Below are 169459 nucleotides of genomic sequence, written 5' to 3' on the forward strand. Positions count from 1 at the left end.
TCCGGGTTCTCGTGGCCTTCATATCGGGCCGCACCTGGAGGAACTCCGCAGTGCTGTGACGAACGCCGGGCTCCAGGCCAGCGGGCCACCTCGGTTCGCCCGCTTCAACCCGCCCTGGACGCCATGGTTCATGCGACACAACGAGGTCGTGCTGCCGGTGATCGGGGATCATACTTGACCCATGTACGACCTGCTGTATCGCGGGGGGCTGACACCGTGGGTGGTCGCGGGTCGAGCCCAGGCTGACCTCGTGGCGCGCCTGCTGAGTTCCCCGACTGGCAGGTCGAGCCGGGGCAGTCCTTCGCGCTGGGGACCGGGGCCTTGCTGCGACGGGCCCGGTTCCGGGTGTTCCGCCTCACGAAGGAGGCGTGAGTCCAGGGGGATTGGGTTCTCGACCGACAATCAGCACGGCCGAGCAGGCGCACCCGACGCTCGATCGGTCCTCGACCGGTGACGTCGCAGCGGGCGCCGCACCCCACGGGCGCATGACATCTGTCATGCCGAGGTCATGATTTCGTGCACTACTGCCGCGACACCAAGGGTGCGAGCCTTGGGGTATGACCACCAGGCAGCAGACACACCACTACTCGCCCACCAGCCACGGCGCCCCCGTCCTGGCCGAGTTGCTCGGCGTCTCCAAGCACTTCGGAAAGGGCGCGGCCACGGTTCAGGCCGTCCGTGGACTCGATCTGGAGGTGCGGGCAGGCGAGCTGCTGGCCTTCCTCGGACCCAACGGGGCCGGCAAGTCCACGGCCATCGGGATGCTCACCGGCCTGACGGCACCAACATCGGGAACGGCGCGACTCTTCGGGCACGACCCCCGCGACATGCGGGCACGGCGTCGCCTCGGCACGATGCTGCAGGCCTCGGGAGTACCTGACACTCTGCGTGTGCGTGAACTCCTCACCGGGTTCCGCGGCTACTACCCCGCGCCCCTGCCCATGACGCAGGTCATCGCCGCTGCGGGTCTTGACGGGCTCGAGGACCGGATGTTCGGCGAGCTCTCCGGCGGCCAGCAGCGACGCGTGCTGTTCGGCATCGCCCTGGCCGGCGACCCGGACCTGCTGATGTTCGACGAGCCGACCACCGGCCTGGACGTGGAGGCTCGGCGAGGCCTGTGGGCCACGTTGCGCGAGCTGGCCCGGTCCGGGCGTGGCGTCGTGCTCACCACGCACTACCTCGAGGAGGCCGACGCGTTGGCCGACCGGATTGTGGTGATCGACCGCGGCGTGGTGATCGCCCAGGGAACGCCCACCGAGATCAAGGCCCTGGTGCCCGGGCGACGGATCCGTGTACAGACCTCGGTGAGCCTGTCCGTGGCTCGACAGTGGCCCGGCGTGGCCCGCGCATCACGCGAGGGAAAGTGGCTTGAGCTGCTCGTCGGATCCGCCGAGCCCGCACTTCGCGCGCTGCTCGATCTTGACCCCTCGGCCGCCGATGTGACCGTGACCGAACCAAGCCTCGAGGAGGCCTTCCTCACCCTGACCAGCGACTCGGAGGCAGCATAATGACCACCCACACTGCGACACGCACAACGACCGACGCAGGGACGCCTCGATCGCATCCTGCAAGGATCTACGTCACCGAGGCCCGCCATGAGTTCCTCAAGCTGATCCGCATCCCGATCTTCGCCGTGAGCACGATCGCCCTGCCGGTGATGTTCTACGTGCTCTTCGGGTTGGCCTTCGGCGGCGGCGAATCCCGTGGCGTCGGCGCGACCACCTACATGATGGTGACCTACGGCACCTTCGGTGTCATCGGCGCGGCGCTGTTCGGCTTCGGCGTCTCGGTCGCCGTCGAACGCGGGCAGGGCTGGATGCGGCTCAAGCGCGTCTCACCGATGCCCCCTCAGGCCTACTTCGTGGCCAAGGTCGTGATGGCCACGACAGTTTCCGCGCTGATCATCGGCGTGCTGTTCATCCTCGGGGCCACACTGGGTGGTGTGCGAATGCCCGCCACCCAGTGGATCGGCCTCGGGTTGGTGCTGATCCTCGGGGCGCTGCCCTTCTCTGCCATGGGCCTGGCTTTCGGCTACCTCGTCGGCCCGAACTCCGCACCGGCGCTGCTGAACGTGCTCTACCTGCCGATGGCGTTCGCGTCAGGGTTGTGGATCCCGATCCACCAACTGCCCGAGTTCGTGCAGGGGATCGCCCCGGCGCTCCCGCCCTACCACTTCGCCCAACTCGCCCTGGGCACCATCGGTGCCGCTGAGGGTGGTTCGCAGGCGCTGCACGTCGTCGTGCTGCTGGCCTTCACCGCGCTCTTCCTGGCCGTGGCGTTGTGGGGCTACCGGCGCGACGAGGGCCGGACCTATGGATGAGCCGCACCGGATGAGCAAGAGCCCGCCGCAGCCCTCCCGCTCCATGCGCTATGTCTGGCTGGTCTACCTCGGCGCACTGTTCTACCAGCCGGTGTTCGAACCCTCGATCGGAGCCTTGGACTGGCTGGCCGTGGTGGTGCTGATCGCGCTGTTCCTGCCGATCTACACGGCGTCGTTCCGGGCCCGCGACGACCGACGCACCCTGATCCTCGTCGCGGCCCTCGGCGCCCTGGCCTTCGCGGGTTCGCTGGTCAACAGCGGGGCCAGCGTGTTCGTGATCTATGCGGCGGCCATCGCCGGCCGCGCGTTCCGCCCGCGCCGGGCCGTCGCGGTGGTGGCCGTTCTCGTCGGGCTGGTCGCCGCGATGGCCGTGATCTCGCCGGTGCCGATGCCGTGGCGGCTGGCGGCGCTCGGCCCCGCCCTGTTCTTCACCCCGGTTGTTGGCGCGACGACCATCTTCGACGCTGAGCGGGACCGCGCGAGACGGCGCCTCCGGCGTGCCGACGAGGAGATCGAGCGGCTGGCGACGATCGCCGAGCGGGAGCGGATAGCGCGCGACCTCCACGACCTGCTCGGGCACACCCTCTCGGTCATCGTGCTGAAGTCCGAGCTGGCCGCAAGGCTGGTGCGCGCAGACCCGGACCGGGCAACGGCAGAGGTCAACGACATTCAGAAGATCGGTCGCGAGGCCCTGGGTGAGGTCCGTGCGGCGGTCACCGGATACCGCGCGCGCGGCCTCGACGCCGAACTCGACGGGGCGCGGGTGGCCCTGGAGGCGGCAGGGGTCGGCGTCGAGGTGCACGCCGACCCGACCGATCTGCGCCCCGAGCAGGAGTCCGCCCTCGCGATGGCGCTACGCGAGGCGGTGACCAACGTGGTGCGCCACGCCGACGCCGAGCGCGCCTCGATCAGCATCACCACGGTCGGCTCCGATGTTCGGCTCACGGTGACCGACGACGGCCGCGGCTCTTCGGGGCTGGCGGGATCCGGGCTCACAGGCATGCGCGAGCGGATAGCGGCCCTCGGTGGCCATGTCGAAGTGGGCGCCCCATCCGGTGGAGACGACCGGCACGGGACCGTCATCGAGGTGACGGTGCCCCTTGCTGGGACGGCCGACGACGGGCGCCGCGCGGAGGAGGTGGGTGGGCCATGACCATCACCGTGGTCCTGGCCGAGGACCAGCTCATGGTGCTCGGCGCACTGAGCACCCTCCTGGGGCTGGAGTCCGACATCACCGTGGCCGGCACCGCCTCCGACGGCGAGGAGGCCGTGCGTCTGGTCGAGACGCTGCGGCCCGACGTCCTGTTGACAGACATCGAGATGCCCAAGCTGACCGGGCTCGAGGTGGCCGCGGAGGTCCGGCGCCGGGGCCTGCCGACCCGGGTGGTCATCCTTACCACGTTTGCCCGCAGTGGGTACCTCCGGCGGGCGCTGGAGGCCGGTGCCGTCGGCTACCTGCTCAAGGACGCGCCGGCCAGCGCCCTGGCGCAGGCCGTCCGCGACGTCCACGCCGGAGGCCGCGCCGTCGATCCCCAGCTCGCCGCCGACGCGTGGGATGAGCCGGACCCGCTGACCGACCGGGAGCGCCAGGTCCTGCGCCTTGCCGGGGACGGGTTGGCCAACGGCGAGATAGCCGGGCGGCTGCATCTGTCCGAGGGCACGGTGCGCAATTACCTGTCCGAGGCGATGGGCAAGCTCGGAGCCTCCAACCGAGTGGCGGCCGCTCGCCAGGCACGCGACCGGGGATGGCTGTGATGCCCCCGGCACAGTCTTCAGATGTCTACCGGGTGGCCGAGGGACCGCCACCGCACGGCCGCCGCCGCACCCACGCCGATCAGCGCGAAGAAGACCAGCAGCCCTATGCCCGCCCAGTCGGTGTCCACGCCGGCAAGCGCGTCGATGGCGGGCAAACGGACTCCGAGATCGCTCGCCAGGCCCGCGAACGTGATCAACGAGATCGCGACGGCGGCGGCGATCGACACAGCCGTGATCACCACGTTGTAGCGTGCCCGTTTCCGGTGCTGGGCTGACGAGTACATCTTCAGCATCAGGAAGCCGTTGAGGGAGTCGCCCAGCGTCATCGCCGCCGCGAACAGGAGGGGAAGCGACAGCAGGACCAGCGGGGCGGTGCCTGCTGGGAGGCCGACAGCCAGCACGAGCACGGCCACCGACGACGCGGTATCGAACCCCAACCCGAAGAGCAGCCCGAATCCGTACACGTGCCATGGTTGACGGACCCTCGCCAGCGGCGCCAGCAGCACCCGCGACACTCCCCCATGCACGCCCGGGCCGGCGGGACCCGCCCGCCCAAGATCAGCCCACGCGCGCGCGAGGACCGGGAGGTTGGTCACGGCGATGGCAGCCAGGTACGTGGCCGCGACACCCGCACCGACAACTCCCAGCCAGTGCCGCGTCACTGAGTCCTCGTCGATCGTCGACCCGATCCACCCAGTCCCTGCGATGACCAACGCAGCAGCGACGAGCACCACCGTCGAGTGTCCAGCTGAGAACGCCAACCCCACCGCGGCCGACCGCCTCCCCTCGGCGACGAACTTGCGCGTGGAGTTGTCGATCATGGCGATGTGGTCTGCATCGACGGCGTGGCGCAGACCCAGTGCATAGGCGACGACGGCGGAGGCCACCAGCCCGGCACCTCCCGAGGCCACCCCCAGTGCCAGGAGTGCCAGCCCCAACGCATGGAGCGACGCGACGACACTCACCGTCGCCCTGCTGCCGGTCACCCCCTGCAGGCTCATCCCACGGCCCCCTCCGCGTACGCCGGTGCGGCATCGGTGTGGACCTGTTCTCCCACTGGCATCTCACTCCCCCTCGTGTCCGCCTGCCGGATGCCGTCGACGATCAGGGACGGCCGCGTGGGCCCGCGGACATCACGAGTATGCATCGTGCGCGCCAGTTGCCCGCCGCACGCCAGCTCCATCACCAGTTCGTCCGGTGCTGGGACAAGGGTCTGGGTGCCGAACGCGAGCCTTGTGCTGATCGAACGCGCCCCGCCCCGGATGAACCTCTGGTCCTCCCCCGCACCCTGGTAGACGACGTCCTCGACCAGCAGCGGAGCCTCAGCCGTCTGCACGAGGGTGTGGCTGTGCACCCGGCCACCACGTTCGCCGTGGCGCCCCAGGACCACAGTCTCATCCAGCCGGAGCCCGGCCCCGTCGGCCAGCGTGGCGCGCAGGATCCGCATGGCCTCCGCACCGTCGCTGACGATGAAGGGCTCTGCCGCCCACACCAGTGACGCCCCGGGTCCGACGTTGAGCTCAGCCATCCACGATGCCCCCTGGCCGCGACCGTCGTAGGCCACCGTTGCCGCGATGTCCTTCAGCGTCAGCGACAGGCCGTCACGCACCTCCACCGCCAGACGCACGTCGTCCCCACCGAGCAGGGTCGCCACCGTCGCCAGCAGCGACACCTCGAGATGATCCGAGCCGGCGGCGGTGATCCGGGCGCTGACCGGCCCCGTCCGGACCAGCAGCCGCGGGCGCCCGCTGCCGTCTCGGGCGGCCGTGATCCGGGTGACCTCAGTGGTGATGATGCGCCTCGCCCTCGTCGTGCGTGTGCGGGGGGAGGCCGCCGTGGGAGTGCGGGGCCATGGGGCCCGGATCGACGGCGACGTGATGACCGCTGCGGACGTGCTCCAGGGTCTCTCGCACCCAGTCGCACAGCAGGTCCACGCTCGCTTCGTCGGTCCGGCTCAGGGGGAGCACGGGGCGTCCGTCGCGGGCCTCGCGACCCTGCTCCACCATCAGTTCCGCATCCACCCCGACGTAGGGAGCCAGGTCGGTTTTGTTCACGATCAGCAGGTCAGCCCGCGAGATGCCGGGCCCGCCCTTGCGGACGACGTCTCCACCTCCCGCCACGTCGAGGACGAAGAGCTGGGCGTCGACGAGGGCGGGCGAGAACGTGGCAGTGAGGTTGTCTCCGCCCGACTCGACCAGGGTGATGTCCACCGGGTCGAAGGCAGCCTCCATCTCCTCGACGGCGACCAGGTTCATGGTGACGTCGTCACGGATCGCGGTGTGGGGGCACGCCCCCGTCTCGACGGCCCGGATGCGTTGGGGCGCCAGCACTCCGGCGCCGCGGAGCATGCGGGCGTCCTCGTCGGTGTAGATGTCGTTGGTGATGACGGCCAGCGAGAACTCGTCGCTCAGCCTGCTGCACAGCAGCCCGATGAGGGACGTCTTGCCCGTTCCGACCGGGCCGGCGACGCCGAGCCGAAGCGAACGCTGGGGATGTGTGTGGTCAGGCACTGAACAACCTCCGTGGGGTAGTGGCGTGGGCATGGATCCAGGCCTCGGTCTCGGGCGCGGATGGGCTCGGGATGTCTCTCGGGTGTGAGACCGCTGCGGCCTCTGCCGCGATGGTCTCCGCGAGGGGATGGGCGGCGATGGCCCATTCCACTGACGTGGCGGGGTCAAGCGGGAGCAGCTTCAGGGCGGCTGAGGTGATGGTCTGAATCTCGTCGTGCAGCAGCACTCGCACAGCCTGGAGCGGGTCGCAGGCCAGGATGTCGGCGAGCAGGGCCATGGCCAGGGGTCGGGTCGCGGGCACACCGGCGGCCGCGGACCGCCGGGGATCCAGCCGCTTCGCCAACCGAAGGTACCCGTGGGACGCCTGCTCCGCCGCCCGCCGCTGGACATGGCTCGGGGTGCGGGCCGACCAGTGGGCGTGCACCAGGTCCAGTCCGTAGTCGGCCCCGCGGAGGGCGCGCATGCCCAGCGCGAGGGTCGCGGCGTCCACGCGGGACACTGTCATGAGCCGGACCCGCAGGTACCCGGGCACGTCGCGGGCCTGGAGGCCCGCGAGGATCGCCGGCTCGAGGCCGGCTGACTGGGTGTGTCCCCCCACCGGCAGCCGGGCGTCACCCAGGAGGAGCGCGCCGAACGCGCCGTCCGATGCCGGGCCCATCAGAACAGCGAGTAGAGCTGCGCCAGCGGCAGCCGGTCCGCCGGCGCGGGCACCACCGTCTCGCCGTCGATCGCGATGGCGAAGGTCTCCGGATCGATGTCGATGGCCGGCGTTGCCGAGTTGTTGATCATGTCCGCCTTGCCCACCCCCCGCGTGGGCCTGACGGGTGCGAGCTCGTGCCGCAGGCCGAGCCTCCCAGCCAGTCCGGCGTCGAGAGCCGCCGGGGCAACGAACGTGAGCGAGTAGTTGGGTGCGGCGTCGGCGACGAGTGCGGGGCGCATCAGGACCGGTTGCGGGGTGGGGATGCTGGCGTTCGGGTCGCCCAGTGCTGCCCAGACGATCATCCCTGACTTGAGCACCACCGAGGGTCGGACCCCGAAGAACTTGGGTTCCCACAGGACCAGATCTGCCAGTTTGCCTGCCTCGACGGAGCCGATCTCGTGGTCGATGCCGTGGGCGATGGCCGGGTTGATCGTGTACTTCGCGACGTAGCGGCGGGCCCGCTCGTTATCGGCGGGCAGGCTCTCCGACAGCCGGCCTCGCCGCGCCTTCATGACGTGCGCGACCTGCCAGGTGCGGGTGATGACCTCGCCGATGCGACCCATGGCCTGGGCGTCGGAGGACGTCATGGAGAGGGCACCCATGTCGTGGAGGATGTCCTCGGCGGCGATCGTCGTGGCGCGGATCCGCGACTCGGCGAATGCTAGGTCCTCGGGGACGGCCGGGTTGAGGTGGTGGCAGACCATCAGCATGTCGAGGTGCTCTGCCACCGTGTTGACCGTGTGCGGGAGCGTGGGATTGGTGGAGCCGGGCAGCACGTTGGGCAGCGACGCGATCGACAGGATGTCTGGTGCGTGTCCACCCCCGGCCCCCTCGGTGTGGAACGCGTGGATGCTGCGGCCGCCGATGGCGCCGATGGTGGAGTCCACGTAGCCCGCCTCGTTGAGGCTGTCGCTGTGGAGGGCCACCTGGAGGCCGAACTCGTCGGCCGCGCGGAGCGCCGCGTCTATGGCGCCGGGGGTTGCGCCCCAGTCCTCGTGGATCTTGAGGGCGGCGGCCCCACCCCGCGCCTGCTCCGCCAGCCCCTCGGCGCTGACCGTGTTGCCCTTGCCGAACAGCAGCAGGTTGATGGGCAGATGATCGAGTCCGCGCAGCACGGTTTCGAGATGCCAGGCGCCGGGGGTGACGGTCGTCGCCTTGGACCCCTCCGAAGGCCCGGTGCCGCCCCCTCCGAGCGTCGTCAGGCCCGCGGACAGGGCCTCGTGCACCTGGCTGGTCGACAGGAAATGAACGTGCATGTCGATGCCGCCCGCGGTCAGGATCTTCCCCTCGCCGGAGATGACATCAGTGCTGGGGCCGATCTCCATGCCGGGGGTCACGCCATCGGCGATGTCCGGATTGCCGGAGTGCCCGATGGCGACGATGCGGCCATCGCGGAGTCCGACGTCGGCGCGCACGATCCCCCAGTGGTCCAGGACAACGGCGTTGGTGATCACCGTGTCCAGTGCACCGTCGGCTCGCGTCGTGGTGCCCTGTGCCATGGATTCGCGGATGGACTTCCCGCCCCCGAAGACGGCTTCCTCGCCGCCGACGGTGAGGTCGCGTTCCACCTCGATCCACAGGTCGGTGTCGCCCAGGCGCACCTGGTCCCCGCGGGTGGGACCGAAGAGGGCCGCGTATCGGCTGCGCGTGATCGAGCTCATGACTGTCCTCCATCAAGGTTGGCGGCTTCGGAGCCCTTGCGCTGGATGCCGGGGACCCGACACCGGCCGCGGAACGCCACGGCGTCGACGTCTCGCGCCACGCCGGGCTCGAATCGCACCGAAGTGCCCGACGGGATGTCCAGCCGGAATCCATGGGCGGCCTCCCTGTCGAAGTCGAGGGCGCCGTTGGTGTCGGGGAGGTGGATGTGGGAGCCGATCTGCACGGGGCGGTCACCCGTGTTGGTGATCCTGAGGCTCAGGCGCTCATCCTTGCGCCGATCGCCGTTCAGCACCACGTCGCCCTCCCCGACGCGCACGGCGCCCGGCTCGTCGCCGCCGTGGCCCAAGGGGTGGTGGAGGGTGACGAGTTTCCGCCCGTCGGGGAAGGTGGCCTCCACCTGCACGTCGTGCAACATGGCCGGCACCTCTGGCATGACCTGCTCGGCGGTGAGGACCTGGGTGCCCTCCTCCATGAGCTGGGCCACGGAGGCTCCGTCGCGCGCCCGTTCGATCACCCAGCAGCTGAGGTAGGCAACGGTCTCGGGGTGGTTGAGCCGGACGCCACGCGCCAGGCGGTCGCGCGCGACCATCCCTGCCACAGCCATGAGGAGTTTCTCCGTATCGGAGCCGATGAGGTGCATGTCTGGGTCTCCCGTTCAGATGGCCATGGCGGAACGCACTGCGGCGCTTGAGTGAGAGTCGCTGTCACCGCGCTCGCGGATCCGGCCGGAGGCCAGCACGACGTAGCTGTCACTCGCTTCCAGCGCGAACCCTACGTGCTGTTCCACGAGGAGAACAGCGAGTCCATCGGCCGCCAGCGCCGAAATGGTGCGTTCGATCAGCTGGACCACGGATGGCTGGATTCCCTCGGTGGGCTCGTCGAGCATGAGCAGCGACGGCTCCAGGAGGAGCGCGCGAGCCAGGGCCAGCTGCTGGCGCTGGCCGCCGGACAACAGCCCAGCCCGGCGTCCCATCAGCTCACCCAGCGCGGGGAACAGGTCGACGACCTCGCTCAGCTTGGCGTGGCCGCGGGGATTCTGGTCGGCCACCAACTGCAGATTCTCGCGGGTGGTGAGGTCGCCGAACGACTGCTGGCCCTGCGGGACGTATCCCAGGCCCAGCTTGGCCCGTCGGTGGGCGCTCATCCGAGTCACATCCTGGCCGTTGAAGCGGACCCTGCCTGCGGTGGGCTTCAGCAGGCCGCTCGCCGTGCGCAGCAACGTGCTCTTGCCTGCCCCGTTGTTGCCGAGGACGGCCACGATGCCCCTGTCGGGAACGCGCAGCGACACATCGAAGATCACGCTGGTCCGGCCGTAGCCGGAGGTGACACCGTCGATCTCCAGCATCAGCGGCCTCCTTCCGTGGTGGGGGTGCCCAGGTAGACCTCCTGGACGAGCGGGTTGGCCTGGATGTCTGCGACGCTTCCCTCGGCGATGAGCTCGCCGCGGGCAAGGACGCTGACCGAGTCCGCCACCTGCCGCATGAACTCCATGTCGTGCTCGACCACAACGACGGTGTGCCGAGGAGCGAGCGCACGAAGCAGGATCGCTGTCTGCTCCCGCTCGGCCTGGCTCATCCCGGCGACGGGCTCGTCGAGGAGGAGCAGGTGGGCCTTCTGGACCAGCAGCATCCCGATCTCCAGCCACTGCTTCTGGCCGTGGGCCAGCGTGCCTGCGGGCTTCTCCCGGAGCTCCGTCAGGCCGATGATCTCGAGCGCCTCGGCCACGTCGTCGGAGACGTGTGGGCCCCGGGCCCGGAGCAGAGTGCGTGGCCCGCGTCCGGCGCCGCTGGCGATGTCGAGGTTGGCCAGGACACTGAGCTCCTCGATCACGCTGGCTGTCTGGAATGTGCGACCGACGCCCATCCTGGCAACACGGTGGACGCTGCGACCGATGAGCTCGTTCCCGGCGAACCGGGCCCAGCCGCTGGCCTTGACCAGTCCGGTGAGCGCGTCGATGATCGTGGTCTTGCCTGCACCGTTGGGCCCGATGAGGAATCGAAGGTCCCCGCTGGTCACCGTGAGGTCCACCGAGTTCACGGCGACAAACCCGTCGAACGACACGGTCAGGTGCCGGACCTCGAGATACTCCTGGCGGGGGTCGGTGCCCGCGTTGACGAGCGTGGCCGAGCCCGGGTCGATGGTGCGGCTCATGCCGGCGCCTCCTGAGGTGTGGTGAGGGCGAGGGGGTGCGGTTCCCGGGAACGCATCCGGCGTCGCACCACCGCCCAGATTCCCGCGAGACCGGCTGGCAGCGCCGCGATCACGACGATGAACAGGGCCGCCTGGAAGTAGGTCCAGGCCCCGGGAAAGGTCTCCGAAAGGCTGGTCCGGGCCCAGGAGACCGCGATGGAACCGAGCACCGGGCCCAACAACGTCGCCCTCCCGCCGATGGCGACACCGACGAGGAAACCGATCGAGGCCACGACCCCGACGTCGGCGGGCGAGATCATGCCGGCCACCGGCACGAACAGCGCCCCCCCGATCGACGCGAAGACTGCGGCGATGACGAAGGCCACGATCTTGATGACCGCAGGGTTGTACCCCAGGAACCTGACCCGGTTCTCCTCATCTCGCACCGCCACCAGGAGCTCACCGAAGCGGCTGCGCATGAGCTGGCGGACGATCAGCACCATGGCGACGAGCGTCCCGGCGGCCACGTAGTAGAGGGTGGTCTGGTTGATCGGGTCGGACAGGGCGAAGCCGAAGAAGGAGCTGAACCCCGTCAGCCCGTTGGTGCCGCCGGTGGTCTGCTGCTGGCCCACCAGGAGGATCGCGAAGGCGGCGACGAGCGTCTGACTGAGGATGGCGAAGTACGCGCCCCGGACGCGGCGCAGGAACACGCCGATGCCGAGCACGAGCGCGAAGGCTGCCGGAATCAGGACCACCAGGACGACGGTGAGGGAGCCCGACCGCATGGGTTCCCACCACCACGGCACCACGCCTGTGCCGTAGAGCATCATGAAATCAGGAACCCCGCCCGGGCCGGCGTCGGCAAGCTTCATGTGCATGGCCATGATGTAGCCGCCCAGCCCGAAGAAGAGGCCCTGCCCGAGGGTCAGCATGCCGCCCTGCCCCCATGCCAGCCCGATCCCGACGGCGACCATGGCCAGGCAGAGAAACTTGGCCAGCAACGACAGCCGGAAGCTGCTGAGCAGAAGCGGGGCTGCCGCCAGGGCGGCGACGAGCACGAGTGCGATGAGGGGGGACTTGAGTCGATCGATCATGCGAGGCTCCGGGTGCGGACGGTGAACAGGCCCTGCGGGCGGATCTGAAGGAAGCCGACGACCACCACGAGCAGCAGCACCTTGGCGAAACTCGCGTCTGTCATCAGCTGGAAGAACGACTGCAGGATGCCGAGCGTGAAGGCGGCCAGGACTGCGCCCTTGATCTTGCCGATGCCACCGGCGACCACCACAAGGAACGCATCGACGATGTAGTTCTGGCCCACGGTGGGACCGACGGAGCCCAGGAGGGTGAGCGCCACTCCGGCCAGCCCGGCCAGCCCGGAACCGATGAAGAACGTCGCGCGGTCGATGCCGCCCGAGTCGATGCCGCTGGTCTCTGCGAGCGCACGGTTGCCCACCACTGCACGGATCCGGCGTCCGAGCGGCGTTCTGGCCAACAAGTAGGCCACGATCCCGACGGCGACGACGCAGATCAACAGAATCATCAGCCTGCTCTTCGGCATGACAAGTGATCCGAGCACCACGGGGCCGGACAGCCAGGCCGGGGCGGGGACGTCGACGTTCGGGGCGCCGAAGATGTCGCGGGCCAGCTGCTGCAGCAGCAGCGCCACCCCGAACGTGACCAGGAGGGTGTCCAGAGGTCTGTCCCGCATGCGGCTGATGATCGTGGCGTGGAGCAGGACTCCGAGGAGGCCCGCGACAACGAACGCCACCGGCAGTGACACCAGGAACGAGGTTCCGGCGTGGCCGATGATGCTCGACATGACGAACGCTGTGTAGGCGCCCACCATGACGAACTCACCGTGGGCCATGTTGATGACGCCCAACTGGCCGAAGGTCAGGGCCAGCCCGAGGGCGGTGAGCAGAAGCACCGACCCCAGGCTGAACCCTGCGAACAACTGTTCGGCGAAGATCTGCATGTCAGGAGGTCTCCGACAGACCCTCGGCCCAGTCATAGGTGGTGAGGAACGGGTCGGGCTCGATGGGGCCCTCGGAGGTCCACACCGAGTAGATGAGGCCGTCCTCGGAGATCTCCCCGATCATCGCGGTCTTGGCGATGTGGTGGTTCTCCCCGTTGAGGGTGACGGAGCCCCCGGGTGCGGCGAAGGTGACCCCGTCGGCGGCTTCCTGAACGTCGGCCACGGCGAAGGACTCCGCCTTCTCGACGGTGGCCTTCCACAGGTACAGGGAGGTGTAGGCGGCCTCCATCGGGTCGGAGGTCACGCGGTCGTCGCCGTACTTGGCCTTGAAGTTGGTCACGAACGTGGCGTTCTCCTCGGTGTCCACGGTCTGGTAGTAGTTCCACGCCGTGAGCTGACCTGCGATGTTGGCGGCGCCGATGCCCTGGACCTCCTCCTCAGCGATGGAGACCGACAGGACGGGCATCGCGTCGGCAGACAGGCCGGCGCTGGTGTACTCCTTGAAGAAGGCCACGTTGGAGTCGCCGTTCAGCGTGTTGAACACGGCGTCGGCGCCGGAGTTGCGGACCTTGCCGACGATGGTGGCGAAGTCCGTGCTGCCGAGGGGGGTGTACTCCTCGCCGACGATCTCCATGTCGTGGGCCTCGGCGTAGGCGTTGATGATGCGGTTCGCCGTGCGGGGGAACACGTAGTCGGAGCCCACCAGGAACACCTTGGTGTGTCCCTGTTCGCGCAGGTAGTCCAGGCCGGGGATGATCTGCTGGTTGGTGGTGGCGCCGGTGTAGAAGATGTTGGGACTGGCCTCGAGGCCCTCGTACTGGACCGGGTAGTAGAGCAGGGAGTCCTGGTCCTCGAAGACGGGGAGCATGGCCTTGCGGCTGGCGGAGGTCCATCCGCCGAAGACTGCAGCCACGCAGTCCGAGGAGATGAGCTTGCGGGCCTTCTCGGCGAAGGTCGTGGGCTCGGAGGCGCCGTCCTCGGTGATGACCTCGAGCTGCTTGCCGAGGACGCCACCAGCAGCGTTGATCTCCTCCGCGGCCATGTTGAGCGAGTCGTTGACAGTCTTCTCGGAGATCGCCATGGTCCCGGAGAGGGAGTTGAGGAAGCCCACCTTGATGGAGTCGGCGGAGGTGTCGACGCAGGACTCAGCCGAGGCGGCGGAGTCGTCGGTGCCCGAGGCGCGCGCACCACAGCCGGCGAGCGCCAGAGCGGAGACGAGGGAGAGAGCGACTATCGACGTACGCGCCTGGGGGGTGCGGAACACAGACATGGTTGTCCTTTCAGGTGCCTGAACAGAGAAGGGACGCCCGGCCGGGGGAAGTCCCCCGGGACTGGCGCCGTCCCTTCATGCAGAACGCTATGAGTGCCTGGTGTCGGGGCAGTCTCGGTCCTGTTCCAAGGGTGTTACCGCTTGTGAAGATCTGTTACAAGCTTCCGCGGGTCTGCCCTCCACCCAGCTGAGCCGTCGAAGCTCTCGGGCGGGGGTGTCTCTGGCGGACCCGGACGGCGCCCGAGGGAGATGCGGCATGACGGGGCCCGCGATCCCGCGGAGTCGTTCGCGAAGGACGTGTGCGGGTCACACGTGGCGCGCATGGTGGCCCGTGACAGACTCCGAGAATGCTGAGTACTTCATCTGCGTGTGGCGCTACCTGGAGAATTGTCCCTCACTCGTGCCGGCAACCCTCTTCGCTGTGATTCACATTTCCACCACCGCAACGAACTACCTCTGATGGAGCCGGACCGGCTCGTGTCTTGGAGCACGGCGAGACGAATTGGGCATGCCGGGTGGCGCTGGTCCGGAAGCGTGAGCGCACCCCCGCGTCGCTGCCAGCCCGCTTCTGCTTGGGCATATACCGGGCCGCTGAAACGCTGCACCGCTTCCACCTCGTAGCCGTCAACGTATTGTCACGGGAGCCGATGGTGTGGGCGATGCGCAAGAATTACCATCCCCCCAGGTGGCGAATCCGCTGTGCGGCTAGCGCTCACTGCGCCAAAGCTCGAAATGCATCGCCGAGGAGGAGGCTGCAATGTCCATGAGGCTGCTGTGCCGGATCGGTAGGCATCGGTTCCTTACCCATCACAACACGGAGGATGGGAAGCCCACCCATCAGCAGTGCGCGCGCTGCGGGAAGCGGCGGTACTACGGCTTCGATGAGGGAAACCGCGACCTGATCGCCTTCGGCACCTCGTTCCTCTAGCTTCGTCGCCCCTCCCCCTCAACGTGGTTTGACCGGCGGCCACTGCGGGCGCGAGGGTGCTCGCGCCCGCGGGCCATCAGGCCTCGGGGATTGGCACGCCGAAGTTGTCCAGGGGGATGAAGTCCGGCTCGGGGCCACCGCGGACGCCGGTGTCGAGGGCGTCGATCGGGGCGATCTCGTCGGCGGGGAGCTCGAAGTCGAACACGTGAAGTTCTCGGCGTTCCAAGCCGCCTTCGTGGACTTGGGGATGACCTGCACCCCCTTCTGGATGTGCCAGCGGAGCATGACCTGAGCGGCGGATTTGCCGTGCTTCTCACCGATGGCGAGGAGCACGGGCTCGTCGAAACTCTTCTTGGGCACGTCGTAGTAGGACGTGATGCCGCCGATCGGGGACCACGCCTGGGTGGTGCGAGGCCAAGGGCTCGACCACCGGGGGCCGGGCGCGCTGACCCGGCCTCAACTTCTTGATCGAAGCGGAGGCGAGAGTTGATCAGATCCATACATAGTCGGGGGACAGTGGTCGTACCGGGCTCACGGGAGGCACCTCAATCAAGGAGACCACTATGATCACCACGCGCAAGATCGCTGCCCTCGCCGCCGCCGCGGCACTCGTCGCGATGACCGCCACCACAGCGGGAGCAGTCGAGCCAACCGGACGTGAGTTCGCCGACCACGTTCGAATGATGGCCCAATCAGACATGGGCTTTGACGGCGCCTGCAACCCTGGCATGCACCAGGGATTCGCCGGGATGGAGGCTCACCACTCCTGACCAATCCACAGCCGCCTCTCCGCCCAGGACTACAGAAGCTGCAGCGTGGTCAGGCAGGTGGGGCCCTCGGCATCGGAGGAGAAGCGGCTCTCGGCGCGCTTTCCGTCCTTGGTGACGACGACGGTGCCCTCGACGTCCTTCGGAATCCAGAAGCCGACAAACCCGTTGGCGTAGGTGGTCGCGTCCTCGTCAATGAGGACCTCCCCCGAATCGGTGGTGATCATCACGCGCACCTCGACGTCTGCCAGCTCCCCTTGGCACGTGCCGAGGTTGTGGAAGTAGCACTCGTGCGTGGCGGTCTCGTACGGCGCCATCGACAGGTAGAACTGGTCACCGTCGAGGGCCAGCGCGGCCTCCGTGGTGCCGTCGCTGAGGAGCACCTCGTCGTAGCGCACCGATCCAGCCAGCGGCAACGGGCGCTGAGCGTCGAGTTGGTCCAGCGCCTCCACAACCTCGGCGCCGCTCTTCCCCTCAAGCCCGTGCGCCGCAAGCAACGTCCTCGCCTCCCCCACCGCGGCACTCGGCGCCGCCGTCGACGGGGTATCTCTCGGGGCCTCGGCAACCTCCGGGGCTGAGCAAGCCGACAGCGCCAGGAGGGCAGCGAGCGGCACAGCGATGCGGACGGTCAGATGAATGCGGCGCATGGGTGGTCTCCAGGAGCTATGTCTTCAAGGAAGTCCAGGTGTCCGCGATGTACCGCGGCACCGTTTCGGACAGGTCGTCCAACCAGCATGCCCCAACCACTGAGTGCGCCAGTCACATGCTTGGTCAAGATCAGATCAAGAAGATCCCGAAGTGGCGGGGCTTCCTGTGACAAGCGCTCCACCGCTACCATCGTCACGCGGAGGCCCAGGCATGAGCGACACCCACGACCACACCCACGCGAGTCCGGGGACCAACCGGACCAGGCTGGCGATCGCGTTCGGGATCACCGCCACCATCCTGATCGCCGAGGTCATCGGCGCATGGTGGACCAACAGCCTCGCCCTCCTCGTCGACGCCGGGCACATGCTCACAGACGCCTCCGGCCTGCTGATGGCACTGATCGCCGCCTCCCTGGCCCTGCGGCCACCCACACCGGAGCGGACCTGGGGTTACCGTCGCGCAGAGGTGCTGGCCGCCGGCGCCCAGTCCGCGATCCTCCTCGCCGTCGGCATCTACGCCCTCATCGAAGGCGTCCGCCGGCTCTTCGACCCGGCAGAGGTCACCGCCGGCGGGCTGCTCGTGTTCGGGATCGTCGGACTCGTCGGCAACATCGTCGCCATGCTTGTCCTGGGCGCAGGCCGCGCCGCGAACCTCAACATGCGTGCCGCGTTCCTCGAAGTGGTCAACGACGCCCTCGGATCCGTCGCCGTCATCATCAGCGCGATCGTCATCTCGCTCACCGGATGGACCCGCATCGACGCCATCGCCGGGATGCTGATCGCCGCCCTGATCGTCCCCCGCGCGATCACGATCCTCAAGGAGGCCGGGGGGATCCTGCTCGAATCCACCCCCAGAGGCCTGAACCTCGACGACGTCCGCGGACACATCCTCCAGGTCCCGCACGTGATCGGCGTGCACGACCTGCACGCCTCCACCATCGCCACCGGGCTACCCGTCCTCACAGCCCACGTCGTCGTCGAAGAAACCTGCTTCGCCCAGGGCCACGTCTCCCAGGAGCTGCGAGACCTCCAAACCTGCGTCGCCGAACACTTCCACGTCAGCGTCGAACACTCCACCTTCCAGATCGAGACCCCCTCCCACAGCGCACTGGAACGCAGCTCTCACCACTGAGACCCGGTTCTGCCCGACGTGGCGTGGGTTTGGAATCGCAAGGGTGTGGGTATGGGTGAAGTGAAGGGAAGGAGCCGCCATGACAAGCGACGCACCGCGACACCACACCGAGGACAGCGGGAAGGACAAGCACTCGCATGCGATGTACTGGAAGTTCGGGGCGATTCTCCTGGTCAACCTGGGACTGATGTGGGCACTCAGCATGTCTATGGTCCGCAGCCTCGACCACTTCTACTTCAATCCCAGCAACCTCTACATGGCCGTCCTCATGGTGGCCGCCATGGCGGTGCTGATGACGGTCGGCATGTGGTCGATGCTCAAGAACAAGACCCTCAACATCATCCTGCTCGTCGGGTTTCTGGCGCTGTTTCTTGCCGCATTCTTCATGGGCCGCAACGAGGTGGGGGTAGGCGACGAGGGATTCCTCACCTCCATGATTCCGCACCACTCGCGCGCCATCCTGGTGTGCCAGGAGGCCACCATCACCGATCCTGAGATCGAACAGCTCTGCAGCGAGATCGTCGAGGCGCAGGAGAGGGAGATCGCCCAGATGAAGGAGATCCTCAAGCGGTACCAGTGAGTTGAAGCCGTCGCGGGGCACTCGGACCGAACGACACGTCCCATCCAGTGACTTCACCGAAGTCGCGTAGTGACCTCGTTGAGGAGTTCCTGCGGGTCGAGCCACATGGAGGGGTAGTTGCCGTACCAGCGTTGGACGCCGTCGCCGTCGATGAGCACGAAGCCGTGTCCGGGCAGCCCGGGGTGCATGCCCTTGTCGAGGACGTCGTAGGCCTTGGACACGGTGCCGTCGTCGAGCAGATACGGGGTGGTCATGCCGAACTGCTGCATGTCGGGCAGGATCTGCTCGGCGGTGTTCATGACGATGGGCAGTACCTCGATGCCCGCCTCGGCGAATCCGGGGTTCTTCTCGATCTCGGCCATCTGCATGGTGCAGGAGGCGCAGCCGGCGCCTTCGTTGAAGTAGATGAGCACCGGGTTGGGGCGCAGGTCGCTGAGGGTCACTGAGGTGCCGGCTGTGGTGGTGAGGGTGAAGTCGGGGGCGAGGCGCTGGGTGTCGCCCTGTTCGGGGATGGCGGTCCACAGCCCATAACCGACGACTGCCGCCACGATCAGCGTCACTGCTCCGCCGACGACCCGGGTCCAGGTGAGCCGCTTCGTGTCGCGCTGCGTCTCGACCTGCTGCCGGGTTCTGAGTTGCTCGCGTTGGGAGGGTGCCGGGGCGGTGGGGGTCATCGGGGCTCCTGGGAGGTGACGGTCGGTGCGCCGGTATTCGCAGGCGCTGTTGTCTGGGTGTCGCAACAGTCATGGACGGTCGCGGGCTGCTCGTTTCTGCGGCGGTCTCTGAGGGTGGCGACGACGAACACGGCCACCAGTGCGAGCAGCGCGAGCCCGAGGACGGCTTCGGGGATGGGGGCGGTGATCGCGATCAGCCAGGCGAAGACGTCGGAGAGCCAGGCGCCCATGCCGACCAGTGGGGCGGCGGCGCCGGTCATCTCGGTGGCGCCGGCTTGGCTGATCACAAGGATGCCCATGATCACGAACCCGACGGCGACCGCGAGGTTGACGGTGTTGGTGGCCAGCGTGAAGCGGCCCACGTTGATGCGGATGGACTTGGCGCGGAGGCTGCGCATCCGCCCAGGACGCTTGTCCCACAGCAGCGCCATCACGAAGAGCGGGATCACCATCCCGAAGACGTAGGCCAGACCGAGCACCAGCCCGCCGACGGGTGAGCCGGACAGCGCCGACAGCGTCATCACGCCGGCCAGGACCGGCGCGCAGCAGCTGGAGGCGATGCCGGAGAACACGCCGAGGCTGAAGAAGGTGGCGGTGTCCCCGCGTGCGGTGTCAGGGGCGCGGAGGAACGACGGCATGGACCACATCGCTCCCGACAGCGCCAACAGGCCAAGGCCGATCATCAATAGACCACCGGCCCAGTACAGGACCACGTGGTACATGGAGATGGCGCCGGCGATCAGGCTGACCCCCATGGTGATCGGAACCAGGACCGCTGCCAGGCCGGCGGCGAACACGAAGGTCAGCGGGATCAGGCGCCAGCGGCGGTTCTTCGCCGCCGCGGCCAGATAGCTGGGGGCGAGGAAGACGATGCAGCACGGGGCGAACAGCGCGACGCCGCCGGCGAGGAACGCCGCCAGGATCCCGCCGGCGCTGAGCAGGTCCGCGCCCATCAGCGGGAACCAAGGTGGTCGACGAGCCGCGCCAACTTGCCGCGCGGGATCCTGCCGTCGTGGAAGTAGCGCCCCGCCACCAGGGTCAAGGGAACATGCCCGGATGGTGCTCAGCGATCAGGGCAAGACCGTGCGGTGACTCCGCCGGGACCGTCGTGAGCCGGAGCAGACCCGCGCGGTCGAGGGTATCGAGACGCTCGTGGGCGTCGTCACAGAAGTGGCAGGCGGGGGTGGTCACCAAGGTGACGTTCACCACCTGGGTCGGTGCGGTCGGCGGGGTGGGCGACTGGATCTCGTTCACAGCCCCAGCCTCAACCCTCCTCATCAGGGAACGATTCAGCCCGGGTCAAGGTTCGGCCAAGAACACTCCCCCAGCGCAGTGAGGGGGTGGGTTGGCCTGTGGGGTGAGTCAATAATGGCTGTATGGCTGAGCCCCGCAGGTCGAGTGTGTTGGTGATCGACGACGAGCGCCCGCTGGCAGGGATCGTCGCCTCCTACCTCAACAAGGCAGGCTTCGAGACCGCATTGGCCTACACCGGCCCGGACGGGGTCCGCTCGGCGCAGGACCTGGATCCCGACGTCATCATTCTTGACCTGGGCCTGCCTGGCATCGACGGGATCGAGGTGTGCCGCCAGATCCGGTTGTTCTCAGACTGCTACATCCTGATGTTGACCGCCCGGGCCGACGAGGTCGACAAACTGATCGGATTGTCGGTGGGAGCCGATGACTACCTGACCAAGCCGTTCAGCCCCCGCGAACTCGTCGCCCGCGTCAACACCGTGCTGAGACGCCCGCGCCGCCAGACCCACGGCACACGGGCGGCCGCCCCGCGCGAGTTCGGGCGGCTGCGGGTGGACGCGGAGGGCCGCGACGTGTGGGTCGACGACCATCAGGTGGGGCTGACCCGCACCGAGTTCGACATCCTCGACGCACTGTCGGCACGGCCAAACATGGCACTGAGCAGGCGGCAGATCATCGAAGCGGTGTGGGGCCCGGGCTGGGTCGGTGACGATCACGTCGTCGACGTGCATGTGGCGAACCTGCGCAAGAAACTCGAAGACTCGCCCGCTGAGCCGCGCTACATCCTCACCGTCCGCGGGGTCGGATACCGGATGGGACCAGGACGATGATGAAACTGCGCGGCTACGTCGGCCGGATGAGGTGGGGCACCCGCACGTTCCTCACCCAGGCGCTGGTGGTAGCGGTCGGTGTGATCACCGCCGCGCTGGTAGCTGTGGTGGTCGGGCCTCCGCTGTTCCACGAGCACCTGCAACAACTGGGACACCCGGACGGCACCGCCGAGATGGGGCATGTGGAGCAGGCGTTCCTCGAGGCCGGCGTCAGATCGTTGGGCATCGGGCTGGTGGTGGCGCTCACGCTGGCTATCGGCCTGGCCTGGCTGGAGACCAGGCGGCTGCGCCGACCGCTGGAGCGATTGACCGCCGCCTCGGCACTGGTTGAGGCAGGCGACTACAAGGCGCGCGTGCCAGACACCGCGACCAGTCCCGAATTCACGGCGGTCGCCGACGCATTCAACGACATGGCCAGCCGCCTGGACTCCACCGAAACCAGCCGACGGCGGCTTCTCTCGGACGTGGCGCACGAGCTCCGCACCCCCCTGGCCACCCTGACCGCTGAGCTGGAGGCCGTCATCGACGACGTGGTCCCCTGGGACCACGACAGCCAGCAGCTGCTCACCCTCCAGGCCACCCGGCTCAAGAAGATCGCCGCCGACCTCGATGACGTGTCCCGCGCCGAGGAAGGCCGATTCACCCTCGACACCCAGACCCAGCCGATCCGGGACCTCATCGAGCCCGCCGTCGCCTCCGTCGCCACCCGATACGAGAACAAGGGTGTCGCGTTGTCCGCGGACTCTCACCCGGGCCTTGTCGCAGCGGATCCGCAGCGGGTGGGTCAGATCCTGGGCAACCTCCTCGACAACGCGCTGCGGCACACCCCCACCGGCGGGATCGTGCACATCAGCACGCGCGACTCGAAGGCCGAGGTGGTGATCACGGTCACCGACACCGGCGACGGCCTCACCCCGGAGCAGCTCTCGAAGGTGTTCGACCGGTTCTACCGCGCCGACACGGCCCGGGCCCGCGATGCGGGCGGTTCCGGGATCGGGCTGACTATCGCCCGCAGCCTCGCGCTCGCCCACGGCGGCTCATTGACCGCCACCAGCCCCGGCCCCGGACACGGCTCAACGTTCACCCTCACCCTTCCCCTCGCCACCGCGCCCGAACCGGAGCGGGTCTTGATCGATCCTTGACCTTCCACGGGTTGGATCGCTAGCTGAGGGTTCATAGGCTCGAGATCAAGGTCCGGCGACCCCGTCGGCCAGGAACGGAGCACGAACATGTCACGCACGAAGCGGATCACCGCCACGTTGGCGGGGCTGGTCCTGACGGCCACCCTGGCGGCCTGCGCAGACCAGAGCACCACACCCCCAGCCGCGACCACCTCACAGACAGGCATCTCCGCCATGGCCACCGAGTCAGTGTCGGCGAGCGCCTCATCGGACGTCGCTGCCGACCACAACGACCAGGACACCACCTTCGCGCAGATGATGATCATCCATCACGAGGGCGCCATCGAAATGTCACAGCTGGCGATCGAGCAAGCCGAAACCCCCGAGGTCGTCGCGCTCGCTGAGCGGATCGCCGAGGCCCAAGGCCCGGAGATCGACGAGATGACCGCGTGGCTGAACACCTGGGGCGAGGACGTCTCCCCCGACGACCACGGCGGCATGGACATGGGCGGGATGGACATGAACGGCATGAGCCAGGAAGAGATGATGACCCAACTCGACGGCCTCACGGGCACCGAGTTCGACCAGGCGTTCCTCGAAGCCATGATCGCCCACCACGAGGGCGCCATCGAGATGTCCGAGCAGCAGTTGGCCGACGGCCAGAACCCCGACGCGGTAGCGCTGGCCGAGAAGATCATCGCCGACCAGCAGGCCGAGATCACCGAGATGCAAGAGCTGCTCACCAGCCTCTGACCAGAGTCCGCGGAGGCGGGACGCCAGTGCGGGGCTCCACGCTCAGGTGTCAGACCAGCGGGTGCCACTACGGGCACGATTCCGCGCCTCGGGCCTGATCCACAACCTGGACCGAGCCGCGACCATCGGGGACAAAAACAGGGCGGCGCCTCGGATCGGGCTCGGGTGGTGTCTCGGGGCATGACTTCGAACGAGGTCATGAAGAATCGTGGCGGCAGCGCATCGCCGGCTGGTCACGGAACCAACCCTACCGAGCTCACGGGCAGGTCGCGCGTGTCGAGCTGTTAGTTATCTCGTCGTCCATCTGTTAGGTACAGCACTGTCCAGTCGACCCCGCCCTGGCCGCCCGCCTCGTCGGCGTCGGCAAGGCCGGGCTGCTCCGTGGACAGGGCCGCCGCGTCCACGCTGCGACCGGCACCTGGCTAGGGGCACTGTTCGAGTCGCTGGCCGCCCAATCGGTGCGGGTCTACGCCGAAGCGGCCGATGCCCGCATCGGGCACCTGCGCACCAAGAACACCGACCACGAAATCGACCTCATCGTCGAGGCGGCCAACCGTTCCGCGATCGCGATCGAGGTCAAGCTCACCGACACCATCAGACCCGCCGACGTCGAGCACCTGAACTGGCTGGCCCAGCAACTCGGCGACCGCCTCGTCGACCAGATGATCATCTACACCGGCAGACACGCCTACCGCCGCCCCGACGGCATCGCCGTCGTCCCCCTCGCACTCCTCGGGCCCTGAACGACGGCACACCGCCGGCCGTGACCTCAAGCAGATGCTGACAGCTGGCCTACCAACCTGAGGGCGCGTAGTCCTTCAGGAAGACGCCGAAAAGGTCCTCGCCGGCCTGCCCGCGGACGATCGGATCGTAGACCCGAGCGGCTCCGTCGACCAGATCCAAGGGCGCATGGAAGCCCTCCTCGGCGAGCCGAACTTTCGTGGGGTGCGGGCGCTCGTCGGTGATCCAGCCGGTGTCGACGCTGGTCATCAGGATGCCGTCGGACTCGAACAGCTCCCGCGCGCTCGTCCGCGTCAGCATGTTGACCGCCGCCTTCGCCATGTTGGTGTGCGGATGGCCGGGACCCTTGTAGCCGCGCGCGAAGACCCCCTCCATCGCTGACACGTTGACCACGTACCCCCGGGCCGGACCACTCGCCACGCTTCTCGCCGCCTCGGCCAGGCGCGGCCGCAGTCGGCTGATGAGGATGAACGGAGCCGTCTCGTTGCAGAGCTGCACCTCAAGCATCTCGAGCGCGTCCACCTCACCGACGCCCTGGACCCAGCTGTTCGAGTCGTGAAGGTCGGGAACGAGCCCTCCCGCGTCGATCGCCGAGCCGTCGGCCAGACGCGCCAGCGACGACGAGCCCGGAGCCAGAGCCATGTCTGTCAGGCGCTGGGCGTCGCGGGCCGCTGCCTCGGCATCCGCGTGAGTGGCGGCAGAGCCGGTGACCGCGGCGTCCGCCGCCGCGAGCAGCGGGTGCGCCTTGACCGACTCGGCCAGCGCCAGAGGATGCAGGTCTCGTGTGTGCCCGAACGTCAGGAGTTCTGGGCCTTGGCCTTCGGGCCACAGTCCGTCCGGGACCGGGATCGACTCGGCGTCGACGAGGGGCGCGTACGAACCGGCCGAGCGTCGTACTGTCTGTGCCGCGTTGTTGACCAGGATGTCCAGCGGGCCCCTGGCGGCCACCGCGTCGGCCAATGCGATGACCTGGGACGGATCACGCAGGTCGATGCCGACCACATGCAGTCGATGCAGCCAGTCGGCGGCGTCAGGCATCGCCGCGAAGCGTCGCACCGCGTCACGCGGGAATCGGGTGGTGATCGTGGTGTGGGCGCCATCGCGCAGCAGCCGGAGCGCGATGTGCATCCCGATCTTGGCCCGACCGCCGGTCAGCAGCGCCCGCTTGCCGACCAGATCCGTCCGCGCCCCACGCTTGATATGACTCATGGCCGCACACGCGGGGCAGAGCTGATGGTAGAACGCGTCCACCAGCGTGTACCGCTGCTTGCAGATGTAGCAGGGCCGGGCCTTCATGAGCGTCCCGGCCGTCGGCGCCTCGACGCCTGACGTGAGCGCCAGTCCCCGCGTCTCGTCATCGATGCGGTCGGGTGCCCCAGTGGCTGTCCCGGCGACGATCGCCTTGTCGTTGTCCTGGATCGCCGCTCGCCTGACGCCTCGGCGGTGGTGCTTGACCGCCTTGAACATCCTGCTGGTCGCCTGCCGGACGGCCACGAAATCGGGGTGGGCCTCATCGAGCTCGTGGATGATGCGCAAGACCCGCAATGTCGCGGCCAGGTCGTCTGCGTCGACTCCGCTGCCGACCGCAGCCGAGGAGGGTGCTGACATGGGCTCGGGCGCTGATCGGTTCGACACGGCGTCCAGCGTACTCAGGGCTCGTCCGCGGGCACATTACAGCCCGCATGGGCGAGGCAACTCAGCACCCGAGACCCGCGCGGATCTCGCGCCATGGTTGTCCCTCAGCATAGGCGGCCGGCATCCACGGGCCACCGCCGAGAGGTTGGTTGTCCGCAGGGCTGCCAGCCAGTCGATGGAAGGGGCCGCGAGCGTGGGAGCCGCCGCGGCGTCGCCGCCTGCGGCCAACCACACCGAGACCGAGATCCGGCCACCGAGCGAGGAAGCGTGCCGGCGCATATTCTCGGGCTTCATCGGCAACGGCCGCTGCGTTCGCCTCGCCCCCGCGCATGGCCAGCCCGAACTGGCCGGAGGTGTCGACCGCCCGCAGCAGCCCGACGGCGCGGAAGGCACCAGTCTCCTTCACATGGTCGGGCAAGAGCGACAGCGACCGCCGAACGCTGCAGTGGTATTTCTTGCACTGCATCGCGGCCTCCTGTCATCGGCCCAGACAAACCAGTCACCCCGCATAACGAGCGCCGACCGTAACCGGTGGACAGCTTCGGACACCCGCGTGCACCCCCAACCCGCCTCATGGCCTGACACCACAGGGCTGCCCGTGAGCACGACGTGACGCTTGATGACGTGTTGTCTGCCTTCGCTGTCCTCGCCGAAGGACAGGACGACCGCAGATGCGACGTGGGGACGCCGCCGTAGGAACGAGTCAGTTCACCGAAATGCCGATGGGCGTGTGCTCACTCAGCTGCCCAGAGTCGGACGCCGACGGCGATGGTCGGACCCCGCCCACATGGCGATGGTCGGTCCTTCAAGATTGCGCACCGCGCCCGCTCATGTTTGCTTGGTTCGTGTGTTCGCGTTTGCGTACTACGTAGCGTCATGTCTGCTAGGTTGGGCTCATGGTCCTCGACTCGCTCGTCCCACGGAGGGTGGGTGAAGTCCTGACGGGGCTGGTTGCCGTGGAACCGGTGATCGCCCTGCACGGCCCGCGCTCGGTGGGTAAGTCCACGGTGTTGCACGGGTTCGCTGCCGATGTGGGGAGATCGGTTCTCGACCTGGACGACGTCGAGGTGCGCGAGGCGGTCGTGGGGAATTTGGCCTCGGTCGTCGCCGGTGCGGCACCAGTGTGTGTCGACGAGTACCAGCGGGTGCCCGACATCCTGGATGCGCTCAAAGCGAGGCTGAATCGAGAGGGCAGCCTACCCGGAACCGCCGTGATCACTGGATCGACCCGGCAGGACGCCCTGCCCGCCACGGCTCAGGCTCTCACGGGACGGTTGCACTCCCTGACCATCTGGCCGCTGTCCCAAGGTGAGATCGCCGGGGTGAGCGAGAACCTCATCGAGGTGTTGCCTGCCGACCCTGAGGGTGTCGTCGGCCGGATCCCCTCCTCAACGACCACGCGCCAGGAATACGTGGAGCGTGTCTGCGCCGGGGGCCTGCCCTTGGCCCTGCGACGTTCCGGCGCGGCCCGAGCCCGATGGTTCGATGACTTCGTGCGAGCATCGGTCGAGCGGGACGCCCTGGAGTTGAGCCGAATCCGTGAACGACAGGCAATGACCGACCTGCTGGGTCTGACTGCGGCACAAACCGGGCAACTGCTCAACGTCTCTGCTGCTGCTGAGAGGCTCGGCGTCAGTCGAGCCACCGTAGAGGGTCACCTGCGGCTGCTCGAGGACCTCTTCCTCGTGGTACGGCTACCGGCATGGGGCAAGACCCTGCGCTCACGGGTCAGCGTCAAACCCAAGGTCCACGTCGTCGACTCCGGACTGGCCGCCCGGCTGCTGCGACTCGCGCCTGACAAGCTCACACGACTCGACCCGGCATCACTCACCGACTTCGGGCACCTGCTTGAGACCTTTGTCGTCGGGGAGATCCGCAAGCAGGCTTCCTGGCTCGACGAGCCCGTCACCCTGGGCCACTGGCGGACAAGCGACGGTGCCGAGGTCGACGTGGTCATCGAGTACGACGACGGCACAGTCGTTGCCCTCGAGGTCAAAGCCAGCGAACGGGCGCCGGGCGGCGACTTTCGCGGTCTGGCTCAACTCCGCGACGCCCTCGGAACGCGGTTCACCGCCGGGATCATCCTCACCACCGGAACCCGCTCCTACACCTACGCCGACCGACTCCACGTCATGCCCATCGACCGGCTGTGGACTCCGGTGACACCCGGAGCCCCGCACTGACCCCGCCACAAGGCTCCGACGCGAGTTGGTTCTCTACCCAAGATCAGCCGCGGAAATGGGCAACGGATTCATGGCCCAGTCGCCCCAGAATGGCCTCCCGACAAGCTCTTTTGATGGGCCTGAGCCATGTCGTCACCTTGTCGTGGGGAATGTGTGGGGAATTGTGTAGAGCCGCCACAGCGCGCGTTGCTGTCAACGGCAATCCCTAGATTGGCGCAGAACGGCAGCATCCTCGGCGCCATGGAACGGGCCAGGCGGACACGTAGCAACCGTGCAGCCGGCACGGGAGCTCGGCATCTGGGGGTCGCCATCACCCGTTGAGTAGGACGACGCGGACGGCGATCTCGACCAGGCTCCGAGCGCGACGGACGAGCGCCTCAGCCTTCACAGCAGACATGAGGCTGACGCCGTACTCAACGTCAGCCTTGTTCGACACCAGTTCGCGGAGTCCCCTCTCGGCACCGGCCGCGTCCGGTCGCTGCCCCAGTGCCCGACGAAGCTCCTTCGCGGCAAGCGCGTGCTCCTTGCCCTTCACCGTCGAACCGGTGAGCTGAGTGACGATGGCGTCCTTGGCGCAGATGCCCGCATGGATGGCATCCCCCGCAGCAACGGTGTAACGCTCCGCACTCAGATTTGCCTCCGCGGAGGCCAGGTACTCCTCGGCTTTCTTCAGGAAGCTTCGTGCGTGATTGCGGTGTTCGAGCGTTGCCATCACGCCACACCGACGGGTGCCTGCGGGAGCGACCCGAGTAGAACCACCCCGTCAGCGACGATCTGGGCGACGACCGGCTCCTCGCCGCTGCCCGCGAGGCGGCCGAACTCCTCCGGTGTGAACACCAGCACGTCGCAGTCGTTGCCCAGCCGAGCGCGGACAACGTCTTCCAGTTCCGTCCGACCCTGCCAGTCCGAGGGCGCGAGGACGGCCAAGTCGACATCACTCTCGGCCGATGCCTCCCCCCGCGCCACCGACCCGAACAGGACCACCGCATCGACACTCGACCCGACCACGGCCCGGACCGCCTCCCTCAGCGCCGCAATCGGATCGAGCAGGACACGCAAAGGCTGGATGGCGTAATGGTCCTCGTTGATCGTGTGAACCATCGCCCGACCCACAGCGCGGCTCTCCACCACACCGAGATCGGCGAGGGAGGCCAGCGCCTGCTGAACCGACCACAGGCTGCACTGATCGCGGACCAGGCCATGCACCTGCCGCCCGGTCAGCGGAACACCCGTACGCAGCAGCACGGCCAGCACCGCCCCGCTCGCACCCGGGATCAAGCCCCCGAACGCGGCCTCAAATCGCATATGACCAGTCTACCTGTCACATGACTGCAGTTCCAGTCACTTGGGGTGATCACGCGGCTAGGCCACTGAGACCCAAGCGACCAGCTCGTCAACCCGAAGACCCCCCCCCGGCGGCCAACCCCAGCGAGGCTGGACCCTCGCGATCGCCGCCCCGCGATCTCGTGGGTCGCGATGTCGACGGTCAGGGCCTTGCCCGACAACTCCCACATGCGGTGCCACAACCACTCCGCCTCCAGGTCGGTGCCGACCAACAGGCCTGATCATAATTCTGAACCCCTCAAACTCATGATCTGTACTCGAGTCAAGTCCTCATGAGCCAGAGATGCCTGCGTGGTGGTGGACGGCTTGGGCACCGACCAGGACGAGGCTCGGGAGGTGGTGGGTCAGCGCTTCGAGGGCGTCGAGGAGGAGTCGCCGAGCGGCGACAAACAGGGACGACGGCGTCCACGTCAGTCCTTCGACGCGAGATCGGTCGCCGCCAGGGCGTCCATCAACTGCTCGGCCTCGGAGTCAGAGCGACTGCAACTCGTCCCTTCAGGGGTTGCCCGGCCAGGTAGTGTCAGCTATAGTCGACACGTGGTCGAGGTTACACCGCGAGGGCTTCGACCGTTGGCTCAGAAAGCTGAAGGACCGGCAGGGCAGGCTGCGGATCCTGGAGCGGATCGACCGCCTCGCCCACGGGAATCCTGGTGATGTGAAGTCGGTCGGACAGGGTGTGCTCGAACTGCGCTTGAGTTTCGGTCCCGGCTATCGGGTCTACTTCACACAACACGGCGACCGTCTGGTCCTGTTGCTGTGTGGCGGCGACAAATCTACACAGCAACAGGACATCGAGAAGGCTCACCAACTTGCTGCCGACTGGCGTTCGAGGGAGGACGACGATGACGAAGAAGACCGAGAAGTACACCCCGTTCGATGCGGCCGATTATCTTGACGGCATCGATGATGTCGCCTCCTACCTGGAGATTGCGCTGGAGGAATCGGCCGAGGACCCCACGGCCGTTCCCCGCGCCCTTGGTGTCATCGCTCGCTCTCAGAACATGAGCGAACTCGCTCGCCGCGTCGGCATGAGCCGCGACGGCCTATACAAGGCGCTGTCCGATCAGGGCAACCCGACCTGGTCAACCGTCCTGAAGGTGACCAACGCACTGGGGCTGCGATTCACTCTGCACGCCGCCTGACTCACGAGCCGCCTGACTCACGAAAGGTACGCACATCGCGTTATCTCGAAGGTCGCGGCTTACGAGATGACGAGGTGCTGGTGACCGTCGATGCCTGCATGGACGATGTCGAGTTGTCCGGCGTGCGTGGTGGTATCAACAAGCAGCCTGGACGCGCGTGCCGTGACGACCGAAGAGGCTCTGGCCGATGTTCAGGTGGTCATCCTGTCCATCCCCCTCAACCGCATCCCCGAGCTCGCTCCGCTGATCGCGCGCCTGCCCGAGGACACAGCGGTCATCGACACCTCCAATTGCTACCCGTTCCGCGACGACAAGATCGACGCGATTGAGGCCGGTCAAGTTGAGAGCGTGTGGGTTGCCGAGCAACTTGGCCGTCCGATCGCCAAGGCATGGAGCTGTGGGACTCCGGCGATGCCCTGGATCGCTTCAACCGGGACGTCTACTTCCCAGCGGTTGCTGGGCTAGGGCGGGTGGGTTCCCCAAGCCCCCGGTCGTGACTGATGTCGAGACAGGGGACGCCTGGATCGGTGAGACTCGGCTCTCCTAACAAGCAGCGGCAATAGCCGGGAGCGCCCCGGTGCGATGCACGACGCTGCCGCGCCGCGTGTGAAACCGCCCGCTCGGCAACCGGCCGACCTCACCGAAGCCGCGCTTGACCTTGACCCGTGGTCTACCCATGATGCACCCCTCCCGTCACGCTCCGTAACGGGCTCGAGGACGGTGGGCTGGACAGCAGGCGACGCCGACGACGTTCCCCCCGCCCCGGATGTCGTGGGAATACGTGGGGATGGGAGGCCTCCGGAGGCCATCCGTGTCCACAACTGAGAAGGACCGAAGTCCTTGTCAGAGGGGATTTGATGTAGTCAGGGGACCATACATCACTGTGCGCGAGAGAGGAGTTGAACCTCCACGTCCCAAGGGACACTGGCACCTGAAGCCAGCGCGTCTGCCATTCCGCCACTCGCGCAGTGGGTCTTTCAACCCGACGGCAAACAATAGCACGCACCGCGCGAGCTTCCGCAAATCGAATCAGCCGCACAGCGCCTGTCACCCGCGGCGATCTCCCGGAACCCTGTCAATCGAGCCCCAAGGAGCCTACTGTGGAGAGACCACGGAGTCTGACGTGAAGGAGGACGACCATGCCGGATTGGCCACTGTGGGTGTGGGTGATCATCGTCGTAGTACTGCTCGCGGTGATCGCAGGGATCGTCGTGGCGGCGTCGCGAAAGCAGCAGAGCGCCAACCTTGAGCGCGCCGAGGAACTGCGGACGCGTGCGCACGAGAGCGACCGGATCGTCGCCGCCCGGCAGGAGCGTGCTGATGAACTGGCCGCTCGCGCCGAGTCCGTGCGCAACGAGGCGATCGGAGAAAGCCAGCGCGCCGAGTCTCTGCGCATGCAGGCCGCGGAGGCGGAGGAGCGGGCTGCACGGGCTGCCGAACAGGCTGAGTTGCGTGACGACGAAGCCCTGCACAGCCGCGAGGCGCTCGAAGCAGCCGCCCAGGAGCGCGATCAGCAGCTCGAGAAAGCTGATCAACTGGACCCGCGGGTCCACACCGGACGGCACGGACAAAGCACGGAAGAGCAAGTCGAGGATCAACCCGTCGACGAAGTCCGCCCCATCGATCCCGATGATGAGCGGGATCCGGATCCTGAACCCCTCCCTGACGATGACCGTGACGTAGACCTCGACGACGAGCGGGACCTCGTCGTCGACGACGATCCGACGCCGGATGACGTCCCCCGGGACGAACACGGCCGACGACTCGACCCCTATGGAAACCCTGTCCCCGATGGCCGATGGCCCGATAAGGAGTGAAGCATGACCACCGATCCTCTCGGCACGCCGTATCCCGACCCTGCCGCGCGTCCAGACCTGGACAACGAGGTCGCCGCGGAGTCCCCCGACTCGCCTGATTCTCCCGATTCACCAACCAGCCCGGACAGCCCTCCGGAAGCTGAGCCCCTCGACCGCGACGGCCTGGCCGGTATGGACATCGAGCACGAGCCCGATGCGGACGGCTTCTGGCGCGACGAGTTCGGGAACCGCGTCGACCACGAAGGCCGAAGAGTCGACGAGGACGGCAACCGTGTCGACGCTGACGGCGATCGCATCGACCCGCTGGACCCGCCAACCGGCATCGTGCCACCAATCCCACCCCGCTGACCCTCTCTCAGCAGGCGGGGGCACAAATCTCTGGGAGCCGGCCGCTCTCTGGGTTGGTCAACCCACCCAGAGAGCGGCCGCTCACCAAACGAACCACGCGGGGGGTGACACATCCCCGCGACAGGTCAGGGAACCAGGTAGCCCGCCGCCCGGTACAGCTCGTACCACTCAGGCCGGGTCAGCTCGACGTCGGCACCCGCCGCCGCCCAAGTCACGCGCTCGGGCGTCGTCGTGCCCAGCACAACCTGCATGTTGGCCGGGTGCCGCGTGATCCACGCCGTCGCGATGCCCTCGGGCCGCACGTCGTACTTGGCCGCCAACCGGTCGATGACCGCGTTCAGTTCCGGATGGTCCGGGTTGCCGAGGAAGACTCCGGTGAAGAAGCCGGCCTGGAACGGCGACCACGCCTGCACGGTGATGTCGTTCAGGCGGCAGTAGTCAAGGATGCCGAGGTCGCGGCTGACCGACTGGTCCAGCGCGGCCATGTTCGCCGCGACACCCTGCGCCACGATCGGCGCATGCGTAATGGACAGCTGCAGCTGATTGGCGACGATGGGTTGGGTGACGTCCCGCTTCAGCAGGTCGATCTGCCCGGGAGTCTGGTTCGACACCCCGAAATGAAGCACCTTCCCGGCGGCCGCCAGATGATCGAACGCGCGCGCCACCTCCTCGGGCTCCACCAGCGCGTCGGGACGGTGGAGGAGCAGGACGTCGATGTAGTCGGTGTCCAGCGCGCGCAGCGATCCCTCCACCTGGACGACGAGGTGCTTGTAAGAGAAGTCGAAATAGGGCCCATCCTTGACGATGCCCGCCTTGGTCTGGAGCGTGATCTCCTCCCGCTCCGACGCGGTGAGCTGCAGCGCCTCCGCGAAGCGTCGTTCGCATCCGTGATAGCGGTCGTCGCCGTAGATGTCGGCGTGGTCGAAGAAATTGATGCCCGCCTCGCGTGAGGCGTGGTAGAGCGCCCGCACCTCGTCGTCGGACTTGTCCTGGATGCGCATCAGGCCCGTGACTACGGCTGGGACCTCGAAGGTGGTGGGGCCGAGGTTGAACGTCTTCATCGTCGCTTCCTTCGTCAGGTCGTTCGCGGGCCTCCGCGGCCCGCAATCATGAGCCTATCCCTCGCCCGACCGACAGGTGGTTCCTTCCACCCGTGCGACGGCGTCTCCGGGAAGCTGACAGGTCGCGTTCAGCGGGGGCGGCCGCTGCGCGGCGCCTCAGACATCGATGGGGTGGACGGGGGCCGTGGAGTGGCGGATCACCAAGCGGGTGGCAAGCCGCACGTGCCCGGACTCGACCGGGCGCCCCGCGGCGATGTCCAACAGCCGACGAACGGCGGCCGCGCCCATCCGGTGCAGCGGCTGGTGCACCGTCGTCAGGCCCGGCACGGCGAGCCCGGCCAGGATGGTGTCGTCGAACCCCACGACACTCAACTCCCCCGGCACCTGGATCCCGAGCTGCCGCGCAGCCTCGCAGACCCCCATCGCGGCCGGGTCGCAGGGGGCGAAGATTGCGGTGGGCCGCTCTTCAGCCGGCCGCGACAGTAAAATCCGCCCGGCCTCCAACCCCAGCTCGTGGGTGTAGCCGCCCTCGACCACCAGCGAGGAATCCAGCGTGAGACCGCCCATGTGGAGGGCCGAGACGTAACCCTGCATCCGCTCGGTGGCGGGCACCGATTCGGGCGGGCCCTGAATGAAGCCGATGCGACGGTGCCCCAGGCCGATCAGGTGCTGCGTGGCCTCCACACCGCCGTTCCAGTTGGTGGCGCCGATGCTCATCACGTTCGACGGCAGGGCGTTGGCCGGGTCGATGGCCACCAGAGGCAGCGCCAGGTCGCGCAGCTTGGCGAGCTGATGCTCGGAAAGCCGGGCGGTCAGGACGATCACCCCGAGGTACCCCTTGGCCTTGAGCAGCTCCAACCAGGCGTCATCCAGCGGGACGGGGGCCCCCGCAGTCGACTCCCCCGGGACGTAGAACGTACCGAGCGCCACCCCCTCGGCCATCGCGGTGGAGATGGCGCCCTTGAGGATCTCGAGGGTGTAGGTGGTGGTGAGGTCGTCCGCCACGAGCGCGATCTGCGGGTACGGCGACGACTCCCCGCCCACGGGCTGGTACCCCAGGTCCTCCACGGCAGCCAGCACCTTGGCCCTGGTGGCGCCGGACACTCCGCCTCGGTCGTTGAGCGCCTTCGAGGCCGTGGCGGTGGATACGCCCGCACGCAGCGCGACGTCCTGCAGCCGCACCGCCTTCACTCCCTTGCCCGCCATGGAGGTCATCCTAGCGAAAGTTTCGCCCGTGGGTCACAACACGGCACCGATCTTTGGTCGCTCTTGCGAACTAAATACCTTTGTGCCTATGATCAGTCTTGTTAGTCAAGGTTTCGCGAAACTTTTCGCGGTCACACTTTCGGAGGATCAACGATGACCCACAAGCTTCCCAAGATCGCGGCACTCGTCGCGAGCGCGGCGCTGGCCCTGACCGCCTGCGGCGGCTCCACCGAGGGGACCACCTCGTCAGACCCCGCCTCCGGCGGCGACGACGTGGCGCTCACCTGGTGGCACAACTCCAACACCGGCGCCGGCAAGGACTACTACGACCAGGTGGCCGCGGACTTCGAGGCCGCCAACCCCGGCGTGACCATCACCGTCGAGGCGATGCAGCACGAGGATATGGGCACCAAGATCGAGGCCGCATGGCAGAGCGGCGACATGCCCGACATCTACATGGAGCGCGGCGGCGGCGAGCTGGCCGACAAGGTTGAGGCCGGCCTGGTCAAGGACCTCTCCGAGGCCGCGTCCGAGACCATCGACAAGCTGGGCGGCGCCGTCAACGGCTGGCAGGTGGACGGCAAGACCTACGCGCTGCCCTTCTCGCTGGGCGTGGTGGGCTTCTGGTACAACACCGAACTGTTCGAAGAGGCCGGCATCACCGAGGCTCCCACCACGATGGACGATCTCTACGACGCCATCGACAAGCTCAAGGCCGCCGGGATCGATCCGATCTCCGTGGGTGCAGGCGACAAGTGGCCGGCCGCCCACTACTGGTACTACTTCGCTCTCCGCCAGTGCTCGCAGGACGTGCTGTCCGGCGCGGTGACCAGCCTCGACTTCTCCGACGAGTGCTTCGTGCGCGCCGGCGAGGATCTCGAGAAGCTCGTCGCGGCCGAGCCGTTCAACCCCGGCTTCCTCACCACCCCCGCCCAGTCCGGCCCCACCAGCGCCTCCGGCCTCCTGGCCACGCGGAAGGTCGCCATGGAACTGGCGGGCCACTGGGAGCCGGGCGTGATGCAGGGACTGACCGAGGACGAGCAGGGCCTCGGCGAGGCCACCGGCTGGTTCGCGTTCCCTGAGGTCGACGGAGGCGAGGGCGACCAGAGCGCCGCGCTCGGCGGCGGCGACGCCTGGGGTGTCCCTGCCGACGCCCCCGACGAGGCCGTCGAGTTCGTCGAGTACCTCCTGTCCGACGAGATCCAGAAGGGCTTCGCCGAGCTGGACATGGGCCTGCCCACCAACCCCACCGCGTCCGAGTACGTGGCTGACCCGGCGCTGGCCCAGCTGCTCAAGGTCCGCGACGCGGCCGGCTACGTGCAGCTCTACTTCGACACCGCCTTCGGCACCTCCATCGGCGGCGCCATGAACGACGAGATCGCCCTGGTCTTCGCCGGTCAGGCCTCCGCGCAGGACGTCGTCGATGCCACCCAGGCGGCCGCGGACGCGGAGAAGTAATCCATGACCGCCACCTCGACGCAGGCGGCGGCGCTCCGGGACAACGGGGAGGGCGGGCGCGGCCAGCGCCCGCTCTCCCCCGTCAGGAAGCGGCCCGTCAACTGGAGGATGGGCCTGGAGATAGCCGTCTTCGTGCTGCCCGCCCTTGTGCTGTTCTTCATGTTCGTCGTGTGGCCCATGCTGCGCGCCGTCCAGTTCTCCGTCTACCGCTGGAAGGGCTTCGGCCCCCTGACCGACTTCGTCGGCCTCCGCAACTACGTCTCCGTGCTGACCAACGACGTGTTCCTCGGTGCGCTCGGGCACAACCTGTTCATCGTGGTGGCCTCCATCGCGATCCAGCTCCCGCTCGGGATCGCCATCGCGCTGCTGCTCAACCGCAAGATGCGGTTCCAGGGGCTGCTGCGCACCGTCGTGTTCGTGCCCTACATCCTGGCCGAGGTCATCGCCGGCGTGGTCTGGTTCCAGCTGCTCCAGCCCCGCTACGGCGTGATCGACTCCATCCTCGCCGGCCTCGGCATCCAAGGCCCCGAGCAGGGCTTCCTCGGCACCCCCGAGATCGCGCTGTGGACCGTGATGGTGGTGCTCACCTGGAAGTACCTCGGGTTCGCCATCCTGCTGTTCCTCGCAGGCCTCCAGGGCGTCCCCCAGGAGCTCGACGAGGCGGCCCAGATCGACGGTGCCTCGTGGTGGCAGACCCAGCGCTACATCACCATCCCGCTGCTCGGCCCCACCCTGCGCACGTGGGCGTTCCTGTCCATGGTGGGCTCGCTGCAGCTGTTCGACATGGTCTGGATCCTCACCGGCGGCGGACCCGCCAACGCCACCACCACCATGGCCACCTTCCTCATCCAGGAAGGCACCCGCCGCAACTACGGCATCGCCGGTGCCGCGTCGGTGGTCCTGTTCGTCGTCGCCCTCACCATGGCGCTGCTCTACCAGCGCTTCATCCTCAGCCGCGACACCGCCGAGAACGACAAGCGAAAGGTACGCCGATGACCGCCACCGCAGCCGCCCCGGCCGCCACCGGGACCCCGCGCCGTCGACGCATGAGCGTCAACCCGCTGGTCTACCTCGTCGCGCTCATCGTGGCCGCCTTCTCGCTCGGCCCGGTGCTCTACTCGGTGCTCGGCGGCTTCCGCAGCAACGCACAGCTCGCCGAGAGCCCAGCCGGGTTCCCCGACCCGTGGATCTGGAGCAACTACGCCGGGGTGCTTAGCAACCCGAGCTTCTGGCGCTACGGGCTCAACTCGCTGGTGGTGGCGCTGCTGACCACCGCGCTCGTCGTCGTCTTCGGCCTCATGGCCGCCTACCCACTCTCGCGCTACCACTTCCCCGGCCGCGAGAAGATCTACATGATCTTCGTGCTCGGCCTGCTGTTCCCCGCCACCGTGGCCGTGATCCCGCTGTTCATCATCATCAGCAAGGATCTGGGCATGAGCAACACGTGGTGGGGCGTCGCGCTCCCCCAGGCGGCGTTCGCACTCCCGATGACCATCGTCATCCTGCGCCCCTTCCTCCAGGCCATCCCGGCCGAGCTCGAGGAGGCCGCGGCCATCGACGGCGCCAGCCGGCTCAGCATCTTCACCCGCATCATGGTGCCGCTCTCCGGAGCCGGCCTCGTGACGGTGGGCGTGCTCGCCTTCGTCGGCTCCTGGAACGCGTACCTGCTCCCGCTCCTCCTGCTGCAGGGCGACATGCGCACCCTGCCGTTGGGCGTGGCCGACTTCTCCACCGAACACTCCTCCGACACCGCTGGCGTGTTCGCCTTCACCACCCTCTCCATGATCCCTGCCATGGTGTTCTTCCTCACCATGCAGCGCCGCATCGTCGGCGGCCTCCAGGGCGCGGTCAAGGGCTGACCCCACAGAAATGACTCTCTCCATGACCTGGACCGACCCCACCCTCCCCCTCGACGAACGCCTCGACGCGCTCATGTCCGAGATGTCCCTGGCGGACCTCGCCCACCAGCTCGGCTCCTACTGGCTCCCCGGCCAGTCCGAGGCCCCGGCCCCGGATCCCGATCAGCACGGCGGCACCCACGACGTGGCCCCCATGGAGAGCGAGTTCACGCAGGAACTGCGCCCCTGGGAGGATGCCGTCGACGGCGGCCTCGGGCACCTCACCCGCGTCTACGGCACCGACCCGGTCACCGTGGCCGACGGCGTCGCCAAGCTGCGCCGGCTCCAGGCGGACGTGGTGGCCGGCAACGCCTTCGGGATCCCCGCCGTCGCGCACGAGGAATGCCTGACCGGCTTCACCGCGCTGGGGGCCACCGTCTACCCGGCCTCCATCGCGTGGGGCGCCACCTGGCGGCCCGAGCTGATCGAGGAGATGGCCGCGGCCATCGGCTCCGATCTGGCCGCCGTCGGCATCCAGCAGGGGTTGTCCCCGCTGCTCGACGTAGTGCGCGACTACCGCTGGGGCCGCGTAGAGGAGACCTGCGGCGAGGACCCCTACCTGGTGGGCAGCCTGGGGACCGCCTACGTGAAGGGCCTGCAGTCGGCCGGGGTGGTGGCCACGCCGAAGCACTTCGTCGGCTACTCGGCCGGGCGCGCCGGGCGCAACCATGCGCCGGTCTCGATGGGCCGTCGCGAACTCGAGGACGTCATGCTGCCGCCCTTCGAGATGGCCGTCCGCCTCGGCGGGGCGCGCTCCATCATGAACTCCTATTGCGACGTCGACGGCCAGCCCGCCGCGGCGTCCGCCGAGTTGCTCACCGGGGTGCTGCGGGACCGCTGGGGCTTCGAGGGCACCGTCGTGTCCGACTACTGGAGCATCGCGTTCCTCACCCGGATGCACCGCATCGCCCCCGACGACGCCACCGCCGCCGCCCTCGCGCTGCGGGCCGGGCTGGACATCGAGCTTCCCTCCACCGGCGCCTACTGGGCCATCGAGGAGGCGATCTCGCGCGGGATGCTCAGCGAGGACGACGTGCGCCGCTCGGCCCGCCGCGTGCTGCGGCAAAAGCTGGAGCTCGGGCTCCTCGACGAGGGGTGGGAGCCCGCCGTCGACCCGACGGTGGACCTGGACTCGGCCCGCAACCGCGGCGTGGCGCGCCGCATGGCGGAGGAGTCGATCGTCCTGCTCTCGAACGACGGCGTGCTGCCGCTGGCGGCCGGGCTCCGGGTGGCCGTCGTGGGCCCGACCTGGGCCGACGTGCGCAGCTTCATGGGCTGCTACTCCTTCCCCAACCACGTGCTGGCCAAGACCGGCGCAGAGACCGGCATCCCCATCCGCGGTCTCGACGAGGCCCTGACGGCCGCCCTGGGCCCGATCACTTTCGCGCCGGGCACCGGATTCATGGACGGCACCGACGAGGACCTCGCGGCCGCCGTCGAGGCCGCTGCCGCCGCGGAGGTGGCGGTGCTGACGGTGGGCGACATCGCCGGCATGTTCGGCGAGGGCACCTCCGGCGAGGGCTGCGACGCCGTAGACCTCCGGCTCCCCGGCCGGCAGGGTGAGCTGGTGGAGGCGGTGCTGGCCACCGGCACCCCGACCGTCCTGGTGCTGGTCACCGGCCGGCCGTACGCCGTCGGCGAGTACGCGGACCGCTGCGCGGCGATGGTCCAGGCGTTCATGCCGGGCGTCGAGGGCGCCGATGCGGTCGCCGGCGTGCTGACCGGGGCGATCAACCCGTCGGGGCGTCTCCCCATCGGGCTGCCCGCGCACCACGGCGGCCAACCGGGCACCTACCTCGCCGCACCCCTGGCGTGGTTCTCCAACGGCATCTCCAACCTGGACCCCATCCCGCGGTTCCCGTTCGGGCACGGCCTCGGCTACACCAGCTTCGACTACTCGGAGCAGGCGGTGTCTTCGCCGACGATGCCCGTTGACGGCGCCGTCGAGGTCTCAGTGACGGTGACCAACACCGGCGAGCGCGACGGCGCCGAGGTGGTGCAGCTGTACCTGAGCGATCCGTGGGCGGAGGTGGTGCGTCCACTGAAGCAGCTGATCGGCTTCCGCAAGGTGGACCTGGCCGCCGGCGCGTCGGCGCGGGTCACGTTCGAGGTGCATGCGGACCGGCTGTCGTTCACCGGCGTCGGCCTGGAGCGGATCGTCGAGCCGGGCGAGGTGCAGCTCTCCCTCGGCCGATCCTCGGAGGACCGGCTGCCCGCGCTGGCCGTCGAGGTCACCGGGGAGCGTCGCGTCGTCGGCGAGGGTCGCGTCCTGGACACCCCCACTCGGGTGGTCGTGTCGTGACGATGGTCGCGGCGGGGGCGGACCCGGCGCTCTACGGACACCGGATGGGATCAGCCCGGCTGTCACTCGGCGACGGCGCCGCCGGGCGGCCGGTGACCGTCCGGCAGACCCGGCACGGGTTCGGGTTCGGCAACATCGGGTTCGACCTCATCGGCCTCGCCAACGGCGAGGAGGAGGCGCCGTCGACGGGGTTCGGGCAGGCACCGTCGGCGATGGCCGAGGGCTTGGCCGCGCAGTGGCTGGAACTGTTCAACACGGTCACGCTCCCCTTCTACTGGCGCACCTTCGAGCCCGCGGAGGGGCACCCGGACACCCGTCGGCTCCAGGCCGCCGCCCGCTGGTTCCGCGAGCGCGGGGTGACGGTGAAGGGGCACCCGCTGGTCTGGCACACCCTGGCGCCGGAGTGGTTGCTGGGGCGGCCGAACGACGAGGTGCGCAGGCGGATCGAGGCGCGGGTCACCCGCGAGGTGACCGACTTCGCCGGCCTGGTGGACCAGTGGGACGCCATCAACGAGGTGGTGATCCTGCCGGACTTCACCGCAGAGGACAACGCGGTGACTGCGCTGGCCCGCGAGCTCGGCCGGGTGGAGATGGTGCGGCTGGCCTTCGAGACCGCACGCAACGCCGACCCATCGGTGCGTCTGGTGCTCAACGACTTCAACATGTCGGCCCGCTACGAGGCGCTGATCGAGGAGGTCCTCGCCGCGGGGATCCGCCTGGACGCCATCGGGCTGCAGAGCCACATGCACCAGGGCTACTGGGGCGAGGAACGCACGCTGGAGGTGCTCAGCCGGTTCGGCCGGTTCGGCCTGCCGCTGCAGTTCACCGAGACCAGCCTGGTCTCCGGCGAGATCATGCCGGCGGAGATCGTCGACCTCAACGACTACCAGGTCCCGTCCTGGCCCTCCACCGTCGACGGCGAGGCGAGGCAGGCCGACGAGGTGTCGCGGCACTACCGCACGCTCGTGGAACACCGCTCGGTGGAGGCCATCACCTACTGGGGCATCACCGACGCGGGCGCCTGGCTGGGCGCGCCGATCGGGCTGATCCGTGCCGACGGCACCCCCAAGCCGTCCTTCGAGGCGCTGCGCGGCCTCATCCGCGGCGAGTGGTGGGTACCGGAGACCAGCGTGGTCGCGGATGAGCGGGGCGAGGTCGCCGTCGAGGGCTTCGCGGGAGACTACGAGGCTGTCGTCGACGGCCGGGGCACGGCGTTCAATGTCGCGGCGGGCTCCGAAACCGGCGTAGATCTCAGCCGCTGAGGCGGGCGCCGAAGCGTTCGACGAGGACCGCCGCGAGGTCCTCGACGACCTGACGCGGATCGCCCACGTTGATCGCCTCGATGCCCACCTCGCCCTCCCCGAGCGCCTCGAGCACGGCGCGCTGGGAGCCCAGCATCACGGGTTTCATGAAGTGCCCCTCCCGAGCAAGCAATCGCTCCAGGTTCACGTCCTCCGGCAGGACGAGGTGGACGAAGAAGACGTCCCCGTCGGCCTCGCGCAGCACGTCGCGGTAGTCCGCGCGAAGGGCCGAGCACGCCACCACAGACGAGCGGCCCGCCGCCTCCTGCTCGGACATCCAATCCCTCAGGGAGGCCAGCCACGGCCAACGGTCCTCGTCGGTCAGCGGCTGGCCCGCGCCCATCTTGACGCGATTGGCCTCGCTGTGGAAATCGTCGCCCTCCCCGAACGGTAGCCCCAGACGATCGGCCAGGCCCCGGCCGATGGTGGTCTTGCCGGTGCCCGCGGCGCCCAGCACGACCACGTGCACGGGCCGGTTCGCGTCGATGTGCCCCGCAGGGCCTTGACCGCTGTGATCCACTGGACAGCCCTCCTCATGCGCTTGGCCGCGTCGCCTCAATGATACTACCATTGCACAGTGCCGACGGGGGTTGCAAATCCGGACCCCACCCCTGGGCTTCACGACCACTACCCTGGGGCCCATGTCCAGCCCCCGCGCCGCCCTTTCCCACTCGGTCATGGACACCGTCGGTGTGGAGATCGTCAGCGGTCAGCTCGCCCCCGGCGAGGGCTTCACCCTGCAGGATCTGACGGAGCGCTTCGGTGTCTCGCGCACCGTCGCCCGCGAAACCATGCGGGCGCTGGAGGAGCTGTCGCTGGTGGCCGCGAGTCCGCGGATCGGCATCACCGTCCTCCCCGCCGGGCAGTGGAAGGTATTCAGCCCCCGCGTCATCGAGTGGCGGCTCCAGTCGGGTCAGCACGACGCCCAACTGCGCTCGCTCACCGAGCTCCGCGCCGCCGTCGAGCCCGCCGCCGCGCACCACGCCGCCCTACGCGCCACCCCGGGAGAGCGCGTCCGGTTCACCGAGCTGGCCGCCATCCTGCGACGGCTGGGCGAGTCCGGCCAGGGCCACCTGGAGGAGTTCCTGAACGCGGACATCGAGTTCCACACCCTGCTCCTGCGGGCCTCCGGAAACGAGATGTTCGCCGCGCTGGGCGAGACCATCGGGGAGGTCCTCGTGGGCCGCACGCACCTCGGGCTCCAGCCTGCCCATCCCGAGTCCGACGTCCTCGACCGCCACGACGCGATGGCCCGAGCCATCGTCGACGGGGACGCGGTGACGGCGGAGTCACACGCCCGGGCACTGGTCCACGAGGTCAGCGACGCGCTCGCCCATCTTTGAGGAGGTAGTAGCGTCACACCATGCGCGTCGCCTTCATCTCGCTCCACACCTCCCCCGCCGAGCGGGCCGGCACGGCGGACGCCGGGGGCATGAACGTCCTCATCCGGGCGCTGGCCACGGCTCTGCAGCAGGCCGGGGCGCACGTGGAGTTCTTCACCCGACGCTCGTCAGCCGATCAGCCCGCGACCGCCACCCTCGACGACGGCCTCATCGTCCACCACGTCACCGCCGGCCCGGCCACTCCGCTGCCGAAGAGCCAGATCGACGCCCACATCGACGAATTCCGCGACAACCTGGGCTCGCTGGACCGCTTCGACCTCGTGCACTCCCATCACTGGATGTCTGGCGTGGCAGCGATCCCGCTTGCCCGCGAGGCGGGTATCCCCCACCTCATGACGTTCCACTCGGTGGCGGCACATCCGAACTCCCCCCTCCGCGACGGCGAACCCCCGGAGTCCCCCGCGCGCCTCGACGGCGAGGTGTACTGCGCCACGCAGTCGGACCTCATCCTGGCGGTGTCGCGGCATGAGGCCGCCGTCGTCATCGGCCGCTGCCAGGCGGACCCTGAGCAGGTGATGATCGTGCGCCCAGGCGTCGACACCGAGCTGTTCCACCCGGCCGACCCTGGCGAGGTGTGGGTGCCCGCGCCCGGCGTCGACCCGGGCTACGTGCTGTTCGCCGCACGGCTCCAGCCGCTGAAGGCACCGGACGTGGCCATCACGGCCCTCAGCCTGCTGCCCGCCGACGAGCGCCCCAGCCTGGTGGTGGTCGGCCAGGTGTCTGCGGACTTCGCGGACTACGAGGCCGAGCTGCACCGCCTGGTGAAGGAGCGCGGCCTCTCGGACAAGGTGACGTTCCTGCCCGGCCAGGACCGCGAGTCGTTCGCGCAGGTCATGCGGCACGCCTCCGTGATGCTGGTGCCGTCCCACTCCGAGACCTTCGGCCTGGTGGCGTTGGAGGCCTCGTCGTCGGGCATCCCGACGCTCGCCGCCGCCGCGGGCGGGCTCACCGAGGCGATCTGCAACGGGCACACCGGGGTGCTGGTGCCCACGCACGACCCACAGGACTGGGCCGACGCGCTGCAACTCCTCCTCCGGGACCCCGAGCGGCGCGCACTGATGGGCGCAACCGCCCGCGAACGCGCCGAAACGATGACCTGGGCCCACGTCGCGGACCGCACGCTCCAGGCCTACCGTCGCGCCATCGCCAACGGCGCCGTCAAGCACGTCACCTTCATCCACGCCCACCCCGACGACGAGACCCTGGCCTCCGGCGCGCTCATCGCGCACCTGGTGGACGAAGGGCTGAAGGTCTCGGTGCTGACGTGCACCCGCGGGGAGATGGGCGCGGTGGTCCCCGGTCCGCTCTCCTACCTCGAGGGCACGCCGGCGCTGGAGCAGCGGCGCGAAGCCGAACTCGCGGGGGCGCTGGACTCGCTGGGCGTCCACGCCCACGCCTACCTGGGGATGCCACCGGCCCGCGCCACCGACGAGCCGCGCCGCTACCTCGACTCGGGCATGCAGTGGATCTCCGAGGGCGTCGCGGGTCCTGGCGAGGAGGCCGACGAGCGGTCGCTCACCTCAGCGGACGAGGAGGAGGCGACCGCGGACATCGCCGCCTTCCTACGCAAGATGAGCACGGACCTGGTGGTCAGCTACGACGATGACGGCGGCTACGGCCACCCGGACCACGTGCGCACCCACCACCTCAGCAAGGCCGCCGCTGAGGAGATCGGGATTCCGTTCGCCGCGCTGACCACGGATCGGGAGGTCGCGGCGAGGTGGTTCGACCTCGAGGGCTACCGCCCACGTATCGCGAAGGCGCTGCGGCATCACCGCACCCAACTGACGGTCCACGACGACGACCGCACCATCACCCACAGCGGGGGCCAGCCCGACACCATCGTGACGTCGACGGGCCTGCGGGGAGACGTCCCCCACCTGCCCTGAGAGGGCTCATCGCGCCACTACGATGGCGAGCAGGCAAGCGCTGTCCCTTCCACTGCAACGAGGCGAACCAATGACGACCACCTCCCGCTCCCCCGACCTTGACGCCGCCTTCGACTACGTCTCCAGCCTCGTCCGCGACGGCGCCCTCCCCACCGCCGTGCTAGGCGTCGCCACCCGCGAGGGCATCGTGGCCCTGGAATCGTTCGGGCGCACCGGCACCCGCGAGGCGCGGACGGGCGACCACTACCGGCTGTTCTCCATCACCAAGCCCCTCGTCGGCCTCCTCGCCGCTCGCGAGCTGGAGCGGGGAACGCTCTCCCTCGACACCCCCCTGACCGACGCGCTCCCGGGGTTCGGCGCGGGCCGCGACGACGTCGTCCGCCTCCGCCACCTCGCCTCGCACACCTCCGGCATCACCGAGCCCGAGCTGGACGACCGGCGCCCCCTCCGCGAGGCCCTCGAGACAGCCGGCCGCGACACCCCCGTCGGCACCCGGCGCCGCTACTCGTCGCTCGCGTTCGAGGGCATCGCGGCGCTGATCGAGCACGCCGGCGGCGCAACCTGGGAGTCCGGGCTCAGCACCCTCAACGACGAGCTCGGGACCAGCTTCACCCTCGACGAGGCCTCGGACCCGCCGCCCGTCCTCGGGCTCGGAGCCTTCGACATGGCCACATTCGCCGCCCAGCACCACCCCGGCGCGGGCGTCATCGCCCGGGCGGAGGACCTGCTCAGGGTGGCCGTCTCGCTCCTACGGGGCGACGGCGCCGTCGTGCGCCCCGAGACCCTGGACCTGATGCGACGCCCCCTCACCGTCGGCATTCCTGTCCACGAACCGCTCCCGCAGGACGACGGCGACGAGTACGGCTTCACTGTCAAGCTCCCCGGATGGGGCGCGACCGACGGCGTGTTCGGCCACGCCGGCTGGTCCGGCACCGAGTTCTGGATCAACCCGGCGGCGGGTGTGGCGTGGACGCTGATGACCAACCGACCCGAGCGGCCCGGTTTCGAGGTCTCCACCATGGAACGCCTCGTGACGCGGGCCGACTAGTCCTCAGGGCGCGCCCCAGCGCGTCGTTCAATGTGCGGACAACTGAACCCGTCGCGCTCATCATCACCCTTGCAAAGTCTTGACCGACCCCCTATTGACAGTACAAAGCGAAGGATCTAGGCTGAGGCCAGCTCAAGGATGAGCAACCCGAAAGGATGACGATGGCTGTCGACAAGAGCCGGAACACTGACCCCCGTTACTCCAAGCTGACCGTCGGAGTCTGCCCCGACCAGTGGGGAGTCTGGTTCCCCGAGCACCCGGACCAGATCCCGTGGGAGAAGGCACTCGACGAGATGGCCGAGGCCGGCTTCTCCGTGATGGAGACCGGGCCGTTCGGCTACTTCCCCACCGACCCCAAGCGCCTCATGGACGAGATGGGCAAGCGCGGCTTCCGCGTCGTCGCCGGCACCGCGTGGGGCATCCTCCACAAGGAGGAGGCCTGGGCCGAGACAGAGAAGACCTTCCGCGCCGTGGGCGAGACCCACGCCGCCGTCGGCGCCGAGTACGTGGTGCACCTGCCCCCGATGTTCCGCGACGAGATCACCGGTGACTTCACCGACGACCGCCACCTCGACGGCGCCGCGTGGGACCTCTATATCAACAACGCGAACCGACTCGGGCGCATGATGAAGGAGGACTACGGCCTCAAGATGGTGCTGCACCCCCACGGCGACTCGCACATCGAGACCCGCGAGGACATCGACCGCATCTTCCAGGCCACGGATCCCGAGTACGTCGGCTTCTGCCTGGACACCGGCCACATCGTCTACGGCATGGCAGACAACATCGCGCTCATCAAGGACTACCCGGAGCGCATCAGCTACGTGCACATCAAGGCCATGGACCCCAAGTTGGTCAAGCAGGCCCACGACGAGGACTGGCCGTTCGTGAAGGCCGTCAAGGCCGGCTGCTCCGTTGCCCCGCCGGAGGGCGAGCCCGACATGCCGACCCTGGTCGAGGCCCTCGCGGACCTCAACAAGGAGCTCTACGTCATCACGGAGCAGGACATGTTCGGCTGCGATCCCGGCTACCCGCTCCCCAACGCCATCAAGACCCGCGAGTTCCTGGCCTCCTGCGGCCTCGGCCTCCTCTGATCCGCGAAAGACTGACTCACATGACCCTTCGTATTGGAATGATCGGCCCCGGCGGCATGGGCAAGGCTCACATCGAGCGCATCCACACCGTCATCTCCGGCGGCCGCGTGGTTGCCGTCAGCGACGTCAACCCGGACAACGCCGCCGCGGTGGCCGAGCAGATCGGCGGGACGGCCTTCGCCACCAGCGCCGAGCTGATTGCCTCGCCCGAGGTGGACGCCATCATGATCGCCAGCTACGGCCCGGCCCACAAGCCCGACGTGATCGCGGCCATCAAGGCCGGCAAGTACGTGTTCTGCGAGAAGCCCCTCGCTCCCACGGCGGCCGAGTGCGTCGAGATCATGGACGCCGAGCAGGAGGCCGGCAAGAAGCTGGTCACCGTCGGCTTCATGCGCCGCTTCGACGCCTCGTACCGCGAGATGAAGAAGATCCTCGACGACGGCGAGGTGGGCGAGGCACTCATGGTGCACAACGCGCACCGCAACCCCACCGTGCCCGAGATGTACACCTGGGACATGGCCATCAACGACACCGCCATCCACGAGATCGACACCATGCGCTGGCTGCTCGGCGAGGAGTTCGTCTCTGCCCGCGTGGACAAGCCGAAGAAGACCTCGCTGCGCTTCGAGCACCTGCAGGATCCCCTGGTGCTGATCCTCACCACCGAGTCCGGCGTCCGCGTCGACGACGAGGTGTTCGTCAACTGCCAGTACGGCTACGACATCCAGTGCGAGCTGGTGGCGGAGCAGGGCATCGTCCGCCTGGGCGACCAGGAACTGGTGCACCGCGCCGACAAGCTCGGGCGCCACAATCGGCTCACCATGGACCACAACCAGCGCTTCGGCCAGGCCTTCGTCACCGAGGTCCAGGAGTGGATCACTGCGGCGTCGGCGGATCGCCACACGGGCTCCAGCTCCTGGGACGGCTACGCCGCCGCGGTGGTGTGCGACGCCGGCGTCAAGGCACTGACGGAGGACGGCGAAGTGCCGATCTCCATGATCGAGCGTCCCGCCCTCTACGCGTGACCCGACGGGCGCCCGCTCCCGGGCGGGCGCCCTCACCCCGTCTCCCCTCCCTTTCCCCGCTCCACCACCGCCCAGCACGCCAAGGAAGCCGTCATGGTCAAGATCCTGCTCGACCCATCCATGTACCACCCCCACCTCACCGTCGCCCAGGAGTGCGAGAAGGCCGCCGACCTCGGCTACGGCTACATCGAACTGTCTCCGCGCGCCGACTTCCACGAATGGCACCACTACCCCAAGGTCGACAACGCCGAGATCGCGCGCGTCAAGAAGGCGATGAAGGCCACCGGCGTCAAGATCGAGACCTTCAACCCCGTCTTCAACTGGTCCTCCCCTGACGAGCAGGAGCGCCAGGCACAGGTGCGCAACTGGCGCCGACTCCTAGAGATCGCCGAGGAACTCGAAGTGCCGATGATGGCCACCGAGTTCTCAGGAGATCCCAACCGGGCGCTCACGAGCGAGCACCAGTTCTACCGCTCCATCGAGGAGCTGGCCCCGGACTTCGAGAAGCGTGGCATCGAGTGCGTCGTCGAGGCCCACCCGTACGACTTTGTTGAGACAAACGACCGGGCCGTCCAGGTGGTGCGCGGGGTCAACAAGGACTGGTTCAACTACCAGTTCTGCCTCCCCCACCTCTTCCACCTGTCGTCGGGAAAGAGCAACCCGCGCGAGCTGATGGAGTACGCCGGAGACCGCCTCCGGCACATCCACATCGGCGACGTGTGGAACCATCTGGCAAACGTCGGCAACCGCTACATCATCAACCCCCCGGGCGTTGACGCACGTATTCACCAGCACAATGAGATCGGCAACGGAGAGGTCCCCTGGGACGAGGTCTTCGGGTACCTGCGCGAGATCGAGTACGACGCCCGCCTGTCCGTGTGCGTCTTCGGCTGGGAGGAGGACGCGGACGCCATCCACGTCCGGATGCGGGAGCGCCTCGAGGCCGAGTTCACAACGAACTGATAACATCTGAAATCTTTGTCTTGACATACAGTTCTTTGTCAGGTCATCATAGCGGTGTTGCAACGATGCGACACTCCCTCCCTGCGGAGTCACCAGACACCGCAACCACCCTCGGAAGAGAGACTGCAATGAAGCAAGGAATCAAGCTCGTCGGCCTGTTGGCCGCCGGCGCCCTCGCCTTGAGTGCATGCGGCACCACCGCCAGCACCCCCTCAACCACCGCCGCCGAAGGATCCGACGCCCCCTCGTCGGCGCCCCTCGAGACCGTGGCCTTCGAGCCCGGCGAGGTGGTCAAGCCCGCCGACGGCGAGGTCATCAAGATCGGCGTCACGTTCCCGATCCTGGATCAGTTCCTGCAAACCGTCGCCGACGGCATCGAGGCCCGCGCCAAGGAGGCCGGCGTCGAGGTGACCATCGTGGCCGCCCAGGAGAAGGCCGACGTCCAGCTGGGCCAGGTGGAGAACTTCATCTCGCAGGGCCTCGACGGCATCATCATCATCCCCGTCGACACCGACGCGGCCGGCCCCATGACCGAGAAGGCCATGGACGCCGAGATCCCGCTCGTCTACGTCAACCGTCGCCCATCCGACCTGCCCGCGGGCGTGCCCTACGTCGGGTCGAACTCCCTGGTGGCCGGCCAGCTTCAGATGGAGGCACTCGCTGAGCTCGCCGACGGCAAGGGCAAGGTGGGCATCCTCATCGGCGACCCCGCCAACGAGGCCGCGCGTGACCGCACCGAAGGCTGCAAGCAGGTCCTCGAGGACTACCCGGAGATGGAGCTCCTGCGCGAGCAGGCCGGCAACTGGTACCGCGAAGAGGGCCTGGCCATCACCGAGAACTGGATCCAGTCCGGCGACGAGATCGACATCATCTGCGCCAACAACGACGAGATGGCCCTCGGCGCCATCCAGGCCCTGAAGAACGCTGACAAGCTCGACGACGTGATCGTGGGTGGCGTGGACGCCACCGCCGACGCACTGGCGGCGATGAAGGCCGGCGAGCTCGAGGTGACGGTGTTCCAGGACGCAGCCGGCCAGGGCGCTGGTGGAGTGGACTCCATCATCAACCTGTACAACGGCGAAGATGTCGCCGGCGTCATCGACGTGCCCTACCAGCTCGTCACCCCTGACAACATGGCCGACTTCGAGAAGTGACGGACCCAGGGGGCCGGGTGCGATGATCGCCCCGGCCCTCTGCTTCGGCAGGGAGGATAGGAAATGCAAGAGGTAATTCTGCGGATGCGCGACATCCGCAAGACGTTCCCCGGCGTGGTGGCCTTGGACGGCGTACAGCTGGACGTGCGAAGCGGCACGGTCCACTCGCTCATGGGGGAGAACGGCGCTGGCAAGTCCACGCTCATGAAGTGCCTGATCGGCATGTACACCCCCGACGCTGGCACCGTCGAACTCGCCGGTGACATGGTCAGCTTCAAGGACACCAAGGACGGCCTCGAGCACGGCATCTCCATGATCCACCAGGAGCTATCCCCCGTGCCGGAGATGATGGTGGCCGAGAACATCTGGCTCGGCCGTGAGCAGCGCGGCAAGTTCGGGCTGCTGGACCCCAAGCTGATCATCCGCAAGACCCAGGAACTCTTCGACGAGTGGGACATGAAGATCGACCCACGCGCCAAGATGAAGGACCTCACGGTGGCCCGCCAGCAGATGGTGGAGATCGCCAAGGCCATCAGCTACGACGCCAAGATCATCATCATGGACGAGCCCACCTCCGCCATCCCCGAGCGGGAGGTGGACCACCTGCACAGGATGATCAAGCGGCTCACCGACTTCGGCGTGGCCATCGTCTACATCACCCACAAGATGGACGAGGTCTTCAAGATCTCCGACGACATCACGGTGTTCCGCGACGGCAAGCACGTCGTCTCCCTCCCGGCGAAGGAGCTGGACCGCAACAAGCTGATCCAGCTGATGGTGGGCCGCGAGCTCACCAGCATGTTCCCCAAGCTGGAGGCCGAGATCGGCGAGGTGGTCCTGTCGGTCCGCAACCTCAACCGGGGTCGGTTCGTCCAGAACGTCAGCTTCGAGGTGCGCCGCGGCGAGATCCTCGGCTTCGCCGGGCTCATGGGCGCGGGCCGCACGGAGGTGCTCGAGACCATCTTCGGGATCGAACCCGCTGACAGCGGCGAGATCTTCGTCGAGGGCAAGCAACTCAAGGTCCGCGAGCCGAAGGACGCCATCGCGGCCGGCATCGGCATGCTGACGGAGGACCGCAAGCACAACGGCATCATGGGCGTGCTGTCGGTCCGCGACAACATCACCATCGCAGCGCTCCCGAAGTACTCCCCCAAGGGCTTCCTCAACATGGCCCAGATCCGCAAGGACAGCGAGGCCCAGCGCCAGGCGTTGCGCATCAAGACCCCCTCGCTCGAGCAGCTGATCAAGAACCTCTCCGGCGGCAACCAGCAGAAGGCGCTCATCTCGCGCTGGCTGCTCACCGTCCCTGAGATCCTCATGATCGACGAGCCCACCCGAGGAATCGATGTGGGCGCCAAGAGCGAAATCCACCGCCTCATGTCCCAACTCGCACAGCAGGGCAAGGCCATCATCATGGTCTCGTCCGAGCTGCCCGAGGTCCTCGGGATGAGCGATCGCGTCATCGTCATGCACGAAGGCCGCATCTCCGGTGAGCTCTCCCGTGCGGAGGCCAACCAGGAGTCCATCATGCAACTCGCCACCGGCGGCACCGCGGCCGCGTAGGAAGGAACCAACTACTCATGTCTGACACCACTGTCGAGGCCAAACCGAAGTTCAACGCGACGGCGGCCATCAAGAAATACGCCATCCTCCTGATCCTCATCGGGTTCATGGTGATCCTCGCCATCGTCACCGGGGGAACGTTCCTGAGGTCACAGAACCTCATCAACGTCGTCGTCCAGGTGGCCCCCATCGGCATCGTCGCCCTCGGCATGATGTTCGCCATCATCACCAAGGGCATCGACCTGTCGGTGGGCTCCACCGTCGCCCTGGTGGCCGTCGTCTCGGCCAGCCTCGCCCAGGTCCAGAGCGACACCGCGATGTTCCCCGGCCTCCCCCCGATGCCGATCTTCGTCTCGATCATCGTGGGCCTGCTCGTCGGCGCCATCGTGGGCGCCATCGTCGGCACCCTCGTCGCCTACTTCCGCATCCCGCCGTTCGTGGCAACACTGGGCATGATGACCGCCGCTCGTGGTCTGGCGAACATCTACACCGGCGGACGCCCCGTCTCCAACCTGGCGGACGGATTCAACTGGCTGGGCCAGGGCGCCATCCTCGGCATCCCGGTGCCGATGATCATCTTCCTCCTGGTGGCCGTGGTCATCTGGGTGGTCCTCAACCGGACCCGCTTCGGCCGGCACACCTACGCCATCGGCGGCAATGAGCAGGCGGCCCGCGTCTCGGGCATCAGCATCGGCAAGGTGCAGTTCCTCATCTACACCCTGATCGGCCTGCTGGCCGGTCTCGCCGGCATGATCCTCGCCGCCCGCATCGGCTCCGGCCAGCCCACCCTGGGCGTCATGCTGGAGCTCGACGCCATCACGGCCGCAGTCATCGGCGGCGTGTCCTTCAACGGTGGCATCGGCGTGGTGTGGGGCGTCGTCGTGGGCGCGCTGATCATCGGCGTCATCAACAACGGCCTGGATCTCATGAACGTCTCCCCGTTCATGCAGATGGTCGTCAAGGGCGCCATCATCGTCGTCGCAGTCATCATCGACGAGCGCAAGAACCGCTAGTCAAGACAGCAGTTGCAGGGGCGGGGCCGGTGCGGCTCCGCCCCTGTGGCATGCCCCCGGTACGGTGGACCCATGCGCCTGATCCTGATCCGTCACGGGGAAACCGAGAGCAACGTCAACCGCCAGCTCGACACCGCCCACCCGGGTGCGCCGCTCAACGAGAACGGGCTGACGCAGGCCCAGGCGCTCGTCGAGGCCATCGCGCACGAACAGATCGAGGCCCTGTACGCCTCCACCCTGACGCGCGCGCAGCAGACGGCCGCGCCGTTGGCGGAGGCCAGGGAGCTGGAGCTCATCATCGCTGACGGGATCCAGGAGATCGCCGCCGGGATCGAGGAGATGAACACGGACTGGAGCGTGTACGTGGGCATGCTCAATTCGTGGGCTCCGCACAACCTCGACGTGGGGCTGGAGGGCGGAGAGACGGCGCGCCAGTTCCTCACGCGGTTCACCAACGCGGTCGCGGCCATGGAGCAGGCGGGCGACGAGGTGGTCGCGCTGGTCAGCCACGGCGCCGCGCTGCGGGTCTGGGCGATCTCGCAGGACCCGTCGATCGGGGTCGAGAACGCACAGCCGCTGCACAACACTCAGTGGATCGTGCTCAACGGGTCGACCACCGACGGGTGGAGGATCGAGCAGTGGGGTGACTACGTCACCTCCACCGACGACACGGACTGACCCTGACACGAGGCCCGTGCGGCCCTTGTCCCCCGTTGGTTGAGCCGCGCCAAGCCGCGAAGCGGCGCAACGCGCGTCGAAACCGACCCGCGCCCGGTGCAGGGGAGCCCTGACTCCCCGACGCTGGTTGAGCCGCGCCAAGCCGCGACTTCTTCCGCTGGGTGAGCCAGCCGCGGCGCGTAGCGCCCGCTGCTGCGTCGAGGCCTCCAGCGCCCGGTGCAGCGAGCCCTGACACGACGCCCGGGCGGCCGTTGTCCACATTCTCCCTGCTGATCGCGGCAGAATCCTTGGCTGGGTAGACGAGGCCGCCCGGGCCTCGTCTCACTGCTCCCTGCACTCGATTCCCTATGGCGTGGTCACTTCCGGGCGTGCGCCGTCAGGGCGGCCCTGGTGACAGTCTGCCCTGGCGGGACGCCAGTCCGGCGATCCCCGACCTGGGCTTCCCGACGCAGAGCCGCCCTGCCGTCCCCCACCCTCGCATTCACGTCCCGTCCCGTGCCGCGACTGGCGCGGTCGCCTGACTGTCACCTCTGGTGCCGTAGCCGACACTGTAGGTGGCACTTCTGATGCCGTAGTCGACCCCAGAAGTGACGGTTAGAGAGTCCACCCGATCAGGTGTCGCGACACCGCCCCAGCTGGATGGGCCGGGTTGAGCACCGACTGAGGCGAACGCTCAGCGGTCATCTCCCGTCCCGCCCACTCGGACGACTTGATGACCGAACGGGGGGTGCGCACGAAGGTGGGGGACGGCAGGTCGGCTGGGCGCAGGGATGCCCAGCCCGCGGGGCACCCAGAAGAACCCGCCTGAGACAGACCCGCGCCAGGGCCGACCTGCCGGCACACGCCTGGACCGAACCACGCCACGCAGGTACCAGTGCAGGGAGACGTGAGACGAGGCCCGGGCGGCCTCAACTACCCGGCCCCTCACAACCGGGCGGTCGAGGAGCAGGAGGTGGTCAAGGGCCGCACGGGCCTCGTGTCAGGGCTCCCGGCACCAGACAGCGCCAGGACCCGGCCAGTGGAGGTCAGGGACCAGTGCAAGTAGGGGTGACGCCTCGGTCAGAGGCGGACGGTGCGACCCTCGTGGGCGCTGACGGTCGCGGCCTCGGCCAGCTTGAGCGCCTCAACGCCGTCGATCACGTTGGGCGAGATGTCGCCGTCTGCCACCACCGCGTCGATGAAGGCGCCCAGCTCGTCGCGGTAGGCCGCCTCGTAGCGGGACAGGAAGAAGTTGAGCACCGGTCCCCTGGCGTCGGTCTGCGTGGCGCTGGCGGCGCGCACAGAGGTGGCCGTGAGGTTGTCGGCCGAGAGGGAGCCGTCGGCGCCGAACGCCTCGAGGCGCTGGTCGTAGCCGTAGGCGCAGGTGCGCGAGTTGACGATGGTCGCCAGCGCGCCGTCGGCGTTGCGCAGGAGGACCATCGCCTGGTCGAAGTCACCGGCGGCCTTGATCTCCTCGTCGGCGTTGGTGCCGAACGCGCTGACCTCGACGATGTCGCCCAGGAAGAAGCGCACCATGTCGAAATCATGGATGGTCATGTCCTTGAAGATGCCACCAGAGCCGGCGACGTAGCTGGCCGGCGGGCCCTGGGGGTCACGGGAGGTGACGGTCAGCTGCTGCAGCGCGCCGATCTCGCCGGCGGCCACGCGGGCGTTGACCTCAGCGAAGGAGGGGTCGAAGCGGCGGTTGAACCCCAGCATGACGCGCGAGGCTTCGGCACCCAGCTCGTCCATACAGCGGTTCGCCTCGTCCATGCCCAGCGCGACCGGCTTCTCGCACATGACCCGCTTGCCGCCCTTGACGGAGCCGAGGATCTGCTCGACGTGCATCGCGGTGGGCGAGCCGATGATGACGGCGTCGACGTCGTCGGCGTTGTAGACGTCCTCGACGTCCAGGGTGTAGCGCGCCCCGTACGCCTCCGCCAGGCCCTTGGCGGGCGCCTCGAAGGCGTCGTAGACCAGCGCAAGTGTCGCCTGGGGGTGGGACGCGATGGCGCGTGCGTGGACCTGGCCGATGCGTCCGGCCCCGATGATCGCGAAGCGGATCATGTGTGCTCCTGTGGGTTGGGCCGCGCACCAGCGTCACGGCAGTATGTCAGCACATATGGTACTAGACCGCGCATGCGGCGCCCATTCTGGGGGTGGCCAAACATTCCCGAGTTTGGCAGGACATAATGGTTCCCAACGAGCCGCGCGAGGCGGCTTGGCTGCGAAGGAGCTGCACATGAAGATTGCCGGCGCACCCATCAGCTGGGGCGTGTGTGAGGTACCGGGCTGGGGCTACCAGATGTCCCCCGAGCGCGTCCTCACCGAGATGAAGGAGATCGGCCTCACCGCCACCGAGTTCGGCCCCCAGGGCTGGCTCCCAGTCGACGCGGAGGAGCGCGCCGCCGTCGTCTCCCAGTTCGGCCTCAAGCCGGTCGGGGCCTTCTTCCTCGCCGTCATGCACGACCCCGATTTCGACCCCATCCCCATGGTGGAGGCCGAGCTCCGCGCCTTCGAGATCGCCGGCGGCGAGTTCCTCGTCCTGGCGGCAGATTCCGGCCAGGACGGCTACGACGCCCGCCCCGAGCTCGACGAGCAGGGCTGGCAGACGCTGTTCTCCAACCTCAGCCGGATCAGCGACGTCTGCAAGGCCAACGGCGTCACCGCCGTCCTCCACCCCCACTGGGGCACCATGGTGCAGAACGTCGACGAGGTGGAGCGCGTGCTGGACAACTCCACCGTCGGCCTGTGCCTGGACACCGGTCACCTTGCCTGCGGCGGCGCCGACGTGGTGGCGCTGGTCACCAAGTACGCGGACCGCGTGGGCATTGTGCACGCCAAGGACGTGCGCCTGGACATGGCCGCCAAGCTGCTGCCGGGCGAGATCACCTGGTCCGAGGGCATCAAGGGCGGCATGTTCGTCCCCATCGGCGACGGTGACATCGACTTCGCCACCATCGTGCGCCTCCTGGATCAGGCCGGCTTCGACGGGTACTGGGTCCTTGAGCAGGACATCATGATTGACGAGGAGCCGCCTGCGGTCGGAGGACCCGTCGACAACGCGGCCAAGTCCTTCGAGGCCCTCAAGGCCCTCGCCTGAGGCATCCCCGGAACGCGCACAGGGGCGGTCACCGTGATGGTGAACCGCCCCTGTCGTATTGCGCAGAGATCAGAGGCTCATGTCGACGATGCCTCGGCCAGACATGGTGCCCGCTCGCAGCTTGTCGTAGCCGATGTTGACGTCGTCCAGGCTGAACACCTGATGCACCACGTCGTCGACCTCGATGAGGCCCCGCGCGGCCATGTCCACCACGGCCGGGAGGTCGACGCGGGTGCGCGCCCCGTACGATCCGATGATCGACTGGCTACGGCGCACCGTGCGGTTGATCTGCACCTCTGCGGACTGCACCCCGGCACCCAGGCCGATGGGCACCATGCGGCCGCCGTCGGCCAGGATGTCCAGTGCGGTGTTCCAGGTGGCCGGCCTGCCGAGCGCCTCGAACGCAACGTCCACGCCGTAACCGTCGGTCATCTCCATCACAGCCTCGCGGGCGTCTCTGTTCAGGAGGTTGACGGTGTGCGTGGCGCCCATCGTCCTCGCCGCCGCGAGCTTGTCGTCGTCGACATCGAGCGCGATGACCTGTCGTGCACCCATCACCTTGGCGAACTTGAGGATCATCGAGCCCACGCCACCAGTGGCGACGACGGCAACCGTCTCCCCAAACCGGAGGTCCGCCCCGCGACGCACGGCGCCGTAGGCGGTCATGGCGGCGCAGCCGAGGATGGCCGTGTTCTTGGGCGAAAGGTTGTCCGGAATGGGCGTGACCGACGTGGCCGGAACCACGCAGTACTCCGCCAGGCCGCCCATGGAGTACATCCAGATGGGGTTGCCGTCGTTGTCGGCGAGTCGGGTCTCACCGTCGTAGAGAACACCCTTGAGGCGGTTGAGCTGGAAGAAGGGGTAGCAGAGATCGTCGCGGCCGGCCCGGCAGGCTTTGCACTGGCCACACGGCATCAGGAATGCGCCGGCCACGTTCTGGCCGACGGCGAGCTCACCGGTGAGCATGCCGGGGCCGAGTTCGACGATGGTGCCCGACACCTCGTGGCCGAGGACGCAGGGCGTGGGGAAGGCGATGGCGCCGCCGAGGACGTGGAGGTCCGAGTGGCAGAGGCCGCAGGCCGCGACCTTCAGCAGCACCTCGTTCGCGCGGGGTCGCGGGGTGGGGATGGTTTCGATCGACAGCGGTTCACCCGGAGCCCGAAGGACTGCGGCGCGCATCGTGGCAGGAATGTCCATGCTGGCTCCTCATTGACTTTGTGTGGACAAACTCAGTATGGACCATGAGACACCGCGTGTCACTAGCGGGGCGAGATGAATCCGCCGCAACTATTTGTTCTTACATGGAATGATTGGTGGAATCGTTTGCACCCAGCGCCGAGGCCACGAGAGCGGAGATCACGGAGATGATCAGGGAGCCGAACACTGCGTTCCAGAACCCGTCGACGTGGAAGCCGAGGCCCAATTCGCCGGCCAGGTATGAGGTCAGCAGCAGCATGCCGGCGTTGATCACGAAGAGGAACAACCCGAACGTGAGGATGATGAAACAGGCGCCCAGGACGAAGGCGAAGGGGCGGACGATCGCGTTGACGAGCCCGAGGATGACGGCGACGCCGAGGAGGGTGAGCGCCTGGTCGACGTTGGAGTCTGCGGTGAGGGTGATGCCGGGGAGCAGCCACACGGCGACGGCGGTCGCGACGGCGGTGGCGACGAGGCGCAGGAAGAGCTTCATGCGTCTGAGCGTAGGGCTCCGGCCTGTCACGCGCCTCAGGGAACCCCCCGACCCGCTCCCTGAGGCGCTCCACCAGCCAAGTCGCCGGCCCCCGTCTGCAACTTGCGATGTGGAGAGCGGTTTGTGTGCATATACACACAAACCGCGCTCCTGATAGCAAGTTGCAGGTTGCAGACCGGTCCCTCCCCAGCGGCGCTGCCGGGCGAAGCTGGCACCGACCGAGCACCCCAACACCACAGTGAGCCAACGTCGGTTTCGACGCGGGCTGCGCCGCTTCGCGGCTCGGCCCGGCTCAACCAGCGGGAATGGGCGAGGGTGCGGGACGGCAGGGCGGGTGTGCGCAGTGCTGCCCAACCCGAGGATCACCTACTGGCGTCCCGCCTCGCCAGACCAGTCCCTCCCCCGGTCCAGCGGCGGTAGAGGCTCCACCATTGAGGGTGCGGGATGGCAGGGCGGGTGTGCGCAGTGATGCCCAACCCGAGGATCACCTACTGGCGTCCCGCCTCGCCAGACCCGACCCAGGCCCGCCCTGCCGTCGCGTACCCGGACCCGACCACGCCACAGGCAGACGAGTGCGGGGAGACGGGAGGCGAGGCCCGGGCGGCCTCGACTACCCAACCACCGACCCGGCTCACCGGAACATCGAGACCTTGGACAACGGCCGCCCGGGCGTCGACTCACGGCTCCCCGCACCCGACCACTTTGGTCAACGTCCGAAACGGGGAGGGCGGAGCGGTCAGAGGCCGAAGGTGGTGACCGCCTCAACCGTCGGGACCTCGTGCCACTGGCCGTCGGCGGCGGACGCCACCACTGCCTCGTCGATCTCGGCGGCGGCCCAGCCGTCGCCCGCGGAGGGCGCGACCTGCTCGCCCGTCGTCACGGAGATGAGGAACTTCGCCGCTTCGACGGCCTTGAGGTCGTCGAAGCCCATCGAGGTGCCAGCGCCTGGCTGGAACCGGTCGAAGTCCGGCATGCCCGGACCAGCCATCACGCGGGTGTAGCCCTGGACAGGGCCCTCGCCGCGGCCGATGCACACGTCGACGTGGTTGAGCGACTCGAAGTTCCAGCGCACCGACCCCTCGGTGCCGTACACCTCGACGATGTACTCCGCGCGCGGCCCGACCGACACCCGGCTGGCCTCCAGCACGCCCACGACGCCGCCGTCGAACCGAGCCAGCACCGCGACCCAGTCCTCGTTGCCCACGGGCCCCTTCTCCTCGCCGACGGTGTAGCCGGAGTGCCCGACCCCGCCGGATCCGATCGGGATGGGGCGTTCCTTGATGAACGTGTCCGTCATCGCCGAGACCGACGAGATGCGTCCCACCAGGTACTGGGCCAGGTCCGCGCCGTGCGACAGGAGGTCGCCGACGATCCCGGCCCCCGCCCGCGCCCGGTCGTACCGCCAGGTCAGCGGCCCGTCGGGGCTGGAGGCGTAGTCCGCGATGAACCACACCCGGCAGTTCGTCACCCGTCCGAGCTTCCCGTCGCGGATCAGCTGGCGGGCGTACTGGATGGCCGGCACATGCCGGTAGTTGAAGCCGACGGCGGTGGCCAGCCCTGCACCGGCCGCGGCCTGGGCGATCTCCCGCGACTCCGTCGCGCTGACGCCCATGGGCTTCTCGATCCAGAACGGCTTGCCGGCCTCAGCGGCCGCCAGCGCGATCTCGTGGTGCAGGAAGTTGGGCGCGCAGATGGAGACGACCTCCACCTCCGGGTCCGCGAGAAGGTCGCGGTAGTCGGCGTAGGCGCGCTGGAAGCCCGCCACGTCGACGGCCCAGTCGCGGGTGGCCTCCACCGGGTCGCAGGCGGCGACCAGGTCACAGGCGAGCCCGAGTTCGGGGTAGCGCTCGGCGAGCGCCTTGTAGCTGCGGGTGTGGAGCCGGCCCATCCACCCGAGGGAGATGACGCCGACGCCCATGCGCTTGTTCATGATGTCCTGCCTGGCCTTCGGGGCCGTGAAAGAGAGCACTCACCGGGGCCGATCCCGACCGGGCAACAGCGCTCGATCAGAATCGGCCCCCGGGTCAGTGCTCGGGGTGTGTGCCGCAAGCGGCCTTACTTGGTGGCGACGAAGTCCAGGCCGATCTTGCCGTGGCTGCCGGAGCCGGCCCAGCGCGTCGTGACCACCTTGGTGCGGGTGTAGAAGTTCACGCCCTCCTGGCCGTGGATCTTGTGATCGCCGAGCAGCGAGTTCTTCCAGCCGCCGAACGAGTAGTAGCCCACCGGCACTGGGATGGGCACGTTGATGCCCACCATGCCCGCGTTGACGTCGAGCTGGAACTGACGCGCCACCTGACCGTTCTCCGTGAAGATTGCCGAGCCGTTGCCGAAGGCGCTGGAGTTGACGATCTCGATGGCCTCCTCGTAGGTGTCGGTCTTCACCACGACGAGAACCGGCCCGAAGACCTCCTCGCAGTACAGCTGGGTCTCGAGCGGGACGTTGTCCACGATGGTGGGGCCCACCCAGTTGCCGTTCGCGGTGCCCTCGACCTCGGAGCTGAACCCGCGACCGTCGAGCACCACGTTGGCGCCCTTGGCTTCCGCGTCGTTGATCCAGGAGAGGATCCGCTCACGGGACTTCGACGAGATGACCGGGCCGAGCTCGTTGGCGGGGTCCGAGCCGGGGCCCACCTTCAGGACCTCGGCGCGCGCCTTGACCTTCTCGATGAGGGCGTCGTGCGCGTCACCCACGGCCACAACGACGGGCAGGGCCATGCAGCGCTGGCCGGCCGCGCCGAAGGCGCCGGAGACGATGTGCTGGGCCGCGAAGTCCAGGTTGGCGTCGGGCATCACGATGGCGTGGTTGTTCGCGCCGCCGAGGGCCTGGAACCGCTTGCCGGAGGCGGCGCACCGGCTGGCGACGATCTTGGCCACCGGGGTGGAGCCGACGAAGGAGACGGCGTCGATGCCGGGGTGGTCGAGGATGTGGGAGACCACCTGCTTGTCGCCGCACACCACCTGGAACAGGCCGTCGGGCAGACCGGCCTCCTTGTAGAGCTTGGCCACCATGAGCGACACGGACGGCACCGGGGTGGCGGGCTTGAGGATGACTGCGTTGCCGGTGGCGAGCGCCATCGGGTGCATCCACATCGGCACCATCATCGGGAAGTTGAACGGCACGATGGCGCCGACGACGCCGACGGCCTGGCGGAGGGTGTGCACGTCGACGCCGGTGGCGGCCTCGACGGTGTGCTCACCCTTCAGCGCGTTCTGGATGCCGCAGGCGAACTCCACGATCTCCAGTCCGCGAGCGATCTCGCCGAGCGCGTCGCCGCGGGTCTTGCCGCCCTCGCGGACGATGACGTCTGCCAGGTCGTCCTGGCGCTCGATGAGCAGCTGGCGGAAGTTGAACATGACGCGGCTGCGCTTGGCCAGCGACGCGCGGCCCCAGATCTTCTGGGCGGCGCGGGCTGACGCGATGGCGCGGTCGATGAGCTCGGTGCTGGCCTCGGCGACGCCGCCGATGACCTCGCCGGTGGCGGGGTTGTCGATGGGCAGAACCTCGACACCCTCCTCGAAGTACTCGGCGCCGTCGATCCAATGGGGCATGGTGATGGACATATCAGTCATTCCTTTAGTGTGCTGGCTCAGAAGAAGCGGCGCTGGCCCTTGACGGCCTCCGCGTACTCTTCGTAGGCCTTCTGGGTGGATTCGAGCGTGGAGGCGGCCGTGACGGGCACGTCCCACCAGCCCGTGGCGGGCGGGTTGGGCCCGTAGAGGTCGGTCTCGATGTGGATCATGGTGGCCTTGTCGGAGGCCACGGCGGTGGCGTAGGCCTCGCGGAAGTCCGCGATGGTGCTGACCTCGATGACGTCCAGGCCCCAGGAGCGGGCGTTGGCGGCGATGTCGACGGGGATCAGCTCGTCGCTGCGCCCACCGTCGGCGGCGCGCATCCGGTACTTGGTGCCGAACCGCTGCGAGCCGCGCGACTCGGACAGGCCACCGATGGAGGCGTAGCCGTGGTTCTGCAGCAGGACGAAGATCACCTTGGCGCGCTCCTGCACGATGGTGGCGAGCTCCATGGGCAGCATCTGGTAGGTGCCGTCGCCGACGATGGCCACCACTTCGGAGTCCGGGGATGCCATCTTGCAGCCCAGCGCCGCGGGGATCTCGTAGCCCATCGTGGAGAAGGCGTACTCCACGTGGTACTGACCCGGGGTGCGGGCGCGCCACAGGGCCTGCAGGTCGCCGGGCATGGAGCCGGCGGCGTTGATGACGATGTCGTCGTCGCCCAGCAGCTCGTTGAGGGCGCCGAACACCTCGGTCTGTGCCGGGAGCGGGCCGTGGCCAAGGTGGTAGCACTTGTCCGTGGCCTCGGCCCAGGCGGCACGCTCGTCGGCGATCTTCTGGGAGTAGGCCTCGTCGACGCGGTGCCCCTCAAGGGCCTCGGTGAGCGCGGTGAGCGCCTCGCGGGCGTCTGCCACGAGCATCTGGGCGCCCTGCTTGGCCGCGTCGAAGGAGCCGACGTTGATGTTGAGGAACTTCACGTCCGGGTTCTTGAACTGGGTCTGCGAGCCGGTGGTGAAATCGGAGTAGCGGGTGCCGATGCCAATGAGGAGGTCTGCCTCGACGGCCAGCGCGTTGGCTGAGCCGGCCCCCGTGGAGCCCACGCCGCCGACGGCGCACTCGTGGTCCCAGTTGATGCCGCCCTTGCCGGCCTGCGTGTCGGCTACCGGGATGCCGGTGGCGGTGGCGAACGCCCGCAGCTCCTCTGTGGCGGCGGAGTAGATGGTGCCTCCGCCGGAGATGACCAGGGGACGCTTCGCCGCACGGATGGCCTCGACGGCGCGCGCGAGGGCTGCGCGGTCCGGCACGCGGCGGTCGATGTGCCACACCTTCTTGGCGAAGAACTCAACCGGCCAGTCGTAGGCCTCGGCCTGGACGTCCTCGGGGAGGCAGACGACCGCGGCACCGGTGTCCGCCGGGTCCGTGAGCACGCGCATGGCGCGGGGCAGGGAGACCATCAGCTGCTCGGGGCGGTTGACCCGGTCCCAGAACTTCGACACGGGGCGGAACACGTCGTTGGCGCTCACGTCGGGGTTCGTCGGGTCCTCAACCTGCTGCAGAACCGGGTCCGGCATGCGGTTGGCGAAGATGTCCGAGGGGAACAGCAGGACGGGCACGCGGTTGGTGGTGGCCAGCGCTGCGCCGGTGACCATGTTGAGGGCGCCGGGGCCGATCGAGGAGGTGACCGCGAGGGTCTGCATGCGCTCGGTCTGCTTGGCGAAGGCGGCGGCCACGTGGACCATGCCCTGCTCGTTGCGGCCCATCCAGTACTCGAAGGGCTCGTCGAAGGCCGGGTCGACCTCGTGCTGCAGCAGCGCCTGGCCGACGCCGGCGACGTTGCCGTGGCCGAAGATGCCGAACATGCCGGGGATGAAGCGCTGCTCGACGCCGTCGCGCTCGGTGTACTGGTGCGCCAGGTAGCGGACGATGGCTTGCGCGACCGAAAGGCGGATGGTGGTCATGTGAGGATTTCTCGCTTTCTCAGGCGTCGAGCCGGGTGGGTGCGTAAGGGAGGCGGGGATCGACATCGGTGTCGTCCCAGGTCTGGCGGAGCCAGCCGTAGCAGGGGTCGTCCACGGAGAGCCACTGGGGTCCGCCGGGGCCGGCCATCACGTTGAGGTAGTACAGGTCGTAGCCGGGGGCCGCGACGCACGGGCCGTGCCAGCCGTGCGGGACAAGGGCGGTGTCGCCGGTGTTGACGCGCAGGGCGACGTCGATGGGGCGTTCAGCCGTCCCGTAGGTGGAGTGGAAGGCCATGCCGGGGCCGTGCTCGTCGGCCTTGATCTCGAAGTAGTAGATCTCCTCGAGCTCCCGCTCGGTCTCGGTGGTCTCGTCGTGCTTGTGCGGCGGGTAGCTGGACCAGTTGCCGCCGGGCGTGATCACCTCGCACACCAGCAGGCGGCTGGTCTGCAGCGTGTTGTTGAGGGCGTAGTTGGTGACCTGCCGCGACATTGTGCCGGCGCCGCGGAGGCCGACGGTGGCCTCCTCGGCCGGGCAGTAGCGTACGTCGAGCGTCTCGCTCGCCACCGCGCTGGGCAGGGCGTAGCGGCCGCCGTCGACCGAGGTGAGAGTGGCCTCGGCGCCGCGGGGGAGGTAGAGGTAGTCGGTGACCTCGCCGAAGATGGTGGAGCGCCCGTTGAGCGTGTGGGTCTCCCCGCCGACGGTGACTGTCGCGGCGCCCTCGAGCGGCAGTACCAGGCACTCGGACTCGCCCGTGCCGAATGCGTAGGACTCCCCCGCCGCCAGCACCGCGACCTTGAGGCCGGAGTAGGCCCAGTTGGCGGATTCCGGGCTCACGTCCACGGCGAGCGGCGGCCGCCCGGTGGAGCCGGCGGGCAGGACATGGTCGGTCATCAGTTCTCCTTGACGCGGTGGCGGGTCTTGGTATCGACGGGGTTGCGGCGCACGGCCGCGAGCAGTTCGGGCTCGCTCGGCATCGCCGTCGAGCATTCGAGGCGGGTGGCGACGAGCGCACCGGCGGCCGAGGCGGCCACCAGGGTGTCCACGAGCGGCCATTCCTTGATCAGGCCGAAGCACAGCGCGCCGCCGAAGGCGTCCCCGGCGCCGAGGCCGTTGACCACCTCGATGGGGGTGCCGGCCACCTCGATCACTCTGTCGGCGTCCATCGCGAGCACGCCGTCGGGGCCACGCTTGACCACCGCGACGTCCACGCCGCGGGCCATCAACGCCTCGGCGGCCCGCTCGGGGTCCGACTCGCCGACGGCCACCTCACACTCGGCACTGTTGCCGACGACGATGTCCACGTAGGGCAGCACCTCGGCGATGGCCTCACGCGCGGCCTCCGGCGAGGGCCAGAACTGCTCGCGGTAGTCCAGGTCCAGGATGGTGAACGGCCTGCGCCCGCGGGCCTTGAGCGCAGCCAGGTGGGTGGAACGGCTGGGCTCGCGACTCAGCCCCGTCGTCGTGATCCAGAAGACCTTCGCCTGGACGATGGCGTCGATCGGAAGGTCCTCGGGGCGGAGCCGCAGGTCTGGCGCGGTGGGGCGGCGGTAGAAGTAGAGGGGGAAGTTGTCCGGAGGGAAGATTTCGCAGAAGGTGACCGGGGTGTTGAGGTCGCCGTCGACCTTCACATAGTCGTCGAACACGCCGAGGTGTCCCATCTCCGCGCGACAGAACCGGCCGAAGGGGTCGTCGCCGACGGCGGTGACGACGGCGGCGGAGCGACGGAGGCGCGCGGCGGCCACGGCCACATTGGTGGCGCTGCCGCCGAGGAACTTGCCGAACGAGGTGACGTCCTCGAGGCCCACTCCGTGCTGATGGGGGTAGATGTCCACGCCGATTCGGCCCATGGTCAGCACATCGACGCTGCGCGTGCCGAAAAGTCCCATGATGTGTCCCGCTTCTTCGAGGAGGTGCCCTCTTATCGTAACCAGTGACGGGCATTTGTCAAGACAAACCGTCAACTCCTGACAAAGGTCTAGCTACAACCTGACATTGGCAGTACAATGTGTGCACACGACGACGTGAGAGACCAGATGCCACACAGCGCCCCGTACATCGCGCAGATCGAGATCGATCGCACCAGCGCCACACCGCTCCACGCCCAGATCGCGGAGCCGCTCGCCAGGCTCATCGAGGACGGCACCATCGAACCCGGCACGCGCATCGAGGACGAGGTGTCGATGGCGGAGCGGCTGAAGGTGTCACGGCCGACGGCGCGCCGGGCCATGGAGACCCTCACCAACCGCGGCCTCATCGTGCGACGGCGCGGCGCCGGCACGCAGGTCACCCCCACCCGCGTCCACCGACCCATGGCGCTCAGCTCGCTCAACGACGACCTCGAGAAGTCCGGCGTGGACCCGCGCACCACCGTGCTGGAGTGGGAGATCGAAGGTGCGGCGCCGGGTGTCGCGGCGGCGCTCAACATCGCTCCCGGTTCCGAGGTGGTGCACATGCGACGCCTACGGATGCTCCGGGACGAACCCCTGGCCCTGATGAGCAACTGGCTGCCGGCGGCCCTCGCGCCCACCCGGGCCGAGCTGGAGTCCGGCGGCCTGTACGCCCGCCTGCGCGAGCGGGGCGTGAAGGTGACGGTGGGGTTCCAGCAAATCAGCGCCCGCCTGGCCACGGCCGACGAGGGCCGCCTCCTCAACGAGCCCACCGGCGCCGCGCTCCTGACCATGCAGCGCACGGCCTACGACGAGCAGCACCGGGCGGTGGAGTTCGGCATGCACGTCTACCGCGCCTCGATGTACTCCTACGACCAGACGGTGATGGCCTGAGTCAAGCCCGGCGCCGCCGTCGCCAAGAAAAGTTCGCCTTGACCTGCGATTTGTTCTGACATATCCTTGACAGGACAAACCAATGTAGTGTCCAATGGTGTCAGGCCTCATCGTCGAGACCGCACCACCGCTTGAGAAGGAACCGCCATGACCATCGAGTACACCGAGGGACCGCTCCTGACCGCGGCCCGGACCACCCCTACCGCCCTGTGGAACGACTCGGCCGACCTTGAGGAGCTCCGCCAGTCGATCTCCTACGGCGGCGTCGGCGCCACCTGCAACCCCGTCATCGGCTACACCACCATCAAGCAGCACAAGGACATCTGGGGCCCCCGGATCCAGGCCATCGCCGCCGCCAACCCCACGTGGGGCGAGTCGGAGATCGGCTGGCAGGCCATCAAGGACATGTCTGTGGAGGCCGCCGAGCTGCTGCTGCCGATCTTCAAGGAGACCAACGGGCGCAACGGGCGCCTGTCCGTGCAGACGGACCCCCGTCACCACCGCGACGCGAAGGCCCTGGCCGATCAGGCCGTGGAGTTCTCCGAGCTCGCCCCCAACATCATCGTGAAGATCCCCGCCACCAAGGTGGGCATTGAGGCCATCGAGGACGCCACCTACCGCGGCGTGGTCATGAACGTGACCGTCTCCTTCACCGTCGCCCAGGTTGTCCGCTCCGGCGAGGCCATCGAGCGTGGCCTGCAGCGCCGCGTGGCCGAGGGCAAGTCCATCGACGACATGTGGCCCGTGGTCACCCTCATGGTGGGCCGTCTCGACGACTGGATGAAGGCCGAGGCAGAGCGCACCCAGCTGTTCATCGATCCGGGCCACATGGAGTGGGCGGGTGTCGCGGCCATCAAGAAGGCCTACCAGATCTTCCAGGAGCGCGGCTTCCGCTCCCGCGTGCTGTCCGCAGCGTTCCGCAACGTGCTGCAGTACAGCGAGCTCATCGGTGGCGACCTCGTCGTCTCCCCGCCCTTCAAGTGGGCCAAGCGGATCAACAACTCGGACTACGTGGCCGAGAGCCGGATCGACGTGCCCGTGGATCCGAAGATCATCGAGTCGCTGCAGCGCATCGAGGACTTCAACCGCGCCTACGAGGAGGACGGCCTGAGCATCGAGGAGTTCGAGAACTTCGGCCCCACCCGCAAGACGCTGCGCCAGTTCCTGGGCGCCGACTGCGACCTCGACGCCCTGGTGCGCGACTTCCTCATCGCCCCCGCCTGATCTCTATCCCCGTCCGGGTCTGATCCCCGGAAACCGAGCCGCGCAGGCCCCGGTCCGCTCCTGACGGACCGGGGCCTGCGTGCGTCCGGGGGGGGTGTGCGTGCGTCCGGGGGTGGGTGGGTGGGGTTTGCGTGTGCCCGGGGGTGGGTGGGGTTTGAGCAAATGGCAGGGGTCACGGGTCGGGTCCCGCTCAGTCTGAGCGTGGGCCCCTTCGTGACCCCTGCCATTTGCTCAAACCCACAGCCGCAGAAGCCCCCCGGGGTGGGTCAGCTGGCGCGGGGGTCGTCGGCGCGGAGCTGCTTCTGCAACGACGCCAACCTCTGGTTGATCTGCTCCAACAGCTCCGCGGTCTCCGCGTTCAGCGCCTTCATCGCCTTCCGCCTGGTCCCACCGGAGTTCGCTCCCCAGATGAGCTCACCTCGGACACGCAGCGCCTGCGCGTGTCGATGCCAACCCGCGGGCTCCGTCGCCTCCGGGAACGCCAGCTCGACGGCGTCCGCAGCGGTGTCGATGGCCGCCATCTTCGCGTCGAAGCGGATCTTGGGGTTGTTCGCATCCGTGGCCGACTTCAGCTTCCCCACCAGATCATCGAGACTCTTGGCGATCTGCGGATTCTCGCGCAGCGCGGAGACAAGCGTCACCGTGGTGGCGACCGCCGCGCCGGTGGTCTTGAGGATCATGCCGAGCTTGCTCATGGGTCCCAGTCTAGGGAGGGGCTCCGAACGGGTCGCCCGAACGCCGCGACACCGCCTACGCTGGCCGACATGCGACGACGCCTCCGGACCCCACTCGCGCTTCTGACCCTGCTCGCGGTGCTGGCCGCCTGCACGCCGGGCCAGGAGCCCGCCGTCGAGACCACCCCCACCGTCGGGGTTCAGCTCTTCCAGTGGCCGTGGCGATCCGTGGCCCAGGAGTGCACCGAGGTGCTCGGGCCTCACGAGTTCGGGTTCGTCCTCCTCTCCCCCGCGCAGGAGCACATCGACGGTGAGGCCTGGTGGACGTCGTACCAGCCGGTCAGCTACCAGCTGGAGTCCAAGCTGGGCACGCGCGAGGAGTTCGCCGAGATGGTCACCGCGTGTGGGGAGGCCGGTGTGGACGTGATCGCCGATGCCGTGATCAACCACATGGCGGGGATCGACGGCGGCACTGGCGTCGCGGGGACGGACTTCACGCACTACGACTACCCCGGTCTGTACGGTCCAGAGGACTTCCACGACTGCCCCATGACGGTCTCAGGCGACATCGAGAACTACTCGGACCAGCAGCAGGTGCAGGAGTGCGAACTGGTCAACCTCGCGGACCTGGACACCGGCAGCGAGAAGGTCCGCGACACCATCGCCGCCTACCTCAACGACCTCACCGACCTCGGCGTCGCGGGTTTCCGGATCGACGCGGCCAAGCACATGTCCGCGACCGACGTGGAGGCCATCGTCGGGAGGCTCGACGGGGAGCCGCTGATCATCTCCGAGGTCATCCGAGGGGGCGGCGAGCCGATCCAGCCGGAGGACTATCTCGACGCCGGCGCCGTCTTTGCGTTCCAGGTGGCCAAGGACATCTCCGGCGTGGTGCCCGGCGGCGCCGTCTCGCGCGCCCTAGAGATGCGCGACGGGGAGGTTCCGTCTGAGCAGGCGTTCACGTTCATCACCAACCACGACACGGAACGCAACGGGCAGACCCTCAACTCCAAGGATGGGGACCAGTTCAGGGTGGCCACGGCCCTGCTACTGGGGATCGACTACGGCACTCCGATCGTCTACTCCGGCTACGCGTTCTCGGACCACGACGCCGGGGCGCCGCAGACGGACGGCCGGGTCGACGACGTAGCGTGCGCGGCGCCGTCGGAGGATCCGGAGGATGGTGCCTGGTTGTGTCAGCACCGGGATGTCGCGGGGTTGGCTGAGTGGGTCGCGGTGGTGGGCGACGCGCCCGTCGAGAACGTGTGGAAGCAGGGGTACGCGGTGGCGTTCGATCGAGGCGACCGAGGCCTCATCGCCGTCAACGACACGAGCACTCCGGTGAGCGCCACCCTCACCACGAACCTGCCCGACGGCGCGTACTGCGACGCGGCTGCCTCGCCGGCCCCGCCCACCGCGGAGGATCGCTGCGAGGAGGGCCCGTTCGTGGTGGCCGACGGCAAGGTCACCGTCGAGATGCCCGCGATGGACGCGGTTGCCCTCCACGTCAACCTCCGCGCGGCCGGTTGATCCCTCTCTGTGGTGTTGAGGGCCAGTTGTGGTCTGGTTTGGCGGCGTGTGGTGGGGGCCGGTTGATCCCTGTCCGTGGCGTGGTGGTCGGGTTGGGCGGCGTGTGGTGGGGGCCGGGCCGCCCATGATGCCGGCGGCGGCGCTTCGTGCTGCCACGCCGTCATCAACGCCCACCCAACCTGCCCCGGCCCCCACCACCCACCGCCCTGCTGGCCCGTCCCGTCGCCTGGCTTACGTCCCGACGCCTGCCTTACGCCTCGACGCCCGTCGTACGCCTCGACGCCAGCCCTGTATCACAGGCGGCCCGGAGCCGCCTGACCTATGTTCGGCAGCCGGCGCTGTAGCGCGGGCGGCCAGACTCAACGCAGGCGCCAGAGGACCCGCTGCCTCGAGACGAGCCGAAGGCGAGATGTCCACGAGGGTGGGGGACGGCAGGGCGGCTGCGCGTCGGGGTGCCCAACCCGAGGTTCACCCAACTGGCATCCCGCCACAACAGACCCGAGCCAGGGCCGCCCTGACGGCGCACGCCTGGAATGGACCACGCCACAGGGAAAACGAGTGCAGGGAGCACTGACACGAGGCCCCGGGCGGCCTCATCTACTCAACCAAGGACCATGCCGCGATCAACAGGGAGAATGTGGACAACGGCCGCCCGGGCCTCGTGTCAGGACTCCCGGCACCCGGTGCCGGACTTGTGCCGCCACCGTTGAGCAGGGTCAGACTGTGAGCGGAGGGGTGCTGTTACGCAGGTGAACCTCGAGGGGCAGGGGCGTCGGCACCCAGTCGGCGTCGATCGCCGCCCGGACCGCCTGATAGCCCACCTCCTCCAACGGGATGCGGACCGAGGTCAGCTGCGGGGTCACGTCGCTGGAGGAGGGGATGTCGTCGAACCCCGCCATCGCCACGTCTGACCCGAGCTCGCGACCCTCCTCGCGCAGTTCCCGCACCGCCCCCAGCGCCACCGCGTCGCTCAGGGCGAACACAAGCGTGCCCGGCTCGATGCCGGCCGCAAGCGCCTCGCGCATCGCCTCCGCGCCGCCCTCACGGGTGAACGCCGCGCGGTGCACCCGATCGATCTGACCACCGCCGGAGGTGAAGCCGTCGGTGAAACCCGCCTGGCGTTGGTCCGTGGTGATCAAGCCTCGGGGCGCGGCAAGCACGACCGCCCGACGGTATCCGCGCGCCGCCAGCGCCACGCCGAGCGCCCTGGCCCCGCCCCAGTTGTCGATGAGCACGGAACGAAGCTCTGAGGCGCCAGGGCCCAGCGCGATGACCCGGCCGCCCATCCCGTGGATGGCGTCGATCTCGAGCTGCACAGGCTCATGGGGAAGCGCCATCCGCGAGGCCGCCAGGATGACCCCGCGAGGCCGCTGACCACGCAGCACCCGCAGCAGCGCGGCCTCCTTCTGCGGATCCCGCCCGGTCGTCGCGATGGTGACGAGGAATCCGGCCTCATCCGCCGCCCGTGCGACACCGGCCGCGACCTGCGCGAAGTAGGGGTCCGCAATGTCAGCCACCAGCAGCGCGATGAGGGCCGAGGCCCCGCTGGCGACGGCCTGCGCAGAGACGTTGACGCTGTAGCCCAGCTTGTCGGCGGCCGCGCGAACCCGCTCCTGATACGACTCGGCCACCTTCCGCGTCGAGCCGTTGAGCACGCGCGACGCCGTGGCCAGTGAGACTCCCGCCTCCTGGGCGACGTCGACGAGGGTGGCGGTACCGTAGCGGCGCTGCTGGTGGTTCACGGTCATGAGTCTAGGGCCGCAGATGGGGGCCGACCCACCGTCCGAAGGCGTCGACGGTGTCACGCGCCACGACCTCGAAATCGGTTGCCCAGATGGTTGCGTTGAAGATCTCCACCTCGACGTCGCCGTCGTAGCCGGTGTCCTCTACTGCGCGGGTGAGGGTCTCGAAGTCGATCACGCCCACGCCGGGCTGATGCCGGGACAGAAGGACGTCGGCTTCGAGGGGGGCCCGCCAGTCGCACACCTGGTACGCGGCGATCCGGCCTTCGCGGCCCGCACGAGCGATCGCCGGCAGCACGTCCGGATCCCACCAGATGTGGAAGGTGTCCACAGTCACCCCCGCGACACTCGAGTCAAGCCCGGACACGAGGTCCAGCGACTGCCCGAGCGTGGAGACGACGGCGCGGTCCGCCGCGTACATCGGGTGCAGCGGCTCGACGGCGAGCGTCACGCCCGCGGCCGCCGCGTCGGGGGCGAGCTCTTCGAGGGCCTCGCGGACCCGGGCGCGCGCGCCGATGAGGTCCCGCGACCCCTCCGGCAGCCCACCGGCGACGAGCACCAGCACCGCCCGCGACCCCGGCGCCCCGGCGGCAGCCAGCACGGCCGTCTCCTCGATGGCGCGCCGGTTGTCGTCCAGCGAGTCGCTCCGCTCGGGTCCCGCCACTGCGGTGAAGAAGCCGGCGCGGCAGTAGGACGACATCCGCAGCCCGGAGTCCGACAGCATCGCGGCCGCCTCCCGGAGGCCCACGTCGGCCACCGGTTCTCGCCAGAGCCCGATCGACTGCATGCCGACGGAGGTGGTCACCGTCAGCGCGTCACGGAGGGTGGCGTGCTTGATGGTGGCCTGGTTGATCGAGAGCCTGGGGTGCGTCAAGGATCAGCCCAGCAGCAAATCGTCGAGGACGACCTTGCAACCTTCGCGGCTGGAACGCAGGCCCGCGTCGGCGAGTTGAACTCCGCGGGCGCCGGCGAGCAGGTCGAACGGGTACGGGGTGCCCTGCACGTAGGAGGCGAGGAACTCCTCCCACTGCTGCCGGAAGCCGTTGTCGAACACCTCATTGGTGGGCAGCTCGGCCCAATCCGCGGCGTAATCATGATCATCGGCCAGGTCCGGGTTCCACACCGGCTTCGGCGTCCCCACTCGGTGCTGGATCTTTGCGCCGAACAATCCCACCACAGCGGAGCCGTGCGTCCCGTCGACCTGGAACTCCACCAGCTCGTCGCGGTTCACCCGCACCGTCCAGGAGGAATTGATCTCCGCGACGATGCCGCCGTCGAGCTCGAAGATGCCGTACGCGGCATCCTCCGCGGTGGCCTGATATGCCTTCCCAGCCTCATCCCACCGCTCCGGAATATGGATCGCCGCCTGTGCGTAGACGCTGCGCACCGGCCCGAACAGGTTCTCCAGCACATAATTCCAGTGCGGGAACATGTCGACGATGATGCCGCCGCCGTCCTCAGCACGGTAGTTCCACGACGGACGCTGTGCGGGTTGCCAGTCGCCCTCGAAGACCCAATATCCGAACTCCCCGCGCACCGAGAGGATGCGGCCGAAGAAGCCGGAGTCGACGAGGCGCTTCAGCTTCTGGAGGCCGGGCAGGTAGAGCTTGTCGTGGACGACACCGGTCTTCACGCCCGCAGCGGCGGCGAGGCGGGCCAGTTCGAGGGCCTCCTCGACGGACTCGGCCGTCGGCTTCTCCGTGTAGATCGTCTTTCCCGCAGCGATCGCCTTCCGCAGCGCCGCCCCACGCGCCTTCGTCACCAGGAAATCCGAATAGATCTCCCACCGCGGATCCGCCAGAGCAGCATCCAGATCAGTGGTGAAGTCCTCGATGCCGTGCCTGGCGGCCAACTCGGCCAGCTTCGACTCGCTACGGCCCACGAGCAGCGGCCGGACGGTGACACGGGAACCGTCAGAGAGCTCGATGCCTCCCTGATCCCGGATCGCCAGGATCGACCGAACCAGGTGCTGCCGGTAACCCATGCGGCCGGAGACCCCGTTCATGATGATCCCGATCTCACGCACGGAACGGGATCCCTGCACCATCTCGGCGGGCAGAGGCTTCAAAGTCGTTGACACTCTCAGTTCCTATCTATCGCTTGCGTTTGGACGACATTGGTAAACGCTTTCCCCTATCCTGACACGTCACTGCCCCGCGCCACAAGAGGACGCCCCAGTTTTGTCCCAAGAAGCTTGGTTGTGAGGACCGTAAAGGATCCTGGGAAACGTTTACCATCGGATCACACTGTTCCCCGGTGGTCACGCTCGACCCGCATGTCGGTGACGGGGCTCGTGAACCCGTGCCGGTGGGTGGGGTGGGCTGCGAGGTCGGCGGGGGTGATGAGGGCGCCGTCGGCGGCGGCGGAGGCGTAGATCGCGGCCACCATCTCGATGGAGCGGGCGGGCTGATCGGCCGTGGGTGGAAGCGGCTCTCCGGCAAGAAGCGCGTCGAAGACGTCTCGCAGCAGAGGCGCATGGTCACTGCGCTCCTCGTACTCGGGGAAACGCCACGCCTCGGCCTCGACTTCGAACCCGGGGGCGGGCGTGATCTGCCAGTTCTCGTGCCCGTGGCCGTAGAGGTGCTCGACGGAGACCGTCGCCTTCTGCGTGTCGATCCGCACCGCACTGACCTGGCGCGGAGAGACCGCGCTGGTGACCACCTGAGCCACCGTCCCCCCGGCGAACGTGATGGTCGCGGTGGAGGCGTCCTCGGTCTGGGTCTCGCGGTCCAGCCGCCACAGACGCCCCTGCACACTGGCCCAGTCACCCAGCAGGAAGCCCAGGAGGTCCAGCTGGTGGATGCCGTGCCCCAGCGTGGTGCCGCCACCCTCGGTGGCCCACTTCCCGCGCCACGGCACGGCGAAGTAGTCGGCTCCACGGAACCACAACGTCTCACAGACCGCGATGAGCGGGCGCCCCAGGGCGCCGCGGGTGAGCAGTTCGCGGACATGCGCCGCGGCGGTGCCGGTCCGCTGCTGGAACACCACAGCCAGCTCCTTGCCGGCAGCAGCGGCGGCCGCGCGCATCTCGTCGAGTTCGTCGAGCGACGGCGCCGGAGGCTTCTCCACCACCACGTGCGCGCCCGCGCCGAACGACGCGACCGTCTGGTCGCGGTGGACGCCCGGCGGGGTGCAGATCAGCACCACGTCCGGATGCTCCGCGGCCAGGAGTTCGTCGAGGGTGTCGTAGACCGCCGGATTCCCCCACTGCGCCGCGAAGGCGTCGGCCTTGGACCGAGTCTGGTTGCTGACCGCCACCAGTTCGGCCCGCGGATGGGACTCCACGGCCCGCGCATGGAAGTGGCCCACGGCGCCGGTGCCGACGATGGCGCAGCGAAGGGTCTGGATCATGCGGACTCCCCCGAATCCGTGGCGGCGGTGGAAGTGATGGCGCGGAGTTCAGCGACGAGTTCCGCCCCGACGCCCGCCGCATGGCCGGCCACGTCGGCGTCGCCGACGACGAGCGCCGCGGACAGCACGAGCGTCTCCCCCGGCGGCAGCAGCGTCTCGGTGAAGAAGAACGGTGCGGGGTTCAGGCCGGCGTACTCCTCGCTGCGGGCGAACCACGGGCTCGGCGCCACAGCGCCGTCGAGCATGAGGACTCCGGCGGAGCGGTCCGCGGCCGCGAAGGCCAGCCATGGGCCCGGTTCACCGCGTGCCGCGTCGCCCGCGGGCCCCGACGGCGCCAGGATCTCGCCACCGGTGAAAGTGTCGGGGCCACGCCAGAAGATGCCGCAGTAGCCGGCGTTCTCCCGGCCCTTGGACGTCGGCGACCCTAATCCCAACTGCTCGCCCGAGACGTTCGTCAGCGCACTGTGCCAGGTCAGCGCCCAGGTGGCGTCATCAACGGGACGGGCCGTGAGGCGGCGTTCCTCGGTCAGCACCAGCGAACCGTCTTCAGCCACCCAGTCCAGCTGCTCCACGAGCTCGGCCGGGCCGTCGTCGGTGCCGATCTCGAAGGATCGGTGCACCTGGGCGCCGTTGTTGGGCAGCTGCACATAGCCACTGCCGTGGACGTAGGTGGGGCCACCCCAGAAGTTGTGAGCCCCCACGACGGGGAGCGCCAGCGACAGCCCCTTGTGCCAGACATGGTCTGCCGGGCGGTAGGCGGTGACATCCGCGCCGGACCGCGTCCGAAGGAGTGCGTAGGGACGCGGGGATTCCAGCTGCACCTCCGTCGGTGCGTAGACGTATTCGGCGACAGTGACGTCGCCGTCGACGAGCAGGAGACGACCGGGTTGAGTGTCGAACTTCATGGGACCTCCACGGTGAGGATGGGCCGGGCACCCGCCACAGCGAGCATCAACCACACTAGAGGGAAGGAAGGGAAAGCGCTATCCTTGCCAGGACTTCATCCCACGCAAGCCAAGGAGGGCTCATGTATGTGGCCGACAATCGGATCATCCCGGTGGTGGTCATCAACCAGGCAGACCGCGCAGAGTCGCTCGGCGAAGCACTGGTGGCAGGCGGCATCCCGATCGCCGAGGTGACGTTCCGCACGGACGCGGCGCCCCAGGCGATCCGGCGCATGAGCGCCAACGCAGACCTGCTGGTGGGGGCTGGAACCGTGCTCAGCGTGAGCCAGGTGGACCAGGCGGTAGACGCCGGCGCGCAGTTCATCGTCAGCCCGGGCTTCAGCGCTGCGGTCGTTCGGCGCGCCCAGCACCACGGCCTGCCGGTCTTCCCCGGCGCGGTCACCCCGTCGGAGATCATGGCCGCGCTCGACCTGGGCCTGACCACGCTGAAGTTCTTCCCCGCCGGCGTGTACGGCGGGGCCCCCGCATTCAAGGCCCTCGGCGCCCCCTTCCCGCAGGTGCGGTTCATCCCCACCGGCGGCGTGGCAATGGGCAACCTCGCCGACTTCCTCACGTTGCCCAACGTGGCTGCGGTCGGCGGCTCCTGGATGGTTCCCGCCAATCTGGTTGACGCCGGCGACATGGACACCATCCGCCGCCTCTGCACCGAGGCCTCTGCCGCGGTCGCCTCGTTCGGAAAGGCGGCCTGACATGGGCACCCTCACCCTCCGCCCAGCCGACGACTGCCGCTATCAGGCCGTCTCGCTCGGCGAGGTCCTGCTGCGCCTCGACCCAGGCGACCTGCGCATCCGCACCGCCCGCTCCTTCACCGCCTGGGAGGGCGGCGGCGAGTACAACGTCATCCGCGGCCTCTCCCGCGTGTTCGGCCTGCCCACCGCCGCCGTCACCGCACTCGTCGACGACGAGGTCGGCCACCTCATCGAAGGCTTCATCCTCGCCGGCGGCGTCGACACCCAATGGATCAACTGGGCCACGAGCGACGGCGTCGGCCGCACCGTCCGCAACGGCCTCAACTTCACCGAACGCGGCTTCGGCATGCGCGGCGCCAAGGGCGTCTCCGACCGCGGCCACACCGCCATCTCCCAACTGCGCCCCGACCAGATCGACTTCGACCGACTCTTCGGCGAGCAGGGCGTGCGCTGGCTCCACACCGGAGGCATCTACGCCGCCCTCTCCGAGCAGTCCGCCGAGACCGCGCTCGCCGCGGTGAAGGCCGCCAAGAAGCACGGCACCGCCGTGTCCTACGACCTCAACTACCGCCCCAGCCTGTGGCAGACCATCGGCGGCCAGGCCCGCGCGCAGGAGGTCAACCGCGAGCTGGCCAAGTACGTCGACGTGATGATCGGCAACGAGGAGGACTTCACCGCGGCCCTCGGCTTCGCGGTCGAAGGCGTCGACGAGAACCTCGCGGAACTGCCGATCGAGGGCTTCAAGGCCATGATCGAGCAGGTCGCGGAGGCGTATCCCACCATGGCCGTCATCGCCACCACCCTGCGCACCGTCCGCTCGGCCTCCACCAACGACTGGGGCGCAGTCGCCTGGTCCGCCGACACCGGCATGGTGCAGGCCACGCACCGCGAAGGCCTGGAGATCCTCGACCGGGTCGGCGGTGGCGACTCCTTCGCCTCCGGCCTGATCTATGGTCTCCTCACCGGGGAGCCGCTCTCCACCTGCGTCGAGTTCGGCGCCGCCCACGGGGCGCTAGCCATGACCACTCCCGGCGACACCTCCATGGTGACCGCCGCCGAGGTCCTCAAGCTCGCCGGCGGCGGCAACGCCCGGGTTGACCGATAGCGGGATCGTTGGCTGAGGTGGCGCGGAGCGGGCCCCCACCGTTGGCTGAGGCGCCGCGGAGCGGGCCCCCACCGCTGGCTGAGGCGCCGCGGAGCGGGCCCCCACCGCTGGCTGAGGCGCCGCGGAGCAGCCCACACCGCTGGCTGAGGCGCCGCGAAGCGGCCTCGAAGCCTAAGAGAGTGTCCTTGTCAGCTCGCCTTTCCCAGGCTTCGAGGCTCGTCGCTCCTCAGCCAGCGGGTGCGGTTCGTCACCCAAACTCTGATAACGATGGTCTACGGGACCCAGCGGGTGGGTGCGGTGGTCGCCCAGGGCGCGTCGACGCGCGAGAACGGGCGGCCCTGGCGCACGGCCCGGCCCAGATCGTCGGCGATCCCGTGGATCACGGGGACACGCGCGTCGCCGTCGCCGGACCAGGTCACGAACGCGGGGTCGACGGGCTGCGGCTCCGGAGCGGTCTGGCTGGCCTCCAGGACGCACATGAACGCGCCCGTCTCCACGAGCGGCACCAGGAGCGCGGCACCATGCTCGCGGTGGTCCAGCAGGTTGGCCAGCAGACCCTGCCGCGACACCTGCTCCGTGCGCTCCGGCTCGCCCTCCAGGCGCCACTCCACCTCGTCGTCGGTGTAACGGAGGACCACGGAACCGCGATCCCCCACCACCGCGACACTCGGCGACGGATCACCCTTGGACTCCGCGCACAGCGTCAGCGCGGCCTGGACCGAGACGCCCACCGTGGTGCCGACCTCAACCCAGGCAGTGTCGTCGGTGTCGATGTCGTGCGCGCGGTACAGCTCGGAGTCCACCCATCGCACCTGGTCAGCGCGTTGTGCTCCAGCGACGGCAAGGGCCGCGGCCACGGCGTGAGCCAGCGGGTTGGTCACCACGCCGTCGGCCACCCGGGCGCCGTTGAAGACGCGATGCCCTGCCCATGGGCTTCGGCTGTAGTAACCGACGTCGCGGCTCCACTCCCCCCAGGCCACGACGCGCGCATTGCCCCCGACCTTGCCGTCGGCGAGCACCACCTGCAGGATGTCGATCCCGTCCGAGCCGAGCGCCTGGAAGCCCACCTGCACGGCGCGGCCCGTCCGTTCGGCCGCGTCGAGCAGCGTGCGGAACTCGGCAAGCGAAGCGGTGGGCGGCTTCTCGAGCAGCACGTCGGCGCCGTGCTCCAGCGCCAGGACGGCCAGCGCGGCGTGGGCACCGATGGGCGCGGCAATGCTCACCACGTCGGCGGGGTGCTCGGACAGCGCTTGCTGGACGGTGTCGTAGACGGGCGCGGTGTCGAAGGCGCCGGGCTGCGGATCGACGGCGGCCACCAGCTGCGCCCTGCCAAGGGCCTCCATCTCGGCGATGGCCTCGAGGTGATGCCGGCCATATCCATTGACGCCGACCTGGATGATTCGCGCGGGGGAACTCACCTGACCATCCTGTCACTCCCCAACTCCCTCCCGCTGGGAAGCCTCTCCCCGATCCCTGAGGAGGCCCGCGTCGCGAAGCGACCGTGGGTCGTCTCGAAGGGTCGCGACGCGACATTGGGCAGAGGCTGCCTTCCGGTTCGGGCCACGACCCTTCAAGACCGGCCAGCGGTCGCTTCGCGACGCTGACCTCCTCAGGGATCGGTGTGAGCGGCCGGCAGACCCCACCTAGACTCTCCGAGTGACCCGTCCTCAGCCCGCCCCGCTGGTCCTGCGCGGACTCCGCTTCGACGCCTCCCGGCCCGCCGTGATGGGCATCATCAACCGCACGCCCGACTCCTTCTACGCCTCCGCCCGCTACCTCAACGACGATGCAGCCCTCGCCCGCGCCGTCGAGATGGTGGACGAGGGCGTCGACCTCGTCGACGTCGGAGGGGTGCGCGCAGGCCAGGAGGGTGAGTGGATCGACGAGGCCACGGAGATCGCGCGCGTCCGCCCGTTCGTCCTCGCCCTCCGGGAGCGCTTCCCGCGACTCCCGATCAGCCTCGACACCTGGCGCGCCGAGGTCGCACAGGCCTGCGAGGGCGCCGTCGACCTCGTCAACGACACCTGGCAGGGCGCGGACCCGGATCTCGTCCACGTGGCCGCGACACTCGGCGCCGGCTACGTCGTCTCCCACACCGGCGGGCTCCCCCCGCGGACCGATCCCAGCGGAATCGACTACGGCCCCGGTGAGGCTGTCGTTGAAGATGTCCTCCGCGTCCTCCGCGCCGGCGCCCAGAGGGCACTCGACGCCGGGATCCGCCCCGACGGCGTCCTCGTCGACCCCACCCTGGACTTCGGCAAGACCACGCCCAACTCCCTCGCCTTGGTCGGGGCCACGGACCGCGTCGTCGCGCTGGGGTTCCCGGTCCTGCAGGCCATCAGCCGCAAGGACTTCGTCGGCGAGACCCTCGGCCTGCCCACCGACGAACGACTCGAGGGCAGCCTGGCCGCCACCGCCGTCGCCGCCTGGCTGGGGGCAACCGTTTTCCGAGCCCATGACGTGCGCGCTACCCGTCGCACCCTCGACATGGTGGCTTCCATCCGCGGCGACCGACCCCCGGCCATGGCCGAACGCGGGCGCTGAGAATACCAGGAGAGGTCGGTCTGACCTATCACCGCCCCAGCCTCGGAGGGGTACCCCGCTGGTTTAGTGTGGTGGCGTGGGTGTAAACCCCCCGAGACAAGACGGAGAGCGATGAGCGATCAAGCCACCAGTGCGGCCGACATCAGCCTGGCCGCAGACTTTGACACTCCCTCCCAGGCGGACTGGGAGAAAGAGGTCCTGAAGGTCCTGAACCGAAAGCGGCCCGAGGGCAAGGAGCTCACAGTCGAGCAGGCGTACAAGCGCCTGTCGAGCTCCACCGTCGACGGCCTCACCATCAAGCCCCTGTACGTGAAGAGCGACGGCGTGGAGGAGCTCGGCTACCCAGGCGTGGCCCCCTTCGTCCGCGGCACCACGGTGCGTGACGGCGAGATGGACGCGTGGCACATCGCCCAGTTGCATGAGGATCCCGACGCGGCCGAGACCCGGCGCGCCATCCTCACCGATCTCGAGCGTGGCGGCACCGCCGTCTATGTGCGCGTTGATCCCGATGCTGTCGCGGTGGCGGACCTGCCGACCGTCCTGGCCGACGTCCTCCTGGACCTCGCCCCGGTCTACCTGACCTCCAAGACGCAGCAGCTCGAGGCAGCCACAGCGCTGGTCGAGTTCCTCGCCGCCTCGGACAAGGACGCGGCCACGCTCACCGGCAACCTCGGCGTTGATCCCATCGGAGCGGCCGCCCTGGCCGGCACCGACGCGGACCTCAGCGTCCTGGCCCAGGCCGTCGAGCTGGCCAAGCCCTACCCGGGCGTGCGGCCGGTCGTCGTGGACGCCACCGTCTACCACAACGCCGGAGCCGGCGACGTGCACGAACTGGCCTACGCCGTGGCCGTGGGCGTCGAATACGTCCGCGCGCTCACCGAGGCGGGCCTCACCGTCGACGAGGCCTTCGATTCGCTCATGTTCCGCGTCTCCTCCACCACCGACCAGTTCGCCACCATCGCCCGCCTGCGCGCGCTGCGCGGCCTGTGGTCGCGGGTGGGCGAAGTGCTGGGCGTCACCGAGTCCAAGCGGGGCGCCATCCAGCACGCCGTCACCTCCGAGCGCCAGATCGCGCGCGACGATGCCTACGTCAACATGCTGCGCGGCACCATCTCCTGCTTCGCGGCCTCCGCGGGTGGGGCCGAGATTCAGACCGTCCTTCCCTTCGACACCGCGGCGGGCCTCCCCACGGACTTCTCCCGCCGCACCGCACGCAACACGCAGGTGGTGCTGGCTGAGGAGTCCAACGTCGGGCGCGTCAACGACCCGGCCGGCGGCTCGTGGTTCGTCGAGTCGCTCACCAGGCAGCTCTCCGACAAGGCATGGGCCGTGTTCCAAGGCCTCGACGGCGAAGGCTTCGCCGCGGCGCTGGCCGACGGCACCGTCAAGGCCCAGCTGGATGAGGTCAACGCCGCCCGCGCGGCCCAGCTGGCCACCCGCAAGATTCAGCTGACCGGCGTGTCGATGTTCCCCAACCACGAGGAGGCCGCGCTCGAGCGCAAGGCCCGCCCCGCGGCACCGGAGCTCGGCGGCCTGAAGGTGGTCCGCGACACCCAGGTGTTCGAGGACCTCCGCGACCGTTCGGCTGCCGCCCGCGAGGCCGGCAACGCGCCGTCGGTGCTGCTGGCCTGCCTCGGCGCCCGCCGCGACTTCGGCGGCCGCGAGGGCTTCACCTCGAACCTGCTCCATGTGGGCGGGCTCGACACCATCGTCGCCGAGGGCGAGACGCCGGAGGACTTCGCGCGGCAGCTCACCGAGTCGGGCGCGAAGGTCGCGGTGCTGTGCTCCAGCGCCAAGGTCTACGCCGCCCAGGGCGTGGCAGTGGCCGAGGCCCTGCGCGCCGCCGGGGCCGAGACCGTCCTGGTCGCCGGCCAGATCAAGGAGCTGGGCGAGGGCGCCGAGGGCGCCGTCGACGGCAACGTGTTCGACGGCATGAACGTGGTCGAACTGCTGACCACCACCCTGAACAAGATGGGAGCCTGAGCATGACCGTCCCCCGTTTCACAGACATCGAGCTGACCGAGGCGGTCTCGGCTGACGCCGCGGGCAAGTTCGAGGCCATCATCGAGTCCACCGGGCACTCCGCCGGGTGGCAGACCCCCGAGCGCATCCTGGTGCCGCCGCTGTACGGCGATACGGACCTCGCCGGCCTCGACTTCCTCGAGACCGCGCCCGGCATCCCGCCGTTCCTCCGCGGCCCCTACGCCACGATGTACGTCAACCAGCCGTGGACGGTCCGCCAGTACGCGGGCTTCTCCACCGCTGAGGAGTCCAACGCGTTCTACCGCCGCAACCTGGCCGCCGGCCAGAAGGGCCTGTCGATCGCGTTCGACCTCGCCACCCACCGCGGCTACGACTCGGACCACCCCCGCGTGGCCGGTGACGTGGGCATGGCCGGCGTCGCCGTCGATTCCATCCTGGACATGCGCCAGTTGTTCGACAAGATCCCGTTGGATCAGATGTCTGTGTCCATGACGATGAACGGCGCGGTGCTGCCGGTGCTGGCGCTGTATGTTGTCGCGGCCGAGGAGCAGGGCGTCAAGCCCGCGCAGCTCGCCGGAACCATTCAGAACGACATTCTGAAGGAGTTCATGGTCCGCAACACCTACATCTATCCGCCGGCTCCGTCGATGAAGATCATCGCCGACATCTTCGCCTACACCTCGGCGAACATGCCCCGGTTCAACTCGATCTCCATCTCCGGCTACCACATGCAGGAGGCCGGGGCGACGGCGGACATCGAGATGGCCTATACCTTGGCCGACGGCGTGGAGTACATCCGCGCCGGCGAGTCGGTGGGCCTCAACGTGGACCAGTTCGCGCCTCGCCTGTCCTTCTTCTGGGCCATCGGCATGAACTTCTACATGGAGGTCGCCAAGATGCGCGCCGCGCGCATCCTGTGGGCAAAGCTGGTGCGCCAGTTCGGGCCGAAGAACCCGAAGTCGATGTCGCTCCGCACCCACTCGCAGACCTCCGGCTGGTCGCTGACCGCGCAGGACGTCTACAACAACGTCGTGCGCACCTGCGTCGAGGCCATGGGCGCCACGCAGGGGCACACGCAGTCGCTGCACACCAACGCCCTCGACGAGGCCATCGCGCTGCCGACGGACTTCTCCGCCCGCATCGCCCGCAACACCCAGCTGTTCCTGCAGCAGGAGTCGGGCACCACCCGCACGGTGGACCCGTGGGCCGGTTCCGCGTATGTGGAGAAGCTCACCGAGCAGCTCGCCCGCAAGGCATGGGAGCGGATCCAGGAAGTGGAGCAGGCCGGCGGTATGGCCAAGGCCATCGAGCAGGGCATCCCGAAGATGCGCATCGAGGAGGCCGCGGCCCGCACTCAGGCCCGCATCGACTCCGGCCGCCAGCCGGTGATCGGCGTCAACAAGTACAACCTCGACAGCGAGGACCCGCTCGAGGTGCTGAAGGTGGACAACAAGTCCGTCCGTGCATCCCAGATCGCCAAGCTGGAGCAGCTCCGCGCCGAGCGCAACGAGGCCGAGACCCAGCAGATGCTGGAGCGCCTCACCTGGGTGGCAGCGAACCCCGACGCGACAGATCCTGACCGCAACCTGCTCAAGGTGGCCATCGACTCAGCCCGCGCGAAGGCCTCCCTCGGCGAAATCTCCGACGCGTTGGAGAAGGTTTACGGCCGCTACACCGCTCAGATCCGTACGATCTCAGGTGTGTACAACACCGAAGCCGGCTCCAACGAGGACATCGAGACAGCCCGCAAGCTCGTCGAGGAGTTCGAGAAGAAGGAGGGTCGCCGCCCGCGCATCCTCGTGGCGAAGATGGGCCAGGACGGTCACGACCGTGGCCAGAAGGTCATCTCCACCGCCTATGCGGATCTCGGCATGGACGTCGACGTAGGCCCGCTGTTCCAGACGCCGGAAGAGGTGGCCCGCCAGGCCGTCGAATCCGACGTCCACGTGGTGGGTGTCTCCTCCCTGGCCGCCGGTCACCTCACGTTGGTGCCCGCGCTGCGTCAGGAGCTGGACAAGCTGGGCCGTGAAGATCTGATGATCGTCGTGGGTGGCGTGATTCCGGCCCAGGACTTCGACGAGCTCCGCGAGCACGGCGCAGACGCCATCTACCCGCCCGGCACCATCATTCCGGCGGCCGCTGTGGACCTGCTGACCAAGCTGAACGAGCGCCTGGCCGACTGATCCCGGCAACGCGAGTGGCCCGTCCCCTGAGGGGCGGGCCACTTGCCATTTCCGCTGATCGAGCCAACCGGCCCTACTCCGCTGATCGGGCCGGGCCTACACCGCTGGTTGAGTCAGGGTCGCCCCTCGCGGGGCGCCCGTTCAGCGCGGAAAATGCCGTATTCAGCTAATCGAGCTGACTAGGTGCGACGGGGCATTTTCGGATTAGCCAACCGGCGCGAAGCGCCAGCTGCGTCGAAACCGACCCGCGCTTGTTCATGGGGCTTGGACTGGAGCTTGGAAGGCAGCCCCCGCGGTAGGTGTTCCACCAGATCGGGTCTCGAGCTCCTCAGCGACCCGAGGCCCACTCTGGAGGAACACCCACCGCAGGCTGGCGGGGTGCCGCGGTCGTCAGCCGCCCGACTTCCTCCTGAACTCGCGCTTGCCGCCCACCTTGCCGTGGGCGTGACCCTGGCCGCGGTCCGCCTCGACGCCCTGCGCGGCCGACAGGTGCTCTGCCGCCATCTTGCGCTCGAGGGCCTGGCGCATGGCCTCCTTGGGATCCAACTTCTCTGTGGGTTGTTCTGACTCTGACATGCGGCCCAGCCTACGCGGACGGCGACGGGGCCGGGGCCCAACCGTCGCTCGCTCCCCCGCCCCCTCGAGGCTTGGCCTCCCCCCTCGTGCACGACACACCGTCCGACCCGCTCTCCATGCGCACATGCGACGGCGAGAGGCAGGTGCGACGGCGTGTCGTGCACCCCGGTGCGGGCCGCATCAGGGCGGCACTCTGCTGGATGTATGGTTCACCACCTGCTGGATGTATGGTTCGCGCCTGCTCGATGTATGGTTCGCGACCGCGGATCGCCCCTCACCCCTCTCCCGAGACTCCTTCCGAGTGAGATTCCGGGGAGATAGGGCACATACGGGGCCATCTCCCCGGATTCTCACTCTCTTCGTCGCCGCCAGGACCGTGGGCCCCCGGCGGGGGCCTCGTGCCAGCCAAGTAGTCTCAGTCTCGTGACGAAGCTCTCCGATTCCCTCGATTTCTCGCACGGCCCCGCCTGGCGCAACCGCCTCGCACTGGCGCCGCTCACCAACAAGCAGTCCAACCCCGACGGCACGCTCTCGGACACCGAGATCAACTGGTTGCTCGCCCGCGCCCGCCACGGCTTCGGCATGGTGATGACCGCCGCCGCGTACGTGGCGCAGCCCGGCAAGGCCTGGAACGGGCAGCTCGGAATCAGCGACGAGTCACACCTGGCTGGTCTCGAGCGGCTGGCCGCGGGCATCCGCGAAGCTGGGGCCGCGTCGCTGGTCCAGATCCACCACGGCGGCGCGAAGGCAGACCCGGACGCATCCGGCGAGCCCGCCGTCGGTCCCTTCGACGACGCCAGCACGGGCGCGAGGGCGCTCAGCACGGCCGAGATCGAGGACGTGGTGGCCCGATTCGCGGCAGCCGCCGCCCGTGCCGAGCAGGCCGGATTCGACGGCGTCCAGCTGCATGGGGCCCACGGCTACCTGCTGTGCCAGTTCCTGGACGCGCACAACACCCGCGACGACGGCTACGGCGGCGACCTCCACGGCAGGTCGCGCATCCTTCGCGAGACCATCGCCGCCGTCCGCGCGGCCACCTCGTCGGACTTCCACCTCGGACTCCGGCTCTCGACGGAACGATTCGGCCTGAGTACCCCCGAGATCGCACAGCTCAGTGGCGAGCTGATGGCCGAGGGCGGCCTCGACCACCTCGACCTCTCCCTGTGGGACGTCACCAAGCTCCCAGAGGGGGCCGCCGACGGCGACGCCCCACTGGTCAGCCACTTCGTCGACCTTCCCCGCGGAGGCACCAGGCTCGGGATCGCGGGCAAGGTGGGCAGCGGCCCGACGTCGACCGCCGCGCTCGCCACGGGCGTCGACTTCGTCGTGGTCGGGCGCGCCGCCATCGCGGACCAGCGGATCGCCGAACGGATCCTGGCCGACGCCCACTACCCCGGGCCGTCGTTCCCCGTCTCCAAGCAGCAGCTCCGCGACAACTGCGTCGGCGAGCCCTTCGTCGAGTACTTCTCGACGGGGTGGCCACAGCTCGTGGCCAGCTGACGGCCGTGCGCGCGCTGATCGCCAGCGGCACGGGCCGCTACGCGGACCCGTGGCACCCCTTCGACCGGACCACGCCCAGGATCGCCGGGGCGCTCGCCGAGGCCGGCTTCATCGTCGAGGTTGACCACGACGTCGACCACGCCATGACCAGCCTCGACGGGGTGGACCTGGTGGTGGTCAATGCCGGCGACCCGTGGGCGGACACCGACCACCGCCTCCCTCCGGACGCCCCCGGACCCGCCGGCTTGGCGGCCGCTCTCAGCCGCGGCATCGGTGTGCTGGCGATCCACATCGCGGTGGCGAGCCTGCGGGACTACCCGGACTGGGCTGCCGCCGTCGGCGCCATCTGGGTACCCGAGCGGTCCTGGCACCCCCCGCTGGACACGGCGACCATCCGGCGCATCTCGATCGAGGAGGATGGCCGGTCCAGCGAGTTCCGGGTGGACGATGAGCGCTACCTCAGCCTGCAGTTCGTGGGTCGGCGCCACGTGGTGGCCACTCACGCGGGCCCGGGTGGCCCGGAGCCCACCGCCTGGATCCGACGACACGGCGCCGCGCGGGTCGCCGTCGACCTCCTCGGGCACGACGAGCGCTCCTACGACTCAGGCGGGCACCGCGACCTGCTCCGAGACCTCGCCGTCTGGGCGGGCAGCGGCTCGGGTCCGCTGCACCACCCCTGACGCCTGCCGCTGCTCCCGATCCCTGAAGGGTCGCGAACGACCTGACAAGGGTCTCGACATGCGTTGAGTCAGATGGCAGGCTGAACCATGGACTCTACCCAGGTGCTGGTCAGAGCGGCGGCGGACGTCCTGGAGGCGCCGGCAGCGGGTATCGCACGCACACGGCTGGCTGCGGCTCTCCGCGACGCGACCGGCACCGACATCGTGTCGCGGGTGAGTTTCACCTGCCGTTCGGTGAGCTTCTTCGTCGACGGCGCCCCGCCAGCGCCGCCGCCACACCTCCTGCCCACCCCCGCGGACCTTGCACTGCATCCGCTCACGCGCTTCCAGGCCCGGGTCGGCTCAGCTACGCCTGCTCTGATGGTGGACGCCATGCGCGCCGGACTCGGGCTCCTCCCCTCCACGATGGGCGTCATCGAACGGCTCGGGCTCAGCGTTCACCAGCTCAGCGTGCCGCTCGACCCCATAAGCGCGTCCTCCCCGTATACAGGCTGGGTGCTGGTCTCCGACCACCCGATCACCCAGCGCGCAGTCGAGACGATGGCGGTGTTCCAGCCCCTGCTGCGGGCCCTCGACCGCCACGTCGCGGCCCTCGCCACCGTCGGAGAAACGGAGGAGGTGTGCCCCCTGACGCCCCGGGAGCGGGTGGTGCTGCAACTGCTGGCCGACGGGCTCACGGCCCAGGCCATCGCCACCCGGCTCGCAGTTTCCAAGCGGACGGTCCACAAGCACCTGGAGCACCTGTACCGGAAGTTGGGCGCGGCGGACAGGCTGACGGCGGTGCTACGGGCGCAGGGGCGGGGATGGCTCCCCGGCCCCATCCCATCAGGTCAGTCCGGCAGCTCCGACGCGCACTCGGCCACGTAGCCAAGGAGCGATTCCGTCAGAGACCCGAACTGCGCCTCAGTGAGGTAGCTGAACGGCTTGGGCGCCTTGCCCTTGGCGTATGCGCCGCCGCCGGTGATCGCCTTGGAGTGGATGAGGGGCTCCTGCTCGAGGCCCTCTGCCTCCATGAACTCCTGAACCGCGGTGTCGGCGGCCCAGCCGCAGGCCTCCTTGAGGTGGTCGGGGATGAGGAACTCAGCGCCCATGTCGCTCAACGGCATCCAGGCGGTTCCGCCGGCCAGGTGATGCTGATAGGCGGCGTCTGCCCATTGGTCCTTGTAGCAGTGGTGTGCGGAGGCCACCGTGGTGGTCCCCAGCAGGATGACGGCGCTGGCCGCCGCCGTCTTCAGCAAGATCCTCTTCGCGCTCATGGTGAGCTCCCCTCTCGTGTCGGGCCCGCTGTCCGGGCGTGGCACCACACTCCCCCAGCGGGGGCGCACGGGAAATGCGCACAGGTGCGTATCCCGCTCAGGGCAGCACAGGCAGCTGGTCGTCGAGGCCAGGGTAGGAGTCCTGGGCTCCGGGCCGCGTGCAGGCGAAGGCGCCCACACGCGAGGCGAAGCGGGCCGCGTCGACCAGCGTCTCGCCCGCGGCGAGGCGGGAGACGAGTGCGCCCACGAACGCGTCACCTGCTCCTGTGGAGTCGACGGCGGTGACCGGCGCCGACGGAACCGCGGTCATTTCGGTGTCCCGGCCGACGATGAGCGAGCCCTGGGCGCCCAGCGTCATCACCACGGACGCCACCCCTGCGCCGACCAGGGCACGCGCCACCTCAGAGTGGGCGTCCTGCTGAGAGGCCTCGCGTTCGGGGCCCAGCATCGCGAGGACCAGCCCCGCCTCGTGCTCGTTGACCACGAGGGGATCCGCGCGACGGATGACCTCCAGCGGGAGGGCGGTCACGGGAGCCAGGTTCAGGACGAAGCGGCCGGCGGTCAGCTCCGCGGCCCGGACTGTGCCGGAGGCCGGGATCTCGCCCTGCGCGACGACGACGTCCGCGGCCCGGATCGCGTCGGCCGCCTCATCGACGAATGCCGCGTCGACGTGCCCGTTCGCACCCGGCACCACGATGATGGAGTTCTCGCCCACCGCGTCGACCACGACGATGGCCAGCCCCGTCGGTCCAGGAACCATCCCCAGGTGCGTCCGGTCGAGCCCGGCCGCGATGATCCCGGACAGCGCCACCTCGGCGTTCGCGTCGTCACCCACGGCGCCCACCATCGCGACGGTAGCCCCGAGCCGGGCGGCAGCGACCGCCTGATTGGCGCCCTTCCCGCCGGGGCGCATCGACGCGTCCCGGCCCGGCAGCGTCTCCCCCGGGGTGGGGTGCCTAGCCACCTCGACGGAGAGGTCCGCGTTGATCGACCCCACCACCACGACGGTGCCCGGCATGGTCTCGCCCAGGGGCTCCGAAGGCGAGGTCATGGGGGCGTCGGCCGGCCCAGCAGGGCCTGCGCCGTCGGCTCGTCGGTGACCAGCACGTCAAGGTAGCGGCCGGCGATGGCGCCGCGGATGGCCTCCACCTTCTCGGCCCCGGCGGCCACGCCCACCACGTTCGGCAGGGCGCGCAGCTCGGCGAGGCTGAGCGAGACCGAGCGGTCCGAGGCGGACCCGGAGATCTCCTCGCCGCGCCGCCCGAACCAGTGCCCCAGCATGTCGCCCACAGCCCCGGCGGCGGCGTAGGCCGCGACGTCGTCGTCGGTCACCATCCCGGTCCGGACCGCCGACCCTCCAGGGCGCACCGCGCCCACCCCAGTCAGTGTCAGCGTGGCGCTGCGGGCCAGGTCAAACACCTTGGCGACGGCGTCCTCGGTCCGCAGCGACTCCGCCAGCTCGGCGCTCGAGACGAACAGCGGCGACGGGACAGTGCGGAGGCAGCGGACAGCCGCCGGGTTCTCCGCGACGAGCTGCGCGACGTTGTCGATGGTGCCGGCGGCCGAGGCGAGCGTGACGCCGTCGAGCGACTCGGCGGAGAGCACAGTGAGCGCGCGGGCGACGGTGTCGCTCCAGCCCACGCCGATCACCACCCCGGGATGCAGGTAGCGCCGGGCGTAGGCCGCCAGCGCGGCCGCCACCCGCTCGTTGGTGCGTTCCCTGCTCAGGGGCCCGCTCAGCGTGGGCACGACGACGGCGTCGGTCAGCGGTGTCCGCTCGCGCAGCTGCGTGGCCAGTCCGAGGGCGGCCAGGTAGTTGGCGTCCATCTCGATCCGCACGATGCCCTGCTGGCGCGCCGTCTCGAGCAGCCGTCCCACCGTCTGCCGCGACACATAGAGCCGCGCAGCCACCTGCGCCTGCGTCAGGCCGTCCTCGTAGTAGAGCCAGGCCGCGCGGACGGCGAGGTCGAGATCGCCTGCTTCCGGGGTCAGCATCGCGCCCGGCCTCCTTCGTCGACCACCCCGGCGGCAGCGCCGTGGGCGGATGCCCAATTGCCTGCCGATAGCTTCTCACGGGGGCGACGCTGGCATAGATTCGAGGGCAATACAGCACACAGTCATGCTCGACGAAGGAGTAGCAGTGACGGAGTTCCCGGCCACGCAGCACGCCATCCAGATCACCGGGGTGGATGAGTTCATCCACAATCCGGCCAAGCCGGTCGACCCCGTCGGCCCCACCCAGCTGCTGCTCAAGGTGGAGTCCTGCGGCATCTGCTTCAGCGACACCAAGCTCCTGCACGCCTTCGACTCGCACCCCCGCAAGGCCGAGGTGGTTTCCGGAATCGACCTCGACGCCCTCGCAGAGATCCCCAGCTACCACCCCGGATCCGCCCCCGTCGTTCCCGGCCATGAGCCGGTGGCCAGGATTGTCGCGGTGGGTGACCAGGTGACGCACTTCGCCGTCGGCGACCGCGTCCTGGTCCAGGCGGACTGGAAGCACCTCAAGACCCCCGCCTCCAACGGCGCGTTCGGCTACAACTTCGACGGCGCCCTGCAGGAGTACGTGGTCGTCGACGAGCGCTGCGTCGTGGCACCCGACGGCGAGAAGTTCCTCATCCACGTCACCGACGGCCCGTCCGCCGCGGCCGTGGGCCTCATCGAGCCCTGGGCCACCGTCGAGGGTTCGTACGCGTGGGCCGAGCGGAACCACCCCAAGGCCGGAGGCCGGATGCTGGTGGTGGCCGACGGCGAGGTGTCCGGGCTGGATGCGTTCGTCGCGTCGAATGAGCCTGCCGAGATCGTGCGGCTCGAGCCGGGCGACGTCGAGACCCTCGCAGGGAACGCGTTCGACGACATCATCTACCGCGGGTCCGACGCGGCTGTGCTGGAGAGGCTGGGCGGGCTGCTGGGCATGCGCGGAGTGCTGTGCGTGGTGCTCGACGGCGGCCGCATCGAGGGCCCGGTCAAGCTCGACATCGGCCGCGTCCACTACGACTTCATCCGCTTCTGCGGCACCACGGGATCGGACCCGGCCGACGGCTACGCCTGGATCCCCGCCAACGGCGAGATCCGCGACGGCGACAAGGTGGCCATCATCGGCGCCGCCGGCCCCATGGGCCAGATGCACACCATCCGTGCGCTGACGTCGGGGATCGCGGGCATCTCGGTGGCCGGCACCGACCTGAGCGACGAGCGCCTGGCGCACCTCGAGTCGTTGACCCGTCCGGTTGCGGACAAGAACGGCATTGAGCTCAGCATCATCAACACCGGCACCACGAAGCTGGAGCCCGGCTACACGCACCTCTCCTGCATGGTTCCGGTGCCCGCGCTGGTGGCGCAGGCCGTGGACCTGGCAGCCGAGGGCGCGATCATCAACGCGTTCGCCGGCATCCCGGCGGGCACCACCGGCTCGTTCGACCTTCAGGGGATCATCGAGCGGCGCATCTTCATGCTGGGCACCAGCGGCTCGGACGTGTCGGACATGCGCACGGTGCTGCGGAAGATCGAGGAGGGGATCATCGACACCCACATCTCCCTCGACGCGGTCACGGGGATGGCCGGGTTCCGCGATGCCATCGAGTCGGTGATGAACCGCACCTCGGGCGGCAAGATCATGGTGTACCCGTCGCTGCACGACCTCCCGCTCACCCGCCTGGTGGACATGCCGGAGAAGCTCCCGCATGTCGCGGCACTGTTGAACAACGGCGTGTGGACGAAGGAAGCCGAGGAGGCACTGCTCGCCGGCTGACCCCCGGCCGCGCGGAGCTTCGCTCCTCACAGCCCGGGGCCGCCCTCGCTGGTGCAGGTGCCGCCCCGCGTTCCCTCCCGCTGGCTGAGGTGCCGCCCCGGCGCTCCCCCACCGCTGGCTGAGGTGCCGCCCCGGCGCTCGAAGAGCGCTCCGGGCGGCCTCGAAGCCTGAGAAACTTGTGCTGACAAGCCCACCTTCCCCAGCATCCCGCAGGCTGTTCGCTGGCACCCGGTTTCCGCAACTGACATGATGGCCCCGTCAGGGAGAGGAGACCCGATGACCAACGTGTGCGTCATCCCCGTCCGCGGGGGTTCGAAGGGGATTCCTCGTAAGAATCTCCTGCCGATCGCGGGCAAGCCTCTCGTCGTGTGGACCATCGAACAGGCTCTGGCCGTCCCCGGACTTCGGGTGATCGTGTCCACCGAAGACCCCGAGATCGCCGCCGTTTCCCGCGACGCGGGCGCCGAAGTCATCGACCGCCCCGCCGAGCTCGCCCAGGACACCACGGCCTCCGAACCTGTGATCGAGCACGCCATCGCCACGCTGACCGAGCGTGGCGAGCGGCCCGACGTGGTGATGTTCCTCCAGGCCACCTCTCCCGTCCGCTTGCCCGGCACCTTGGCCCGCGCACTGGCCGAGTTCGAGGCGTCCGGGGCCGACTCAATGCTCTCGGTCATCCCCGAGACCCCCTTTCTGTGGAATCTCGCCCACCCGGCGACGGCGGACTATGACTACACCAGCCGCCCCCGCCGCCAGGACATCGCACCCGAGAGCCTCAAGTACCGCGAGAACGGCTCGATCTACGTGACGCGCACCGAGATCTACGAGACCCTCCACAACCGCCTCGGCGGTCACATCGAGCTGTTCGTCCTTGACGAGGTCGAGGCCATCGACATCGACACCCCAGCGGACTTCGCCCGCGCCGAGCAGATCCTCATGAACATCGATGGAGGCGCGGCAAGACCAGCCTCCGGCAACACATCCGGCATCTGATCCAAAAGCCGGGCCGATTATGGCCGAACGTCTATGCCCTCTAGGATCTGAACAAGATTGGAGCCTGCGAGGCCGGGTCTGCGAAGTGCACAGCGAATCGGCTGCGAGCTAAGCGAAACCGGGGGAAATTGACCGCACGCCGCATGGTTCCAGGTCGGCTTCTATGGGGGAGCGAAGTCCACATGACCATCCGCGAAATCTCGGCAGGCCAGGCGCCTGGCATCCCGTACCGCTTCCAATCAACGAAGCTGCGGTCGCTCACTCTGCCCGGCAACATCGCCGTCCCAACCCAGGTGCTCGGACTCCTGGTCCTCGACGCGATCCTCCTTGCGGCGGCCACCGGCGTTGCCCTGTGGGGCAGGTCGCAGCTGGGGTTCCTCCCGGACGCCGCCGACGTGGAGGCCAACGTCCGGCCGTGGGCCGTGGCTCTCACGCTCGGATGGCTGGGCGCCCTCGGCATCAGCGGGGCCTACCAGGCGCGGTTCCTCGGGGCGGGGATGCTGGAGTATCGGCGGGTCCTGAACGCCTCCGTCGTGGTGGCCGCCGTCGTCGGGATCGGCGCATACCTGCTCCGGTACCCCCTATCTCGCGGATTCTTCGTGCTGCTCTTCCTGGTGGGCATCCCGCTGCTGCTGGTCGGTCGGCTGGGCATGCGTCGAGGGCTGCACACCGCCCGGATGAGGGGTCTTCTGATGACTCCCACCCTGATCGCCGGGGATGAGGCACACATCGACGACCTCGCCCGCGTCCTGCGTCGGGAGCGGTGGCTGGGGTTCGAGATCGTCGGAGCGCCCTCGAGCACTCCTCAGGGCGCCTACACCGCGGGGAGGATTCCTGTGGTGGGAAGCCCCGAGGAAGCGCCCGTCGTGCTGCGCACCACCGGCGCCGCGGCCGTCATCTTCGCCACCGGCTCCTTCCCCCGTGCGCACATGTTCAACCGCATGGCCCGTGAACTGGAGGACCACGACGCCCAGATGATCGTCGTCCCGGCGCTGACGGACATCTCCGCGGAACGGCTGCAGGTCCGCCCTGTGGCTGGGATGCCGCTGGTGCACGTCGAGCAGCCGCGGGCTCAGCACGCGTCGCGCTGGCTGAAGCGGATCTTCGACGTCGTCGGCTCGGGCGCGTTGCTGCTCCTCTCCCTCCCTATCACCCTGGTGGTGGCGATCGCGATCAAGCTGGAGGACTCCGGCCCGGTGTTCTTCAAGCAGACCCGCGTGGGCCTCAAGGGCGAACCGTTCAGCTTCTACAAGTTCCGCTCGATGGTCCCCGACGCGGAGGCGCGGCGGCAGGCGCTCCTGGCGGCGAACGGTTCCGACGGCGAGGTCCTCTTCAAGATGGCCCAGGACCCGCGGATCACCCGTGTGGGCAGGTTCATCAGGCGCTACTCAATCGACGAGATCCCGCAGTTCTGGAACGTCCTGCGCGGCGAGATGAGCCTGGTTGGCCCCCGCCCTGCCCTCCCCCACGAGGTGGCGCGGTACGACGATCACGTCCTGCGCCGTCTGGACGTCCGCCCCGGTCTGACGGGCCTGTGGCAGGTGTCGGGCCGCTCGGACCTACCCTGGGAGGACACCGTGCGCCTCGACCTGTACTACGTGGACAACTGGTCCATGCTGCAGGACCTGACCATCCTGGGCCGGACGGTCACCGCGGTGCTGGCCTCCCGCGGTGCCTATTGAGCCCCGAACAGATCGCGACCGCGGGCCAGCGCGGGGCAGCGCCTGAGGCGTCGCGGGATCGCTCGCTCGACGTGGCCCGTGGGATCGCGATCGCCTGCGTGGTGGTGGGACATGCCCTCCGTGGGCTCTTCGCAGCAGGACTCGTGGACCCGTCGCAATCGGTCTGGGCCGTCATGGATCGCGCACTATACCTGCTCCACCTGCCGGTCTTCGCTTTCGCGACGGGGCTGCTCATGCCGCGCCCCGTCGAGCGAGATGGGCGGGCACGCTACCTTCGCGCTCGACTCTCGCTGCTCGCCTACCTGTTCCTTCTCTGGACCCTGATCGAAGGGACCGCAGAGGTCCTCACGTCGTCGGTCAAGAACGTTCCTGTGACGTGGTGGCAGGTGCTGAGCGTCTGGCGACCTCTTGGCCCCCTGTGGTTCCTGCCGTTGCTGATGTTGGCCACCGTCGTGGTGGTGATCCTCTCGCCGTGGTGGGGTGGACGGCTCCGCCTCCTCGTCGTGAGCCTCACCGTGCTGGCCAGTGTGGCGTTCTGGGGCTGGGAGGGCGAGTTCATCTTCACGCGGGGGCTGCCGCTGGTTGCGTGGTTCGTCCTGGGGGCCCTGGTGACGTTCGACCGGTTCGCCCGCTGGGCGGCCAGATCTCGATCCTGGGCATTGGTGGGGATCGTCTTGACCGGCGGCGCGGTGTGGCAGTGGGCGGCCTCGGTGCCGTGGGTGACAGTCCCGACCATCATCGACCCCGACCGGGGACTCGTGTCGGTGTTGGCTGGGGTGGCCGGCGTGCTGGGCGCGTTGGGGGCGACGCTGGCCGTCTCGATCCTGCTGGGCCGGATGGCCGTCGCTGGGGCCGTCCTCGCCTACCTGGACGACTCTCGCTTCAGATCTATCTCGCCCACGTTCTCTTCACGGCTGGAACCCGCGTGGTGCTTGCCCGCATGGGCATCGTCGATCCCGCGATCCATCTGGCCCTCGGCACGGCCGCAGGGATCGCCGGGCCGCTGGCCCTGGAGCGCGTAACCCGGGGCGTACCCTGGCTCTTCGCTACGCCATGGGCCGCCCGTAGTTCGGCGGCCCAAGCCGCGCGCGGCCGCCATGAGTAGCGTGCCGGTTCAGCGTTCCGTGCCCCTCCCCTTAGGATCAGCGACCATGTCAACCTCACCCATCAGCGAGCAGGCGGGCGGCAGGCTCCGGGACCTCTAAGGTCTGCGGGCGATGCCGGACACGCCGGGCTTGGGCTGGCCGGTGGATTCAGGCCCCCCGCTTACGCGGGGGTAGGCCCACGGTGAACGCCCAACCCACCCCACCCCTCATGTCCGCCCCAGCGCCTCGTCGACCGCACCCCGGATCCCGACGACGAACGCCGTCGGCGTGAACCCCTCCGAGTGCCCCACCACCGCAGCCCTGGCGATCGGCTCCGCCCGCAGCCGACCCACAGCCTCGACGATCCCCTCCGCCGTCGCCTCCTCGAAGAACCACCCACTCACACCCTCCACGACGGTGTCCAGGTAGCCCCCGCCCGCAACGCCAACGCCGGCGTCCCGAACCGGAACCCCTCGATCGGCGTCAGGCCAAAGTCCTCCCTGCTCGGAGCCACGACGGCGGCCGCCGTCGCATACGCCCACCGCAACTGCGCATCCGAGATCCCCTCCACCATCGTCACGTTCGACGGCAGGTCCCTGCCCAACTGCTCCTTCAACGGCCCGCGCCCGACGATCAGCAGCCGCTCCCCCGGCATCCGCCGGAACGCCTCGATCGCCACGTCCACGTTCTTGTACGGCATCAACCGCGACACCAGCAGGAAGTGCCCACCCGCCTCGTCGACGCCGGGGATCGGCTCCCGCGGGTCGGCCGGGTCGAGCGTCGCCGGCGGGTGCACGATCCGCGCCTCAATCCCGTACACGTCCCGGATCCGCTGCTGCACCACCGTCGAGTTGCACAGGTACAGGTCGGCCGAGCGCGCGGCCCGCTTGTCCCACCGCACGAGCGCCGGCCGAAGCGCCATGAGCCCCCAGCCCACGGGCGTCCGCCACCACTTCTTCCCCAGGTAGTCGTCCACCAGGTACAGGAACCGCGCTGGCGAATGGCAGTAGACGATCTTCGGCTTGTCCGTCTTCACCCCGTGCGCGAACGCCGTGCTGGAGGCGATGACGACGTCGGCCCCCCTGCCCGCCTCGGTGTGGGAGAACGCCCACCCGAACAGCGGGAGGCCGAGCCGGAAGTCGCGCCGAAGCCACGGGAGGCGGTTGAGCGGCGAGAGGTTGAGGTCTGCTTCCGCCACCTCGGGGTAGGTGGTCGCAGGATTGTGGAGCGCCGTCGTCATCTCCGCGCCCGGGAACGCCTCGAGGAGCGCGACGGCGACTCTCTCGGCCCCGCCCCGCTGCGTGAAGTAGTCGTGCGCCAGCGCGACCCTCGGCTGCTCCCCCAGCGGCTCCGGCTCCAGCCGATCCAGCAGGTCCGCCAACCGCTCGCGGCCCCCCGGCGCAGGTGTCGACGCGTTCATCGTTGTGGATCTCGCTGTAAGCCAGGCGGGAGTGGTCATCGATCATCGAGTGGACGTAGTCGTAACCGATCTTGGGCCGCTTGTTCTTGGCGACGACGGTGTCGGAGCGTCCGCGGGCCCGCCAGCCGCCACCGTCGGGGATCTTGCCCAGCTTCTTGACATCCACGTGCACCAGTTCGCCGGGACGTTCGCGTTCGTAGCGGACCGCGGTCTGCTTCGAGGTGCGAATCACCTGGCCGGTCATCGGGTCCAGGCAGGTCAGGGGCGGCATGCCCCGTCGGTGCAGGATCCGGGTCACGGTCCGCGGCGCGAGCCCGAGTTCGGCCGCGATCCAGCCCGGGCCGCGTCGGTGCTCCTGACGGGCGGCCACCACCAGGTCCTCCACCATGGCTGGCGTCGCGGTCGGGCACGCGTGAGGCCGGCTGGACCGGTCATGCAGACCGGCCTCGCCCTCGGCGTCCCAGCGTGCCAGCCAGCGGTGAGCACACTGACGTGAAATCCCCATCGCCTTCGCTGCATGGGCGACCGGCCAGTGCTGGCTTCGGACCCGGTCGACCAGCAGCTTGCGGCCATGGAAGTTGAGGCGGGCGTTACGGTGGGACACGAGGACCTCCGGGTGTGAGATGTGACCTTCGACAAGCCACACCCCACCCGGGGGTCCTCCCTCACGTCAATACCGACGCACTGTCACCAACCTCTTGGCTCGGTACACCTAGGTTCGTCCAGGTCGTTATCGACGCGGTCGACATTCCGGCCGCCCGACGCTTCTGGTCGGCCACGCTCGGCTACGAGGAGGACCCGCGCGAAGGGGTGACGGACATCGTCGACCCGCGCCAGCTCAACATGCCGCTCGTCTTCCAGGACCTCGACGCCAGCGACGCCGACCGCCTCGCCCAGCGCAACCGCATCCACATCGACCTGTTCGTGCCCGACGACCAGGTGGCCGCGCGACTCGAGGCCGCCCTGGCCGCGGGCGGGACCGTGGTGCGCGACGCCAGCCCGATCTGGTGGACGGTGGCCGACCCCGAGGGCAACGAGGTCGACCTCACGATCTCACCGGGCCGCGAGGAACACTGGGCTGGCCCCTGAGCCCGACCGGCGAGGAACGAGCCGCCAGGTCGAAGGGCCTGGCAACGCCCACTAGCCCCGCAGCAGCCAGGCGACCTCGTTGACCAGCAGCCGACGACGCGACGGCGACTCGTATGAACGCTCGTCGTGCCCCAACCCGTCGAAGACGACGGCGTCGCCCACGGCCCAGCCCATCACGTGAGTGGCGCCGTCGGTGGTGTGCTGCACCAACGGCGCGACACCCGGGTCGATCACCAGACCCGAGTAACTCTCGTCGAAGGCCGACACCTCCTCAAGGCCCTCCCACACCGGGTGCCCGACCCCGCTCGGCGCAGGTTGGAAAGTGGCGTCGGCGATTTCGGGGTGGAACGAGCCAGGGCCCCAGTTGCCGCCGACGGCCCGACGCCACTCCGGCAGCTGCCCGAAGGCGCCGTTGGACGTGTGGACGCTCAGCACGCGACCCCCTGCGGCCAGGTAGTCACGCAGCGCCGCGAGGTCGGCGTCGAAGGTGTCCGACGGTGCCTCCCCGGCCTCCGCGATCCCACCGCCGGCGTTGGCGACGAAGAGGTCGAAGCTGGCGATGTCGAGCAGCGACCCGGCGACGGTGTCGCGCAGCTCGACCTCGTGCCCGGCCCCGCGCAGGATCTCGGCGATGAGCGGCGAGGTGCGCTCGAAGGGGTGCCAGGGGTCGGCGTAAGGCCCCACCCCGCTGGCGATCAGAATCCGAGCCACGAGAACCTCCTAGTTTGTTTGGTGACGCCACAATATCGGCTCGGGCAGGGCTGGCGCGCCCATAATCCAGAGCGTTAGCATTCGGCGATCAGGCGACACATAGGGGAACGATGACCGCACCGAACGCAGAGGCGCCACGGCTCCTGCGCGACGTCCAGGGCCTTCGCGCCGTCGCAGTCCTCTCGGTCATGGCCGCCCACGCAGGGCTGCCCCTCCCCGGCGGGTTCGTCGGCGTCGACATCTTCTTCGTCATCTCCGGGTTCATCATCACCCTCATGCTGCTTCGGGAGCACGCCACCCACGGCCGCATCCGCTTCGGGCGCTTCTACGTGCGGCGCTTGAAGCGACTCGGCCCGGCGCTCGCCGTCACGTCGATCGCGACCGTCATCCTGGCGTTCCTCTTCCTCTCCCCCTTGGGTCCGCAGGAGACGACGTATCAGACCGCGTTGGGCGCGACTTTCGGCATCGCCAACGCCGTCATCGCCTTCAACACCGGCGACTACTTCGGCGCAGCCGCCGAGAAGAACGCTCTGCTGCACACGTGGTCGCTCTCGGTGGAGGAACAGTTCTACCTGGCGTTGCCCGCGGCGACGGCGGCGCTGCTGTGGGCCTCCACCCGGCTCAAGCGGCCGATCGCGAAAGCGCTCCCCTTTGCGGGGCTGGCCGCTTTGGCGCTCCTCTCCCTGTACGCCATCCGACTGGGCACCGCGTTCCCGTTCGGCTACTACGGGCCCCTCCCCCGCGCGTGGGAGTTCCTGGCCGGATGCCTCCTGGCCCTGCTCGTGGGTCTGGTGCGCCACGTGCCGCAGCTGCTGCTCACCGTCGCCGGGCTGGCTGGCGCGGCGATGCTGGCGGTGAGCTTCGTCGCGATCACGCCCGAGACTCCGTTCCCGGGGAGGTGGACGCTCCTCCCAGTTGCCGGCACCGTGCTCCTGCTGGCGGCGGGACGGCGCGGCTCAACCGTGCTGTCGCGGGGGCTGGCAAGCCCGCCGATGGTCGCGGTCGGCGACTGGTCCTACTCCCTCTACCTGTGGCACTGGCCCCTGATCGTCGTCGCGAAGGCGGTGTGGCCGTTCACCCAAACCGCCCCCGTTCTCGCCGCGGCGGCAGCCTTCCTGCCCGCCTACCTGACCTACCGCTACGTGGAGCAGCCCTTCAGGGCGCTGCACGTCGACGGCGCCCGCGCCGTCGCGGCGACGGCGACCAGGATTCTGCTGCCACCCGCGGCGACCGCGTTGGCCGCCTGGCTCGCGGTGACGCAGATCGTGCTCCCCGCGATGGCTCCCGGCGGACCCATGGCGTCGAGGTTCAACTCGGTCGCGCAGGCCGACGTCGAGCATGAGCTTCAGCCCTGCCGGGACGAGGCGATGGCGCAACTCAGCAACGGCCTCTGCGGGACGACGCTCCCAGGTGAGGCCCAACTTCTGCTGATCGGCGACTCCCATGCCGAACACCTCATCCCGGGGTTCCGCGAGCTCTTCCCCGACCTGAACTTCGAGGTGATCACGGTGCGCTCCCCCAAGCCGTTCGGCTCGCTCGACGGCGTGGCCCGGCTGCTGGCGTACGTCGAGCAGAACCCGAACCTGTCGACGGTGATCTACAGCCGGCAGCTCGGCCGCGACGGCGGGGGCCTGTCCGCGGCAGAGGAACAGGGCATGCGGGCCGCGGTCGATGGCCTGGCCAACCTGGGGCGGAAGGTGTTCGTGCTCGACGACAACCCCACGTGGCCGATGGACATGTCCAGCTGCACCCACCGCCACTCGCTGGCCCTGCCCGGGCAGATCTGTGAGTGGGATGCGTCCTACTTCGCGTCGGGCTTCGAGGCCCGGACGGCGGACCTTCACCGTGTGCTCGACGGCACGGGCGCCGAGGTCGTCTCGATCCACGGCGCCTTCTGCGACGAGTCGGTGTGCAGGCGTGCGACCGACACCACCCAGCTGTACTCGGACTCCGACCACATCACGACGGCGGGCGCGACGACGGCGCTCACCTACGCCTTGGAGAACAATCCAATGCTCGCCGACGCCCTGCGCTAGCGCGACCGCCCCCAGCTCTCGATCCCGGCCGGCCCATCGACTACGCTCACAGGTAGCAATCCCGGGGGGGCAACCATGAGACGAGCGCTGGTGCTCACGACCGGCCGAGCAGCCGACGGCCCGTACGGGATCGACAAGCTGCGAGGCTTCGGTTACGAACTTGTCGACGTTCCCGATGCCCGGGCTCGGCTCCACAGGAAACTCCGGGATGTCGTCGAACACCGAACCCGGCGCCCGCTCGACAAGACGCTCCGGTCGACGCTGAAAGCATGGCGCTCAGATCTTGTGATCGCGTTCCTCGAGAGAGAGGCTCTTGCCGCCTCCTGGCTGAAGCAGCGACGGCTGCCCCCGTGGCGCAGCCTGCCGCTGGTGATGTTCGAGTGTTGGTTGGCGGAGGAACTCCGCCACGCTGACGCCGCGACACGCAGGAACCTCGTCAAGTCGTACGCTGGCGTCGACCTCACCTTCGCCTGGAGCGCGAACCAGCTGGACATCCTCCACGACGCAGGCTTCCATCCCGACCGGCTGGCCTCGGTGCCCTTCGGGTTCGCCCCAGAGAACCACCCCTTCGTGCCGCAGGCAGGGCGGCAGGGCGGGATCGTCGCGATCGGCTTCGACCGGGGTCGCGACTATCCGACCCTGTTCGACGCGGTCGCGGGCACCGACCTGGTGGTCGACCTCTACTGCAAGGAGGTCAACCTTGGCGGGAGGACTCCGCCGCCAGGGGTGAACTTCCGCGGAACGGTGCCGAGCGCGGAGTACGCCCGCCTCATCGCCGACGCGGAGATCGTCGTCATCCCCACAAAGGATCTGGCCTACCCCACCGGCCAGACCGTCGCGATGGAGGCCGCCGGGGCGGGAGCCTGCGTCGTCGTCAGCGGCACCGCGCCAATGCGCGAGTACTTTACCGACTCCGAAGCCCTGCTCTTCGACCCCGGGGACGCGTCGGGGCTCCGCGAGCAGCTCATGCGGGCCCGCGACGACTTCCAGTTGCGCGACTCCCTCGGCCGCGCCGCCGCCGAGCGGATGCGTGGGCAGTTCACGTACACGCAGATGTGGCAGCGCGTGGATCGGGAACTCCGGACGCGCGGCCTCGTGGGCGGGAAGCCATGAACGGGAGCCCGAGGGGTTCCGACCGGGCCCTCTACCTCGTCCCCCACCAGGACGACGAGATGCTCACCCTCGGCGCCGCGATCAAGGCCGACGTCGCGGCGGGGCTCACCGTGGACGTGCTCCTCGTCACCGACGGCAAGGAGGATCCGGCACACACCGGGCCGACCGCGGAGACGCTGGGCCGCGTCCCCGACGTGGAGGAGTTCATCGCCGCCCGGGATCGCGAGTTCGCCGCGGGGGTCCGGCTGCTGGGCGGGAACCCGATCGTTCCTCCAGCAGCGGATCGGCAGCCAGACGGCGGAAGCTCCGTCGCAGGGGTAGTGGCACTGGCCAAGCGGTTCGCAATGCCGGACGGCGCCACCCGACTCAGGGCGACGTCGACGCACGACTACCACCCCGACCACCGCAACTGCGGCGCGGCCATGATGCTCCTCGCGGCCAAGGGCCTGGGAACCGACCCCCGGCTCTTCATCTCCCGCTACAAGAGCGACCTCTGGCAGCGTGGGATGACGCAGATGGGCGCCCACGGCGACCTCACCGAAGACGACCAGCGGCCGTACCGCCGCAAGGCCCCGGAGGACGGCTGGTGGGGCATCGGCTACGACTCGGCGGGAGAGTGGTTCGACTACCTGCTCACCGTCGACGGCGGGTCCTACTGGCACCGCCCGAAGTGGCAGTCAAGGGTCAAGCAGTTGGTCGCCCCATTGGCACGGAAGTCGGGGCTGACCACCGTGGTATGGAGGCTGCGGCACCTGCGACGATGAACGCGAGCGCGGCCGACTAGAGCAGTTCGCGCATCGACTGATGGAACGCCGCCATGCTGTGGAGCTTCGCGACCTCCTCAGCCAGCGCGTCGGCCTCGGCCTGGGCCGCCGCCGGGTCCCTCAGGATCCAGGCAAGGCGATCGGCGAAGGCCGCCGCGGCGCCGGACACTTTCGCCGTGCCCTCCAACCCGCGCACGCCCTCGGCGCCGACGGGGGTCGTCACGATCGGCACGCGGTGGAGGATGGCTTCAACGGTCTTGAACTTCACGCCAGCCCCCAGCTGGAGCGGCACGATCGCGACGGCCGCCGACTCGTACTCGGAGGTGATGCTGGGCACGAAGCCGCTGATCGTGATCGGCTCGTTCCGCAACTGGGCTTGGGCCTCTTCGGCCATGCGCCCGATGAGATGGATGTCGGGCTCGACCCCGGCCCCCTGCACGAGGGGAAGGACCTCGTCGAGGAACCAGCGCAGGCCGGTGAGGTCCTCCTGTCGCCAACTGGCGACCATGATCGTCCGGTTTGGCTCGGGGCGTCGACGCGGCGCCGCCGGCGCGTCGATCGCCGGCGGGACCACCGCAACGCGCGCCCTCCCACGAGGCAGCAGGCCCCGGTCCTTCTCGCTCAGCACCACCGCGACGTCCGACGTCCGCATGATCCAGCGCTCAGCGGCGCGGGCACCAGCGCCGACGAGCGACCACTTGAGCCGTTCGCGCAGGCTTCCGCTCAGCGATCGCTTGCGGTCGACCGACTGCGAAACAACGTCGTGCAGCACCGACACGATCTGGGCCCTCGGGGCAAGCTCCCGGACCGTCCTCGCGTGCCCCGCCATCTCCTGCCATTCCAGCGCCACCACGTCGGCCTCGGCGAGCCACTCCCGGGCCGCCGCGTCGGCGCGCAGGTCCCTCGCCACCGCAGGGTCGGCTACCCCGACGAACGTGCGGCGCACCCGGTTACTCAGGGCCTGACGCCACCGACCCCGGCGCGCCTTGGCCAGGACATGCACCGGGCACAGCGCCTCGTCGAGGTCCTCCCGTGCCGAGCGGCCCTGCAGGAGAATGCACCGCACGTCGAAGCCGGCTTGCCAGTGCCGCACCCGTGCCGACAGATAGTTCTGGCCGGCGTTGCCGGTTTGGGAGCGGGGGGCGGCGTGGCTGAGGACGACGAGTCGGGGGCGCCGCTCGCCCTGCGGGTCGCGGCCGTGGATCGCGGTCACGGCCTGATCGCCCGGCGGATCATCCCGAGGCGCTTGCGCAGCGGCAACCGCTGGGCCCGCCTGGCCAGGTGCGTGGTGTGCTCGATAGTCACGGGCCTGAGGATCCGGGCCGTGTCGCCCAGGGCCTCCTGAACGGCTTGGACGCGCCCAACGAAGCCGTCCCAGCCGTAGTTCTCAGCGGCGAACTCCCTCGCCAACTGCGCCGAAGCGTCGAAAGCCTCGGGATCAGCGTCGAAGCGGTGCAGGAGGTCGCGCAGGGTGCGGGTCGACCCCGTGAGGTCGCTGTCGGGCAGGGCGGTGCAGAACTCGGGGCGCATGAACTCCCGCCCTCCGTCGCCGGGGAAGCCTGCCAGGTACGCGCCGGCCGCCATCGCCTCCAGGCCCGGCAGCCCAAGCCCTTCCTGCACCGCCCCGTGGACGAAGACGGCGCTCTCCCGGAGCGCATCAGCTACTCCTTCCCAGCTCAGACCGTCGATGGGGCGAAACGACCACCGCCGCAGGATCGGATCGCGGCGCATGGCGTTGACAAGCGCTTTCAGCTCGGTTTCGCGTCGCCGTGGCATGAAGCTGAGCACCCTGGGGCGCTGAGATGGCGGCGGAGCCTGCTGGAAGAAGAGCGCGTCCACGTAGAGGCGGAGATGGTGCACCGGCAGGCGGACGTCGATCTCCGCCAGGTAGTCGCGGATGCTCTCGGACGTGGCAACGACGACGGCGGCGTCCGGCCAGCCCGGGTACGGGGCGTCGAGCGCGGGGTAATCCGCGTGGATCCCGATCGTGTAGTAGTGGGCCTGGTTCAACACCACCACGGGGAGGCCGCGCAGTTCCTCACGCGTCTCGGGGGGCGCCACCTCGACGACCCAGAGCCGGTCACCTGCCTCCAGGCGGAGGCTGTTGGCGCACAACGCTTCGGACGAAGCCTGGGAAGCGCTCTGCCAGACCACGGCCTCGTGGCCGAGTTGTCGCAGCGCGCGCGCGATCCCGTACATCACCTTGACCCCACCGGTCGCCGCAGCCCGGTCGGGGGCCATCAGGTAGGTCGTCATCGTGCCCCCCCTCCTCGGCGCCAACGCACTCAGACCGAGTCGGCGTTCTACTGGATCGTACGTGATCCGCAGTCGGTGGAGGCGGCGCACAACTCGCCGGTCCTGCTGTCGACTCGCCCTGGCACCAACGTATCGGTTCCGGTTAGCCTTGTCGCCCGAAGAACTCCACCAATGGTTCGGAGGTCAGACCTCGATGGTGCGCCCCTCGTCGGCGCTGCGGCGGGCAGCATCGAGCACCCGCAGGACCGCGACCCCCTGCTCCCACGGTACCGGACCCGGGCCGCCCTGCTCGACGGCGGCAGCGAACTCGTCGTAGAGGTTCGAGTAGTCGCCCCGCTCCGACGGCACCCTCTCCGGCTGCTGGCCGGCAATGGAGAGCGTGCCCCAGCGCGACTCGACCTCCAGGCCCCACTCGTCGCGGCGCCCGACGGGGCGCTCGCCCCGCTTGATGGCCTCGGTCTGCACGTCGCTGAAGTCGGAGGTGTAAGACCCGAGCGTGCCGTGGAGACGCAGTTCCTTGGAGACGAGCGCGTTGACCTTGCTGGCCGAGACGTGCGAGTGGCGCCCGCCGACATGCGCGATGTTGATCACAAACCCACTGTCTGTGCGCCCAGCGGGTAGCTCGAAGTAGTCGAGGTATGCGGTGACGGAGACCGCGGGTCCCATGAGGGTCAGCGCTTGGTCGACGAGGTGGCTGCCGAGGTCTCGGAGCAGGCCGCCGGTCGGCCCGGCCTCCAGGGTGCCCGGCTCGTCGAGGTCGAACCTCAGATCCAGCCGGGTCAACTCCCCCAAGCGGCCGGTGGCGACAACCGCCCGCGCCGTCACGATGTCGGTGTCGTAGCGCCGGTTGTGGAATACATTGAGCATGCGCCGCGCCTCCCGCGCGGCGTCTACCAACTCCTGCGCCGCTGCGGCCGACGGCCCGAACGGCTTGTCCGCCAGGACGCTGACGCCACGTCCCAAGGCCTCGAGCACCAGGTCGCGGCGCGTCTCGGGTGGGGTGGAGATCGTCACGGCGTCGACCCCTGCGTCGATCAGTTCGCCGAGCGAGGCGTACGCGGGCACCGCCGGGTGGTCCTCGGCCAACTGCCGCACCCGCTCGGGGCTGCGCACGACGACGCCGACCAACTCGGCCGCGTCGGAAGCCCGAATGTAGGGCGCGTGGAAGAGCCGACCACCGTCGCCGTACCCCACCAAACCGATCCGAATGGCCATATGATGCTCCTCAGCTCAAGGCACCTTCGCCTCGCTTGTCCTGACATTAGCCTAGCGGCGGCAGCCAAGTTCCGGAGCAGCACACTAGCTGTGACCCATCCCAGCGCCCGAGCATAGAAGAACGTGACCGGTACCCTATCCGGCATGACCGAAACCAAGGGGCGGTTCTCCGTCGTCATTCCGACGATGCAGAGAGCTAGTCAGCTGTGGCCGCTTGTTGAACAGTGCTCGGGCCACCCGTTGGTGCATGAGGTGCTCGTTGTAAACAACTCCCGCGACCCCTTGTCCTGGGATCTGCCCAACGTTCGCGTGCTCCAGCAGGAGCGGAACATCTTCGTGAATCCCGCCTGGAACCTCGGCGTCCGAACTGCGCAGGGGGAGTTCCTCGCAATCCTCAACGATGACATTCTGCCCTTGGAAGACCTACTGGGCGAAGTCTCTCGGGCACTCCGTTGGAAGCGCCTCGTCGGGCTGGTCGGGCTCCATTCCTCCTGTTTCCGAGCCTCGGATGCGAGCACGAAGTGGTGGCGGCCCGCCTACGAGAGGACCGATGGCTACGGAGTGGCGATGTTCTTGCGACGCGTGGATTACGTCCCCATCCCAGATGACATGAAGGTCTGGTACGGCGACGATTGGCTCATGTCAAGGCAGCGTAAGCGGAACTGGGTGCTCGGCGGCTTTCCGGTGGAAACAGAAATGTCGGCGACTTCCTCATCACCCGTCTTTGACCAGATCAAGGCTTCCGACGAGGAAGCCTGGCACAGGCATGGCCCAGGGGTCAATGACTCACTGTTCGCGCTGGAACGGCGCGCCGTTGCCCCACTGAAGGGGCTGCGGGCTCGTATCCGCGCCCGGTTCTCCTTGTGACATCTCCCCCACATTCCAGGAGGATGTTGCTGCCGCAGGTCGAGCAGGAAGGTCATGAAATGTTTCTCGCTTAGCCTCGATATTTCATGACGGCCCTGTGTGGGGCTGGTCGGCGCCGGTGGCGTCGAGGTTGTTCTGATTCTTGCAGGTGGGTGCGACAAGACCCCGCGTGACGTCTGCGGTGCGGGTTTCCAGGCCGAGAGCTGCCAGATTCAGAGGGACATGTGGAGGACATAGGGTCAGGTGGCTGGTGCCGGGAGGTTTCGGAGTCGGCTGATGCTGTCGATGATCAGCTCGGCCCAGCGGGATCGGTCGCTGAAGTGGACGACGGTGCGGCGGGCTCTTCTGGCGAGGGTCGCGGGGATGGTGTAGAGCCGGTAGCGGAGCCGTTTCGGTTCCCAGCGGCGGGCTTCATGACCGGCCAGGGCCAGCATCGCGCTCCAGGCCTGCAACTCGGAGGCCAGGGCGACGATCTGGCACCAGATCCGATTCTGGTCGAACCCGTGCAACGGGAGGTTGGCCAGGCCTGTGTCTTTCGCGATCCGGATCCGGTCTTCGCAGCGGGCGCGGCGACGATGCCGCAACTCCAGCTGCTGCAGGGTGCCGAGGGTGGTGTTGGTCGCGAAGGCGGTGAGCCGGTAGCCGTCGACGTCGTCGAACCGCAGCTGAGCGCCGGGGTGGGGCCGTTCGCGGCGGACGATCACCCGCATCCCGGCAGGCCAACCGTCGAGATCCAGCAGTCCGGTGAAGTCAGCAAGATCGGCCCCCTCGCGAGCCTCGCCATCGCTGTTGAGGGCCGGCACCCAAACCCACTCAGGGACCAGGTGGTAGAAGTCGGGGGTGTCCATGGGGAGGGTGAACCCGACCGAGTACGCCACCCTGCGCCCGGTCAGCCACTTGGTGAACTCCTTCGTGCCGCCGGCCCCGTCCGCGCGGACCAGGACCCTGCGTCCCGGGCGAGGGTCGCGGTCGGGGAGCTGCGCGAGAGCCTGCTTGGTGACGGTGATGTGATCGGTCGCGGTGTTCGAACCGGCGTTCCCGGGGCGTAGGTGGACCACCAACGCTTCGCCGGTGCCCTCAGGTCCGTGGTCGGCGAACGCCATCAACGGGTGGAACCCGAACCCTCGCTTGAACGTCGCAGCCGCGCGCTGCTTCTCCGAATGCGCGGTGATCAGCGACGCGTCGAGATCGATCACCACAGGATCCTCGGCAGTCGCCTCATGGTCCGGGGCATGGTGACCCGCCAGGGCCCAGACCGTGGCGCGGGCCTGCTGCCGGGCTCCGGCGATCGCTGTGATGGCCTTGTCCGCGTCCTCGGCCAGGGTCGCGATGAGCCGCGACACGGTCGGATCCGACGCCACCGGGCCGTAGACCCCCGGTTCCGCGCGCAGGGTGGCGAGGTCACTCAACGCTTCACCGCCGAGCACCAGCGACATCGCCAGATCGCAGATGATCTTGCCTGGGTCGTGGACCGCCAACGGTTTCCGCCACCGGGACAGCGCCTCCGACAGGGCCCGGTCCAGGCCGGCCGCGCGGATGGTTTCGGTCAGCAGGATCCCGCCAGCCTGGCCGACCGCGGTCACCTTCGCGGTATCGACATGAACCCTGGGATACGAGCCGGTACTCTTCACCTCGAAGGTGCTCCTCGCTTGTTGAATGATTGTGCTTCGCAAAACACATCATCCCAAGTCAGGGGCACTTTCGCCATCCCAGGCCACTGCAGTCCACCCACCGTCATGAAAGCACGAGGTTAGGATGGCGATATGGGTTCACTGGTGTCGATCGTCATCCCGACGTTCAACGACGATCCAGAGCACCTAGACCAAGCCATCCGTTCGGCCCTCTCGCAGACGTACTCCAACATTGAGGTCCTTGTCATCGACGATGGATCGCCCACGCCTGTCCAACCCCGAGATAACGTGCGGCTCCTGCGGCAGCAGAACGGCGGCGTATCCGCCGCCAGAAACGCTGCCATTGCTGCCGCGCACGGAGACTTCATCCAGCTGCTTGACGGAGATGACTGGCTCGACCCTCAAGCCGTCGAGGAGGGCATGGGCATTCTTGCAGACCCACGAGTCCTCGTTGCTTATCCCAAGTTGGAGTTGTTCGGCACTCGGGGCGGGGCGGTTCCACTTAGAGGCGAAACCACACTTGATCATTTGATGGTCAACACCTCCTTTCCTGGGACAGCGATGTTCCGCACAGCGGCATGGAGGGACGTCGGCGGATACGACGAATCACTGCGCCTCGGGTACGAGGACTGGGAGTTCTGGGTTCGGCTGCTACGAGACGGTGGCATCGCCCGGGAGATGCCAACTGCCCGATTGCACTACCGGATGCGGGACGGCTCGCGGTCGGCACAGGACCCTGTTGCTGCACGATCTGCCACATTGGAAGCCATCCTCCGCAACAACCCGGAACACCTTGGCCAGTTCCTACGAGCCTCTTGGCGCATGATCGGCCAGCAGGAGGCGATGCTCGCCGCGAAGACCGCTCAGCTTGCCGTGTGGGAGCGGAGAACCGCACCCTTCAGGTGGCTCCGCCAACGAGCGCGCGGCCTCGCTCGAAGTCGAGGTTGGCTGCGAGGAAAATAGATCAACTAGTGTCCCGGGACGTACTGATAGCCTAGCTGTCCCCTAGACAGAGACATGGAGCACACGTGCGTGAGATTCGTGAGGTCATCGGTGATCTTCGCCAAGCCTTCACGCTGGTTCCGTGGCGCATGCGCCCCAAGCTCATCGGAATCCTGCTTGGTTCGCTCGCGATCGCTGCCTTCGACCTCGTTGCAGTGGTCCTGACGCTGCCTCTAATGCAGGTGCTCAGCGGCATGACACCAGCAGACTCGCAGGTCTTGAGCATGGTCGCGGGGGTAACGGGAGCTCAGACTCAGCAAGAACTGCTCATAGTGATTCTCGTGGCCGTTGTGATCATGATGCTGATCAAGAACGCGGGGGCCGTCGCCTTCCGGTGGTGGAACCTCGGCGTTGTGGCAAGGGCCTCCGCAGACGCCAGTTATTCAATGCTCTCGCTCTACACCACTTCACCTTGGGCGTCACACCGGCAGCGAAAGCGCGACGATCTGTACCAGACGATGACGGGCTATGTGCCCGGGGCCTTCGGAACGGCAGGCGATGTGATCCTCCTTGCGGTGGACATCTTCTCAGCCGTCGCGGTCATGGTCGCGTTACTGATGGTCTCGCCTAGCGCCACGTTGGTGGCAGTCGTGTTCTTCGGCGGATCCGCATGGGTTCTCCAGGCGCTACTCAAGAGGACGCAGCTCAAGCTCGGGGAAGCGGCTCGAGTTGCCAACGTCAAGAGCTGGGGGTTCCTACACCCTGCGATCGATGGCTTCAAAGAGGCCCGTATTTCGAACGCTAGTGACCAGTTCTCTAGCCAATACGCCTCCACCATGTTTGAAGCGAGCATGGCCGGGCGCAGTGTCGGGGTGCTCGGTGAGGTCCCTCGCGTAGTCCTAGAGATCCTGATGATCCTCGGAATCATGGTCGTGGCGGGCTTCTTGTTTCTCACCTCGACTCAGGAGGCAGCATTCGCATTCCTCGGGGTGTTTGCAGTTGGCGCACTACGGATCGTCCCTGCGCTAAACCGTGCCGTGGCGACCATCGGGCGCATTCGCAGCGCGATCCCTAACCTGCGCGCACTCAGCCACGAAATCACGACTCTACGGGATGAGCCTCGCCCAGAGACCAGCGCATCCGACACGCACACCTTCCCGATGGCTGACATCGTGTTCGACGACGTGACGTTCACGTTCCCCGATGCCTCCGAACCCGTTCTGGACCGGGTTTCGGGCGTGATCCCCAAGGGACACACCGTGGCCCTGGTCGGGGCGAGCGGCGCAGGCAAGACCACGTTCGTCGATCTGCTTCTGGCTCTCTTCACACCTGACCACGGCTCCATGACCGTCGACGGCGTGAGCATCCACGACCACCCAACCGCTTGGTGGGCGCAGCTGGGCATGGTGGCGCAGAGCGTGTTCGCCATGCCGAAAAGCATCCGCGAAAACGTCGCGTTCGGCTTCCCGGAGGACCAGGTCGACGACGACCGTGTCCGACGGGCCCTCCATTTGGCTCAACTCGACGACTTCCTGGCCAGCATGCCCGACGGCATTGACAGCTTGCTCGGACAGCAGGGGCTTCGTCTCTCCGGTGGCCAGCAGCAGCGAATCGGCATCGCGCGCGCGCTGTACCGACAGCCCCAGGTCCTGATACTCGACGAGGCGACGTCTGCCCTCGACAACGAGACAGAATCGCGGATCACGCAGACTCTCAAGGATCTCCATGGCAAGGTGACCATCGTCGTCGTCGCTCACAGGCTCTCAACCGTCAAGCACGCTGACCAGATCCTCTTCTTCTCTGAAGGGAGGATCGCAGCTCGCGGGACGATGGAGGAACTTGTTCAGATCAACGAGGAGTTCGCCAACCTCGTTCGCCTCGGCCAACTGAACTAGGCTTGCCGCCAAATCGACCGAAGAGCGCAGCCATGGACACCGACATCGTCGTTATCATCCCCTGCAGGAACGAGGCCACCCGGCTACCGCGGCAACTCGCGGCGCTGAACGAGCAATCCGACATGGACTTCCGGGTGGTGGTCAGCGACAACGGATCGACCGACGCCACCGCGCTCATCGCGCGGAACTGGAACGCGCGGTTCTCCGGCGGCATCGACGTGGTGGACTCCTCAGATCTGCCCGGCGTGGCGCACGCGCGCAACGCAGCCATCCGAGCGAGCGACGATCCCCTCATCCTGATCTGCGACGGCGACGACGCGGTGCACCCAGGCTGGGTGGCGGCCATGCGCGGTTCCCTTCGAGACAACCCGTGCGCCACCGGACCTCTGAATCTGGTGTTCCCCGACGAGCCCAACCGCGAAGCCATGTGGAATGCCGGCTCGGTGCCAACGTCCATGGGCTATCTCCCCTACATGCCAGGCTGCAACATGGGCTTTCGCAGGGAAGTCTGGGAAGCGGTCCAGGGCTTCGATGAGACGCTGGCTACCGGCCAGGAGGACGTGGACTTCGGCTGGCGGCTCACCCAAGCGGGTTTCTGCATCGCCCACCATCCGCATGCAGTCGTCGACTACACCCAGCGCAGCGGCCTTCGCAACTACCTGAGGCAGCAGTGGCGGTACGGCCGAGCGCACGCCCGCCTGTACGACAAGCACCGCCACGACGAAGGCATCAGACCCCCAGCCAGCAACAAGACATCCGCCAGATGGTTCGTCGAGTGGGCAAAGCAGCTTCCCGCCCGACTCCGGCGGCGCGAGGGCCGCGACGCGGCTGCCGGTGCGGTGTTTCAGGTGGCCCGCTGGAACGAAAGCGTCCGGCTCGGCGGGAGCCCCTTGTGACGACGCTCAGCGCACTAATCCCTCACTACGGCGATCCCGAGCCCACGTTGACGCTCATCGAACAGCTTCGGGGGCAGGAGGGGCTGAGCGGCCTCGAGATCATCGTCAGCGACGATCTCTCCCCGGTGCCCTTCCCCGAAGGCCCCGGCTACCAACTGGTGCGGCGCTCGGAGAACGGCGGCTTCAGCTCCAACGTGAACTCGGCGGCAGCCGTGGCCACGGGCGACTACATCGTGATCCTCAACAGCGACCTCTCGCTTGGCCCCGACACACTCGCCGATCTGCTGGCGGCCGCGAGGCCCCATCAGCCCGCCGTCTGCAGCCCCAAGGTCCTCGAGGCAGGCCAGCCGATCCACACCGCACGCAAGTGGCCCAGGGTGCGCCACCACGCCTGGGAGTGGCTGACGCCCCTGGCCCGGTTCCGCCAGACGCGGCTATGGCATCGCTTCGTCGGCCACGACGTCGCCGCCTTCGAAGCCCAGGACGGCACGCCGACCGACTGGGTCATGGGTGCGTGCATGCTGCTCCCGCGAGAGGCCTTCGAGCGGGCGGGCGGCATGGATGAGCGGTTTTACATGAACAGCGAGGAGGTCGACCTCCAGCGCCGCCTGACGACGCTCGGGGTGCCGTCGGTCTACCTCCCGCAGGTGGGGGTCGAACACGTCGGCGGCGGCTCCTCGCCCTCGGCGAAGCGCCGCGGTTGGGTCACCGACTCCCGCTTCCAGTACGCGCACAAGTGGGGTGGCGCCGACAGGCTGCGCCTGGCGCTCCGCGTCGCCACGCAACTCAACTACCTCTGGAATCTCACGCGACAACTTCGCCGGGTGCCCGACGTGGACGCACGCGCGGCGCGCAGAGACGAACTCGGCATCATTGAGCACGCGTGGAGTTCGCGTGCCGGCTACGCCTGGAAGCGAAGCAGATGAGGCCGCGACCGCGAAGCTACCTGCCACCCGATCTCGACGCCCCCTGGTCCCTGGAGAAGACGCCATGACCCTCGTGAGCATTATCGTGCCCTGCTTCAACTACGGCGCAACGCTGGACGAAACAATGCGAAGTGCGCTGGAGCAGGACCATTCGGAAATCGAGGTCATCCTCGTCGACGATGGTTCGACCGATGCCCTAACCCTCGACCGGGTGGCCTTCTGGCAGGAACAGGCAGCTCACGACCACCGGATCAAGGTGATTCAGCAAGAGAATCGAGGGCTGTCCGCTGCGAGGAATGCGGGGATCGCCTCATCGTTGGGTGACTACTTCCTTCCGCTCGACTCCGACGATCTCATCGACCCACGCTACTGCCGCCTCGCCGCCGAGGTACTAGACAACAACCAAGACATCGGTATCGTCTACTGCCGAGCGGAACTGTTCGGCGACCAGAGTGGCGAATGGCCACTTCCCGAGTTCTCCATGGACGCGATCTTGGTCGAGAACTGCATCTTTGCCACTTCGTTGTTCCGACGAGCCGACTGGGCTCGGGCGGGGGGCTACGACCAGGCAATGCACGCGGGCCTTGAGGATCACGACTTCAACCTCAAGGTCCTGAGCCTTGGCCGAAGAGTTCACCGGATCGACGAGGTCCTGTTCTTCTACCGACGACACTCAGGGTCCATGGCCCGGGCCCTTTCCGAGGGAGCCGCTCGCGACAAGCTGATCGCCTCCTACGCACAGCTGTTTCGGAACAACTCAAACCTCTATCTCGCCAATGCAGAAGCCTTCTGGAGGGGACACTTTGCGTGCATCGATGAGCGGAACTGGGCCGCTTGGCAACGGGACAAGCTCATGCAACGCTATCGGCACCTTGAGCGACTGCGAGAAACACGATTGGTCCGCAAGATCAAGGGCATTCTGCACGCGTGGCGCAGCAGGAACCCCTGAACGAGCGCATACCGCCGGCCAGCCGGATCCGCCTCACTTGATCCGCGCGATCACCTGACGCTGGTAACTGGAGTCCTCAATCGTCACGCGGGAGGCGCCACCGGCCTCGTTCACGTGCTTGCCTGCGATCGGGGTCTTCGACGACGCAGCCGCCAGAAACCACTCATACTCGACGTCGACATGGCCGATGTCTATGGCCTGGAACCCCATCAGGCACAGGTCTCGGGCCAGCACGGTTGCCGTCGGGCCCAAAGCAAGGAGCAGCAACCGGTCGCGCCCGAGCGCTGCGGCGGCCTCCAAGATCTCGTTCCTGCGACCCCAAGCGTCAGTGGCAGGGGCGAGTATCCGTTCCACGCTCCGGGCCTGGGCCAGGAGGTCGTTCCCGACTCCCATGCGTGTCTGGGCCCCCTCGACCACGACCACGTCTCGGTCCTCCCAGATCCGCTTGAGCAGTGCGAACCGGTGGCCAGCCAGCGTCTTGTCCTCCCAGTCGATGTAGGGCCGACTCAGAAATGCGTTGCCATAGGTCACGGCGGGGTCGAACAACCGAACCCAGCGACCCCTCTCTCGCAGCAGATGCTTCCGCCAGATCAACTGAGCCTCCGGCGTGAAGTCCTTCAGCGAACCGAAGATCCCCGGCACGCAGACCTCCAAGCGCGGGTCCTGGGTTCGCGCCACCTCAGCCAAGGCCGATGCCAAGGCCGGCGAACTCGCCTGGAACCCAATGCCCAGGGCCCGTGTCGCGAGCCGCAGCTCCCCGTCGCCGAACCTGGCGACCGAACGCCCATCCACGATGATCCTTTGAAGCGTCTCCTCGACGGTAAGAACTTGAAGCCCTGACCGCAGCACCGGCACGCCGCTGTCCAGGTTGCGCAAGCGCCAGTGGGTTCCCGCTGCGATTGGGGCCGCTGTTGCTTGATCCTCGAGATTGCTCTGTGCACATCTGGCCGCATGAGTCACCACCGTTCGCCGCTCGCCGTTGCCTGCCACCGAGTATGCCCCACCGGGTAAGTGGGAGCCTCTCGCCGCGGCATCACGTAGGCTTGGCTAGTCGGGAGGGGGCGAGTTTGACGACCAGATGTTCTGAGGCTGCCTTGGGGAGGACCCGGAGCGGCTCAAACGACACGAGCCTGCCAGGGGTGTGGGGATGACCACTCGCCCTCGTCTGTTGTTGGTCGCGCCGGTCTTCCACGGCTATTGGCGCAGCATCGCGGACGGCTTCCGGCAGAATGGATTCGACATCGATGTCCACTGCTACGACCACAAGCCCAACCTTCGGGCAAAGCTGACGCACAAGCTTTCAGTTGAGCTGCCGCAGAAACTCGGCGTCAACCGCGGAACAGAGAACAGCGGGATCACGTCGGACACAGCCAGCGCGATCCGCGCGCACAAGCCGAACATCACACTCGTGATCCGTGGCGACCAGTTCGGCGATGAGGTCTTCGCGGCGCTGGACGAGGTTGCGTCCAAGCGCTACGTCTGGCTCTGGGACGAGGTGCGCCGAACGGCCCACACCGACTCACTCCTCGACCAGTACGACCACGTCATCTCCTACTCGCCCAATGACACTGCGGCCTTCCAAGCTTCGGGGCGCGCCTGCCTCCACCTTCCGAACGCGTTCGACCCGGCGATGACACCGACGCCGCGGCACACGAACGAGGTCGTCTTCATCGGCGCCCGCTACCCCCTGCGCGAACAGTTGCTGACGGACCTCGCCCGGGCAGGCATCCCGATCCGGGCGTTCGGACGCGACTGGTCCAGCAACCCGATCGACCTCGCCCGCACTTGGCAGGTGCGACGTCCCGCCGTCCCAGCCGCCCGAGACATCGCGAGGCTCGCCGGCTACGAACTCACCGCTGGCGCCCCGGCAGCCATCAACATCCACGGCGATCAGGACGGCTTCACGATGAAGACCTTCGAGGTTCCCGGTGTCGGTGGGGTCCAACTCATCGATCGGGCCGACGTCGCGGCCTACTACGAACCGGGCACCGAGGTCGCCGTCTTCAATGGCGACGAAGAACTCGCCGACCTCTGCCGTCGGGCTATCAGCGACGACCGGTGGGGGGACGCGATCCGCGACGCGGGGCGGAGGCGCACCCTGGCGGAGCACACCTGGGCGCACCGTGCCGCGAAGGTGGCCGAGCTATGGGCTTGAGGTTCAAGGACCTGGAGTCCTGGCAGGAATGGCACGCCTCGCGGCGGCGGCTGCATGTCCTCAAGGACCGGCTGACGCGACGTGCGGCGGCGCCGCTCGAGATGCGCTTCTGGACCCGTGGCGACACCCAACGGCTTCTTGTGGCGTGCGACTCCAACTCACCCACCAACCAGCACGCCCTGCTGGAGCCCCTCAGCGCGGCACCGGATCTCCCGGCGGTCATCGCGCAGCCCGCCACCGTGGAGTTGAGGCTTGGTACCGCATGGACCGAGGTGGACGCCGGAGACGCGCTCGGCAGCATCCGGGCGGTCGCCTCCATCGGCGACCACCTCGGGGTCGGCTACTGGGCGCACAAGATGGCTCGCGAAAACAGTTGGCACCAACTTGTCGTGCAGCACGGCCTTCTGACCCCGTACTCCCCACCCCCACCTGTGGGCAGCGCCGTCCTGGCCTGGTCCGATGCGGACGCTGCTTTCCTGGCTGCCGGGCGAGCCGACTTGAGGACGGTCACGGTCGGGTCGCCACTCCTCCACGCTGCCTCGCAGCACCAGGCGCCCCACGTGAGCCGCTTCGAGAAGCCGGTGTTCCTGGGGCAACTACACGGAGCGGAACTCTCCCGCGCGGCGATGACGCGCTCCGTGACGAAGTTCTGGCGGCTGACCGGGGCAACATACCGCCCCCACCCACGCGAGGAGGACAAGCTGTCGCGGGCACAGCACGCCGTGTGGCGGGCCATGGGCATGAAGATCGAGGCCGGAGGATCGCTCGCGGAGGTCTTGAGGCCCACTGTCGCCGCCTTCTCCACCGGTGTCCTTGAGGCTGCTGCGAGAGGGATCCCGGCCTGGGTCTTCCATGACCGACCGCCAACCTGGCTGTCGGAGATGTGGGCTCGATACGGGCTGGCGCCTTGGGGCGGCAGCCCCACCCGATTCGTGCCACCAGATACTGACCCAGTTCAAGCCATCGTCGAACAGTTACGGAGCCACTCATGACGGGCCTCCCGCCGGTCGAAGTAAGTGTGATCATCTGCGTGCGGAACGGGGCAACGACGCTCCGCAGACAACTCGACGCGTTGAGCGCGCAGGTGGGTGCGCCAGCCTTTGAAGTGATCATCTCCAACAACGGCTCGACCGACGGAACCCAGGGCATAGCGGAAGAGTGGGCCAGCAACGCCCTCGGCGCCGTCGCCGCGGCGCAGATCATCGACTCCGGGCAGCAACCCGGCATCCCCTTTGCCCGCAATGCCGGCGCGAGGGCCGCGCGGGGGCGGCTCCTCGCCTACTGCGACGCCGACGATGCGGTGAAGCCCGGGTGGGTGGCAGCGCACGCTGCCATGATCCAATCGGGCCTGGGTGGTGGCCGAGTTGAGGCCTACCGGCCTGACGGCACGGCCGAGATTGGTGCTTTCAGCGACTCCCTGATGGCGACCACCTATCTTCCTCACGTGCCGGGATGCAACTTCTCGATCACCCGCGACGCATTCTTCGACGTCGGTGGCTTCGACGAGTCGCTGCCTCCGTACGGCTGCGACGACCTCGAGTTCTCTTGGCGGGTGCAGGAGCGTGGTTACCCCATCTCGTATGTCGCTGACGCCGTGGTTCGCTTCAGCATCACCCCGCGCACCAGAGTGGTGAAGAAGGAGTTCCTCATGGCAAAGGCCCGGATCGCGGTAGCCGCCCGCCATCCCGAGTCTGAGAGGGCCACGCCAACCCTGCGGCTGTTCCTCGGCGACTTCCTCAAGAAGACCGCCATGCTGCCCTGGCGGATGATCCGCCCTGGCTCCACGCCACGCACCCGATGGGTCCGCTGGACGGTCGATTCCGCCGGGCGTCTGGCCGGCTTCTGGACCTACTTCGTGCGTCGGGAGGCAAACCCACCGCAGCTGCTGGGCTGAAGTGCCAGTTCGCAGATGGCCCATCTTGGGCCCGCTGTGCCAACATAGGGGTGATCCACCCCCTATGAGGTGGACGAAGAGACACCTCGGGGGGGGGGGCGCCGGATGATCATTGACCGACACGTGGGCCAGTACGCGGTCCGCGACGACGAGCCGCTGTTGAGCGCGCTGCGCAAGATCGACGCCAACAAGTCGCGCATCGCGTTCGTCGTCGACGCCCACGGCCACCTGCTCGGTTCGCTCACCGACGGCGACGTGCGCCGCTGGCTGATCTCCACCTCGGACGCCCAACTCGACACCCCGTCCCGCCAGGCCGCCAACACCGGCTGCGTCCGGGCAAGGATCGACGACCCCCACCAGCAGATCGCCGCCCTCATCGCGGGCGCCATCAGCCACATCCCGATGCTCGACCAGCAGGGTCGCCTCGTCGCCGTCGCCAGCAACGACCGGCGCGCGTTCCACATCGGCAGGCATCGGGTCTCCGCCGACGACCCGGCCCTCGTGATCGCCGAGATCGGCAACAACCACCAGGGCGACGTCGGCTTCGCCAAGGAACTGGTCGACCTCGCCGTCGACGCCGGCGCCGACGTCGTGAAGTTCCAGCTCCGCGACATGGACGCGCTCTACCGGCAGAGCGGGGCCGCCACCGGCGGCGAGGATCTCGGCGCGCAGTACACGCTCAACCTGCTCGCCAAGTACTCGCTCGGCGCCGCGCAGCTGGTCGAGGTCTTCGACCACTGCCGGGCCCGCGACATCGACGTCCTCTGCACACCGTGGGACTCGCCGAGCGTGAAGGTGCTCGCCGACTACGGCATCCCGGGCCTCAAGGTTGCGTCCGCCGACATGACCAACCACACCCTGCTCGCCGACATGTTCGCCACCGGTCTCCCGCTCATCGTCTCCACCGGCATGAGCACGGAGGCGGAGATCATCGAGGCCGCCGAGCTCCTCCGCGGCTCGGGGTCGCCGTTCGCCATGCTGCACTGCCAGTCCACCTACCCGGCGCCGTTCAAGGACATCAATCTGCGGTACCTCGCACGTCTGGCGGAGATCAGCGGCGGTCCTGTGGGCTACTCCGGTCACGAGCGCGGGTACCACGTGCCGCTGGCCGCCGTCGCGATGGGCGCGCGCATCATCGAGAAGCACTTCACCATCGACCAGACCCTCGAAGGCAGCGACCACAAGGTGTCGCTGCTGCCCGGCGAGTTCCGTCAGATGGTTTCGCGGATACGCGAACTTGAGGAGTCGCTCGGCACTGGCGACGCGCGTGTGGTCTCCACCGGCGAATCCATGAACCGGGTGAACCTCGCGAAGTCGTTGGTGGCCACCCGGCGCATCGGGGTGGGCGAGCGCATCGGTCGCGACGACGTCACGGTCAAGTCGCCGGGCCGCGGACTGCAGCCGAACCGCCTGGAGGCCCTGGTGGGCCGCACGGCACGACGTGCGGTGGAGGAGGGGGACTTCTTCTACCCCGGGGATCTGACGGACGCGGTGTCGCAGGGCAGGCACTACTCCTTCCGCCGCCCATGGGGCCTCCCCGTGCGCTACCACGACTACGCGAAGCTGATGGAGGGGACGAACCCCGACTTCCTGGAGTTCCACTTCTCCTACAAGGACGTGGAGATGGACATCGACCAGATCTTCACCCGGCGCCTGCCCATGGCGTTCACCTGCCACACGCCCGACCTGTACGCGGGCGACTTCATCATCAACCTCGCCAGCCCGGACGAGGCGGTGTGGGAGCGGTCGATCCGCGAGACGCAAAAGGTGATCGACATCACCCGGGGACTCACGCGCTACTTCACCTGTGACGAGGCGCCCGTGGTCATCGCCACGATGGGCGGCTTCACCGCCGACGGCTTCGTCGACGCGTCAGAGCGGCCCGCTATGTACGCGCGTATCGCCCAGGCAATCGATCGGCTCGACACCGCCGACGTGCGCCTGACCGCCCAGACGCTGCCGCCGTTCCCCTGGCTGATGGGCGGCCAGCAGTACCACAACCTGTTCATGGGCCTGGCGGACACCGTCGACTTCTGCGAGCAGTACGGGCAGCGCCTGACACTGGACATCTCGCACTCGAAGCTGGCCGCCAACTTCCACAGGATGCCCTTCTCCACCTACGTGGAGGCGCTGGCCCCGCTCACCGAACACCTCCACATCGTCGACGCCGAGGGTGTGGACGGGGAGGGCCCGCAGATCGGCGAGGGGGAGGTGGACTGGCCCGTGCTGGCGGAGCAGTTGGACCGGCTGGCGCCGGGTGTCGGCTTCATTCCGGAGATCTGGATGGGCCACACCAACAACGGCGAGGGATTCTGGACAGCCCTCGACCGGTTGGAGCAGTGGTTCTGACGTGAGCGCGGTGGCGGTGTGGGTGGTGCCGGTGAGCAACCTCGCCGGCGTTGCCCGCCACGTCCTCGACGTGGCCCGCGTCGGTCTGCCGGGGTATGAACTCCAGGTGGCGGCACCCTCCGGGCCGCTTGTCCAGGAGTTGAGGGGGCTCGGCGTCGTCACGCACGAGCTACCGCTCGACGGGCCGCCCCGTCGAGCAGTTCAAGCCCTTCGGGCCCTCGTGCGGCAGGTCCGGCCACGCGTCGTGCACTCGCATCTGGCCCGGGCCGACTTCCTGGTTGTCGCCGCTGCCGCGGGTCTGCCCGTCCACCTGGTGTCCACCGAGCATGGCATCGCCTCAGACTCACGCCTGTACCACGGCGGCCGAGCCAAGGCTGCCGTCCGACGAGTCCTGCACCGTCTCCGCGTCCGCCGCTTCTCGGCGCTCATCGCGGTGAGCCGCTCGACTCAGCAGGAAATGGTGCGCGCCTGGCGCCCACCGAGGCCCGTTCAGGTGATCCACAACGGCGTCGACCCGTCCGGGCCGCCACCGCGGCTACCGGGGCACCGCTTCCTCACCCTCTCCAGGCTGGCCCCGGAGAAGGGGCTTGCGGCAACGCTGGAGGCCTTCGCCGCCATCGCCGCCAGGGAGACCGGCGCCACCCTCACCATCGCCGGGGACGGGCCAGACCGGGATGCGCTGACGGCTCACGCAGCCCGCCTCGGCCTCGGCGACAGGGTCTCCTTCCCTGGTCACCTTCACCCCGAGGCCGCACTGGCCTCCCACGACGTCCTGCTGCAACTCTCGGTGTGGGAGAACGCGTCGTACTCGATCCTCGACGCCGTCACCCACGGGTTGGGCGTCGTGGCCACCCCGGTGGGCGGCAACCCGGAGATCCTGCCGGCCCACTGCATGGTGGACTCCGCCGACATCCCCCGCGTGGCCGACGTCATGCAAGAGCAGGCCACCCTCCCCGCGCGGCGGCCCTCTCTGCCGGAGCGATGGCCCACCGTCGCGTCCATGGCCCAACAGATCGCCGACAGCTACGATCGGCTCCCTCGATGACCACCGTGACGTTCGCCGCCAACCAGGGCGGGATGGGCGGCGGCGAGGTGATGCTGCTGGCCATGGCCCAGGCAGCACGCGCATCCGGGCAAGACGTGCGGGTGGTCTGCCCGCCGGGATCCCTGCTCGATGCGGCGGTTGCCCGGGGCCTCGCCACGGTGGAGATCCACGCACGCACCGCCGCCGGATACCTGCGCGGGCTCCGACGCTGGGCCTTGGCCAGCGCGCCGGAGCTCCTCTGGTGCAACGGCCTCCGGCCGAGCGTGGCCACCGCTGGGATCCCCCGACGGGTGGTGCATCTCCACTCACTTCCGTCGCCTCGGCTGCGGACGCTCCTCCCCTTGGCGACGAAGGGGGCCGACGATGTGCTGGTTCCGTCGGAGTGGATGCGTCAGCAGCTGGGCGCCGCCACCAGCACGCTGTACAACTGGACCAGGGACTTCGCCTTCGCCCCGCATCTGCCGCCTCGGGATGGCGCGCCGACTCGCCTGGGCTTCCTCGGCCGCCTCACCTCCGCCAAGGGCGCCATCGTGCTGGCGGAGGCTCTCGGGCTCCTGCAGGACCGCTCCCCTGGTCGCCTCCACCTGGTTGTGGGCGGCGCGGCCCTGTACGCCGGCACGTCCGATGCGACCCGCGTCGAGGCCGCCCTCGGCGCGCTCTCCCCGGCCCCGGTCCGACTGGGCTGGGTGGACCCGGAGGACTTCTTCCGGCAGGTGGACCTGGCCGTCTTCCCGTCCGTGGCGCCCGAGTCCTTCGGGCTGGTTGCCGTCGAGGCGATGGCGGCCGGCTGCCCGTTCGTCACCACCGACGCGGGGGCGCTCCCCCGGGTGACGGGCCACGATCCCTCGTTCGTCGCCCCGGCAGGCGACGCCGAGGCGTTGGCCGGCGCCATCGGGCGCGCCGTCGCCGGCTACACACCCGCGCACCTCGAGCAGTCTCGCCGACGGTGGGAGGAGCTCTACTCTCCAGATGTGGGGGTGGCCCGCTTCACCCACTACCTGGCCCGGTGGGAGGAACGATCGGCATGACGCTCGCCTCAGTGATCATCCCCAGCCGCGGCGGCGCCCAGCGCCTGCCCACCCTGCTCTCGGCCCTTGCCGCGCAGGACGACCCCTCCTGGGAGGCCATCGTCGTCATCGACGGCGACATCGACAACTCGGCCTCGGTGGTGGCCCGCTACGAGCGGCAACTCCCGGTGAGGTCCATCGTCTTCCCGGAGAACCGCGGGCGCGTGGCCGCCCTCAACGCCGGCCTCGAATCCGCAGCCGGCGACGTGCTGATCCGGTGCGACGACGACATGGAGCCACGGCCTGACTACGTGGCCCAACATCGACGCGCCCATCAGGGAGAGCCGTGCGGCGTCGTCGGCCTTCCACTCAACGTCTGTCTCCCCACCCCCTACTGGCGGGCCTACGGCGAGCACGTTGACGCCGAGTTTCGGAGACAGGCCTATGCCAGCCCCCCGGAGCGCACCTGGCGCTACTGGGGCGGCAACGTCTCGGTGAGCCGCTCCGTCCACGAGGAGGTGGGTCCCTACAGCACCGACTTCCGCGGCTACGGCTACGAGGACGTGGACTACGGATACCGGCTGCACCGGGCCGGCGTTCCAGTCCGGCTGGTCCGCGAACTCGAGACCCGCCATCACATGGCTTCGGTGACCACGCAGATCAGAGCGAGGAGGGGGATGGATTCGGGCGCCGCCCGACGGATCTTCTCGGGTCGCCACGGCACGGACGTGCTGGGGGACCCGTGGGACCTCGAGGCCGGCGCCTGGAATCAGGCGGTCAAGGCGCTCGCCCGGGGACTCACGCCACGACGCACAGCCACCCTGGCCCGGGGCGTCGACCGTGCCGCAGCAGTGCTCCCCCGCCCGGTCTCGCGCAAGCTCATCGCGCTGGTGGTGGAGTCTGCTGCACTGGCGGGCTACGGGGCTCCAGACAAGAGAAGGACCCACTGATGCGTCCCCGCGTCGCCATCGCCCACGACTACCTCACCCAGCGCGGAGGCGCGGAGCGCGTGGTCCTCGCCATGCTGAGGGCCTTCCCGGAGGCCGAGATCCACACCACCGTCTACGACCCGGACGGTACCTTCCCCGAGTTCTGTCAGGCCCGCATCCTGACCACTGCGCTCAACAGGCTCGGGGTGCTGCGCAAGGACCACCGGATCGGCCTGCCTCTGTACCAGCCCTCGATCTCGCGCGCTCCGGTGATCGACGCCGACGTGCTGCTGGTCTCCACCACCGCCTTCGCCCACGGTTTCCGCACCACCGGAAGGAAGCTGGTCTACTGCCACTCGCCGGCACGATTCCTGTACCTCGTGGAGGACTACCTGGGTGCGCCGGCGGGCAGATCCCCGGTGGGGTGGGCCCTCTCCGCGCTGCGTCCCGCGCTGGTGCGGTGGGACCAGCGAGCCGCCAGGTCCGCCGACCGCTACCTCGCGAACTCCACCGTGGTCCGTGAGCGGATCAGGGACGTGTACGGCCTAGACGCCACCGTCGTACCGGCTCCCCCGGCCGTCCACGACGCGGTGCTGCCGGAGCCCATCGGGGCGCTGGCTGACTGGCCCTCGTTCCACCTGGTGGTCTCCCGGCTGCTCCCCTACAAGAATGTGGGCACGGTCATCGACGCGTTCCGCGGCCTGCCTGACGAGCGCCTCGTCGTCGTCGGGCGTGGACCCCTCCGCGAGCAGCTGCGCCGCACCCTGCCCGCTAACGTCCGGATGCTCGAGGGCCTGTCCGACGGCGAACTGGCCTGGGCGTACAGCACGGCAGAGGCGCTGATCGCCCCCAGCTTCGAGGACTACGGGCTCACCCCACTGGAGGCGGGCATGCTCGGCACCCCCACCCTTGCCCTGCGCGCGGGCGGCTACCTGGACACAGTCAGGGAGGGTGTCAACGGCTCGTTCTTCGACGTTGCCGCCGCGGATGACATCGCCCGGGCGGTCCTCACCAACCGCGGCCGCACCTGGGACCGCTCCGCGATCCGGGCGCACGTGACGGCGTTCGACGAGGCGCACTTCGCCGCGGCCCTGAGGCGGCATGTGGCCGAGCTTGTGCCACACTCGTCGGACGGAACGGACCACGGGAGGCCACGGTGAGCACTTCAGACACCACCGTGACAACCCTTCCCGAGACGGACGCGCCTCCCGAGAGTCGTTGGCTGCAGGAATGGGGTGACATCGTCATCCCCGTCTTTCTCCTGGGCATGCTCATCCCCGTGCGGGGAGTCGAGTTCCTCATCCCGTCCCTGACCCTGCCGGTCAACACCCTGGCCTGTCTCGGGCTGGTGGGCATCGGAGTGTGGGCCGGCGCGCGGTGGAGGGCCGGCAGCCTTCTCGTCTCGCTGGCCGGGACGGGGCTGGTGCTCTGGCTGGTGGGCTGGACGCTCTGGGTGCACGGGCTGGGCGAGCTCCGGCGCTCCGTCAACATCATCATCCTCTTCGCGGTGGCCGCCGTGCTCGGCGCTGGACGGCTGCACGTCCGCTCGGTCAGCCGGGGGGTGGTGATTGGCATGTTGATCGCACTGGCGTTCAGCGCCGCGCTCATTCCCAGCAGCAGCTACGAGGGCAGACTCACCGGCGTACTGGGCGACCCGAACGCAGCTGGCTACGTGCTCACCACGCTCGGCTTCGCGGTCATCCAGTCCATTCGCACCCGCCGGGCCCGGCTCGCGTTCTGGGCGGTGGTGGGCATCGGGGTGCTCCTCACCGTCTCCCGGACCACCCTGTTCGCCTACGCGGTCGCCACGCTCTGGGTGTTGTGTGCCCCGCGGATGAATCGACTGACCAGCATCGCGACGCTCGGAGTATCCGCCGCCCTCTACGCATGGGTGGACGCACTGGCTGAGGCCCGCGGCTGGTTCTCCGACCGCGAGGGCTCGGACGACCTCCGCGAAGCCCTCGCACTGGCCGAGCAGCAGATGGTGCGGGATGCGGGTTGGCTCGGCCAGGGGCTTGGCACGGCGGAGGTGCCGATCAGGGGCACCACACTGTTCTTCCACAACAGCTACCGGGCAATGCAGACCGAGGGCGGCCTCATCGCCATGGGCCTTCTCATCGCCCTGATCGTCGGCGTCTTCCTTATGTTCCACCAGCTACCGTCGAATGACCGGCCGGTGTGGGCCGAGGCCGCGCTGATCTGCGGCATCATCGTCTCGTTCAACATAGGATTCTCCCTGACCAGCCCACCCATCGCCGTGGCCCTCGGACTGTACCTGGCGTATCACGGCGCGGCACGCACGAGGATTGAGGCGGAGGCCGACGGCGGTCAGTGACCCGCGCTGCGCTTGGCCGACCGAGGCACGGCCACCGGGACCTGGGGCGCCGTCTCGAGCGGCTCCGGGGCGGGGGTGGCTCGCCGTACGGTGATGGGCGCCGCGTCCTCCTCGGAGAGCTGGGTGTCGCCGGTGCCGTAGTAGGCCTGGTAGGCGCCGCCATGCCCGGCGCCGTACACAACCTCCCCCATGCTCTTGCGGTGCGCCCGGTGCAGCACCGTGCCCAGGACCGAGCCGCCCACCTGCTTGAGCAGCTTCGTGGCCATCCGCAACTGCTCCTTGTGCGTCTTCCCGACGCGGGCCACCAGGACCGCACCGTCGGTGGATGCCGTCAGGAGGCCCGCGTCGGTGACGGCCAGGATGGGCGGCGCATCGGTGATGACGAAGTAGTGCTTGGAGAGGCTGGCCAGGAGCGTCTTCATGCGCCGCGACCCCACCATCTCCGACGGGTTGGCCGGCACCTTCCCGGAAGTGAGGACCATGAGATTGGGCTCGCTGGTGCGCTGCAACGCGTCCTCCACCGACACGTCGCCCACGAGCACCTGCGACAGCCCGATGGCGTTGTCCGCGCCGAAGATCGTGTGCTGCACCGGTTTGCGGAGGTCGGCATCGATGAGCACCACAGGCTGCCCTGACCGCGCGATCAGCACCGCGAGAGTCGACGAGATGGTGGACTTGCCCTCACCCGGGTTGGCCGAGGTAACCACGATCGACCTGGGCGGCGAGTCGATGTTGACGTAGCGCAGGTTGGTGCGGAGCTGGCGCAGCGCCTCGCCGGCCGGACCGAGCTTGGACAGGCTGATGCTCGCTCCGGTGCGCGCCTCGGACAGTTCCTTGGTGTCCGGGATCACGCCGAGGACTCCGTGCCCGGTTTCAGCCTCGACGTCGGCCATGGTGCGCACCCGCACGTCCAGCTTCGAGCGGGCGAAGGCAACGGCGAGCCCCAGCCCGAGCCCGGCGCCGGTCCCGATGAGGAGGAGTCGAAGCCAGTTCGGCGAGACCGGCTCGGAGGATGCGGAGGCGGGGCTGTACGTCGCGATCCGAACCGCGACATCGTCCGGATTCGCCGGAGTCCCCTCCTCAGTGGGGGTGCGCGTCTCCAGGGCAAGCGCCTCGGCGGCGAGCGCCTCAAGTCCGGCGTCGGCCAGAAGCCGCGCCTCCTCTCCCGAACCGCCGGTGGCGCTGACCGTGAGCAGGGGCGTGCCGGTCACGGCGCTGGCGCTGATCGACCCGTTGGCTGCCGCCGGGTTCTCCTGGATGGCGGGCGCCTCCGCGGCGCGGTCCCGCACGGCCGCCGTCCCGGCCAAGGCCACGTAGACCGCCGCACGCTGTTGGGCAAGCGCACTTCCGCTCATGGCGCCACCGACGCTCGTGTTGTCCCCGGCGACGACGATGCCGGTTGCGCTCGACTGGTACACCACCGGCTGCAGGTAGGCGTAGCCCGCCGCGGTCGCGAGACCCAGCAGGGTCGTGATCGCGATCAGGCGCGCGTCGTGGCGCAGAAAGCGGACGAAGTCGATGAGCGTCACGTGCGGAACCCCCGGACATAATCGCGGGTGCCGCCCCGCGGTCCTCACGAGTATAGGCACCGCCCGCACGGCACGCACCGTCGAGGATTCGGCGTGCGCCACACCCACTGGCTAGAGTGCTCGGAGGGGGGTGTTGGGGAGCACTATGCGCAATCTGTATCGCTGGGCAATCGTCGCCCTGGATACTGCCCTGATTTCTGCTGCTGCGGTCGCCGCGGTGGCGCTGCGCAGGTGGGTCCCATTCCTCCGGAGCATCAACGACGCGGAGCAACTCGTCATCCCCGTTGCCCCACTCATCGTGGTGGGATGGCTGCTCGCACTGGCCTTCGGCGGGGCATACCGCCCACGCCACTGGGGCTTCGGGGTGGCCGAGTACCGCCAGGTGTTCAACTCATCGCTGCTGTTCCTGCTCGCTCTGGGCTTCTTCGCCTTCATCTTCAATTACCCGCTGTCCAGGGGGTTCGTCGCCATCCTGGTGGCCATCGGCATCCCCGCCCTGCTGCTGGGGCGCCTCACCGCGAGGCGGATCCTGCAACAGCTGCGGGTGTCCGGTCGCTTCTGCCTGCCCACCCTGGTGGTCGGGGACAGTGGCGCCGTCGACGACGTCGTGGCCGTGCTGCGGAGGGAGACGTGGCTCGGCTACACCCCGGTGGGCGTGGTGGCTCCGCCCGACGACGAGTCGATCGACGTCGACGCGAGGTCAGACAGCGACATCGACGAGGTGGGCACCCTCGACGACCTCCTGAGCGTGATCGACCGCACAGGCGCCCGGGCCGTGATCTTCACCACGGGCTCCGTCCGACGCGGGCGCGAGTTCAACGAGATGGCCCGCAAGTTGGAAGGCCACCGCGCCGAGATGGTGGTGGTCCCCGCCATGACCGACATCTCCAGCCAGCGCATCCACGTGACGCCCGTGGCCGGACTCCCGCTCATGCACGTGGGGAAGCCGCAGGCGGAGCGGTCCCTCAGGTTCACCAAGCGAGCCTTCGACCTGGTCGCCTCAGTACTGCTGTTGGTCCTGCTGTCCCCCCTCATGCTGGTGACAGCCCTCGTCATCAAGCTGGGCGACGGCGGGTCCGTGCTCTTCAGGCAGCAACGCGTGGGCATGGGAGGAGAGCCGTTCCAACTGCTGAAATTCCGTTCCATGGTGCAGAACGCCGAGCAGATCCGGGCCGACGGCCTCGAGGAGGCCAACGAGGCGGAGGGTGCCCTGTTCAAGATCAGAAACGACCCCCGCATCACCCCCTTTGGGCGCTTCATCCGCCGCTTCTCCATCGACGAACTCCCCCAACTGTTCAACGTGCTGCGAGGGGAGATGAGTCTCGTCGGGCCGCGCCCGGCCATGGAGCAGGAGGTGGCGCTCTACCTGACTCATGTGCGGCGTCGATTGGACGTGCGGCCAGGCATCACGGGCCTGTGGCAGGTGTCGGGCAGATCCGACCTCGGGTGGGACGACACCGTCCGTCTCGACCTCTACTACGTGGACAACTGGTCCATGCTTCAGGACATCGTCATCCTCCTGCGCACCTTCCGCGCGGTCGTGAGCTCGCGCGGCGCCTACTGACGAGGATGGAGCGAGCGCCAAGGCATCCACCGGCTAGGCTGGCCGCGTGACCAACGCTGTGCGCCCAGGGGAGGGGGTCGCAGGGCTCAGCCTCTCCTCAACCTCGATCCCCGGCCTCCTGATCCTCACCCTGCCCCTCCACGGCGACGCCCGCGGATGGTTCAAGGAGAACTGGCAGCGCGCCAAGATGATGACCCTCGGGCTGCCCGATTTCGCGCCAGTGCAGCAGAACATGAGCTTCAACGCCGAGGCCGGCGTCACCCGCGGCATCCACGCCGAGCCGTGGGACAAGCTGGTCTCAGTCGCCACCGGGCGCGTGTTCGGGGCCTGGGTGGACCTCCGCGAGGGCGACACCTTCGGCACCGTGGTCACCCACGAGATCGGCCCAGACACGGCCGTCTTCACCCCCAGCGGCGTGGGCAACGCCTACCAGGCCCTCGAAGCCGGCACCTGCTACTCGTACCTGGTCAACGAGCACTGGTCAGCCGAGACCAAGTCCCAGTACACATTCGCCAACCTCAACCACCCCGCCATCGCCTGGCCCCTGCCCCTCGAATCGGCCATCGTCTCCGAGGCCGACCGCACCCACCCGGCCCTCGCCGACGTCATCCCGATGCCCCGGCCCCGCCCCGTCGTCACCGGGGCCGGCGGCCAACTCGGCCAGGCACTGCGCCGGCTCCTTCCGGACGCCCAATTCCTCGATCGAGACGAACTCGACATCACCGATGCCGACGCCGTCGCCGCCTTCCCGTGGGGACGGGCCTCCACGATCATCAACGCCGCCGCCTGGACCGCCGTCGACGCCGCCGAAGCCGACGGACGGGCTGCCTGCTGGGCGGTCAACGTGACCGGCACTGCCAACCTGGTCGCAGCCGCCAACCGCCACCGGCTCCCCCTCGTGCACGTCTCCTCCGACTACGTCTTCGACGGCACCCGCGACACCCACGCCGAGGACGAGCCCTTCTCCCCCCTCAGCGCCTACGGCGCCTCCAAGGCCGCCGCCGACGCGCTCGTCGCCACCCTGCCCCGGCACTACATCCTGCGCACCAGCTGGGTGATCGGAGACGGCCCCAACTTCGTGCGCACCATGGCCCGCCTCGCCGACTCCGGGATCAGCCCCGCCGTCGTCGACGACCAGTTCGGCAGGCTCACCTTCGCCGACGACCTCGCCCGGGCAACGCTCCACCTCATCGAGACGGGCGCCCCCGCCGGCAGCTACAACGTCACCTCCGACGGCGACCCGATGTCGTGGTTCGACGTGGCCACCGCCGTCTTCGACGCCCGCGGCGCCCAGGGCCGCGTGACCCGCACAGACACCGCGACCTTCTCAGCCGGCAAGGTCACCGCCCCCCGCCCGCGACACAGCACCCTCGACCTGGCCAAAATCAAGGCCACCGGCTTCCAGCCCAGTGACGGCACCGAAGCCCTCCGCCGTTACCTCGACACCCTGCGATGACGAAAGAGCCCTCCCTCCACGTCCGGCTCCGGCTCACCCACGGCGTGCTGCAGCGCATCGCGGACAAGGCCGGGGCGGACGTCCTGCACGTCAAGGGGCCGGCCGTCGCGCGGGAACTGCTCGACACCCGCGACATCCACGACGCCGAGGGCAGCTTCGAACGCACCGAGACCATCCACCGCAACAGCAGCGACGCGGACCTCCTCATCCGCCCCGAGCACGTCCACCGCTTCCTCGACGAGGCCTCCAGGCACGGCTGGATCCGCAAGACCAGCTTCTCCACCAGCTCAGCCTTCGGCCACGCGATGAACATCTTCCATCCCACCCTCGGCAACGCCGACGTTCATCGCCGCTTTCCAGGGCTCGCGCCGGAGGCGTTCGACGAGCTGTGGCGGGCCCGCACCAGCACCGACCTGGGCCACGTGCCGTGCCCCACGCCGTCGGTCACGGCGCAGCGGCTGCTCCTCCTCCTGCACTCCGCGCGCAGCGGGCCCCACCACCCCGATACGGGTCGTGCCTGGGACCGCGCCAGCGTCGACGAGCGCGCGGGAGTGCTCGCCCTGGCGCGACATCTCGGCGCCGAGATCGGGGTGGCGGCCGCCGTCGGGGACCTGGAGGCCTTCAGGGACCATCCCGAGTACCTGTTGTGGAAGCACTTCCGCGACGGCAACCCGAGCCGCCTCGACGAATGGCGGGCCCGCTGGCGGGCCGCCACCACCGTCGGCAAGAAGGCCGCCGTCGTCCAGGGGCTTCTGTTCTTCGACCCGTCCCTGCTCGAGGCGGAACTGGGGCACGCGCCCAGCCACCGCGAGGTCGCTCAGCGTACGCTGCTGCGATGGAGACGACTGATCGGCGAGCTGGCCGCCCGTCGCACCTCGACGGGGGGCAGAGCATGACGCACCGCCACCATCCCGAGGTGGTCTGGGAGGACGACGAGGATCGCGTGGTGGCCACGGCCCCCACCGTCGGGGAGGTGGTGATCCTCGACGGCACCGCCGCCCTCATCTGGCATTGCCTCGACGGCGCCACCACAGGTGAGATTGTCAGCACGGTGAGCGAGGCAACAGACACAGAGGCGACGGAGATCCACGCCCACGTTGCCGCATATCTGGCCGATCTCACGGCGAGAAAGCTCGCGGTCTCCGATGAGTGAGGCACCCCACACGCTCACCCTCGCGGGCCTCGGCACAGGGATCGCAGTGGACCTCGGCGACTCCGGCCTCGACCTCGACGCCGTCCGGCACCTCTGGGCCCGCTGCCTCTCCCGCGACACCACCGCCCAGGCCGACGTCACCGTGAGGAAGAACTCCTCACAGGAGTCAGCCACCCAGCAGATCACCCAGGCGTTCATCGCCGCCCGCGCCGGGCAGCTCCTCATGTTCCACGCCGGGGCGGTGGCACACCCGGAGACGGGGCGCGCCCTGGTGTTCGTCGCCCCCGGCGGCACGGGCAAGTCCACGCTCACCCGCCGCCTCGGGAGGAGCTACGGCTACCTCTCCGACGAGACGGTGGGCATCGACCCGGTCACGCTGCGGATCCACCCCTACCCCAAGCCCATCACGCTGGCCCCGGACCACGGGCACCCGAAGCGGGAGAACTCCCCCGACGACCTCGGGCTGCTCCAGGCCCCCCCGTCTCCGACGCTGACTGACCTGGTGGTGCTGCGCCGCACCCCCGGCCGCGACAACGCCGCCTTCACCCCCCTGCCCATCCTCGACGCCCTGGCCATGATCGCCCCGGAGACCTCCTCGCTCTCGAAGCTGCCCCGCCCGCTGCACCTCATGGCCGACGTGCATCGTCGCGCCGGCTGCACCCTCGTCGAATACGGCGAGGTGGAGCAGATCCTCCCGTGGTGCACCGACCACCTGGAGGGACAACAGTGATCAGGTGCGCAGACCTCACGGACTTCCTGCCTGTCGACGGCGAGTCCCTGGTCCTCCTCGACGACAAGGTCCTCCGCCTGGGCCCCGTCGCCACCCTCATCCTTGAGCTGTTGGGCAACGGGCCGGTCACCCTCGACCAGCTCACCGACGAACTGGCGGCGGCCTTCGGTACCCCGCCCGACGGCTCCCTCACGGAGGCGGTCGCGGCCCAGTTGGCCGCTCTGAACGACAACGGGCTCCTCATCATCGATGAGGAGCCCGCGGGACAGGACCCAAGCGTCAAACGGTGACCCAGGTGGGCCTCTCCGGAAGCAGCGCCTCGAAGTCGGCCACCAGCGCGTCCATGTAGGCGCCGCGGTAGGTGCCGCCCAGGAACTTCGGCAGCGCCTCCTCGCGGAACCGGCGCCAGGACTCGGCCTCGCCGCCGGGCATGATCGGGTAGAACAGCACGCCCTCGGAGAAGGCGCTGTCGCGGTCGCCGGGAGCGTCGCCGATGAGCATGATGTGGTCGTCGTCGTACTTGCCCTTGGCAGCCCAGTGCACGTGCTGGGCCTTCGAGCCCATCTCCTGCCCGGCGACCACCTTCATGTACTTCGCCAGGTCATACTCGTGCCATTCGCGCTCGAGCGCCTCCATCGGCGTGGCGGAGACCGTCATGCAGTCCACGTCCGCCTGCATCGCCTCGATGGCCTCGCGGGCCCCCGGGAAGGGTGCGCAGCCGTGCACCATCCAGGCGATGAGCTCGTTGACGCCCTTGCCCCAGGCGATGCAGCGCTCGATCTCCTCTGACGGATGGGCCTCGGCGAACTCGGCGATCCCGCGGTCGGAGCGGGGGTAGCCAGAGTCCAGGAACCTCTGCAGCTCGACGCCCTCGGGCACCTTCACGCCGCGTTCCAGCACCTCGGGCCGCTCCCGGAGCAGCTCGAACAGCCGGGCCAGCGCCACCCAGCGGTTCTGGCCGCGGGTGGTGGAGTGCAGGTTGACGAACAGGGCGGTCTCGCGGACCAGGGTGGAGGCGGCCTGCAGGTCGAAGTACTTGATGTAGGAGGGCGTGAAGCACTCCTGGTGCTTGATGTCCATGGCGTCCATGGCGCAGCCGTCGGAGTCGATCCCGACGAAGAACTGCTTCGTGGGCAGGAAGTCGAGGAGCACCTGGGCGCGCTCGGGCATCTTGTCAGTCATCGTCGGTCCTCAGATCCGGGTGTCGGGGAAGGGGAACATCTCGGTGTTGGGCGTGCCCTTGAACTCCGACTTCCCTTCGAGCTTGTCGAGGACGATGTCGAGGTTGAAGTCGTGGTCGTCGTAGGCGTTGATGTAGGTCTTGACCTGCGGCATGTCGGGGAGCATGTTGGGCGACGCCGTCGACACCAGGATGGTGGGCAGCTCGTGCACGTACCAGGGCATGTCGAGGGTGCCCTTGGTGCCGGGCCAGTAGGGCCGCTCCACGGCCTGGCCAAGGCCGTTGACGTTGGCCACCGAGAGCACCATGTCGTAGTTGTCGGTGAGATCGGCGATGGCGGACTTGCCTGCGTAGGCGTTCTGCAGGATCGTCCTGACCTCGTCGGCGCTCTTGCCCTTGATCTTGTCCAGCTGCGACTCGTACAGGTCGGCCTCGTAGCCTCGCTCGCGCAGCTTCTCGGCGAACCTGGCGGCGGGGTGCAAGCTGCCGCCGTCGACCATCATCGCGAAGGGGCTGGGCGCGGCGCCGATCGGGACGACGAGGATGCGCTTGAACGTGGACGTCGAGATGGGGAGGTTCCCGGGCTGCTTGTTCTTGACCAGGGTGATGGCGGCGTCGGCCACCTCGACGGCGACCGCCTTGTGCTCGGGCAGGCCGATCTTCGCCAACGCCTCCTCCTTCGGCGGCAGCAGCTCGTTGCCGGGCTTCTTGTAGAGGCCAAGCATCGCCTTCAGTCCGAGGATGCGGGTCAGCGCCTCGTGGAGCCGCACGTCGGAGAGCTTCCCGGACTTCCAGCCCTCCATCATCCAGCCGAAGTCCTCGTCGGGATCGTTGAAGAACAGGAACAGGTCGCAGCCCGCCTCGATGGCGGTGGGGAGGATGTCGGAGCGCTTCATGGCGCCGGTGAGGCCCACCATGTGGCTCGCGTCGGTGACGACGACGCCGTTGAAGCCCAGCTGCTCGCGCAGCAGGTTGGTGTTGATCTCCTTCGACAGGGTGGCCGGGAGGATGTCCTCGTCGGTCATGTCGGGGTTGAAGTGCTTCTGGTACGCGGGAAGGGCGATGTGGCCGGTCATCAGCGACGGGAGGCCCGCGTCGATCAGGCCCTTGTAGAGCCGGCCGAACGTGGCGTCCCACTCGTCGGTGCCTCGCCCCACACCCGGACCGCCTCCTGCCGGCCGAGCCCGGCGTGCGGGCCATCGCCCGCGAGCTCTACTCGCACGTGGCCGACCTGCCCATCGTCTCCCCGCACGGGCACGTGCCCGCGGAGTGGCTCGCCGACGACGCCCCGTTCAGCGACCCCACCACGCTCCTGCTCACCCCGGACCACTACGCGAACCGGATGCTGCACAGCGCCGCCGGCGTGGACCTCGCCGATCTCGGCGTCCCCGTCGGCACCCCGCTGAGCGAGGCGCAGTCGCGTGCCGGCTTCAGGCTCCTGTGCGAGAACTGGAAGGTCCTGCGCGGCACACCGGTGCAGTTCTGGTTCGAATCCTCGTTCGCCGACGTCTTCGGGGTCACGGTCCGCCCGTCTGCGGAGACCGCGGACCAGATCTACGACCAGATCGCCGAGTGCCTCACCCGCGACGAGTACCGCCCGAGGGCGCTGTACCAGCGCTTCAACATTGAGGCCATCGCCACCACCGACGACCCCTGTTCGGACCTCTCGGCGCACGCCAAGCTGGCCGCAGACCCCACCTGGACCGGGCGCGTGGTGCCCACGTTCCGCCCCGACGCCTACCTGGAGCCCGCCCGCCCCGGCTGGCGCAAGCTGACCGAGGACCTGGCCCGTGTCACGGACGTCGACATCTCTGACTACGCCTCGCACGTCGAGGCCATGCGGGTGCGGCGCCTGTTCTTCAAGGAACAGGGCGCGGTGTCCACCGACCACTCGCACGCCGACGCCGGAACCGAGCGCCTGAGCGACGCCCGCGCCGACTTCCTGTTCACGGAGGCCATGACCGGCACCATCTCCGCGCCCGACGCCGACGCCCTGCGCCGCCACATGATCAACGACCAGGCGCGCCTGGCCTGCGACGACGGACTGGTCATGACCCTGCACCCCGCCGTCGCGCGCAACCACGACCCCGCCACCCAGGCCAGGTTCGGTGCCGACGTGGGCGGCGACGTGCCCCACGCCGTCGAGTTCACCCGTGCGCTGCAGCCGCTGCTGTCGTCCTACGGCAACGCCGACGGGTTCCACGTCGTCGTGTTCACCATGGACGAGACCGTGTACTCCCGGGAGCTCGCCCCCCTGGCGGGGTGGTACCGCGGCATGTACGTGGGAGCCCCGTGGTGGTTCATCGACGAGGCGGACGCCATCATGCGCTTCCGCCGCAGCGTCACCGGGTACGCCGGCTTCAGCAAGACCTCCGGCTTCATCGACGACACCCGCGCGTACTGCTCCATCCCCGCCCGCCACGACATGGCCCGCCGCGTGGACTCGGCATTCCTGGCCACCCTCGTCGCCGAGCACCGGCTCGCGATGGATGAGGCCGTCGAGACCGCCATCGATCTTGTTTCCACCCAGCCCAAGAAGGTGTTCAAGCTGTGACTACCACCACTCCCGCTCCCGCCCTGCCGCCCCTCACCCGCGCCGGCTTCGGCCGCCCCGCCGCCCCCGTCCGCATGGTCCACCTGGGTCTGGGCAACTTCACCCGGGCACACCAGGCCTGGTACACCGAGCACGCCAGCGACGCCGCCGAGTGGGGGATCGCGGCGTTCACCGGCCGCCGGCCCACGATGTCGGACCTGCTCACCCCGCAGGACGGCCTCCACACGCTGATCACCAAGGGTGCCCACGGGGACACGTTCGAGGTCATCTCGTCGGTCTCCCGGGTGCACCCGGCCTCGGATTTCGCCGCGCTCGTGGGCTACTTCGCATCGCCTGAGCTCGCCGTCGTGACCTCGACGGTCACCGAAGCCGGCTACCACCGCGCGGCCGACGGCCGGCTGGACCTGGCCGACCCCGCCGTCGCTGCCGACCTTGCCGTCCTGCGGGAACTCGTCGAGGGGGGCGACCTCAGCCCCGAGCGGATCGGCGCTCTCACCGTCGCGACGGTGCCCGCCCGGATCCTGGCGGGCCTGCTTGCCCGCCGCGCCGCCGACGCCGGGCCGCTGACGATCCTGCCCTGCGACAACATCCCGGACAACGGCTCCGCGTTCGCCGCCGTCGTCACGGATGCCGCCGACGCCGTCCAGCCCTCGCTGGTGCACTGGATGGACCGGAACGTGGCCTGGGCCACCAGCATGGTGGACCGGATCACACCGGCCACCACCGACGGGGACCTCGTGGAGGTGGCCCGCACGCAGGGCTACGTCGACGCCTCCCCGGTGCCCACCGAGCCGTTCAGCGAATGGGTGATCAGTGGGGAGTTCCCCGCCGGCCGTCCGGATTGGGAGTCCGCGGGCGTCCAGATCGTCGACGAGGTGGAGCCCTACGAGCAGCGCAAGCTGTGGATGCTCAACGGGTCGCACTCGCTGCTGGCCTACGCCGGGCCCATCCTCGGCGTCGAGACAGTGTCCGAGGCCATCGCCCACCCGACGCTGCGCGCCTGGGTTGAGCAGTGGTGGACCGAGGCCGGGGTCGGGCTACAGGTGCCGTGGGAGGACTACGCCCGGGCGCTGCTCGATCGCTACGAGAACCCCAACATCCGGCACCTCCTGGCCCAGATCGCCAGCGACGGGTCACTGAAACTGCCCGTGCGGATCATGCCGACGGTGAGTGCGTTCCGGGCGCGCGGTGAGGTGCCCGCGGCCGCCTTGCGGCGGTCGCGGCGTGGCTGCTGCACCTCCGCGGGCACGGCGCCCCTGTGCGCGACGCCGGTGTGAGGGCCTTGCCGGGCTCGTCGGCGAGGACCTGCAGGCCGACGCGGCCCGCGTCGTCGCGTTCCTCGACCCGTCGCTCGCCGACGACGTGCAGCTGCGGGACGCTGTGGCGGCGGCCGCCGAGGAGATCCTGGAACTCGAAGGCAACGCCAGGAGGGGCTGACGTCGCCGCGGGCGGCTGCGGCGGTAGGGTCGGGCCATGCGGAAGGTGACACCCGAGGAGTTGGCGGACCGGATCGTCGCGGGATCGCGGGGGCACATCGCCCGCGCCATCACGCTGGTCGAGTCATCGAAGCCGGAGCACCGTGAGCAGGCGCATCAGCTGCTGCGGCTGATCGCCCCGCTCACCGGCAAGGCCTTCCGCGTCGGCATCTCCGGTGTCCCCGGCGCCGGCAAGTCCACCTTCATCGACGCCATGGGGATCAAGCTGATCGACGAGCGGCACCACCGCGTGGCGGTCCTCGCGGTGGACCCGTCGTCGTCGCGGACAGGCGGTTCCATCCTCGGCGACCGCACCCGGATGGCCGAGCTCGCGGCGCGGGAGGACACGTTCATCCGGCCCTCACCGTCGGGGGGCCATCTGGGCGGCGTGGCGCGCGCCACCCGCGAGTCCATGCTCGTCCTGGAGGCGGCCGGCTACAACGTGATCCTGGTGGAGACCGTCGGCGTGGGGCAGTCAGAGGTCGCGGTGGCGGGGATGGTGGACACGTTCCTCATGCTCCAGGTGGCCCGCACCGGTGACCAGCTGCAGGGCATCAAGCGCGGCATCCTCGAGCTCGCGGACGTGATCGCCATCACGAAGGCCGACGGCGACAACGAGCAGGCGGCGAGGGTCGCGGCACGCGAGCTGAGCATCGCGATGAAGCTGATCACCAGCGACACGAAGAAGCGCCGGGCTCCGGTGCTGACCTGCTCGTCGTACACGGGGGTGGGCCTGGACGAGCTGTGGAACACCGTCGAGAAGCATCGTGCCGAGCTGGAGGCGGAGGGGTCGCTGGCCGCCCGCCGGCTGGACCAGCAGCGCGACTGGCTGTGGAACATGGTGCGCGACGAGCTGCTGGAGTCGCTGCGGACCTCGCCTCAGGTGCGTTCTGTCGCGAAGGATGTGGAGGCGCAGTTGGCGGAGGAGTCGCTGTCGGCGCTGGAGGGGTCTCAGTTGATCCTGCGCGCGTTCGCCGACGCCCTGCCCACCTTCCCGTGGGCCCACCACGCCCACCACGGCCACCAGGCCTGACCCCAAACCCCTGGGTGCCGCCTGGGCGCCGCCCTGGGTGTCCTGACCCGTTGACGGTGCCGGGACACGTGAGCCGACGCCCGGGCGGCCGCTGTCTACGGTCTCTGCGAGTTGCGGCGAGTCACGCGTGGGTCGGGTGATCGAGGCCGCCCGGGCCTCGCCTCCCGCCTCCCCGCACTCGATTCCCCGTGGCGTGGCCCTGGGTCAGGGCGTGTGCCGGCCGGGCGGCCCTGGTGAAAGTGGGTTGAGGCGGGAGGCCAGCCTGGTGATCCTCGGGTTGGGCATCCCGACGCGCAGCCGCCCCGCCGACCCCCACCCTCGCATTTGGCTCGCGACGCAGAGCCGACCTGCCGACCCCTACACTCGCACACACCTCGCGTCGGCTCGTCTCAGGGCGGCGGGCCCTGTGGCGCCTGCGATAAGTCTGGCCGCCCGCGCTACAGCGCTGGCTGCCGAACATAGGACAGGCGGCTCCGGGGCGCCTGCGATCTAGAGCAGGCGCCGAGACGCAAGCCAGGCGTCGAGACACAAGCCAGGCGTCGAGACACAAGCCAGTCGACGCGACGGGGACAGCCAGGCGGTGGGTGGTGGGGGCCGGGGCAGGTTGGGTGGGCGTTGATGACGGCGTGGCTGCGCGAAGCGCCGCCGCCGGCATCATGGGCGGCCCGGCCCCCACCACACGCCGCCAGACCCGACCGCCAAGTCGCCCACCGTCGAGAGGGAGTTACATCGAGGGTTGGGGGACGGCAGGGCGGCACTGCGCAGCGGTGCCCAACTTGACGATCACCCAGCTGGCATCCCGCCTGAGCAGACTGACGCCAGGGCCGCCCTGACGGCACACACCCGAACCCGGACACGCCACCAGCAGACGAGTGTGAGGAGACCAGGGACGAGGCCCGGGCGGCCTCACCACCCGACCACCAACGCACCGGCACCAACGCGCAGACCGTAGACAACGGCCGCCCGGGCGACGGGGCTGGGCTCCCCGCACCGGCAGCCAGGGCCAAGACAGCGGGAGCCGAGGGGAACAGAGACGGCACCGGCGGATCACGCGGCCTTCCTCCTTGTCGCAGCCCGATATCGCACCCGCGCAGGCTCGACGGTTAGACTGGCGGCGAACGTGTGCCTGGGGGGAGGCGCTGTCCAAGCACCGAGAGGAGGCACATGGGAGTCTTTGACAAAGCCGAGAAGCGGATCGAGTCCGCCGTGGGCAAGGTCTTCGCGAAGGCCTTCAAGGGTTTCGTGCATCCCGTGGAGATCGTCGCGGGCATCCAGCGCGAGCTCGACGCGGAGGCCAAGCTGCTCTCGCGCGACAAGCGCCTCGTGCCCAATGCCTTCACCATCGGCCTCTCACAGGCGGATTTCGACAGGCTCGTCCCCTACTCGAAGACCCTCAACGCCGAGATCCTGCCCGGCATCCGGGACCACGCCGCGGACCGCCACTACGTGTTCAACGGGCCCGTCACCATCGATTACTCCCTCGACGAATCGCTGCCCACCGGGCAGTTCACCGTAACCAGCCACGCCCTCCCCTCCGAGGGCGCGGGCCATTCCTCCGTTCCTGCGGCTGTCCCTGGACGGCTGGTCGTCGAGGTCAACGGCGTGCGGCATCCGCTGGTGGCGCCAGGCCTGCTGATCGGCCGCGGCGCCGAGGCGGACCTGCGGCTCAACGATCCCGGCGTCTCCCGGCGCCACGCGATGATCAGCGTCTCCGGTGACCCGGACCACCCGGTGATCACCGTCGAGGACCTCGGCTCCACCAACGGCGTGCACGTCAACGGGAGCCGGGTCACCAAGACCCGTGTCGGCGAGGGGGCCAGGATCGAGGTCGGCAACACCAGGCTGCTGATCCACTCACCGACGGGATCCTGAGCGTGTCTGACCTTCTCGTCGGGACGATCAAGATCGTCTTCATGGCCATGATCTGGCTGTTCATCCTCTTCGTCGCCAACGTGGTGCGCACGGACATGTTCGGTCGCCGGGTGCCCGTCTCCTCGCTGGTGGCCATCCCCGCGGACCGGGGGCGGGGCCGCAACCGTTCGAAGCTGCCCACCCGGTTCGCCATCACGGCCGGGGGGCAGCAGGGTACCGCGGTCCCCGTCGAGCCCACCATCAACCTCGGCCGCGCCGCGGACTCCACCCTGCTCCTCGACGACGACTACGCCTCCGCCCGGCATGCCCAACTGGTGCAGAAGGACCCCACCACCTGGGTGATCACGGACCTGCAGTCCACCAACGGCACCTACGTCAACGGCAAACTCGTGACAGAACCCACGAAGGTCACCGTCGGGGACGTGGTCCGCATCGGCAAGACCCTCATGCGGTTCGAGATCTGATCCATGACCTTCTCCCTCCGCTTCGCCGCCCACTCGGAAGTGGGCAGGATCCGCAAGAACAACCAGGACTCCGGCTACGCCTCCCCCACCATGCTGCTGGTCACCGACGGCATGGGCGGCGCCGCAGCGGGTGACCTGGCCTCCGCCGTCGCGGCGCAGGAGGCGGCACGCTCGGATCAGCGCGCGGCTGACGGCGAGGAGATGCTGGAGCGGATGGCCGGGATGATCGCCCGCGCCAACACGAAACTCACGGAGCTGATCGAGGAGGACCTGGAGCTCGACGGCATGGGCACCACCTTCTGCGGCGCCATGTTCAACGGCACCCAGTTCGGGCTGGCGCACATCGGCGATTCCCGCGGCTATCTGCTCCGCGACGGCGAACTCACCCAGCTCACCCACGACCACTCGTGGGTCCAGTCGCTCCTCGACGACGGCAAGATCACCCCGGAGCAGGCCGCCACCCATCCGCACCGCTCGCTCATCCTCAAGGTCCTCAACGGACAGGTCGAGTTCGAGCCGGACCTCGAAGTCCTCGACGCGCAGGTGGGCGACCGCCTCATGTTTTGCTCCGACGGGCTCAGCGGCCTGGTGGACAATGCGACCCTCCGCGAGTTCCTCACCATCGACGACGCGTCGTCTGCGATCTCCCGGCTGTCCGAGACGGCCAACGCCAACGGCGGCCACGACAACATCACCATCGTGATCGGCGACGTCGTGCCCCAGGACGACGCCCTTGACGCGCTCGAGGGCCAGCTCGTCGGCGCCGCCGACGACCTCAAGGTCCCCCGGACGGGGCAGTTGACCATGACGAAGGGCGGCACTGGACGCGGGCCGCAGTGGCCGCAGTCCGCACCCGCCGTCGACGTGGAGCACGACGCGGCGGAGGTGGCGCGCTACGCGCCGCACGAGGCGAAGCACCGCTGGCCCGGCATCACGGCCCTGGTCCTCGCCGTCGCTCTGGTACTCGGTGGCAGCGCGTGGGGGGTCATCTCGTACTCGCGCACCCGCTACTTCGTGGCCGCCGACGACGGGTACGTGGCGATCTACAACGGCATTCCCGGCTCACTGCTGGGGCTGGACCTCAACACCCTCACCCAGCGCACCGACATCCCCGTGACCGACCTGCCCCGTTTCTATCAGCGCGTGGTGGACGGCGCTATCCAGGTGGACAGCCTGCCCGCCGCCCGGGGCACCACCCAGCAGCTGCGCACCCTGGCCGAGCGCTGCGTCGAGGTGCGGGAGGAGAGGCAGCAGCCCACGCCGCAGCTGTCGCCGTCACCCAGCCAGACGGCCACCCCGTCGTCGACGATCCCCGGGCTGCCCACCACCACGCTGTCGGCGGTGCCCGGCGCCACCGCGCAGTCCGCTCCCCCGAGCTTCCTGCTTCCCTCCACCCTCGTCACCGCGACCCCCACGGCCAGCGCCGAGGCTGACCCCGAGGCCTGCTGATGACGGCAGCGGTCCAGCCGGCGGTCTCGGATGAGGTGATCGTCTACAAGAAGCGACGGACGGTCGAGCTGTTCCTGGTGCTGTTCGCTCAGTCGTTCGGTCTGGCCGGTTGGGTCATCACGAGCCTCAACCTCTACGGCGAACTGCCCCAGAACCTGATTCCGGTGACCGCTCTCTGGTACGGGATGGGGGTTGCCGCGCACCTCGTCGTGCGCTTCCGACTGCCCTATGCGGACCCGGTGATCCTGCCGTCGGTGTTCCTCCTCAACGGCCTGGGCCTGGCGATGATCTCGCGGATCGACCAGATCCCTGAGCCCGTCAACGACGACGCGGCCACCCAGCTGCTGTGGACGGCGCTCGGGCTGATCCTGTTCGCCGCCGTCGCGATCGGCCTCCGCGACCACCGCCGCCTCCAGCGCTACCCCTACCTCCTGTTCATCTCCGGCCTTGTGCTGCTGCTGCTGCCGCTGCTCCCGGTGATCGGCGTCTCCTCCGGTGGCGCCCAGATCTGGATCCGGGTCTTCGGCTTCTCGTTCCAGCCCGCCGAGGTGGCCAAGATCGCGCTGTCGATCGCGTTTGCCGCCTACCTCTACGAGAAGCGCGAGGTGCTCGCGCTTGCCGGTAAGCGGTTCATGGGCATCGAACTGCCCCGCGCCCGCGACCTCGGACCCATCGCGGTGATGTGGCTGCTGTGCCTGGTGGTGATGGTGTATCAGAACGACCTGGGCACCTCGATGCTGTTCTTCGGGCTGTTCACGGTGATGATCTACGTGGCGACGGAGCGGCCCGCGTGGCCCATCCTCGCCGGCCTCTCCTTCGTCGTCGCCGCCCTTGCCGCCAACCAGTTCACCCACCACGTGCCGCGCCGCGTCAACGCCTGGCTGGACCCGTTCAGCAACTACGACCAGAACCTTCAGATCATCAGCGCGCAGTTCGGGTTCGCCTGGGGCGGACTGTTCGGCCGCGGCTGGGGCCTCGGCCGGCCCGGGCTCACCCCGCTGGCCAAGAGCGACATGATCGCGGCCGCCCTGGGTGAGGAGATCGGCGTGCTCGGGCTCATGGCCATCGTGCTGGTGTACGCGCTGCTGGTTGCGCGCGGCTTCAAGACGGCAGTCACCTCGCCCGACGGGTTCGGCAAGCTGCTGGCCACCGGGCTGAGCTTCACGTTCGCGCTGCAGGTGTTCGCCATCATCGGCGGCGTCACCCGGCTCCTGCCGCTGACGGGCCTCACCACGCCGTTCATGTCCCAGGGCGGCTCCAGCCTGATCGCCAACTGGATCATCATCGCCATCCTTATGGTGATCTCGCATCGCAGCCGGATGCCCCAGGCCGCCACGGCCGCCCCGCGCGAAATGGGTGCGGTCAACGATGAGACGGCGGTGATCAGCCGATGAACGTGCCCATCCGCAGGGTGACGGTGTTCGTGGCCCTCATGATGGCCGCGCTGCTGCTCAACCTCACCGCCATCTCGGTGGTCCAGGCCGAGGACCTCAACGCGCACCCGAGCAACCGTCGGGTCCGCGACGCCGAGTTCGCCCGCCCCCGCGGCGCCATCCTGGTGGGCAACGAGCCCATCGCCGTCTCGGTGCCCCGGCCCGGCCGGTTCCCCTACGTGCGGACCTATCCCGCGGGAGAGCTGTGGTCGACGGTGACCGGCTGGTACTCCTACGACTACGCCCGCTCCGGCCTCGAGAGCTCCTTCAACGAGGAGCTGGCCGGCACCTCGTCCGAGCAGTCGATCGACCGGATCCTCGATCTGGTCACCGGGCAGAGCTCGCAGGGCGCCAACATCTCCACCACCCTCAACCCGCGCGCCCAGGCCGCGGCCGTCCGCGCCCTGGGCAGCCAGCAGGGCGCCGCCGTCGCGATGAACTACGAGACCGGCGAGATCCTGGCCATGGTCTCCACGCCCACCTACGATCCCAACCGGCTGGCCACCGTCGACCTCGAGGTGGCGCGGGAGGCCTGGACGGAGCTCCTGGACTCCCCGGACGAGCCGCTGAAGAACCGCGCCGCCCGCGAGGTGTACCCGCCCGGCTCCACCTTCAAGCTCGTCACGGCTGCGGCGGCTCTGGAGGACGGCATGGTGCCGAGCAGCGAGTTGGATGCCCCCGCGTCGCTGCGGCTGCCCAACTCCAGCCGCTCCATCGGCAACTCCACCAACTGCGGCGGCACCACCGTGACCCTGCAGCAGGCGCTCCAGACCTCGTGCAACACGGCCTTCGGGTCCCTGGCGCTGGATCTGGGCAGCGACAAGCTGCAGGCGATGGCCGAGGCGTTCGGGTTCAACCAGGAACAGACCCTCGACCTCGCGGCCGCCACGTCACGGTTCCCCACCGAGCTCGACGAGGCCCAGACCGCGTTGTCGGCGATCGGTCAGTACGACGTGGCCGCCTCCCCCCTGCAGATGCTGCAGGTGGCGGCCGCCATCGCCAACGACGGCGTCATGATGTCTCCCTACCTGGTCAGCACCGTGACCAACCAGGACCTGACGGTGCTGAGCTCCCGTGGCCCCGAGGTGATCGGCCAGCCGATCAGCGGCTCCACAGCCGGGCTGCTGCAGCAGATGATGGTGGCCACCGTCGAGGACGGCACCGGGCGCCCCGCGCAGACCGACGGCGTCGTGGTCGGCGGGAAGACTGGCACCGCCCAGACCGCGCCGGACCGCCCCCCCTACGCGTGGTTCGTCGGCTACGCCGAGGACCCGTCGGTGGCCATCGTCGCGTTCGTGGAGAACGCCGACGTGGACCGCGACGACATCTCCGGGGGTCGGCTCGCAGCCCCCATCTTCAAGGCCGTACTGGAGGCTCTCCGATGAACTTCTCAGACACCTCTCAGGTAGATGGCGCACTATTGTGCGTGACTGACCGAAAGGATCGTTAAGCGATGACAGAGCGAGGAGCGCTGCTCGGCGGCCGCTATGAACTCGACCAGGTGATCGGTCGGGGCGGCATGGCCGAGGTGTGGCGCGCACGGGATCTCCGTCTCGAGCGCGATGTGGCGGTCAAACGGTTGCGGGTGGACCTGGCCAGCGACCCCACGTTCCAGGCCCGTTTTCGACGGGAGGCTCAGTCCGCGGCCGGTCTGAACCACCCCAACATCGTCGCGGTCTACGACACCGGCGAGGAGCGCGACCCCTCGTCGGAGGTCTCTGTCCCCTACATCGTGATGGAGCTCGTCGAGGGCGTGACGCTGCGCGAGGTCCTGCGCGATGGCCGCAAGATCGTGCCGGACCGCGCCATGGAGTTCACGGCCGGCGTGCTCGACGCCCTGGCCTACTCGCACCGCGCCGGCATCATCCACCGCGACATCAAGCCCGCCAACGTCATGCTCACCCCCAACGGCACCGTCAAGGTGATGGACTTCGGCATCGCCAGGGCTGTCGCGGACACCTCCGCCACCATGACGCAGACCGCGGCCGTGATCGGCACCGCGCAATACCTGTCCCCCGAGCAGGCGCGCGGCGAGAAGGTGGACAACCGCTCGGACATCTACTCCGTCGGCTGCCTGCTGTACGAACTGCTCACCTCGCAGCCACTGTTCAAGGGCGACTCCCCCGTGAGCGTCGCCTACCAGCACGTGCGGGAGATTCCCGTGCCGCCGTCGGAGATCGACACCGAGATCAGCCCGTCGATGGACGCGATCGTGCTGAAGTCGCTGGCGAAGGACCCGCGGGACCGCTACCAGGACGCCTCCGAGATGCGCGAGGACCTTCTCCGCGCTCTGAACGGGCAGCCTGTGCTGGCCGCGTTGCCGGCAGAGCCGGCCACGAAGGTGATTCCGAGCGATCCGATGACCACCACCGCGCGACGGGGGGCTGTGGTGCCTGCTCCGTCGCCGGTGCTCTCTCCCACCGACACGGACCTGATGGAGCCCGAGGAGAAGAAGTCCAACAAGGGCGTGATCGCGCTGGCGATCGTCGCCGGGCTCATCCTGATCGCCATGGGCGTGGCCATCTGGACCATCCTCAACCCGCCTGAGCCGCCGTCGACGGCAACAGTCCAGATTCCGACGGTGGTGGGGCAGACCGAGCTGGCGGCCACCAACATCCTCACCGACGCCCGGCTGGTGCCCAACGTCACCTACGAGGCGCGCTCGGACGTCGACGAGGGGGTGGTGCTGAGCTCGGATCCAGTGGCGGGGACGATGGTGGAACCCGGGTCACGGGTGGCACTGGTGGTCTCCAGCGGGCCGGACGAGAAGACGGTGCCCGATGGGCTGACGGGGGTCACGGTCGCGGAGGCTCGACGGTTGCTCGAGGCGGCCGGACTGACCCAGGTCACCGAGGAGGATGCGGACCCGGCCACCGAGCCGATCGATGCTGTCGCGGGGAATGTGGTGTCGGTGAATCCGGCCTCCGGTGCGACGGTGCCGCCGGATCAGCAGATCGTGCTGACCGTGGCGACGGGTCGTTCGCTGGTGCCCGTGCTGACGGAGCGCACGGCGTCGGCGGCGCAGCGTGAGGCTGAGGCTGCGGGCTTCCGGGTTGAGGTCACTGAGGAGGAGACCACTGAGGTGTCGTCCGGCCTGGTCTTCGATCAGGATCAGACCGCCGGTACGGCGCTGGACCGTGGAACGGTGATCAACATCAGGGTCGCGGTGGCTCCCCCGGAGGTTGAACCCACGACGCCTCCGCCCACGAGTGAGCCACCCGTCGTTGAGACCCCGACACCTCCCCCTTCCCCGCCGGCCTCTGAGCCCCCGACTCCTGACCCGTCCGCGACCCCGTAGCCCCGGACGACGCGGAGCGGCTTGGCCCGGCCTTCCCGCTCCCTGAGCTGAGAAGGGCCGCCCATCCGCTCCCTGGGAGGGCCGCCCGCGTAGCGGCGCGGATCGTCCCCTCGCTCCCTGAGGAGGGCCGCCCGCGGAGCGGCGCAGCCGTCTTTCCGCTCCCTGAGGAGGGCCGCCCGCGGAGCGGCGAGGACCGTCCCCTTTCGCTCCCTGAGGAGGGCCGCCCGCGAAGCGGCGAGGACCGTCCCCTTTCGCTCCCTGAGGAGGGCCGCCCGCGAAGCGGCGTGGACCGTCTCGAAGGGTCGTGACTACCACCTTCATGCAGTTCTGGTGGTCGGGTGCGGGGAGCCGTGAGTCGATGCCCAGGCGGCCGTTGTCCAGGGTCCGCTGATCGCCGCCGGTCAATCTGTGGTCGGTTTGTTGAGGCCGCCCGGGCATCGTCTCCCGTCTCCCCGCACTCGGTCCTCCCTGTGGCGTGGTCCTGTCCCGGGTGCGGGCCGGCAGGGTGGCGTGGGGGTTGGGTCTGCTTGGGCGGGATGCCAGCTGGGTGATCGTCGGGTTGGGCACCGCTGCGCAGTGCCGCCCTGCCGTCCCCAACCCGTGCGTTCACGCGCAGGTTCTGGAGCCTTCGAAATCTCCCGCGGAAGATCGGAAATCGGGGGTGCCCCCAGAGTGTGGCCTCGGGGTCGGTCTACCATCCCGGAATCCACACTCTGCGGAGGGGTGGTAGCCCCCGGGGGCCGGGATCAGTCGAGGGTGGTGGTGACCAACGGGGACATGCCCTCGGCGCGGCGCGGGGCGTCGTCGTCGCCACACTCGACCAACCAGTTGGCCAACATCTGATATCCCCCCTCGGTGAGCACCGACTCAGGGTGGAACTGGACCGCCTCGACGGCGAGGTCGCGGTGCCGGACCGCCATGATCACACCGGTCTCCGTGCGTGCAGTGACCTCAAGCACGTCAGGCACGGTCTCCTCGACGATGGCCAGCGAGTGGTAGCGCGTGGTGGTCACCGGCGATGGCAGGCCCTTGAACACGCCCTTGCCCTCGTGGAACACCGGGGAGGTCTTGCCGTGCAGCAACTCCGGCGCGCGGTCCACGACACCGCCGTAGGCCACGCCCATGGCCTGGAGGCCGAGACACACCCCGAACAGCGGCTTCACGCCGCCGAGCGTGCGCACCACGTCGATGCACACCCCGGCCTCCTCGGGCGTGCCGGGCCCCGGGGAGAGGAGCACGCCGTCGAAGCGCTTGTGCCAGCCCTCCTCCGCGAAGCGCGGATCGTCGTTGCGCCACACCTCGACCTCGGCGCCGATCTGCGCCAGGTAGGACACGATGTTGTAGACGAACGAGTCGTAGTTGTCGATCACGAGGATGGCTGCCACGCGGCCATTGTGCCACCGGGAGCCCGATCCGCCGCGCGCCGTTCGGCGGCGCCGCGACACCGTCAGCCGGCGGCCTGCGCCAGGGAGATGCCGGTTGTGCCGCTGAAGGCGGGTAGCTCCAGCTGCTGGGGCCGTTCCACCGCGTAGCCGAGGCCGTAGGCGTCAACGTACTGCCGGTAGATCTGCACCGCCTCGGACGCATCGAGCCCAGCCTGCAGCCGCTGCTGATCCCCGACGGCCTCGATCACATACGGCGGCGCGTACGGGATGCCGTGCAGCACGACGGTGTTGCCGACGCACTTGATGCCGGTGGTCGCGATCACGCGCTGGCCCTGAATGGTCATCGCCTCCGCCCCGCCGGCCCACAGCGCGTTGGCCACCGCCTGGATGTCCTGCTGGTGGACGACGAGCGCGTCGTCGTCGACACCTGCGGGGCGGACGTCGTTGGGGGCGTCGGTCAGCGTCACCCTCAGGCCCGGCCCGCCCACCGCGACCAGGCCCGCCTGGAACTCGGCTTCAGCGAGGTCGTCGGCGAGATCCCCTGTGCCCACCTGGCCCGAGCCGAGCGACGCCACCTCGGCCCGCAGCTCGTCAGCCTCCAGGCTCAACTCCGCGTTGCGCTGGCCCTGCGACACGATGAGGTCGCGCATGTCCGCGTTGCGGTCCGTCCTCAGATCCGTGCCTCGGGCTGCCAGCGCCGCCACCGTCATCATGAAGCCCGCCAGCACACAGACCAGGATGGTGGTCACCCGTCCGCGGCCGGAGCGGTGCCGAAGCTGGTTCTTGCCGATGTTGGCGCGCACGCGCGGCACCCGCTGCTTCAGCGCGCCCCACATGCCCATGGCCCCACGGTACCCGGCGCGCGGCGCGCCAGGGATTCCTCAGGCGCCGATGTGGGCGATTCGTCGACGCTGACCTAGGCTAGGTGCCCGACGAAGGAGGCAAAAGTGCCCGAATCAAAGGTGCGCAAGACCGCCGAGGACAAGAAGAAGTCCAAGGCGAAGGCAGAGCTCACGGAGCAGCGACGTGAAGCCGCCCGGTTGGCGCCCCGCGGACGGTCCTGGGTGCCGGCGGTCTTCCTGCCGATCGGCCTCATCGGCGTCGCCTGGATGGTCACCTGGAACCTGGCCTATGAGTACATCGGCTTCATGCGCTCCCTCGGGGACTGGAACCTGGCCATCGGCCTGGGCCTGATCGTCGTGAGCTTCACGGGAATGACCCTGTGGAAGTGACCGGGATCGGCACATTCGACGCCGTCATCTTCGACTTCGACGGCACCCTCGCCGATTCCATCGCCTCGATGCATCGCGCCTACAGGCTGTGGGCCGCCGAGTACGGGGTGGATCTCGAGACCCTGCGGCAGTACACGGGCCGGCCGGCCGAGGCGGTGGCGCGCGCTCTCCTGCCAGCGGACATCGCGCCCGCTGCCGGGGCACGGATCGACGAGTTGGAGGTCTCGGACACCGACGGCGTGGTGGCGCTCCCAGGAGCGGCCGCTGCCTTCGCGGCCATCCCCACCCACCGTCGCGCCATCGCCACCTCCTGCACGACCGCGCTCCTGGACGCCCGACTGTGCGCCACCGGCCTGCCGCGCCCCGAGATCATCGTGACACGGGACCAGGTGGAGAACGGGAAGCCCGCCCCGGACAGCTTCCTGCTCGCCGCCGAGCGGCTGGGCGTGGATCCCGCGCGCTGCCTGGTCTGCGAGGACGCCCCCGCCGGGGTGGCCGCCGCCCGATCGGCCGGCATGAAGGTGCTGGGCGTCCTGACCGAGCACCGCGCCGACGAGCTCGCCGCGGACTGGACCACCGAAAGCCTCGCCGGCGTGGTCTTCGAGGACACCGTCGACGGGGTGCGCGTCAGCTGGGCGTGAGCCCTCGCCGTGACGGGCGGGACACCCCCACCCGTTAGGATGTCCCGCGTGACTGATACCCCCTCCGCCCTGCCCAGCGACTCGGAACAGACCGCCATCCGCAAGGAGAAGCGCGCCCGGTTGCTGGACGCCGGGGTTGAGCCGTATCCGGCGGACCTGGAGCGCAGCCACACCCTGCGGGCAATCCGGGGCACCTGGGGACACCTTGAGGCCGGGCAGGAGACGCAGGACCTCGTCACCACCGGCGGGCGCGTGGTCTTCATCCGCAACACCGGCAAGCTGGCCTTCGCCACCCTGCAGGACGGCTTCACCCCCGACGACAACGGCGAGCGCCTCCAGGTGATGCTGTCGCTGGCCGAGGTGGGCGATGAGGCGCTCGCGGCGTGGAAGACGGATGTGGACCTCGGGGACTTCGTCTGGGTGACCGGGCGGGTCATCTCGTCGAAGCGCGGCGAACTGTCGATCATGGCCGGCGAGTGGCGGATGGCCGCCAAGTCGCTGCGGCCGCTGCCGGTGATGCACAAGGACCTGTCCGAGGAGGCACGCGTCCGCCGCCGCTACGTCGATCTCATCGTGCGCGACGAGGCCCGCCAGATGGTGCGCGCCCGTTCCGCCATCACCCGAGCCATCCGCGAAACGCTCTACGCCCAGGACTACCTCGAGGTGGAGACCCCCACCCTGCAGTTGGTGCACGGCGGAGCCGCGGCGCGCCCGTTCACCACCCACATCAACGCGTTCGACATCGACATGACGCTGCGGATCGCTCTCGAGCTGCACCTCAAGCGGACAATGGTGGGCGGCGCGGACCGCGTCTTCGAGATGGGGCGGGTGTTCCGCAACGAGGGGATCGACTCCACGCATTCGGCCGAGTTCACGATGCTCGAGGCCTACATGGCGTGGGGCGACCAGCGCACGATCGCGCGGCTGATCCAGGACATCGTCGTGGCGGCGGCGGACGCGGTGGGGTCGCGGCAGATCGAGACGCCGAAGGGCGTCATCGACCTCGACGGCGAGTGGCCGTGGCTGTCGGTCTTCCCGGCCATGTCCGAGCGGTTCGGGGAGGAGATCACCGTCGACACGCCCCTGGAGACCCTGCACCGGATCGCCGACGCGCACGAGGTGGAGTACGACCCCAAGTGGGCCGCGGACAAGATGGCGATGGAGCTGTTCTCCGAGGTGATCGAACCGGACCTGCTGCAGCCCACGTTCGTCTATGACTACCCGTCGATCGCCCAGCCGCTGGCGCGCCAGCACCGCTCGGAGCCGGGGAAGGTCGAGGCGTGGGACCTGATCATCGGCGGCCTCGAGCGCGGCACCGGCTTCACCGAGCTGGTGGACCCGGTGATCCAGCGGGAAGTGCTGGTGTCCCAGTCGCTCAAGGCGGCCGGGGGTGATCCGGAGGCGATGCAGTTCGACGGCGACTTCATCGAGGCGCTCGAGTACGGGGTGCCGCCGATGGGCGGTCTGGGGTTGGGCATCGACCGGTTGATCATGCTGCTGACGGGCGTCGGCATCCGCGAGACGATCCTCTACCCCCTGTTGCGCCCCCACGCCTGACCTCCCCTGGTGGGGCTGCGGGAGGTGTGGGTCGGTTTCGACGCGCGCTGCGCCGCTTCGCGGCTTGGCGCGGCTCAACCAGCGGAGCTGCAGGACAGCGCGAGCAGCGACCGACGGCCGGCCCACCGGCCCCTGAGGAGGCCGGCGTCGCGCAGCGACCGTTGTCCGTCTCGAAGGGTCGTGACGGAATCCGTGCGCAAGACTGCTTGTCATCTCGCGATTCGACCCTTCGAGACGGGGCTCGCCGCTCCGCGCGCGCCCCTCCTCAGGGAGCGGATTGAGGCGCTTTGCGGGTCCTGGGTTCTGCGTCAGGGCAGGTCGGTTTCGACGCGCGTTGCGCCGCTCCGCGGCTTGGCGCGGCTCAACCGGCGGGAAGGCGGGACGACGCCGGATCCAGGTTCCAGCGAAGGCGGGGGTCGACAGGGCGGCATTGCGCAGCGATGCCCAACCCGACGATCACCGAGCTGGCATCCCGCCCAGGAAGACCCATGCCAACGCCGCCCTGTCGACGCGCGCCGGGACGCAACCACGCCACGGGCGAACGACGCGGGATCAGGGAGACCCTGCCTGGGCGGCCCTCACGACCCGACCACCGCAAGACCACTGCCTCAAGGCAGACCGTGTCAACAGCGGGCCGCCCAGGCAGGGTTCTCCCGGATCCCCGCACATCCCGGTTCAGCGGCTACTGCTCGAGGGGTCGCCGCGGGGCCAATTATCACAAGTTGATAACCCCGGTTGACTTTCGGCGGGGGTCGCACATACGCTTCTAGCAATCCCTGAGAGCGCTCTCGATGATTCGCCGAAGACAGATGAGAGCGCTCTCTACGGGAAGGCACACAGTCATCACAAAGGAGTCACCGTGCGTCCTGTCATCCGCAACCTCGCCGCCGTCGCTTGCGTCGGCGCCCTACTCACGGCCTGCGCGTCGGGCACCCCCGACGCCACCACGTCCCAGGACGCCTCGGCGAACCCGGACGAGAAGATCACCCTCACCGTCGCCACGTTCAACGAGTTCGGCTACGAAGAGCTGATCAAGGAGTACATGGCCGACAACCCCAACATCACCGTCGAGCAGCGCAAGGCCGCGACGGCCAACGAGGCCCGCGACAACATGAACACCCGCCTCGCCGCAGGCTCGGGCCTGGCCGACATCGAGGCCATCGAGATCGACTGGTTGACCGAGCTCATGCAGTACCCGGACAAGTTCGTCGACCTGGCGGACCCCGAGCTGGAGGGCCGCTGGCTCGACTGGAAGACCGCCGCCGTGACCACCGAAGACGGCAAGCTCATCGGCTACGGCACCGACATCGGCCCCCAGGGCATCTGCTACCGCGCCGACCTCATGGAGAAGGCCGGCTTCCCGACCGACCGCGAGGAAGTTGCCGCGCTGCTCGAGGGCGACTGGGACAACTACTTCACCGTCGGGAAGGACTACGTGGCCAAGTCGGGCGGCGTCGCCTGGTTCGATTCCGCCTCGGCCACCTTCCAGGGCATGGTCAACCAGGTGGAGAACCCCTTCGAGAATTCGGACGGCACCCCCATCCCGCTGAGCGAGAACGCGGAGATCAAGGGGATCTACGACCAGATCGCCACCGCTGCCGTCGACGACGGCCTGTCCGCCGGCCTGGCGCAGTGGACCGAGGACTGGACCAACGCCTTCCAGGGTGAGAAGTTCGCCACCATGCTCTGCCCCGGCTGGATGCTGGGCGTCATCGAGGGCAACGCCGAGGGCGTCGAGGGCTGGGACATCGCCAACGTTTACCCGGGCGGCGGCGGCAACTGGGGCGGTTCCTACCTGACCGTTCCTGAGCAGGGCCCCAACCACGAGGCGGCCAAGGAGCTCGCCGCATGGCTGACCGCCCCTGAGCAGCAGATCAAGGCGTTCGAGGCCAAGGGCACCTTCCCGTCGCAGGTCGATGCCCTCGAGGACCCGGCCCTGCTGGAGTCCACCAACGCGTTCTTCAACGACGCGCCCACCGGACAGATCCTGGCCGACCGCGCCAAGGCCGTCACCGTGCAGCCTTTCAAGGGCCCGAACTACTTCGCCCTTGCGCAGCTGGTCACTGACGGTCTGAACCGTGTCGACGTCGAAGGCACCGACGACGCCGCCGGCTCGTGGGACAAGGCCCTCGCGGCCTACGACGCCCTCGGCCTCAGCTGAGTCACCGCGGGGTCGGGGGTCGCACCCCCGGCCCCCGACCCCGCCCCGTCCCCGCTGCCCGAAAGACATCCCCATGAGAGAGCTCACCCTGAGCCAGCGCCTGAGCCGGCTCGACGTCAAGGCGTCGCCTTACCTGTACATCAGCCCGTTCTTCATCCTGTTCTTCATCGTCGGCCTGTTTCCACTGGTGTACACCGCCTACGTGTCGGTGCATGACTGGCACCTGATCGGCGGTCAAGGCGACCTGGTGGGCCTCAAGAACTACACCGACGTGCTCCAGCAGCCCAACTTCTACAAGGCGCTGCGCAATACCTTCTCGATCTTCCTGCTCTCCTCCGTGCCGCAGGTGATGGCCGCGATCGTCATCGCCTACCTGCTCGACACCAACCTCCGCGCGAAGACCTTCTGGCGGATGGGCGTGCTGCTCCCCTACGTTGTGGCGCCCGTGGCCGTCTCCATGATCTTCGCGAAGATCTTCGCCGACCAGTCCGGCCTCGTGAACGCGGTCCTCGCGAACCTGGGCGCGGCCGGCATCGGCTGGCACGCGGATCCGCTGGCCGCCCACATCGCCATCGCCACCATGGTGAACTTCCGCTGGACCGGCTACAACGCGCTGATCTTCCTCGCCGCCATGCAGGCCATCCCGCGGGAGGTCTACGAGGCCGCGATCGTCGACGGCGCCGCCCGCTGGCGCACCTTCTTCTCCATCACCATCCCGATGCTGCGGCCCACCATCATCTTCGTCGTCATCACCTCCACCATCGGCGGCCTCCAGATCTTCGACGAGCCCCGCATGTTCGACACCCTGGGCCAGGGCGGCGCGGACCGGCAGTGGATGACGCTGACGATGTACATCTACGAGCTGGGCTGGGGAGCCCAGAAGAGCTTCGGCCGCGCCGCGGCCGTGTCCTGGATCCTGTTCCTCATCATCATCCTGGTGGGCGTCATCAACTACCTCATCACGCGCTCCATCGCGTCATCCTCGAGCGGAAAGGCGGGCCGTTGATGTCCACGCAGATGTCCTCCCCCATGGTCGAGCAGTTGGCAGGCAAGGGCGCAGCCCGCGCGGTGCGACGCAAGCTGCACGGCGTTGACAAGCGCCCAGGCTGGGCGACGTACGCCGCCCTCGCCGCCGTCGTGCTCATCTCGATCTACCCGATCTACTTCACGATCCTGCTGGCCTCCTCGACCGCGCCCGAGATCGCGCGCAACCCCATCCCGTCCTTCATCCCTGGTGGCAACCTGATGGCCAACATCGGTCGCGTCATCACCTCGGACATCAAGTTCTGGACGGCGCTGGGCAACTCGGTGATCGTCTCCACGATCACCGCCATCTCAGTGGTGTTCTTCTCGACGCTGGCCGGTTACTCGTTCGCGAAGCTACGGTTCCGCGGCAGCAGCGGCCTGCTGGTGTTCGTCATCGCGACCATGGCGGTTCCGACGCAGCTCAGCATCGTGCCCCTGTTCATCCTCATGTCCGAGCTGGACTGGGTGGGCAAGCTCCAGGCGGTCATCGTGCCCGGCATGGTCACGGCCTTCGGTGTGTTCTGGATGACCCAGTACCTGCGCGAGGCGCTGCCCTTCGAGTTGATCGAGGCGGCCCGAGTAGACGGCGCCTCCATGATCCGCACATTCTGGTCCATCGCGCTCCCGGCGGCCCGTCCCGCCGCGGCAATGCTGGGCCTGTTCACTTTCGTCGGGTCCTGGACCAACTTCTTCTGGCCCTTCATCATCCTGGGCTCTGCCAACCCCACCCTCCCGGTGGCGCTGCAGCTGCTCCAGGCGTCCTACTTCAAGGACTACTCGCTCATCATGGCCGGCGTCCTCGTCGCCACGCTGCCGCTGGTTGTCCTGTTCGCCGTCGCCGGGCGCCAGTTGGTGGCCGGCATCATGCAAGGAGCAGTCAAGGGATGACCGCCTATCAGTTCCCCCCAGGCTTCCTGTGGGGCAGCGCCACCGCGTCGTTTCAGATCGAGGGGGCCACCCACGAGGACGGCCGCACGGACTCCATCTGGGACGTGTTCTGCCGTGAGCCGGGCGCCGTCTTCGGCGGCCACGACGGCACGGTCGCCTGCGACCACTACCACCGCATGCCGCAGGACGTGGGCATGATGGCGGACCTGGGACTGCAGTCCTACCGCTTCTCGACGTCGTGGCCCCGCGTGCGCCCCGACGACAAGGACCTCAACCCCCGGGGCCTGGACTTCTACTCACGTCTGGTCGACGAGCTCCTCGGCCACGGCATCACGCCGTGGGTGACGCTCTACCACTGGGACCTGCCCGCCGCACTGCAGGACAAGGGGGGCTGGACCAACCGCGACACCGCCTACCGCTTCGTCGAGTACGCCGAGGCGATGCACGCCGCGCTGGGTGACAGGGTCAACATCTGGACCACGCTCAACGAGCCGTGGTGCTCGTCGTTCCTCTCCTACGCCTGCGGGGAGCACGCCCCCGGGCATGCCTCGCGGCGCGAAGGCCTGCACGCGGCGCACCACCTGCTGCTGGCCCACGGGATGGCGACGGCGCGGCTGCGCGAGCTGGCGCCGTCGGCCACGCTGGGGATCACCACCAACCACACGGTTCCGGACCCGCTGGACCCGTCGTCGGCCAACGACGTGGAGGCCGCCAGGCGGATCGACGGGATTTTCAACCGCTTCTTCCTGGACCCGATCTTCCGCGGGGAGTACCCGGCGGACGTGCTGGAAGACCTGGCGGGGCTCGGCCTCGAGGACGCCATCCAGCCGGGGGATCTGGAGATCATCTCCACCCCCATCGACGTGCTGGGCGTGAACTACTACCACGGTGAGGCCGTCACCGGCACGCCGTCGTCGGACTACGCACCGGTGGTGCTGCCCGACGGGCGGGTTCGGGGGAACCCGAACATCGGCTCCGAGTGGGTGACGTCCGTGCCGCGCGGGCTGCCGGTCACGGATCAGGACTGGGAGATCCAGCCCGAGGGCCTGACCCGGCTGCTGGTGCGGCTGCAGGAGGAGTACACCGGCCCGGCCGGCATCCCGCTGTACGTGACTGAGAACGGCGCCGCGATGCCTGACGTGGCGAACGCGGAGGGCTTTGTCGACGACCAGGACCGGGTGTCGTTCGTGCGCGACCATCTCGTCGCCGTCCACGACGCCATCTCGGCCGGGGTGGACGTGCGCGGGTACTTCGTGTGGTCCCTGATGGACAACTTCGAATGGGCGTGGGGCTACGACAAGCGCTTCGGCATCGTGCGCGTGGATTACGAGACACAGCAGCGCACCCCGAAGGCGTCGGCTCTATTCTTCCGTGACGCTGCGCGCCAGAATGGCGTGCAGGGGTAGTGAAGGGACCGACGATGGTGAGGCCGACGCTGGAGGACGTCGCACGGTTCGCGGGCGTCTCGCGCGCCACGGTGTCACGCGTCGTGCGTCACGATCCCGGGGTGGCAACGGAGACCGCTGCCAAGGTGGGGGCCGCCGTCTCCAAGCTGGGCTACGTGCCCAACGCGTCGGCCCGGTCCCTGGCGACGGGGCGCTCCAACACGCTCGCGATGGTGGTGCCGGAGCCGGACGGGATGGTCTTCTCGGACCCCTTCTTCGGCCTGGCTGTGGCCGGCATCAACGACGGCATGGCCGGCACAGACATGCAGCTCGTGATGGTGTTCGCGTCACACCCGGACCGGTCCGGTTCAGTCGTCGACTTCCTGCTTGAGGGGCGCGTTGCGGGGGCGATCGTGGTGTCGCACCACCGCTCCGACGGGCTGGTCGCGGCCGCGCTCAACCTGCCCATCCCGACGGTGTTCCTGGGGGCGCCGCTGCTTCCGGACACTGATCATCATCCGTACTTCGTGGACACCGACAACTTGGGCGGCGCACGTCTCGCGGCGGAGCGGATGCTGGCGACGGGGGTGCGCCGCCCTGCCACCGTCGCTGGCCCGTCGGACATGTCGGCGGCGCTGGACCGACTCACCGGCTGGCGCACGGTTCTCGAGGATGCGGGGCTCGAGGTCGCCGTCGCGCACGGCGACTACACCCGCGAGTCGGGCGCCCGCGCGGCGGCTGAGCTGCTCGACGCAGACCCAGCGATCGACGGGATCTTCGCGGCCTCGGACCTGATGGCCCAAGGCGTGATGGATACGCTCCGGGCGCGCGGGATCCGGATCGGCGAGCAGGTGAAGGTGATCGGATTCGACGACTTCGCGGCCGCCGCGACACTCGACCCGCCCTTGACGACGGTGGTCAACCCCGCGGTCGAGTTGGGCCGGCAGGCCACCCTGATGGTGTTGGGCCTCGTTGAGGGGCGGGAGATCGCGTCTCCGGTGACGCTGCCGGTGGAGTTGAAGATCCGCGCCTCCGGCTAGCCGCCCGTAGACTTCCCGCGACACACAGAGCGGGAGGAGGAGCATGCGGAAGCCAACCGTCGCCACCCTGGCATTGCTCGTGGTGACGGCGATCTGGGGGTCGACGTTCTTCATCATCAAGGACGCCGTCAGCAAGATCGACCCCATCGACTTCCTCGCCGTCCGGTTCGCCGTCGGAGCCGCCATCCCCGCCTTCGTCTTCTGGCGACGACTCAGCCGCCTCACCGCCACGCAGTGGCAGATCGGACTGGCCCTCGGCTGCCTCTACGGCCTTGCGCAGATCGTCCAGACCGTGGGCCTGCAGACGACGGCGGCCTCAGTCTCCGGGTTCATCACCGGCACGTACGTGGTCCTGACCCCGATCATCATGTGGATCGCCTTCAAGGCCCGACTCAACGTCCGCACGTGGGTGGCGGTGGCGCTGGCACTCGCCGGGCTCGCGGTGCTGAGCCTCACCGGGCTCGGCAACGGCGGAGTCGGCGAGGCGCTCACCCTCGTCGGCGCGGCGCTGTACGCCGTTCACATCGTCCTGCTGGACCGGTGGTCACGTTCCATGGACGCCATGAGCCTGGCCATCGTCCAGCTCATCGGCGTGGCGCTGACCACCGGTTTCCTGGGCCTCCCCGGCGGCTACCACGTGCCCGCGGACCCCGGCGTCTGGGGCGCCATCGTCTACACCGCGATCATGGCCGGCATCGTCACGATGCTGTTGCAGACCTGGGCGCAGCGCCACATCACCCCCACCCGGGTGGCCCTACTCATGACGTTCGAGCCGGTCTTCGCCTCGGCGTTCGCCGTCGGCTTCGGCGGCGAGGCCGTCACAATCCGCCTCGTGGCCGGCGGAGCTTTGATTCTGCTGGCCACCCTCATCGGCATCCGCGGTGGGCAGGCCGATGCCGTGAACGACACCATCTCAATCCCGGGGCGCGACGACGCCGACCCCCCTCCCCGCGCTGGGTGAGGCCTACTCGGGGCGGAGGACGGCGAACGGGTCGGTGACCACCAAAGCACGGTCGCGGAAACGGAACACGCGGGCCGGGCGGCCACCCTTCGTGCCGGGCGCCGACATCTCCCCCGTCGGCACCAACTGGCCGCGCCTCGTCAGAACCCGCTCCAGGTTCGTCGGCGCGACGTCGTGGCCCAACGCCGCGACATACACCTCCCGCAGCTCAGCGATCGTGAACTCCGCCGGCATCAGCGCGAACCCGATGTTGGTGTAGCTGAGCTTCGCCCGGAGCCGGGTGACTGCCTGGGCGACGACGGTGGCGTGGTCGAACGCCAGGTCCGGCAGCTCGTCGACAGCCACCCACGACGCCCGCTCCGGCAGGTGCGGCTCCAGCACCGTCGGCACGAGCCCGAGGTAGCTGGTGCCGATGGTGCGCTGCGCGGGGTCGCGGCCAGGGTCGGAGCGAGTGCCCAGCTGCTCGAGGTGCGTCAGCCCCGCGACATCCACCTTCTCCGCCAGGTGCCTCAGCACCGCGGCCTCCAGCGTCTCCTCCGGCTCGACGGGGCCGCTCGGTAGCGCGAACCGCCCCTCGAACGGCTCGTGGTCACGCCGGGCCAGCAACACGGAGAGCCGGGGGGCGCCGTCGTCGACCCCGCGCACCTGCAGGACCGCCCCGATGGCCTCGTGCCGGTAGAGCGCGACGCCCACGGAATCGCGCGGGGGATGGGGAGCCATGGATGGCATGCTACAGTTCCCCTAGTTTTCGCCTGAGAGTCGAAAACCGGAAAGGAGCAGGAGATGACCCTCCTACAGGAGCGCGGCGTCGGCACCGAGGCGTGGGAGCTGTGGACCGCCGACGAGGTGGCCGCGTGGCAGACCCGCGTCCACGCGCTCGCCGCCGCCCGCAACGCCGTCATCCTCGCCCACAACTACCAGGCGCCGATCATCCAGGACGTCGCGCACCACGTGGGCGACTCGCTGGCTCTCTCCCGCATCGCCGCGACCTCCGATGCCGAGACCATCGTCTTCGCCGGCGTCCACTTCATGGCCGAGACCGCCAAGCTCCTCTCTCCCGCCAAGCGCGTCCTCATCCCGGACCAGGCGGCCGGCTGCTCGCTCGCCGACACGATCAACGCGGACCAGCTGCGCGCCTGGAAGGCCGAGCATCCCGGCGCCGTCGTCGTGAGCTACGTCAACACCACCGCCGAGGTGAAGGCCGAGACGGACATCTGCTGCACCAGCTCCAACGCCGTCGAGGTGGTCCGCTCCATCCCCGAGGACCGCGAGATCCTCTTCCTCCCGGACCAGTTCCTCGGCGCGCACGTGCGCCGCGCCACCGGCCGGACGAACATCCACGTCTGGCTCGGCGAGTGCCACGTGCACGCCGACATCTCGCCGTCGGACCTCATCGAGTCCGTGCGCGACAACCCCGCCGCCGACCTGTACGTGCACCCCGAGTGCGGCTGCACCACGAGTGCGTTGTGGCTGGCCGAGTCCGGCGAGCTGCCCGGCGACCGCACCCACGTGCTCTCCACCGGCGGAATGCTTGACTACGCGCGGCGGGAGACGTCGCGCCAGGTGCTGGTGGCCACCGAGATCGGCATGCTGCACCAGCTGCGCAAGGCCAATCCCCTGACCGACTTCCAGCCGGTCAACCCCAAGGCCGCGTGCCCGTTCATGAAGATGACCACGCCGGAGAAGCTGGAGGCGTGCCTCGGTGACCCTGCGCTGACCAGGGCGTACGAGGTGGATGTTCCGGCGGACGTGGCCGCCCGGGCGCGGCAGGCCGTCGAGCGGATGGTGGCGATCGGCAACCCCGGGTCGGGGGAATGATGCTGCCCGCGGCTGCCCCCGCCTGGACGGGGCGGACCGACGTCGTGGTGGTCGGCACCGGCGCGGCGGGCCTCTCCGCGCTGCTGCACCTGGCCGCCGCCGGCGTCGACTGCGTGGCCGTCACCCGCGGCGAGGTCACGGACTCGGCCACCGCCTGGGCGCAGGGCGGGCTCGCGGCGGTGTGGGACGACGGCGACACGCTCGCCTCCCACGTGGCCGACACCCTGACCGCCGGGGCGGGATTGTGCGACGCGGGGGTCGTGTCGGATCTGGTGGCCAGTGCACCGGGCGCGATCCGGCGGCTGATCGGGCTGGGGGCGCGGTTCGACCGGGGGTCCGGGGGCGGGCTGGACCTGCACCTCGAGGGCGGTCATTCGGCGCGGAGGATCATCCACGCCGACGGCGACGCCACAGGCGCGGAAATCGAGCGTGCGCTGTGGGCGGCGCTGTCGTCGGCTCTCGCGGGGTCGCGGACGCGGGTCATGACCCGGACGCGGCTCGTCGACGTGCTCACGGATGCCGAGGGGCGGGCCTGCGGGGTGCGGCTGCTCGACGCCGACGGCCAGGTGGGCGAGCTGCTCGCCGGCGCCGTCGTGCTCGCCACCGGCGGGCTCGGTCAGTTGTGGCCCGTCACGAGCAACCCGCTGGGCGCGACGGGCGACGGCGTGGCCGCGGCGCTGCGGGCCGGCGCCGAGGTGCGCGACCTCGAGTTCATGCAGTTCCACCCCACCGTGCTGGCCGACGCCGACGCGGGGTCGCGGGGGGTCCTGGTGTCCGAGGCGGTGCGCGGCGAGGGCGCGTGGCTGGTCGACGACGCGGGCCGCCGGATCATGGCTGGGGTGCACCCGCTGCTCGAGCTGGCGCCGCGCGACGTCGTCTCGGCCGCGATCATGTCTCACCTGGAACGGACGGGTGCCGCGCACGTGTGGCTGGACGCGACGTTCTTCGGGCGGTCGACGTGGGAGGGCCACTTCCCCGGGATCCTGGCGCTGTGCCGGGGCCGAGGCGTCGACCCCGTGACCGAACTCATCCCGGTGCACCCGGCCGCCCACTACGCGTGCGGGGGTGTCGCGGCGGACCTGTCCGGGCGGACGTCGGTGCAGGGGCTTTTCGCCGTCGGCGAGGTCGCGGCGACGGGCGTGCACGGGGCGAACCGGTTGGCGTCGAACTCGCTGACCGAGGCGCTGGTAGCGGGCGACCGGGTAGGGGCTCTACTCGCCTCCGGGTCTGTGTCGCGGGCTGGGGCGCCGGTGTCGCGGGGTGTCGTGGGCGTCGTCGATCCTTCGGCGGTCCCAGGCATCAGGGCGTGGATGCAGCACGAGGCCTTCGTGTCGCGGACGTCCGATGGCTTGGGTGCGCTCGGCGCCGCTCTGGCCGAGGCGCCACGTGTTGCTGGTGTGGTGGATGACGCGACCCTCACGGCCACGAACCTGCACGCCGTCGCGACCGCCCTGGTGGCCGCCGCTTCGGCGCGGACCGAGTCCCGCGGATGCCACCGGCGCGCCGACTACCCCACCACGTCGCCCGCCTGGGAGCGGAGGATCGCCATCCGCCTCACGGAGGGCGGCCTTGAGCTCACCTCTGCGCCCCTCACCATCGCCGAAAGGACCGCAGCATGAACGCCCTGTCGACCGAGATCGACCTTGCCCCACTGGACCGCGACGTGGTCGACGCCTGGGGCGCCGTCGACCCAGCCGAGGTGCGGCGGATCATCGCCGTGGCGGTGGACGAGGACCTCCGGCTCGGGCCGGACGTCACGACGGAGGCGACGGTGCCGGCGGACGCCGTCGGGGTCGCGGAGGTGGTGGCGCGCGAGGCTGGAGTCGTCGCGGGGGTGCCGGTAGCGGTCGAGGTGCTGCGGGTGGTGGCGTCGCGGCTGGGGGTCGAGGCGTCGGCCGAGGTGGTGCTCGAGGACGGGGCGCGGGTAGAGCCGGGCGACGTCGTGCTGCGGATCGCCGGGCCGGTCCGCTGCCTGCTGACGGCCGAGCGGACGCTGTTGAACTTCCTGGGGCAGCTCTCCGGGGTGGCGACTGAGACGGCTGAGTGGGTGTCCGCCGTGGCCGGGAGCGAGGCCCGGATCCGCGACACGCGCAAGACCGTGCCGGGCATGCGCGCCCTGCAGAAGTACGCAGTCGTGTGCGGCGGGGGCGTCAACCACCGGATGGCGCTCGGGGACGCGGCGCTGATCAAGGACAACCATGTCGCGGCGGCGGGGTCGGTCGCGGCGGCGTTCCGGGCTGTGCGTGCGCACGCGCCGGGTGTCGCGGTGGAGGTGGAGTGCGACACCGTCGCGCAGGTGCGCGAGGCGGTCGCGGCAGGCGCCGAGCTGGTGCTGCTGGACAACATGACCCTGGCGGAGACCCGCGAGGCCGTTGCTGTGTGCCGCGAAGCGGGGGTCCGGACGGAGGCGAGCGGAGGGCTGACGCTTGAGCGGGCCGCCGAGGTCGCGGCCACAGGAGTGGAGTTCATTGCCGTCGGCGCCCTGACCCACTCGGCAGAGGTTCTCGACCTCGGACTCGACCTCACTTCCTGACCAACGCCCGGATCTGGCCACCCCTGTCTGCAACGTGCTATCCAGAGCGCGGTTTCTGTGGATATCTGCAGAAACCGCGCTCTGGATAGCAAGTTGCAGAGGCGAGGTCGTCCACAGGGCGTCAGGCGTGGCGGGAAATGCCCCGCCAGGTTGCCGAGAGTGGCGGCATGGATCTCCAAGGCATCTACTCCCCCGCTCAACTTCGAGACGCGGGCATCACCCGGCACCACGCCGCTCTGCTGGTGAAGAACGGAAGCTTGCGCCGGATCCGCCCGGGCTGGTATGCCACGGACGGAGCCGACGAAGACGTGCAGCGCGCCCTCAAGGCTGGCGCCAGGCTGGGCTGCCTCAGCGGATGCCGGCACCATGGACTCTGGGTCCCCAACAGGTCAGGAATCCATGTCGTCTACGGGTCTGGAACCGACCCCGTCAGGCGCAAGGGGTTGATCGCCCATCCTTACGGGGTCAGATATCCGCCAGAGGCAGTCTGGCCGTTGTCGGACTGCCTGCGACAGGTGGCGGTCCGACACCCGGTGGAGGACGCCATGATCGTGGCCGAGTCCGCCCTGAACCTCGGCCTGGCACCTCTGGAGGAAGTCCGCTGGGCACTCGGAGGGTTGCCGAAGAAGTACGCCGACTACCGCGACCGAATCGCACCCGCCCAGTCCGGGAGCGAAACGAGAGTCAGGCTCTTCTTCGTGCGCAGGCGCGTCTCCGTCAGGGCTCAGGCCGAGATCGACGGCGTTGGGTTCGTCGACCTCCTGGTGGGAGACTCGCTCATCGTCGAGTGCGACAGCCAGGCACACCACGGCGAGACCAACTACGAGAACGACCGACGGCGGGATCTTGCCGCGAGAGGACTCGGCTACACGACGCTGAGGCTCAGCTACCAGCAGATCTGGAAGAAATGGCCGGCTACCCAACAGAGCTTGATCCATGAACTCCGCAAACGCCGCCACTTGAGGCCCAAGTGATCTGCAACATGCTACGTAGAGAGCGGCATTTGTGTATATACACAAATGCCGCTCTCTACGTAGATTCCTGCAGATCAGTCGGCACGCCTCCCCGACCTCGTCGCCATCCGAGGTCAGGGAAGGGTGCGGCTACTCCTCGTCAGGGGTCAGCGCGGCGCGTGGACCGACAGCAACCAGTCGACAGCCTGCCGAGCGGTCCACCCACCGGGATACAGGGCCGACAGCGCCTTGGCGCCGTCCAGGTCCTGCCCGAGGGTGACCGCAGGCTGCTCCTGGTAGCCGTCCTTACGGAGCTGCCCAAGACCGATGTTGGCCATCAGAGCGTTGCAGAGGCACTTGCGCCCCACCGTGTCCTCTTCGGAGCCGCCCTTGCGGAGGTAGGGCTTGAGGGGCTCCGACGGGCATCGGTAGGTGATCGACTTGTCTGGGCGCTCGACAGGGATGCGGAGGTACCCGAGGTCGCAGATGCGTTCCCGCGCCTGGTAGACGTCCTCCTCGGAGAGGGTGTCGGCCAGTTGGGCCACCTTGAAGGGGAAGCCGGTCGGCGACGCGCGCGGATCGTTGCGCACCACCAAGTCACCGGACTCCAGCTCGGCCATCAACTGCTGCCGGATGGCAGGGGTGAGGCCGGACTCGTCCGCCAGTGCGAACAAGGTGCCGATCTGCACGCCCTCGGCGCCTGCGGCGCGAGCCTCCGCGACCTTCTCCGGGGTGGCGTAGCCGCCGGCAACCCAGAACGGCAGGCCCACGCGGGCGATCTTGCTCAGGTCCGCGTCGTCCCTCGGCCCGTAGATCGGGTCCCCGGCCTCGTCGAGGACACGCACGCCGCGCGGCGGGGAGCTGTGCCCACCGGCGCGGGGGCCCTCGACGATGAAGCCATCGGGACGGATCTCGGGGTCGCGGTTGAGGTAGTCCGCGAGCACATGGAGGGTGACGATCGCGAGGAAGTTGGGGCGCCGCAGGGCGGGCAGCTCGTCGCCCATGGCGGTGACCGGGTTGAGGGAAGCCGTGTGGGTCGTCGTGGAGTTGACCACGTCGATGGTGAGGTGGCCGGTGCGGCCGGCCGCGAACTCGGTGAGCAGCCTGGGGATCTCGCGCGGCACCCCGGCGCCCATGATCACGTAGTCGACGTCGGCCAGCATCGCGCCGAGGATGGCGGACAGGCTGGCGGTCTGGATCTTTTCCAACATGTTGATCCCGACCAGGCCGGAGTGCCGCTCCTTGGCCAGCCAGACCTCGGAGAAGTTGCCGACGAGGTTGAGCTCGATGGCCGCCCGCCTCGGCGAGATCGTGAGGGTGGGGTGCGGGCGGTACGGCTGGCCGGGGGCGCGGCCGCCTTCGAGGAAGTAGGTGTCGAGGATCCGCTGGGCCATCGCGGGCGACGGGAAGTGCGCCAGCGCACGGCGGCGGTGTCCGCCAGGATCGCCGTCCTGCAGCACCCGGGCCAGCACGCCGTCGAGGGCGGTGCCGGAGACGACGCCGAGTTCGCCGCACTGGGAGACCTCGCGGGCCAGCTTCCAGGACGACACTGCGACGCCCATGCCGCCCTGAATCACGGTCGGGGGATGTGTGATGGGCACTGATGATCTCCTCACAAATGGTGTTCCTACGGTACCGTAACTTACGGATGCGTAAGAATCGACTCCGGGGTCCACGGTTACCCGGTCTTCAGGGCGCCTCCGAGGGTGGCCCCTCCGCGCGATCTCCCTCCCCCGTCATCAACAGCCACGTGGTCATGACGCATCACAAAGAGGTCGATCCCCTGGGCCGCGCAGAACTCCTCGAGGCCACCGTCGGCCCGGATCTCGGCGAGCAACTGCGCTGTGGTCCGCATGGGGTCATCGTAGACGGGCAGGCACTTGGCGGTGCGTGAGAGGATGACGCCACCGTCGATTCGAAGGATTCCCGGCCGAGAGCCCCCCGCGCCGGCCGCGGACCGGCTCGTCGGGTACCGGGAGTCGTTGGGCAGCGCGGCGGCCGGTCCCGTGTGACGGGTTTGAGCAAATGGCACGGCTCGCGGTCAGCTCCGCGCTCAAGACGAGCGTGGCCTCCGTCGCGAGTCGTGCCATTTGCTCAAACCCCCTACCGGGCGGGGGCTCTCCGAAGAATGCGAGGGTAGGCTCGAATGCGTGACAGCCCCGCTCGTTGAACCCGGCCCGGAGCTCACCCGCGCCCAGCTCACCCGCTACTCGCGGCACCTGCTGGTCCCCGGCATGGGCATCGAGGCCCAGCGGCGCCTGCTCGCCGCGCGGGTCGCGGTCGTCGGCGCCGGCGGGCTCGGGAGCCCGATCCTGGCCTACCTCGCCGCTGCCGGCGTCGGGCACCTCACGGTCATCGACGACGACGTGGTGGACGCCAGCAACCTCCAGCGGCAGATCATCCACCGCGACAATGCAGTCGGCCTCCCCAAGGTGGACTCCGCCGCCGCGTTCGTGACCGGCCTGAACCCAGACGTCACCGTCGCCACCCAGCGCACCCGCATCACCCCTGACAACGCCCGCAACCTCTTCGAAGGCCACCACCTCGTCCTCGACGGGGCCGACAACTTCCCCACCCGCTACGCCGTCTCCGACGCCTGCGCCCAGCTCGGACTCCCCGTGGTCTGGGCCGCGGTGCTGCAGTTCGACGCCCAGGTGTCGTCCTTCGTGCCCGGCCGCCCGGAGTCGGTCACCCTCCGCGACCTCTACCCGGTCCCGCCCCGCCCGGAGGACGTCCCGTCGTGCGCCGAGGCCGGTGTGCTGGGCGCGCTGGTGGGCCAGGTGGGGTCCATCATGGCCGCGGAGGCGGTCAAGCTGATCTGTGGATTCGGCGACCCCCTCGTCGGCCGCATCCTCCTCATCGACGCGCTCACCCAGCGCACCCGCGAGGTGCCGCTGCGCCCCGCACCCCCCGTCGTCCATACCCGCCCCCACACCCACCCCCACACAGCGGAGGCCCCCATGACACTGAACGAGCTCACCGTCGAGGACGTCGCCGCCATCCTGGAGAATCCCGCGCGGCCCACGCTCCTGGACGTCCGCGAGCCCGCGGAGCACGCGCTGGGCACGATTCCCGGCTCGCTGGCGGTGCCGCTCGGCGAGGTGCTGACCTGGGACCGGTTGGACGACAACCTTCCCGACGGCCCCGTCATCGTCTACTGCAAGATCTCACCCCGCGCGCGCCGCGCCGCGGCGCACCTCATCGGGCTCGGCCACCCTGATGTGTCGCTGATGGAGGGCGGCATGATCGCGTGGGGCGAACGGATCGACCCGAGCTTCCCCCACTACTGATGCGACACTGGTTCCCATGGCGACGGTGAGGTACTTCGCCGCGGCCGCCGAGGCCGCGGGCACAGAGCAGGAACAGGTGGCGGCCCCCACGCTGGGCGCGCTCCTGGCGGACCTGCGCTCGCGGCACGGGGCGAGGCTGTCGCGGGTGCTGGAGGTCAGCTCCGTCCTCCACGACGGCCAATACGTGGAGGACCCAGCCACCCCGCTGGCCGACGACGCCCTCCTGGACGTCCTCCCGCCCTTCGCCGGCGGCTGACGGCGGGTTCGACGATGGCCGTGCTGATCGACCCGCCCCGCTGGCCGGCGCACGGCACCGTGTTCGGCCATCTCGTCTCGGACGCGTCCCTCGACGAACTCCACGACTTCGCCGCGCGCGCGGGCATCCCGCCCAGGGCGTTCGACCACGACCACTACGACGTGCCGGTGTCGCGCTATGACGAGCTCGTCTCCGCCGGGGCCCTCCCGCTGGATGAGCGGGAGCTGGTGCGCCGGCTGGCCGCCTCCGGCCTGCGGGTGCGCGTCCACGAGAAGACCCCCACCCGCCCGGCGGCCCGCGTCGCCGTCGTCACCGCATGGGAGCGTCTCCGTCTGCCGACGACCCTCCGCGACGACCTCGTCGCCCGATGGTCGGAGCCTCACCGCCACTACCACGACGTCCGCCACCTCGCGCAGTGCCTCACCGCCCTCGGGCAGTTGGGGTGCCGGGACGGAGTCGTCGAGCTCGCGGCATGGTTCCACGACTCCGTCTACGACGGTGTGCCCGGGGATGACGAGGAGCGTTCGGCCGCGTTCGCCGAGTCGTCGCTGGGTGGGCTGATTCCGGCCGACGACGTGGCTCAGGTGTCGCGGCTGGTGAGGATGACCGCCACCCACGCCCCCGACGACGAGCGCGGGGCGCTGCTGTCCGACGCGGACCTCTCGATCCTCGGCCAGATCCCCGGCCGCTACCACGTCTACGTCCGCGACGTCCGGCTGGACTACGCCCACGTCGACGACGACGCCTGGAGGGTGGGGCGGGCGGAGGTGTTACGGCACCTGCTCGCGATGGAGCCCCTGTTCCGCACCACCGGGGGCCGCGATCTGTGGGGGTCGCGGGCGCGAGAGAACCTGGCCGCAGAGCTCGCCCGACTCATCGCCTGACCTCAGCTCCACGGAGCCGCACGTCCCCCC

The 169459-nt window shown here is 68.9% G+C and carries 159 protein-coding genes, 1 tRNA gene and 2 pseudogenes (1 of these 162 running past the window's edge); 102 read left to right on the plus strand and 60 right to left on the minus strand.

The genetic code is table 11. From position 1 onward, the window contains the following. From H5398_RS16890 to H5398_RS13770, 6 genes are all read left to right on the plus strand, one after another. Positions 1-59: the 3' portion of a heme-binding protein gene (locus tag H5398_RS16890; RefSeq protein WP_220489467.1), read on the plus strand. 127 nt of this gene lie to the left of the window's left edge; 59 of the gene's 186 nt are visible here — the last part of the coding sequence; its start codon lies beyond the left edge, outside the window; its stop codon occupies positions 57-59. Then, on the plus strand, positions 35-178 hold the full coding sequence (locus H5398_RS17875; RefSeq protein ID WP_220489501.1) for a heme-binding protein: 144 nt from the start codon (positions 35-37) through the stop codon (positions 176-178). Before H5398_RS16890 ends, H5398_RS17875 begins: the two co-directional genes overlap by 25 nt. A gap of 379 nt (positions 179-557) precedes the next feature. Beyond that, positions 558-1508, plus strand: a complete 951-nt coding sequence (locus H5398_RS13755; protein ID WP_182800405.1) for an ABC transporter ATP-binding protein — start codon at positions 558-560, stop codon at positions 1506-1508. Beyond that, the gene (locus tag H5398_RS13760; protein WP_182800406.1) at positions 1508-2320 is read left to right on the plus strand and encodes an ABC transporter permease; all 813 of its coding nucleotides are present in this window, start codon (positions 1508-1510) and stop codon (positions 2318-2320) included. The genes H5398_RS13755 and H5398_RS13760 overlap by 1 nt, the downstream gene beginning before the upstream one ends. A 10-nt stretch (positions 2321-2330) precedes the next feature. Next, on the plus strand, positions 2331-3473 hold the full coding sequence (locus H5398_RS13765) for a sensor histidine kinase (RefSeq protein WP_182800407.1): 1143 nt from the start codon (positions 2331-2333) through the stop codon (positions 3471-3473). Next, positions 3470-4075, plus strand: a complete 606-nt coding sequence (locus H5398_RS13770) for a response regulator transcription factor (RefSeq protein WP_182800408.1) — start codon at positions 3470-3472, stop codon at positions 4073-4075. Before H5398_RS13765 ends, H5398_RS13770 begins: the two co-directional genes overlap by 4 nt. A 17-nt stretch (positions 4076-4092) precedes the next feature. Here H5398_RS13770 and H5398_RS13775 read toward each other — a convergent pair whose 3' ends face one another. The 12 genes and pseudogenes from H5398_RS13775 to urtA form a co-directional block, all read right to left on the minus strand. Beyond that, a complete protein-coding gene (locus H5398_RS13775; protein ID WP_182800409.1) occupies positions 4093-5076 on the minus strand; it encodes a nickel transporter in 984 nt (327 codons plus the stop codon). Then, positions 5073-5747: an urease accessory protein UreD gene (locus H5398_RS13780; protein WP_182800410.1), complete on the minus strand. Its 675-nt coding sequence runs from the start codon at positions 5745-5747 to the stop codon at positions 5073-5075. The genes H5398_RS13775 and H5398_RS13780 overlap by 4 nt, the downstream gene beginning before the upstream one ends. 109 nt (positions 5748-5856) lie before the next feature. Then, complete coding sequence (gene ureG / locus H5398_RS13785; RefSeq protein WP_370585763.1) at positions 5857-6585, minus strand: urease accessory protein UreG; 729 nt, start codon at positions 6583-6585, stop codon at positions 5857-5859. Next, positions 6578-7243 carry an urease accessory protein UreF gene (locus H5398_RS13790; protein WP_182783255.1) on the minus strand — a complete coding sequence of 222 codons (666 nt, stop codon included), beginning with the start codon at positions 7241-7243 and terminating at the stop codon, positions 6578-6580. The genes ureG and H5398_RS13790 overlap by 8 nt, the downstream gene beginning before the upstream one ends. Continuing rightward, complete coding sequence (locus H5398_RS13795) at positions 7243-8946, minus strand: urease subunit alpha (protein ID WP_182783254.1); 1704 nt, start codon at positions 8944-8946, stop codon at positions 7243-7245. The genes H5398_RS13790 and H5398_RS13795 overlap by 1 nt, the downstream gene beginning before the upstream one ends. Then, positions 8943-9293: an urease subunit beta gene (gene ureB, locus H5398_RS17880; protein ID WP_255443770.1), complete on the minus strand. Its 351-nt coding sequence runs from the start codon at positions 9291-9293 to the stop codon at positions 8943-8945. The genes H5398_RS13795 and ureB overlap by 4 nt, the downstream gene beginning before the upstream one ends. Then, positions 9291-9587: pseudogene (locus tag H5398_RS17885) on the minus strand (urease subunit gamma); the annotation flags it as partial. The gene ureB and the pseudogene H5398_RS17885, both read right to left, overlap by 3 nt. Before the next feature lie 15 nt (positions 9588-9602). After that, positions 9603-10292 carry an ATP-binding cassette domain-containing protein gene (locus H5398_RS13805; protein WP_182783252.1) on the minus strand — a complete coding sequence of 230 codons (690 nt, stop codon included), beginning with the start codon at positions 10290-10292 and terminating at the stop codon, positions 9603-9605. Beyond that, the gene (gene urtD, locus H5398_RS13810) at positions 10292-11098 is read right to left on the minus strand and encodes an urea ABC transporter ATP-binding protein UrtD (protein WP_182800412.1); all 807 of its coding nucleotides are present in this window, start codon (positions 11096-11098) and stop codon (positions 10292-10294) included. Before urtD ends, H5398_RS13805 begins: the two co-directional genes overlap by 1 nt. Continuing rightward, the gene (gene urtC / locus H5398_RS13815; RefSeq protein WP_182783250.1) at positions 11095-12171 is read right to left on the minus strand and encodes an urea ABC transporter permease subunit UrtC; all 1077 of its coding nucleotides are present in this window, start codon (positions 12169-12171) and stop codon (positions 11095-11097) included. Before urtC ends, urtD begins: the two co-directional genes overlap by 4 nt. Beyond that, on the minus strand, positions 12168-13052 hold the full coding sequence (gene urtB, locus H5398_RS13820; protein WP_182783249.1) for an urea ABC transporter permease subunit UrtB: 885 nt from the start codon (positions 13050-13052) through the stop codon (positions 12168-12170). Before urtB ends, urtC begins: the two co-directional genes overlap by 4 nt. A 1-nt stretch (position 13053) precedes the next feature. Continuing rightward, on the minus strand, positions 13054-14322 hold the full coding sequence (gene urtA, locus H5398_RS13825; protein WP_182783248.1) for an urea ABC transporter substrate-binding protein: 1269 nt from the start codon (positions 14320-14322) through the stop codon (positions 13054-13056). 757 nt (positions 14323-15079) lie between these two features. Between urtA and H5398_RS13830 the strand changes: the two genes are divergently transcribed. Next, the gene (locus H5398_RS13830) at positions 15080-15250 is read left to right on the plus strand and encodes a hypothetical protein (RefSeq protein WP_182800413.1); all 171 of its coding nucleotides are present in this window, start codon (positions 15080-15082) and stop codon (positions 15248-15250) included. A 76-nt stretch (positions 15251-15326) separates the two neighbouring features. Here the strand turns inward: H5398_RS13830 and H5398_RS17475 are convergent, their stop codons facing one another. Continuing rightward, complete coding sequence (locus H5398_RS17475) at positions 15327-15455, minus strand: hypothetical protein (protein WP_255443752.1); 129 nt, start codon at positions 15453-15455, stop codon at positions 15327-15329. A 358-nt stretch (positions 15456-15813) separates the two neighbouring features. On the opposite strand from H5398_RS17475, the gene H5398_RS13835 reads away from it, so the two are divergent. Further along, complete coding sequence (locus tag H5398_RS13835; protein ID WP_182783245.1) at positions 15814-16020, plus strand: hypothetical protein; 207 nt, start codon at positions 15814-15816, stop codon at positions 16018-16020. Between the two features lie 29 nt (positions 16021-16049). On the opposite strand, the gene H5398_RS13840 is transcribed toward H5398_RS13835, so the two are convergent. After that, positions 16050-16664 (minus strand): CueP family metal-binding protein, encoded by a 615-nt coding sequence (locus H5398_RS13840; protein ID WP_182783244.1) that lies wholly within the window; start codon positions 16662-16664, stop codon positions 16050-16052. A 211-nt stretch (positions 16665-16875) separates the two neighbouring features. On the opposite strand from H5398_RS13840, the gene H5398_RS13845 reads away from it, so the two are divergent. Next, positions 16876-17796, plus strand: coding sequence for a cation diffusion facilitator family transporter (locus H5398_RS13845; protein ID WP_182783243.1), 921 nt, complete (start codon positions 16876-16878; stop codon positions 17794-17796). Positions 17797-17875: 79 nt separating this feature from the next. Beyond that, positions 17876-18376, plus strand: a complete 501-nt coding sequence (locus tag H5398_RS13850; RefSeq protein WP_220489469.1) for a DUF305 domain-containing protein — start codon at positions 17876-17878, stop codon at positions 18374-18376. Between the two features lie 53 nt (positions 18377-18429). Here the strand turns inward: H5398_RS13850 and H5398_RS13855 are convergent, their stop codons facing one another. From H5398_RS13855 to H5398_RS13865, 3 genes are all read right to left on the minus strand, one after another. Further along, positions 18430-19050 (minus strand): peroxiredoxin, encoded by a 621-nt coding sequence (locus H5398_RS13855; RefSeq protein ID WP_182800414.1) that lies wholly within the window; start codon positions 19048-19050, stop codon positions 18430-18432. Further along, a complete protein-coding gene (locus H5398_RS13860) occupies positions 19047-20003 on the minus strand; it encodes a cytochrome c biogenesis CcdA family protein (protein WP_182800415.1) in 957 nt (318 codons plus the stop codon). Before H5398_RS13860 ends, H5398_RS13855 begins: the two co-directional genes overlap by 4 nt. Positions 20004-20088: 85 nt before the next feature. Next, on the minus strand, positions 20089-20304 hold the full coding sequence (locus tag H5398_RS13865; protein WP_220489470.1) for a hypothetical protein: 216 nt from the start codon (positions 20302-20304) through the stop codon (positions 20089-20091). 122 nt (positions 20305-20426) lie between these two features. On the opposite strand from H5398_RS13865, the gene H5398_RS13870 reads away from it, so the two are divergent. The 4 genes from H5398_RS13870 to H5398_RS13885 all read left to right on the plus strand — a co-directional run bounded on the left by H5398_RS13870 (position 20427) and on the right by H5398_RS13885 (position 23751). Next, positions 20427-21134: a response regulator transcription factor gene (locus tag H5398_RS13870; RefSeq protein ID WP_182800416.1), complete on the plus strand. Its 708-nt coding sequence runs from the start codon at positions 20427-20429 to the stop codon at positions 21132-21134. Further along, positions 21131-22276: a cell wall metabolism sensor histidine kinase WalK gene (locus tag H5398_RS13875; RefSeq protein ID WP_255443753.1), complete on the plus strand. Its 1146-nt coding sequence runs from the start codon at positions 21131-21133 to the stop codon at positions 22274-22276. Before H5398_RS13870 ends, H5398_RS13875 begins: the two co-directional genes overlap by 4 nt. A gap of 87 nt (positions 22277-22363) precedes the next feature. Next, on the plus strand, positions 22364-23008 hold the full coding sequence (locus H5398_RS13880; protein WP_182783239.1) for a DUF305 domain-containing protein: 645 nt from the start codon (positions 22364-22366) through the stop codon (positions 23006-23008). 338 nt (positions 23009-23346) lie between these two features. Beyond that, complete coding sequence (locus tag H5398_RS13885; RefSeq protein ID WP_182783372.1) at positions 23347-23751, plus strand: DUF4143 domain-containing protein; 405 nt, start codon at positions 23347-23349, stop codon at positions 23749-23751. A 49-nt stretch (positions 23752-23800) separates the two neighbouring features. Here the strand turns inward: H5398_RS13885 and H5398_RS13890 are convergent, their stop codons facing one another. Next, on the minus strand, positions 23801-25384 hold the full coding sequence (locus H5398_RS13890) for an SDR family NAD(P)-dependent oxidoreductase (RefSeq protein ID WP_370586133.1): 1584 nt from the start codon (positions 25382-25384) through the stop codon (positions 23801-23803). A gap of 896 nt (positions 25385-26280) precedes the next feature. Between H5398_RS13890 and H5398_RS13895 the strand changes: the two genes are divergently transcribed. Continuing rightward, a complete protein-coding gene (locus H5398_RS13895) occupies positions 26281-27567 on the plus strand; it encodes an ATP-binding protein (RefSeq protein WP_182800417.1) in 1287 nt (428 codons plus the stop codon). A gap of 310 nt (positions 27568-27877) precedes the next feature. Here H5398_RS13895 and H5398_RS13900 read toward each other — a convergent pair whose 3' ends face one another. Beyond that, positions 27878-28279, minus strand: coding sequence for a hypothetical protein (locus H5398_RS13900; protein ID WP_182800418.1), 402 nt, complete (start codon positions 28277-28279; stop codon positions 27878-27880). After that, on the minus strand, positions 28279-28872 hold the full coding sequence (locus H5398_RS13905; RefSeq protein WP_182783236.1) for a nucleotidyltransferase domain-containing protein: 594 nt from the start codon (positions 28870-28872) through the stop codon (positions 28279-28281). Before H5398_RS13905 ends, H5398_RS13900 begins: the two co-directional genes overlap by 1 nt. A gap of 565 nt (positions 28873-29437) precedes the next feature. Between H5398_RS13905 and H5398_RS17890 the strand changes: the two genes are divergently transcribed. The 3 genes from H5398_RS17890 to H5398_RS13920 all read left to right on the plus strand — a co-directional run bounded on the left by H5398_RS17890 (position 29438) and on the right by H5398_RS13920 (position 30518). After that, complete coding sequence (locus H5398_RS17890; protein WP_370586142.1) at positions 29438-29806, plus strand: type II toxin-antitoxin system RelE/ParE family toxin; 369 nt, start codon at positions 29438-29440, stop codon at positions 29804-29806. After that, positions 29754-30053, plus strand: coding sequence for an addiction module antidote protein (locus tag H5398_RS13915; RefSeq protein WP_182800420.1), 300 nt, complete (start codon positions 29754-29756; stop codon positions 30051-30053). The genes H5398_RS17890 and H5398_RS13915 overlap by 53 nt, the downstream gene beginning before the upstream one ends. Positions 30054-30158: 105 nt before the next feature. Continuing rightward, the gene (locus tag H5398_RS13920; RefSeq protein WP_370586143.1) at positions 30159-30518 is read left to right on the plus strand and encodes an NAD(P)-binding domain-containing protein; all 360 of its coding nucleotides are present in this window, start codon (positions 30159-30161) and stop codon (positions 30516-30518) included. A gap of 419 nt (positions 30519-30937) precedes the next feature. On the opposite strand, the gene H5398_RS13925 is transcribed toward H5398_RS13920, so the two are convergent. Then, positions 30938-31020, minus strand: a tRNA-Leu gene (locus H5398_RS13925). 172 nt (positions 31021-31192) lie between these two features. Between H5398_RS13925 and H5398_RS13930 the strand changes: the two genes are divergently transcribed. Together H5398_RS13930 and H5398_RS13935 are read left to right on the plus strand one after the other, a co-directional pair. After that, on the plus strand, positions 31193-31870 hold the full coding sequence (locus tag H5398_RS13930) for a hypothetical protein (protein ID WP_182800421.1): 678 nt from the start codon (positions 31193-31195) through the stop codon (positions 31868-31870). A gap of 3 nt (positions 31871-31873) precedes the next feature. Further along, positions 31874-32218, plus strand: coding sequence for a hypothetical protein (locus H5398_RS13935; RefSeq protein WP_182800422.1), 345 nt, complete (start codon positions 31874-31876; stop codon positions 32216-32218). A 125-nt stretch (positions 32219-32343) separates the two neighbouring features. Here the strand turns inward: H5398_RS13935 and H5398_RS13940 are convergent, their stop codons facing one another. After that, positions 32344-33279 (minus strand): aldo/keto reductase family oxidoreductase, encoded by a 936-nt coding sequence (locus H5398_RS13940; RefSeq protein ID WP_182783232.1) that lies wholly within the window; start codon positions 33277-33279, stop codon positions 32344-32346. Between the two features lie 156 nt (positions 33280-33435). Then, positions 33436-34485: a LacI family DNA-binding transcriptional regulator gene (locus tag H5398_RS13945; RefSeq protein WP_182800423.1), complete on the minus strand. Its 1050-nt coding sequence runs from the start codon at positions 34483-34485 to the stop codon at positions 33436-33438. A gap of 153 nt (positions 34486-34638) precedes the next feature. Here H5398_RS13945 and H5398_RS13950 point away from each other — a divergent pair, with 153 nt between their 5' ends. Genes H5398_RS13950 through H5398_RS13970 form a run of 5 tightly spaced genes read left to right on the plus strand, consistent with a single transcriptional unit; the run spans position 34639 to position 41405 of the window. Next, positions 34639-35943: an extracellular solute-binding protein gene (locus H5398_RS13950; protein ID WP_182800424.1), complete on the plus strand. Its 1305-nt coding sequence runs from the start codon at positions 34639-34641 to the stop codon at positions 35941-35943. Positions 35944-35946: 3 nt separating this feature from the next. Beyond that, positions 35947-36939: a carbohydrate ABC transporter permease gene (locus H5398_RS13955; RefSeq protein WP_182800425.1), complete on the plus strand. Its 993-nt coding sequence runs from the start codon at positions 35947-35949 to the stop codon at positions 36937-36939. Further along, positions 36936-37802 carry a carbohydrate ABC transporter permease gene (locus H5398_RS13960; protein WP_182800426.1) on the plus strand — a complete coding sequence of 289 codons (867 nt, stop codon included), beginning with the start codon at positions 36936-36938 and terminating at the stop codon, positions 37800-37802. The genes H5398_RS13955 and H5398_RS13960 overlap by 4 nt, the downstream gene beginning before the upstream one ends. Before the next feature lie 22 nt (positions 37803-37824). Beyond that, on the plus strand, positions 37825-40143 hold the full coding sequence (locus tag H5398_RS13965; RefSeq protein ID WP_255443754.1) for a glycoside hydrolase family 3 protein: 2319 nt from the start codon (positions 37825-37827) through the stop codon (positions 40141-40143). A gap of 2 nt (positions 40144-40145) precedes the next feature. Continuing rightward, complete coding sequence (locus H5398_RS13970; protein WP_182800514.1) at positions 40146-41405, plus strand: endo-1,4-beta-xylanase; 1260 nt, start codon at positions 40146-40148, stop codon at positions 41403-41405. Here H5398_RS13970 and H5398_RS13975 read toward each other — a convergent pair. Further along, positions 41395-41964 (minus strand): gluconokinase, encoded by a 570-nt coding sequence (locus tag H5398_RS13975; protein ID WP_220489474.1) that lies wholly within the window; start codon positions 41962-41964, stop codon positions 41395-41397. The two genes, H5398_RS13970 and H5398_RS13975, sit on opposite strands and share 11 nt — an antisense overlap. A gap of 121 nt (positions 41965-42085) precedes the next feature. Between H5398_RS13975 and H5398_RS13980 the strand changes: the two genes are divergently transcribed. The 10 genes from H5398_RS13980 to H5398_RS14025 all read left to right on the plus strand — a co-directional run bounded on the left by H5398_RS13980 (position 42086) and on the right by H5398_RS14025 (position 53274). Next, complete coding sequence (locus H5398_RS13980) at positions 42086-42787, plus strand: FadR/GntR family transcriptional regulator (RefSeq protein WP_182800429.1); 702 nt, start codon at positions 42086-42088, stop codon at positions 42785-42787. A 20-nt stretch (positions 42788-42807) separates the two neighbouring features. Continuing rightward, positions 42808-44736, plus strand: a complete 1929-nt coding sequence (locus H5398_RS13985) for a glycosyltransferase (RefSeq protein ID WP_182800430.1) — start codon at positions 42808-42810, stop codon at positions 44734-44736. Positions 44737-44806: 70 nt separating this feature from the next. Then, positions 44807-45784, plus strand: coding sequence for a serine hydrolase (locus tag H5398_RS13990; protein WP_182800431.1), 978 nt, complete (start codon positions 44807-44809; stop codon positions 45782-45784). A gap of 161 nt (positions 45785-45945) precedes the next feature. Further along, complete coding sequence (locus H5398_RS13995) at positions 45946-46878, plus strand: TIM barrel protein (RefSeq protein ID WP_182800432.1); 933 nt, start codon at positions 45946-45948, stop codon at positions 46876-46878. A 20-nt stretch (positions 46879-46898) separates the two neighbouring features. Continuing rightward, positions 46899-47903 carry a Gfo/Idh/MocA family protein gene (locus tag H5398_RS14000; protein ID WP_182800433.1) on the plus strand — a complete coding sequence of 335 codons (1005 nt, stop codon included), beginning with the start codon at positions 46899-46901 and terminating at the stop codon, positions 47901-47903. A 93-nt stretch (positions 47904-47996) separates the two neighbouring features. Continuing rightward, positions 47997-48866 carry a sugar phosphate isomerase/epimerase gene (locus H5398_RS14005; RefSeq protein ID WP_182800434.1) on the plus strand — a complete coding sequence of 290 codons (870 nt, stop codon included), beginning with the start codon at positions 47997-47999 and terminating at the stop codon, positions 48864-48866. A 128-nt stretch (positions 48867-48994) separates the two neighbouring features. Beyond that, the gene (locus tag H5398_RS14010; protein WP_220489476.1) at positions 48995-50020 is read left to right on the plus strand and encodes a sugar ABC transporter substrate-binding protein; all 1026 of its coding nucleotides are present in this window, start codon (positions 48995-48997) and stop codon (positions 50018-50020) included. Between the two features lie 63 nt (positions 50021-50083). Continuing rightward, entirely contained in the window at positions 50084-51583 is a 1500-nt protein-coding gene (locus H5398_RS14015) for a sugar ABC transporter ATP-binding protein (RefSeq protein ID WP_182800435.1), read from the plus strand. 17 nt (positions 51584-51600) lie between these two features. Then, positions 51601-52596, plus strand: coding sequence for an ABC transporter permease (locus tag H5398_RS14020; RefSeq protein WP_182800436.1), 996 nt, complete (start codon positions 51601-51603; stop codon positions 52594-52596). A 72-nt stretch (positions 52597-52668) separates the two neighbouring features. Continuing rightward, positions 52669-53274, plus strand: coding sequence for a histidine phosphatase family protein (locus tag H5398_RS14025; RefSeq protein ID WP_182800437.1), 606 nt, complete (start codon positions 52669-52671; stop codon positions 53272-53274). Between the two features lie 1059 nt (positions 53275-54333). On the opposite strand, the gene iolG is transcribed toward H5398_RS14025, so the two are convergent. After that, entirely contained in the window at positions 54334-55320 is a 987-nt protein-coding gene (gene iolG / locus H5398_RS14030) for an inositol 2-dehydrogenase (protein WP_182800438.1), read from the minus strand. A 175-nt stretch (positions 55321-55495) separates the two neighbouring features. Between iolG and H5398_RS14035 the strand changes: the two genes are divergently transcribed. Further along, positions 55496-56356: a TIM barrel protein gene (locus H5398_RS14035; protein WP_182800439.1), complete on the plus strand. Its 861-nt coding sequence runs from the start codon at positions 55496-55498 to the stop codon at positions 56354-56356. A 69-nt stretch (positions 56357-56425) separates the two neighbouring features. Here H5398_RS14035 and H5398_RS14040 read toward each other — a convergent pair whose 3' ends face one another. From H5398_RS14040 to iolC, 7 genes are all read right to left on the minus strand, one after another. After that, positions 56426-57553 (minus strand): zinc-binding dehydrogenase, encoded by a 1128-nt coding sequence (locus H5398_RS14040; RefSeq protein ID WP_182783209.1) that lies wholly within the window; start codon positions 57551-57553, stop codon positions 56426-56428. Between the two features lie 100 nt (positions 57554-57653). Then, the gene (locus H5398_RS14045) at positions 57654-58046 is read right to left on the minus strand and encodes a phage holin family protein (protein ID WP_182783208.1); all 393 of its coding nucleotides are present in this window, start codon (positions 58044-58046) and stop codon (positions 57654-57656) included. Positions 58047-58782: 736 nt separating this feature from the next. Continuing rightward, on the minus strand, positions 58783-59976 hold the full coding sequence (locus H5398_RS14050; RefSeq protein WP_220489478.1) for a Gfo/Idh/MocA family protein: 1194 nt from the start codon (positions 59974-59976) through the stop codon (positions 58783-58785). Positions 59977-60101: 125 nt separating this feature from the next. Further along, positions 60102-61607 (minus strand): CoA-acylating methylmalonate-semialdehyde dehydrogenase, encoded by a 1506-nt coding sequence (locus tag H5398_RS14055; protein ID WP_182800517.1) that lies wholly within the window; start codon positions 61605-61607, stop codon positions 60102-60104. A 26-nt stretch (positions 61608-61633) separates the two neighbouring features. Then, a complete protein-coding gene (gene iolD, locus H5398_RS14060) occupies positions 61634-63514 on the minus strand; it encodes a 3D-(3,5/4)-trihydroxycyclohexane-1,2-dione acylhydrolase (decyclizing) (protein WP_182800440.1) in 1881 nt (626 codons plus the stop codon). A gap of 19 nt (positions 63515-63533) precedes the next feature. Further along, positions 63534-64406: a 5-deoxy-glucuronate isomerase gene (iolB, locus tag H5398_RS14065; protein WP_182800441.1), complete on the minus strand. Its 873-nt coding sequence runs from the start codon at positions 64404-64406 to the stop codon at positions 63534-63536. Continuing rightward, positions 64406-65401 (minus strand): 5-dehydro-2-deoxygluconokinase, encoded by a 996-nt coding sequence (gene iolC, locus H5398_RS14070; protein WP_182783205.1) that lies wholly within the window; start codon positions 65399-65401, stop codon positions 64406-64408. The genes iolB and iolC overlap by 1 nt, the downstream gene beginning before the upstream one ends. Before the next feature lie 147 nt (positions 65402-65548). On the opposite strand from iolC, the gene H5398_RS14075 reads away from it, so the two are divergent. Next, a complete protein-coding gene (locus tag H5398_RS14075) occupies positions 65549-66295 on the plus strand; it encodes a GntR family transcriptional regulator (RefSeq protein WP_182800442.1) in 747 nt (248 codons plus the stop codon). Between the two features lie 147 nt (positions 66296-66442). Then, a complete protein-coding gene (locus H5398_RS14080; protein WP_182783203.1) occupies positions 66443-67519 on the plus strand; it encodes a transaldolase family protein in 1077 nt (358 codons plus the stop codon). A 266-nt stretch (positions 67520-67785) separates the two neighbouring features. On the opposite strand, the gene H5398_RS14085 is transcribed toward H5398_RS14080, so the two are convergent. Next, the gene (locus H5398_RS14085) at positions 67786-68214 is read right to left on the minus strand and encodes a hypothetical protein (protein ID WP_182800443.1); all 429 of its coding nucleotides are present in this window, start codon (positions 68212-68214) and stop codon (positions 67786-67788) included. 69 nt (positions 68215-68283) lie between these two features. On the opposite strand from H5398_RS14085, the gene H5398_RS14090 reads away from it, so the two are divergent. Beyond that, complete coding sequence (locus tag H5398_RS14090; RefSeq protein ID WP_182800444.1) at positions 68284-69723, plus strand: alpha-amylase family protein; 1440 nt, start codon at positions 68284-68286, stop codon at positions 69721-69723. A 716-nt stretch (positions 69724-70439) separates the two neighbouring features. On the opposite strand, the gene H5398_RS14095 is transcribed toward H5398_RS14090, so the two are convergent. From H5398_RS14095 to H5398_RS14115, 5 genes are all read right to left on the minus strand, one after another. Next, a complete protein-coding gene (locus H5398_RS14095; protein ID WP_220489480.1) occupies positions 70440-71465 on the minus strand; it encodes a LacI family DNA-binding transcriptional regulator in 1026 nt (341 codons plus the stop codon). A gap of 10 nt (positions 71466-71475) precedes the next feature. Beyond that, a complete protein-coding gene (locus tag H5398_RS14100; protein ID WP_255443756.1) occupies positions 71476-72339 on the minus strand; it encodes a sugar phosphate isomerase/epimerase in 864 nt (287 codons plus the stop codon). A 3-nt stretch (positions 72340-72342) separates the two neighbouring features. Beyond that, entirely contained in the window at positions 72343-73545 is a 1203-nt protein-coding gene (locus H5398_RS14105) for a Gfo/Idh/MocA family protein (protein WP_370586134.1), read from the minus strand. Between the two features lie 161 nt (positions 73546-73706). Next, on the minus strand, positions 73707-74816 hold the full coding sequence (locus H5398_RS14110; protein ID WP_182800446.1) for a Gfo/Idh/MocA family protein: 1110 nt from the start codon (positions 74814-74816) through the stop codon (positions 73707-73709). Continuing rightward, positions 74813-75721, minus strand: a complete 909-nt coding sequence (locus H5398_RS14115) for a PmoA family protein (protein ID WP_182800447.1) — start codon at positions 75719-75721, stop codon at positions 74813-74815. Before H5398_RS14115 ends, H5398_RS14110 begins: the two co-directional genes overlap by 4 nt. Positions 75722-75843: 122 nt before the next feature. Here H5398_RS14115 and eda point away from each other — a divergent pair, with 122 nt between their 5' ends. Together eda and H5398_RS14125 are read left to right on the plus strand one after the other, a co-directional pair. Then, on the plus strand, positions 75844-76470 hold the full coding sequence (gene eda, locus H5398_RS14120) for a bifunctional 4-hydroxy-2-oxoglutarate aldolase/2-dehydro-3-deoxy-phosphogluconate aldolase (RefSeq protein ID WP_182800448.1): 627 nt from the start codon (positions 75844-75846) through the stop codon (positions 76468-76470). 1 nt (position 76471) lies between these two features. Further along, complete coding sequence (locus tag H5398_RS14125; RefSeq protein ID WP_182800449.1) at positions 76472-77575, plus strand: sugar kinase; 1104 nt, start codon at positions 76472-76474, stop codon at positions 77573-77575. 272 nt (positions 77576-77847) lie between these two features. Here the strand turns inward: H5398_RS14125 and H5398_RS14130 are convergent, their stop codons facing one another. Beyond that, positions 77848-78993 carry a Gfo/Idh/MocA family oxidoreductase gene (locus H5398_RS14130; protein WP_182800450.1) on the minus strand — a complete coding sequence of 382 codons (1146 nt, stop codon included), beginning with the start codon at positions 78991-78993 and terminating at the stop codon, positions 77848-77850. Positions 78994-79231: 238 nt separating this feature from the next. Here H5398_RS14130 and folP point away from each other — a divergent pair, with 238 nt between their 5' ends. The 3 genes from folP (at position 79232) to scpA (ending at position 84285) form a co-directional block, all read left to right on the plus strand. Next, positions 79232-80119: a dihydropteroate synthase gene (folP, locus tag H5398_RS14135; protein WP_370586135.1), complete on the plus strand. Its 888-nt coding sequence runs from the start codon at positions 79232-79234 to the stop codon at positions 80117-80119. A 111-nt stretch (positions 80120-80230) separates the two neighbouring features. Continuing rightward, positions 80231-82102, plus strand: coding sequence for a methylmalonyl-CoA mutase small subunit (mutA, locus tag H5398_RS14140; RefSeq protein ID WP_182783194.1), 1872 nt, complete (start codon positions 80231-80233; stop codon positions 82100-82102). Positions 82103-82104: 2 nt separating this feature from the next. Then, the gene (gene scpA, locus H5398_RS14145) at positions 82105-84285 is read left to right on the plus strand and encodes a methylmalonyl-CoA mutase (protein WP_182800451.1); all 2181 of its coding nucleotides are present in this window, start codon (positions 82105-82107) and stop codon (positions 84283-84285) included. Between the two features lie 390 nt (positions 84286-84675). Here the strand turns inward: scpA and H5398_RS14150 are convergent, their stop codons facing one another. Continuing rightward, the gene (locus H5398_RS14150; protein ID WP_182800452.1) at positions 84676-84861 is read right to left on the minus strand and encodes a DUF5302 domain-containing protein; all 186 of its coding nucleotides are present in this window, start codon (positions 84859-84861) and stop codon (positions 84676-84678) included. A gap of 423 nt (positions 84862-85284) precedes the next feature. Between H5398_RS14150 and H5398_RS14155 the strand changes: the two genes are divergently transcribed. The 3 genes from H5398_RS14155 (at position 85285) to H5398_RS14165 (ending at position 87908) form a co-directional block, all read left to right on the plus strand. Continuing rightward, on the plus strand, positions 85285-86361 hold the full coding sequence (locus H5398_RS14155; RefSeq protein WP_182800453.1) for an NADH:flavin oxidoreductase: 1077 nt from the start codon (positions 85285-85287) through the stop codon (positions 86359-86361). A gap of 5 nt (positions 86362-86366) precedes the next feature. Continuing rightward, positions 86367-87041, plus strand: coding sequence for a ThuA domain-containing protein (locus H5398_RS14160; RefSeq protein WP_182800454.1), 675 nt, complete (start codon positions 86367-86369; stop codon positions 87039-87041). An 87-nt stretch (positions 87042-87128) separates the two neighbouring features. Further along, positions 87129-87908 (plus strand): helix-turn-helix transcriptional regulator, encoded by a 780-nt coding sequence (locus tag H5398_RS14165; protein WP_182800455.1) that lies wholly within the window; start codon positions 87129-87131, stop codon positions 87906-87908. Here the strand turns inward: H5398_RS14165 and H5398_RS14170 are convergent. The 3 genes from H5398_RS14170 to H5398_RS14180 form a co-directional block, all read right to left on the minus strand. Continuing rightward, positions 87872-88297, minus strand: a complete 426-nt coding sequence (locus H5398_RS14170) for a hypothetical protein (RefSeq protein WP_182800456.1) — start codon at positions 88295-88297, stop codon at positions 87872-87874. The genes H5398_RS14165 and H5398_RS14170 overlap by 37 nt on opposite strands. A gap of 97 nt (positions 88298-88394) precedes the next feature. Further along, entirely contained in the window at positions 88395-89348 is a 954-nt protein-coding gene (locus H5398_RS14175) for a ribokinase (protein ID WP_255443757.1), read from the minus strand. After that, the gene (locus H5398_RS14180; RefSeq protein WP_182800457.1) at positions 89345-90292 is read right to left on the minus strand and encodes a sugar-binding transcriptional regulator; all 948 of its coding nucleotides are present in this window, start codon (positions 90290-90292) and stop codon (positions 89345-89347) included. Before H5398_RS14180 ends, H5398_RS14175 begins: the two co-directional genes overlap by 4 nt. Before the next feature lie 145 nt (positions 90293-90437). Between H5398_RS14180 and H5398_RS14185 the strand changes: the two genes are divergently transcribed. From H5398_RS14185 to H5398_RS14200, 4 genes are all read left to right on the plus strand, one after another. After that, positions 90438-92045, plus strand: a complete 1608-nt coding sequence (locus H5398_RS14185) for an alcohol dehydrogenase catalytic domain-containing protein (protein ID WP_182800458.1) — start codon at positions 90438-90440, stop codon at positions 92043-92045. 276 nt (positions 92046-92321) lie between these two features. Next, on the plus strand, positions 92322-93038 hold the full coding sequence (locus H5398_RS14190) for a cytidylyltransferase domain-containing protein (protein ID WP_182800459.1): 717 nt from the start codon (positions 92322-92324) through the stop codon (positions 93036-93038). 182 nt (positions 93039-93220) lie between these two features. Beyond that, positions 93221-94720: a sugar transferase gene (locus tag H5398_RS14195; RefSeq protein ID WP_182800460.1), complete on the plus strand. Its 1500-nt coding sequence runs from the start codon at positions 93221-93223 to the stop codon at positions 94718-94720. Between the two features lie 71 nt (positions 94721-94791). Continuing rightward, a complete protein-coding gene (locus H5398_RS14200) occupies positions 94792-95742 on the plus strand; it encodes an acyltransferase family protein (protein WP_370586144.1) in 951 nt (316 codons plus the stop codon). A 290-nt stretch (positions 95743-96032) separates the two neighbouring features. Here H5398_RS14200 and H5398_RS17480 read toward each other — a convergent pair whose 3' ends face one another. The 3 genes and pseudogenes from H5398_RS17480 to H5398_RS14210 all read right to left on the minus strand — a co-directional run. Continuing rightward, positions 96033-96218, minus strand: coding sequence for a hypothetical protein (locus tag H5398_RS17480; RefSeq protein ID WP_255443758.1), 186 nt, complete (start codon positions 96216-96218; stop codon positions 96033-96035). Continuing rightward, a complete protein-coding gene (locus tag H5398_RS14205) occupies positions 96206-97264 on the minus strand; it encodes a glycosyltransferase (protein ID WP_370586136.1) in 1059 nt (352 codons plus the stop codon). Before H5398_RS14205 ends, H5398_RS17480 begins: the two co-directional genes overlap by 13 nt. Next, a pseudogene (locus H5398_RS14210) lies at positions 97200-97829 on the minus strand (leucine zipper domain-containing protein); the annotation flags it as partial. The pseudogene H5398_RS14210 and the gene H5398_RS14205, both read right to left, overlap by 65 nt. A 14-nt stretch (positions 97830-97843) precedes the next feature. On the opposite strand from H5398_RS14210, the gene H5398_RS14215 reads away from it, so the two are divergent. Then, positions 97844-98314, plus strand: a complete 471-nt coding sequence (locus H5398_RS14215; protein ID WP_182800462.1) for a VOC family protein — start codon at positions 97844-97846, stop codon at positions 98312-98314. Positions 98315-98365: 51 nt separating this feature from the next. Here the strand turns inward: H5398_RS14215 and H5398_RS14220 are convergent, their stop codons facing one another. After that, entirely contained in the window at positions 98366-99025 is a 660-nt protein-coding gene (locus H5398_RS14220) for a ThuA domain-containing protein (RefSeq protein ID WP_182800463.1), read from the minus strand. A gap of 110 nt (positions 99026-99135) precedes the next feature. Here H5398_RS14220 and H5398_RS14225 point away from each other — a divergent pair, with 110 nt between their 5' ends. The 3 genes from H5398_RS14225 to H5398_RS14235 all read left to right on the plus strand — a co-directional run bounded on the left by H5398_RS14225 (position 99136) and on the right by H5398_RS14235 (position 102938). Beyond that, positions 99136-101061: an acyltransferase family protein gene (locus tag H5398_RS14225; RefSeq protein WP_182800464.1), complete on the plus strand. Its 1926-nt coding sequence runs from the start codon at positions 99136-99138 to the stop codon at positions 101059-101061. 75 nt (positions 101062-101136) lie between these two features. Next, positions 101137-102174, plus strand: a complete 1038-nt coding sequence (locus H5398_RS14230) for a glycosyltransferase (protein ID WP_182800465.1) — start codon at positions 101137-101139, stop codon at positions 102172-102174. Continuing rightward, positions 102171-102938 carry a PIG-L deacetylase family protein gene (locus tag H5398_RS14235; protein ID WP_182800466.1) on the plus strand — a complete coding sequence of 256 codons (768 nt, stop codon included), beginning with the start codon at positions 102171-102173 and terminating at the stop codon, positions 102936-102938. The genes H5398_RS14230 and H5398_RS14235 overlap by 4 nt, the downstream gene beginning before the upstream one ends. Before the next feature lie 16 nt (positions 102939-102954). Here the strand turns inward: H5398_RS14235 and H5398_RS17895 are convergent, their stop codons facing one another. The 3 genes from H5398_RS17895 to H5398_RS14250 all read right to left on the minus strand — a co-directional run bounded on the left by H5398_RS17895 (position 102955) and on the right by H5398_RS14250 (position 106409). Next, complete coding sequence (locus H5398_RS17895; protein WP_182800467.1) at positions 102955-104151, minus strand: glycosyltransferase family 4 protein; 1197 nt, start codon at positions 104149-104151, stop codon at positions 102955-102957. Continuing rightward, positions 104148-105194, minus strand: a complete 1047-nt coding sequence (locus tag H5398_RS14245) for a glycosyltransferase (RefSeq protein ID WP_182800468.1) — start codon at positions 105192-105194, stop codon at positions 104148-104150. The genes H5398_RS17895 and H5398_RS14245 overlap by 4 nt, the downstream gene beginning before the upstream one ends. 183 nt (positions 105195-105377) lie before the next feature. Further along, complete coding sequence (locus H5398_RS14250) at positions 105378-106409, minus strand: Gfo/Idh/MocA family protein (protein WP_182800469.1); 1032 nt, start codon at positions 106407-106409, stop codon at positions 105378-105380. Between the two features lie 144 nt (positions 106410-106553). Between H5398_RS14250 and H5398_RS14255 the strand changes: the two genes are divergently transcribed. Continuing rightward, entirely contained in the window at positions 106554-107276 is a 723-nt protein-coding gene (locus H5398_RS14255) for a glycosyltransferase family 2 protein (RefSeq protein WP_182800470.1), read from the plus strand. Positions 107277-107515: 239 nt separating this feature from the next. On the opposite strand, the gene H5398_RS14260 is transcribed toward H5398_RS14255, so the two are convergent. Then, complete coding sequence (locus H5398_RS14260) at positions 107516-108907, minus strand: IS1380 family transposase (RefSeq protein ID WP_182800471.1); 1392 nt, start codon at positions 108905-108907, stop codon at positions 107516-107518. Between the two features lie 132 nt (positions 108908-109039). Between H5398_RS14260 and H5398_RS14265 the strand changes: the two genes are divergently transcribed. From H5398_RS14265 to H5398_RS14280, 5 genes are all read left to right on the plus strand, one after another. Next, positions 109040-109870, plus strand: coding sequence for a glycosyltransferase family A protein (locus H5398_RS14265; RefSeq protein WP_182800472.1), 831 nt, complete (start codon positions 109040-109042; stop codon positions 109868-109870). Between the two features lie 65 nt (positions 109871-109935). Continuing rightward, positions 109936-111744, plus strand: coding sequence for an ABC transporter ATP-binding protein (locus H5398_RS17900; protein ID WP_182800473.1), 1809 nt, complete (start codon positions 109936-109938; stop codon positions 111742-111744). A gap of 32 nt (positions 111745-111776) precedes the next feature. Continuing rightward, positions 111777-112640, plus strand: a complete 864-nt coding sequence (locus H5398_RS16900) for a glycosyltransferase family 2 protein (RefSeq protein ID WP_220489485.1) — start codon at positions 111777-111779, stop codon at positions 112638-112640. Further along, positions 112637-113566 (plus strand): glycosyltransferase family 2 protein, encoded by a 930-nt coding sequence (locus tag H5398_RS14275; RefSeq protein WP_220489486.1) that lies wholly within the window; start codon positions 112637-112639, stop codon positions 113564-113566. Before H5398_RS16900 ends, H5398_RS14275 begins: the two co-directional genes overlap by 4 nt. A gap of 64 nt (positions 113567-113630) precedes the next feature. After that, complete coding sequence (locus H5398_RS14280; protein ID WP_182800475.1) at positions 113631-114515, plus strand: glycosyltransferase family A protein; 885 nt, start codon at positions 113631-113633, stop codon at positions 114513-114515. A gap of 33 nt (positions 114516-114548) precedes the next feature. Here H5398_RS14280 and H5398_RS14285 read toward each other — a convergent pair whose 3' ends face one another. Then, positions 114549-115505 (minus strand): SP_1767 family glycosyltransferase, encoded by a 957-nt coding sequence (locus H5398_RS14285; RefSeq protein ID WP_182800476.1) that lies wholly within the window; start codon positions 115503-115505, stop codon positions 114549-114551. Between the two features lie 157 nt (positions 115506-115662). Here H5398_RS14285 and H5398_RS14290 point away from each other — a divergent pair, with 157 nt between their 5' ends. The 9 genes from H5398_RS14290 (at position 115663) to H5398_RS14330 (ending at position 126229) form a co-directional block, all read left to right on the plus strand. Next, positions 115663-116670: a glycosyltransferase gene (locus H5398_RS14290; protein ID WP_182800477.1), complete on the plus strand. Its 1008-nt coding sequence runs from the start codon at positions 115663-115665 to the stop codon at positions 116668-116670. After that, positions 116661-117662, plus strand: a complete 1002-nt coding sequence (locus H5398_RS14295) for an RNA-binding protein (RefSeq protein ID WP_182800478.1) — start codon at positions 116661-116663, stop codon at positions 117660-117662. Before H5398_RS14290 ends, H5398_RS14295 begins: the two co-directional genes overlap by 10 nt. Further along, positions 117659-118564 carry a glycosyltransferase family 2 protein gene (locus tag H5398_RS14300; RefSeq protein ID WP_182800479.1) on the plus strand — a complete coding sequence of 302 codons (906 nt, stop codon included), beginning with the start codon at positions 117659-117661 and terminating at the stop codon, positions 118562-118564. The genes H5398_RS14295 and H5398_RS14300 overlap by 4 nt, the downstream gene beginning before the upstream one ends. Positions 118565-118669: 105 nt before the next feature. Continuing rightward, complete coding sequence (locus tag H5398_RS14305) at positions 118670-120913, plus strand: N-acetylneuraminate synthase family protein (RefSeq protein ID WP_182800480.1); 2244 nt, start codon at positions 118670-118672, stop codon at positions 120911-120913. 1 nt (position 120914) lies between these two features. Next, positions 120915-121958, plus strand: a complete 1044-nt coding sequence (locus tag H5398_RS14310) for a glycosyltransferase family 4 protein (RefSeq protein WP_182800481.1) — start codon at positions 120915-120917, stop codon at positions 121956-121958. After that, a complete protein-coding gene (locus tag H5398_RS14315) occupies positions 121955-122986 on the plus strand; it encodes a glycosyltransferase family 4 protein (RefSeq protein WP_182800482.1) in 1032 nt (343 codons plus the stop codon). Before H5398_RS14310 ends, H5398_RS14315 begins: the two co-directional genes overlap by 4 nt. Beyond that, positions 122983-123915 carry a glycosyltransferase family 2 protein gene (locus tag H5398_RS14320; RefSeq protein WP_182800483.1) on the plus strand — a complete coding sequence of 311 codons (933 nt, stop codon included), beginning with the start codon at positions 122983-122985 and terminating at the stop codon, positions 123913-123915. Before H5398_RS14315 ends, H5398_RS14320 begins: the two co-directional genes overlap by 4 nt. Continuing rightward, positions 123915-125054 carry a glycosyltransferase gene (locus tag H5398_RS14325; protein WP_182800484.1) on the plus strand — a complete coding sequence of 380 codons (1140 nt, stop codon included), beginning with the start codon at positions 123915-123917 and terminating at the stop codon, positions 125052-125054. Before H5398_RS14320 ends, H5398_RS14325 begins: the two co-directional genes overlap by 1 nt. Further along, the gene (locus H5398_RS14330) at positions 125051-126229 is read left to right on the plus strand and encodes an O-antigen ligase (protein ID WP_182800485.1); all 1179 of its coding nucleotides are present in this window, start codon (positions 125051-125053) and stop codon (positions 126227-126229) included. The genes H5398_RS14325 and H5398_RS14330 overlap by 4 nt, the downstream gene beginning before the upstream one ends. On the opposite strand, the gene H5398_RS17905 is transcribed toward H5398_RS14330, so the two are convergent. After that, entirely contained in the window at positions 126223-127758 is a 1536-nt protein-coding gene (locus H5398_RS17905; protein ID WP_182800486.1) for a polysaccharide biosynthesis tyrosine autokinase, read from the minus strand. The two genes, H5398_RS14330 and H5398_RS17905, sit on opposite strands and share 7 nt — an antisense overlap. 145 nt (positions 127759-127903) lie before the next feature. Between H5398_RS17905 and H5398_RS14340 the strand changes: the two genes are divergently transcribed. From H5398_RS14340 to H5398_RS14365, 6 genes are read left to right on the plus strand one after another with little or no spacing between them, the layout of a single operon-like run. Next, complete coding sequence (locus tag H5398_RS14340) at positions 127904-129322, plus strand: sugar transferase (protein WP_182800487.1); 1419 nt, start codon at positions 127904-127906, stop codon at positions 129320-129322. Positions 129323-129368: 46 nt separating this feature from the next. Then, positions 129369-130778 carry a sugar nucleotide-binding protein gene (locus H5398_RS14345; RefSeq protein WP_370586137.1) on the plus strand — a complete coding sequence of 470 codons (1410 nt, stop codon included), beginning with the start codon at positions 129369-129371 and terminating at the stop codon, positions 130776-130778. After that, positions 130775-131674, plus strand: coding sequence for a 2-nitropropane dioxygenase (locus H5398_RS14350; RefSeq protein WP_182800488.1), 900 nt, complete (start codon positions 130775-130777; stop codon positions 131672-131674). The genes H5398_RS14345 and H5398_RS14350 overlap by 4 nt, the downstream gene beginning before the upstream one ends. Further along, positions 131671-131931 carry a PqqD family protein gene (locus tag H5398_RS14355; RefSeq protein WP_182800489.1) on the plus strand — a complete coding sequence of 87 codons (261 nt, stop codon included), beginning with the start codon at positions 131671-131673 and terminating at the stop codon, positions 131929-131931. Before H5398_RS14350 ends, H5398_RS14355 begins: the two co-directional genes overlap by 4 nt. Continuing rightward, complete coding sequence (locus H5398_RS14360; protein ID WP_182800490.1) at positions 131924-132661, plus strand: hypothetical protein; 738 nt, start codon at positions 131924-131926, stop codon at positions 132659-132661. Before H5398_RS14355 ends, H5398_RS14360 begins: the two co-directional genes overlap by 8 nt. Then, positions 132658-132951, plus strand: a complete 294-nt coding sequence (locus H5398_RS14365) for a PqqD family peptide modification chaperone (RefSeq protein WP_182783156.1) — start codon at positions 132658-132660, stop codon at positions 132949-132951. The genes H5398_RS14360 and H5398_RS14365 overlap by 4 nt, the downstream gene beginning before the upstream one ends. Here H5398_RS14365 and H5398_RS14370 read toward each other — a convergent pair. Next, positions 132941-133843 carry an HAD family hydrolase gene (locus H5398_RS14370; RefSeq protein WP_182800491.1) on the minus strand — a complete coding sequence of 301 codons (903 nt, stop codon included), beginning with the start codon at positions 133841-133843 and terminating at the stop codon, positions 132941-132943. The genes H5398_RS14365 and H5398_RS14370 overlap by 11 nt on opposite strands. 9 nt (positions 133844-133852) lie before the next feature. Continuing rightward, complete coding sequence (locus tag H5398_RS14375) at positions 133853-134998, minus strand: glycoside hydrolase family 3 protein (protein ID WP_182800492.1); 1146 nt, start codon at positions 134996-134998, stop codon at positions 133853-133855. A gap of 32 nt (positions 134999-135030) precedes the next feature. Here H5398_RS14375 and uxaC point away from each other — a divergent pair, with 32 nt between their 5' ends. The 10 genes from uxaC to pknB all read left to right on the plus strand — a co-directional run bounded on the left by uxaC (position 135031) and on the right by pknB (position 147419). Continuing rightward, positions 135031-136395: a glucuronate isomerase gene (uxaC, locus tag H5398_RS14380; RefSeq protein WP_370586138.1), complete on the plus strand. Its 1365-nt coding sequence runs from the start codon at positions 135031-135033 to the stop codon at positions 136393-136395. After that, positions 136392-137672, plus strand: coding sequence for a mannitol dehydrogenase family protein (locus H5398_RS14385; protein WP_220489487.1), 1281 nt, complete (start codon positions 136392-136394; stop codon positions 137670-137672). The genes uxaC and H5398_RS14385 overlap by 4 nt, the downstream gene beginning before the upstream one ends. After that, positions 137620-137832: a hypothetical protein gene (locus H5398_RS16905; RefSeq protein ID WP_220489489.1), complete on the plus strand. Its 213-nt coding sequence runs from the start codon at positions 137620-137622 to the stop codon at positions 137830-137832. The genes H5398_RS14385 and H5398_RS16905 overlap by 53 nt, the downstream gene beginning before the upstream one ends. 36 nt (positions 137833-137868) lie before the next feature. After that, positions 137869-138903: a methylmalonyl Co-A mutase-associated GTPase MeaB gene (gene meaB, locus H5398_RS14390; RefSeq protein WP_182800493.1), complete on the plus strand. Its 1035-nt coding sequence runs from the start codon at positions 137869-137871 to the stop codon at positions 138901-138903. A gap of 1164 nt (positions 138904-140067) precedes the next feature. Further along, on the plus strand, positions 140068-140775 hold the full coding sequence (locus H5398_RS14395; protein ID WP_182800494.1) for a DUF3662 and FHA domain-containing protein: 708 nt from the start codon (positions 140068-140070) through the stop codon (positions 140773-140775). A gap of 2 nt (positions 140776-140777) precedes the next feature. Further along, complete coding sequence (locus H5398_RS14400) at positions 140778-141239, plus strand: FHA domain-containing protein (RefSeq protein ID WP_182800495.1); 462 nt, start codon at positions 140778-140780, stop codon at positions 141237-141239. Between the two features lie 3 nt (positions 141240-141242). Beyond that, the gene (locus H5398_RS14405; RefSeq protein WP_182800496.1) at positions 141243-142688 is read left to right on the plus strand and encodes a PP2C family serine/threonine-protein phosphatase; all 1446 of its coding nucleotides are present in this window, start codon (positions 141243-141245) and stop codon (positions 142686-142688) included. Continuing rightward, positions 142688-144082 (plus strand): FtsW/RodA/SpoVE family cell cycle protein, encoded by a 1395-nt coding sequence (locus H5398_RS14410; protein WP_182783149.1) that lies wholly within the window; start codon positions 142688-142690, stop codon positions 144080-144082. Before H5398_RS14405 ends, H5398_RS14410 begins: the two co-directional genes overlap by 1 nt. After that, positions 144079-145506, plus strand: a complete 1428-nt coding sequence (locus tag H5398_RS14415; protein WP_182800497.1) for a penicillin-binding protein 2 — start codon at positions 144079-144081, stop codon at positions 145504-145506. The genes H5398_RS14410 and H5398_RS14415 overlap by 4 nt, the downstream gene beginning before the upstream one ends. A gap of 68 nt (positions 145507-145574) precedes the next feature. Beyond that, positions 145575-147419 carry a Stk1 family PASTA domain-containing Ser/Thr kinase gene (pknB, locus tag H5398_RS14420; protein ID WP_182783147.1) on the plus strand — a complete coding sequence of 615 codons (1845 nt, stop codon included), beginning with the start codon at positions 145575-145577 and terminating at the stop codon, positions 147417-147419. A 746-nt stretch (positions 147420-148165) separates the two neighbouring features. Here pknB and H5398_RS14425 read toward each other — a convergent pair. Further along, entirely contained in the window at positions 148166-148804 is a 639-nt protein-coding gene (locus H5398_RS14425; protein WP_182800498.1) for an aminodeoxychorismate/anthranilate synthase component II, read from the minus strand. 62 nt (positions 148805-148866) lie between these two features. Then, on the minus strand, positions 148867-149646 hold the full coding sequence (locus H5398_RS14430) for a DUF881 domain-containing protein (protein ID WP_255443759.1): 780 nt from the start codon (positions 149644-149646) through the stop codon (positions 148867-148869). Positions 149647-149751: 105 nt separating this feature from the next. On the opposite strand from H5398_RS14430, the gene H5398_RS14435 reads away from it, so the two are divergent. The 9 genes from H5398_RS14435 (at position 149752) to H5398_RS14475 (ending at position 159695) form a co-directional block, all read left to right on the plus strand. Further along, a complete protein-coding gene (locus H5398_RS14435; protein ID WP_182783145.1) occupies positions 149752-150036 on the plus strand; it encodes a cell division protein CrgA in 285 nt (94 codons plus the stop codon). Further along, the gene (locus H5398_RS14440) at positions 150033-150677 is read left to right on the plus strand and encodes an HAD-IA family hydrolase (RefSeq protein ID WP_182800499.1); all 645 of its coding nucleotides are present in this window, start codon (positions 150033-150035) and stop codon (positions 150675-150677) included. Before H5398_RS14435 ends, H5398_RS14440 begins: the two co-directional genes overlap by 4 nt. A 48-nt stretch (positions 150678-150725) precedes the next feature. Next, entirely contained in the window at positions 150726-152234 is a 1509-nt protein-coding gene (locus tag H5398_RS14445) for a lysine--tRNA ligase (RefSeq protein WP_370586139.1), read from the plus strand. An 859-nt stretch (positions 152235-153093) separates the two neighbouring features. Further along, positions 153094-154395 carry an extracellular solute-binding protein gene (locus H5398_RS14450; RefSeq protein ID WP_182800501.1) on the plus strand — a complete coding sequence of 434 codons (1302 nt, stop codon included), beginning with the start codon at positions 153094-153096 and terminating at the stop codon, positions 154393-154395. A gap of 73 nt (positions 154396-154468) precedes the next feature. After that, positions 154469-155401 (plus strand): carbohydrate ABC transporter permease, encoded by a 933-nt coding sequence (locus H5398_RS14455; RefSeq protein WP_182783142.1) that lies wholly within the window; start codon positions 154469-154471, stop codon positions 155399-155401. Next, positions 155401-156309: a carbohydrate ABC transporter permease gene (locus H5398_RS14460; RefSeq protein WP_220489491.1), complete on the plus strand. Its 909-nt coding sequence runs from the start codon at positions 155401-155403 to the stop codon at positions 156307-156309. The genes H5398_RS14455 and H5398_RS14460 overlap by 1 nt, the downstream gene beginning before the upstream one ends. Further along, the gene (locus H5398_RS14465; RefSeq protein WP_182783141.1) at positions 156306-157715 is read left to right on the plus strand and encodes a GH1 family beta-glucosidase; all 1410 of its coding nucleotides are present in this window, start codon (positions 156306-156308) and stop codon (positions 157713-157715) included. The genes H5398_RS14460 and H5398_RS14465 overlap by 4 nt, the downstream gene beginning before the upstream one ends. A gap of 14 nt (positions 157716-157729) precedes the next feature. Beyond that, a complete protein-coding gene (locus H5398_RS14470) occupies positions 157730-158734 on the plus strand; it encodes a LacI family DNA-binding transcriptional regulator (RefSeq protein ID WP_182783140.1) in 1005 nt (334 codons plus the stop codon). 43 nt (positions 158735-158777) lie between these two features. Further along, positions 158778-159695 carry a DMT family transporter gene (locus H5398_RS14475; protein ID WP_182783139.1) on the plus strand — a complete coding sequence of 306 codons (918 nt, stop codon included), beginning with the start codon at positions 158778-158780 and terminating at the stop codon, positions 159693-159695. 3 nt (positions 159696-159698) lie between these two features. Here H5398_RS14475 and H5398_RS14480 read toward each other — a convergent pair whose 3' ends face one another. Next, a complete protein-coding gene (locus H5398_RS14480) occupies positions 159699-160415 on the minus strand; it encodes an NUDIX domain-containing protein (protein WP_182800502.1) in 717 nt (238 codons plus the stop codon). Positions 160416-160478: 63 nt separating this feature from the next. Between H5398_RS14480 and nadA the strand changes: the two genes are divergently transcribed. From nadA to H5398_RS14500, 4 genes are all read left to right on the plus strand, one after another. After that, positions 160479-161513, plus strand: a complete 1035-nt coding sequence (gene nadA, locus H5398_RS14485; protein ID WP_182800503.1) for a quinolinate synthase NadA — start codon at positions 160479-160481, stop codon at positions 161511-161513. Next, positions 161510-163132, plus strand: a complete 1623-nt coding sequence (nadB, locus tag H5398_RS14490) for an L-aspartate oxidase (protein ID WP_182800504.1) — start codon at positions 161510-161512, stop codon at positions 163130-163132. The genes nadA and nadB overlap by 4 nt, the downstream gene beginning before the upstream one ends. A gap of 5 nt (positions 163133-163137) precedes the next feature. Continuing rightward, positions 163138-164046, plus strand: coding sequence for a carboxylating nicotinate-nucleotide diphosphorylase (gene nadC / locus H5398_RS14495; RefSeq protein WP_370586145.1), 909 nt, complete (start codon positions 163138-163140; stop codon positions 164044-164046). A 167-nt stretch (positions 164047-164213) separates the two neighbouring features. Beyond that, a complete protein-coding gene (locus H5398_RS14500) occupies positions 164214-165020 on the plus strand; it encodes a type IV toxin-antitoxin system AbiEi family antitoxin domain-containing protein (RefSeq protein ID WP_182800506.1) in 807 nt (268 codons plus the stop codon). A gap of 146 nt (positions 165021-165166) precedes the next feature. On the opposite strand, the gene H5398_RS14505 is transcribed toward H5398_RS14500, so the two are convergent. Both H5398_RS14505 and H5398_RS14510 read right to left on the minus strand, forming a co-directional pair. Further along, on the minus strand, positions 165167-166600 hold the full coding sequence (locus H5398_RS14505; RefSeq protein ID WP_370586140.1) for a nitronate monooxygenase: 1434 nt from the start codon (positions 166598-166600) through the stop codon (positions 165167-165169). Positions 166601-166677: 77 nt separating this feature from the next. Beyond that, positions 166678-166854 (minus strand): hypothetical protein, encoded by a 177-nt coding sequence (locus tag H5398_RS14510; RefSeq protein WP_182783134.1) that lies wholly within the window; start codon positions 166852-166854, stop codon positions 166678-166680. Between the two features lie 295 nt (positions 166855-167149). On the opposite strand from H5398_RS14510, the gene H5398_RS14515 reads away from it, so the two are divergent. The 3 genes from H5398_RS14515 to H5398_RS17500 are packed head-to-tail and all read left to right on the plus strand — an operon-like array spanning position 167150 to position 169429. Then, on the plus strand, positions 167150-168289 hold the full coding sequence (locus H5398_RS14515) for a ThiF family adenylyltransferase (RefSeq protein WP_182800507.1): 1140 nt from the start codon (positions 167150-167152) through the stop codon (positions 168287-168289). A 16-nt stretch (positions 168290-168305) separates the two neighbouring features. Further along, complete coding sequence (locus H5398_RS14520) at positions 168306-168545, plus strand: MoaD/ThiS family protein (protein ID WP_182783132.1); 240 nt, start codon at positions 168306-168308, stop codon at positions 168543-168545. A gap of 14 nt (positions 168546-168559) precedes the next feature. Continuing rightward, entirely contained in the window at positions 168560-169429 is an 870-nt protein-coding gene (locus H5398_RS17500) for a DUF4031 domain-containing protein (RefSeq protein ID WP_182800508.1), read from the plus strand. Positions 169430-169459: the final 30 nt, after the last annotated feature.

The sequence above is a fragment of the Tessaracoccus sp. MC1679 genome, from assembly GCF_014164775.1.
In the GTDB taxonomy this organism is placed as follows: Bacteria; Actinomycetota; Actinomycetes; order Propionibacteriales; family Propionibacteriaceae; genus Arachnia.

Excerpts from the sequence above, each read along its gene's own strand:
- H5398_RS13755 (WP_182800405.1), top strand. The coding sequence starts at position 558 with ATGACCACCAGGCAGCAGACACACCACTACTCGCCCACCAGCCACGGC.
- H5398_RS13760 (WP_182800406.1), top strand. The coding sequence starts at position 1,508 with ATGACCACCCACACTGCGACACGCACAACGACCGACGCAGGGACGCCT.
- H5398_RS13765 (WP_182800407.1), top strand. The coding sequence starts at position 2,331 with ATGAGCAAGAGCCCGCCGCAGCCCTCCCGCTCCATGCGCTATGTCTGG.
- H5398_RS13770 (WP_182800408.1), top strand. The coding sequence starts at position 3,470 with ATGACCATCACCGTGGTCCTGGCCGAGGACCAGCTCATGGTGCTCGGC.
- H5398_RS13775 (WP_182800409.1), bottom strand. The coding sequence starts at position 5,076 with ATGAGCCTGCAGGGGGTGACCGGCAGCAGGGCGACGGTGAGTGTCGTC.
- H5398_RS13790 (WP_182783255.1), bottom strand. The coding sequence starts at position 7,243 with ATGGGCCCGGCATCGGACGGCGCGTTCGGCGCGCTCCTCCTGGGTGAC.
- H5398_RS13795 (WP_182783254.1), bottom strand. The coding sequence starts at position 8,946 with ATGAGCTCGATCACGCGCAGCCGATACGCGGCCCTCTTCGGTCCCACC.
- H5398_RS13805 (WP_182783252.1), bottom strand. The coding sequence starts at position 10,292 with ATGCTGGAGATCGACGGTGTCACCTCCGGCTACGGCCGGACCAGCGTG.
- urtD (WP_182800412.1), bottom strand. The coding sequence starts at position 11,098 with ATGAGCCGCACCATCGACCCGGGCTCGGCCACGCTCGTCAACGCGGGC.
- urtC (WP_182783250.1), bottom strand. The coding sequence starts at position 12,171 with ATGATCGATCGACTCAAGTCCCCCCTCATCGCACTCGTGCTCGTCGCC.
- urtB (WP_182783249.1), bottom strand. The coding sequence starts at position 13,052 with ATGCAGATCTTCGCCGAACAGTTGTTCGCAGGGTTCAGCCTGGGGTCG.
- urtA (WP_182783248.1), bottom strand. The coding sequence starts at position 14,322 with ATGTCTGTGTTCCGCACCCCCCAGGCGCGTACGTCGATAGTCGCTCTC.
- H5398_RS13830 (WP_182800413.1), top strand. The coding sequence starts at position 15,080 with ATGTCCATGAGGCTGCTGTGCCGGATCGGTAGGCATCGGTTCCTTACC.
- H5398_RS13835 (WP_182783245.1), top strand. The coding sequence starts at position 15,814 with ATGATCACCACGCGCAAGATCGCTGCCCTCGCCGCCGCCGCGGCACTC.
- H5398_RS13840 (WP_182783244.1), bottom strand. The coding sequence starts at position 16,664 with ATGCGCCGCATTCATCTGACCGTCCGCATCGCTGTGCCGCTCGCTGCC.
- H5398_RS13845 (WP_182783243.1), top strand. The coding sequence starts at position 16,876 with ATGAGCGACACCCACGACCACACCCACGCGAGTCCGGGGACCAACCGG.
- H5398_RS13850 (WP_220489469.1), top strand. The coding sequence starts at position 17,876 with ATGACAAGCGACGCACCGCGACACCACACCGAGGACAGCGGGAAGGAC.
- H5398_RS13855 (WP_182800414.1), bottom strand. The coding sequence starts at position 19,050 with ATGACCCCCACCGCCCCGGCACCCTCCCAACGCGAGCAACTCAGAACC.
- H5398_RS13860 (WP_182800415.1), bottom strand. The coding sequence starts at position 20,003 with ATGGGCGCGGACCTGCTCAGCGCCGGCGGGATCCTGGCGGCGTTCCTC.
- H5398_RS13870 (WP_182800416.1), top strand. The coding sequence starts at position 20,427 with ATGGCTGAGCCCCGCAGGTCGAGTGTGTTGGTGATCGACGACGAGCGC.
- H5398_RS13875 (WP_255443753.1), top strand. The coding sequence starts at position 21,131 with ATGATGAAACTGCGCGGCTACGTCGGCCGGATGAGGTGGGGCACCCGC.
- H5398_RS13880 (WP_182783239.1), top strand. The coding sequence starts at position 22,364 with ATGTCACGCACGAAGCGGATCACCGCCACGTTGGCGGGGCTGGTCCTG.
- H5398_RS13895 (WP_182800417.1), top strand. The coding sequence starts at position 26,281 with ATGGTCCTCGACTCGCTCGTCCCACGGAGGGTGGGTGAAGTCCTGACG.
- H5398_RS13900 (WP_182800418.1), bottom strand. The coding sequence starts at position 28,279 with ATGGCAACGCTCGAACACCGCAATCACGCACGAAGCTTCCTGAAGAAA.
- H5398_RS13905 (WP_182783236.1), bottom strand. The coding sequence starts at position 28,872 with ATGCGATTTGAGGCCGCGTTCGGGGGCTTGATCCCGGGTGCGAGCGGG.
- H5398_RS13915 (WP_182800420.1), top strand. The coding sequence starts at position 29,754 with ATGACGAAGAAGACCGAGAAGTACACCCCGTTCGATGCGGCCGATTAT.
- H5398_RS13920 (WP_370586143.1), top strand. The coding sequence starts at position 30,159 with ATGTCGAGTTGTCCGGCGTGCGTGGTGGTATCAACAAGCAGCCTGGAC.
- H5398_RS13930 (WP_182800421.1), top strand. The coding sequence starts at position 31,193 with ATGCCGGATTGGCCACTGTGGGTGTGGGTGATCATCGTCGTAGTACTG.
- H5398_RS13935 (WP_182800422.1), top strand. The coding sequence starts at position 31,874 with ATGACCACCGATCCTCTCGGCACGCCGTATCCCGACCCTGCCGCGCGT.
- H5398_RS13940 (WP_182783232.1), bottom strand. The coding sequence starts at position 33,279 with ATGAAGACGTTCAACCTCGGCCCCACCACCTTCGAGGTCCCAGCCGTA.
- H5398_RS13945 (WP_182800423.1), bottom strand. The coding sequence starts at position 34,485 with ATGGCGGGCAAGGGAGTGAAGGCGGTGCGGCTGCAGGACGTCGCGCTG.
- H5398_RS13950 (WP_182800424.1), top strand. The coding sequence starts at position 34,639 with ATGACCCACAAGCTTCCCAAGATCGCGGCACTCGTCGCGAGCGCGGCG.
- H5398_RS13955 (WP_182800425.1), top strand. The coding sequence starts at position 35,947 with ATGACCGCCACCTCGACGCAGGCGGCGGCGCTCCGGGACAACGGGGAG.
- H5398_RS13960 (WP_182800426.1), top strand. The coding sequence starts at position 36,936 with ATGACCGCCACCGCAGCCGCCCCGGCCGCCACCGGGACCCCGCGCCGT.
- H5398_RS13965 (WP_255443754.1), top strand. The coding sequence starts at position 37,825 with ATGACCTGGACCGACCCCACCCTCCCCCTCGACGAACGCCTCGACGCG.
- H5398_RS13970 (WP_182800514.1), top strand. The coding sequence starts at position 40,146 with ATGGTCGCGGCGGGGGCGGACCCGGCGCTCTACGGACACCGGATGGGA.
- H5398_RS13980 (WP_182800429.1), top strand. The coding sequence starts at position 42,086 with ATGTCCAGCCCCCGCGCCGCCCTTTCCCACTCGGTCATGGACACCGTC.
- H5398_RS13985 (WP_182800430.1), top strand. The coding sequence starts at position 42,808 with ATGCGCGTCGCCTTCATCTCGCTCCACACCTCCCCCGCCGAGCGGGCC.
- H5398_RS13990 (WP_182800431.1), top strand. The coding sequence starts at position 44,807 with ATGACGACCACCTCCCGCTCCCCCGACCTTGACGCCGCCTTCGACTAC.
- H5398_RS13995 (WP_182800432.1), top strand. The coding sequence starts at position 45,946 with ATGGCTGTCGACAAGAGCCGGAACACTGACCCCCGTTACTCCAAGCTG.
- H5398_RS14000 (WP_182800433.1), top strand. The coding sequence starts at position 46,899 with ATGACCCTTCGTATTGGAATGATCGGCCCCGGCGGCATGGGCAAGGCT.
- H5398_RS14005 (WP_182800434.1), top strand. The coding sequence starts at position 47,997 with ATGGTCAAGATCCTGCTCGACCCATCCATGTACCACCCCCACCTCACC.
- H5398_RS14010 (WP_220489476.1), top strand. The coding sequence starts at position 48,995 with ATGAAGCAAGGAATCAAGCTCGTCGGCCTGTTGGCCGCCGGCGCCCTC.
- H5398_RS14015 (WP_182800435.1), top strand. The coding sequence starts at position 50,084 with ATGCAAGAGGTAATTCTGCGGATGCGCGACATCCGCAAGACGTTCCCC.
- H5398_RS14020 (WP_182800436.1), top strand. The coding sequence starts at position 51,601 with ATGTCTGACACCACTGTCGAGGCCAAACCGAAGTTCAACGCGACGGCG.
- H5398_RS14025 (WP_182800437.1), top strand. The coding sequence starts at position 52,669 with ATGCGCCTGATCCTGATCCGTCACGGGGAAACCGAGAGCAACGTCAAC.
- iolG (WP_182800438.1), bottom strand. The coding sequence starts at position 55,320 with ATGATCCGCTTCGCGATCATCGGGGCCGGACGCATCGGCCAGGTCCAC.
- H5398_RS14035 (WP_182800439.1), top strand. The coding sequence starts at position 55,496 with ATGAAGATTGCCGGCGCACCCATCAGCTGGGGCGTGTGTGAGGTACCG.
- H5398_RS14040 (WP_182783209.1), bottom strand. The coding sequence starts at position 57,553 with ATGGACATTCCTGCCACGATGCGCGCCGCAGTCCTTCGGGCTCCGGGT.
- H5398_RS14045 (WP_182783208.1), bottom strand. The coding sequence starts at position 58,046 with ATGAAGCTCTTCCTGCGCCTCGTCGCCACCGCCGTCGCGACCGCCGTC.
- H5398_RS14050 (WP_220489478.1), bottom strand. The coding sequence starts at position 59,976 with ATGAACAAGCGCATGGGCGTCGGCGTCATCTCCCTCGGGTGGATGGGC.
- H5398_RS14055 (WP_182800517.1), bottom strand. The coding sequence starts at position 61,607 with ATGTCCATCACCATGCCCCATTGGATCGACGGCGCCGAGTACTTCGAG.
- iolD (WP_182800440.1), bottom strand. The coding sequence starts at position 63,514 with ATGACCACCATCCGCCTTTCGGTCGCGCAAGCCATCGTCCGCTACCTG.
- iolB (WP_182800441.1), bottom strand. The coding sequence starts at position 64,406 with ATGACCGACCATGTCCTGCCCGCCGGCTCCACCGGGCGGCCGCCGCTC.
- iolC (WP_182783205.1), bottom strand. The coding sequence starts at position 65,401 with ATGGGACTTTTCGGCACGCGCAGCGTCGATGTGCTGACCATGGGCCGA.
- H5398_RS14075 (WP_182800442.1), top strand. The coding sequence starts at position 65,549 with ATGCCACACAGCGCCCCGTACATCGCGCAGATCGAGATCGATCGCACC.
- H5398_RS14080 (WP_182783203.1), top strand. The coding sequence starts at position 66,443 with ATGACCATCGAGTACACCGAGGGACCGCTCCTGACCGCGGCCCGGACC.
- H5398_RS14085 (WP_182800443.1), bottom strand. The coding sequence starts at position 68,214 with ATGAGCAAGCTCGGCATGATCCTCAAGACCACCGGCGCGGCGGTCGCC.
- H5398_RS14090 (WP_182800444.1), top strand. The coding sequence starts at position 68,284 with ATGCGACGACGCCTCCGGACCCCACTCGCGCTTCTGACCCTGCTCGCG.
- H5398_RS14110 (WP_182800446.1), bottom strand. The coding sequence starts at position 74,816 with ATGATCCAGACCCTTCGCTGCGCCATCGTCGGCACCGGCGCCGTGGGC.
- H5398_RS14115 (WP_182800447.1), bottom strand. The coding sequence starts at position 75,721 with ATGAAGTTCGACACTCAACCCGGTCGTCTCCTGCTCGTCGACGGCGAC.
- eda (WP_182800448.1), top strand. The coding sequence starts at position 75,844 with ATGTATGTGGCCGACAATCGGATCATCCCGGTGGTGGTCATCAACCAG.
- H5398_RS14125 (WP_182800449.1), top strand. The coding sequence starts at position 76,472 with ATGGGCACCCTCACCCTCCGCCCAGCCGACGACTGCCGCTATCAGGCC.
- mutA (WP_182783194.1), top strand. The coding sequence starts at position 80,231 with ATGAGCGATCAAGCCACCAGTGCGGCCGACATCAGCCTGGCCGCAGAC.
- scpA (WP_182800451.1), top strand. The coding sequence starts at position 82,105 with ATGACCGTCCCCCGTTTCACAGACATCGAGCTGACCGAGGCGGTCTCG.
- H5398_RS14150 (WP_182800452.1), bottom strand. The coding sequence starts at position 84,861 with ATGTCAGAGTCAGAACAACCCACAGAGAAGTTGGATCCCAAGGAGGCC.
- H5398_RS14165 (WP_182800455.1), top strand. The coding sequence starts at position 87,129 with ATGGACTCTACCCAGGTGCTGGTCAGAGCGGCGGCGGACGTCCTGGAG.
- H5398_RS14170 (WP_182800456.1), bottom strand. The coding sequence starts at position 88,297 with ATGAGCGCGAAGAGGATCTTGCTGAAGACGGCGGCGGCCAGCGCCGTC.
- H5398_RS14175 (WP_255443757.1), bottom strand. The coding sequence starts at position 89,348 with ATGACCTCGCCTTCGGAGCCCCTGGGCGAGACCATGCCGGGCACCGTC.
- H5398_RS14180 (WP_182800457.1), bottom strand. The coding sequence starts at position 90,292 with ATGCTGACCCCGGAAGCAGGCGATCTCGACCTCGCCGTCCGCGCGGCC.
- H5398_RS14190 (WP_182800459.1), top strand. The coding sequence starts at position 92,322 with ATGACCAACGTGTGCGTCATCCCCGTCCGCGGGGGTTCGAAGGGGATT.
- H5398_RS14195 (WP_182800460.1), top strand. The coding sequence starts at position 93,221 with ATGACCATCCGCGAAATCTCGGCAGGCCAGGCGCCTGGCATCCCGTAC.
- H5398_RS14205 (WP_370586136.1), bottom strand. The coding sequence starts at position 97,264 with ATGACCACTCCCGCCTGGCTTACAGCGAGATCCACAACGATGAACGCG.
- H5398_RS14225 (WP_182800464.1), top strand. The coding sequence starts at position 99,136 with ATGACCGCACCGAACGCAGAGGCGCCACGGCTCCTGCGCGACGTCCAG.
- H5398_RS14230 (WP_182800465.1), top strand. The coding sequence starts at position 101,137 with ATGAGACGAGCGCTGGTGCTCACGACCGGCCGAGCAGCCGACGGCCCG.
- H5398_RS14235 (WP_182800466.1), top strand. The coding sequence starts at position 102,171 with ATGAACGGGAGCCCGAGGGGTTCCGACCGGGCCCTCTACCTCGTCCCC.
- H5398_RS14245 (WP_182800468.1), bottom strand. The coding sequence starts at position 105,194 with ATGACGACCTACCTGATGGCCCCCGACCGGGCTGCGGCGACCGGTGGG.
- H5398_RS14250 (WP_182800469.1), bottom strand. The coding sequence starts at position 106,409 with ATGGCCATTCGGATCGGTTTGGTGGGGTACGGCGACGGTGGTCGGCTC.
- H5398_RS14255 (WP_182800470.1), top strand. The coding sequence starts at position 106,554 with ATGACCGAAACCAAGGGGCGGTTCTCCGTCGTCATTCCGACGATGCAG.
- H5398_RS14265 (WP_182800472.1), top strand. The coding sequence starts at position 109,040 with ATGGGTTCACTGGTGTCGATCGTCATCCCGACGTTCAACGACGATCCA.
- H5398_RS16900 (WP_220489485.1), top strand. The coding sequence starts at position 111,777 with ATGGACACCGACATCGTCGTTATCATCCCCTGCAGGAACGAGGCCACC.
- H5398_RS14280 (WP_182800475.1), top strand. The coding sequence starts at position 113,631 with ATGACCCTCGTGAGCATTATCGTGCCCTGCTTCAACTACGGCGCAACG.
- H5398_RS14290 (WP_182800477.1), top strand. The coding sequence starts at position 115,663 with ATGACCACTCGCCCTCGTCTGTTGTTGGTCGCGCCGGTCTTCCACGGC.
- H5398_RS14295 (WP_182800478.1), top strand. The coding sequence starts at position 116,661 with ATGGGCTTGAGGTTCAAGGACCTGGAGTCCTGGCAGGAATGGCACGCC.
- H5398_RS14300 (WP_182800479.1), top strand. The coding sequence starts at position 117,659 with ATGACGGGCCTCCCGCCGGTCGAAGTAAGTGTGATCATCTGCGTGCGG.
- H5398_RS14305 (WP_182800480.1), top strand. The coding sequence starts at position 118,670 with ATGATCATTGACCGACACGTGGGCCAGTACGCGGTCCGCGACGACGAG.
- H5398_RS14315 (WP_182800482.1), top strand. The coding sequence starts at position 121,955 with ATGACCACCGTGACGTTCGCCGCCAACCAGGGCGGGATGGGCGGCGGC.
- H5398_RS14320 (WP_182800483.1), top strand. The coding sequence starts at position 122,983 with ATGACGCTCGCCTCAGTGATCATCCCCAGCCGCGGCGGCGCCCAGCGC.
- H5398_RS14325 (WP_182800484.1), top strand. The coding sequence starts at position 123,915 with ATGCGTCCCCGCGTCGCCATCGCCCACGACTACCTCACCCAGCGCGGA.
- H5398_RS14340 (WP_182800487.1), top strand. The coding sequence starts at position 127,904 with ATGCGCAATCTGTATCGCTGGGCAATCGTCGCCCTGGATACTGCCCTG.
- H5398_RS14350 (WP_182800488.1), top strand. The coding sequence starts at position 130,775 with ATGACGAAAGAGCCCTCCCTCCACGTCCGGCTCCGGCTCACCCACGGC.
- H5398_RS14355 (WP_182800489.1), top strand. The coding sequence starts at position 131,671 with ATGACGCACCGCCACCATCCCGAGGTGGTCTGGGAGGACGACGAGGAT.
- H5398_RS14360 (WP_182800490.1), top strand. The coding sequence starts at position 131,924 with ATGAGTGAGGCACCCCACACGCTCACCCTCGCGGGCCTCGGCACAGGG.
- H5398_RS14370 (WP_182800491.1), bottom strand. The coding sequence starts at position 133,843 with ATGACTGACAAGATGCCCGAGCGCGCCCAGGTGCTCCTCGACTTCCTG.
- meaB (WP_182800493.1), top strand. The coding sequence starts at position 137,869 with ATGCGGAAGGTGACACCCGAGGAGTTGGCGGACCGGATCGTCGCGGGA.
- H5398_RS14395 (WP_182800494.1), top strand. The coding sequence starts at position 140,068 with ATGGGAGTCTTTGACAAAGCCGAGAAGCGGATCGAGTCCGCCGTGGGC.
- H5398_RS14405 (WP_182800496.1), top strand. The coding sequence starts at position 141,243 with ATGACCTTCTCCCTCCGCTTCGCCGCCCACTCGGAAGTGGGCAGGATC.
- H5398_RS14410 (WP_182783149.1), top strand. The coding sequence starts at position 142,688 with ATGACGGCAGCGGTCCAGCCGGCGGTCTCGGATGAGGTGATCGTCTAC.
- H5398_RS14415 (WP_182800497.1), top strand. The coding sequence starts at position 144,079 with ATGAACGTGCCCATCCGCAGGGTGACGGTGTTCGTGGCCCTCATGATG.
- pknB (WP_182783147.1), top strand. The coding sequence starts at position 145,575 with ATGACAGAGCGAGGAGCGCTGCTCGGCGGCCGCTATGAACTCGACCAG.
- H5398_RS14430 (WP_255443759.1), bottom strand. The coding sequence starts at position 149,646 with ATGGGCATGTGGGGCGCGCTGAAGCAGCGGGTGCCGCGCGTGCGCGCC.
- H5398_RS14455 (WP_182783142.1), top strand. The coding sequence starts at position 154,469 with ATGAGAGAGCTCACCCTGAGCCAGCGCCTGAGCCGGCTCGACGTCAAG.
- H5398_RS14460 (WP_220489491.1), top strand. The coding sequence starts at position 155,401 with ATGTCCACGCAGATGTCCTCCCCCATGGTCGAGCAGTTGGCAGGCAAG.
- H5398_RS14465 (WP_182783141.1), top strand. The coding sequence starts at position 156,306 with ATGACCGCCTATCAGTTCCCCCCAGGCTTCCTGTGGGGCAGCGCCACC.
- H5398_RS14470 (WP_182783140.1), top strand. The coding sequence starts at position 157,730 with ATGGTGAGGCCGACGCTGGAGGACGTCGCACGGTTCGCGGGCGTCTCG.
- H5398_RS14475 (WP_182783139.1), top strand. The coding sequence starts at position 158,778 with ATGCGGAAGCCAACCGTCGCCACCCTGGCATTGCTCGTGGTGACGGCG.
- H5398_RS14480 (WP_182800502.1), bottom strand. The coding sequence starts at position 160,415 with ATGGCTCCCCATCCCCCGCGCGATTCCGTGGGCGTCGCGCTCTACCGG.
- nadA (WP_182800503.1), top strand. The coding sequence starts at position 160,479 with ATGACCCTCCTACAGGAGCGCGGCGTCGGCACCGAGGCGTGGGAGCTG.
- nadB (WP_182800504.1), top strand. The coding sequence starts at position 161,510 with ATGATGCTGCCCGCGGCTGCCCCCGCCTGGACGGGGCGGACCGACGTC.
- H5398_RS14500 (WP_182800506.1), top strand. The coding sequence starts at position 164,214 with ATGGATCTCCAAGGCATCTACTCCCCCGCTCAACTTCGAGACGCGGGC.
- H5398_RS14510 (WP_182783134.1), bottom strand. The coding sequence starts at position 166,854 with ATGCGGACCACAGCGCAGTTGCTCGCCGAGATCCGGGCCGACGGTGGC.
- H5398_RS14520 (WP_182783132.1), top strand. The coding sequence starts at position 168,306 with ATGGCGACGGTGAGGTACTTCGCCGCGGCCGCCGAGGCCGCGGGCACA.
- H5398_RS17500 (WP_182800508.1), top strand. The coding sequence starts at position 168,560 with ATGGCCGTGCTGATCGACCCGCCCCGCTGGCCGGCGCACGGCACCGTG.